The sequence below is a fragment of the Streptomyces sp. NPDC088747 genome (assembly GCF_044751025.1).
Classification (GTDB): Bacteria; Actinomycetota; Actinomycetes; order Streptomycetales; family Streptomycetaceae; genus Streptomyces.
Window position 1 is genome coordinate 57,672 of record NZ_JBIVKZ010000017.1, and the last position, 180,888, is coordinate 238,559.

Annotated in this window: 157 protein-coding genes, 4 pseudogenes and 1 riboswitch (1 of these 162 cut by a window edge); of the genes and pseudogenes, 82 read left to right on the plus strand and 79 right to left on the minus strand. The window is 70.8% G+C overall.

The genetic code is table 11. The features are described 5' to 3' along the window. Positions 1 to 49, plus strand: the final stretch of a protein-coding gene (locus tag ACIP79_RS32395; RefSeq protein WP_401228895.1) for a flavin-containing monooxygenase. 1,262 nt of this gene lie to the left of the window's left edge; only the last 49 of its 1,311 coding nucleotides appear in the window; the start codon falls outside the window, past its left edge; its stop codon occupies positions 47 to 49. Positions 50 to 162: 113 nt separating this feature from the next. On the opposite strand, the gene ACIP79_RS32400 is transcribed toward ACIP79_RS32395, so the two are convergent. From ACIP79_RS32400 to ACIP79_RS32425, 6 genes are all read right to left on the minus strand, one after another. Next, the gene (locus tag ACIP79_RS32400; RefSeq protein WP_401228896.1) at positions 163 to 1,428 is read right to left on the minus strand and encodes a tryptophan dimethylallyltransferase family protein; all 1,266 of its coding nucleotides are present in this window, start codon (positions 1,426 to 1,428) and stop codon (positions 163 to 165) included. Between the two features lie 220 nt (positions 1,429 to 1,648). Then, positions 1,649 to 2,998, minus strand: a complete 1,350-nt coding sequence (locus ACIP79_RS32405) for a cytochrome P450 (protein ID WP_401228897.1) — start codon at positions 2,996 to 2,998, stop codon at positions 1,649 to 1,651. Positions 2,999 to 3,006: 8 nt separating this feature from the next. After that, the gene (locus tag ACIP79_RS32410; protein ID WP_383686983.1) at positions 3,007 to 3,600 is read right to left on the minus strand and encodes an ATP/GTP-binding protein; all 594 of its coding nucleotides are present in this window, start codon (positions 3,598 to 3,600) and stop codon (positions 3,007 to 3,009) included. Then, entirely contained in the window at positions 3,575 to 3,952 is a 378-nt protein-coding gene (locus tag ACIP79_RS32415) for a DUF742 domain-containing protein (protein ID WP_401228899.1), read from the minus strand. The genes ACIP79_RS32410 and ACIP79_RS32415 overlap by 26 nt, the downstream gene beginning before the upstream one ends. Then, positions 3,949 to 4,356: a roadblock/LC7 domain-containing protein gene (locus ACIP79_RS32420; RefSeq protein ID WP_399208877.1), complete on the minus strand. Its 408-nt coding sequence runs from the start codon at positions 4,354 to 4,356 to the stop codon at positions 3,949 to 3,951. Before ACIP79_RS32420 ends, ACIP79_RS32415 begins: the two co-directional genes overlap by 4 nt. After that, a complete protein-coding gene (locus tag ACIP79_RS32425; protein ID WP_383686992.1) occupies positions 4,353 to 5,540 on the minus strand; it encodes an ATP-binding protein in 1,188 nt (395 codons plus the stop codon). Before ACIP79_RS32425 ends, ACIP79_RS32420 begins: the two co-directional genes overlap by 4 nt. 732 nt (positions 5,541 to 6,272) lie before the next feature. Here ACIP79_RS32425 and ACIP79_RS32430 point away from each other — a divergent pair. Beyond that, positions 6,273 to 7,103 carry a DUF429 domain-containing protein gene (locus ACIP79_RS32430; RefSeq protein WP_401228901.1) on the plus strand — a complete coding sequence of 277 codons (831 nt, stop codon included), beginning with the start codon at positions 6,273 to 6,275 and terminating at the stop codon, positions 7,101 to 7,103. 670 nt (positions 7,104 to 7,773) lie between these two features. Here the strand turns inward: ACIP79_RS32430 and ACIP79_RS32435 are convergent. After that, the gene (locus ACIP79_RS32435; RefSeq protein ID WP_401228903.1) at positions 7,774 to 10,431 is read right to left on the minus strand and encodes a DUF6493 family protein; all 2,658 of its coding nucleotides are present in this window, start codon (positions 10,429 to 10,431) and stop codon (positions 7,774 to 7,776) included. Beyond that, positions 10,428 to 11,807 carry an SWIM zinc finger family protein gene (locus ACIP79_RS32440; RefSeq protein WP_401228905.1) on the minus strand — a complete coding sequence of 460 codons (1,380 nt, stop codon included), beginning with the start codon at positions 11,805 to 11,807 and terminating at the stop codon, positions 10,428 to 10,430. Before ACIP79_RS32440 ends, ACIP79_RS32435 begins: the two co-directional genes overlap by 4 nt. A 231-nt stretch (positions 11,808 to 12,038) precedes the next feature. Between ACIP79_RS32440 and ACIP79_RS32445 the strand changes: the two genes are divergently transcribed. Further along, positions 12,039 to 12,893 (plus strand): PaaX family transcriptional regulator C-terminal domain-containing protein, encoded by an 855-nt coding sequence (locus tag ACIP79_RS32445; protein ID WP_401228907.1) that lies wholly within the window; start codon positions 12,039 to 12,041, stop codon positions 12,891 to 12,893. A gap of 87 nt (positions 12,894 to 12,980) precedes the next feature. Here ACIP79_RS32445 and ACIP79_RS32450 read toward each other — a convergent pair whose 3' ends face one another. Then, positions 12,981 to 13,403 (minus strand): RidA family protein, encoded by a 423-nt coding sequence (locus tag ACIP79_RS32450; RefSeq protein ID WP_401228909.1) that lies wholly within the window; start codon positions 13,401 to 13,403, stop codon positions 12,981 to 12,983. 245 nt (positions 13,404 to 13,648) lie between these two features. Here ACIP79_RS32450 and ACIP79_RS32455 point away from each other — a divergent pair, with 245 nt between their 5' ends. From ACIP79_RS32455 to ACIP79_RS32480, 6 genes are read left to right on the plus strand one after another with little or no spacing between them, the layout of a single operon-like run. Then, entirely contained in the window at positions 13,649 to 14,131 is a 483-nt protein-coding gene (locus ACIP79_RS32455) for a cupin domain-containing protein (RefSeq protein ID WP_401228911.1), read from the plus strand. Then, positions 14,128 to 15,051 carry an acyl-CoA thioesterase gene (locus ACIP79_RS32460; RefSeq protein WP_401228913.1) on the plus strand — a complete coding sequence of 308 codons (924 nt, stop codon included), beginning with the start codon at positions 14,128 to 14,130 and terminating at the stop codon, positions 15,049 to 15,051. Before ACIP79_RS32455 ends, ACIP79_RS32460 begins: the two co-directional genes overlap by 4 nt. 60 nt (positions 15,052 to 15,111) lie before the next feature. Beyond that, a complete protein-coding gene (locus ACIP79_RS32465; RefSeq protein ID WP_401229220.1) occupies positions 15,112 to 16,770 on the plus strand; it encodes an AMP-binding protein in 1,659 nt (552 codons plus the stop codon). 14 nt (positions 16,771 to 16,784) lie between these two features. Then, positions 16,785 to 19,163, plus strand: a complete 2,379-nt coding sequence (locus ACIP79_RS32470; protein ID WP_401228915.1) for a bifunctional salicylyl-CoA 5-hydroxylase/oxidoreductase — start codon at positions 16,785 to 16,787, stop codon at positions 19,161 to 19,163. 58 nt (positions 19,164 to 19,221) lie between these two features. Continuing rightward, complete coding sequence (locus tag ACIP79_RS32475) at positions 19,222 to 20,007, plus strand: cyclase family protein (RefSeq protein WP_401228918.1); 786 nt, start codon at positions 19,222 to 19,224, stop codon at positions 20,005 to 20,007. Then, on the plus strand, positions 20,004 to 21,647 hold the full coding sequence (locus ACIP79_RS32480; RefSeq protein ID WP_401228921.1) for a thiamine pyrophosphate-binding protein: 1,644 nt from the start codon (positions 20,004 to 20,006) through the stop codon (positions 21,645 to 21,647). Before ACIP79_RS32475 ends, ACIP79_RS32480 begins: the two co-directional genes overlap by 4 nt. A 28-nt stretch (positions 21,648 to 21,675) precedes the next feature. Here the strand turns inward: ACIP79_RS32480 and ACIP79_RS32485 are convergent, their stop codons facing one another. Both ACIP79_RS32485 and ACIP79_RS32490 read right to left on the minus strand, forming a co-directional pair. Further along, positions 21,676 to 24,078 carry an ABC transporter permease gene (locus ACIP79_RS32485; RefSeq protein ID WP_401228923.1) on the minus strand — a complete coding sequence of 801 codons (2,403 nt, stop codon included), beginning with the start codon at positions 24,076 to 24,078 and terminating at the stop codon, positions 21,676 to 21,678. Then, positions 24,075 to 24,767: an ABC transporter ATP-binding protein gene (locus tag ACIP79_RS32490; protein ID WP_401228926.1), complete on the minus strand. Its 693-nt coding sequence runs from the start codon at positions 24,765 to 24,767 to the stop codon at positions 24,075 to 24,077. Before ACIP79_RS32490 ends, ACIP79_RS32485 begins: the two co-directional genes overlap by 4 nt. Before the next feature lie 220 nt (positions 24,768 to 24,987). Here ACIP79_RS32490 and ACIP79_RS32495 point away from each other — a divergent pair, with 220 nt between their 5' ends. The 5 genes from ACIP79_RS32495 to ACIP79_RS32515 all read left to right on the plus strand — a co-directional run bounded on the left by ACIP79_RS32495 (position 24,988) and on the right by ACIP79_RS32515 (position 31,757). After that, positions 24,988 to 26,469: a sensor histidine kinase gene (locus tag ACIP79_RS32495; protein WP_401229223.1), complete on the plus strand. Its 1,482-nt coding sequence runs from the start codon at positions 24,988 to 24,990 to the stop codon at positions 26,467 to 26,469. Continuing rightward, positions 26,454 to 27,155, plus strand: a complete 702-nt coding sequence (locus ACIP79_RS32500) for a response regulator (protein WP_401228929.1) — start codon at positions 26,454 to 26,456, stop codon at positions 27,153 to 27,155. Before ACIP79_RS32495 ends, ACIP79_RS32500 begins: the two co-directional genes overlap by 16 nt. Positions 27,156 to 27,315: 160 nt before the next feature. Further along, on the plus strand, positions 27,316 to 28,548 hold the full coding sequence (gene frc, locus ACIP79_RS32505) for a formyl-CoA transferase (RefSeq protein ID WP_401229226.1): 1,233 nt from the start codon (positions 27,316 to 27,318) through the stop codon (positions 28,546 to 28,548). Between the two features lie 219 nt (positions 28,549 to 28,767). Continuing rightward, positions 28,768 to 31,056, plus strand: coding sequence for an FdhF/YdeP family oxidoreductase (locus ACIP79_RS32510; protein WP_401228932.1), 2,289 nt, complete (start codon positions 28,768 to 28,770; stop codon positions 31,054 to 31,056). Positions 31,057 to 31,205: 149 nt separating this feature from the next. Continuing rightward, positions 31,206 to 31,757: a beta-class carbonic anhydrase gene (locus tag ACIP79_RS32515; protein ID WP_401228935.1), complete on the plus strand. Its 552-nt coding sequence runs from the start codon at positions 31,206 to 31,208 to the stop codon at positions 31,755 to 31,757. 82 nt (positions 31,758 to 31,839) lie between these two features. On the opposite strand, the gene ACIP79_RS32520 is transcribed toward ACIP79_RS32515, so the two are convergent. Further along, complete coding sequence (locus ACIP79_RS32520; protein WP_401228938.1) at positions 31,840 to 32,535, minus strand: GntR family transcriptional regulator; 696 nt, start codon at positions 32,533 to 32,535, stop codon at positions 31,840 to 31,842. Positions 32,536 to 32,767: 232 nt separating this feature from the next. On the opposite strand from ACIP79_RS32520, the gene ACIP79_RS32525 reads away from it, so the two are divergent. Beyond that, on the plus strand, positions 32,768 to 33,571 hold the full coding sequence (locus tag ACIP79_RS32525) for an acyl-CoA dehydrogenase family protein (protein WP_401228941.1): 804 nt from the start codon (positions 32,768 to 32,770) through the stop codon (positions 33,569 to 33,571). Between the two features lie 39 nt (positions 33,572 to 33,610). On the opposite strand, the gene ACIP79_RS32530 is transcribed toward ACIP79_RS32525, so the two are convergent. Further along, the gene (locus tag ACIP79_RS32530; RefSeq protein ID WP_387187713.1) at positions 33,611 to 34,300 is read right to left on the minus strand and encodes a GntR family transcriptional regulator; all 690 of its coding nucleotides are present in this window, start codon (positions 34,298 to 34,300) and stop codon (positions 33,611 to 33,613) included. Between the two features lie 341 nt (positions 34,301 to 34,641). Here ACIP79_RS32530 and ACIP79_RS32535 point away from each other — a divergent pair, with 341 nt between their 5' ends. Genes ACIP79_RS32535 through ACIP79_RS32550 form a run of 4 tightly spaced genes read left to right on the plus strand, consistent with a single transcriptional unit; the run spans position 34,642 to position 39,798 of the window. Then, positions 34,642 to 35,121, plus strand: a complete 480-nt coding sequence (locus ACIP79_RS32535) for a formate dehydrogenase subunit gamma (RefSeq protein WP_387187712.1) — start codon at positions 34,642 to 34,644, stop codon at positions 35,119 to 35,121. Next, positions 35,118 to 36,767: a formate dehydrogenase beta subunit gene (locus ACIP79_RS32540; RefSeq protein WP_401228945.1), complete on the plus strand. Its 1,650-nt coding sequence runs from the start codon at positions 35,118 to 35,120 to the stop codon at positions 36,765 to 36,767. The genes ACIP79_RS32535 and ACIP79_RS32540 overlap by 4 nt, the downstream gene beginning before the upstream one ends. Further along, the gene (gene fdhF, locus ACIP79_RS32545) at positions 36,764 to 39,586 is read left to right on the plus strand and encodes a formate dehydrogenase subunit alpha (RefSeq protein ID WP_401228948.1); all 2,823 of its coding nucleotides are present in this window, start codon (positions 36,764 to 36,766) and stop codon (positions 39,584 to 39,586) included. The genes ACIP79_RS32540 and fdhF overlap by 4 nt, the downstream gene beginning before the upstream one ends. Before the next feature lie 29 nt (positions 39,587 to 39,615). Further along, positions 39,616 to 39,798, plus strand: a complete 183-nt coding sequence (locus tag ACIP79_RS32550; RefSeq protein ID WP_383689080.1) for a formate dehydrogenase subunit delta — start codon at positions 39,616 to 39,618, stop codon at positions 39,796 to 39,798. A gap of 57 nt (positions 39,799 to 39,855) precedes the next feature. Here the strand turns inward: ACIP79_RS32550 and moaA are convergent, their stop codons facing one another. Further along, positions 39,856 to 40,845 (minus strand): GTP 3',8-cyclase MoaA, encoded by a 990-nt coding sequence (gene moaA, locus ACIP79_RS32555; RefSeq protein WP_401229228.1) that lies wholly within the window; start codon positions 40,843 to 40,845, stop codon positions 39,856 to 39,858. Positions 40,846 to 40,989: 144 nt separating this feature from the next. Between moaA and ACIP79_RS32560 the strand changes: the two genes are divergently transcribed. Together ACIP79_RS32560 and ACIP79_RS32565 are read left to right on the plus strand one after the other, a co-directional pair. Then, on the plus strand, positions 40,990 to 41,982 hold the full coding sequence (locus tag ACIP79_RS32560) for a 2-dehydropantoate 2-reductase (RefSeq protein WP_401228952.1): 993 nt from the start codon (positions 40,990 to 40,992) through the stop codon (positions 41,980 to 41,982). 37 nt (positions 41,983 to 42,019) lie between these two features. Continuing rightward, positions 42,020 to 42,955 carry a LysR family transcriptional regulator gene (locus ACIP79_RS32565; protein ID WP_401228955.1) on the plus strand — a complete coding sequence of 312 codons (936 nt, stop codon included), beginning with the start codon at positions 42,020 to 42,022 and terminating at the stop codon, positions 42,953 to 42,955. Between the two features lie 380 nt (positions 42,956 to 43,335). Here ACIP79_RS32565 and ACIP79_RS32570 read toward each other — a convergent pair whose 3' ends face one another. Beyond that, a complete protein-coding gene (locus ACIP79_RS32570) occupies positions 43,336 to 44,928 on the minus strand; it encodes a FadD7 family fatty acid--CoA ligase (RefSeq protein ID WP_401228958.1) in 1,593 nt (530 codons plus the stop codon). Positions 44,929 to 45,194: 266 nt separating this feature from the next. Here ACIP79_RS32570 and oxc point away from each other — a divergent pair, with 266 nt between their 5' ends. Further along, positions 45,195 to 46,946 (plus strand): oxalyl-CoA decarboxylase, encoded by a 1,752-nt coding sequence (oxc, locus tag ACIP79_RS32575; protein ID WP_401228961.1) that lies wholly within the window; start codon positions 45,195 to 45,197, stop codon positions 46,944 to 46,946. Here the strand turns inward: oxc and ACIP79_RS32580 are convergent. Next, positions 46,927 to 47,064: a hypothetical protein gene (locus ACIP79_RS32580; RefSeq protein ID WP_401228963.1), complete on the minus strand. Its 138-nt coding sequence runs from the start codon at positions 47,062 to 47,064 to the stop codon at positions 46,927 to 46,929. The two genes, oxc and ACIP79_RS32580, sit on opposite strands and share 20 nt — an antisense overlap. A 76-nt stretch (positions 47,065 to 47,140) precedes the next feature. Between ACIP79_RS32580 and frc (ACIP79_RS32585) the strand changes: the two genes are divergently transcribed. Beyond that, positions 47,141 to 48,397, plus strand: a complete 1,257-nt coding sequence (gene frc / locus ACIP79_RS32585; protein ID WP_399208907.1) for a formyl-CoA transferase — start codon at positions 47,141 to 47,143, stop codon at positions 48,395 to 48,397. A 114-nt stretch (positions 48,398 to 48,511) separates the two neighbouring features. Here frc (ACIP79_RS32585) and ACIP79_RS32590 read toward each other — a convergent pair whose 3' ends face one another. Further along, positions 48,512 to 48,952 (minus strand): PAS domain S-box protein, encoded by a 441-nt coding sequence (locus tag ACIP79_RS32590; protein ID WP_401228966.1) that lies wholly within the window; start codon positions 48,950 to 48,952, stop codon positions 48,512 to 48,514. A 177-nt stretch (positions 48,953 to 49,129) separates the two neighbouring features. Beyond that, a complete protein-coding gene (locus ACIP79_RS32595; RefSeq protein ID WP_383688225.1) occupies positions 49,130 to 50,101 on the minus strand; it encodes an ABC transporter substrate-binding protein in 972 nt (323 codons plus the stop codon). 367 nt (positions 50,102 to 50,468) lie between these two features. Here ACIP79_RS32595 and ACIP79_RS32600 point away from each other — a divergent pair, with 367 nt between their 5' ends. The 4 genes from ACIP79_RS32600 (at position 50,469) to ACIP79_RS32615 (ending at position 54,552) form a co-directional block, all read left to right on the plus strand. Beyond that, on the plus strand, positions 50,469 to 53,006 hold the full coding sequence (locus ACIP79_RS32600; RefSeq protein WP_401228969.1) for an ATP-binding protein: 2,538 nt from the start codon (positions 50,469 to 50,471) through the stop codon (positions 53,004 to 53,006). A gap of 2 nt (positions 53,007 to 53,008) precedes the next feature. Then, on the plus strand, positions 53,009 to 53,482 hold the full coding sequence (locus ACIP79_RS32605; RefSeq protein WP_401229231.1) for a roadblock/LC7 domain-containing protein: 474 nt from the start codon (positions 53,009 to 53,011) through the stop codon (positions 53,480 to 53,482). 70 nt (positions 53,483 to 53,552) lie between these two features. Continuing rightward, entirely contained in the window at positions 53,553 to 53,987 is a 435-nt protein-coding gene (locus tag ACIP79_RS32610) for a DUF742 domain-containing protein (protein ID WP_383688227.1), read from the plus strand. Next, positions 53,938 to 54,552 (plus strand): GTP-binding protein, encoded by a 615-nt coding sequence (locus tag ACIP79_RS32615; protein ID WP_401228972.1) that lies wholly within the window; start codon positions 53,938 to 53,940, stop codon positions 54,550 to 54,552. Before ACIP79_RS32610 ends, ACIP79_RS32615 begins: the two co-directional genes overlap by 50 nt. Positions 54,553 to 54,606: 54 nt before the next feature. Here ACIP79_RS32615 and ACIP79_RS32620 read toward each other — a convergent pair whose 3' ends face one another. The 4 genes from ACIP79_RS32620 to ACIP79_RS32635 form a co-directional block, all read right to left on the minus strand. Then, positions 54,607 to 55,281, minus strand: coding sequence for an ABC transporter permease (locus ACIP79_RS32620; RefSeq protein WP_401228975.1), 675 nt, complete (start codon positions 55,279 to 55,281; stop codon positions 54,607 to 54,609). Further along, entirely contained in the window at positions 55,278 to 55,985 is a 708-nt protein-coding gene (locus ACIP79_RS32625; RefSeq protein WP_401228978.1) for an ABC transporter permease, read from the minus strand. The genes ACIP79_RS32620 and ACIP79_RS32625 overlap by 4 nt, the downstream gene beginning before the upstream one ends. Next, complete coding sequence (locus ACIP79_RS32630; RefSeq protein ID WP_401228981.1) at positions 55,982 to 57,121, minus strand: ABC transporter ATP-binding protein; 1,140 nt, start codon at positions 57,119 to 57,121, stop codon at positions 55,982 to 55,984. The genes ACIP79_RS32625 and ACIP79_RS32630 overlap by 4 nt, the downstream gene beginning before the upstream one ends. 119 nt (positions 57,122 to 57,240) lie before the next feature. Further along, complete coding sequence (locus ACIP79_RS32635; protein ID WP_383688015.1) at positions 57,241 to 57,819, minus strand: TetR/AcrR family transcriptional regulator; 579 nt, start codon at positions 57,817 to 57,819, stop codon at positions 57,241 to 57,243. A 308-nt stretch (positions 57,820 to 58,127) separates the two neighbouring features. Here ACIP79_RS32635 and ACIP79_RS32640 point away from each other — a divergent pair, with 308 nt between their 5' ends. Beyond that, complete coding sequence (locus ACIP79_RS32640; protein ID WP_401228984.1) at positions 58,128 to 59,576, plus strand: MFS transporter; 1,449 nt, start codon at positions 58,128 to 58,130, stop codon at positions 59,574 to 59,576. Between the two features lie 108 nt (positions 59,577 to 59,684). Here ACIP79_RS32640 and ACIP79_RS32645 read toward each other — a convergent pair whose 3' ends face one another. Further along, a complete protein-coding gene (locus ACIP79_RS32645) occupies positions 59,685 to 60,497 on the minus strand; it encodes an SAM-dependent methyltransferase (RefSeq protein ID WP_401229234.1) in 813 nt (270 codons plus the stop codon). A 13-nt stretch (positions 60,498 to 60,510) separates the two neighbouring features. Then, the gene (locus tag ACIP79_RS32650) at positions 60,511 to 61,332 is read right to left on the minus strand and encodes a CDP-alcohol phosphatidyltransferase family protein (protein ID WP_401228986.1); all 822 of its coding nucleotides are present in this window, start codon (positions 61,330 to 61,332) and stop codon (positions 60,511 to 60,513) included. Positions 61,333 to 61,437: 105 nt separating this feature from the next. On the opposite strand from ACIP79_RS32650, the gene ACIP79_RS32655 reads away from it, so the two are divergent. From ACIP79_RS32655 to ACIP79_RS32675, 5 genes and pseudogenes are all read left to right on the plus strand, one after another. Continuing rightward, positions 61,438 to 62,418 carry a zinc-binding alcohol dehydrogenase gene (locus ACIP79_RS32655; RefSeq protein WP_401228987.1) on the plus strand — a complete coding sequence of 327 codons (981 nt, stop codon included), beginning with the start codon at positions 61,438 to 61,440 and terminating at the stop codon, positions 62,416 to 62,418. Between the two features lie 128 nt (positions 62,419 to 62,546). Beyond that, a complete protein-coding gene (locus ACIP79_RS32660; protein ID WP_383688020.1) occupies positions 62,547 to 62,945 on the plus strand; it encodes a 6-pyruvoyl tetrahydropterin synthase family protein in 399 nt (132 codons plus the stop codon). Then, the gene (locus tag ACIP79_RS32665) at positions 62,942 to 64,144 is read left to right on the plus strand and encodes a glycosyltransferase family 4 protein (protein WP_401228990.1); all 1,203 of its coding nucleotides are present in this window, start codon (positions 62,942 to 62,944) and stop codon (positions 64,142 to 64,144) included. Before ACIP79_RS32660 ends, ACIP79_RS32665 begins: the two co-directional genes overlap by 4 nt. A gap of 35 nt (positions 64,145 to 64,179) precedes the next feature. Further along, positions 64,180 to 65,094: a class I SAM-dependent methyltransferase gene (locus ACIP79_RS32670; RefSeq protein ID WP_401229237.1), complete on the plus strand. Its 915-nt coding sequence runs from the start codon at positions 64,180 to 64,182 to the stop codon at positions 65,092 to 65,094. 101 nt (positions 65,095 to 65,195) lie between these two features. Next, positions 65,196 to 65,954: pseudogene (locus tag ACIP79_RS32675) on the plus strand (lysylphosphatidylglycerol synthase transmembrane domain-containing protein); the annotation flags it as partial. Positions 65,955 to 66,172: 218 nt separating this feature from the next. On the opposite strand, the gene ACIP79_RS32680 reads toward ACIP79_RS32675, so the two are convergent. Beyond that, on the minus strand, positions 66,173 to 66,952 hold the full coding sequence (locus ACIP79_RS32680) for a creatininase family protein (protein WP_401228994.1): 780 nt from the start codon (positions 66,950 to 66,952) through the stop codon (positions 66,173 to 66,175). A gap of 38 nt (positions 66,953 to 66,990) precedes the next feature. Here ACIP79_RS32680 and ribA point away from each other — a divergent pair, with 38 nt between their 5' ends. Continuing rightward, complete coding sequence (ribA, locus tag ACIP79_RS32685) at positions 66,991 to 67,722, plus strand: GTP cyclohydrolase II (RefSeq protein WP_401228997.1); 732 nt, start codon at positions 66,991 to 66,993, stop codon at positions 67,720 to 67,722. Positions 67,723 to 67,842: 120 nt separating this feature from the next. Here ribA and ACIP79_RS32690 read toward each other — a convergent pair whose 3' ends face one another. Then, positions 67,843 to 69,069, minus strand: coding sequence for a serine hydrolase domain-containing protein (locus ACIP79_RS32690; RefSeq protein ID WP_401229000.1), 1,227 nt, complete (start codon positions 69,067 to 69,069; stop codon positions 67,843 to 67,845). Between the two features lie 203 nt (positions 69,070 to 69,272). On the opposite strand from ACIP79_RS32690, the gene ACIP79_RS32695 reads away from it, so the two are divergent. Continuing rightward, the gene (locus ACIP79_RS32695; protein WP_401229240.1) at positions 69,273 to 69,710 is read left to right on the plus strand and encodes a PPOX class F420-dependent oxidoreductase; all 438 of its coding nucleotides are present in this window, start codon (positions 69,273 to 69,275) and stop codon (positions 69,708 to 69,710) included. Here ACIP79_RS32695 and ACIP79_RS32700 read toward each other — a convergent pair. Further along, positions 69,666 to 70,595, minus strand: coding sequence for an NAD(P)-dependent oxidoreductase (locus ACIP79_RS32700; protein ID WP_401229242.1), 930 nt, complete (start codon positions 70,593 to 70,595; stop codon positions 69,666 to 69,668). The genes ACIP79_RS32695 and ACIP79_RS32700 overlap by 45 nt on opposite strands. 181 nt (positions 70,596 to 70,776) lie before the next feature. Between ACIP79_RS32700 and ACIP79_RS32705 the strand changes: the two genes are divergently transcribed. Then, entirely contained in the window at positions 70,777 to 71,391 is a 615-nt protein-coding gene (locus ACIP79_RS32705; protein WP_401229003.1) for a TetR/AcrR family transcriptional regulator, read from the plus strand. Between the two features lie 75 nt (positions 71,392 to 71,466). On the opposite strand, the gene ACIP79_RS32710 is transcribed toward ACIP79_RS32705, so the two are convergent. Then, a complete protein-coding gene (locus ACIP79_RS32710) occupies positions 71,467 to 72,819 on the minus strand; it encodes an MFS transporter (RefSeq protein WP_401229006.1) in 1,353 nt (450 codons plus the stop codon). Between the two features lie 256 nt (positions 72,820 to 73,075). Then, positions 73,076 to 73,768 carry a TetR family transcriptional regulator gene (locus ACIP79_RS32715; RefSeq protein ID WP_401229009.1) on the minus strand — a complete coding sequence of 231 codons (693 nt, stop codon included), beginning with the start codon at positions 73,766 to 73,768 and terminating at the stop codon, positions 73,076 to 73,078. A 230-nt stretch (positions 73,769 to 73,998) separates the two neighbouring features. On the opposite strand from ACIP79_RS32715, the gene ACIP79_RS32720 reads away from it, so the two are divergent. Both ACIP79_RS32720 and ACIP79_RS32725 read left to right on the plus strand, forming a co-directional pair. Then, positions 73,999 to 74,889 (plus strand): shikimate dehydrogenase, encoded by an 891-nt coding sequence (locus ACIP79_RS32720; RefSeq protein ID WP_401229011.1) that lies wholly within the window; start codon positions 73,999 to 74,001, stop codon positions 74,887 to 74,889. Positions 74,890 to 75,021: 132 nt separating this feature from the next. Next, positions 75,022 to 76,812, plus strand: coding sequence for a bifunctional sugar phosphate isomerase/epimerase/4-hydroxyphenylpyruvate dioxygenase family protein (locus tag ACIP79_RS32725; protein WP_401229013.1), 1,791 nt, complete (start codon positions 75,022 to 75,024; stop codon positions 76,810 to 76,812). 22 nt (positions 76,813 to 76,834) lie between these two features. Here the strand turns inward: ACIP79_RS32725 and ACIP79_RS32730 are convergent, their stop codons facing one another. From ACIP79_RS32730 to tkt, 7 genes are read right to left on the minus strand one after another with little or no spacing between them, the layout of a single operon-like run. Further along, on the minus strand, positions 76,835 to 77,425 hold the full coding sequence (locus ACIP79_RS32730) for a histidine phosphatase family protein (protein WP_401229015.1): 591 nt from the start codon (positions 77,423 to 77,425) through the stop codon (positions 76,835 to 76,837). 5 nt (positions 77,426 to 77,430) lie between these two features. After that, positions 77,431 to 78,309, minus strand: a complete 879-nt coding sequence (gene gnd / locus ACIP79_RS32735) for a phosphogluconate dehydrogenase (NAD(+)-dependent, decarboxylating) (protein WP_401229016.1) — start codon at positions 78,307 to 78,309, stop codon at positions 77,431 to 77,433. A 5-nt stretch (positions 78,310 to 78,314) separates the two neighbouring features. Beyond that, positions 78,315 to 79,964, minus strand: a complete 1,650-nt coding sequence (gene pgi / locus ACIP79_RS32740; RefSeq protein WP_401229018.1) for a glucose-6-phosphate isomerase — start codon at positions 79,962 to 79,964, stop codon at positions 78,315 to 78,317. Further along, positions 79,957 to 80,892: a glucose-6-phosphate dehydrogenase assembly protein OpcA gene (opcA, locus tag ACIP79_RS32745; RefSeq protein WP_401229020.1), complete on the minus strand. Its 936-nt coding sequence runs from the start codon at positions 80,890 to 80,892 to the stop codon at positions 79,957 to 79,959. Before opcA ends, pgi begins: the two co-directional genes overlap by 8 nt. Further along, positions 80,889 to 82,535: a glucose-6-phosphate dehydrogenase gene (zwf, locus tag ACIP79_RS32750; RefSeq protein WP_401229022.1), complete on the minus strand. Its 1,647-nt coding sequence runs from the start codon at positions 82,533 to 82,535 to the stop codon at positions 80,889 to 80,891. Before zwf ends, opcA begins: the two co-directional genes overlap by 4 nt. Then, positions 82,532 to 83,677 carry a transaldolase gene (tal, locus tag ACIP79_RS32755; protein ID WP_401229025.1) on the minus strand — a complete coding sequence of 382 codons (1,146 nt, stop codon included), beginning with the start codon at positions 83,675 to 83,677 and terminating at the stop codon, positions 82,532 to 82,534. The genes zwf and tal overlap by 4 nt, the downstream gene beginning before the upstream one ends. A 19-nt stretch (positions 83,678 to 83,696) precedes the next feature. Next, positions 83,697 to 85,796 carry a transketolase gene (gene tkt, locus ACIP79_RS32760; protein ID WP_401229027.1) on the minus strand — a complete coding sequence of 700 codons (2,100 nt, stop codon included), beginning with the start codon at positions 85,794 to 85,796 and terminating at the stop codon, positions 83,697 to 83,699. Between the two features lie 145 nt (positions 85,797 to 85,941). Between tkt and ACIP79_RS32765 the strand changes: the two genes are divergently transcribed. Continuing rightward, on the plus strand, positions 85,942 to 86,904 hold the full coding sequence (locus ACIP79_RS32765; RefSeq protein WP_401229031.1) for a helix-turn-helix domain-containing protein: 963 nt from the start codon (positions 85,942 to 85,944) through the stop codon (positions 86,902 to 86,904). Positions 86,905 to 86,977: 73 nt separating this feature from the next. Here the strand turns inward: ACIP79_RS32765 and ACIP79_RS32770 are convergent, their stop codons facing one another. The 8 genes from ACIP79_RS32770 to ACIP79_RS32805 all read right to left on the minus strand — a co-directional run bounded on the left by ACIP79_RS32770 (position 86,978) and on the right by ACIP79_RS32805 (position 95,016). After that, positions 86,978 to 88,375 carry a glycoside hydrolase family 16 protein gene (locus ACIP79_RS32770; RefSeq protein WP_401229033.1) on the minus strand — a complete coding sequence of 466 codons (1,398 nt, stop codon included), beginning with the start codon at positions 88,373 to 88,375 and terminating at the stop codon, positions 86,978 to 86,980. A gap of 366 nt (positions 88,376 to 88,741) precedes the next feature. Beyond that, a complete protein-coding gene (locus tag ACIP79_RS32775; protein WP_401229036.1) occupies positions 88,742 to 90,346 on the minus strand; it encodes a SpoIIE family protein phosphatase in 1,605 nt (534 codons plus the stop codon). After that, complete coding sequence (locus ACIP79_RS32780) at positions 90,336 to 91,823, minus strand: sensor histidine kinase (RefSeq protein WP_401229039.1); 1,488 nt, start codon at positions 91,821 to 91,823, stop codon at positions 90,336 to 90,338. The genes ACIP79_RS32775 and ACIP79_RS32780 overlap by 11 nt, the downstream gene beginning before the upstream one ends. Before the next feature lie 15 nt (positions 91,824 to 91,838). Continuing rightward, positions 91,839 to 92,900, minus strand: coding sequence for an ATP-binding SpoIIE family protein phosphatase (locus ACIP79_RS32785; protein ID WP_401229042.1), 1,062 nt, complete (start codon positions 92,898 to 92,900; stop codon positions 91,839 to 91,841). Continuing rightward, on the minus strand, positions 92,888 to 93,310 hold the full coding sequence (locus tag ACIP79_RS32790; protein WP_401229045.1) for an anti-sigma regulatory factor: 423 nt from the start codon (positions 93,308 to 93,310) through the stop codon (positions 92,888 to 92,890). Before ACIP79_RS32790 ends, ACIP79_RS32785 begins: the two co-directional genes overlap by 13 nt. Further along, a complete protein-coding gene (locus ACIP79_RS32795) occupies positions 93,307 to 93,678 on the minus strand; it encodes an STAS domain-containing protein (RefSeq protein WP_401229048.1) in 372 nt (123 codons plus the stop codon). The genes ACIP79_RS32790 and ACIP79_RS32795 overlap by 4 nt, the downstream gene beginning before the upstream one ends. Further along, positions 93,675 to 94,526, minus strand: coding sequence for an STAS domain-containing protein (locus ACIP79_RS32800; protein WP_401229051.1), 852 nt, complete (start codon positions 94,524 to 94,526; stop codon positions 93,675 to 93,677). The genes ACIP79_RS32795 and ACIP79_RS32800 overlap by 4 nt, the downstream gene beginning before the upstream one ends. Positions 94,527 to 94,650: 124 nt before the next feature. After that, positions 94,651 to 95,016, minus strand: a complete 366-nt coding sequence (locus ACIP79_RS32805) for an STAS domain-containing protein (protein WP_401229054.1) — start codon at positions 95,014 to 95,016, stop codon at positions 94,651 to 94,653. A 253-nt stretch (positions 95,017 to 95,269) separates the two neighbouring features. Here ACIP79_RS32805 and ACIP79_RS32810 point away from each other — a divergent pair, with 253 nt between their 5' ends. Beyond that, on the plus strand, positions 95,270 to 95,698 hold the full coding sequence (locus ACIP79_RS32810) for an ATP-binding protein (RefSeq protein WP_401229245.1): 429 nt from the start codon (positions 95,270 to 95,272) through the stop codon (positions 95,696 to 95,698). A 54-nt stretch (positions 95,699 to 95,752) separates the two neighbouring features. Here the strand turns inward: ACIP79_RS32810 and ACIP79_RS32815 are convergent, their stop codons facing one another. The 4 genes from ACIP79_RS32815 to ACIP79_RS32830 all read right to left on the minus strand — a co-directional run bounded on the left by ACIP79_RS32815 (position 95,753) and on the right by ACIP79_RS32830 (position 98,951). After that, a complete protein-coding gene (locus ACIP79_RS32815) occupies positions 95,753 to 96,184 on the minus strand; it encodes a hypothetical protein (RefSeq protein ID WP_401229057.1) in 432 nt (143 codons plus the stop codon). A gap of 178 nt (positions 96,185 to 96,362) precedes the next feature. Next, a complete protein-coding gene (locus ACIP79_RS32820) occupies positions 96,363 to 97,544 on the minus strand; it encodes an Ig-like domain-containing protein (RefSeq protein ID WP_401229248.1) in 1,182 nt (393 codons plus the stop codon). Positions 97,545 to 97,773: 229 nt separating this feature from the next. Then, positions 97,774 to 98,526: an IclR family transcriptional regulator gene (locus ACIP79_RS32825; RefSeq protein ID WP_401229060.1), complete on the minus strand. Its 753-nt coding sequence runs from the start codon at positions 98,524 to 98,526 to the stop codon at positions 97,774 to 97,776. Beyond that, positions 98,523 to 98,951 carry a MarR family winged helix-turn-helix transcriptional regulator gene (locus ACIP79_RS32830; protein WP_401229251.1) on the minus strand — a complete coding sequence of 143 codons (429 nt, stop codon included), beginning with the start codon at positions 98,949 to 98,951 and terminating at the stop codon, positions 98,523 to 98,525. The genes ACIP79_RS32825 and ACIP79_RS32830 overlap by 4 nt, the downstream gene beginning before the upstream one ends. A 238-nt stretch (positions 98,952 to 99,189) precedes the next feature. On the opposite strand from ACIP79_RS32830, the pseudogene ACIP79_RS32835 reads away from it, so the two are divergent. The 4 genes and pseudogenes from ACIP79_RS32835 (at position 99,190) to ACIP79_RS32850 (ending at position 102,996) form a co-directional block, all read left to right on the plus strand. Beyond that, positions 99,190 to 100,106 (plus strand): annotated as a pseudogene (locus tag ACIP79_RS32835) (SDR family NAD(P)-dependent oxidoreductase). Beyond that, positions 100,106 to 100,981 (plus strand): amidohydrolase family protein, encoded by an 876-nt coding sequence (locus ACIP79_RS32840; protein ID WP_401229063.1) that lies wholly within the window; start codon positions 100,106 to 100,108, stop codon positions 100,979 to 100,981. Before ACIP79_RS32835 ends, ACIP79_RS32840 begins: the two are co-directional and overlap by 1 nt. Positions 100,982 to 101,020: 39 nt before the next feature. Then, positions 101,021 to 102,544, plus strand: a complete 1,524-nt coding sequence (locus ACIP79_RS32845) for a long-chain fatty acid--CoA ligase (RefSeq protein WP_401229065.1) — start codon at positions 101,021 to 101,023, stop codon at positions 102,542 to 102,544. Next, positions 102,541 to 102,996 carry a MaoC family dehydratase gene (locus ACIP79_RS32850; RefSeq protein ID WP_401229068.1) on the plus strand — a complete coding sequence of 152 codons (456 nt, stop codon included), beginning with the start codon at positions 102,541 to 102,543 and terminating at the stop codon, positions 102,994 to 102,996. The genes ACIP79_RS32845 and ACIP79_RS32850 overlap by 4 nt, the downstream gene beginning before the upstream one ends. An 86-nt stretch (positions 102,997 to 103,082) precedes the next feature. Here ACIP79_RS32850 and ACIP79_RS32855 read toward each other — a convergent pair whose 3' ends face one another. The 6 genes from ACIP79_RS32855 to ACIP79_RS32880 form a co-directional block, all read right to left on the minus strand. Continuing rightward, positions 103,083 to 104,750, minus strand: a complete 1,668-nt coding sequence (locus ACIP79_RS32855) for a PHP domain-containing protein (RefSeq protein WP_401229071.1) — start codon at positions 104,748 to 104,750, stop codon at positions 103,083 to 103,085. 123 nt (positions 104,751 to 104,873) lie between these two features. Further along, the gene (locus ACIP79_RS32860; protein WP_401229074.1) at positions 104,874 to 107,792 is read right to left on the minus strand and encodes a glycoside hydrolase family 2 TIM barrel-domain containing protein; all 2,919 of its coding nucleotides are present in this window, start codon (positions 107,790 to 107,792) and stop codon (positions 104,874 to 104,876) included. Next, the gene (locus tag ACIP79_RS32865; RefSeq protein ID WP_401229077.1) at positions 107,789 to 108,580 is read right to left on the minus strand and encodes a carbohydrate ABC transporter permease; all 792 of its coding nucleotides are present in this window, start codon (positions 108,578 to 108,580) and stop codon (positions 107,789 to 107,791) included. The genes ACIP79_RS32860 and ACIP79_RS32865 overlap by 4 nt, the downstream gene beginning before the upstream one ends. Positions 108,581 to 108,746: 166 nt before the next feature. Beyond that, positions 108,747 to 109,709 (minus strand): carbohydrate ABC transporter permease, encoded by a 963-nt coding sequence (locus ACIP79_RS32870; RefSeq protein WP_383688057.1) that lies wholly within the window; start codon positions 109,707 to 109,709, stop codon positions 108,747 to 108,749. Between the two features lies 1 nt (position 109,710). Continuing rightward, complete coding sequence (locus tag ACIP79_RS32875) at positions 109,711 to 110,997, minus strand: ABC transporter substrate-binding protein (RefSeq protein ID WP_401229080.1); 1,287 nt, start codon at positions 110,995 to 110,997, stop codon at positions 109,711 to 109,713. 117 nt (positions 110,998 to 111,114) lie between these two features. Beyond that, positions 111,115 to 112,122, minus strand: coding sequence for a carbohydrate kinase family protein (locus tag ACIP79_RS32880; RefSeq protein WP_401229082.1), 1,008 nt, complete (start codon positions 112,120 to 112,122; stop codon positions 111,115 to 111,117). A 126-nt stretch (positions 112,123 to 112,248) separates the two neighbouring features. On the opposite strand from ACIP79_RS32880, the gene ACIP79_RS32885 reads away from it, so the two are divergent. The 5 genes from ACIP79_RS32885 to ACIP79_RS32905 all read left to right on the plus strand — a co-directional run bounded on the left by ACIP79_RS32885 (position 112,249) and on the right by ACIP79_RS32905 (position 120,269). Next, complete coding sequence (locus ACIP79_RS32885) at positions 112,249 to 113,016, plus strand: DeoR/GlpR family DNA-binding transcription regulator (RefSeq protein WP_401229254.1); 768 nt, start codon at positions 112,249 to 112,251, stop codon at positions 113,014 to 113,016. Beyond that, positions 113,013 to 114,350: a 6-phospho-beta-glucosidase gene (locus ACIP79_RS32890; protein WP_401229085.1), complete on the plus strand. Its 1,338-nt coding sequence runs from the start codon at positions 113,013 to 113,015 to the stop codon at positions 114,348 to 114,350. The genes ACIP79_RS32885 and ACIP79_RS32890 overlap by 4 nt, the downstream gene beginning before the upstream one ends. 28 nt (positions 114,351 to 114,378) lie before the next feature. Further along, positions 114,379 to 117,426, plus strand: coding sequence for an alpha-mannosidase (locus tag ACIP79_RS32895; RefSeq protein ID WP_401229087.1), 3,048 nt, complete (start codon positions 114,379 to 114,381; stop codon positions 117,424 to 117,426). A 1,512-nt stretch (positions 117,427 to 118,938) separates the two neighbouring features. Further along, positions 118,939 to 119,667 (plus strand): Crp/Fnr family transcriptional regulator, encoded by a 729-nt coding sequence (locus ACIP79_RS32900; RefSeq protein WP_401229090.1) that lies wholly within the window; start codon positions 118,939 to 118,941, stop codon positions 119,665 to 119,667. Positions 119,668 to 119,756: 89 nt separating this feature from the next. Then, the gene (locus ACIP79_RS32905) at positions 119,757 to 120,269 is read left to right on the plus strand and encodes a hypothetical protein (protein ID WP_401229092.1); all 513 of its coding nucleotides are present in this window, start codon (positions 119,757 to 119,759) and stop codon (positions 120,267 to 120,269) included. 94 nt (positions 120,270 to 120,363) lie between these two features. On the opposite strand, the gene ACIP79_RS32910 is transcribed toward ACIP79_RS32905, so the two are convergent. Then, the gene (locus tag ACIP79_RS32910; protein ID WP_401229095.1) at positions 120,364 to 122,046 is read right to left on the minus strand and encodes a carbohydrate binding domain-containing protein; all 1,683 of its coding nucleotides are present in this window, start codon (positions 122,044 to 122,046) and stop codon (positions 120,364 to 120,366) included. 181 nt (positions 122,047 to 122,227) lie between these two features. After that, a complete protein-coding gene (locus ACIP79_RS32915) occupies positions 122,228 to 123,511 on the minus strand; it encodes an ATP-grasp domain-containing protein (RefSeq protein ID WP_401229097.1) in 1,284 nt (427 codons plus the stop codon). Positions 123,512 to 123,774: 263 nt separating this feature from the next. Here ACIP79_RS32915 and ACIP79_RS32920 point away from each other — a divergent pair, with 263 nt between their 5' ends. After that, the gene (locus ACIP79_RS32920; RefSeq protein WP_401229099.1) at positions 123,775 to 124,683 is read left to right on the plus strand and encodes a metallophosphoesterase family protein; all 909 of its coding nucleotides are present in this window, start codon (positions 123,775 to 123,777) and stop codon (positions 124,681 to 124,683) included. Next, the gene (locus ACIP79_RS32925) at positions 124,631 to 125,320 is read left to right on the plus strand and encodes a 4'-phosphopantetheinyl transferase (protein ID WP_401229102.1); all 690 of its coding nucleotides are present in this window, start codon (positions 124,631 to 124,633) and stop codon (positions 125,318 to 125,320) included. The genes ACIP79_RS32920 and ACIP79_RS32925 overlap by 53 nt, the downstream gene beginning before the upstream one ends. Positions 125,321 to 125,431: 111 nt before the next feature. On the opposite strand, the gene ACIP79_RS32930 is transcribed toward ACIP79_RS32925, so the two are convergent. Beyond that, positions 125,432 to 125,668 carry a hypothetical protein gene (locus ACIP79_RS32930; RefSeq protein WP_383688659.1) on the minus strand — a complete coding sequence of 79 codons (237 nt, stop codon included), beginning with the start codon at positions 125,666 to 125,668 and terminating at the stop codon, positions 125,432 to 125,434. Between the two features lie 239 nt (positions 125,669 to 125,907). Here ACIP79_RS32930 and ACIP79_RS32935 point away from each other — a divergent pair, with 239 nt between their 5' ends. Further along, positions 125,908 to 126,945 (plus strand): alpha/beta fold hydrolase, encoded by a 1,038-nt coding sequence (locus ACIP79_RS32935; RefSeq protein ID WP_401229105.1) that lies wholly within the window; start codon positions 125,908 to 125,910, stop codon positions 126,943 to 126,945. Between the two features lie 49 nt (positions 126,946 to 126,994). Here ACIP79_RS32935 and ACIP79_RS32940 read toward each other — a convergent pair whose 3' ends face one another. From ACIP79_RS32940 to ACIP79_RS32950, 3 genes are read right to left on the minus strand one after another with little or no spacing between them, the layout of a single operon-like run. Then, positions 126,995 to 128,206 (minus strand): MAB_1171c family putative transporter, encoded by a 1,212-nt coding sequence (locus ACIP79_RS32940; RefSeq protein ID WP_401229108.1) that lies wholly within the window; start codon positions 128,204 to 128,206, stop codon positions 126,995 to 126,997. A 6-nt stretch (positions 128,207 to 128,212) separates the two neighbouring features. Next, the gene (locus ACIP79_RS32945; protein WP_387184025.1) at positions 128,213 to 128,743 is read right to left on the minus strand and encodes a toxin-antitoxin system, toxin component; all 531 of its coding nucleotides are present in this window, start codon (positions 128,741 to 128,743) and stop codon (positions 128,213 to 128,215) included. A 32-nt stretch (positions 128,744 to 128,775) separates the two neighbouring features. Then, complete coding sequence (locus ACIP79_RS32950) at positions 128,776 to 129,432, minus strand: helix-turn-helix domain-containing protein (protein WP_383688756.1); 657 nt, start codon at positions 129,430 to 129,432, stop codon at positions 128,776 to 128,778. Between the two features lie 222 nt (positions 129,433 to 129,654). Between ACIP79_RS32950 and ACIP79_RS32955 the strand changes: the two genes are divergently transcribed. Beyond that, the gene (locus ACIP79_RS32955; RefSeq protein ID WP_383688757.1) at positions 129,655 to 130,314 is read left to right on the plus strand and encodes a hypothetical protein; all 660 of its coding nucleotides are present in this window, start codon (positions 129,655 to 129,657) and stop codon (positions 130,312 to 130,314) included. A 262-nt stretch (positions 130,315 to 130,576) separates the two neighbouring features. On the opposite strand, the gene ACIP79_RS32960 is transcribed toward ACIP79_RS32955, so the two are convergent. Then, positions 130,577 to 131,986, minus strand: coding sequence for an aminopeptidase P family protein (locus ACIP79_RS32960; RefSeq protein WP_401229257.1), 1,410 nt, complete (start codon positions 131,984 to 131,986; stop codon positions 130,577 to 130,579). 114 nt (positions 131,987 to 132,100) lie between these two features. Between ACIP79_RS32960 and ACIP79_RS32965 the strand changes: the two genes are divergently transcribed. The 12 genes from ACIP79_RS32965 (at position 132,101) to ACIP79_RS33020 (ending at position 146,141) form a co-directional block, all read left to right on the plus strand. Then, positions 132,101 to 133,252: an NAD(P)/FAD-dependent oxidoreductase gene (locus ACIP79_RS32965; protein WP_401229111.1), complete on the plus strand. Its 1,152-nt coding sequence runs from the start codon at positions 132,101 to 132,103 to the stop codon at positions 133,250 to 133,252. Positions 133,253 to 133,313: 61 nt separating this feature from the next. Next, positions 133,314 to 133,613: a (2Fe-2S)-binding protein gene (locus ACIP79_RS32970; RefSeq protein ID WP_401229114.1), complete on the plus strand. Its 300-nt coding sequence runs from the start codon at positions 133,314 to 133,316 to the stop codon at positions 133,611 to 133,613. Then, the gene (locus ACIP79_RS32975) at positions 133,606 to 135,036 is read left to right on the plus strand and encodes an FAD-dependent oxidoreductase (RefSeq protein WP_401229117.1); all 1,431 of its coding nucleotides are present in this window, start codon (positions 133,606 to 133,608) and stop codon (positions 135,034 to 135,036) included. Before ACIP79_RS32970 ends, ACIP79_RS32975 begins: the two co-directional genes overlap by 8 nt. 73 nt (positions 135,037 to 135,109) lie before the next feature. Further along, a complete protein-coding gene (locus ACIP79_RS32980) occupies positions 135,110 to 136,009 on the plus strand; it encodes a dihydrodipicolinate synthase family protein (RefSeq protein ID WP_401229120.1) in 900 nt (299 codons plus the stop codon). Between the two features lie 50 nt (positions 136,010 to 136,059). Then, positions 136,060 to 137,061, plus strand: coding sequence for a proline racemase family protein (locus ACIP79_RS32985; RefSeq protein ID WP_401229123.1), 1,002 nt, complete (start codon positions 136,060 to 136,062; stop codon positions 137,059 to 137,061). A 79-nt stretch (positions 137,062 to 137,140) separates the two neighbouring features. Next, positions 137,141 to 137,830 (plus strand): GntR family transcriptional regulator, encoded by a 690-nt coding sequence (locus ACIP79_RS32990; RefSeq protein ID WP_401229125.1) that lies wholly within the window; start codon positions 137,141 to 137,143, stop codon positions 137,828 to 137,830. 93 nt (positions 137,831 to 137,923) lie between these two features. Then, positions 137,924 to 138,922, plus strand: a complete 999-nt coding sequence (locus ACIP79_RS32995) for a LacI family DNA-binding transcriptional regulator (RefSeq protein WP_401229126.1) — start codon at positions 137,924 to 137,926, stop codon at positions 138,920 to 138,922. Positions 138,923 to 139,066: 144 nt separating this feature from the next. Beyond that, on the plus strand, positions 139,067 to 140,413 hold the full coding sequence (locus ACIP79_RS33000; RefSeq protein WP_401229129.1) for an ABC transporter substrate-binding protein: 1,347 nt from the start codon (positions 139,067 to 139,069) through the stop codon (positions 140,411 to 140,413). 8 nt (positions 140,414 to 140,421) lie between these two features. Next, positions 140,422 to 141,384, plus strand: a complete 963-nt coding sequence (locus ACIP79_RS33005) for a carbohydrate ABC transporter permease (protein WP_401229132.1) — start codon at positions 140,422 to 140,424, stop codon at positions 141,382 to 141,384. Beyond that, positions 141,381 to 142,256, plus strand: coding sequence for a carbohydrate ABC transporter permease (locus ACIP79_RS33010; RefSeq protein ID WP_401229134.1), 876 nt, complete (start codon positions 141,381 to 141,383; stop codon positions 142,254 to 142,256). Before ACIP79_RS33005 ends, ACIP79_RS33010 begins: the two co-directional genes overlap by 4 nt. Before the next feature lie 39 nt (positions 142,257 to 142,295). After that, positions 142,296 to 143,906 (plus strand): glycoside hydrolase family 13 protein, encoded by a 1,611-nt coding sequence (locus tag ACIP79_RS33015; RefSeq protein WP_401229137.1) that lies wholly within the window; start codon positions 142,296 to 142,298, stop codon positions 143,904 to 143,906. 63 nt (positions 143,907 to 143,969) lie between these two features. After that, positions 143,970 to 146,141, plus strand: coding sequence for a discoidin domain-containing protein (locus ACIP79_RS33020; protein ID WP_401229140.1), 2,172 nt, complete (start codon positions 143,970 to 143,972; stop codon positions 146,139 to 146,141). Here ACIP79_RS33020 and ACIP79_RS33025 read toward each other — a convergent pair. Genes ACIP79_RS33025 through ACIP79_RS33040 form a run of 4 tightly spaced genes read right to left on the minus strand, consistent with a single transcriptional unit; the run spans position 146,113 to position 149,460 of the window. After that, a complete protein-coding gene (locus tag ACIP79_RS33025) occupies positions 146,113 to 146,919 on the minus strand; it encodes an ABC transporter ATP-binding protein (protein WP_401229142.1) in 807 nt (268 codons plus the stop codon). The genes ACIP79_RS33020 and ACIP79_RS33025 overlap by 29 nt on opposite strands. A gap of 20 nt (positions 146,920 to 146,939) precedes the next feature. Further along, a complete protein-coding gene (locus ACIP79_RS33030; RefSeq protein WP_383684428.1) occupies positions 146,940 to 147,716 on the minus strand; it encodes an ABC transporter permease in 777 nt (258 codons plus the stop codon). After that, positions 147,716 to 148,489, minus strand: coding sequence for an ABC transporter permease (locus tag ACIP79_RS33035; RefSeq protein WP_383684426.1), 774 nt, complete (start codon positions 148,487 to 148,489; stop codon positions 147,716 to 147,718). Before ACIP79_RS33035 ends, ACIP79_RS33030 begins: the two co-directional genes overlap by 1 nt. Continuing rightward, entirely contained in the window at positions 148,486 to 149,460 is a 975-nt protein-coding gene (locus ACIP79_RS33040) for an ABC transporter substrate-binding protein (RefSeq protein WP_401229145.1), read from the minus strand. Before ACIP79_RS33040 ends, ACIP79_RS33035 begins: the two co-directional genes overlap by 4 nt. Before the next feature lie 204 nt (positions 149,461 to 149,664). Here ACIP79_RS33040 and ACIP79_RS33045 point away from each other — a divergent pair, with 204 nt between their 5' ends. Further along, positions 149,665 to 150,480: an IclR family transcriptional regulator C-terminal domain-containing protein gene (locus tag ACIP79_RS33045; RefSeq protein ID WP_401229147.1), complete on the plus strand. Its 816-nt coding sequence runs from the start codon at positions 149,665 to 149,667 to the stop codon at positions 150,478 to 150,480. On the opposite strand, the gene ACIP79_RS33050 is transcribed toward ACIP79_RS33045, so the two are convergent. The 5 genes from ACIP79_RS33050 to ACIP79_RS33070 form a co-directional block, all read right to left on the minus strand. Then, complete coding sequence (locus ACIP79_RS33050; RefSeq protein WP_401229150.1) at positions 150,431 to 151,357, minus strand: PDR/VanB family oxidoreductase; 927 nt, start codon at positions 151,355 to 151,357, stop codon at positions 150,431 to 150,433. The genes ACIP79_RS33045 and ACIP79_RS33050 overlap by 50 nt on opposite strands. Further along, positions 151,354 to 151,539 carry a hypothetical protein gene (locus tag ACIP79_RS33055; protein WP_401229153.1) on the minus strand — a complete coding sequence of 62 codons (186 nt, stop codon included), beginning with the start codon at positions 151,537 to 151,539 and terminating at the stop codon, positions 151,354 to 151,356. Before ACIP79_RS33055 ends, ACIP79_RS33050 begins: the two co-directional genes overlap by 4 nt. After that, the gene (locus ACIP79_RS33060; RefSeq protein ID WP_401229155.1) at positions 151,536 to 152,600 is read right to left on the minus strand and encodes a Rieske 2Fe-2S domain-containing protein; all 1,065 of its coding nucleotides are present in this window, start codon (positions 152,598 to 152,600) and stop codon (positions 151,536 to 151,538) included. The genes ACIP79_RS33055 and ACIP79_RS33060 overlap by 4 nt, the downstream gene beginning before the upstream one ends. Before the next feature lie 150 nt (positions 152,601 to 152,750). Further along, entirely contained in the window at positions 152,751 to 154,271 is a 1,521-nt protein-coding gene (locus ACIP79_RS33065; protein ID WP_401229157.1) for an FAD-dependent monooxygenase, read from the minus strand. A 45-nt stretch (positions 154,272 to 154,316) separates the two neighbouring features. Further along, complete coding sequence (locus ACIP79_RS33070; RefSeq protein WP_401229158.1) at positions 154,317 to 155,537, minus strand: SGNH/GDSL hydrolase family protein; 1,221 nt, start codon at positions 155,535 to 155,537, stop codon at positions 154,317 to 154,319. Positions 155,538 to 155,951: 414 nt separating this feature from the next. Between ACIP79_RS33070 and ACIP79_RS33075 the strand changes: the two genes are divergently transcribed. From ACIP79_RS33075 to ACIP79_RS33110, 8 genes are all read left to right on the plus strand, one after another. After that, entirely contained in the window at positions 155,952 to 159,293 is a 3,342-nt protein-coding gene (locus ACIP79_RS33075) for an AfsR/SARP family transcriptional regulator (RefSeq protein WP_401229161.1), read from the plus strand. Positions 159,294 to 159,515: 222 nt separating this feature from the next. Continuing rightward, positions 159,516 to 159,842 carry a plasmid stabilization protein gene (locus tag ACIP79_RS33080; RefSeq protein ID WP_401229163.1) on the plus strand — a complete coding sequence of 109 codons (327 nt, stop codon included), beginning with the start codon at positions 159,516 to 159,518 and terminating at the stop codon, positions 159,840 to 159,842. A 132-nt stretch (positions 159,843 to 159,974) separates the two neighbouring features. After that, positions 159,975 to 160,241 (plus strand): DUF4235 domain-containing protein, encoded by a 267-nt coding sequence (locus ACIP79_RS33085; RefSeq protein WP_401229166.1) that lies wholly within the window; start codon positions 159,975 to 159,977, stop codon positions 160,239 to 160,241. A 105-nt stretch (positions 160,242 to 160,346) separates the two neighbouring features. Then, entirely contained in the window at positions 160,347 to 161,411 is a 1,065-nt protein-coding gene (locus tag ACIP79_RS33090) for a YihY/virulence factor BrkB family protein (RefSeq protein ID WP_401229169.1), read from the plus strand. A 354-nt stretch (positions 161,412 to 161,765) separates the two neighbouring features. Continuing rightward, the gene (locus ACIP79_RS33095) at positions 161,766 to 162,833 is read left to right on the plus strand and encodes a glycosyltransferase family 1 protein (RefSeq protein ID WP_401229171.1); all 1,068 of its coding nucleotides are present in this window, start codon (positions 161,766 to 161,768) and stop codon (positions 162,831 to 162,833) included. After that, on the plus strand, positions 162,833 to 163,930 hold the full coding sequence (locus ACIP79_RS33100) for a glycosyltransferase (RefSeq protein WP_401229174.1): 1,098 nt from the start codon (positions 162,833 to 162,835) through the stop codon (positions 163,928 to 163,930). Before ACIP79_RS33095 ends, ACIP79_RS33100 begins: the two co-directional genes overlap by 1 nt. Beyond that, a complete protein-coding gene (locus ACIP79_RS33105) occupies positions 163,927 to 164,946 on the plus strand; it encodes a glycosyltransferase (protein WP_401229177.1) in 1,020 nt (339 codons plus the stop codon). Before ACIP79_RS33100 ends, ACIP79_RS33105 begins: the two co-directional genes overlap by 4 nt. Beyond that, on the plus strand, positions 164,946 to 165,842 hold the full coding sequence (locus tag ACIP79_RS33110; protein ID WP_401229179.1) for a glycosyltransferase family 2 protein: 897 nt from the start codon (positions 164,946 to 164,948) through the stop codon (positions 165,840 to 165,842). Before ACIP79_RS33105 ends, ACIP79_RS33110 begins: the two co-directional genes overlap by 1 nt. A gap of 16 nt (positions 165,843 to 165,858) precedes the next feature. Here the strand turns inward: ACIP79_RS33110 and ACIP79_RS33115 are convergent, their stop codons facing one another. Next, positions 165,859 to 166,278 carry an arsenate reductase ArsC gene (locus tag ACIP79_RS33115; protein WP_401229182.1) on the minus strand — a complete coding sequence of 140 codons (420 nt, stop codon included), beginning with the start codon at positions 166,276 to 166,278 and terminating at the stop codon, positions 165,859 to 165,861. A 124-nt stretch (positions 166,279 to 166,402) separates the two neighbouring features. Between ACIP79_RS33115 and ACIP79_RS33120 the strand changes: the two genes are divergently transcribed. Further along, entirely contained in the window at positions 166,403 to 166,717 is a 315-nt protein-coding gene (locus tag ACIP79_RS33120; protein WP_401229184.1) for an ArsR/SmtB family transcription factor, read from the plus strand. 37 nt (positions 166,718 to 166,754) lie between these two features. Next, entirely contained in the window at positions 166,755 to 167,546 is a 792-nt protein-coding gene (locus tag ACIP79_RS33125) for an aquaporin (protein ID WP_401229186.1), read from the plus strand. Here the strand turns inward: ACIP79_RS33125 and ACIP79_RS33130 are convergent. Next, positions 167,536 to 167,928: an ArsR/SmtB family transcription factor gene (locus ACIP79_RS33130; protein ID WP_401229189.1), complete on the minus strand. Its 393-nt coding sequence runs from the start codon at positions 167,926 to 167,928 to the stop codon at positions 167,536 to 167,538. The genes ACIP79_RS33125 and ACIP79_RS33130 overlap by 11 nt on opposite strands. A 182-nt stretch (positions 167,929 to 168,110) precedes the next feature. On the opposite strand from ACIP79_RS33130, the gene ACIP79_RS33135 reads away from it, so the two are divergent. Further along, complete coding sequence (locus ACIP79_RS33135) at positions 168,111 to 169,478, plus strand: FAD-dependent oxidoreductase (RefSeq protein WP_401229190.1); 1,368 nt, start codon at positions 168,111 to 168,113, stop codon at positions 169,476 to 169,478. A gap of 18 nt (positions 169,479 to 169,496) precedes the next feature. Here the strand turns inward: ACIP79_RS33135 and ACIP79_RS33140 are convergent, their stop codons facing one another. From ACIP79_RS33140 to ACIP79_RS33150, 3 genes are all read right to left on the minus strand, one after another. Beyond that, entirely contained in the window at positions 169,497 to 170,579 is a 1,083-nt protein-coding gene (locus ACIP79_RS33140) for an alkene reductase (RefSeq protein ID WP_401229192.1), read from the minus strand. A 358-nt stretch (positions 170,580 to 170,937) separates the two neighbouring features. Next, a complete protein-coding gene (locus tag ACIP79_RS33145; protein ID WP_401229195.1) occupies positions 170,938 to 171,417 on the minus strand; it encodes a MarR family winged helix-turn-helix transcriptional regulator in 480 nt (159 codons plus the stop codon). Between the two features lie 56 nt (positions 171,418 to 171,473). Further along, positions 171,474 to 172,388 carry an NADP-dependent oxidoreductase gene (locus tag ACIP79_RS33150; RefSeq protein ID WP_401229196.1) on the minus strand — a complete coding sequence of 305 codons (915 nt, stop codon included), beginning with the start codon at positions 172,386 to 172,388 and terminating at the stop codon, positions 171,474 to 171,476. A gap of 171 nt (positions 172,389 to 172,559) precedes the next feature. On the opposite strand from ACIP79_RS33150, the gene ACIP79_RS33155 reads away from it, so the two are divergent. Beyond that, positions 172,560 to 173,054: a DUF6924 domain-containing protein gene (locus tag ACIP79_RS33155; RefSeq protein ID WP_401229199.1), complete on the plus strand. Its 495-nt coding sequence runs from the start codon at positions 172,560 to 172,562 to the stop codon at positions 173,052 to 173,054. 50 nt (positions 173,055 to 173,104) lie between these two features. Here the strand turns inward: ACIP79_RS33155 and ACIP79_RS33160 are convergent. Beyond that, positions 173,105 to 173,722: pseudogene (locus ACIP79_RS33160) on the minus strand (siderophore-interacting protein); the annotation flags it as partial. 10 nt (positions 173,723 to 173,732) lie between these two features. On the opposite strand from ACIP79_RS33160, the pseudogene ACIP79_RS33165 reads away from it, so the two are divergent. Both ACIP79_RS33165 and ACIP79_RS33170 read left to right on the plus strand, forming a co-directional pair. Next, positions 173,733 to 174,038 (plus strand): annotated as a pseudogene (locus ACIP79_RS33165) (hypothetical protein); the annotation flags it as partial. 61 nt (positions 174,039 to 174,099) lie between these two features. Continuing rightward, positions 174,100 to 174,633, plus strand: a complete 534-nt coding sequence (locus ACIP79_RS33170; protein WP_401229201.1) for an LmeA family phospholipid-binding protein — start codon at positions 174,100 to 174,102, stop codon at positions 174,631 to 174,633. 473 nt (positions 174,634 to 175,106) lie between these two features. Here ACIP79_RS33170 and ACIP79_RS33175 read toward each other — a convergent pair whose 3' ends face one another. Beyond that, positions 175,107 to 175,700 carry a TetR/AcrR family transcriptional regulator gene (locus ACIP79_RS33175; RefSeq protein ID WP_401229202.1) on the minus strand — a complete coding sequence of 198 codons (594 nt, stop codon included), beginning with the start codon at positions 175,698 to 175,700 and terminating at the stop codon, positions 175,107 to 175,109. A gap of 89 nt (positions 175,701 to 175,789) precedes the next feature. Between ACIP79_RS33175 and ACIP79_RS33180 the strand changes: the two genes are divergently transcribed. Together ACIP79_RS33180 and ACIP79_RS33185 are read left to right on the plus strand one after the other, a co-directional pair. Next, positions 175,790 to 176,215, plus strand: coding sequence for a nuclear transport factor 2 family protein (locus ACIP79_RS33180; protein ID WP_401229205.1), 426 nt, complete (start codon positions 175,790 to 175,792; stop codon positions 176,213 to 176,215). Beyond that, positions 176,212 to 177,066, plus strand: a complete 855-nt coding sequence (locus ACIP79_RS33185) for an NAD(P)H-binding protein (RefSeq protein WP_401229206.1) — start codon at positions 176,212 to 176,214, stop codon at positions 177,064 to 177,066. Before ACIP79_RS33180 ends, ACIP79_RS33185 begins: the two co-directional genes overlap by 4 nt. Before the next feature lie 61 nt (positions 177,067 to 177,127). On the opposite strand, the gene ACIP79_RS33190 is transcribed toward ACIP79_RS33185, so the two are convergent. Both ACIP79_RS33190 and metE read right to left on the minus strand, forming a co-directional pair. Beyond that, on the minus strand, positions 177,128 to 177,850 hold the full coding sequence (locus tag ACIP79_RS33190) for an FAD binding domain-containing protein (protein WP_401229260.1): 723 nt from the start codon (positions 177,848 to 177,850) through the stop codon (positions 177,128 to 177,130). Between the two features lie 252 nt (positions 177,851 to 178,102). Next, entirely contained in the window at positions 178,103 to 180,421 is a 2,319-nt protein-coding gene (gene metE / locus ACIP79_RS33195) for a 5-methyltetrahydropteroyltriglutamate--homocysteine S-methyltransferase (protein ID WP_401229208.1), read from the minus strand. 156 nt (positions 180,422 to 180,577) lie between these two features. Continuing rightward, a riboswitch (cobalamin riboswitch) is annotated at positions 180,578 to 180,797 on the minus strand. Between the last annotated feature and the right edge of the window lie 91 nt (positions 180,798 to 180,888).

Below are 180,888 nucleotides of genomic sequence, written 5' to 3' on the forward strand. Positions count from 1 at the left end.
GTACCTCCAGGAGCTGCGCGACGACGAGGAGAACCCGTACGCCGCGTAGCCGGACAGCCCGGTGGTCGAGTGGACGAAGCTCCTGCCGGACGGGCCCTGTTCGACAGGGCCCGTCCGGCAGGAGCTTCGCTGGTCGTGCGGTGCCTCAGCGCACCCGTTGTCTCAGTGCACCGTCTCGACCTGCTGGGGCAGCCGGGCGACCGGCGGCCGGACGGAGTAGGCCTCGGAGGAGATGTACGCGGTCACCCGAGGCGGCCGGCCGTGCTGGTGGGTGAGGGCGAGGTATGCGATCAGCCCCACGCCGTCCCGCGGCAGGCGCGAGGTGACGGCGGCCAGTGATCCGAGCAGCGGGGCGGGGTTCATCCCGTGGCGGCTCAGCACGGTCACCGCTCGGGCGAGGGCCTCCCCGTCGTGCCGGACATAGTCCCTGACCGGGATGTGGAGGGTGAAGCCGCTCGGCAGCCCTGTCGCCGACTCGGTGAAGGCGTGGCAGGACAGGCCGGGCCGGCCGCCGAGCCGTGCGTCCTGTCCCTCACCCGACCTGAGGCTGCCCGCCGCCGTGCCGAAGAACTCCAGGATCTCCGCGGCGCCGGGACCCGGGCTCATACGGGGCAACCGGCAGGCCTCGGCAGCCGACAGGTCGTCGTGCCTGAGGTACACCTTCACCCGTGGGGTGTCCCAGTCGCCCAGGTCCAGGGCGAGGAACGGGTAGCCGTCCGCCCGCGGCAGGCTCTCGAACGCCTCCCGGTGGCCGAGCCGACGCAACGCCTCCCGCACCGTGTCGGCGGAACGTTCCTGCCCTGACGCCGCGGGGTTCAGGTACACCTTCATCCTGGGTACGCCGCCGGGGCGCAGCTCCAGCGCGCACCACAGGTCGAAGGAACCCGCCGCCGAAGTGCCCTCGGTGAAGGGGGCCTCAGTGAAGGGGCCTTCGGTGAAGGAGTCTGCGGTGAAGGGGCCTTCGGTGAAGGAGTCCTCGGTAAAGGGGCCCCCGGTGGCGGGGCCTTGCGTCGAGGTCGGGAAGAACAGGTCCTCCAACCGGTCGAGTTGGCCGGTGGAGAAGTCCCAGCGCCGCGCCAGTTCGCGGACGACGCGCAGCCCCGCACGGCCGTCCTGCGGCAGACCGCCGACACCGCACCCCGGTTCGAGGAGCAGCCGCAGCGTCGGGGCCGCTCCCGGGAGGAAGGACAGGGAGAACTCCACCGGCGTGTGATCGTCGGAGAGGAAACTGTCGGAGGGCGGCGGCAGGTCCAGTGGACGCTCGGCCAGGGGGCCCAGCGTGTCGATGAGTACACGCGCGTAGATCTCCGCGTCGGAGGCCGAGAGCCCCACGACGTCGCACAGGCGCACCAACTGCCCCGCCGTGAAGGCGCCGAGAGCCGGTGCGATCGAGCCGCTCCGCTCGCCGGGCGGCCGGGAGGCGCTCACCGTTCGCTCCGGAGTGCGCCGGGGCGCACAAGAAGATACCCGCCTGCGGGGGCGGGTATCTTGCCTTGCTTTCTATGCCGTTGGGTCGTACTCGCGGAGCTGGTGGGTATGTGGTACACGACACCCCCTATGTCTTCTGACAACACAACTGCCGCGTTGGTCACTACCCGTGCAGTTGAACCGTCATGCAGTTAGGGGGAGTTGTCGGGTGTTGTGTGCATCACCTCGTCAGCCAGGACAGGAACTGGCTCCACTTGCCGCCGCTCTCGGGCTTGCGCGCCGCACCAGCCTGCTCGTCGCGCACCGGCGCCGCGGGCCGGGCCTGCGGGTTCGCCTGCCGGGCCGGCTGGACGGGGGTGAACCGGGTGGGCAGCGTGGCCAGCGCCCGGTTGAAGGGGCCCGGACGCCAGGTCAGGCTGTCCTCCGGGACGGCGAGCTGGGCATCGGGCAGCCTGTTGAGCAGGTTCTCGATGGCCGTGACGGTGATGTGCATCGCCGGGTCCTTGGACGGGCACGCGTGCGGACCCGCGCTCCACGCCAGGTGGGCACGGCTGCTGCCCGCCTGACGCGAGGCGGTGAGCGCCGGACCGGTGTTGGCGGCGGCGAAGCTCACCATCACCAGGTCACCCGCCGCGAGCTTGCCGCCGGCGAACTCCATGTCGGACGCCGGGTAGTGCGGCGCGTAGTTCGACATGGGCGGGTTCTCCCACAGCGTGTCCTCCAGGGCCTCACCGATCAGACCGCCGGCGATGGCGTACTTGTCCTGGGTGAGCAGCCGGTGCAGCGTGTTGCCGATGAGGTTCCGCAGCGGTTCGGCCCCCGCGCCCAGGAGCAGCGCCAGCTGGTGGACCATCTCCTCGTCGGTCAGCCTGGCCTCGTGCGCCATCAGCCACGAGGTGACGTCGTCTCCGGGCCTGGCCCGCTTGAGCGCCACCAGTTCACCGACGGCCTGGAAGAGCACGCCGGTCGCCTTCTCGGCGTTGACACCGTCGAACATGCCGGAGATGCCGAAGAGGACCCGGTCACCGACCTCCGCCGGGCAGCCGAAGAGTTCGTTGAACACGAACAGCGGCAACTGCTTGGCGTAGTCGCTGACCAGGTCGGCCGAACCACGGGCGCTGAACTGGGAGATGAGGTAGTCCGAGATCTGCCCGGTGCTCCGCGCCAGCCGGCGGGAGTCCACGCGCGCCATGCTGTCGGTGACCGCCTGGCGCAGCCGCAGGTGCTCGGCACCGTCACTGAACATGCAGTTGGGGCGGTACGCCAGCAGCGGGAAGACCGGGCTGTCCGGCCCGACCCTGCCTTCGTTGAAGTCCCGCCAGCGGCGAGCGTCCTTCCTGAACGAGCTGGAGTCCTGCAACAACTGAAGTGCCGCCGAGTAGTCGGTGACCAGCGTCGCCTCCACCCCCGGCGCGAGCTCCACAGGCGCGGTCGGTCCGTAGTGGCGCATGAACTCGTAGTACGCCTGGGGATCGGCCGCGAACTCCGGCCCGTACAGCGGCACTCGGCCGCCGGAGTTGTGGGCCGGGCACCCGGGCGGGGGCACGGGTGCTGCGGATTGAGCGTCCATCTCTGCTCCTAATGTGCACGTTCCTGCAAGTGGCGGACGAGAGTGATCAGTGCTTCAGCCGACGATTTCTCGTCCCGCGCGTCGCAGGTGACGACGGGGGTGTCGTCAAGGAGGTCAAGTGCCTCGCGCAGCGCCCGTTCGTCACGGGCCTGCACACCCGCGAAGTGGTTCACGGCGATGGCGTAGTCGAGGCCGTACTGCTCGATCAGGTCGATGACGGGGAAGGAGTCCGCGAGCCGCTCGGGGTCGACCAGCACCAGTGCGCCCAGCGCGCCCCGGGCCATGTCCTCCCACATCTGCACGAAACGCTGCTGGCCGGGCGTCCCGAACAGATAGAGGACGACGCGGTCGCTGATGGTGAGGCGGCCGAAGTCCATGGCGACCGTGGTGGTGGTCTTGCCCTGGACCCCCTTGAGGTCGTCGACCGTCTCCGCGGCCCGCGTCATCGTCTCCTCGGTGGACAGCGGAACGATCTCCGATATCGACCCGATGAAGGTGGTCTTGCCCACCGCGAAGTGTCCGACGACCAGGATTTTCACCGCGGTCTGCGTAGCTCCGCCACGGACGTAGGCGTCTTCATCCAAACCTTGAACGGAGACCATTCAGCACCTCCTGAAGGATCTGCTGGTCGGCGAGGGCGGCGCGTTCCACGGGCGGCCGGGCGATGAGATAGCCGCCCTCGATGAGGGCGGAGAGGACGATCCGTACGACTCCCAGAGGTAACTGGGTGTGCCCCGCGATCTCGGCGACCGAGAGGTATCCGGCGGCCGAGAGGTCCAGCAGCCGCTGCTCCTCGGGAGAGAGCCGCGTGGGCCGCTGCTGGTGGTCGGCAGCCGCCGTGACCAGGGTGATCAGCGAGAGCTTCGAATCGTCGGGCAGACCGCGGCCTTTGGTGACGACGTAGGGCCGTACCAGCTCCCCTGCCTCGAACTCCTCTTCGTCCGGCCCCGTCATGACGGCGCGCCGAGGTTCGCCCGGGGCGGTGTCGTCAGCGCCTTGCCCAACTGGCCGACGAGCTGCTGCATGCGGAAGGTGATGTCCGCCATGTCGACGTCGGGGGTGGCCGACACCGCGAGATAGGCGCCGGGTCCGGCGGATATCAGGAACACCCAGCCGCCGTCGAACTCGACGAGTGTCTGCCGCCACTGCTGCTGGGGATCCGCGCAGAAGAACGCGAGCGCGCGGCTCAACGACTGCATGCTGCTCATCGCGGCGGCGACCCGGTCGGCGTCGTCCCTGTCGAGATCCTTCGTCCGGGTCATCAACAGGCCGTCGGCGGAGATCAGGACCGCGTGCACGGCCCCGGGTATCTCCAGGGCGCCGTCGAGCATCCATGCCAGATCAAGATCGTCGTTCACGAGACCTCATGCCCTTCGCTGCTTGCACCACGTGTGCCGCTCGTCTGATCCGCTGTGTCCGGATCGGCGACTCGACCGGACGTCGTGCCCCGTTGGAAGGCTCCGAAGACCGCCGCCCTTTCCGCGCTGGAACGGGTCGGGGTGCCGGGAGCCTGTGGTGAAGTTCCCGGCACGACGGCCATCGGCCGCTTGCGGCGTCGCCTCGGCAGGCCGTCGTCGGTCGAGGACGTGGTCAGGGCGGCGGGTTCGGATCCGATCGGACCCGGCACCGAGGCGACGGGTGCGGCAGGTGCCTGCACCTTCGGCGCCGGGATCTCGGCGAGCAGGTCGTGCGGCAGGAGGAGGATCGACCGCACACCTCCGTAGGGCGACGAGGAGTCCACGGACACCTCGAAACCGAAGCGCTCGCTGAGCACGCCCATCACGGCGAAGCCGAACTGCGGCGGGTTGCCGAGCCCCGAGACACCGGAGGCCCGCGCGGTCGAGAGGAGCCTCGCGGCCTTGGCCCGCTCCTCGTCGTTCATACCGACGCCGGCGTCGTCGACGACGATGCAGACCCCCTTGGGGACGGTACGAATGTTGATCTCGACGACGGAGTCCGGGCTGGAGTAACTCGTGGCGTTGTCGAGCAGTTCCGCGAGGGCGAGTGCCACGGGTTCGACGGCCCGGCTGGTGACGCCGAAGTCGACCTGCGAAAGAATCTCCACCCGCCGGAAGTGGCGAATCCTGCCCTGGGCGCTGCGGACCACGTCATAAACCGAGGCGACCTCACGCCGGTTGCCCAGCCAGCCGCCGCACAGTACGGCGATGGACTGCGCGCGACGCCCGAACTGTGAGTTCGTGTGGTCGATCTCCAGGAGATCCTGGAGGATGACGGAGTCGCCGTACTTCTCCTGGAGCTCAGAAATGATCTTCTGCTGCTCGGCGGCGGTTACCTGGAGTGTCCGCATGGCGGACTTGAGGACTGTCTTGATTTCTTCCTGAGCCTGCTCCTGCGCTTGCTCCTGGGAATCCAGAATGGATTGCGAGTAATCTCTCTCTCGCTCGGAGTGCCGAGCCCTGAGCTCTTCCATCTCGCGCCGTGAATTCCGTGCCGCCTTGCGTTGAACAACGATGAGGGCGACCGCGGCAAGGGTGACGAGAAGGAGAGCCCAGAAAAACGGGTCCTCTATGTAATGCGTCATAAGACTCTCTTCAGGCGACTGACGGCCAGCTGCTGAATTTCCGTCAATGCGGTGAGCCGGTGGACGGCCGGCGTCGGAGTTACCGCCCGGACTGTCCCCGTAGTCGGAGATGTCGTTTTGCACCCATCTGCCTGCTCCGCAAGTGCGGAGATCGTATCACCGTACGAACACATGACTGACCGTCAATAGCCCCAATTGTGGAGGAGGTTGGCGGCGCGCCGGGGCCCGCCTCTCGGTGGGGTGCCGGTTGCCGGTGAGGGTGTCAATTTGTCGATCTGAATTCGGCTCCGGTCCGGTGCCCGCCCGTCCGGGGCTCGGGCCCGGAGCGCCCCGCCGTTCTGCGCCTTTGCGGGTGCCCGGACCTTCGTCGTCGGTCGCCGCTCCTCGAACGCCGGTAACCCGGCCCGGTGTTCGGCTCCGGTCGATTCCCCGAGGTCGCAGCCGTCGCCGGGGGAGTGTGAAGTGTCCAGGACGTGGCCGTACGTGGTGAGATGTGGCTTATTGATCAACGTGACGGGCGTGACACCTTCGGGGTCCGCGTGGCGTCGGCCGCCCCGGGTGTCGACCGGGGGCGCGTGGGCGGGAGTTCGGGCGAGTGCGGCCGGCTCGGGGGAGCCGGGCGGCGAGGTGGCATTCTCGGCAATCCCACAGGGGAATCCCAGGGGGTGGTCCGGGTGAGAATGTGTGGAACTTGCGGTGTCGCGCGGTGAATCCCTCTGGTATTACCGATGCATGGAGACAGAGCGGTTCATCGGCGTCGACCTCGCCTGGGCGCACAGCGGAACTCGTCCGAAGCTCAACGAGACCGGTGTGGCAGCCATCGATCGTCACGGTGTGGTGGTCGATTGCGGCTGGACCCGGGGAATCGAGGAGACGACGGCCTGGATTACCAGGACGGCTGTCGCCGGATCGGCGCTGTTATTTGTCGACGCCCCGCTGATCGTGGACAATCCGGCCGGCCAGCGTTCGTGTGAGCGTGAGGTCGGTCAGAGATACGGCCGTTGGAAGGTGAGTGCGAACAGCACCAATCAGAACTCCCCGCGCCTTGCCGGTGTGCTTTTGCGGAAAGCGCTGGAAGAGTCCGGCTGGGTTTACGACGACGGCAGGGGCGGGCCGCCGACGGGCGGGCGTGCCATGTCCGAGTGCTACCCGTACACGACCCTCGTCGGGGCCCACGAGCTGGGCTACGACCAGGAACGGCCCACGTACAAGCGGCGGCCGGTGCGGGTGCCGACGGCCCAGTGGCGGGCGGTCCGGTCCCGGGAGTGCGACCGGCTGATCGAACGGATGGCGGGCCTGGCCACTGCGGACCCGCCCCTTCAACTCGCGTCGCACGCGGTCTCCCGCCGACTCCTCGCCGAGCCGTCACCGCAGGGCGCCGCCGACTACAAACACCGGGAAGATCTCCTGGACGCCCTGCTCTGCGCGTGGACGGCCGCGCTGTGGTCGCAGCACGGACTCGAACGCTGCCAGGTCCTCGGAGCGAACACCCCCGCCCCGGCCGGACACGCCGCCACGATCATCGCGCCCGCCCGCCCCGAGCAGCGGCGGCCCTGCTTCTAGCGGGCGGGACCGCCGCCAAGCCGCGCCCGGCGGCGGTCCCCGGCTCTCGGCGGTCGCGGGCCTGCCCCGGAGCGACCGCAGCCGACCCTCGGCCGGCGACGGCCCGCCTGGCGGGTGGGGCCGGTACCGGCAGGGTGGTGCCGGTACTTCGCCGGGCGGCGTGGGTGCTTCGCCGAGTGGCGCCAGAACTCCGCCGAGTGGCGCCGGTACGGTCCCGAGCGCCGCTGAGTACTCGGAGCGGGTGGTCCCGGACCGGTCGAGCCCGCTGTCACGATCAGCCGCCTGCCGCCTGCGGCCTGCGGCCTGCGGCCTGCGGCCAGCCCGTTCGCGCCGAGCGGCGACGGGCCCGTCCTGGCGGTCGTGGCCGACCGCCGGACGTCGGCCCCACGAAAAGCACTCCGTGCCGAAGGCACCGCGCGGAAGCACGCCGGCTCATCGGGCGGCGGCGGACCCGCCCTCGCACACGGGCGAACCCGCCGCCGCTCGGCGGACGTACCGGCACCACCGGCGGGGTACTGACACCGCCCGACGGAAGTACCGGCGCCGCTCGGCGGAGTACCGGCACCTCCGGGCGGGTGGGCCGTCGCCGTTCGAGGGCCTGCTGCTAGGGCTCGGAGGCGCCGGTCTCGGCTGCTGGAGGACGGGACGGGGCTCTCGGGGTGGTCCCGGCTCAAGCCAGCGTGTCGCGAAGCAGCTTGGCGTTCTTCACGGTCTGGCTCGATCCGCCGCGCGCGGCCACCGCCGTGACCTCGGGTATCTCTCCCTTGGCCGCGCAGCGGGAGGCGCATTCGACGGCGAGGGCGAGCAGTTGGGCCGTGCCCCGGAGGGAGGTGTCGCGCAGCAGGCCGGGCAGGGCGGCTTCGAGTACGGACCACACGGTGGCGTGGGCGCCGGTCTCCGCCGCGGCGCGCAGGGAGTCGCTCGCCGGGCCGACGTGGGGCCAGCCGTGGTTCAGCAGTGCCTCCAACTGGCGTCCGAGCAGCCCGGTGTCCAACTGCCCTCGTGCGGCGAGTACGAGCAGGGCGTCCACCACCGCGTCGGTGTCCAGTTGCCAGATCAACCCGAACGCGACCGCCAGGTGCACCGAGTAGCCCGCCGGGCCGCCGGACTCGGCGACGAACGGCAGGACACGGGGCCACCCGCGCTGGGACATGCGCGATTCGAAGTAGTCGCGCGCCATCATCTCCTCGCGGTGGTGCGGCAGTTGAGCGACCCAGAAGGGGGCGATCGGGGTGCCCAGGCCGTTGTTGCCGTCGTACGGGCCGACCAGCGCGGCGGCGGCGGGCGGCAGCGGGGGATCGGTGACGACTCCGGGGCTTACGGGGGTCCACCAACCCTGCGACGCGGGCTTCGGCGGCTTGCGGTGGGGCCAGCCCGCCGGCTCCGACTCCTGGTGCGGGAGACCGCCCGCGCGCAGCCAGCGTGCCAGCCGCTGTCCGGTCTCGGAGGGGAGCGCCTCGGCAGCCGACAGGACCTGCCGGTCCGCTGTCGCGTTGACCCGCAGCAGCGCCTGTGCCAGGTCGACCGGCGCGGGGGTGATCCCGAGCGCGTCGAGTGCCGCGACCCGGTCCACCAGCACGGCCGCGTCCAGGACGCCGGTGCTGAGCGTCGGCACGGCCAGCAGGAACGGCTGTGAGCCGGACTCGATGACGTCCATCGCCTCCGTCAGCCGGGCCGCGAGCATCGATCCGGCCAGCGAGTGTCTGCGGCTCGGGTGGACCTGGACGGCCCGGCGCATCAGGACGGCCCGTCGCCTCGGCTCGTCCCCGCGCACCACGCCCGCCACGTCGTAGAGGTCGGCCTGCACCCAGTCGGAACTCTCCCTCGGGCCCCTGCGCATGACCGGCCGCAACGCCTGGGCCAGCGCGGTCCGGTCGAGGTGCGAGTGCCGGACCAGGCCGTCCAGGGCCCGCTCGAACGCCACCACGTCCCAGTCGTTCGCGACGACGGCGGCGACCTCCTGGGCGACTTCGGCGGCCGTCGCGATGGGGCCGAGCACCGGGTCGGGCTCGGGCACGGCGGGCAGTACGTCCGCGTACGGCTCGTCGTCGGTCTTCCGCGGGGCGCCGAGCGACTCGGCCGCGCGCGCGGCGAGTCCGGGACTGAGTCGTTCGGCGGCGGCCCGCAGTTCGGGCAGCACCGAGTCGTCGGCGGTCTTGAGATGCCGGGCGACGACGGCGAGGGCGCGCTCCTGCAACGCCATGTCCCGGTGGCCGAAGGCCGTGGCCACGTCGACCAGGGCCCGGCCCGCGCGTGACGGATCCCGCCGGATCGCGCGGTCGAGCCAGGTGAGTTGGGCGCGGACCAGCTTCTTCTCCGGACGGAGCAGCACCCGCTCGCACATCTCGGTGCGCGCGTCCGGTTCCAGCAGCCCCGCCCCGTCCACGCCGAACAGGACCTCCTGGGCGTGGGCGGCCACCGGCAACGACCGGTCGAGCAGCGCCAGATGGTCCCTGACCGCGAGCGCGCTCTCGGCCGGGGAGGAGGCCAGGGCGCCCAGGTAGGCGAGGGACGGCGCCGTCTCCATGCGCGTGCCGTCCTGGAGCAGGCGCTCCAGAAGCGGCTCGACCAGTTCGGCGCGCTCACCGGCCGTCGCGGCGTGTTCGGCCGGTGTGAGGGCCAGCGTCCTCAAGGCCTCCGCGGCGTGGTTCTCCCACGGGGGATCGCTGATCAGGGCCGCGAAGATGCCGTGGACCAACTGTGCTCGCTCGGCCGCGTCTTCGGCGGTGAGGCCGACGAGCGCTTCCAGCGTCTCCTTCCTGCCCAGGACCAGACGTCCCGGTCGTGCCAGTGCCAAGGGGAGGAGGGCCGGAGTGAAGTCGTCGGCGCGCAGCCGCTCAAGAAGGTCGGAGCCCGGTGCGCCACCCAGAAACCGGGGCGGACGAGCATGGTTGTTGGAGCGGTTGAGAAGCCAGGCGAACACGAACTCGTCGGAGGCCGGCACCGGCCTCCCGGTGTCACGGACGAGGTGCTCGGCGATCGTGAACACCTGGTACGAGGCCGTCGCCTGAGCGCCGAGCAGCCCCGCCAGCTCCTCTCGCCAGGCGGCGGGATGCAGGTCCATGACGTCCACCGTCCAGGTGCCGAGCGCGATGAACGGATGGTCCACGAGCCACGCCGCCGCGGCCTCGGGGGTTGCCCGGCAACCGAGTTCGGCGGCGAACCGGGCGGCGTGCTGCTCCGGTGTGACCCCGCGCCAGTCCGTCACCGAGGTGCGGTACGCGTCCAACTCGCCTATCTGTTCTGCTCGCTGATCCGGCGTCAGGGACGCCAGCCCTCGCACCACTTCGGCGGCGTCGCCGGCCTTCACCAGTTCGACCAGTCTCATCGTGCCGCCTCCGTCGCCGCGTCCCGGACCATGCGCACCGCGAGCACATGCTTGCAAGGCCCGCGTCCTCCTCGGTACTTCGCCCACCACAGGCAGGTGCAACTGAGCTGTCCCGCGTCGTCGGCACGGACCACATGGGCGTGATCACCCTCGCCGACCGAGGCCAGCGCTCCGTCCAGCCGGACCGCCCCGCCGGCGACCAGCGCCCTGGCTCCGCGCAGTCGGGGATTGCGTGCCTCCGCGGCGCCCGAGGAGAAGGGCAGGTGCCGGTGGAAGTACGTCTCCTCCGCGAGGTCGTAGCCGATCTGCCCGGACGTCCCCAGCACCGTGAGGGCGGCGCGCACCCGCTCGGGAGCCAGCCCGGCCTGCCGGGACAGCTCGGGCACGTCGATCCTCGGCTCCCAGGCCAGCAGCGCCGAGACCAGGTCCGCGTCGTCCGCCGCCGAGCCGGTGGCCAGGTCGAAGAGGACCCCGCCCTCGCCGGAGAACCCGCGCGAGGCGTCCTGGGAGAGCATCAACGTCAGGCGCATGTCCGGCAGTTCGACCTCCCACGCGACGGCCGCCGGCTGTCGCTCCGCGTCGGCCGGGCTGTACACCCGCAGGGTCGTGGCGTGCCGCAGCACCTGCTGGAGCGCCAACAGCCGCTCGGGTCCCGGCAGACACACGGCACCCGGCACCGGCCTGCTCGCCGGACGCAGGGCGCGACCCGTCGGCACCACCCAGCGCGTCGTACGGGCACTCGACTGACGGGTGGGCCGTGGCAGCGTGCGCAGGAAGGCGGCGGCCTCCGCCGCCGGCACCTCGGCACGCGGGACGAAACCCGCCGCGAGCACCTGGGCCTCGGCGAAGCCGCGCAACCAGCGCTCCGGCAGTGGTACCCGCTTCTCCACGAACCGGCCGTCGAACGTGGTGACCTCCAACTCGTCCGGCCCGACCGCCAGTCGCAGCGGATCGAGGCCGCCGAGCGTGGCGAGCGCCCGTCTGAGGGGGGAGTTGATGTCGACGTTGGTCGTGCCGTGGCCGACGTCGTCGCCGTCGAGACCAGGCGCGAGCACGTCGAGGCGCGCGTAGACGCCGCAGCAGCCGGAGAAGGACTCCATCCGCAGCCGGTCGCCGTCGGCCGTCACCACCGGGTCGAGCGAGGCCGGCGCGGCGGGCTGGTAGTAGCGGGTGGCCGCCACGTCGGCGACCGCGAGCAGTGCCGCCGCCGCGGCGACCGGCGCCGTCAGAAAACCGTTGAAGAAGCGGGGATTGGCCGCCTCGCCGAACGGAGTGGCACCACCGGAGGTCTCCAGCGCGAGGACGCGCCGCCCGGTCGTGGGATCGTGCACCGCCGACGGACGTAAGTAAGCGTAGGACTGTATGTGTGAGGTCACGTGGACACCGTACGGGCGGGCGGTGACAGGGCGACCGAGACCCTCAAGTGGTGTACTGCGGGGCCGACTTGGACGGCCGGACCGTACGGGGGAGTGGCCCCGGAGGTGCCCCTGAGGTCCGCGTGGCCTGCCCCTGACGTCCGCGTGGCCTGCCCGTGACGTGCCCGTGGCGTGCCTGGGGCGTGCCCGTGGCGTGTCCGGCCGCGGTGGGTGATGGCTAGGGTGCTCGGCATGACAGCGGATCTTCAGGCGTCCTCTGTCGCCGCCGGCGGTGGCGACACCCGCCTCGGCCAGTTGATCGTCACGGTCTTCGGTCTGTACGCGCGCGGCGAGCACAACTGGCTCTCCGTCGCGTCGGTGGTGCGGCTCATGGCGGACCTCGGCGCGGAGGAACAGGCCGTACGGTCCGCGGTGTCCCGGCTGAAGCGTCGCGGGGTACTGCGCAGCGAGCGCCACGCGAACGCGGCGGGCTACTCCCTCGCCGATCCAACCCTGGAAGTGCTCGCCGAGGGCGATGTACGCATCTTCGAGCGGGCCCGAGCGGTCGCGGAGGACGGCTGGCTCGTGGTCGTGTTCTCGGTGCCGGAGTCCGAGCGCGAGAAGCGGCACGCGCTGCGGACGAGCCTGACCCGGCTGGGCTTCGGCACCGCCGCGCCCGGCGTGTGGGTGGCGCCTGGGAACCTGGCGGAGGAGACCCGGCGGACCCTTGAACGCCGCGGGCTGACCGCGTACGTGGACATCTTCACCGGCGACCACTTCGCCTTCGGTGACCTGCGGTCGAAGGTCCGCGTGTGGTGGGACCTGGACGAACTCACCACGCTGTACACGGACTTCCTGCGACGCTACGGCCCTGTCCTTGACCGGATCGCTGCGGACGGGACGACTCCGCTGGAGGCGTTCAGGACGTACGTCCCGATGCTCACCCAGTGGCGGCGGCTCCCCTACCGGGACCCGGGGCTCCCGCTGTCACTGCTGCCGCCGCGGTGGCACGGCGTGCGGGCGGGCGCGATGTTCCAGGAACTGGACTCGTCCCTCGGCGGTCCGGCGCGCGAGCACGCCGTGGCGGTCATCCACGGGGCGCGATAGCCGGACCGGCTCGCCCGCGCCCCACGGCTCGCCCGAGCCCCCCACACACCCACCCGTGCCCCGCCTACCGGGGGCAGCCGTCACCCGTCACCCCCGCGGCGCCCGGAGCCGCTCCTCGGGGATCACCGCCACGCCGAGAATCTCGATGAGGGCCTCGGGCTGCCACAGGGCCGTGCACCCGATTCCGGCCATGGCCGGGTAGACGGGGCCGGCGAGTTCGCGCCAGACCTCGCCGATCTCCTTGCCGTGGGCCTGGTAGTCGGGGATGTCGGTGAGGTAGATGGTCACGCTGACCAGGTCCGCGGGCTCGCCCCCCACCTCGCGCAGCGTGGTCAGCACGTTCCCGAACGCCTGGCGGAACTGCTCCACGATGCCGCCCGGCACGATCCTCATGTCCGCGTCCAGGGCGGTCTGGCCGCCGAGGTGGAGCGTGTTCCCCGCGAGGGTTCCGTGCGAGTAGCCGCGTGGTGCGGCGAGGGACGCGGGGTTCACGGCGACGGGTGACGTCATGCGGCGGGCCTCCAGGGAGTTCGACCGGACGTCGCTCCGGAATCCAGAGCGGAATCCAGAGCGGATCCGGACCGGAATCCGACCGGCATCCGATCCGTCCGGCGGTTCGTATTGACAATAATTGACGACGGTGAAAAATACGAGACATGGCGTGTTCGGCCCCGCCCATTCGGTGGCACCCCTCGGTGGTACCGATGCCGGCGCCACCGCGGCCCGTCCCGCGACCACCGAAACGGAGCCGACCCGTGGAGCCCGACCTCAGCAAGTACCGCCTCGAAGGCGACAACTCGATGTACCGACTGGCCAGCGGTCTCGTCGCCCCCGTCGTGACACGCGGCGGCGCGGAGGACGGCGGCACCGCGGACTCGGGCGGGGCCGTCCGGATCTCCGGCGTGAGCATCCAGCACACCCCGGCGACGAGGCTCTGGTTCGGCAAGGTCAGTAACGACCCCGGCTACCGCTCGGTCACCCATCACCACGGCGAGGCCGAGACCGGCGGCTACGTCCTGTCGGGCCGGGCGCGCATCTACTTCGGCGAGAAGTTCGAGGACTACGTCGACATGGCGGAGGGCGACTGGGTCTTCGTACCGCCCTTCATGCCGCACGTCGAGTGCAACCTCTCGCGCACGAAACCGCTGACGTGGATGACGACCAGGACCCCGGAGAACATCGTCGTGAACCTCCCCGACGTCGCCGACACCGACCTGCGCGACTGGCTCGACCGATGAGGACAGGGGCCCCCGGGGTGACCGGCACCTCCCCGACCTCGGCCGTCTTCACCGCCGCCGTCACGCTGACGCCCGCCGAGCCCGAGCACTTCGATCTCGCCTTCACCGCCGTCACCCAGCCGTGCCCGTGGCCCAAGGCGTACGGCGGCGACCTGGTCGCCGCCGCCCTGGCCGCGGCGATGCGCTCGGTGACCGACGGCAAGACACTCCACTCGACGCACAGTTACTTCCTGCGGCCCGCCGACATCGGGGCGAGCGTGCGGTACGAGGTGGAGGTGCTGCGCGACGGCCGGGGCTACAGCACCCGGCAGGTACGCGGCTACCAGAACGGCAGACCGCTCTACGTCTGCCTGGCCAACTTCGCCGCGGGCGAGCCCGGCGGGACGTTCGAGACGCCGCTCACCGAGATCGTCGCCGGCCCCGATGACCTGCCCGACTCGGCGGCGTACCTCGCGGAGCGCGACGGCGGCACGATGACCGCCGGGTCGAAGGCCTACTGGTCGGGCGGTCGCGGCTTCGACATGCGCCATGTGCCCGGCCCCGTCTACCTCACCGTCGAGGGCAAGCGGGTGCCGCACCAGGCGGTGTGGCTGAAGCCCTTCGACCCGCTGCGGCCCGTCGAGGGACTGACCGACGCGCAGCGCGACCTCGCCGCCCTCGCGTACGTGTGCGACTACACGATCCTCGAACCCGTCCTGCGGGTGCTCGGCCTGCCCTGGGCCGCACCCGGACTCGTCACCGCCAGCCTCGACCACGCCATGTGGTTCCACCGTCCGGGACCGGTGGACGACTGGCTCCTCTACGTCCAGGAAGCGGCGGCCGCGGACGCGGGCCGCGGTCTGGGCACGGGCCGCTTCTTCACGCGCGACCACCGTCACCTGGCCACCGTGGTCCAGGAGGGCATGATCCGCACCGCCTGACCCGCCGCCCTCCCCCGGCGGGCTCCCGGAAGGACCCCTCCGTTGTCTCCTTCGACTCCGTTGTCCCTTTCGACCTCGGCGCACCAGGACACCTTCGCCCGCGACCACCTGCCGCCCGCGAGTCTGTGGCCGACCATCGAGTTCTCCACGCCCGAACTCCACTACCCGGACCGGCTCAACGCCGCCACCGAACTCCTCGACGTCCCGATCTCGGTCCACGGGGCCGACCGACCGGCACTGCGCACCCCGGCGGGCGAGATGTGGACGTACGGCCGACTGCGCACGCGCGCCAACCAGGTCGCCCAGGTGCTGACCGAGGACCTGGCCCTGGTCCCGGGGCAGCGGGTCATGCTGCGCGCGCCCAACAACCCCTGGGCGGTGGCGTGTTGGCTGGGTGTACTCAAGGCCGGCGGAGTCGTGGTGACCACCATGGCAGCGCTGCGGGCCCGTGAGATCGCCCCGGTCGTCGAGCGGACCCTGCCCTCGATAGCGCTGGTGGACCACCGGTTCACCGAGGAGGCCCACACCGTCCGGGACACCGTCCTGCCGTCGCTGAAGGTGGTGGAGTACGGCGGCACCGGTCCGGAGGATCTCGTGGTGCGCGCCGCGGTCAAGTCCGGTGACTTCACGGACGTACGGACCGCCGCGGACGACGTCGCCCTCCTCGGACCGACGTCCGGCAGCACCGGGACCCCCAAGATCACCATGCACTTCCACCGCGACATCCTGTCCATCGACAACACCTTCGGCCGGCACACCCTGAGGCTCGTCCCCGACGACCTCGTCGCCTGCACCGCGCCCTTCGCCTTCACCTTCGGCCTCGGCATGCTGATCGTCTTCCCGCTGCGGGCCGGTGCCTGCGCCCTGCTGACCGAGTCCGCCACCCCGCCACAACTCGCGGACGTGGTCGAGCGGGAGGGCGTCACCGTGCTCGCGACGGCGCCCACCGCGTACCGGGCGATCGTGCGAGAAGGCCAGGAGCAGCGGCTGGCCGGGCTGCGCGCCGGGGTGTCCGCCGGCGAACACATCTCCGAGGTCACCTGGGAGCGGCTGCGCGACGGCATCGGACTCAGGGTCATCGACGGCATCGGCGCCACCGAACTGCTGCACATCTTCATCTCCGCGGCCGGTGACGACATCAGGCCCGGCGCCACCGGGAAACCGGTGCCGGGGTACCGCGCGACCGTCCTCGGCCCCGACGGCACCGAACTGGGCCCCGGTGAACCGGGGTTGCTCGGCGTCATCGGTCCGGTCGGCTGCCGCTACCTCGGCGGCGAACGGCAGAGCGACTACGTCGTGAACGGCTGGAACGTCACCGGCGACGTCTTCCACCGCGACGAGGACGGCTACTTCTTCTACCGGGCGCGCAGCGACAGCATGATCGTCTCCTCGGGCTACAACATCGGCGGGCCCGAGGTGGAGGCCGCCGTCGACACCCATCCCGACGTGCTGGAGTCCGCCGTCGTCGGCAGACCCGACGCCGAGCGCGGTTCCGTGGTGTGCGCCTTCGTCGTGCTCCGCGACGGGGTGGCGGGCGACCTGGCCAAGGCCAAGGAGATCCAGGACCACGTCAAGGCGGTCCTGGCTCCCTACAAGTACCCACGTGACGTGCGGTTCCGCGACTCCCTGCCGCGCAACACGAGCGGCAAGCTCCAGCGTTTCGCACTCCGCGAGATCGTCGAGGCCGAGCAGACCGCCGCGTCCGCCGGTGAGCAGTGAGAGGAACAACCCCCTTGAAGATCGCGATCGTCGGCGGCGGACCGGGCGGGCTCTACTTCGCCGCGCTGATGAAACAGCTCGACCCGGCCCACGACGTCACCGTCTGGGAGCGCAACGCCTCCGACGACACCTTCGGCTTCGGCGTGGTCTTCTCCGACGAGACGCTCGGCGGCATCGGGAACGCCGACACCGAGTTCGCCGACGCCATGGGGCGGCGGTTCGCCCGCTGGACCGACATCGACATCCACTTCGGCGGCGAGAGCCACACCGTCGGCGGCCAGGGCTTCGCCGCCATGAGCCGAGGGGAACTGCTCCGGCTGCTCCAGGAGCGCTGCCGTGACCTGGGGGTCCTGGTGCACTTCCGCACCTCGGCTCCGGACGGCCTGACCGGCTCCCACGACCTGGTGGTCGGCGCCGACGGGGCGAACTCCCTTGTCCGGTCCGCCCATTCGGAGGTCTTCCGGCCCACCCTGGACCGCCGCCACAACAAGTACATGTGGCTCGGCACCGACCGGGTCTTCGAGGCATTCCAGTTCTTCGTCAAGGAGACGGAGTGGGGGACCATGCAGGTCCACGGCTACCCCTACTCCGACACCGGCTCGACCTTCATCGTCGAGATGCGCGAGGACGTCTGGCGCCGCGCGGGGTTCGACGCCACCGAGGACGACGAGTTCGGGCCCGGAGTCTCCGACGAGCAGGCGGTCGACCGCGTCCGCGAACTCTTCGCCGGGGAACTCGACGGCCACCAGGTGTTCGCCAACAACTCGAAGTGGCTCGACTTCACGACCGTACGCAACGAACGGTGGCACCACGGCAACCTCGTCCTCGTCGGCGACGCCGCGCACACCGCGCACTTCTCGATCGGTTCGGGAACCAAGCTGGCGATGGAGGACTCCCTCGCCCTCGCCGCCTGCCTGCACGAACACCCCTCCGTGGAGGAGGCGTTGACCGCCTACGAGACCGAGCGGCGGCCCGTGGTCGAGTCCACCCAGCGGGCGGCGCAGGCCTCGCTCGAGTGGTTCGAGAACATCGGCATGTACGTCCACCAGGAGCCGACCCAGTTCTGCTTCAACCTGCTCACCCGCTCGCGCCGCATCACGTACGACAACCTCCGCGCCCGTGACGAGGAGTTCGCCGGCCGGGTCGACGAGGCCTTCGCCGCGGCTCAGGGGATCGACGGCGGCGACCGTGTGCCGGCGATGTTCCAGCCGTTCAAGCTGGGGGAGTTGGAGCTGCGGAACCGGGTGATCGTCTCCCCGATGGACATGTACTCGGCCGTGGACGGCGTGCCCGGCGACTTCCATCTCGTCCACCTCGGCTCCAAGGCGATGGGCGGCGCCGGGCTGGTCATGACGGAGATGGTCTGCCCCTCGCCCGAGGGGCGGATCACCCCGGGCTGCGCGGGACTGTGGACCGACGAACAGCGGGACTCCTGGGCGCGGATCGTCTCCTTCGTCCATGACCGCAGCTCCGCGCGCATCGGCCTCCAGCTCGGCCACGCGGGCCGCAAGGGTTCCACCCGGCTGATGTGGGAGGGCATGGACGAGCCGCTGCCGGAGGGGAACTGGGAGGTCACCGGCCCCTCTCCGCTGCCGTACGGCCCCGGGTCGGCCGTTCCGCGTGAGCTGACCCGCGCCGACCTCGACCGGATCCTCGCGGACTTCGTCGGGGCGGCGCGGCGCGGCGCCGAGGCGGGGTTCGACCTGCTCGAACTCCACTGCGCGCACGGCTATCTGCTGTCCTCCTTCCTGTCGCCGGTGGCCAACCACCGCACCGACGAGTACGGCGGACCGCTCGGGAACCGGCTCCGTTTCCCGCTGGAGGTGTTCGACGCCGTGCGCGCGGCCTGGCCCGCCGGGCGGCCGGTGATCGTGCGCGTCTCGGCCACCGACTGGGTGCCGGACGGCAACACCGAGCACGACGCCGTCGAGATCGCCCGCGCCTTCATCGCCCACGGGGCGGACGCCATCGACGTGTCCTCGGGCCAGGTGACCGGTAACGAGCGCCCCGCGTACGGCCGTTCCTACCAGACACCGTTCGCGGACCGGATCCGCCACGAGGTCGCCGCGGCCACCGGTACGGCGGTCATCGCGGTCGGCGCCATCGCCTCGTACGACGACGTCAACTCGATCCTGCTGGCAGGCCGCGCCGACCTGTGCGCCCTCGGCCGCACCCACCTCTACGACCCGCACTGGACCCTGCACGCGGCGGCCGAGCAGGAGTACCGGGGCGCTGCGGCGCCGTGGCCGGCGCAGTTCGACGCCGGGCGCCGCAGGCCGCCGACCTCGCGCACCGACGCGGTGCGGCCCCGGCTGTCGCTGCTGCGGGCCGAGGAGTCCGACCGGAACGTTCACTTGCGCTGGACACCGCCGCGCGAACCGGCTTCGGTGTGACGCGAACCGCGCGGTGCCGGCGGGTCCGGTGCCGCCGTCCACGTGCCAGGAGGTCCTCATGCCCGAGCCGTCCGTCCTCTCCGCCCTGGTAGCCGCGTTGCGTGACGGGTCGGTCGAAGTCGTCGACCTCACCTCGCCGTTGTCCGCGTCCACGCCGGTGATCCAGCTGCCGCCCGAGTTCGGCCAGACCGCGGTGTTCGAACTGGAGGAGATCAGCAGGTACGACGACCGGGGGCCGGCCTGGTACTGGAACAACTTCCGCAGCGGTGAGCACACCGGCACCCACTTCGACGCGCCGAACCACTGGGTCACCGGGAAAGACCTCGACGACGTGGCGTCCGTACCCGCACGCCGCCTGATCGCGCCGGCCGCGGTGCTTGACCTCTCCGCCGAGGCGGCGCGGGACCCCGACTTCCTCGTCGAGGTGGACCATGTGAAGGCCTGGGAGGCCGAGTACGGGCCGCTGCCCGAGGGCGGCTGGCTGCTGGTGCGGACCGGCTGGGACGCCAGGTCGCACGCGCAGGAGCCGTTCCTCAACGCCGACGAGAACGGGCCGCACACGCCCGGTCTGTCCCCGGAGTGCGCGCGCTGGGTGGCGCAGCAGTCGCCGGTGATCGGCCTCGGCGTGGAGACGGTGGGCACGGACGCCGGTGCCGCGCACTCCTTCGACCCGGCCTTTCCCTGCCACTCCTATCTCATGGGCGGCGGCAAGTACGGTCTCACGCAGCTCCGGAACGTGGGCGCGCTGCCGCCGACCGGGTCCGTCGTCATCGCGGGGCCGCTGCCCATCGTCACCGGATCCGGTGCTCCCGCGCGGGTGCTCGCTCTGGTGGAGCGTTCATGAAGGTCGCGGAGGCCGTCGGCAGGGCGCTGGCGGCGGCCGGGGTCGACCGTGTCTTCGGTGTCGTCGGGTCGGGCAACTTCCGGCTCACCAACGGGGCGATGGCCGGGGGCGCGCGGTTCGTCGCCGCGCGGCACGAGGGCGGGGCGGCGACGATGGCCGACGCGTACGCCCGGATGAGCGGCACGGTGGCGGCGCTGAGCGTGCATCAGGGCCCCGGGCTGACCAACGCCCTCACCGGTGTCACCGAGGCCGCCAAGAGCCGTACCCCGCTGGTGGTGTTGGCGGCCGAGGCCCCGGAGCCGAGGTCCAACTTCCATGTGGACCAGGAGGCGTTGGCGCACGCGGTCGGCGCGGTGCCGGTCCGGGTGACCTCCGCCGAGGGTGCGGTCGAGGAGACGTGTGCCGCCGTACGGACGGCGCTGCACGAGCGGCGGACCGTGCTCCTCAACCTCCCGCTGCACGTACAGGCTCTGGACGTGCCCGAAGGCGCGCTGGACCGGGCCGAACCGCCTGCCGCGCGGGCCGCGGTCGAGCCGTCGGCGGCCGGCACGGCGGCGCTGACGGCCCTGCTGGAACAGGCCCGGCGGCCCGTGTTCGTGGCCGGACGGGGAGCGCGCACCCTCGGCGGCCGGGACGCGCTCGTCGAACTCGCCGACCACTACGGCGCGTTGCTCGCGACCTCGGCCGTCGCCCGCGGCCTGTTCCAGGGCAGCCCGTGGTCGCTCGACGTCTCCGGCGGCTTCTCCTCGCCGCGGGCCGCCGAGTTGATCGAGCGGGCGGACCTGATCGTGGGGTGGGGCTGCGCCCTGAACATGTGGACCATGCGGCACGGCCGGCTCATCGGCCCCGACACGGCCGTCGTCCAGGTCGACGACGACCCGTCGGCACTCGGCGCGCACCGGGCGCTGCGGCTCGGTGTCACCGGAGACGTCGAACTCACCGCGCGGCGTGCGCTCGAAGGAGCGGTGGGCGGGCCGCGACAGGGGTACCGGACCGCCGCCGTCGAGGCGTCCATCGCCGCGCGCGTGCGCTGGCGGGATGTGTCCTACGAGGACACGGGCACCCGGGAGCGGATCGACCCGCGCACGCTGAGCATCGCCCTCGACGACCTCCTTCCCGCCGAGCGGGTGATCGGCGTGGACTCCGGAAACTTCATGGGCTACCCGAGCATGTTCCTGTCGGTGCCCGACCACCAAGGGCTCTGCTTCACCCAGGCGTTCCAGTCGATCGGCCTCGGCCTCGCGACCGCCGTCGGCGCCGCCCTCGCCCACCCCGACCGCCTGCCGGTGGCCGCCCTCGGCGACGGCGGCGCCCTGATGGGAGCCGCCGAACTCGACACCGTACGGCGCCTCGGACTCCCCATGGTGGTCATCGTCTACAACGACGACGCCTACGGAGCGGAGGTCCACCACTTCGCCCCCGACGGACACCCCCTCGACACGGTCGTCTTCCCGCCCACCGACATCGCCGCCATCGGCCGCGGCTACGGCTTCGAGGCGGTGACCGTCAAAACCCCCGACGACCTCCGCCCCGTACGCCACTGGCTGACCGGCCCCCGCTCCAACCCCCTCCTCATCGACGCGAAGATCGTCAGCGACCAGGGAGCCTGGTGGCTGGAGGAGGCGTTCCGGGGTCACTGAGGGGGCTGTCCGAAGAGGCGCCCGGCCCTTACTCCGTACGCAGCGCGGTAGCCGTTCGGGTTCTGGCTGCCCAGCCTGCCGGTAGGAGGGCGCCGAGGAGGGCGATGGTGATTCCGGCCAGGGCCAGGAGGAGGAGTTGCCAGGGTTCGTAGACGTCGAGGACCGACGGGGGGAGGTTGGTGCCGGCGGCGTGGCCCATGACGGGGAGGACGTAGGCGTGCAGGGTGTGGCCGAGGGGGACGCCGATCAGGCCGCCGAGTACGCCGATGCCGGTGACCGAGGCGAGGACGAGGCTCACGGTCTGGCGGGGTGACATGCCGAGGGCCTTGCAGACGCCGAGGTCGTGGACGCGCTCGCGGGTGTCGAGGACCGCGGAGTTGAGGACGCCGAGGCCTGCGACGGACACCAGCATGAGGGTGAGGAGCACGGCCATCGCGTTCAGGACGAGGATCATGTTCTCGCCCTCCGAGGGGGAGTTGACCATCACGTCCGCGCCCAGCGGACCGACCGCCGAGGAGAGTTCCTCGGCGTACTGGACGGGGGAGACCCCCGGTTTCAGGCCGATGAGGAAGAGTCCGGGCTCGGCCGCCGCGAAGCTCGCGACGTGCGCGTGGAGGTTCAGGCCGCCGTCGGAGGTGTCGAAGGCCTCGCCGACGATCCGCAGGGTCTCGGTGTCCTTCTGGTACGTCACCCGCACCGTGTCACCGATCTCGGTGCCGGTCCGCTCCAGGAACGCCGTGGGCACCACGACCTCGCCGGCGCCGTTGATCCAGCGCCCGGCGATCATCTCGTAACCGCCGGCCCCCAGATCCCCCTCGTAGAGGCTGGCCCGGACCGCGCCGGAGATCCCGGCCACTGTCACCTCGCCCCGGGCCAGCCCGTAGGACGAGGCGGTGCCCTCCTGGCCCGCGATCGCGGCGCGCACCTTCGCCGGGTCGGCCGTCGGGGCCTCGGCCCCGATCTCCACGGGCTCGCCGGGACCGGCATGCCGCCCGCCGCTGATCACGGTCACCGCGGCGCTCTCCTCGGGATCGGCCGCACTGCCGACCGCGTTCAGGGACGCGGTCAGCCCCACCGCGAACGTCGCCGCGACGGTGCCGAAGGCCACCGCGAGCAGCATCGCGAGAGTACGGACCGGGTGGGCGAACGGGCTCGCGAGGCCGTAGGTCACCGCCCGCGGCAACGGCAGCCGCCCCGCCGCCCGGTGGGCCCACTGACCACGCCCCGTGCGCGGCGCGCGGCCCACCGCGATGGCCTCGACCGTACGCAGCCTCCCGGCCCGCAGCGCCGGGACGAGCGCCGCGATCCCGACGACGGCGAGCGCGGCGGCCGGCACCACGACGTCCACCCACCAGGCCACCGTCAACGACGCACTGCCGTAGGCCTGTTCGGTGTCCTCCAGCAGCGGTACGGCCAGCAGGTTCCCGAGCACGACCCCGAGCGCGATGCCCACCACCGAGGGCACCAACGCCTGGGCGACGTACGCGCGGACCACCTCGCGCGGGGTGAAGCCGATGGCCTTGAGGATGCCGATCCTGCGCAGACCTGTTCCGACCGCCCCGCTGACCACACTGCCCACGATGATCACCGACATGACGATGCCGAGCGCCCCGAAGGCCATGAGAAAGGGGATGGTCGCCGCCGCGCCCTGGTCGGCGTCCCGCTTCGTGTCCAGGTAGGACGTGCTGCCGAGCAGCGCCCCGGCGGGCACGGCGGCGGCGAGTACGTCGCGGTCGGCGGCGATCTGCTTCTTCGAACCGGCCGAGTCGAAGCGGTACAGCATCTGCCGGGTGACCGGGGTGTCCTTCGACGTCAGGGCCCCGACCTGCGCGGGAGTCGCCCACGCGTCGGCGGTCCTGCCGGCCGACACGGCGAGGCCGACGACCGTCAGGGTCCGGGCGTCCTCGTCGTCCGAGGTGCCCGCCGAGGTACCGGTCGAGGTATCGGTCGAGATCTTCAACGTGGAGCCCAGTTCGAAGGCGGGCCCTGCGAACGTCGCGGACAGCACGACCTCGCCCTGCTTCGCCGCCCACCGGCCCGATCTGAGGTCCAGGTCGTCCACGTCGGCCCGCGGCCCCGACCGGCCCACGAGGGTCAGCGCGGGCAGGTTCCTGCCCTGGGAGTCCGTCGCCTTGACCACCGTGGACGGGAACGGCCCCGCGCTCGCGGTGACACCGTCCAGCTCCCCGGTCGCCCGGAGCCGCGCCGTGCCCACCCTCTCCGGGTCGAACTCCACGGTGAGGTGCGGTCCGTGCTGTTTCGCGAAGGCGTGGTCGAAGGGCGCGCTCGACGCGACCATGAGTGATCCGGCGACCACGGCGGAGGCCACCGCCATCATCGTGGCGATGGCGATCACCACGGTCTGCACGCGCCGCCTGCCCACCCCGGCGCGTACGACCTGCCCGAGCGCGCCGGTCCCGAAGCGGCTCATCGGACGGCCTCCGCGCGGGTGTCCAGGGCGAGATGACCGTCGACCAGGTGAATCGTGCGGCTCGCGCACGCCTGCGCCAGCGCCGGATCGTGCGTGACCAGCACGATGGTCTGCCCCCCGCGGTGCAGGTCCACCAGCAACTCCCGTACGTCCTGGCCCGACGCGGAGTCGAGGGCGCCCGTCGGTTCGTCGGCGAGCAGCAGCGCGGGCCGGTTGACCAACGCCCGTGCCACCGCGACCCGTTGGCGCTCACCGCCGGAGAGCCGCCCCGGGTAGGCGCGGGCATGCCTGCGGATGCCCAGGGTCTCCATCAGCTCCTCTGCGCGGGCCGCCGTCTTCCGCCGTGCGCTGCCCGCCAGTTGGGCCGGGAGCTGGATGTTGTCGGTGACGGTGAGGTCGTCGAGCAGGTTGAAGAACTGGAACACCATTCCGATCTGCTCACGACGGAAGCGGGCCAGCACATGCTCGCTCAGACCGTCGAGCCGCCGGCCGGCCACCGACACCGATCCCTCGGTCGCCTTGTCCAGACCCGCGACGAGGTTCAGCAGCGTGGACTTGCCGCTGCCGGACGGCCCGGTCACGGCGAGGGCCTCGCCCTTGGCCACGGAGAGCGTGAGCGGTCCGAGCGCGGGCGTGCCGGAGCCGTCGTAGCGCTTGGCCACGCTCTCCAGTTGGATCACCTGGGTCATGGGAGTCGTCCGTCCCTGGGTTCGTGATGGGGCTTGCCGGGCCCAGCGAACTTAGGGGCGGGGGCAGTTGGGGCGCGTCGGCCGCGGCACCGACATACGGCCCTCCCCGCGGAGGACCCGGCCAGGGGGTCATCCCCGGGAAGTACGCCTCCGGGACAGCGCCCTGGTCGTGAAGGCGGACGCGGCCGGGGCGGGCGGACCACACAATGTGCGGATGGGGATGGAGACGCAGGACCGGCGCGGCGCGTGGCAGTACCTGTGCGACGCGCTGCGGCCGGAGGCGAAGTCGGCCCCGCTGTCGCGGCGGGCGGTGCGCGCGGACCTGGTGCTGGCGGTCGTACTGACGGTGGTGGCGCTGATCGTGGCGGCGCGGTATCCCGGCGACGGACCGGTACGCATCGCCCCGGAGACCGGGTTCGAGATGCCGGTCCCTCCCGAACCGCCTGAACCCTTCTGGCCGCGCGGGGAGTTCGGGCCCCGGGGGGAGTTCGGGCACGAGGAGCCCCCGGCCGTGCCCTGGCCCCTGGTCGTCCTGTCGGCGCTGCCGCTGGCGGCCATGCGCAGGTATCCGCTCGGTGTGTTCGCGGTGGTGCTCGGCGCGGCGCTGGCCATCGGTGACGACGCCTCCTGGATCAACGTGCTCACCATCGTCATCGGCGCCTACAGCGCGGTCATGTACAGCCGTTACCGGGCGGGAGCGCTGGCCGGGCTGGTCGTCGCCGCCGTACTGGCCGGTCTGGCGTTCCGGGAGGCCGAGCCCATGCTCCCGGCGTGGTCGAGTCCAGCGGTCGTGCTGCTGATCGCCGGGGTGCTGGCCGGTCTGGTCCGGCTGTCGCGGGGGCGGCTCGCTGCCAGCCGGGACCGGTTCACGCGGTTGCAGAAGGCGCAGGAGGAGGCGATGCGCCGGGCCGTCGAGGAGGAACGCGCCCGCATCGCCGCCGAGTTGCACGACGTCGTCACCCACAATGTGAGCGTGATGGTGATCCAGGCGGGGGCGGCGCGCAAGGTGATGGACGCGGCGCCGGAGCGGTCGAAGGAGGCGCTGTTGGCGGTGGAGGCCGGCGGCAGGGCGGCGATGGCCGAACTCCGGCATGTGATGGGCCTGTTGGCCTCCCCGGACACCGGCCGCGTCGACACTCCCGCCGACGGCCTGGAGCCCCAGCCCGGACTCGCCCAGCTCGACGCCCTGATCGAACGGGTACGGGCGGCCGGGACCCCGGTGGGCGTCGCGGTGTCCCTGCCGCCGGACCCGCTGCCGCCGGGGGTGGAGCTGACGGCGTACCGCGTGGTGCAGGAGGCGCTGACCAACACGATCAGACACGCACCCGGCGCCGAAGCCTCCGTGACGATCGGTCACACCGACGACTTCCTGGAGATCGAGGTCATGGACGACGGCGCCGCATACGACGCCCCGCTCACCGGAGCCGCAGCCGGAGCCGCAGCCGCAGCCGGAGCCGGGACCACGACCGGCATCGGGACCACGACCGGCACTGGACCTGGACCTGGCACCGGCACCCGCACCGGCTCCCGCCCGGCGGACGCCGTTCGCCCGGCGGACGCCCCCCGCCCGGCGGACGGCACCGGCCGCGGCCTGATCGGGTTGCGCGAACGCCTCGCCGTGTACGGCGGTGACCTCACCGCCGGACCGACCCCCGCCGGTGGATTCCGCGTCACGGCCCGCGTCCCGTGGCGGACCGCGTGAGCCGGCCGCCGCTGCGCGCCGTCATCGCGGACGACCAGGCCCTGGTGCGCACGGGTTTCGGGATGATCCTCGCCGCCGACGGCATCGAGGTGACGGCCGAGGCGGCCGACGGGGACGAGGCGGTCGCCGCCGTCCGGCGCACCCGGCCCGACGTCGTCCTCATGGACATCCGCATGCCGCGGATGGACGGCATCGAGGCCACCCGGCGGATCCTCGACGGCGAGGGGCCGGGGGAGACGCGGGTCATCATCCTCACGACGTACGACCTCGACCACTACGTCTACGCTGCGCTCACCGCCGGGGCCAGCGGCTTCCTGCTCAAGGACGTCACCCCCGAGCATCTGGTCGCCGCCGTACGCCTGGTGCAGTCCGGCGACGCGCTGCTCGCGCCCGCGATCACCCGCCGGCTGATCGAACGCTTCGCCCACCGTGAGGAGAGCCGGGCGGCCACCGTCCACCGCGACCTCACCGGTCTGACCCCGCGCGAGCTGGAAGTGCTCCGGCTGCTGGCGACGGGACTCAGCAACGCCGAGCTCGCGGAGCGGCTGTTCCTCAGTCCGACGACGGTCAAGACGCACGTCGGCCGCATCCTTTCGAAGCTGGACCTGCGCGACCGCGTGCAGGCCGTCGTCCTCGCCTACGAGACCGGCCTGATCTCGCCGGGCGGTCCGGTGGGCACCGGCTGACGCGGGCATCTTCCCCGCGCCCTCTGGACATCCCTCGCTCGTGCCGCAACCATGAAGCAACTCCATACGGTATGCAATCTACAGTATGGACACTCGCTCCGACATTCCGGGTCGGCCCGGGTGCGGGTTCCGGACCGGCCGACGAACAAGTGAGGCGGCGATCATGACGAAGGCTCTAGAGGGCGTGCGCGTCCTGGATATGACGCACGTGCAGTCCGGCCCGTCCGCGACCCAGATCCTCGCCTGGCTCGGTGCCGACGTGGTCAAGCTGGAGACGCCGACCGGTGACATCACGCGCAGCCAGCTTCGCGACCTCCCGGACGTCGACTCCCTCTACTTCACGATGCTCAACAGCAACAAGCGCAGCATCACCCTCAACACCAAGTCCGAGCGCGGCAAGGAGATCCTCACCGAGCTGATCCGCACCTCCGACGTCCTGGTCGAGAACTTCGGGCCGGGCGCGATCGACCGCATGGGCTTCAGCTGGGACCGCATACGCGAGCTGAACCCCCGTATCGTCTACGCCTCCATCAAGGGGTTCGGTGAAGGCCCGTACACCAACTACAAGGCGTACGAGGTCGTCGCCCAGGCGATGGGCGGCTCGATGTCGACCACCGGGTTCGAGGACGGGCCGCCGATGGCGACCGGCGCGCAGATCGGCGACTCGGGCACCGGTATGCACGCGGTGGCGGCCATCCTCGCCGCCCTCTTCCAGCGCACCCACACCGGCCGCGGCCAGCGGGTCAACGTGGCCATGCAGCACGCCGTGCTCAACCTCTGCCGGGTGAAGCTCCGCGACCAGCAGCGGCTCGCGCACGGCCCGCTCGCGGAGTTCCCGAACGAGGACTTCGGCGACGAGGTGCCGCGTTCGGGCAACGCGTCGGGCGGCGGCCAGCCCGGCTGGGCGGTCCGGTGCGCGCCCGGCGGCCCCAACGACTACGTGTACGTGATCGTGCAGCCCGTCGGCTGGAAGCCGATCAGCGAACTCATCGGCAGGCCCGAGCTCGCGGAGGATCCCGAGTGGGCCACCCCCGAGGCGCGGCTGCCCAAGCTGGCGAAGATGTTCCAGCTCATCGAGGAGTGGACCCGGACCCTGCCCAAGATGCTGGTGCTGGAGGCGCTCAACGCCCACCACATCCCCTGCGGCCCCGTCCTGTCCACCAAGGAGATCATCGAGGACCCCTCGCTCGCCGCCAACGAGATCGTCGTGGAGGTCGAGCACCCCGAGCGCGGCACGTACGTCACGGTCGGCAACCCGCTGAAACTGTCCGACTCCCCGGTCAAGGTGGAGCGGTCCCCGCTGCTCGGCGAGCACAACGAGGAGATCTACCTCCACGAACTCGGCCTCTCGCGCGAGGAGCTGCCACTGCTCAGGGCGCAGGGTGTGATCTGACCGACTCCCACTCGTCCCCCCACCTGTCCGATCCCTGCCTTCGTAGCAGGTCGGAGGGGGTGTCGCCGGTTTGATAGGCGGCACTTATGACGTAGAAGTCGTTCTCTCTTTGACTACTTCTCTCGGCCTGGCCGAAGCTGATCCGGCGGGAGTCCGGCGTCCGTCGCGGCGCCGGATCCGTCGTGCGCGCGGGAGCGGCAGAGAGGCACAGGCGAGAGCATGAGCACCATCGAGGACCCGGAAGACCGTCTCGAAGTCACGCCGCCCAAGACCTGGGCGACCGGACTGCCCGCCGTCACCCACGCGATCCAGTACTCGCTGGGCCAGACCTCGGTCCGGCGCACCGCGCTGACCCTGCTGAACATCAATCAGACCAAGGGCTTCGACTGCCCCGGCTGCGCCTGGCCCGAACCCGCGCCGGGCCACCGGGCGAAGAACGAGTACTGCGAGAACGGCGCCAAGCACATCAACGACGAGGCGACCTCGCGCCGGGTCACCGCCGACTTCTTCCGCGAACACCCGGTGTCCGAGCTGGGCCTGAAGTCCGACTACTGGCTCAACCAGCAGGGCCGGCTGACCGAACCCATGGTCAAGCGGCCCGGCTCCGACCACTACGTGCCGATCGGCTGGGACGACGCGCTCGGGCTGCTCGCCGAGGGACTGCGCGCTCTCGCCTCGCCCGACGAAGCCCTCTTCTACACCTCGGGCCGGCTCAACAACGAGGCCGCCTTCCTCCTCCAGCTCTTCGCCCGCGCGTACGGCACGAACAACCTGCCCGACTGCAGCAACATGTGCCACGAGTCGAGCGGTTCCGCGTTGGGGGAGACCCTCGGCATCGGCAAGGGCAGCGTGAGCCTCGACGACATCCACCACTGCGACCTCGTGTTCGTGGTCGGGCAGAACCCGGGGACCAACCACCCGCGGATGCTCACCGCGCTGGAGGAGACCAAGCGCAACGGCGGTCACGTCGTCGCAGTGAACCCGCTGCCCGAGGCCGGTCTGATGCGGTTCAAGCACCCGCAGAAGGCCCGCGGGATCGTCGGCCGAGGCACCGAGATAGCCGACCAGTTCCTCCAGATCCGACCCGGCGGCGACCTCGCCCTCTTCCAGGCGCTGAACCTGCTGATCCTGGAGGCGGAGGAGGCCGCGCCGGGCACCGTCCTGGACCACGGGTTCATCGACTTGTCCACGACCGGGTTCGAGTCTTTCGCCGCGCAGGCCCGCAAGGCGAACTGGGACGACATCCTCGAAGCCACCGGCCTCACCCGCGAGGAGATCGAGGAGGTGGGCGAGCGGGTCCTCGGCGCGAAGAGCGTCATCGTCTGCTGGGCGATGGGGCTCACCCAGCAGAAGCACGCCGTCCCCACCATCCGTGAGGTCGTCAACTTCCTTCTGCTGCGCGGCAACATAGGCAGGCCCGGCGCCGGCGTCTGCCCGGTGCGCGGGCACAGCAACGTGCAGGGCGACCGGACCATGGGCATCTGGGAACGCATGCCGCAGAGCTTCCTGGACGCCCTGGAACGCGAGTTCGCCTTCACCCCGCCCACCGCGCACGGCCTGGACTCGGTCAACGCCATCCGGGCCATGCGGGACGGCCAGGCCAAGGTCTTCGTCGGCGTCGCGGGCAACTTCATCCGGGCCACGCCCGACAGCGACGTCACCGAGCGGGCGATGCGGCGCTGCACCCTCACCGTGCAGATCTCCACCAAGCTCAACCGCTCGCACACCGTCTGCGGCGAGACCGCGCTGATCCTGCCCACGCTGGGCCGCAGCGACCGGGACGTCCAGGCGGGCGTCGAGCAGTTCATCACCGTCGAGGACTCCATGAGCGAGGTGCACGCCTCCCGGGGCCGGCTGCACCCCGCCTCACCGCACCTGCTCAGCGAGGTGGCGATCATCGCGCGGCTGGCCCGGCGGACCCTGGGCGACCGACCGGCCATCCCCTGGGAGAAGTTCGAGGCGGACTACGGCACGATCCGCGACCGGATCTCCCGGGTCGTCCCCGGCTTCGACGACTTCAACGCCCGGGTCGACCGGCCCGGCGGCTTCCGGCTCCCCAACCCGGTGAACCAGGGCGTGTTCCCCACCCCGAGCGGCAAAGCCGTCTTCACCTGCAACGACTTCGAGATGCTGAGCGCGCCCCCGGGCCACCTGCTGCTCCAGACGCTGCGCTCGCACGACCAGTGGAACACCGTCCCGTACGCCATGAACGACCGCTACCGCGGCATCCACAACGGCCGCCGCGTGGTCCTCGTCAACCCCGCCGACCTGGCGGCGCTCGGGCTCGCCGACCGCAGCGAGGTGGACCTGGTCAGCGTGTGGCACGACGGGGTGGAACGCCGCGCGGAGAGGTTCCGGGTGGTCGCCTATCCGACGACCCCGGGGTCGGCCGCGGCGTACTACCCCGAGACCAACGTGCTGGTGCCCCTGGACAGCGTGGCCGACATCAGCAACACCCCCACGTCGAAGGGCGTCGTCGTACGGCTGGAGCCCGCGGCGGCCGCCTGAACCCGCGCACGGCCTCTGGACAAGAGGTCGCGAGCTTGCGAATACTGGCTACTTCATACCGTATACAGGTCCGCGTCCCAAGCCGGGGCGCGGACCTGTGGGCGGGCAGGAACTTTCTCAGGCGCTCGACCGGAGTGAGGTAGCCCAGCATGTCGACATCAGCACCCCGACTCGCCCAGCCCGCCGGCACGGCCCCCGGCGGCGGGACGGTCACCGACCGGCTCGTGGAGGCCAACCGGGCGTACGCCGCCGGATTCACCGACCCCGGCATGGGCGCCCGCCCTGTCCTGGGCGTCGCGGTCGTCGCCTGCATGGACGCCCGGATCGACCTGCACGCCGCGCTCGGCCTCGAACTCGGCGACTGCCACACCGTGCGCAACGCGGGCGGAGTCGTCACCGACGACACGATCCGCTCCCTGACGATCAGTCAACGCGCCCTCGGTACCCGCAGCGTGGTCCTCATCCACCACACCGGCTGCGGCCTGGAGAGCCTGACCGAGGAATTCCGCGTCGAGCTGGAGATGGAGGTCGGGCAGCGGCCGGCCTGGGCCGTCGAGGCCTTCCGGGACGTCGACCAGGACGTACGGCAGTCGATGCGACGCGTGCGCACCTCACCGTTCCTGCCGCACACCGACGATGTGCGGGGCTTCGTCTTCGACGTCTCGACGGGGCTGCTGCGGGAGATCGACGCGGGGGACTGAATCGCTGCGAGCGAGCGAGCGAGCGGTCGGCCGGGCGGGCGGGCGGGCGATGGGTGATGGGCGCGATCGGCGGTGCCGGCGGTCACCCGGGGCGCCGGGCGGCCTCCGCGGCGATCTGCGCGCAGTAGAAGTCGGCGGTGTTCCGGGTGTGCCGGCCCATGAGCTGTTCGGCACGCTCGGGGTCGCCGTCGGCGATGGCCTGGATGATCCGCGCGTGTTCGCTCCAGGCGTCCGTGCCGCGGGGCTTGGCGATGGGCATGTAGTACCAGCGCACGCGCCGGTCGACCTGGGGGATGAGTTCCGCGAGCACCGCGTTGCGTGAGAGGTGCGTGATGTGGCCGTGCAGGGCGGCGTTCGCCTCGACGATGGCGTGGGCGTCGCCGGCCGCGAGGGCGGTGAGCCCCACCTGCTGGAGCTCCCACAGCCGCTCGACGTCCCGCGGGGTGGCGTGCTCCGCGGCGCCCCGCGCGGAGTGCGTCTCCAGAACGCCGCGGACGCTGAGGAGTTGGGTGCACTCCTCCGGGGTGGGGGAGTGCACGAACGCCCCCTGGGCCGGGCGCAGGTCGACCCAGCCGGTGGTGTGCAGCCGTTGCAGCGCCTCGCGGATGGGCTGGCGGCTGACGCCGAGATGGTCGGCGAGCTCGGCCTCGACGAGGTGCTGGCCCGGTTTGAGGGTGCCGTTGATGATCAGCTCGGTAAGGGTGTCGTGGACCGCCTGGCGCAGCGGCGCGGGCCGGACTATCGGCCCGCGCGCCGCGACGCTGGGTGTGTCGGGCAAGGGCCCTCCCCGTCGTCGGACTGCTGATCCCGAACCATTGGCTTCGGGATACTGACTTTAGTATGCAATAGCCACACCGGGCGCCGTCCGTGCCGCGGAAATCGAGGAAATCCCCCCTCCTGCCAATTGGCCGCCGCGCACCCCTGGCGTATTCACGCGGATGCAGAATACTGTATGCAATCATGTTCGCCCCGCCGTCCGGCGGAGCCGCACCCGAGGAGGGGGTCACCCCGTGTCGTACCGCACCGCTCTCGCCGAAGTCCTGAGCACCGTCGTCGGGCCGGCCGCCGCGCCGGTCGGCGCGGAGTCGAGGTTCCCCCGCGCCTCGGTGACGGCGCTCGGCCGCGCCGGGCTGCTGGGGCTCACCGTCTCCACGGAATTCGGCGGCGCCGGAGGAGGGCTGCCGGAGGCCGCCGAGGTGGTGGCCAGGACCGCCCGCCTCTGTCCGGCGACCGCGGCCGTGCTCCAGTCGCACTACGCGGCGGTCGCCGTCGTCGAGTCCCACGGCGGCGCCTGGATCCGCGGCGAGATCGCCGCCGGACGCCATCTCGTCAGTCTCGCCCTGGCCGAGGACGGTCCCGGCCCGCGGGGCCTGCCGGGGGAGTTCTGGGCGGCACGCTCCACCGCCGTCCGCACCGGTGACGTGGTCGCGCTCCGGGCCCGTAAGCACCAAGTGGTCGCGGCGGGGGAGGCGGACAGCTACATCTGGTCCTCCCGGCCGCTCACGGCGTCGGAGGGGCTGACGCTCTGGGCGGTTCCGGCACACGCCCCGGACCTGTACGTGCCCGCCCGACCCGACGGCGCGGGGCCCGGCGGCAGCGCCACGTCCACGGTGGTCGCCGACCCGGTACTGGTTCCCGCCGACGTGATGCTCGGACAGGACGGCGCGGGGCTCGACATCGTGCTGCGCACGGTGGTGCCATGGATGCTCGAACTACGGGCGGCGGCCGGCGCGGAGACGATCGGTCCGGCCGGGTCCGACGTGCTGCTCCGGGCCGCTCCGCAGCAGGCCGCCGATTCCCTCGCGGCGTCCTGAGGCCCGGCTGTGATGTCGCTGACGGGGCCGCCCGCGCGGTCAGTCCTTGGTGGCCCCGGCGGCGATCTGCTTGCGGTAGAAGTCGGTGGTGCGCTCGGTGTGCTTGCGCATGACGTCGCTCGCGCGGTCCGCGTCCCCCTTGGCGATGGCCTTGATGAGCTGGGAGTGCTCGTTCCAGGCCTCCTTGCCGCGGGGCTGGGCGATCGGGGTGTAGTACCAGCGCACCTTCTGGCCCACCAGCGAGATCAGCTCGGACAGTACGGCGTTGTCGGCCACGGAGGTGACGAAGGCGTGCAGTGCGGTGTTGGCCGCGACGAGGCGTTCGACGTCGCCCTCGGCGAGCGCGTCGACGCCCTCCTGCTGGAGCTCCCAGAGCCGCTCGACGTCCTGGGGCTTCGCGTTCTCGGCGGCGAGCTGGGCCGAGTAGGTCTCAAGGACCGCGCGGACGCTGAGGAGTTGGGCGGCCTCCAGCTCGGTGGGGGAGTGCACGAAGGCGCCCTGGGCGGGGCGGAGGTCGACCCAGCCGTTGGTCTGGAGCCGTTGCAGCGCCTCGCGGACCGGCTGCCGGCTGACGCCGAGGTGTTCGGCGAGCTCGGCCTCGACGAGGTGCTGGCCCGGCTTGAGGGAGCCGCTGACGATCAGTTCGGTCAGGGCGTCGTAGACGGCCTGGCGCAGCGGTGCCGGGCGGGTGACGCGCCGGGACGCGGCGGCCGTGAGTGCCTCGCGCATGGTTGCCCCGTTCTGCCACCGGGCCGGTGCGGCCGACGGCTCTGCCAAGTGGTGGTCGCCGGGGATCACCGACGGTCGCCTCAGCATACAGGTTTTGGTATGCAAGATGGTGGGCGCCGTGGCGGGTACGGCGATGGGTGCGACGGAGGGCCGTCGCTGGTCGGCCGGGGTGCGGGCGGCCGGGCCGGGTCCCGGTCGAGGACCGGAGGAGGACCGGTGGAGACGCTCCGGGGTCTTCGCCGTCCGGGAGTGTTCCCCGACGGAGTTCTGTATACAGAAGCCTGTATGGGGTACTGTCACAGTCCCCTGTAAGCATCGCCATCGGCTCTTGGAGAGCGATCATGACGACCAGCGGGAGTGACGTGACGGTCGAGAACGTGGTGCGGCGGGTGGCGGCCCGTCACCGGGACGAGCGCGGCGCGCTGCTGCCCGTACTGCACGCCGTCCAGGCCGAGTTGGGCCACGTGCCACAAGAGGCGATACCGGTGCTCGCCGACGAGTTCAACCTCTCCCGCGCGGACGTCCACGGAGTGGTGACCTTCTACCACGACTTCCGCCGGGAGCCCGCCGGACGCACCGTGGTGAAGATCTGCCGCGCCGAGGCCTGCCAGGCCCTGGGCGCCAACGGCCTGGTGGGATACGTCCGCGAGGCCGGACTGTCGCTGGGCGGGACGACGGCGGACGGGGCGGTGAGCGTGGAGCAGGTCTTCTGCCTCGGCAACTGCGCTCTGGGACCGGCGGTCGAGGTGAACGGCCGCCTGCACGGACGAGTGGGCCCGGCCGAGCTGGGCGCGATCCTCAACGAGGCGGTCTCCTCATGAACGGCACTCCGGACCCCACACAACGGCCCGACACCACGGCCACCCCCGGCCCCAGGACGAGGATCTACGTCCCCCGCGACTCGGCGGCCAGGTCCGTCGGCGCGGACGGGGTCGCCGAGGCCCTGCAACTGGCCGCCGCCGAAGGTGACTTCGACATCGACGTCGTACGCAACGGATCGCGCGGCATGCTCTGGCTCGAACCGCTGGTCGAGGTGGTGACCCCGCGAGGCCGCGTCGGCTACGGACCGGTCGCCCCCTCGGACGTCGAGGGCCTCCTCGCCGCCGGTCTCCTCGACGGCGCCGAACACCCGCTGCGGCTCGGCCTGGTGGACGAACTGCCCTGGCTGGCCGGCCAGACCCGCGTCACCTTCGCCAGGATCGGTGTCACCGACCCGCTGTCCACCGAGGACTACGAGGAGCACGGCGGACTGGCGGGGCTCCGGGCGGCCCTGGCCCTCTCTCCCGAGGACGTGGTCACGGAGGTCACCGACTCCGGACTGCGCGGCCGGGGCGGCGCGGGATTCCCGGCCGGCATCAAGTGGAAGACCGTGCTCGGCTGCGCCGACGAGCTCAAGTTCGTCTGCTGCAACGCCGACGAGGGCGACAGCGGGACCTTCGCCGACCGGATGGTCATGGAGGGCGACCCCTTCATGCTCATCGAAGGCATGACGATCGCCGCCCACGCGGTGGGCGCGCGGGAGGGCTACCTCTACATCCGCTCGGAATACCCCGACGCGGTGGCCACGATGCGCGCGGCGATCGGCAGCGCCCGCGAACACGGCTGGCTCGGCCGGAACATCCTCGGCTCCGCCCTCGACTTCGACCTGCACGTCCGGGTCGGCGCCGGCGCGTACATCTGCGGCGAGGAGACCTCCATGCTGGAAAGCCTGGAGGGCAAGCGCGGCACGGTCCGCGCCAAGCCGCCGATCCCCGCCATCGAGGGCCTGTTCGGCAGACCGACGGTCGTCAACAACGTCCTCACCCTGGCCACCGTCCCCGTCGTCCTCGCGGACGGCGCGAAGGCGTACCAGGAACTCGGCGTCGAACGCTCCCGAGGCACCCAGGTCTTCCAGCTCGGCGGCAACATCGCGCACGGCGGCATCGTGGAGACCGCGTTCGGCATCACCTTGCGCGAACTCGTCGAGGACTACGGCGGCGGTACGCACTCCGGGCGCCCGGTGCGCACGGTGCAGGTCGGCGGGCCCCTGGGCGCCTATCTGCCGACGACGATGTTCGACCTGCCGATGGACTACGAGGCGTTCGCGGCGGCCGGTGCGATGGTCGGCCACGGCGGACTCGTGGTGTTCGACGACAGTGTCGACATGGCCGCCCAGGCCCGTTTCGCGATGGAGTTCTGCGCCGAGGAGTCCTGCGGCAAGTGCACGCCGTGCAGGGTCGGTTCGGTGCGCGGTGTCGAGGTGATCGACAAGATCGTGGCCGGTCAGCACCGGGACGAGAACCTGGCGCTGCTGGAAGACCTGTGCGACCTGATGACCGACGGCTCGCTGTGCGCGATGGGCGGTCTGACACCGATGCCCGTACGCAGCGCCATCGCCCACTTCCCCGACGACTTCCTCGGCGGACGGCGAAGCCTGGAGATCCACCCCGTGACGACGACTGGCGTGAGGACGGAGGGCACGGCATGACACTGCTCAAGGAACCCGACTTCGGCACCCCGGAGAGGCCCGGCGAGGCGACCGTCTCGGTGGAGGTCGACGGGCTGCCGGTGACCGTGCCGGAGGGCACTTCGGTGATGCGCGCCGCCGCGCAGGCCGGCATCGACATCCCCAAACTGTGCGCCACCGACAGCCTGGAGCCCTTCGGCTCGTGCCGGCTGTGCGTGGTCGAGATCGACGGCAGGCGCGGCACCCCGGCGTCCTGCACCACACCCTGCTCCGAGGGAATGGTGGTGAACACCCAGACGCCGAAGGTGGAGAAGCTCCGCCAGGGCGTCATGGAGCTCTACATCTCCGACCACCCGCTGGACTGTCTCACCTGCCCCGCCAACGGCGACTGCGAGTTGCAGGACATGGCGGGCGTGGTCGGGCTGCGGCAGGTGCGCTACGGCTACGAGGGCGAGAACCATCTCGACGCCGAGAAGGACACCTCCAACCCCTACTTCGACTTCGACCCGTCCAAGTGCATCGCCTGCTCCCGCTGTGTGCGCGCCTGCGACGAGGTGCAGGGCACGTTCGCGCTGACCATCGAGGGCCGCGGCTTCGACTCCAAGGTCTCGGCGGGCGCCGGAGAGTCCTTCATGGACTCCGAGTGCGTCTCCTGCGGCGCCTGCGTACAGGCCTGCCCGACATCGACACTCCAGGAGAAGTCGGTCGTCGAACTGGGCATGCCCACCCGGTCGGTGATCACCACCTGCGCGTACTGCGGCGTCGGCTGCTCCTTCAAGGCCGAGCTGCGCGGCGACGAAGTGGTGCGGATGGTGCCCTACAAGGACGGCGGCGCCAACGAGGGCCACTCCTGTGTGAAGGGCCGCTTCGCCTTCGGCTACGCCTCGCACCCCGACCGCATGCTCAAGCCCATGGTCCGCGAGAGGATCACCGACCCCTGGCGCGAGGTCGAGTGGGACGAGGCCATCAACACCGTCGCCACGAAGATGCGGGAACTCCAGGGCCGGTTCGGGCCGAGTTCGATCGGCGCCATCTCCTCGTCGCGCTGCACGAACGAAGAGGTCTACGTCGTACAGAAGATGGTGCGCGCGGCCTTCGGCAACAACAACATCGACACCTGCGCCCGGGTCTGCCACTCCCCGACGGGATACGGACTCAAGCAGACCTTCGGCGAGTCGGCGGGCACCCAGGACTTCCGCTCGGTCGCCGAGGCCGACGTCATCATGGTGATCGGGGCCAACCCCACCGACGGGCACCCGGTGTTCGCCTCCCGGATGAAGCGCCGGCTGCGGGAGGGCGCCGAACTCATCGTGGTCGACCCGCGCCGGATCGACCTGGTGCGTTCGCCGCACATCGAGGCCGCCCACCACCTCCAGCTGAAGCCGAGCACCAACGTCGCCGTCGTCAACGCGATGGCGCACGTGGTGGTCACCGAGGGGCTGGCCGACCTGGCCTTCGTGGCCCAGCGGTGCGAAGGCTTCGCCGAGTGGGCCGAGTTCGTCGCCCGTCCGGAGAACAGCCCGGAGGCGACCGAGGAGATCAGCGGCGTACCGTCGGAGGAACTGCGGGCGGCCGCGCGGCTGTACGCGGCGGCGCCGAACGGCGCCATCTACTACGGCCTCGGGGTCACCGAGCACAGCCAGGGCTCGACGATGGTCATGGGTATGGCCAACCTCGCGATGGCGTGCGGCAACATCGGCCGTGACGGCGTCGGCGTCAACCCGCTGCGCGGGCAGAACAACGTGCAGGGCTCCTGCGACATGGGCTCCTTCCCGCACGAACTGCCCGGCTACCGGCATGTGTCCGACGACGCCGTGCGCGACGTCTTCGAGAAGCTCTGGGGCGGCACGCTGCTGGCCGAGCCGGGCCTGCGCATCCCCAACATGTTCGACGCCGCGATCGACGGGACCTTCCGGGGCCTGTTCGTGCACGGCGAGGACATCGCGCAGTCCGACCCGAACCTCAAGCACGTCACCGCCGCGCTCGAAGCGATGGAACTGGTCGTCGTGCAGGACCTGTTCCTCAACGAGACGGCCAAGTTCGCGCACGTCTTCCTGCCCGGGGCGTCCTTCCTGGAGAAGGACGGCACGTTCACCAACGCGGAGCGCCGGATCAACCGGGTGCGCGCGGTGATGAAGCCGAGGACCGGCAAGCACGAGTGGCAGATCATCAGCGAGATCGCCACCGCGATGGGCTACCCCATGGCGTACGACCACCCGAGCCGGATCATGGACGAGATCGCCTCGGTGACGCCGACGTTCACCGGTGTCTCCTTCGAGGTCCTCGACAAGCTCGGCAGTGTCCAGTGGCCGTGCAACGAGTCGGCTCCCGAGGGCACTCCGGTCATGCACATCGACGAGTTCGTGCGCGGCAAGGGGAAGTTCGTGGTCACCAACTACGTGGCGACCAACGAGCGCAGCACCCGCCGCTTCCCGCTGGTGCTGACCACGGGCCGCATCCTCAGCCAGTACAACGTGGGCGCGCAGACCCGCCGTACCGGCAACGTCGCCTGGCACCCCGAGGACATCCTGGAGCTGCATCCGCACGACGCCGAGACCCGGGGCATCAGGGACGGGGACCTGGTGACGCTGGCCAGCCGGGTCGGGCAGACCTCGCTGCACGCGGTGATCTCCGACCGGATGCCGGCCGGCGTCGTCTACACCACCTTCCACCACCCGGTGACCGGCGCCAACGTGGTGACCACCGAGAACTCCGACTGGGCGACCAACTGCCCGGAGTACAAGGTGACCGCCGTACAGGTCGGCCTCGCCCATCCGCTCGGGCAGGGCGCGGCAGAGACCGCCGAGGACGGCCGGCGTCTCGTCACGGTGGTGGAGTGATGGCGGGGGGCGTGGCACCGGAGTCCAGGATGGCGAACGACATCGCGGCGAACCACACGCACCTGTCGGGCGAGGCCGCCGCCGAGGCGATCGCGGGGCACATAGGGAGGTTCTGGGACCCGCGCATGCGCAACCGGCTGTACGAGTTCGTCGACGCGGGAGCGGACGGCATCGACCCGGCGGTGGTCGCCGCGGTCCGGCTGCTGCGGTGACCGGCGGGCCGCGCCGGCGCTCGGGGCCGGTGCGGCCCGCCGGTCCCGGGACCGGGGTCAGCCGCCGATCGCCGACATCGGGCGCTGGGGCTGGAGGAAGGCCGGGTCGTCCAGACCCGAACCCGCCTTCTTGCCCCGCATCGCGGTTCGCCAGCGGTCGGCGATCTCCCGGTCGGTGGCACCCGCGCGCAGGACGGCGCGCAGGTCGGACTCCTCCCGGGCGAAGAGACAGTCGCGGACCTGGCCGTCGGCGGTGAGCCGGGTGCGGTCGCAGGTCCGGCAGAACGGCCGGGTGACGGAGGCGATCACTCCGACGCGGCCGGGTCCGCCGTCGACCAGCCAGCGTTCGGCGGGCGCGGAGCCGCGTTCGGCGGGGGTCTCGGGAGTGAGCGTGAAGCGGGCGGCGAGCCGTTCGAGGATCTCGGCCGCGGTCACCATGTCGGTGCGCTGCCAGCCGTGTTGGGCGTCCAGCGGCATCTGCTCGATGAACCGCTGCTCGTAGCCCTCTTGGAGGCACAGGCCGAGCAGGCCGGCGGCCTCACCGTCGTTGACGCCGCGCATCAGGACCGTGTTCACCTTGACCGGCGTGAGCCCGGCCGCACGGGCGGCGGCGAGACCCGCGAGGACGTCGTGGTGCCGGTCGCGGCGGGTGAGCGTGCGGAAGACCTCCGGGTCCAGGGTGTCGAGGGAGACGTTGACCCGGTCGAGCCCGGCGGTCCGCAGCGCCTTCGCGGTGCGGGCCAGGCCGATGCCGTTCGTGGTGAGGGAGAGCCGGGGACGCGGGCCGAGAGCGGCGCAGCGTTCGACGATGCCCACCAGACCCGGGCGGAGCAGCGGCTCGCCGCCGGTGAAACGCACCTCGGTGACGCCGAGTTCGGTCACCGCGATCGAGACCATCCGCACGATCTCGTCGTCCGTGAGCAACTCCGGCTTCGGCAGCCACCGCAGGCCCTCCGCCGGCATGCAGTACGTGCACCTCAGATTGCACCGGTCGGTCAGCGAGACCCGCAGATCGGTGGCGGTCCTGCCATGGGTGTCGGTCAGCATGTCGGTCAGCACCGGCCGTACCCCTTCGCGTCGATCTTCGCTTTGTCCGGCAAGAGCCGCCCCTTTCGCTCCGTGTCACGAGACTGTACATCGCACGAGGATACTGCATACAGTATTCATCAGATCCCCGCTGGGAGGAGCATCATGAAAATCGCGGTTCTCGGAGCAGGTGCGATCGGTGCCTATGTCGGCGCGGCACTGCACCGCGGTGGCGCCGAGGTCCACCTCGTCGCGCGGGGCGAGCACCTGAAGGCCATCCGGGCCCACGGCGTACGGGTCAACAGCCCGCGCGGCGACTTCGTGGCCCGGCCCCACGCGACCGACGACCCGGCCGAGATCGGCGCCGTGGACTACGTGTTCCTGGGCCTGAAGGCACACTCCTACCCCTCCAGCGGACCGCTGGTCGCCCCGCTGCTCGGCGAACGGACCGCGGTGGTGGCCGGGCAGAACGGCGTGCCGTGGTGGTACTTCCACAGACTGGCCGGCCCCTACGAGGGACGGCGGATCGAGGCGGTCGACCCCGGTGGCGCCACCAGCCGGGTGCTGCCGCCGGAGCGGGCGATCGGCTGCGTGGTGTATCCCGCCACGGTCATCGAGGCCCCCGGGGTCATCCGGCACCTGGAGGGCACCCGGTTCTCGCTCGGCGAACCGGCCGGGGGAGTCTCCGACCGGTGTACGGACCTGAGCGAGGCCATGGTCGCGGGGGGACTGAAGAGCCCGGTGGAACCCAACCTGCGCGACGACATCTGGATCAAGCTGATGGGCAACGTCGCCTTCAATCCGATCAGCGCGCTCACCCGGGCGACGATGGCCGACATCTGCCGGCATCCGCCCACCCGGCGGCTGGTCACGCTGCTCATGGAGGAGACCCTCGACATCGCCTCCCGGGTCGGCAGCAAGCCCGACATCTCGATCGAGAAGAGACTGCGCGGCGCCGAGGGGGTCGGGCATCACAAGACCTCGATGTTCCAGGACCTGGAGGCGGGTAAGCAGCTGGAGCTCGACGCCATCGTGACGGCGGTGGTGGAGATGGCCGACATCTCCGGCGCCGACGCACCCACACTGCGCGCTGTGCACGCCGCCACCGACCTGCTGGCGCGCAGCGCGGACAAGGACGTGACCGTCCAGGCTCGATAGGCTTGGATGATCACATGGCACCAGCGAGGAGTCGTTCATGCTGTTCCGTCAGCTGGAGTACTTCGTAGCGGTGGCCAGGGAGAGACACTTCGCCCGGGCGGCGGAATCCTGCTACGTCTCGCAGCCCGCGCTCTCGGCGGCGATCGCCAAGCTGGAGCGCGAGCTCAACGTCACCTTGATCAACCGCGGGCACAACTATCAGGGCCTCACACCGGAAGGCGAACGGCTCGTGGTGTGGGCCAAGCGGATCCTCGCCGAGCAGGACGCGTTCAAGGCCGAGGTGGCCGCCGTGCAGTCCGGGATCACCGGCACCCTGCGGCTGGGCACCGACCCCACGGCGTCGACGACCCTGGCCCTGCCCGTGGCCGCGTTCTGTGCCGCGCACCCGCTGGCCAAGGTGCAGGTTCGCTCCCGGCTTTCGACCAAGGAACTCCACCGCCAGCTGCGCGACTTCGAACTGGACGTGGCGATCGCCCACTTCGACCCCGGGGACCAGGAGGGGCTTCAGGTCGTCCCGCTGTACCAGGAGCGGTACATGCTGCTGATCTCCGCCGACCAGCTGCCCACGCAGACGGCCTCCACGATGACCTGGGCGGACGCGGCCCAGCTGCCGCTGGCGCTGCTGACCCCGGACATGCGGATCCGCCAGACCATCGACGCCGTCTTCGCGGACAAGGGGTTCGTGGTGACCCCGCAGGTGGAGACCGACTCGATCGCCTCCCTCTACGCGCACGTCGGCGGCGGGGAGTGGGCCAGCATCGTGCCGCACGCCTGGCTGCGCGCGATGCCGGTGATCGGCCGGACGCGCGCCCTTCCCCTGGTCGACCCGGAGGCCGGCGCGCAGGTCTCGGTGGCGATCCACGCGGCCACCCCCGGCTCGGTCGCCGCCCGCGCGTTCGTCAACGCGGCGACGGGCCTGGCCCTGGACGACTTCTTCAACCAGCCCCTGACAGCGGAACACCGGGTCCGCTGAACCGCGTTGCCGACGGTCGGGATTTGCCGTTGTGCTGGCCGGTGTTGCCGATGGGCGGGATTTGCTGGCCCGTGTTGCCGACGGTCGGGCTTCGCCGTCGTGCTGACCCGTGTTGCCGACGGGCGGGATTTGCCGTCGTGCTGGGCCCGTGTCGCCGATGGCTGGGATCTGCCGTCGAGTTGGCCTGTGTCGCCGACGGCCGGGCTTCGCCGTCGTGCTGGCCCGTGTCGCCGACGGCCGGCCCTCGCCGTCGAGTTGGCCCGCGTCCCCGACGGCCGGGCTTCGCCGTCACGCCGGCCCCCTCCCCGACGGCCCGGCCTCGCCGTCGTGCTGCCCCGGCATGCACCCATCGCACCCGTCGCAGGTCCCGAACCCCCGCCTCACGGCGCGTACCTGGCCTCCACCGCGAGTCGGTCGAGGGCTCCCTTGGCCGTGTGCGGCAGGGCCGGGACGAGGTCGAGGCGGTCGGGTGTCTCGAAGGGGGCCAGGCGGTCGCGGGTGTAGCGCAGGATCTGTTCGGAGTCGAGGGTCTCGCCCTCGCGCAGGACCACGGCGGCGCCGATCCGCTGCCCGTGGACCGCGTCGGGAATGGCGTACACGGCCGCCTCGGCGACGCCGGGACAGCCGGCGATGATGTCCTCGACATGCTCGGGGGAGATCTTCTCGCCGCCCCGGTTGATCAGGTTCTTGATCCGCCCGGTGAGCGACAGGTACCCGTCCTCGTCAAGGATCCCCAGGTCCCCGGTGCGCAGCCACCCGTCGGCGAAGCTGTGTGCCGTCTCGCCCGGATTGCCGAGGTAGCCGCGGGTGACGCCGGGCCCGCGCACCCACACCTCGCCCTCGGTGCCCACCGGACACGTACGCCCGCTCGCGTCGACGACGCGCAGGTCCACTCCGGTGGGCCTGCCGACCGACCCCTGCTTCAGCGGCCCCCGCGAGGGCAGCGGTTCGCTGGTGGCCTGGTGGGTGGACTCGGTCATCCCGTACGCGGACAGCAGCGGCGCGCCGAACGTGCGCTCCAGCGCCCGCTGGGTGGCCGTGTTGAGAGGTGCGCTGCAACTGCGGACGAACTTCAGCGACGGTGTCCGCGGACCCGGGTACTCGGTCCCGGCGCGATCGAGCAGGATCTCGTGAATGGTCGGGACCGCGGTGAACCAGGTGGCGCCGGCCGCCCCCATGTCGTCCCAGAACGTGTGCGCCGAGAACCGCCCCCGCTCCGGCAGCAGCACACATCCCCCGCTGGCCAGCGACGCCAGCAGCGCGGCGAAGAGACCGTGGCCGTGGAAGAACGGCATCACCGCGACCGTCGCGTCGCCCGGCCCCAACTCGTAGCCGGCGCAGATGTTCCGCAGGGACGCGGCCACGTTGGCGTGCGTCAGCGGGACCATCTTCGCGCGGTCGGTGGTGCCCGCGGTGAACAGGACGAGCGCGTCCCGCCCCGAGAGTTCCTCCGCCGCGCCCCGCACCTCACGAACGGCACGCTCCCCGGTGTCCAGGTCGACCGAAGCGGTCCCGGCACGGGAGGCGATCACACGCAACGGCCAGGTGGGAAAAGGGACTTGGGCCGCCGGTGGCGCGTCGGAGACGGACGGGCCGAGCAGGACCGCCTGGGCGCCCAGCGATTCGAGCCGGGCGGACAACTGCGACTCCGGCAGCGTCGGGTCCAAGGGAGCGACCACCAGACCGGCCCGCGCCGCGCCGAGCAACGCGACGACGAACTCCGCGTTGTTGGCGCAGATCAGCCCGATCGCGTCCCCGCGCCGCAGCCCGGTTCCGCCGAGCCGGGCCGCCACGTCGTCGGCCAGGCCCGAAAGGGCGCGGTAGGAGAGATGGACCCGGTCCCCGGTCACGACGAGGGCGCGGGCATGCGGACGCTCACGAACCTGACGGTCCAGGAGATCGACGAGGCCCGTCACCGGAGGAAGCCGGTACCGGTCCGCGCCGCACACGGACGCCGCCGTTGGCACGGCCATGACTCCACCTCCCGTGCGACGTCTGATGAACCGGTCCACTGCGAGCCTGCGGCGGTGTGCGGTGGGCGTCCAATACGTACTGGCGAACGGCCGATAGCAGGTGTCTATCAAGAGGGCTGCGCAGCAGGTCCGGGGGTCGCCGCCGACCGTCGATAGATGCTGGTTATCAGCTGGTCGTCGATGGGTCTTGGACGCGGCGAGCCCAGGTCAGGAAGGTGAGATGAGTAGCCGCACCGGCAGGAACTGCCCAAGGAGGACCTCGGATCATGACCGCCCCCTCAACTGTGGAGACAGCGGCGAGCGCCGACGTGACGACCGAGCTCACCGACGGGTACCACCTGGTCGTCGACGCGCTCAAGTTGAACGACGTGGACACCATCTACGGGGTGGTCGGCATCCCGATCACCGACCTGGCCCGCCTCGCGCAGGCCCAGGGCATCCGGTACATCGGCTTCCGCCACGAGAGCAACGCGGGACACGCCGCCGCGGCGGCCGGCTACCTCACCAAGAAGCCGGGCATCGCGCTGACCGTGTCGGCGCCGGGATTCCTCAACGGCCTTGTCGCGCTGGCGAACGCCACCACGAACTGTTTCCCGATGGTCCAGATCTCCGGCTCCAGCGAGCGCCACCTCGTCGACCTCAAGCAGGGCGACTACGAGGAGATGGACCAACTGGCCGCCGCGCAGCCGTTCGTGAAGGCCGCCTACCGCGTGAGCCGGGTCGAGGACATCGGCCGCGGTATCGCCCGCGCGCTGCGCACCGCGGTCTCCGGGCGCCCCGGCGGCGTCTACCTCGACATCCCCGCCGCGGTGCTCGGTTCCATCATGGACGCGGAGGCCGGCGCGAAGACGCTGAGCCGTCTCGTCGACCCCGCGCCGCGCCAACTGCCCGCGCCCGAGGCGGTGGACCGGGCGATCGAACTGCTGGCGGGGGCGCAGCGGCCACTGGTCCTGCTCGGCAAGGGCGCCGCGTACGCCCAGGCCGACGACAAGATCCGCGAGTTCATCGAGACCACCGGCATCCCCTACGTACCGATGTCGATGGCCAAGGGCCTGCTGCCGGACAACCACCCGCAGTCGGCGGCCACGGCCCGTTCGCTGGCGCTGAAGAAGGCCGACGTGGTGGTGCTCGTCGGCGCCCGCCTCAACTGGCTGCTCAACCACGGCGAGGGACCGTCGTGGAACCCCGACGCGAAGTTCGTCCAGATCGACATCGAGCCCAGGGAGATGGACAGCAACCAGCCCATCGCGGCCCCGCTGGTCGGGGACATCGAGTCCGTGCTCGACGCGATCGCCGAGCGCACCAAGCCCGGCCAGATCGCCGCGCCCGCCGCCTGGCGGGAGGAGCTGGGCGCGCGGTCGGCGCAGAACGTCGCCAAGATGGCGGAGCGCCTCAAGGCCGACCCGCACCCGATGCAGTTCATGGGCGCGCTGAAGGCGATCCGCGACGTCGTGGTCGAGCGCCCGGAGACGTACATCGTCAACGAGGGCGCCAACGCGCTGGACATCGCGCGCAACGTGATCGACATGCACGTACCGCGGCACCGCCTGGACAGCGGCACGTGGGGCGTCATGGGCATCGGCATGGGATACGCGATCGCCGCCGCCGTGGAGAGCGGCGCGCCCGTGGTGGCCGTGGAGGGCGACAGTGCCTTCGGGTTCAGCGGTATGGAGCTGGAGACGATCTGCCGGTACAAGCTGCCCGTGGTCACCGTGATCATGAACAACGGCGGTGTCTACCGCGGTGACGACGTCAACCCGCTCGACGACGCCCCGTCGCCGACGACCCTGATGCTCTCCGCCCGCCACGACCTGATGATCGAGGCGTTCGGCGGCAAGGGCTACCGCGCGACCACGCCCGCGGAGGTCACCGCCGCCCTCAAGGACGCGCTGGCGTCCGGCGGTCCGGCGCTCATCGACTGCGCGATCGACCCCTCGGCCGGCACCGAGAGCGGCCATATCTCGCACCTCAACCCGAAGGGCATCACCGTCGGCAACATCACGCGGAAGAAGAAGTGAGCCGGCCCATCGCCACCGGGCCCATCGCCATCGGGCCCATCGCCATCGGGCCCATCGCCATCGGGCCCTTCGTCACCGGGCGCCTCGGCCCCGAGCGCTCGATCCCGAACTCCGTCACCCGAACTCCGCCACCCGAACTCCCGCCCCGCACAGCCGACTCTCGCACCGAGAGCATTCAGGAGAAGGAAAACACCATGAGTGAAAAGCCGCTCGCCGGAATCAAGGTGATCGACTTCACCGGGGTCCAGGCCGGTCCCGCGTGTACCCAGATGCTCGCCTGGTTCGGCGCCGACGTCATCAAGGTGGAGCGCATCAACGGCGGTGACGTGACGCGCCGTCAGCTCCGTGACATCCCGGACCTCGACGCCCTCTACTTCACCATGCTGAACAGCAACAAGCGCTCGCTGGCGATCAACACCAAGGCCCCCGAGGGCAAGGAGGTCATGGAGAAGCTGATCCGCGAGGCGGACATCCTGGTCGAGAACTTCGCGCCGGGCGCCATGGACCGGATGGGCCTCGGCTGGGACTACATCCACGAGCTGAACCCGCGGTTGATCTTCGGTTCCGTCAAGGGCTTCAACGACGACTCGAAGTGGAACGACCTCAAGGTCTACGAGAACGTCGCCCAGGCCGCCGGCGGCGCCGCGTCGACCACCGGCTTCTGGGACGGCCCGCCCACCATCAGCGGCTCGGCCCTCGGTGACAGCAACAGCGGTATGCACCTCATGATCGGCCTGCTGACCGCGATCATCCAGCGCAACGAGACGGGCCTCGGCCAGAAGGTCTCGGTGTCCATGCAGGACGCCGTGCTCAACCTCACCCGGGTCAAGCTCCGTGACCAGCAGCGCCTGGAGAAGATCGGCTACCTGGAGGAGTACCCGCAGTACCCGAACGGCGAGTTCGGCGACGCGGTACCCCGTGGCGGCAACGCCGGCGGCGGCGGCCAGCCGGGCTGGATCCTGAAGTGCAAGGGCTGGGAGACCGACCCCAACGCCTACATCTACTTCACGATCCAGGAACAGAACTGGGCGCGCACCTGCGAGGTCATCGGCCATCCCGAGTGGGCCGAGGACCCGGAGTACAACACCGCCCTGGCCCGCCAGCCGCACATCATGGACATCTTCGGCGAGATCGAGAAGTGGCTGGCCGACAAGACCAAGTACGAGGCGGTCGACATCCTGCGCACGTTCGAGGTGCCCTGCGCGCCCGTGCTCAGCATGAAGGAGCTCGCCGCCGACCCCGACATGCGCAAGAGCGGCACGATCGTCGAGGTCGAGCAGAAGGAGCGCGGCACCTACCTGACGGTGGGCAGCCCGATCAAGTTCTCCGGCTTCAAGCCCGAGATCGAGGGTGCGCCGCTGCTCGGTGAGCACACCGACGAGGTGCTCGCGGACCTCGGCTACGACGCCAACGACATCCGCAGGCTGCACGAGGGCAAGGTCGTCGCCTGACGGTCCGACAGGACATGGACGGACCCGGCCCGGCCCGACCTCGGCCGTACATGCCGGTGCCCCACGTGCGGTGGTCGCACGTGGGGCACCGGCATGTACGGAGCGGGAGGGGTCTCAGGCCGTGCTGTGCTCCGCGGCGGCCTCGTTGCGGCGCATCCGCTCCTTCTCGCGGGCCCGGCGCGCGGTGACGTCCCGGATGACCGCGCCGCAGTGGGACGCGCCGCCCGCGGGGTCGGCAAGCAGTACCACGCTGAACTCGATGGAGAGCTTGCGGCCGTCCGCCGCCAGCGCGGGAACGGCGAGCAGGTCCGCCTCCCCGTACCTGCTGGTGCCCTGCTCCATGGCGGTCACGAAGCCGTCCCAGTGCCGCTGTCTGTGCTTCTCGGGGATGATGACGTCCAGGCTGCGCCCGGCGACCTCGTCCGCGGTGAACCCGAAGATGCGCTCCGCACCCCGGTTCCAGTAGCGGATCAGCCCTTCGCGATCGATGATCACCATGCCGTCGGGTGCCTGGGCGGCCATCCCCAGCACCACCTCGGGATCCAGATCTTCCATGTCTCCTCCGAGCCGGGACAGTTGGAGTCGTCACCATACTGCATACAGTTTTACATTGCATACAGTCCGACGGCTTCGTCGGGCTCACGGGGCGCGGGGGAGGGGTGCGGGGGAGTTCTAGGGCCGGAACGGCGTCGGCGGCCGGAGCGGTGATCCGCTCCGGCCGCCGCGCACGGGTCAGGACAGTCCGGCGGAGGACAGCCACGACTTGGCCACGTCCAGCGGGTCCTTGCTGTCGGTCTGCACCTGGCTGTTGAGGTCGATCAGGGTCTCGGTGTCGAGCTTCGCCGAGATCTCGTTGAGGACGGTGACGCCCTCGGCGGGAAGGTCGCTCTTGAACGCCAGCGGGATCACGTTCTGGAAGCTGAACAGGTTCTTCGGGTCCTTGAGGACGACGAACTTGTTCGCGGTGATCGTGGGGTCGGTGGTGAAGAGGTCCGCCGCCTGGATGTTGTTGCCCTTGAGGGCGGCGACGGTGAGCGGACCGCCCGCGTCCAGCGCCTTGAAGGACTTGAACTCGAGGCCGTACTCGGACTTGAGGCCCAGCAGGCCCTGCTGACGGGTCTGGAACTCCGGCGAGCCGCCTATGACCAGGTCGGAGGCCACGTCGGCGAGGTCGGCGATCGTCGACTCGCTGGTGAGGTTGTACTGCTTGGCCGTCTCCTCGTTGACCGCGACCGCGTCCTTGTCCTCGGCCTTGGAGGGCTCGAGCAGGGTCAGCTTCGCGTCGAGCTTCGCGCCGATGGACTTGTTCGTGTCCTCCACCGACGTCGGAACCGCCTTGGCGTCCAGGTAGGACAGCAGGGCGCCGTTGTACTCCGGCATGACCGTGATCGTGCCGTTCTTGATGAGCCCGTAGGTGGTCTCACGGCTGCCGATGTTCAGCTTGTAACTGACCTTGATGCCCTTGGACTTGAGGGCCTCGCCGTAGATGTCGGCGAGCAGGATGCTCTCGGGGAAGTTGTTGGAACCGACCACGACCGTACCGCCCGCGGCGGCGTCATCCTTCAACGGGTCGTCACTGCCGGAGTCGGAGGAACCGCAGCCCGTGAGGGCGGCCGTTGCCGCAACCAGCAGGGAAACAGCGTACGTTGCGGACGTTCTGGTGCTTCTGGCGATGGTCACGTTGGTTTCATCCAGACTTGGCATGGGCGGGCGGCGGCCGAAAAGGCACGGCGTGGCGATGGTCCAGTCGATCCAATCGAGCCCTCTTGCACACAGTCAAGACACGAATAGATCACTGACGGAGACCACAGGATCACCACGGGATCAACTCTGCATCACCTTTGGAGACCGTACGGCTTCATCGCGTGGGCGCATCGTGCATAAAATGTGCGCGAACCCGACGTCTGACCCTGTCGGAGTTTGGTTGATCATGGCCGAACACTTCCGGCAGCCGCTAATGTTGGCCGGGTCGAGGGCCTTGTTCCACTTTTCGGCCTGAGCGCGCTGTCGCGACCGCGAATCCACCGAGCCCGGACAGTGGGCTTCCATGGAGTGAAGTCAAGGAGGTTTGGTGCCCGCGCACAGGAAAGCCGTCCTGGAAGAGCCGTCAGAGGCTCCCCGAATAGGCCGGACGCCCTCCCTCCTCGACCGTTGGCCTTTCCGCCGGAAGCTCAACGTCCTGGTGATCGTGCCGCTCGCGGTGGTCTCGGCGATGCTCACCTACGTCGTCTACGCACAGATCGACCGCGCCGTCACCGCCGCCGACACCGCCCAACTGGTGCGGGACAGCGCGCAGGTCACCAAACTCATCGACGACGTGCAGGCCGAGCACCGCCAGGCGCTCCTGGTCTCGCTGCGCTACGAGGCCTCCGACGCCGATGACACCCCTCCCAACACCTCCACCTACCTCGACGCCCAGCAGAAGGTCAACACCCAGGCGGACGTGGTCCGTTCGGCGTTCGGTGACCGGCTGCCCGAGGCCGAGGCGCAGGTGCTCAAGGAACTCGAAGGCCTGGAGACCCTCCGGCAGACGGTCGAACAGGGGCCCATTCCGGCCGACAACATCGACCCCGCCTACGGATCGGTGATCGACGGCCTGATCAACGGACTCGGGCTCGGGCAGACCGACATGTCCTCGACGTCCTCGGCCAGCCTGCTCGACTCGCTGCTCCGCGCCGACACCGCCCACGCCTCCTTCGAGACCAGCGTCTTCGCGGCCCGGACCGGAGACGCCAACGCGCTGATCGAGTTCACCAGCGCGGTCGGTGACTACGACCAGTACCTCTCCCAGGCCGGCCGGTTCACCCGGTTCGCCAGCCCCGAGCAGGCGTCCTCGATCGACGGGATGGAGCACAACCCGTACCAGGGCGTCATCGCGCAGCACTTCGCCCAGCTCCAGGTCGACCCGAGCGCCCTGATCGCCGGCACCTCGGGGGAGCTGCGTACCGCCCTCTCCGACGCGCTCAGCGCCGAACCCACCTACGCCCGCCAGGCCGAGAGCCGGCTGAAGATCACCCAGTCGCTCATCGAGCAGCTCGCCTCCCAGGCCGAGGCCGCGTCGCGCGACGCCTGGTGGGACGTGACCTGGCTGGTCTCGGGCACCCTGCTCGCGCTGGCGTCCTGGTTCCTGTTCTCCGTACTGGTCCGCCGTTCCGTGGTGCGGGCCGTGCGGACGCTCACCGGCGCGGCCCAGCACGTGGCCACCGCCGCCGGGACCGAGCTGGCCAGGGTCGCGGACGACGACGCCGAGGACGCGAGCCCGCCGCGCCTGGACGCCGTGCCCGTACCGGTCCGCGACGAGATCGGCGAACTCGCCGAGGCCTTCAACCAGGTTCAGGTCACCGCGACCGCCCTGCTGGAGCGCCAGGTCGTCAGCCGCCGCAACATCGCCGAGATGTTCGGCAACGTCGGCCGCCGCGTCAGCAACCTGACGGCCCGTCAGCTCGCGCTGATCGACTCGGTGGAGCGCGGCGAGACGGACCCCGAGGTGCTGGAACGGCTGTACCGCATCGACCACATCGCCGTACGTCTCCAGCGCAACGCCGACAGCCTGATGCTGCTCGCCGGTATTCGCGAGGGCGGCCTCAACACCGGTCCCATGCGGCTCAGCAACATCGTGCGTGCCGCGCTCGGCCAGATCGAGGGTTACCAGCGCGTCACCCCGCACGCCGAGGGCGACGTCAACGTGGCCCCCGACATCGTTGGCGACCTGACCCTGATGCTCGCCGAACTGCTGGAGAACGCCGTGATGTTCTCCCCGGCGTCCAGCAACGTCGAAGTGGTCCTGAGGCCCCGGCACGGCTCCACCGGCGGCGCCCTCGTCGAGATCATCGACCACGGTCTCGGGATGAGCCCCGAGCGGCTGGCCGAGGAGAACGCGCGCCTGATCCGCCGCGAGCGCCTCGACCTGGCACCCACCGAGGTCCTCGGCCTCTTCGTGGTCGGTGGCCTGTCCCGGCGCTGGGGCATCGAGGTCGTGCTGTCCCGCACCCCGGGTGGCGGCGTCACCGTCACCGTCGCGGTGCCCTCCTCGCACCTGCTGCTCGCCGACCCGACGGGCGCCGCGGCGCGGGCGCCGCACATCATGCCCGCCGCTCGCCGCCCAGGCCCGCCCGAGCCCCGTCCCTCGACGGTCGCACCGGCCCCCGGTGCCTCGGCACTGCCCCGCAGGGTTCCGGCGCGCTCCCCGCAGGAGGAGTTCCCCGGCCACGCCCGCAGGCCGGAGCCCGCCACGGGAAGCGGCGGCGAGGACGCCCTGGCCCATCCCGTGAACGGACTCGGCCGGCCACGCGGCAACCCGGCTCCGTCGGACCCCGGCGAAGCCACCGGTTCGCTGCGGCGCCGGGTGCGCGGCGCGACACTGTCGGCCACCACCGCCTCGACGCGCCTGCCGAAACAGCCCATGCCGACTCCACGGCCACCTGCCTGGCAGCCCGTCGACCCGGAGGCAGCCCGCGACGAACTCGACGAGTTCGAGGCCGCCGTCCGGCGGGCGCAGAGCGACAGCGCGGCTCACGACATGGACACCGGGGCCGGTCGCCCCGGCGGCCCGGCCCACCAGACCACTCAGAGCAACAGACCCTCATTCCCGGAAGGCACGAGCAAGTGACCATGTGGACAGGCAAGCCGGAATCCGGAGCCACGGAACCGGTGACGGACGTCAAGGCCGCCGCTGCCGACTTCAATTGGCTGCTCAATCGGTTCGCCACCGAGACCGCCGGGGTCGTCGACGTCATCGGTGTCTCCTCCGACGGTCTGCTGCTCGCGGTCTCCCAACTCCGCGGCCAGGCCGACTCGGAGAGGCTCGCGGCGATCGTCTCGGGCATCACCAGCCTCGCCATGGGCGCGTCCGGCAACTACGGACTCGGCGGCCTGAACAAGGTCATCATCGACCTGGAGGAGGGACACGTCCTCGTGTCGGCGCTCGGTGCGGGCGCGGTGCTCGGAGTGGTCGCCTCCAAGGAGGCCAAGCTCGGCAACATCGCGTACGAGATGACGCTCTTCGCCAACCGCGCGGGCGCCGTCCTGAGCCCCCAGCTGGTGATGGAACTCAAGAACACCGTGGGTATCGCACCGACCGGCTGACGGTCGGCAGTTGACGGTCGACAAAGGCGTCGCCGGTCCATGACGACCCGCGAGGTGAAGGGATCAGGACGTGACGACGGCCGGCGAGCCATCAGGCGAGGACGACGCAGCGTGGGGAGTCGAGCCCCCCGCGTCGGTCGTCCGTCCCTTCCTGCTGACCGCGGGACGGATCGCGGGCGGCGACAGCCTCGTGCCGCCGATCCCGATCGAGACCCAGGTGGTCGCGACCGATCTGGGTCTGGCGGCACTTGACGCCTTCGTCTTCGACCAGCACCGCGACATCATCGCGGTCTGCCGCCAGCCGCAGTCGCTGGCGGAGATCGCCGCGAAACTGCGGATGCACTTGAATGTGATCAGGGTGCTCGCCGACGATCTGCGCGCCGACGGTCAACTGGCCTTGTACGCACCGCAGGCCGACTCCGCCCGCGACGCCACCGTATTGCGAAGGGTTATCGATGGTCTCCGAGCTATCCCCGACTCCCGGGGCGCGATCCGTGAGCGCTGACACCGAGGGTCCCCGGCAGCCTCCGCTGCCGGTGAAGATGGTCATCGCGGGCGGCTTCGGCGTGGGCAAGACCACGACGGTGGGCGCCATCTCCGAAATCGAGCCGCTGACCACCGAGGCGTCCATCACCTCGGTCGCCGCGGGCGTCGACGACCTCTCCCACACGCCGCACAAGGTGACGACCACCGTCGCCATGGACTTCGGCTGCGTCACCCTCGACCCGACCCTGAAGCTCTACCTGTTCGGGACGCCGGGCCAGGAGCGCTTCGGGTTCATGTGGGACGACCTGATCGAGGGCGCCCTCGGCGGTCTCGTCATAGTCGACACCCGCAGGCTCGACGACTGCTACGCGGCCGTCGACTACTTCGAGCACCGCCAGATCCCCTTCGCGGTGGCCATCAACGCCTTCGACGGCAAGGTCGAGCACGACCTGAACGACGTACGGTGGGCCCTCGACGTCGGCGAGCACGTGCCGCTCACCGTGTTCGACGCCCGCAACCGGGGATCGGTCCGCGACGCGCTCCTCGTCGTCCTCGAACACGCCCTGGCCACCGCGGAGAAGTAGGCGAACGGAAGAAGGGGCGGCGGCCAGTGGCCCGCCGCCCCTTTCGTCTTTCCGTCAGGCCGTACGGCGCCTGCGCACGCCCGGTGACACCGCCACCCGGGCCACCGCCCAGAACAGCACGAGGACGAACAGCGCCAGGACGGCTATGAGGGCGGCTCCGCCGGCCGTCTTCTCGAAGTCGCGCTGGTACAGGCCGTCCAGGATGTACCGGCCGACCCCGCCGAGGGCCACGTAGGCCGCGATCGTCGCCGTCGACACGATCTGGATCGCCGCCGAGCGCAGACCGCTGAGGATCAGCGGCAGCGCCGCCGGCACCTCCACCTGGAGAAGGATCTTCCCCTCCGACATGCCCATGCCGCGCGCGGCGTCGACGGGGGAGGGGTCCAGGGTGCGGATCGCCTCGTAGGTGGTGATGAGGATCGGGGGGATCGCCAGCACCACGAGCGGGATCATCACGGGCACGATGCCGAGGCCCAGCCAGACGAACATCAGCACCAGCAGGCCGAACGTCGGCAACGCCCGAGCCCCCGAAGCCACGAACGCCAGCGTGTTGCCGCCGCGGCCGGTGTGTCCGGTGACGAGCCCGACGGGCAGGCCGATGGCCGCGGCGATCGAGAGTGCCGCGGCGGTGTACTGGAGGTGCTCCCACACACGTTGCGGGATCCCGTCGTATCCGTGCCAGTGGGACCCGTCGCTGAAGAAGGACTGCATGAAGTTGAGTACGTTCACGAGACGCTCTCCGGGGTGCGGGCGGCGCCCGCGGTGGTGGACGTACGGCGTGCGGCCTTGCGGCTGGAGGGCGGCAGCCAGGGGGTGAGCACGCCCCGCAGCAGGACGAGCACGGCGTCGACCAGCACCGCGAGGACGGCGGTGGTGACTACCGAGTTCACCGCGAGCATGGGCCGGTGGTAGAGCATCGCGGTGGTCAGCAGATTGCCGAGCGCCCCCTCGTTGCCGATCAGCGAACCGACGCTGACCAGGCTGATGCTCGACGCGGTCGCCACTCGCAGACCCGCCATGATCGCGGGTACGGCGATGGGGAGTTGGACCTGGAGATAACGGCGTCCGGGACCGATGCCCATCGCCGTGGCTGCGGCGTTCGTCTCCTCGGGCACCGAGCGGACGCCGTCGACGACCGCCGGGACCAGGATCACCAGGCTGTAGAGGGACAGCGGGATCATCACGGTCGTCTTGCTCAGCCCCGTGTAGTCGATGAGCACCACGAAGAAGGCGATCGACGGGATGGCGTACAGCACCGTGGTGAGCCAGAGGACCGGCGGGTAGATCCAGTTGAAGCGGACGCACAGCAGACCGATCGGCAGCGCCAGCAGGAGACCGACCAGAACCGGGATCAGCGCTTCCTGCATATGCGTGGAGATCAGGCCGAGATAGCTGCTCTGCAGGTCGCTCGGGATGTCGAAGAAGCCGTTCATCGCCTGGCCTTCACCTGCGAGGGGACGGCCGGCGAGTCCGTGGCGCGCTGCTGCCTGGCCGCGCGGATCGCGGCGGAGATCCGCTCCTGTCCGGCGAGGCCCAGCACCTTCCCCGCTCCGTCCAGGGCGACCGCCTGGCCGCTGGGCGACAGTACCGCCCGGTCCAGGGCCACCCGCAGCGAGTCCCGGCCGACCTCGAAGCCCTGTCCGTACGGCTCCAGATCCTGCGTGTCGCCGCGCCAGGCCGTGAGGTCGGCCCAGCCCAGCGGCTTGCCGTCCGCGCCGGTGACCAGGACCGGAGCCTCGGTGCCGAGCCGTCCGGCGGCCTCCTGCCAGTCGGTGCCGGCCGGCAGGACCCGGCTGCTGTCCAACTCCAGGTCACGCGTGGACAGGAACGACAGTCCGCGGATGCCCCGGTCGGCGCCGAGGAACTCCTCGACGAAGGAGTCGGCCGGCGAGGACAACAGCTCGTCGGGCGAGGCGAACTGGGCGAGCTTGCCGCCGGTGCGCAGCACCGCGACCCGGTCGCCGATCCTGATGGCCTCGTCCATGTCGTGCGTGACGAACACGATGGCCTTGCCCAGCTCGCCCTGGATCCGCAGCAGTTCCTCCTGAAGGCCCCGGCGGACGACCGGGTCGACGGCGGAGAACGGCTCGTCCATCAGCAGGACCGGCGGGTCAGCGGCCAGCGCGCGGGCCACGCCGACGCGCTGCTGCTGGCCTCCGGAGAGCTGATAGGGGTAGCGGCGGGCCATGTCCTTGTCCAGGCCGACGCGTTCCATGAGTTCGGCGGCGCGGGCCCTGGCGCGCTGCTTGGACCAGCCCAGCAGCCGCGGCACGGTGGCGATGTTGTCGATGATCGTCCGGTGCTGGAAGAGCCCCGCGTTCTGGATGACGTAACCCATGGACTGGCGCAGCGCGTTGACCGGCGTGCGCTGGACGTCCTCGCCGTTGACCCGGATCGTGCCGCTGCTGGGCTCGATCATGCGGTTGATCATGCGGAGCGTGGTGGTCTTGCCGCACCCCGAAGGCCCGACGAGCACGGTGATGGAGTGGTTCGGTATCTGCAGTGACAGGCGATCGACGGCCACAGTGCCGTCGGCGTATCGCTTGCTGACATCTTCGATGGCTATCAAGCGTCGAAACCCTTCGGGAAGCGCATGCTCGCACGTGGTGCGATCACGTGTACGAGGGTGCGCAGTCTAGCCAGTTGGGGTCCGGGCCTGCTGAGGCGCCCGCCGTCGAGCCGCGCGGGTCAGTCCGCGGTGCGCACTCCGTCGAGGGCGACGGCCAGGACGCGGTCGCGCTGGGCGTCGTCCAGGAAGTTCGTCGAGGTGATCCCGGCGACCATCCGCAGCAGGTCGTCGAAGGTCATGTCCGTGCGCGCCCGGCCCGCTTTCTGCGCCCGCTCGAACAACGGGTTGCCCGCCGCGTACATGGAGTCCCTGCAGGCCAGGAAGATCTCCGACTCGTTGTTGAGCGCCTCGCGGATGGCCCGCTTGGTGACGGTGTAGTCCACGAACCGGCGCAGCCACGAGGACAGTGCCTCCCACGGCTCCAGCGGGGCTACCTCCTGCGCCACCCGGCACAGGTCGTCCACCTCGGTGGCGTACACGCTCTCGAAGAGATGGCGGCGGGTGGGGAAGTTCCGGTACAGGGTGCCGATGCCCACGCCCGCGCGTTTGGCGATGTCCTCCAGCGAGGCCTCGGCGCCGTTCTCCGCGAAGGCTTCGCGGGCGGCTGCCAGCAGGGCGTCGTAGTTGCGCGCGGCGTCCTTACGGTGCGGGCGCCTGGCCGTGACGATCTCGCTGACGGGGAACGACGGATCCGTCACTGCTGCCTCCCGGGGCGAACGAGGTTGAAGCGGAGGTATGCCTCCGCTACAGTGGAGGCGTACCTCCACTTTACCAGTCGGGGTGTGTTCCGCGTGGATGCGTGCGGCCGCACGCATTGTCGGCGCCCCACCCCCGCTCGACCCCGTACCGGGCCCCGCTGTCCGCGCCGCCCGCCCGACGCTTCCCCTTCTTCCCCGCACCCGCGCGCTCGTGGGTGTGCTCGACGCTGCTCCGCGGCGATCCCGTATCTCCTCTGCTCCGTCTCCCCCGCTCCATCTCCTCTGCTCCGTTCGGAGAGGTTCCTTCGATGCCCCGGAAGTCCACCCGCCTCACCTTCGCGGTCCTCGCGACCGGTGCCGGCGTGTTCTCCATGCTCCAGTCGCTGATCGCACCGGCCCTGCCGACCGTCCAGCACGCTCTGCACACCTCGCAGTCCACCGCGACCTGGGTGATGACGGCCTATCTGCTGTCCGCCTCGGTCTTCACACCGATCCTCGGCCGCGTCGGCGACCTGATCGGCAAGAAACGCACTCTCGTCGCCGTCCTGGTGACCGTGACGATCGGCTGTCTGCTCGCCGCGCTCGCGCCGACCATCGGGGTGCTGATCCTCGCCCGGGTCGTCCAGGGCATCGGGGGCGCGCTGTTCCCGCTGTCCTTCGGCATCATCCGCGACGAGTTCGCCCCCGCCCGGGTCGGCCCCAGCATCAGCAACCTGTCCGCCGTGATCGCCGCCGGCGGCGGGGTCGGCATGGTGGCGGCCGGTCCCATCGTGACCGCGCTCGACTACCGCTGGCTGTTCTGGCTCCCCGTCGGCGTCGTCGCCGTTACCACGCTGATCGCCCTGCGCTACGTCCCCGAGTCGCCCGGCCGGGCCGAGGGACGCGTCAACTGGCTCGGCGCGGTCCTGCTGTCCGGCTGGCTGGTGGCCCTGCTGCTGCCGCTCAGCCAGGCGAGCCGGTGGGGCTGGGGGTCGGCCCGGGTGATCGGGCTGTTCGCCGCCGCCGTCCTGCTCTTCGCGCTGTGGCTGCTGACCGAGGCACGCTCCCGCTTCCCGCTGATCGACCTGCGCATCATGCGGCTGCCCGCCGTGTGGACCACGAACACCGCCGCGCTGCTGTTCGGCGCGGGCATGTACTCGATCTGGTCCTTCCTGCCCGGCTTCGTACAGACCCCCTCCTCGGCGGGGTACGGCTTCGGCGCCAGTGTCACCGCGGCCGGGCTGCTCATGCTGCCCATGCTCCTCGCGATGTTCTGCTCGGGCGTCCTCAGCGGTCGCCTGGAACCCGTGATCGGCGCCCGGAACCTGCTTACGGCCGGTGCCGCGCTCGGCGCCGTGGCCTGCGGCTTCCTGGCCCTCTGGCACGACCAGCAGTGGCAGATCGCCTTCGCGGCCGGCGTCTTCGGCCTCGGCATCGGACTGGCCTTCGCCTCGATGGCCAACCTGATCGTCGGCAGCGTCCCGCCCGAGCAGACCGGCGCCGCGACCGGAATGAACGCCAACATCCGGACCATCGGAGGCTCCATCGGCGCGGCCGTGACCAGCGTCCTGGTCACCGGCCACCTCCAGCCCTCGGGCCTGCCCTACGCCTCCGGCTACACGCACGGTTTCAGCCTGCTCGCCGTGCTCTGCCTCGGCGCGGCGCTCGCGGCGCTCCTCGTGCCGGTGAAGCGCGCCGGACGCCTGCCGGTCACACCGCGCGCGTCCTCCGAGACGGCCCTCGAGAAGCCGGAGGCCGACGCCGCGCTGCCCAGGTGACCTGTTGACCAGGTGACCTGTTGACCAGGTGACTCGGCGAAGTGCGAAGTCCCCGAGCCCTGCCCGCCCGCGGTGATCGCACCGCGCGGGCGGGGCTCGGCCGGTTCGTCAGGCCTTGCGGCCGACCCCGCACCACATGGGCAGCGGACGGTCGGGCGCCACGTCGTCCGGGCCCGGCCGCCACTCGGGGAGCTGGACGACTCCGGGATCCAGCAGCTTCGTACCCTCGAAGAAGCGGGTCACGTCGGCGTGCGTGCGGGGGGTCGCGGACGCGTGCTCGGCGGCGCGCTCGTTGTAGACACGCATCGACTCGGCGACCTCGTCGGCTCCGATGTCCGACGCGGGGTGCGAGAGGACCAGATGACTGCCGGGGGCCAGCGCGTCCAGGAGGCGGCGCGCGATGGCGTAGGGGTCGTCGGCGTTCGGGACGTACTGGAGGATGGCCACCAGCATGAGGCCGACCGGCTGCGACAGGTCGAGCGTCTCCTGCGCCGCGGCGAGGATGTCGTCCACCTCGCGCAGGTCCGCGCTCAGGTAGTCCGTCGCACCGCTCGGGGTGCTGACGAGCAGCGCACGGGCGTGGGCCAGCACGATCGGGTCGTTGTCGACGTACACCACGCGGGCGCCGGGGTCGATGCGCTGCGCCACCTCGTGGGTGTTGTCCGCGGCCGGTATGCCGGTGCCGATGTCGAGGAACTGCCGGATGCCCACCGCGGACAGCTCGCGCACCGCGCGGCCGAGGAAGGCCCGGTTGGCCCGGACCGCGGGGATGATCTCCGGGTTGGCGGAGGCGGCCAGCTCGGCGGCCTCCTGGTCGGCCGGGTAGTTGTCCTTGCCGCCCAGCCACGCGTTGTAGACCCGCGCGGGGTGCGCCTCGGAGGAGTTGATCGGGACCATTCCGCCCGCCGACCGCTCGTTCATGCTGCCCAGCTCCTCATACACGTTCATCCGTCTGCACCTGCGCACACAGTAGTGGACGTTCCAGCACCAACTCCGCGGAGGGCACGATCGGTTGCGGGGCCGCGCCCACCAGGACTTCCGCCCCGTGCCGCCGGCGCCACAGCCAGCCGATGTCGCGTCCGAACGACCAGACGAGCACCACCAGCGCGAGCAGCACCGCGCCGGTGTTCACCTCGTAGGGCAGGACCCCGGCGGCCGCGACGAGCAGCATGACGCCCTGGACGGCGGCGACCGTCTTGCGGGCCATGCTCGGCGGCAGCGCGGCGTTCAGCCACGGCGCCACCCTGGCCGCCGCCACGAAGGCGTAGCGCATCGTGCCGATCAGCAGCACCCACGGGCCGAGCGACGTGGAGACGTACACGCTCAGCACCAGGACGAGGAACGAGTCGACCTCCATGTCGAAGCGGGCGCCCAGCGCCGAGGACGTGCCGGTGCGACGGGCGACCTGGCCGTCGACGCCGTCGAGGATCAGGGCGACCGCGGTCAGGCCCACCAGGAGCGTGACCGGCGGCGAGTCCTGGAAGGAGTCCGCGACCAGGGCGGTGACGCCGCCCACGAGGATGGCCCGGCCCAGGGTCACGCGGTTGGCGGGCCCGAAGGAACGGGGCCGGGCGCGGCGCAGGGCGCGGTTCAGCACCGCCCAGGTGGCGAACGCGAACGCGAGGCCCGTCAGCCAGCCCGCGGGGCCCATGCCGATCGCCGAGCCCAGCAGAGCCAGGACCAGGAGCTGGATTCCCGCTCCGACGATGGTCTCCTGCTGGGGGAGCCTCAGGTCGTATGTGTTGTTCAGGGCCACCGCATGTCCTCCGGCCGTATGACAGAGTCGATCAACGCCGCGTACTGTGCGCGGCTTGTCACCGCTCCGTACGTGAAGATCTGCCGGATCGTTCAGGGACCGCTCATGGAACTCACAGCCCGCGCCTTCTGGATCGCCTCTCCGGGCCACGGCGAGATACGCGAAGTCACCCTCGCGGAACCGGCCGAGGACGAGGTGCTCGTACGCACGCTCTACTCGGGCGTGAGCAGGGGAACCGAGACCCTCGTCTTCCGCGGCGGCGTGCCCGAGAACCAGCACGCCGCGATGCGCGCGCCCTTCCAGGACGGCGACTTCCCCGCGCCCGTGAAGTACGGCTATCTCAACGTCGGACTGGTCGAGGTGGGACCCGCGGCCCTGCTCGGCCGGACCGTCTTCTGCCTCTATCCGCACCAGACGCGCTACGTCGTCCCCGCGAGCTCCGTCACCCCCGTACCGGAGTCGGTGCCCGCCGGCCGCGCCGTGCTCGCCGGGACGGTGGAGACCGCGGTGAACGCCCTGTGGGACGCCGCGCCGTTGATCGGCGACCGGATCGCCGTGGTCGGCGGCGGCATGGTCGGCTGCTCGGTCGCCGCGCTCCTGGCACGGTTCCCCGGCGTACGCGTCCAGCTCGTCGACGCCGATCCGGCGCGCGGGGAGATCGCGCGGGCGCTCGGCGTCGACTTCGCGCTTCCCGCGGACGCGGCGGGCGAACTCGACCTCGTCGTGCACGCCAGCGCCACCGAGGCCGGTCTCGCGCGGGCGCTGGAACTCCTCGCCCCCGAGGGGACCGTGATCGAGCTCAGCTGGTACGGCGACCGGCGGATCGGCCTGCCGCTGGGGGAGGCCTTCCACTCCCGGCGCCTCACGGTGCGCAGCAGCCAGGTCGGTTCCCTCTCCCCGGCGCGACGAGCGGGCCGCACCTACGCCGACCGGTTCGCGCTCGCCCTCGAACTCCTCGCCGAACCGGGCTTCGACGCGCTTGTCACGGGCGAGTCACGGTTCGATGAACTCCCCGACGTGATGGGCCGGTTGGCGTCCGGATCCATACCCGCGTTGTGTCACCGCGTGGTCTACGACGGGGTTTGAGCCGGCGACAACCTGCCTGACCTCCGAAGAAAGGGGAACCGGCGGCTGAACAAGGCGAACGGACCAGCCGTACTACACGGCACGGTCCCGGCAGGGGATCAGACGCACCGCACCTGGAGGGTCGTCCGTTGTTCAGCATCACCGTCCGCGATCACCTGATGATCGCCCACAGCTTCCGTGGCGAGGTCTTCGGCCCCGCGCAGCGCCTGCACGGGGCGACGTTCCTGGTGGACGCCACCTTCCGGCGCGCCGAGCTGGACGACGACAACATCGTCGTCGACATCGGACTGGCCACGCAGGAACTCGGCGCGGTCGTCAGCGACCTGAACTACCGCAACCTCGACAACGAACCGGTGTTCAAGGACACGAACACCTCGACGGAGTTCCTGGCCAAGGTCATCGCCGACCGGTTGGCCGACCGCATCCTCGCCGGAGCCCTGGGCGAGGGCGCCCAAGGGCTCGCCGGCATCACCGTCACCCTGCACGAGTCGCACATCGCCTGGGCGAGTTACGAGCGTGCGCTGTGACCGACACGACCATCGACCAGGCGTCGGTGAACGGCGACCGGGCCCCGCTGAACTACGTGCCGGTGCAGAACGCGGCTCTCCAGAAGGCCGAGATCATCCCCATGTCCCTGCGCTCCGTGCACTTCGTCATGCCCGGCGGCGTCGACGACCCCGCCGCGCCGAGCGGCGGCAACGCCTACGACCGGCGGCTCTGCCTGGACCTGCCCGGCTTCGGCTGGCAGGTCCACCGGCACGCCGTCGCGGGCGAGTGGCCGCGCCCCGGCACCAACGCCCGTGCCGAACTCGCCCGCACGCTGCGGGAGTTGCCGGACGGCTCGACGGTCCTGCTCGACGGTCTCGTCGCCTGCGGTGTCCCCGAGATCATCGTCCCCGAGGCCGAACGGCTGGCCCTCACCGTCCTGGTGCACCTGCCGCTAGGCGACGAGCGCGGACTCGCCCCCGCCGTGGCGGCCGACCTGGACGCCAGGGAACGTACGACGCTACGGGCCGTGTCCGCCGTCGTCGCCACCAGCGAATGGGCGGTGCGCAGGCTCGTCGCCCACCACGGACTCGCCCCCGAACGCGTCCATGTCGCCGAGCCCGGCGCCGACATCGCGCCGCTCGCCTCCGGCACCGACGGCGTCTCCCGGCTGCTGTGCGTCGCCTCGGTCACCCCGCGCAAGGGACAGCACCGGCTGGTCGAGGCCCTCGCGACCGTCACCGACCTGCCCTGGAGCTGTGTCCTGGTCGGCGGACTCGCCCAGGATCCGGCGTACGTCGCCCAGATCCGCGCCCAGATCGAGAAGTACGGCCTCGGCAACCGGCTGCACCTGGTGGGACCGCAGGCGGGCGCGGAGCTCGACGCGAGCTATGCCGCCGCCGACCTGATGGTCCTCACTTCGTACGCCGAGACGTACGGCATGGCCGTCACCGAGGCGCTCGCGCGCGGGATCCCGGTGCTGGCGACCGACGTCGGCGGGCTTCCCGAGGCGGTCGGCCGCGCGCCCGACGGCGGCGTGCCCGGCATCCTCGTACCACCGGAGGACCCGGCGGCCCTCGGCGTGGAACTGCGCGGCTGGTTCGGCGAGGCCGACGTGCGCCGCCGGCTCAAGGCCGCGGCCCGCGGCCGGCGCACCGCGCTGAACGGCTGGGCCACCACCGCCCGCACCCTGGCCGGCGTCCTGGGACGGCTGCCCCGCGAACCCCGGAGGGCGGCATGAGCGGTACGGCCATCACTGCCTCGGAGGTACCGGACATGCCCGAGGTCCCGGACGTACCCGGGTCCGAGGTGCGCGCGGGAGCGCCGGGCGAGCGTGTCGACGCCGGCGCCGACGACGTGACGCGGTACGCGCCCCAGTGGCTCCAGTTGCGTGAGGGCGCCGACGCCGCCGCGCGGGCACCGGAGCTGCTCGACACCCTGCGGATACGGCTCGCGAACCGGCCGGGACGACGCGGCGACGACCTGGTGATCCACGACCTCGGCTGCGGCACCGGTTCCATGGGCCGCTGGCTCGCGCCCCGGCTCGACGGCGGCCAGCACTGGATCCTGCACGACCGGGACCCCTACCTCCTGCACTTCGCGACCGTCGGCGCACCGCGCTCGGCGGCCGACGGCAGCCGCGTCACCGTCACCACCCAGCGCGGCGACATCGGCCGGCTGACCGTCGACGCCCTGGCGGGCGCCTCACTGGTCACCGCCTCCGCGCTCCTCGACGTCCTCACCGGCGAGGAGATCGACCGGCTCGCCGCGGCCTGCACGGGCGCCGGAGTACCCGCCCTGCTGACGCTCTCCGTCGTCGGCCGCGTCGAGATCACCCCGTCCGACCCGCTGGACGCGGAGTTCGCCGAGGCGTTCAACGCCCACCAGCGCCGCGACGACCTGCTCGGCCCGGACGCCATCACGGCCGCTTCCCAGGCCTTCGCCCGCCACGGCGCCACGGTCCGCACCCACCCCAGCCCGTGGCGGCTCGGCCCCGACACCGCCGAGCTCGCCCAGGAGTGGCTGCGCGGCTGGGTCGGCGCGGCCTGCGAGCAGCGCCCCGAACTCGCCGCGCACGCCGAGGAGTACCTCCGGTCCCGGTCGGCGACCGCCGCGGCGGGCGAGCTGCGTGTCGTCGTGCACCACAGCGACCTGCTCGCGCTGCCCCGTCCGACGGGCGGCGCGCTGTGAGCGCGGCGGTGACGGCGGACGGCAGGCCCAGCCGCGTCCGCGTCAACGCCCGCCGGATCCGTACCCACCTCGGCACCGTCGCCGGTACCGCGATCCTCGGCGTGCTGCTCTGGCGGCTCGGCACCGGCGTCTTCCTGGACGGCCTGCGCCGGATCGACGCGCCGACCCTGCTCGCGGCCGTCGGACTCGGGCTGCTCACCACGGTGTTGAGCGCCTGGCGCTGGTGCCTGGTGGCGCGCGGACTGCGCATCAGGCTGCCGCTGGCCCCGGCCGTCGCCGACTACTACCGGGCTCTGTTCCTCAACGCGGCGCTGCCCGGCGGCGTCCTCGGCGATGTGCACCGCGCCGTACGGCACGGCCGCAGCGCCGGGGACATCGGTCGCGGCGTACGAGCGGTGGTCCTCGAACGGACAGCCGGGCAGGCCGTGTTGCTGGCCGTCGGGGCGGGGGTCCTGCTCACCCAGCCGTCCCCGGTGCTCGCCGAGACGCGCCACCTCGCGCTGCTCCTCGCCGTCGTCTCGGTGTGCGGAGTCGTCACCCTCGGCGCGGTGCGCAAGGTGCGGGCGCCCGGCCGCGCCCGGCGGTTCGGTGCCCTGCGCGCCGCGCTCGTCGAAGCGCGCGGCACGCTGCTGGCCCGCGAGAACTGGCCCGGCCTCGCGCTCTCGTCGGTCGTCGTGCTCGCCGGCCACCTCGCGACGTTCCTGCTCGCCGCCCGCGTCGCCGGATCCACCGCGTCCGCCGCCCAGCTGCTGCCGTTGGCCCTGCTGGCGCTGCTCGCCATGGGCCTGCCGCTGAACGTGGGTGGTTGGGGCCCCCGCGAGGGTGTCACCGCCTGGGCGTTCGGCGCCGCCGGCCTCGGCGCGAGCATGGGCCTGACCGTCGCCGTGGTCTACGGGGTGCTCAGCTTCGCCGCGAGCCTGCCCGGCGTGGTCGTCCTGGTCGTCCGGTGGTCGGCGGCGCTCCGGCGCCCCCGGGAGGAGAGCGCGGGAGGGCATGAGCAATGCCGACGATCGACGACCGCCGAGGTACCGGTCTCCGCAGCGCCGGTCTCCGAAGGCCCGGTCTACGAAGTCCCGGTCTACGAAGTCCCCTTCGCCAGGGGCGGGTTCGCCGAAGTCACCAGGGAGAAATACGCCCCGAACGCCTCGGTCAGCCCCGCCAGCAGTTCCTTCCCCTTCCCGGCGTCGGCCATCGAAGGACGGCCGATGACACCGGACTCGGTATAGGCGGACATCCCGAGCGTCAGCAGGTGCCGTCGGTCGTCCGCGAGGAAATCGGAGGTCTCATAACCCTCCCTGACCAATTCCGGATGGGCGTGCAGAAGAATGGAGGTCTCTATTTCCCCCGCGTGCATATCGCTGAGCAGCGAGGTCTCCACTCCGGCCCGCTCCCTCGCGCCTTCCCAGTCCTCCATGGCCGGGAAAAGCGCCATGCGCGTACCACTGCCCGCGGATTCCTGAACCACATTGCCCAGTACGTAGTTTCCGCCGTGGCCGTTGACGAGCACCAGGGTGTCGACGCCGGACCGGCGGAGCGAGTCGGCGATGTCCCTGACCACCGCGTGGAGCGTGACGGAAGAGATGCTGACGGTCCCCGGCCACGCGGCGTGCTCGTGCGAGCAGGAGATCGTCACCGGAGGAAGGAGGTGGACCGGATACGCGGCCGCGATCTCCCGCGCGATGGCACACGCGACGAGTGTGTCCGTCGCGAGCGGAAGGAACGCCCCGTGTTGTTCGAAACTCCCCACGGGAAGCACGGCGACCTGCCGTGACACACCCGCGCCGCGCGCTCGTACGTCATCCGTGGTGTCTACCGGCAACAGACCGGATACCGTCGAGCGCGTTCCCGAACCACTCATGTTTTCACGGCCTTTCGACTCTGCTTAGGAATCAGATCATGACAGATAACTCTGGAGCACTCGGCGGGAATGCCCACCGCACAGGTGTCGAACGCGTCGTGATTGCCCCATTGCCCACCGTGTACGGCGCATTCCACGCCGTCGGTTACCTCGACCACGACCGCGGCGAGGAACAAGTGGCCCTGGTGTACGGGGACCTGCCCGACATCGGTGAAGGGGACACCCTCACCCGGCTGCACTCGGAGTGCCTGACCGGGGACGCCTTCGGGTCCATGCACTGCGAGTGCGGCGACCAACTCGCCGCCGCGCTGCGCGCCATCGTCGCTGAAGGCCGCGGCATCCTCGTCTACCTCCGGGGCCACGAGGGCCGGGGCATAGGCCTGCTCGCCAAACTCCGGGCCATGCAGCTCCAGTCGGAGGGCATGGACACCGTCGAGGCGAACCTCGCCCAGGGCCTGCCGGTGGACGCCCGCGACTACCGGGTGGCGGCGGAGATCCTGCACGACCTCGGCGTACGGTCCGTGCGGCTGATGTCGAACAACCCGCGCAAGCGTGAGGCCCTGCTGCGCGACGGCATCAGGGTCGCCGAACAGGTCCCCCTGCTGATCCCGCCGTGCGAGGAGAACCTCAGCTACCTGCTGACCAAGCGCGAGCGCATGGACCACGACCTGCCCCATCTGGACGGAGCCCACCTCGGCGGATCCGACCGGAACGGCGCCCACTTGGACCACCGCGATCTTCTGCGGATCGGCGAGGACGGCTATCACTGAGGAACGAGAGAAGCCGACGCCGCCGAAATCCCAGCCCTTTGACGACAGCGTCGTCGTCTTCACGGTCGTCAGCGTCGGCTCCCTCGGCGGGACCTGATTCCGCTCGGCGGCGTGCTGGGCTCAGTCCAGCACCGACTCCTGCACCAGCCGCTTCAGTTCGCGGAAGATCGAGTGGGAGGAGGCGGGGCGGACCTGGGTCAGGAACTGCACGGTCACGTCGTTCTCCGGGTCCACCCAGAACGTCGTACTGGCGACTCCGCTCCAGCCGTACGCGCCCTGGCCGGCCGGGGACTGGGTGATCTCCGGGTCCACCACGACGGAGACACCGAGACCGAAGCCGAGGCCCGCGTTGGACGGCTCCTGGTGGGCGAGGCTGCCGAAGGTGCGGCGGTCGGCGTTGCCCGGCAGGTGGTTGGAGACCATCAGGTCCACGGTCGCGGGCTTCAGCAGACGGGTGCCGTCGAGTTCCCCGCGCAGCCTGAGCATCTCCATGAAGCGGTGGTAGTCGTGGGCGGTGGAGACCATGCCGCCGCTCCCGGACACGCAGCGGGGGCGGCCGTGCAGGGGCAGACCGACGATCGGGGAGATCCCGCCGTCCTCGTCCTCCCCGTACAACTCGGCCAGCCTTCCCGCCTGTTCGTCCGTGACACAGAACCCCGCGTCCTTCATCCCGAGCGGCCCGAAGATCCGCTCGGCCAGGAACACGTCGAGGTCCTGGCCGGACGCCACCTCGATGACGCGGCTGAGAACGTTGGTGGCGACGGAGTAGTTCCACTGCGTACCCGGTTCGAACTGGAGCGGCAGCCCGGCGTACACCTCGCAGGTCTCGGCCAGGTCCGCACCCGCCGGGACGGACGACTCCAGGCCGGCCTCCCGGTACAGCGCGTCGACGGGATGCGTGTGGTAGAAGCCGAAGGTCAGGCCAGAGGTCTGGGTCAACAGGTGCCGGACGAGGATCGGTCCGGCCGCCGGGCGGGTCCTGGTGTCCGGGCCGGATCCCTCCACGTACACCCGAGGTTCGGCGAAGGAGGGGATGAAGTCGGCGACGGGATCGTCGAGCCGGAGTCGGCCCTCCTCCATGAGCATCAGCGCGGCGACCGAGGTGACCGGCTTGGTCATCGAGTACATCCGCCACAGGGTGTCGGTCTCGACGGGGAGTCCGGCCTCGCGGTCGCGGCAGCCGTACGTGGTGAGGTGGGCGACGCGGCCGTGCCGGGACACGGACACCAGGAATCCGGGGAGTCTGCCGTCGTCGACCAGGTGGGCGAAGTGCTGATCGAGGCGGGCCAGCGCCTTCGGATCGAGATCGGCCTCGCGCGGCTCGACCTCCTGTCGCAGGTGTCCCATGACTCTCCTCCGGGCTGCGGCTCTTGGACCAACTCGCTTCATGGTCCCGTACAGACTCATGAACCGCCGTCTGCCCCGCACTTGTTGATGAACTCCTTGCGAATGCGTCCCGGCCTCCTCGGGGATCCCGGTAGCCTCAGCGGCGTCGGTTGCCCGGAATGTCTCACGCGATGGGGAGCGTTGAGCAGGACATGACTCAGGACATCACTCAGGACGCGACGCAGGACGCGCTGCTCGGGCTGCTCTCCGAGTACAAGGGCGGGGTGCTGGTCACCGTCAAGAAGGACGGCAGACCCCAGCTGTCGAACGTGAGCCACGCCTACTACCCCGACGAGCGGATCATCCGGGTCTCGCTCACCGACGACCGCGCCAAGACCCGCAACCTGCGCCGGGACACGCGGGCCTCGTACCACGTCACCAGCGGGGACCGGTGGGCCTACACCGTCACCGAGGGCACGGCCGAACTCACCCCCGTCGCCGCCGATCCGCACGACGAGACCGTCGAGGAACTCGTCAGGCTCTACCGCGACGTCCTTGGGGAGCACCCCGACTGGGACGACTTCCGTGCCGCCATGGTCCGCGACCGGCGTCTCGTCCTACGCCTCCGGGTGGAGCGCGCGTACGGGATTCCCGCCTCCTGACGCCTCCCGGCCCGCGCCGTCGGTGCGGGCCTCGATCGCGGTGAGCACGGCCGCCATGTCGGCACCCCCGTGTCCCAGGGCGACGGTCTCCTCGAACAGGGCGTGACAGACGTCGAGCAACGGCGAGGCCAGGCCCGCCTTCCTGGCGGCCTCGGCGATCAGTTCGTTGTTCATCAGGACGTCGCGGGCCGCGGCCTGCACGGCGAAGTCGCGCTCCAGCAGCTTGGGGGCCTTCATCCGGGAGACGGCGCTGGACATCGGTCCCGCGCCCAGCACCTCCAGGAACAGCTTCCGGTCCAGACCCTGCCGGTCGGCGAAGTGGAACGCCTCGCCGAGGCCGGTCACCAGGGTGATCAGGAACAGATTCACCGAGAGCTTCATCAGCAGGGCGTTCGGCACCGGCCCGCAGTCGAACGTCTCGCGGCACATCGGCCGGAGCAACGCGCGTACCTCCGCGGCCGCTTCGGGGTCCCCGGCGAGCATCGCCACCAGCTCTCCGGCCTCCGCCGGAACCCGCGAGCCGGAGACGGGCGCCTCGGCGTACCGGCCGCCCGCCGTGCGGATGTCGGCCGCCAGCCCGCGCGAGTACTCCGGTGACGTCGTGCCCATGTGCACGACGGTGTGTCCGGCCACGCGCGCGGCGAAGTCCGGGGTGCCCCGGCCAAGGGCGGAGTCGATCGCCTTCTCGTTCGCCAGCATCAGGAACACGACCCGGGCACTCCCGAAGACCTCGGCGGGAGAGGCGGCCACCTCGGCGCCGGCCGCGCGCAGCGGCTCGGTCCTGGCGGCCGTGCGGTTCCAGACGACGAGGGCGGTTCCGGCCCGCGCCAGGTTGAGCGCCATGGGCTGTCCCATGATTCCGAGGCCGATGAAACCCACCTGCACGACGCACCCCGTTCCCGGCCGGCCGGCGGGTGCGCCGGGCCGTCCCACCACCGAACCGCCGACTATGACAGCCGTCATGGTAGCGAGGTCCATGACGGCTGTCATAGTCGAGGTGACGCGTACGGACGGACTCCGGCGCGTAGCGGCGCCCCCGACGGGCGCCCAGAAAGGGAGGTCGGCGATGGCGGGTTCCGGACGGGGGCCGCGCGAGCGAATGGTGTTCAGCGCGGCGCAGCTCATCCGGCGCGACGGGGTCAGCGCGACGGGCATGCGCGAGGTCGCCGCGCACGCGGGCGCGCCGCGCGGCTCTCTTCAGCACTACTTCCCGGGCGGCAAGGAGCAGTTGGTCAACGAGGCCGTGGACTGGGCGGGAGGCTACGCCGCCAAGCGCGTCGCCCGCTTCCTCGCCGGGATGCCGCAGCCGACGCCGAGCGGTCTGTTCGCGGCGATGGTGCGGCAGTGGACCGAGGAGTACAGGACGGCCGGGTTCGCCGCCGGCTGCCCCGTCGCCGCGGCGACCGTCGACTGCGCCGAGTCCACCGACTCCACCAGGACGGCCGCCGCCGCCGCGTTCGCCCGCTGGAGCCGTCCGGTCGCCGGGGCGCTGACGGACCTGGGCGTTCCGCGCGACCGCGCCGAACCCCTCGCCACCTTGATGATCAGCGCGCTGGAGGGCGCGCTCCTCATCGCCAGGGCCGAGCGGGACGTACGGGCGCTGACGACCGTGTCCCGTGAGCTCGGCCCCCTCCTGGACGCGGCGCGCTCGGGAAACCGGCCCGTGCCGGTGGAGTCGTAGGACACCCGCGGGAAAACCAGAGCCCAGGTCCCCGCACGCCTGCCGGGCGCCGGGGACCTGGGACGGCGGGCGGACTCAGACAGCGACCTTCTCCCGTCCCGCGGGCTCGGAGACCGCACGCTCGCCGAGCCGCTCGGTCGGCACCTTGTGCGTCTCGCGGGCGGTGAGCGCGGCGATCACCGGCGGGACGCACAGGGCCGCGGTGAACAGGGCGACGCCGAACCAGCCGTCGCCGTCCGGACCCGCGATCTGCGCAGCGAAGGTGACGGCGAACCCGGCGACGGCGAAGCCGATCTGGGTGCCGATCGCCATGCCGGAGAGCCGGACACGGGTGGAGAACATCTCGCCGTAGAAGGACGGCCAGACACCGTTGGCCGCGCTGTAGACGATGCCGAAGGTGATGATGCCGAGCACGAGGATCAGCGGGTAGGAACCGGTGGAGATCGCCCACAGGTACACGAACATCATGATCGCGCTGCCGACCGCGCCGACCAGGAAGACCGGACGGCGCCCGACGCGGTCGGAGAGCCTGGCCCACAACGGGATCGCGCCGAGCGCCGCCAGGTTGGCGAGCGCGCCGACCCACAGCATCTGCGAGCGGGACAGACCGACGGAGTCGCTGGTCCCGTACGCCAGCGCCCACACCGTGAAGATCGTGCTGACCGAGGCGATGAGGGCGGCGGCGACGACCCGCAGGACGTCCGCCCAGTGCTCGCGGAGCAGGATGGCGAGGGGCAGTTTGGCGACGCCCTCGGACGCGGCCTGCTGGGTGAAGGCCGGGGTCTCCTGGAGCGTGCGGCGGATGACGAAGCCGACGACGGCCACGGCGACGCTGGCCCAGAACGGGATGCGCCAGCCCCAGGACAGCAACTGGTCCTCGGGCAGCGCGGCGACCGGCAGGAAGACCAGCGTCGCCAGGAGCTGGCCGCCCTGGGTGCCGCTGAGCGTGAAGCTGGTGAAGAAGCCGCGCCGGTCCGGCGGCGCGTGTTCCAGCGTCATGGAGTTGGCGCTTGCCTGCTCGCCGGCGGCCGAGATGCCCTGGAGGACGCGGCACAGGACCAGCAGGATCGGGGCGAGGACGCCCACCTGGTCGCGGGTCGGCAGGCAGCCGATGAGGAACGTCGACAGGCCCATCAGGATCAGCGTGAAGACCATGATCTTCTTGCGGCCGACCCGGTCGCCGAAGTGACCCAGGAAGAGCGCGCCGATCGGGCGGGCCGCGTACGCGACACCGAAGGTGCCGAGCGAGAGGAGCGTCGCGGTGGCCGGGTCGGACTCGTCGAAGAAGACCTTGGGGAAGATCAGGGCGGCGGCGCTGCCGTAGATGAAGAAGTCGTAGTACTCCAGGGCGCTTCCGATCCAGGCGGCCGTGGCGGCCTTCCTGGGCTGGCCGGGTGGCGCGTCGAGCGGGACGGCGGGGACAGACACGGCTGGCTCCTTCGAGGGAACTCCGGGGACGGGAGTGGCGGCGGGGGAGGGGTGCCGGGGCCCTGGGGTGGCGGGCCGGCCGTGCCGGGTGCGCGCTTCGCCCAATTGCTGGACTGCTGGGCGCCCGGCTAATTAACCCACTGGATAGTTAGTAGCGGATGGCTACGGATGTTGCGCTCGCGTTTCCCGGGTGTCAAGAGGTCGCGTCGAAGGATTTCTCGTGCCCGGGTCCGGTGAAGGCTCCGGGCACGGGCTGTCAGTGGTCCGCCGGAAGGTCCGCCGCCTGGTCCCGCGAACGTTCCGCGGTGAGGTAGGCGATGACCATGTCGCCGAGCATGTTCCGGTAGTGCTCGCGCTGGTCGGGGGCGACCAGGTCGCGGCCGAAGAGGGCGCCGAAGGTGTGCCGGTTGGCGACCCGGAAGAAGCAGAACGCGCTGATCATCGCGTGCAGGTCCACGGCGTCGACGTCGGCCGTGAACAGGCCGGACCCACGGCCGGTCTCCAGGATGCGGCTGATCACGTCCAGCGCCGGGGAGCCGATCCTGCCGAGCTCCTCGGAGGCCGCGATGTGCTCCGCCTCGTGGATGTTCTCGATGCTCACCAGGCGGATGAAGTCGGGATGCGCCTCGTGGTGGTCGAAGGTGAGCTCCGCGAGCCGGCGGATGGCCGCGACCGGGTCCAGGTGCTCGACGTTCAGCTCCTGCTCCGCCCGCCGGATCACCGTGTACGCGCGCTCCAGGACGGCCGTGAACAGCTGCTCCTTGCCGCCGAAGTAGTAGTAGATCATCCGCTTCGTGGTGCGGGTGCGGGCGGCGATCTCGTCCACCCGCGCGCCGGCGTAACCGGCGCGCGCGAACTCCTCGGTCGCCACGTCGAGAATCTCGGCCTTGGTGCGGGCGGCGTCACGGATGCGCCCGTTGGGTCGTGCCGGTTCTTCGACGCTGGTCATCGGGCTTCCTTCGGGCGAGGGGCGGGTCGAGCGGTGGGTGCGGGACCGGTGCCCGCGATTGTAGAAGCAGGCCGCCGGTACGGGCTTTCCCGTCCGGGTCTTCCCGAACGGGCGCCGCCCTGGTATCACTGACTAACGAACCAGTTCGTACATTAGTGAGTGCCTGTCGCTCATCCGTCGCCCGCGACACGTCAGCAGACTGTCACTCGGCAGCAGCCCGGAGGCCCGCCGTGCACCAGAACTCGTACCTCGTCGGCCTGATCGGATCCGGTATCGGCCCCTCGCTGAGCCCAGCGCTGCACGAGCGGGAGGCCGACCGGCAGGGGCTGCGCTATCTCTACCGGCTGATCGACCTCGACCGGCTCGGCGTCGGCCCCGAAGCGGTGGGCGTGCTCGTGCGCGCCGCCCGCGATCTCGGTTTCGACGGACTGAACATCACGCACCCCTGCAAGCAACTGGTCATCGCGCACCTCGACGAACTCGCCCCGCAGGCCGAGGCGCTCGGCGCGGTCAACACCGTCGTCTTCGAGGGTGGTCGCGCGATCGGCCACAACACGGACGTCACCGGGTTCGCGGCCTCCTTCGCGCGCGGGCTGCCCGACGTTCCGCTGGACCGGGTGGTGCAGCTGGGCGCGGGCGGTGCGGGGGCCGCCGTCGCGCACGCCGTCCTCACCCTGGGCGCCGGGCACGTGACCGTCGTCGACGCGGTGCCCGAGCGGGCGGCCGGTCTCGCCGGTTCCCTGAACCGGCACTTCGGTGAAGGGCGGGCCGCCGCCGGGACGCCGGAGGGGCTCGGGGATCTCCTCGACCGGGCCGACGGGGTCGTGCACGCGACGCCCACCGGGATGGCCGCGCATCCGGGACTGCCGTTCCCCGCCTCGCTGTTGAGTCCACGGCTGTGGGTCGCCGAGGTCGTCTACCGGCCGCTGGAGACCGAGTTGCTGCGGGTGGCCCGTGAACGGGGGTGCGCCACCCTCGACGGTGGGGGGATGGCGGTCTTCCAGGCGGCGGACGCGTTCCGGCTGTTCACCGGGCGGGAGCCCGACAGTGGGCGGATGCTGGCGGACATCGCCGAGCTGGCCGCCCCGGCGGGTGCGGGGGCCGCGGGTGCGCGGGGTTGAGGGCGCCTCGGGGGGAGGGGGGCTGAAGTGGTGCGCGGGTGCGGGAGCGGTGGGGGTTGCTCGCGCAGTTCCCCGCGCCCCTGGAGGGGCGCTCGTTTTCTGTCGGTTCAGTGGCAACGAAGGAGTGACCACGTGCGTACGTCCATCGCCACCGTCTCGCTGAGTGGATCTCTGACCGAGAAGCTCACGGCCGCGGCCAGGGCCGGGTTCGACGGGGTGGAGATCTTCGAGAACGATCTGCTCGCCAGTCCGCTCGGCCCGGAGGAGGTCAGGGCGCGGACGGCCGACCTGGGTCTGACCATCGACCTGTATCAGCCGATGCGCGACATCGAGGGCGTGCCGCAGGAGGAGTTCGCACGCGGACTGCGCCGGGCGCGGCACAAGTTCGAGGTCATGGAACGGCTGGGCGCGGACACCGTCCTGGTGTGCTCCAGCGTCTCGCCGCTCGCGGTGGACGACGACGAGCTCGCGGCCGATCAGCTGCGCCAACTCGCGGACCTGGCGCAGGACTTCGGTATCAGGGTGGCGTACGAGGCACTCGCCTGGGGCCGCCATGTGAGTACGTACGACCACGCCTGGAACATCGTCGCGGCGGCGGACCACCCCGCTCTCGGCACCTGCCTGGACAGCTTCCACATCCTCGCCCGCGGGTCCGACCCCAAGGGCATCGAGGACATCCCCGGCGAGAAGATCTTCTTCCTGCAGTTGGCCGACGCGCCGCTGATGGCGATGGACGTCCTCCAGTGGAGCCGCCACTACCGCTGCTTCCCCGGCCAGGGCGGATTCGACCTCGCCGGGCTGCTCGGGCACGTGACGCGCGCCGGATACGACGGGCCGCTCTCCCTGGAGGTCTTCAACGACGTCTTCCGCCAGGCCGAGGCGGGACCGACCGCCGTCGACGCCCGGCGGTCCCTGCTCGTGCTCCAGGAGGAGACCGGACTCGCCGCCCCGCCCGAGCCCGTGGTCCCCACCGGCGTGGCCTTCGCCGAACTCGTCACCCCCGACGTCGTACCCGTCTCAACGCTCCTCGCCGCCCTCGGCTTCACCCGCACGGCCAGGCACCGCAGCAAACCGGTGGACCTCTGGCAACAGGGCGAGGCCCGAGTCCTGGTCAACACCGGTCCGGCCGCCCGGCGCGACGGCACCGCGCTCGCCGCCATCGGCCTGGAGTCACCGGACCCGGCGGGCGCCGCCCGGCGTGCCGAGTCCCTCCTCGCGCCCGTACTGCCACGCCGCCGAGCCCTGCGGGACGCGCCCCTCGAAGCGGTGGCCGCGCCCGACGGCACCGAACTGTTCTTCTGCGCCACCGACCGGCCCGGACTCCCCAGCTGGACCGGCGACTTCGAGCCCGTCGAGCACGGCCGGGACCCGCGACGGCTGACCCGCGTCGACCACCTGGCCCTCACCCAGCCCTGGCACCAGTTCGACGAGGCCGCCCTCTTCCACCACAGCGTCCTGGGGCTGAGCGCCCAGGAGAGCGTCGACGTGGCCGACCCCTACGGCCTGCACCGCAGCCGCGCCGTCACCAACTCCGACGGCACCGTGCGTATCGCCCTCTCGGTCGGACCGGCCCCCAGCGACGAAGACGCCCGCGCCCAGCACATCGCGTTCGCCACGGACGACGTGGTCACCGCCGCCCGACGCTTCCGCGAGGCGGGCGGCCGTCTCCTGGCGATGCCCGCCAACTACTACGACGACCTCGCCGCCCGTTTCGAGTTCACCGACGAGGAGCTGGCCGCGTACCGCGAACTCGGCATCCTCTACGACCGTGACTCCGACGGCGAGTTCCGGCACTGCTACACGGAGACCGTCGGCCGCGTCTTCTTCGAACTCGTCCAGCGCGACGGGGGTTATCGGGGCTACGGCGCGCAGAACGCCCCGGTGCGGCTCGCCGCGCAGCACGCGGTGCGACCGGGGCGTTGAGGCGCGCCTCCCGCGAAGTGACTCAGTTCCCCCTGGTGTTCCATTCGGCGATCACCGGTCGTCCGTGCTCCAGCGAGAGCCGGCTGACCGTGCCGGTCGCGAGCTGGAACAGGCGGCCGTCCGCTGCGGGAAGCCCGAGGCGGCGCGCGGCGAGGACCCGCAGGAAGTGGGCGTGGGCCACCAGGACCACGTCACCGCTGTCGAGTGCCGTCCCGACGCGGGTCAGGACGCGGTCGGCGCGCCTGCCCACCTCGGCGGGCGACTCGCCGGGGTGCTCCGAAGGGCCCGGCGCGACCCCGTCGTTCCACAGATACCAGTCGGGCCGGGTGCGGTGTATGTCGACGGTCGTGACGCCTTCGTACGCGCCGTAGTCCCACTCGTGCAGCTCGGGATCGGACACCGCCCCGTACAGGCCGGCGAGTTCCGCGGTGCGTATCGCGCGGCCCAGCGGGCTGGTGAGCGCGAGGGCGAAGGTCCGGTCGGCGAACAGCGGGGCGAGGGACTTGGCCTGTTCCTCGCCCCGCTGGGTGAGGGGCAGGTCGGTCCAGCTGGTGTGCCGGCCCGACACGCTCCACTCGGTTTCGCCGTGGCGGACCAGCAACAGGTCCCCCATGGCGGTTACTTCGCCGACTCGACTGCGTGGCCGCCGAACTGGTTGCGCAGCGCCGCCACCATCTTCATCTGCGGCGAGTCCTCCTGGCGGGACGCGAACCGCGCGAAGAGGGACGCGGTGATCGCGGGCAGCGGGACGGCGTTGTCGATGGCCGCCTCGACGGTCCAGCGGCCCTCGCCCGAGTCCTCCGCGAAGCCGCGCAGCTTCGCCAGGTGCTCGTCGTCGTCGAGGGCGTTGACGGCGAGGTCGAGCAGCCAGGAGCGGATGACGGTGCCCTCCTGCCAGGAGCGGAAGACCTCGCGCACGTCGGTGACGGAGTCGACCTTCTCCAGGAGCTCCCAGCCCTCGGCGTAGGCCTGCATCATGGCGTACTCGATGCCGTTGTGGACCATCTTGGAGAAGTGGCCGGCGCCGACCTTGCCGGCGTGCACGAAGCCGAAGTCGCCCTCGGGCTTGAGCGCGTCGAAGACCGGCTGGACCTTCGCGATGTTCTCCGCGTCGCCGCCGACCATCAGGGCGTAGCCGTTCTCCAGGCCCCACACGCCGCCGGAGACGCCGGCGTCGACGAAGCCGATGCCCTTGATGCCGAGTTCGACGGCGTGCTTCTCGTCGTCCGTCCAGCGGGAGTTGCCGCCGTCCACGACGACGTCGCCGGGTGACAGCAGGGCGGCCAGCTCGTCGACGGTGGACTGGGTCGCGGCACCGGCCGGGACCATCACCCACACCACACGCGGGCCTTCGAGTTTGCTCACGAGTTCGCTGAGGCTGCTGACGTCGGCGAGGTCGGGATTGCGGTCGTAGCCGATGACGGTGTGGCCCGCGCGGCGGATCCGCTCGCGCATGTTGCCGCCCATTTTACCGAGGCCGATGAGTCCGAGCTGCATGTCGTTCACTTCTTCCGGAGAGTGCGGTAGGCGGCCACGAGGGCGGCGGTGGAGGAGTCGAGGCCGGGAACGTCGGCGCCCTCGGTGAGGGCGGGTTCCACGCGCCTGGCGAGGACCTTGCCGAGTTCGACGCCCCACTGGTCGAAGGAGTCGATGTTCCAGACCGCGCCCTGGACGAACACCTTGTGCTCGTAGAGGGCGATGAGCTGGCCGAGCACCGAGGGGGTCAGTTCGGCGGCCAGGATGGTCGTGGTGGGGTGGTTGCCGCGGAACGTGCGGTGCGCCACCTGCTCCTCGGGTACCCCCTCCGCCCGCACCTCGTCCTCGGTCTTGCCGAACGCGAGGGCCTGGCCCTGCGCGAAGAGGTTGGCCATCAACAGGTCGTGCTGGGCCTTGAGTTCGTCACTCAGCTCGTCCACCGGATTGGCGAAGCCGATCAGGTCGGCCGGGATCAGCTTGGTGCCCTGGTGGATGAGCTGGTAGTAGGCGTGCTGTCCGTTGGTGCCGGGCGTGCCCCACACCACCGGGCCGGTCTGCCACTCCACCGGATGCCCGTCGCGGTCCACGGACTTGCCGTTGGACTCCATGTCCAGCTGCTGCAAGTAGGCGGTGAACCTGGACAGGTAGTGCGAGTACGGCAGCACGGCGTGCGACTGGGCGTCGAAGAAGTTGCCGTACCAGATGCCCAACAGGCCCAGCAGCAGAGGTGCGTTGGACTCGGCGGGCGCGGTGCGGAAGTGCTCGTCGACCAGGTGAAACCCGTCGAGCAGTTCACGGAACCGGTCCGGGCCGATCGCGATCATCAGGGACAGGCCGATCGCGGAGTCGAACGAGTACCGTCCGCCGACCCAGTCCCAGAACCCGAACATGTTCGCGGTGTCGATACCGAAGTCCGCGACCTTCTCGGAGTTCGTGGACAGGGCGACGAAGTGCCTGGCCACGGCGGCGGAGTCGCCGTCGAGACCGGCGAGCAGCCAGGTCCGTGCCGAGGTCGCGTTGGTGATGGTCTCGATGGTGGTGAACGTCTTCGAGGCGACGATGAACAGCGTCTCGGCCGGGTCGAGGCCCCGTACCGCCTCGTGCAGGTCGGCGCCGTCGACGTTGGAGACGAAGCGGACCGTCAACTCGCGGTCGGTGAAGGCGCGCAGAGCCTCGTAGGCCATCGCGGGACCGAGGTCGGAGCCGCCGATGCCGATGTTGACGACGTTCCTGATGCGCCTGCCGGTGTGCCCGGTCCACTTGCCGGAGCGGACCTGCTCGGCGAAGTCGGTCATCTTGTCGAGGACCTCGTGCACGGCGGGGACGACGTTCTCCCCGTCGACCTCGACGACCGCGTCCCGCGGGGCGCGCAGCGCGGTGTGCAGTACCGCGCGGTCCTCGGTGACGTTGATCCTCTCGCCCCGGAACATGGCGTCCCGCAGCCCGAACACGTCGGTGGCGGTGGCCAGTTCCTGGAGCAGGGCGAGGGTCTCGTCGGTGATCAGGTGCTTGGAGTAGTCGATGCGCAGGTCACCGACGCGCACGACGTAACGCTCCGCGCGGGCGGGGTCGGCGGCGAACAGGTCACGCAGGTGCGGGTGCAGGAGCGTACCCGCGCGGTGGTCCTCCAGGGCCACCCACTCGGGGCGCCGAGTGAGCTTGGGGGAGTCAGGCATGACTGGGGGTCTCCTTGGTGCCCTCGGCCCGCAGGGCCACGGCGTACATCTCGTCCGCGTCGAGGCGGCGCAGTTCCTCGGCGATCAGTTCGGAGGTGGAGCGCACCTTCAGGGCCAGGGTGCGGGAGGGCTGGCCGGGCAGGGACAGGGTGGCCAGCGGGCCGTCGGGGCGGTCGATCACGATCTCGCCGTTCTTCGTGCCGAGCCGCACCGCGGTCACCACGGGTCCCGCGGTGACGACGCGCTCGACCTGGACCTTGAGCCGGGCCTCCAGCCAGCGGGCCAGCAGCTCGGCGCTCGGGTTGTCGGCCTCGCTCTCGACGGCCGCCGAGGTCACCTTCGTACGGGACTGGTCGAGCGCGGCGGCCAGCATCGAGCGCCACGGGGTCAGCCGGGTCCACGCGAGGTCGGTGTCACCGGGCGCGTACGAGGCGGTGCGGGCCTCAAGGGCGCGCAGCGGGTTCTCGACGGCGTACATGTCGGTGATGCGGCGCTGCGCGAGGGCGCCCAGCGGGTCCTTGACGGGGTTCTCGGGCGCGTCCACCGGCCACCACACGACGACCGGCGCGTCGGGCAGCAGCAGCGGCAGGACCACCGAGTCGGCGTGGTCGGTCACCTCGCCGTACGTCCGCAGCACGACCGTCTCACCGGTGCCGGCGTCGGAGCCGACGCGGACCTCCGCGTCCAGGCGGGAGTTGGTGCGGTCGCGCGGGGTGCGGGCGACCCGCTTGATGACGACCAGGGTGCGCGAGGGGTGCTCGCGCGAGGCCTCCTCGGCCGCCTTGATGGAGTCGTACGCGTTCTCCTCGTCGGTCACGATGACCATCGTGAGGACCATGCCCACGGCGGGAGTGCCGATCTCCCGGCGTCCCTTCACGAGCGCCTTGTTGATCTTGCTTGCCGTGGTGTCGGTGAGGTCGATCTTCATGGCCTGCGCCAGCTCCGTCCGTCTCGTGCGAGCATCTCGTCGGCTTCCTTCGGGCCCCAGCTGCCCGAGGGGTACTGCGCGGGCTTGCCGTGCTTCTCCCAGTACTCCTCGATCGGGTCGAGGATCTTCCAGGACTCTTCCACCTCCTGGTGACGGGGAAAGAGATTGGCGTCGCCGAGCAGGACATCCAGGATCAGCCGTTCGTACGCCTCCGGGCTGGACTCCGTGAACGACTCGCCGTAAGCGAAGTCCATCGTGACGTCCCGGATCTCCATCGACGTACCCGGCACCTTCGATCCGAAGCGCACGGTCATGCCCTCGTCCGGCTGGACGCGGAAGACGATCGCGTTCGCGCCCAGCTCCTCGGTGGCGGTCGAGTCGAACGGGGAGTGCGGGGCGCGCTGGAAGACGACGGCGATCTCGGTGACCCGCCGGCCCAGGCGCTTGCCGGTCCTGAGGTAGAAGGGGACGCCCGCCCAGCGGCGGTTGTCGACCTCCAGCTTCACGGCCGCGTAGGTGTCGGTCGTCGACGCGGGGTCGATGCCGTCCTCCTGGAGGTAGCCGCGCACCCGCTCGCCGCCCTGCCAGCTCTCGGCGTACTGGCCGCGCACGGTGTGCTCGCCCAACTCCTCCGGCAGCTTCACGGCCTTGAACACCTTGAGCTTCTCGGTGAGCAGCGACTCGGCGTCGAAGGCGGCGGGCTCCTCCATGGCGGTCAGCGCCAGCAACTGGAGGAGGTGGTTCTGGATCACGTCACGGGCGGACCCGATGCCGTCGTAGTAACCGGCCCGGCCGCCGATGCCGATGTCCTCGGCCATCGTGATCTGGACGTGGTCGACGTACGACCGGTTCCAGACGGGCTCGTACATCTGGTTGGCGAAGCGGAGCGCCAGGATGTTCTGGACGGTCTCCTTGCCGAGGTAGTGGTCGATGCGGAACACCTGCTCCGGGTCGAACACCTCGTGCAGGATCTTGTTCAGCTCACGCGCGCTGGCCAGGTCGCGCCCGAACGGCTTCTCGATGACCGCGCGCCGCCAGGAACCCTCCGGAGCGTCCGCCAGCCCGTGCTTCTTGAGCTGCTGGACGACCTTGGGGAAGAACTTCGGCGGTACGGAGAGGTAGAAGGCGTAGTTGCCACTGGTGCCGCGCGAGGAGTCCAGCTCGTCGACGGCCGCGCGCAGCTGCTCGAAGGCCGCGTCGTCGTCGAAGTCGCCCGGGATGAACCGCATGCCCTCCGCGAGCTGCTGCCAGACCTCCTCGCGGAACTCGGTCCGCGCGTGCTCGCGCACCGAGTCGTGCACCACCTGCGCGAAGTCCTGGTCCTCCCACTCGCGGCGGGCGAACCCGAGGAGCGAGAAGCCCGGCGGGAGCAGACCGCGGTTGGCGAGGTCGTAGACGGCCGGCATCAGCTTCTTGCGCGACAGGTCGCCGGTGACGCCGAAGATGACGAGACCCGAGGGGCCCGCGATCCGGGGGAGCCGGCGGTCCTGCGGGTCGCGCAGCGGGTTCGACCAGTCGAGGTCGGCGGAGACCGTCTCCGCCTCGCTCACCGCGGCCGGTTCCACGGCCGGGTCACCAGGTCCCGCCGGCGTGGCGGACGCAGCCTGCGGGGCACCACCGGGAAGCGCTTCACGCTTGCTCATTCCCCCTCAACTCCCTTGCCGCGCAGCGAGGTCGCCACCGCGCCGAGCAGGTCCTCCCAGGCCGCCTCGAACTTCGAGACGCCCTCGTCCTCCAGCTGCTTCACGACCTCGTCGTAGGAGATCCCGAGTGCCTCGACGGCCGCGAGGTCGGCGCGGGCGCGGTCGTAGCCGCCGGTCACCGCGTCGCCGTGGATGTCACCGTGGTCGGCGGTGGCGTCGAGGGTCGCCTCCGGCATGGTGTTGACCGTGCCGGGCGCCACCAGCTCGTCGACGTACAGGGTGTCCTTGTACGAGGGGTCCTTGACGCCGGTCGAGGCCCACAGCGGGCGCTGCCTGTTGGCCTGCGCCGTTTCGAGGGCGGCCCAGCGGTCGGAGGAGAAGACCTCCTCGTACGCCTCGTAGGCGAGCCGGGCGTTGGCGAGCGCGGCCCGGCCCTTGAGGGCGAGCGCCTCGTCGGTGCCGGCCTTCGCAAGCCGCTTGTCGATCTCGCTGTCGACGCGGGAGACGAAGAAGGAGGCCACCGAGTGGATGACGGAGAGGTCCAGGCCGGCGGCCCGCGCCTTCTCCAGGCCCGCCAGGTAAACGTCCATGACCTCGCGGTAGCGCTCCAGGGAGAAGATCAGCGTGACGTTGACGCTGATGCCCAGGCCGATGACCTCGGTGATCGCCGGGAGGCCGGCCTTCGTCGCGGGGATCTTGATCATCACGTTCGGACGGTCGACCAGCCAGGAGAGCTGCTTGGCCTCGGCGATCGTCGCGGTGGTGCGGTGCGCGAGACGGGGGTCGACCTCGATGGAGACCCGGCCGTCACGGCCGCCGGTCGCGTCGTACGCCGGACGCAGCACGTCGGCGGCGGCACGGACGTCGGCGGTCGTCATCATGCGGACGGCCTCCTCGACGCTCACGCCGCGGGTGGCGAGGTCGGCGAGCTGCTCCTCGTAGCCCTCTCCCGAGCCGATCGCGGCCTGGAAGATGGAGGGGTTGGTGGTGACGCCCACCACGTGCTTGTCCCGGATGAGACCGGCGAGGTTGCCGGACTCGATCCGCTTGCGCGAGAGGTCGTCGAGCCAGATGGAGACGCCTTCCTCGGAGAGGCGCTTCAGGTTTGCCGCGGGTGCGGTTGCTTCGGTCACAGTGATCATCTTCCTTCGTGCGATCGGATTAACCGCGGAACGCGGCCAGCGATTCCCGGGCGGCGGCGACGACGTTGTCCGGGGTGAACCCGAACTCGGCGAACAGGGTCTTGGCGTCGGCGGAGGCGCCGAAGTGCTCCAGCGAAACGATTCGCCCGGCGTCCCCGACGTACCGGTACCAGGTCAGGCCGATGCCCGCCTCGACCGCCACGCGGGCCTTCACGGACGGCGGAAGCACCTGCGCGCGGTACTCGGCGGACTGTTCCTCGAACCACTCCACGGACGGCATCGACACCACCCGCGTGCCCACTCCCTCGGCTTCCAGCCGCTCGCGCGCCTCGACGGCGAGCTGCACCTCGGAACCGGTGGCGATGAGGATGACGTCGGGCGTGCCGGTGGTGGCGTCCCGCAGGACGTAACCGCCCTTGGCGGCGTCCTCGTCGGGCTCGTACGTCGGCACGCCCTGGCGGGTCAGCGCCAGGCCGTGCGGGGCCGGGTTCGTGGAGTGCCGCTTGAGGATCTCGGCCCAGGCGATCGCCGTCTCGTTGGCGTCGGCCGGGCGGACGATGTTGAGGCCGGGGATCGCGCGCAGCGAGGCCAGGTGCTCGACCGGCTGGTGGGTCGGGCCGTCCTCGCCGAGGCCGATGGAGTCGTGCGTCCAGACGTACGTCACCGGGAGCTGCATCAGCGCGGAGAGGCGGACGGCGTTGCGCATGTAGTCGGAGAACACCAGGAAGGTGCCGCCGTAGATGCGGGTGTTGCCGTGCAGCGCGATGCCGTTCATCTCGGCGGCCATCGAGTGCTCGCGGATGCCGAAGTGGACCGTTCGGCCGTACGGGTCCGCCTCCGGCAGCGGGTTGCCGGCGGGGAGGAAGGAGCTGGTCTTGTCGATGGTCGTGTTGTTCGAGCCGGCGAGGTCGGCGGAGCCGCCCCACAGCTCGGGGAGTACGCCGCCGAGCGCCTGGAGGACCTTGCCCGAGGCGGCGCGGGTGGCGACGGACGTGCCCGCCTCGAAGGACGGCAGCGCGGACTCCCAGCCCTCGGGGAGCTGACCGGCCACGACGCGGTCGAAGAGCGTGGCCCGCTCGGGGTTCGCGGTGCGCCACTCGGCGAGCCGCTTGTCCCAGGCGGCGTGTGCCTCGGCTCCTCGGTCGAGGGCCTGGCGGGCGTGGGAGAGGACCTCGTCGGCGACCTCGAAAATCTTCTCCGGGTCGAAGCCCAGGACGCGCTTGGTGGCCGCGATCTCCTCGGCGCCGAGCGCCGAACCGTGCGAGGCCTCGGTGTTCCGCGCGTTCGGGGCGGGCCACGCGATGATCGTGCGCATCGCGATGATGGAGGGGCGCGCGGTCTCGGCCCGCGCCTCCCCGAGCGCCGTGTGCAGCGCGTGGACGTCGATGTCGCCGTCTTCCGAGGGCGCGATCCGCTGCACGTGCCAGCCGTACGCCTCGTACCGCTTGAGCACGTCCTCGGAGAACGCCGTCGCCGTGTCGCCCTCGATGGAGATGTGGTTGTCGTCGTAGACGAAGACGAGGTTGCCGAGCTTCTGGTGTCCGGCGAGGGAGGAGGCCTCGGCGGAGATGCCCTCCTCCAGGTCGCCGTCCGAGACGATCGCCCAGACGGTGTGGTCGAAGGGGGACTCGCCCTCGGGGGCCTCGGGGTCGAAGAGGCCGCGCTCGTAACGGGCGGCCATCGCCATGCCCACGGCGTTGGCGACACCCTGGCCGAGCGGACCCGTCGTCGTCTCGACGCCCGCGGTGTGGCCGTACTCCGGGTGGCCCGGCGTCTTCGAGCCGTGCGTGCGGAACGCCTTCAGGTCATCGAGTCCGAGTTCATAACCTGAAAGAAAGAGCTGGGTGTAGAGCGTCAGCGAGGTATGGCCGGGGGAGAGGACGAAACGGTCGCGGCCGGTCCACTCCGGGTCGGCGGGGTCGTGCCGCATCACCTTCTGGAAGAGCGTGTACGCGGCCGGGGCCAGGGCCATCGCGGTGCCGGGGTGGCCGTTTCCGACCTGCTGCACGGCATCGGCCGCCAGCAGACGGGCGGTGTCCACGGCACGCCGGTCCAGCTCGGTCCACTCGAATCCGTCGGAGAGGTGACCCGGGGTCCCCGGGCTCTGCTGCGTGCTCATCTTCAAGAAGTCCTCGATAAGAGCGGGTAACTGCTCTGACGCGTTCAAACTTAAAAGTCTGACTTTTGCCGGGAAAGGTGCCCCTGTGTCAGCCTTCGGTGAAAGTGGGACACGCAGTACCGGATCGAGCCGGCGCGAGAGGGACATGACCGACAGAAACACCCAAGACGGGGCCGTGGGCGAAGGCAGGGGCAGCGGCGGGGCCGGGACCGAGGGCAGGCCCGTCCTCGGAGCCGGTCACCGCTCCGAGGACGGGATCAGGACCTTCCCGTTCCCCGCGGACCTGAGCGTCTCCGGCGTCGGCATGCAGATAGGGGCGATGGGGACCGGCCGCACCTGGCACGCGGAGGCGCCGCTGGAGCGCGTGCACCGCATCGACTTCCACGTGGTGATGCTGTTCCACGCGGGACCCGTACGGCACATGATCGACTTCGCCGAGTACGAGGTCTCCGCGGGCGACATCCTGTGGATCCGCCCCGGCCAGGTGCACCGCTTCACCGGCGACGACCACCAGGGCATCGTCCTCACCATGCAACCCGGCTTCCTGCCGCGGGCGACGGTCGAGGCGACCGGCCTCTACCGCTACGACCAGCCGCCGCTGCTGCGCCCCGACCCGGCCCAACTGGCCGCCCTGGAGCACTCGCTCGCCCAGCTGGAACGCGAGTACGTCGACACGACCACGCTGCCGCTGAGCCTGCACACCTCGGTGCTGCGGCACTCCCTGACCGCGTTCCTGCTCCGCCTCGCCCACCTCGCGGCCAGTTCGGCGAAGGCGGCCGGCGAGCAGAGCGACACCGCGTTCACCCGCTTCCGGGACGCGGTGGAGAAGGGGTTCGCCACCAACCACAGCGTCAGCGCGTACGCCGACGCCCTCGGTTACTCCCGCCGCACCCTGGTCCGCGCGGTCCGCGCCGCCACCGGTGAGACCCCGAAGGGCTTCATCGACAAACGGGTGATCCTGGAGGCCAAGCGCCTCCTCGCCCACACGGACATCCCGATCGGCCGTATCGGCGTCGCCGTGGGCTTCCCCGACTCCGCGAACTTCTCCAAGTTCTTCCACCAGCACACGGACGCGACCCCGGCGGGGTTCCGGGCGGAACTGCGCTGAGGGTGCGGGGCGCGCGGAGAGGGGCGGACCTCGCGGCCCGCCCCTCCGTCGGTGCTGATCGGCTAGTGCCCGGTCAGCGGCCGAAGTTGAACCAGTTGACGTTCACGAAGTCGGCCGGCTGGCCGCTGGTGAAGGTCAGGTAGACGGTGTGTGTGCCGGTGACGCCGCTGATGTTCGCCGGGATGCTCCGCCAGCTCTGCCAGCCGCCGGTGTTGGCGAGGGCGAAGCTGCCGATGGGGGTGCTCGTACGGCTGTCCAGGCGCACCTCGACCAGTCCGCTCACTCCGGAGGACGCGCCGCTCGCGACCCGGGCGACGAACTGGGTCGCCGCCGTGGAGCCGAAGTTGACGCCGTCGAACTGGGCCCAGTCGCCGTTGCCGAGCGCGCTCAGGTTCTGGCCGCCGCCCGAGTCCGTGGTCGACTCGGTGCCCACGCCGCCCTGGGCGTTGTACGACTCGGCCTGGATGGCGCTGTAGGCGTCACGGTTGCCGGTCGGCGGCGGGGTGGTACCGCTCCCACTGGTGAGAACCTGGACGTAGTCCACCACCATCGGACGCCCCGGGACCGTCGCCGCGTCGGGTCCGCCGCCGAACGCGTCCACGAAGCCGCCGCCCATCGCGACGTTGAGGATGATGAAGTAGCCGTGGTTCGTGGCGTTCGTCCAGGTCGTCGCGTCGACCTGATTCGCCCTCACCGTATGGAAGTTGACCCCGTCGAGGTAGAAGCGCATCTCCTCGACGCTGGTGGACTTGTCCCACTCCACCGCGAAGGTGTGGAAGCTCGTCTGGCAGGTCGCGCAGGGGGTGGAGCCACCGATGCCGGTCGTCTCGTTGCACGGGCCGCCCGGGGAGGTGCCGCAGTGCATGGTGGCCCACAGGGTGCCCAGGCCCTGGACGTTCTCCATGATGTCCAGCTCGCCCACGCCCGGCCAGTTCCAATAGTTGCCGCGGAAGGGCGCGCCCAGCATCCAGAAGGCGGGCCAGTAGCCCCGGGCGGCCGCGCCGGTCACGTTCGGCATCTGGATACGGGACTCGACGCGCAGTTTGCCGCCCGCGGGGGGCTGGAAGTCGGTGCGTACCGTCTCGATGCGGCCCGAGGTCCAGTTGCCCGAGGCGTCGCGCAGCGGGGTGATGCGGAGGTTGCCGGAGCCGTCGAGCGAGACGTTGTTGGTGCTCGACGTCATCGTCTCGATCTCGCCGGTACCGAAGTTGGCGGGTCCGCCGGGATAGCTCGTACCCGTCGTGTACTGCCAGTTGGCGGTGTTGACGCCGGTTCCGGCGGCGCCGTTGAAGTCGTCGACGAAGACCTGGGACCAGCCGGTGGGCGGCGGGGGAGCGGTGGCGCTCGCGGGAAGGGTGGCGGCGGTGGCGGCCGCGGCCGTCACGGCGAGTGTGCTGAACGCGGCCACGAGCAGCCGCCGTAACGGGCGGCGTCTGCCTGGAGCGCCGGGTGTGCCGGAGGGTTCACGCATGGGTGCCTCTTCGGGTACGGAGTGGGGATGGGCGGGTGCGTGCGGTGTCGGGTGAGCGCGCTGTCACCTGGGAGCGATGGGGCTGCGGGTGGTGCGGTGGGGGGTGCTGTGGGTGGGGCGCGAGTGCTGCGGTGGGGGGTGCTCCGGATGGTGCGGGGGAAGTGCTCCAGGTGGCGCTTCGAGCGAGTGTCGAGCGCCTTTTGAGAGCGCTCTCAATTCGGCCGCGCGGCCAATGTGCTCTCTGCCGCCCCGGCCGTCAAGAGGTGTGGTCGGTAAAGTCCTTGGGCCGCACGGGAGTTCACGCCGTGAAGGAAGGGGGGCGCGGGCCGCCGGCACCGCGCTGTCCCGGCCCGCTGCGTCTGCGGCTTACGCGAACCGCGCCGTGAGCAGGGCGATGTCGTCGTCCTTGTTCTGGCCGAACCGCTCCAGAAGCAGATCGCAGAGTTCTTCCAGGTCGTCCGGCCCGGCGGCCACCGCGTCGCGGAACTCGGCGAGGGTGGTCTCCAGATCGGCGGTGCGTACCTCGACCAGTCCGTCGGTCACCATCAGGAGGCGGGTGCCGGGCGGCGTCCGCAGCACGGTGGGCGCCGGATGCGGGAGGCCGAGGCCCAGCAGCGGACCGTGCGGGTGGTGGAACCGCGGCCCCTCCTCCGGGTGGATCACCAGCGGTGGGATGTGACCGGCGTTGGCGATGTCCAGACGGCGGGCGTCCGGTGCGACCAGGATGAGGCAGAGGGTGACCGTGATGCCGGGCTGTGACTGGCCGAGCAGCTGTTCCAGGCGTTGAAGGATGTGGTGGGGAGGGTGGCCTTCGATGGCGTACGCGCGCAGTGCGTGGCGTACCTCCCCCATGACGGTCGCTGCGGTCACCGAGTGCCCGACGACATCGCCTATGGCGAGCAGCAGGCCGTTCGCGGTCCGGACCGCCTCGTAGAAGTCTCCGCCGATCTCGGCGTGTTCGGAGGCGGGGAGGTAGCGGAAGGCCAGCTCGATGCCCGGGACGGTCGGCAACTTCTCGGGGAGGAAGGACCGTTGCAGGGCCAGGCCGAGGGCGTGCTCCTCGTTGTAGGTCCGCAGGGCTTCCAGGGCCAGGGCGCCGGCGTTGGTCAGTTGTTGCAGGAGCTGTTCGTCGTCCGCGCTTCGCAGGGCGGTGGCGGGGACGGCCAGGCAGACGGGCGGGCGTCCGCGTTTGGTGCGGGCCACGGCGAGCGCGACCTCCCCGGACAGGTGGTCGGCCGGCAGCAGGGTGCGCCACCGGTTCTCCGGGACGCGGACGACGGTGACCCCCGTGTCCAGGTTCAGGCCGTGGGACGCCAGCTGGTCCAGCAGTCCCGGCCGGGCGGCGCGGGTGCGGACGGGCGTACCCGGGCCGTCGATCATGCTGTGGACCGCCTGCGTCTGGGGCGAGAGGAACACCGCGCTGGCGGGGCTGGCCAGCACGGCGGCCGCGCCACCGGTCGCTGCCGAGGCGAAGGAGTGGAAGCCGACGGCGCTGTAGACGTCCAGCGTCGCCTGGTTCAGGGCGATCAGCCGGGTCGCGAGCCGCTCGGCGCGCTGGCGGGCCCTGGCGTAACGCAGGGTGGCGGCGACCGTGGCGAGCAGCTCACCGGGGTCGATGGGCTGGTCGAGGTAGGCGTCCGCGCCCCGTCTCAGCCCTTCCGCGTGGTCGTCGGGGGTGATGGCGGCCGCGGATATCTGGATGATCGGCAGATTGGTCGTCCGCGGGTCACTCCTGACACGTTCGCTGACCTCGAAGCCGCTCATGTCGGGCAGCCGTACGTCGATGATCGCGATGTCCGGCAGCGGGTCCGCGCCGGCGTGCAGCCGGGCCAGCCCCGCCGCGCCGGTGCCGACGCCGATGACGGTGTGTCCCGCGCGCCGCAGCCAGCTGGTGAGGACGTAGCGGGTCGTCTCGTTGTCGTCGACGACCAGGACGGTCGCGGGCAGAATGTCCTGGGCTCTATCGGTCACGGCCTGCCCTCTCGGTTTCCGGTCGCCCTTCGGCTCCCAGCTGTTTCGTGTGCCCGTCGCCGAGGTCCGGCACGCTCAGCCGCACCCGGGTGCCGACGCCCTCGGTGCTGGTGAGGGTGAGGGACCCGCCCAGCAGTTCGGCGAGCGTCCGGGCGTAGGGCAGGCCCAGGCCGGTGCCGGGCCGTTCGCTCTGGTGAGGGCCGCGGACCTGGTAGAACGCCTCGAAGACCCGGTCGAGTTCGTCGGCGGGGATGCCGATCCCGGTGTCCGTGACGGTGAACAGCACGGCGGGAGCGGGTGATTCGGGATCCACGGTGATGTCCAGGCGTACTTCGCCCCGCTCGGTGAACTTGAGGGCGTTGGAGAGCAGGTTGCGCAGGATGCGGACCAGCAGGGTCTCGTCGGTCACCAGAGGCGGCAACTGTTCGAGGCTCGGGGTGACGAGGGTGACCCGGTCGTGGCCGTGGCCGCTCAGCAGGATGCCGCTGAGGTGGGCGACGAGCAGCGGCAGGTCCACCGGCCGCGGATGCACGTCGAGGTGGCCCGCCTCGGCCTTCGCGACGTCCAGCAGGTCGCTCACGAGCGACAGCAGGATATGGCCGGAGGACTCGATCAGTTCGACCTGCACCTGCTGCTCGTCGCTGAGCGGCCGGGGACCGGGCGCCAGCAGCAGCGCGGAGAGGCCGACCACGGAGTTGACGGGGGTGCGCAGTTCGTGGCTTATGTTCGTCCAGAACCGGGTCTTCGCCTCGCTCGCCTCCTGCAACTGGCGCCGCTTGTCCTCCAGTTCCGTGTGCAGGGCGAGCACGCCGCTGTTGGTCGCCTCCAGCTCCTGCGTCAGCTCGGTGTAGAGGGCGAGCACCCCCTGGTTGGTCTCCTCCAACTCCTCGTTGAGCCGCCGCAGTTCCTCGCCCTGGGCGCGGGTTTCCTCCAGCGTGGCGATCAGGTCGCGGGTCTGCGCGCGCAGGTCGTCCGTCTCGGTGGACCGGACGACGTCCTTGAGCACCTCCGCCAGCCTGGTGCGCCGCTCGCTCGCCCGCACGCCGTCCGCGGGGAGCGGCTGGGTGACGACGATCCGGCTGACCGTCGCACCGGGCTCGAAGCCGACCCGGACGAGTTTCGCGGCCAGGGCGAGGGTGTCCCGCGCGGGCGGCGGACCGTCGTGCCAGGTGAAGGTGACGACCAGGCACGTCGACCGGCTTGTCGAGTCCAGGCCGAAGGAGACCTCAAGACCGCGGCACCCGAGCCGGTCCCGGCCGAGTTCGCTCAGCGCGGTCGCGAGACGGACCTGATCCTGGCGCTCCAACGACAGTGCCGCCGCGGCCTGTTGGGCGCTGCGACGCAGGCCGAACACGTCCTGGGCCGTCGACAGGGCGAAGGACGCCACCGGGTGGACCGGCCCGGCCGCGGACGGGCGCCCGGCGCCGGGCGCGCCGCCGCGAAGGCCCGGTTCAGACGCGCCGGCCGCCACCCTCATCCCGCCCTTCGACGATCACCAGGCCCCCTTGACCACGACCACGCCGGCGTCGTCCCGCCGTACACCGGCTTCGCGGAGCAACTGTCCCGCCATGACGAGCGGCGAGTGGTTGAGCAGACCCGGCAGCGTTCGATGGTCCCAGCGTTCGGTCAGCCCGTCCGAGTGCATCACCAACGCGCCGTGATCGGGAAGCGGTTCCTCGAACGTCCGCAGCCGCCGCATGTGCGCGCCGACGATTCCCGGCGCGGACAGCAGCGCCCTGCGCCCGTCGTCGCCCAGGAGGAAGCCGCTGACGTTGCCGATCCCGCAGTACAGCAGCCGTCCCGCGGCGGGCTCGATCCGCGCCACGGCGACCGCGCCGCCACGCGTTCCACGCAACGCGAGGTGCACGGCGGTGAGGACGCCCTCCGGGCTGAGGTCACGCGTGGCGTGGAACGCCTTGACCGCCGCGTGACTCGCGCGCGCGGCGAGCGGCCCGTGGCCCAGACCGTCACAGAGCATGACCAGGAGAGCCGGACGGTGTCCGCCATCGTCCACGGCACGCACGGCCCACGCGTCCCCGCACACGCTCTCCCCGCTGATGGGCCTGGTCACACCGGAGGCGGGCGACGCGCCCGACGGGCCGGCCACGGCTCTGCCGTCCACGGTGCGCGACCAGAACCGCGCCGTCATGACAGTCCCGCGGCCCGCGACGGAGTGCAGGTCGAAGTGGTCCGCGAGGCGGGCGACAGCGCCGAGACCGATGCCCAGGGTGCCCGCGCTGGACACTCCGTCGGCGAGCGAGGCGGAGACGTCCGCCATCCCGGGCCCGGAGTCGACGGTGAGGAACTCCACTCCGGCCTCGTCCCCGGCCCGCACCACGCGCAGCAGGAGGGCCCCGTCCTCGGCGTGCCGTTGTACGTTCGTGGCGGCCTCGGTGACGGCGAGGGCGACCTCGGCCGACCGGTGGCTGTTGAGCCCGATTCGCCGGGCCAGCGTGGCGGCCGCGCCGCGCGCCGCCGTCGCCAGCGACGCACCGTCCCGGAACCAGGCCACGTCCTCGCCGTCCAGGATGGTGTCGGTGTTCATCGCACCCACTTGACGATGGTCACGGCCGTGCCCTCGCCCGGCGCGGTGCGCAACCGGAAGTCGTCGACGAGCCGCCGGGCCCCGCTGAGCCCCAGGCCCAGCCCACTGCCCGACGTCCAGCCGTCGGTCATCGCCTGGTCGACATCGGGGATACCGGGTCCTGAGTCCTCGAAGACGGCGGCCACGCCACGCTTGTTGTCGACGCGGACCAGTCCGGCACTGACCGTGCCCCCGCCGCCGTAGGTGAGGGCGTTGCGGGCGAGTTCGCTCGCCGCGGTGATGATCTTCGTCTGGTCGACCAGCGACAGACCGCACTGCTGGGACAGCGCGCGGATCGCCTGGCGGATGTGCACGAGGTCGCCGCTGCGCGCGATGGGATAGACCTGGGGCTCTTCTCCCGCGGTCCAGGGCGCCGTCACCGCAAGGCCGAACTGGCGGGCCGGCGGAGTTTCGCCAGCCCCTTCTCCAGATCCAGGGCGGTGCTGACGCCACCGAGCGAGAGACCCAGCTCCACCAGGGTGATGGCCACGGCCGGACGCATGCCGACGACCACGGTCCGGGCGTCGAGCACGCGCGATATGGAGGCGACCGTCGCCAGCATGCGTCCCACGAAGGAGTCGACGATCTCCAGGGCGCTGATGTCGATGATCACGCCCTGGGCCGACCTGGCCACGATCTGCTCGGCCAGGTCCTCCTGGAGGTTGAGCACCGTCTGGTCCTCGAGGTCGAACTGTACGGACACGACGAGGGTGTCGCCGAGCCGCAGGATCGGGATGCGGTCACTCATCGCTTCGCGCCCTGGTGAGCGACCAGGTCCACGCCGGACCTGCGCAGGGCCAGCTTGAGGGCGTCGGCCAGGCTGGCCTTCGTCACGATGCCGTCGAACTCGATCCCCAGCGCGACGATGGTCTGCGCGATCTGCGGGCTGATGCCGGACACGGTGCACTCGGCGCCCATCAGCCGCGCGGCGACGATGGTCTTGAGCAGGTGCTGGGCGACCTGGGTGTCGACCGCGGGCACGCCCGTGATGTCGATGATCGCCTGCTCCGAGCCGGTGTCCACGAGGGCCTGGAGGAGCTTCTCCATCACCACCTGCGTGCGCGCCGAGTCCAGCGTGCCGACCAGCGGTACGGCGATGACCCCGTCCCACAGCCTGACCACCGGGGTGGACAGTTCGAGAAGCTGCTCCGCCTGCGCCGTGATGAGCTCGTCCCGCGTCTGCGTGTACGTCTCGATGGTGAAGAGGCCCAGGCCGTCCAGGATCCGGGCCAGTTGCAGATATCCGCGGACCACGTCGGCGGAGCCGTTCTCCAGCGCCGGCTCGAGAACCCGCTTCAGCGCGAAGAGGCTCACGGCGGTCTCGCTGGGCGAGAAGTTCTGCCGGGCCCTGTTCCGCGAGAGCTCCGTCAGCAGGGCGCGGACTTCCGACATCTGCTCCGAGTGGACGTCGGTGGCACCCTGCCGCAGAGCCTCCACCAGCGCCTCGTACAACTCACGCAGCTCCCGGTCGAGTTCCGCCGCACTGATGCGACCGCCCAGTGAACCCGACACCTCCCGGACCCATGACGCGGCCAGGTCCTGGTCCTCGACCGTCAGGAGCTTCACCAGGTCCACAGCGTTGTCCCGCTTCACCATTGAGGTGCTCCTTCGGTCTTCATATCGTCGCATCAAGGTTGGCTCGCGAAGCGTACGGCAAGGGTCGGACAGGCACGGCAGGGTGGCGGGCGCCGGGGGATCGGCGGCCGCGGACGCTGCGGGTTCAGCTCTCCAGAGCCCTGCGCAGGGTGGGGTGGCAGGGTATGAGCGAGTCGATTCCGACGAGCTCGATCACGCGTAGCACGGACGCCTGTGCGCCGGCCACCCGCAGCCAGCCCTGGGCCTCCTCGGCCTCTTGGTAAGCGGAGATGAGGACGTTGATGCCGCTGGAGTCCAGGAATGTCACGCCGGTGAGATCCGCCACGGTCCGGGGCGACGAGGCGCCCGGCGGCGGGGCCAGTGCTTTCCTGACGTCGTCACGCACGGCGTGGTCCAGCTCGCCGCACAGGGTGACGACCCGGACGCCGTCGACGGTGGAGTGGCTGACCGAGAGATTGCCTGGGTGTGCCGGATGTGCGTCTGTCACCATGTCCTCGACTGGGCTCGCCGGTGCGGGTCGGGCCGGAGCGTGCGTCGCAAGTCTGCCCCGATGGTAGGGGCGGCCATGCTCGCGGGAAGGACCAATTCGAGTAAGACCCGCATGCGACTTCGACCAGGACCCGCATGCGCCCCGCCGCGCGGGGTAGTCGCGAACGGACAACGGGAACGTAGGTGGACAAACGGTGGAGTCAGTCGGCAGCAACGGCGGGGGGCCGCTGGACGCGCATCCCATGGCCGCCGCCATGCCCCTGAACGGCGGCGACGGCTGTATCGCCGAAGCGCGCCACCTGGCGACCGACTTTCTCACCCATGTCCGGACGGAACTGGACGTACTGGTCTCCGCTCGTGCGATGGACCTCACACAACTGGTGGTCAGCGAACTGGTCACCAACGCCCGTAAATACGCTCTCGGTCCCATGCTGATGGAACTGCGCATAGTGGACGCAACGGTGGAGATAACCGTGCAGGACAGCGTGCGGGCGCTGCCCGTCGCCCGCACCGTCGACCCGCACCGGGTCGGCCAGCACGGCCTGGAGATCGTCATGGCCGTCGCGGAGACGTTCCACGTCCAGATCGAGCCGACCGGCAAACGCGTCACCGCCCGCATCGCCCTGGCCGACGAGTCGGCCGACGGCGCGCGTCGGACCGACTCCCCGCGTGGGCCCGGCTGAACGAGACGGCGTCCGGTCACCGGCGCCCGCGCCGATCATCCGCCCCGGAGCGCCTCAGTCGGACTTGCCCAGCGACCAGCCCGAGACGTCCGTGAGCCGGCCGCGCCACAGGGGCATGACGACCGTCCGGCCCGTTCCGGCGAAGCCGGTGGCGTCACGCAGATGGATCCACTGAGGCAGTCGCTGCGGTGCCGGGCGGCCCTCCTTGTCGGCGACGGCCTGGTCCACCTGCTCGGGAAACCGCTCCAGCAGCTCCGCGCCCGGCCCGTCGATGCCGTGCAGGCTGCGCGCCCAGTCGGCCGTCCACGCCTCGTGGGAGATCAGGTCCCCGGAGAGGAACGCGCCCCCGACGACCAGCGTGACCGGCAGAGCCGCCTGAGGGTCCTGCCCGACCAGACGTACCAGCATCTGGAGTTGGAGATCGGGCACCGGTTCGACGACGACGGGTGCGGCCGGCTGGTGGAGGGGATCCTGGTCAGTGCTCATGACCGGCGGTCCTTTCGGTGCTGCTTGAGGGCTGCTTCTGTGCTGCTTCGATACGTTCGAGGTGGCTTCGGTACGTCCGAGGTGCACGTCTCCTGCCCCCTGCGACCGCCCGCATGTCCGCGTACCCGCATGTCCGCCCGCCCGGGTGTCCCCGCCCGGACCGTGTGAGCCCCGGTCCCTAGAGGGCGCTGCCCGCCGTCCAGTCGGCCCAGGACAGGTTCCAGCCGTTGAGCCCGTTGGCCGGGTCGACGGTCACCTCGTCGGAGTTCTTGACGATCACCACGTCACCGAGCATCGAGCTCTCGTAGAACTTGTAGCCGTCCACGGAGGTGTCCTCCGCGCCCTTGGTGTCGTGCATGCTCACGCACCCGTGACTGGTGTTGCTGCCGCCGAAGACCGACGTCGAGGCCCAGTAGTTGCCGTGGATGAAGGTGCCGGAGGTGGTCAGACGCTGGGCGTGCGGCACGTCGGAGATGTCGTACTCGTCGCCGAGACCGACGGTCGAGGACTCCATCCGGGTCTCCTTGAACCGCTCGCTGATCACCATGACCCCCGACCACGTGGTGTGGTCGGCGTCGCCGCCGGTGACCGGATAGGTGGCGAGGGTCGAACCGTCCCGGACGACCGTCATCGTCTTCGCCGCCAGGTCGACCGTGCTGATCTGGGCGCGGCCGACGGCGAAGGTGACGTCCTTGGACTGGGTGCCGTAGACGCCGTCCGCGCCCTCGACGTCCTTCAGGCGCAGACTCAGCGTGATCTTCGTACCCGCCGCCCAGTACTCCTCGGGCCGGAAGTCCAGCCGCGTGTCGCTGCACCAGTGGCCGACCACCTCGACGGCCGGCTCCGCTGTCACCGTGATCGCTTTCTCGACGGCGGCCCGGTCCGAGACGGCCTTCGTGAAGTTGATCGACACGGGCATGCCGACGCCGGAGGTCGAATTCGCCTCGGGCGTGAAATATCCCACGAAGGTCTCGCCCGGAGCCTTGGTGGTGAAGGTCGCCGTCTGCGCGTCGGCGCCTTCCGCCTGGGCGGTGACGGTGTACTTGGTCCCGGAGTACGGGTTCTCGCCCGACGTCCAGGTTGTACGGGTGTCGTCGTAGGTGCCGGCCAGGGTGGAGCCGTCGTTGCCGGTGACCTGCACCGTCGCGAGAGTGCCGTCGGTCACCGTGATCTGGACCGGGCTGGTGAAGCCGGCCTTCTTCGTGCCGTCGGCGGGGGTCACGGTGATCGTCGGTACCTTGGCCTTCGTCACCGCCCCGGTGCTCGCGGCACTCGTCCCGGGCGTCGCCTCCGAGGCGTCCGCCGAGTCGCCGCAGCCCGTCAGGACGGCGGCCGGAACGGCGCCGAGCACCGCGAGGATCCCGCGCCGGGACGGTGCGGGTCGTGCGGACCGGTTCGATGCCTGCCGCCCGGACCGGTTCGGCTGCTGCTCGGACCGGTTCGATATCTGAGGGTCGCCCACGGTACGCCTTTCTTAGATCACCACTGCGGGTGCATCCTGCGCCTCTTCCATTTGTTGATTCTTTGAATCCAGTGGGTCCCACCTGAGATTCCTGTGAGGACGCCGGCCGGGAGCGTCCGGGGAGCGCTCAGCGCGGTTCCGGGCGCCACCCGAGCGCCCGGGAGATTCCGCGCGCCGCGACCCGGACCACCGGGATCAGCACCGGCACCCGTGCGTCCGCCTGGGGCACCACGACCGACACGGCCGCGACCACGTGACCGCCCGCGCCGCGCACCGGAGCGGCCACCGACAGGGCGTCGTCGGTGACCTGGCGGCTGCTCACCGCCACGCCCGTGCGGCGTACCTCGGCCAGCTCCCGGCGCAGCCGCGCCGGATCGGTGACGGTGTGCGCGGTGAAGGCGGCCAACGGGCGCTCGCAGTAGGCCTCCTGGGACGCGAGGTCGCCGTGCGCGAGCAGCGCGAGGCCCACACCGGTGGCGTGCAGTGGCCAGCGGGCGCCGACCTGGATGCGTACGCCGACCGCGGAACGCCCCGATATCCACTCGATGTAGACGACCTCGAAGCCGTCGCGGACCGCCAACTGCACGTTCTCGTGCGTGGCTTCGTACAGGTCCTCCAGAAAGGGCAGCGCGGCCTGCCGCAGCGCGAGCCCGCGCGGGGCGAGTGCCGCGACCTCCCAGAGTCGCAGGCCCACGTGGTAGACACCGTCCTCGTCCCGCTCCAGGGCGCCCCACTCGGCGAGCGCGCCCACGAGCCGGTGCGCCGTGGTGAGGGTGAGCCCGGCGCGGCGGCTGATGTCCGTCAGGGACAGCGCGGGGTGCTCGTGGTCGAACGCGGCGAGCACCGCGAGGAGGCGGGCGGGCGCGGACACCGCGGTCATGAGTCGAGTTCGGTTTCCGCGACGCGTTGCAGCAGGGCGTGCAGGGTGGCCCGCTCAGCGGGGTCGAGGGGCTGGAGCAGATCGTTCGTCACGCGCTGCCCCGCCTCGTCGGTGTCACGCAGGAAGGCCTGGCCGTCCCCGGTGAGTACGACGATCCGGCTGCGGCGGTCGTCGGGGGAGGGGCGGCGTTCGGCGAGGCCGAGCTTCTCCAGGTCGTCGACGAGCCCGACGATCGCGCTCGGGTCGTAGCCGAGGCGTGAGCTCAGCTCGCGTTGCAGCGCCCCGTCCGAGGTGGCCAGGAAACGCAGCAGCGCGTAGTGCCGCAGGCGCAGCCCGGATTCCTGGAGGGAGGCGTTGAAGAGCTGCCCGGAACGCAGGCCCAGCCGGTACAGCAGATAGCCGGTGTCCGCGTGCAGCCCGCGCATCCACGGCTCCCGGGCATCGATGGCGTCGGTCGGGGTGGGGCTGGTGACGCGGTGCTGAGCTGCGATGACGGGCTCCCTGGGCCTGGCCCCGGAGCGGGGCGGTTCCTGCGTACGGGACACAGCATGACCCAAGGACGACACAGCAACAACTATTGACGTCAACAATTATTGCTCTTAGCTTCTATCTCGCGGTCACACCGCTGTGACCCGCAGCCGCACCTCGTGAAGGGACCTCCCCGTGCCCAGCATCGATCTCACCGGCAAGGTGGCCGTCGTCACCGGCAGTGGCCGCGGCCTCGGCCTGGCCTACGCCCACGCACTCGCGGCCGTCGGCGCCTCGGTGGTCATCAACGACATCGACGAGGCCGTGGCCGAACAGGCCGTCAAGTCCGTCACCGAGGCGGGCGGCAGGGCGGTGGCCGAGGTCGTCGCGGTCGGCACGGCTCAGGCCGCGGACCGGCTCGTCGCCCGCGCGGTCGACACCTTCGGACGGCTCGACATCCTGGTCACCAACGCGGGCATCCTGCGCGACAAGGTCCTGTGGAAGATGACCGACGAGGACTTCGACGCCGTGATCACCACGCACCTCAAGGGCACCTTCACCTGCGCCCGCGCCGCCGCGGTGCGCCTGCGCGAGCAGGGTGAGGGCGGCACCCTGATCCTGGTCGGCTCGCCGCCGGACAGCGCGGCAACTTCGGCCAGACCAACTACGCCGCCGCGAAGGCGGGGATCGCCGCCATGGCCCGTACCTGGTCGATGGAGCTGGGCCGCGCGGGCATCACCGTCAACGCGATCGTCCCGGTCGCCGCGACCGCGATGACCGAGACCATTCCCGCGTTCGCCCCCTACGTCGAGGCCGTGCGCCGGGGCGAGCCGTTCCCCGATTTCCTCCGCAAGGGCGAGGGCTTCGGCGCCCCCGAGGACTGCGCTGCCCTCGTCCCCTTCCTCGCCTCCGACGCCGCCCGGGGTGTCACCGGGCAGGCCATCGGAATCGGCGGCGACAAGGTGGCACTCTGGTCGCATCCGCAGGAGGTCAGGACGGCGTACGCGGACGGCGGCTGGACCCCGGACACCCTCGCCGACGCCTGGGCCGGCTCGGTCGGCGCCGAACCGCAGACCGTCGGCATCCCCGCACCGAAGCTTCCGGAGGCGTGATGGACCTGGACGGACTCGTCGCGATCGACGTCCACACCCATGCGGAGGTGTCCTCCAAGGGGCACTCCTCCCTGGACGACGACCTGCACGACGCCTCGGCCGCCTACTTCAAGGTCGTGGGCAAGCGGAAGCCCACCCTGGAGGAGACGGCCGCCTACTACCGCGGGCGGAGGATGGCCGCCGTGATCTTCACGGTCGACGCCGAGTCCGCCACCGGCACCGCACCCGTCCCGAACGAGGAGGTCGCCGAGGCCGCCGCCGCCAACGCCGACGTGCTGATCCCCTTCGCCTCCATCGACCCCTTCCGCGGCCGGGCCGGGGTCAAGCGGGCCCGCCGGCTGGTCGAGGAGTACGGGGTGAAGGGCTTCAAGTTCCACCCCAGCGTCCAGGGCTTCTTCCCCAACGACAGGTCAGTGGCGTACGAGTTGTACGAGGTGATCGAGGAGACGGGCACCATCGCCCTCTTCCACACCGGGCAGACAGGCATCGGCGCCGGGGTGCCCGGCGGGGGCGGCATCCGTCTCAAGTACTCCAACCCCCTGCACGTCGACGACGTGGCCGCCGACTTCCCGCAGCTGAAGATCATCCTGGCGCATCCGTCCTTCCCCTGGCAGGACGAGGCTCTCGCCGTCGCCACGCACAAGCCGGGTGTGCACATCGACCTGTCCGGCTGGTCGCCGAAGTACTTCCCGCCGCAGCTGGTGCAGTACGCGAACACGCTGCTCAAGGACAAGGTGCTCTTCGGCTCCGACTACCCCGTCCTCACCCCCGACCGCTGGCTCGCCGACTTCGCCAAGCTGCCGATCAAGGACGAGGTCCGGCCGAAGATCCTCAAGGAGAACGCCGCCCGGCTGCTCGGGCTGACGAAGCCCTAGCTCCGCCGGCCGATCCGTAACTCGCGAAGGGGCGCGACGATGCGCAACGAGGGACTGGGGTCGTGGCCTGCACGCCGGGCCCGCAAGACACCCGAACGCACGGCCCTGATCCACGGGGACAGCGAGACCAGCTACGCGCTGCTGCACGACCGCACCACCCGCCTCGCCCATGCCCTGCGCGCGCTCGGCCTGCGCCGCGGCGACCGGATCGGGTATCTGGGCCCCAACCACCCCTCGTACCTGGAAACGCTCTTCGCGGCGGGCACCCTGGGCGCGGTCTTCGTGCCGCTCAACCCCCGCCTCGCCGGACCCGAGATCGCCTACCAACTGGGCGACTCGGGAGCCAAGGCCCTGGTGTACGCCCCGGCACTGGCCGGACTCGTCGCCGGTCCGCCCGGTGCCGCGGACGTCCGTACGTACATCGAAGTCGGCCCGCGTTACGAGGAGTTGATCGACCGGGCCGCCGGCGAACCGATCGACCAGCCCGTCACCGCCGACGACACCTGCGTCATCATGTACACCTCGGGCACGACGGGCCGCCCCAAGGGTGCGATGCTCACGCACGGCAACCTGATCTGGAACGCCGTCAACGTCCTCGTGGATACCGACCTGATCGCCGACGAACGCGCCCTGGTGTCCGCCCCGTTGTTCCACACCGCCGGACTGAACATGCTCACCCTGCCGGTGCTGCTCAAGGGCGGCACCTGTGTCCTGGCCGGGAGCTTCTCCCCGGCGGCCACCTTCGACCTGATCGAACGGCACCGGATCACCTTCATGTTCGGCGTGCCGACGATGTTCGACCAGGTGGCCCGCCATCCGCGCTGGGCCGGCGCCGACCTGTCGTCGCTGCGGATCCTCACCTGCGGCGGGTCCCCGGTACCGACCCCGCTCATCGCCGCCTACCAGGAACGCGGGCTCACCTTCCTCCAGGGGTACGGCATGACCGAGGCCGCGCCCGGCACGCTCTTCCTGGACGCGGAACACGCGGTGGCCAAGGCGGGTTCGGCGGGGGTGCCGCACTTCTTCAGCGATGTGCGCGTGGTAAGGCCCGACCTCACGTTGGCCGATGTCGGTGAGACGGGTGAGGTGGTCGTCCGCGGACCTCATGTCATGCCCGGCTACTGGGGGTTGCCGGACGAGACGGCCGCCGTGTTCGCCGACGGCTGGTTCCGCAGCGGGGACGCCGCCCGGATCGACGAGGACGGATACGTCCACATCGTCGACCGCATCAAGGACATGATCATCTCGGGGGGCGAGAACATCTACCCCGCCGAGGTCGAGGACCAGTTGCTGGCCCACCCCGACATCGTCGAGTGCGCGGTCATCGGCGTCGCGGACGACAGGTGGGGCGAGGTGCCGCGCGCGGTCGTCGTCGCCAGGGAAGGCGTCGAACTGGACCCGGACGGCGTGCTGGCCGGGCTCGCCGGTCGGCTCGCCAAGTACAAGATCCCCAAGTCGGTGGTCGTCGTGGACGAACTCCCGCGCACCGCCTCCGGAAAGCTCCTCAAGTCCCGTGTGCGCCAGCGCTACGGCACCAACTCACAGACAGGGAACGGAACATGAGCATCACCGTGAACGGCCTCGACGAACTCAGGAAGCTCGCGGGCGGCGACCTCGGCACCAGTGAGTGGATCGAGGTCACCCAGGACCGGATCGACACCTTCGCCGACGCGACCGGCGACCACCAGTGGATCCACGTCGACCCGGAGCGGGCCGCGGCGGGCCCCTTCGGCGCGCCGATCGCCCACGGCTACCTCACCCTCGCCCTCTTCGTCCCGCTCTTCACCGAGCTGCTGGAGGTCGAGGGCGTGACGACGAAGGTCAACTACGGCCTGAACAAGGTGCGTTTCCCCGCACCGGTGAAGGTGGGATCGCGGATCAGGCTGGTCGCGAGGCTCGCCTCGGTCGAGGACGTGCCCGGCGGGTGCCAGATCACCGTCGACGGCACGATCGAGACCGACGGCGGCGGGAAGCCCGCCGCCGTCCTCCAGAGCCTCTCCAGGTTCTACGCGTAAGCGCTCCGCCGCGGGGCCGTGGGAGAACCGCGGGTCCGTCCGAGGTCGGTCGCGCGGTTCCCCGCGCCTCTTTCTGGGCGCAGCGTCTAGGCCTCCGTCACATCGACGAACACCGGGTTCGCGTAGAACCACGTGTCGGCCCACGGGTCGCCGTCCCCGGGCGCGTGGGTGACCGGGCCGTGCGGGTCGACGCCCGCGCCGAGGGGTCCCGCGCCGTTGCGGTTGCCGTCGCTGCCGCGCAGCCGGACGTAGAAGGACTCCTCGCCCGCGACCAGCGGAACGCGCAGGGTGTACGTCCCCTTCCGGCCGCTGACGTCCACGGTGCGGACGACCCTGGTGTCGGGGGCCCGCCAGTCGTCGCGGGCGGCGGCCGGGCCGCGTACCGCACCGCGGATCACGTCGACGTGCGCCAACTCGGGCAGAATTCCTTGCGGGTTGGGGCGCGAGGCGCTGGTCACGGTGACCGACAGGGTCAGCCTGTCGCCCTTGCGGACCCGGAGCCGGCCGCCCATGGTCACGCCGCGACCCTCGTCGTGGTCCCGCTTGAGCCGGACGTCGAGGCCGTCGATCAGGTGTCCGTGGTCGAGCCAGACCCGGCCGGCCCGCAGGCCCGACATCACGGCGCGGTAGCCGTAGCGCGTGACGCCCACGTGGGTGCGGCTGAACTGGCCGGGCCAGAAGTCGCTGCCGGCCTGCGGGGTGCCGGTGTTCACCGGGTCCGGCAGCTTGCCGGTGTTGTCGAAGTTCTGCCCGGCCGGCCAGTCGCCGTTCCTCCAGGTGTCGAACACGATCCGGTGGGCGTCCGAGTTGGTGGTGACCGAGAACAGCCTGCCCTCGGACAGCATGGCGTCCCACAGGCCGCCCACCGTCGCGGTCGCCCAGTCGAAGCCGCCGTAGGTGAGGTAGGCCTCTGCCGGGTAGCCGGGCCAGGACTGGGCGGACGGCCTGTTCTCGTACTCGCCGCGGATCGAGTTCGTGCCGCGCAGGCCGGGGATCGCCGCGCCCTGGGCGCCGGGGGCACCCTCCATGCCGATCATGATCTCGGGCGCCGCGTCCCGCCAGTCCCGCATCTCCTGGGGCGAGTCGATGCCCAGGCGCAGCGGGTGGTTGGCGAGGACCAGCACGTCGTCGACGTATCCGGTGCGCCGCTGCTCGGCCAGCCACTTGATGGCCTTGACGGCGTGCGCCTGGTTGCGTGCCGTGTTCGCGTTGTCGGCGGCGCCGTCGGTGTAGCCGAGCAGCTTGCCGTCGTAGGCCAGCTCGAACCGGGTGAGCAGGTCGGTCTCGTGGCGGCCGGGCGCGGCGAAGACCGTGCCGTGCTCGGCGGCGGGGATGTACCACTCAAGGCCCTGGAAGATCAGCTGGCGCGGGTTCTCGGCGCGCGCCCTGAGGATCTCGCGCCGTTCCAGCGGGGCGCCGTACTGGGCGTGCCCGAAGTTGGAGTGCTCCGTGAACACCATCCAGTCCAGGCCGTACTCGGCTCCGGCGGCGGCGAGTTGGGAGAACGTGTACTTCGCGTCGTGGCTGTAGACGGTGTGGACGTGGTGGTCGCCGACGAGGTAGGCGAGGCGCGGGTCGTTGCCGCCGAGCCGCCGGCCGTGCGCGACCGCCGGGGTCGCCAGCGGACCGGCGGCGAAGGCCGCGCCGAACAGGCCCGCCCGGCGCAGCAGTTGGCGTCTGGAGACACCCTGTGCGTCGAGGCGGGACGGCGAGACGGACGGGTCTGCCCAGACGGGCAACTGCTGCTCGGTCATGGTCTGGTGGGTCCCTCGGGTCAGTGGTTCATGAACGGCGGGACGGGCAGGGCGAGTTCGGCGATCCGTACGTCCCAGAGCCGGCCCGCTCGGCCTCCGCGGAGGTGCGAGGTGCGTGTGCCGTCAGAGCACTCGCAGCGTCCAGGACCAGTGGTGGGTACCGGCCGCGATGAGGTAGGAGGGCGAGGTGTCGGGCCCGCACGAGGCGGTGCCCAGGCCGCGGTGGGCGGCGTCGAGGTGCACGACGCAGCCGGGCCGCGGCACCAGCTCGTCGTGGTGTGCGGCGGCGGCCAGATCCTCGGCCCGGTAGCGGGTCACGGAGACCTGGGCGGGCGCCGTAAGGTCCACGCTCAGACCCGTGGCGTCCGGCGCCGACAGGGTGAAGCGCCGTACGCCGTGCCGTCCGCCGCTCTCCTGCGGGCGCAGGTAGGGGGTGAACAGCTCGTCCACGGGAAGGGTGTGGTGGCCCACGGGCGCGCCCGAACTCCGGTCCGGGTACGACTCCCAGGGCCCCTGGCCGAACCACTCCAGGACATCGAGCCCGGCGACGGTCTCGAAGACGGAGCCGACCCGTGCCACGTCGTCGAGCCCGTCCGGCAGTACGGCGCTCTCCTCGACGCGGACACCGCCCTCGACCCGGGTGAACACCTGCTCGTGGCGGACCGTCCCCGCGCCGGTCGCGTACTCGGCGAGCACGGTGACCCGGCCGTCCTCCCGGCGTACGGCGACGGCCTTCCGTACGAGCGCGTCGAGTCCCTGTTCGTGCCAGCGCGCCGCCATGCCGCCCAGCTCGTCGTTGTCGGTCGGCGCGCGCCAGAGCGAGAGCACGGGAGCGAACGTGAGGAGGGGGTGGGCCAGGAGACCGTCGTCGTCCACCTCGACCTCGCCGGGCTCGCGCACCGGCGCGACCGGATCCGGGGCCCGCAGCCGCACCTGCGGCACACACACCTCCGTACCGCGCGGTCCCCACGGCTCGTCCCCGGCCGTCGTCACCCGCAGTGTGAGCCAGGCCTCGCCGCCGTCCTCGGGCAGGACGAAGGGAAGCGGCACCGAGGCGGACTCACCGGGTCCCAGGTCGGGCAGGTCGGCCGGTGCCGTGCGGGTGCCGCCGTCCGCGAGGGAGAGCGACCACTCGGCCGCAAGCCACCGCAGATCCTTGAAGTGCTGGTGGTTGGAGATCCGCAGCCCGCCCCGCTCACGGTCCAGCCGCACCGGCGCCGCGATCTCCCGGTGCTCGTACATCACCGGCTTGGGCGTGCGGTCGGGGAAGACGACCCCGTCGGCGATGAAGACGCCGTCATGGATCACCTCGCCGAAGTCACCGCCGTAGGCCCAGCGGTAGCCGGGGGCGGCGACACCCCTCTCGTACAGTCCGGTGCCGGCGCGCCCGGCAGGTCTGCCGTCGTTCACGTCCTGCAGAATGCCGTGGTCCCAGAACTCCCAGATGAAACCGCCCTGAAGACCCGGGGTCGACTCGATGGCGGCCCAGTGGTCGGCGAGCGTGCCGTTGCTGTTGCCCATGGCGTGCGAGTACTCGCACTGGATGAGCGGCTTGGTCTGCCGGCCGGAGAGGGCGTGGGCGACACAGTCCTCGACGGGCGCGTACATGGGACAGGCGATGTCCGAGGCGAGCGCCGGGTCGGCCCAGTCGAGCTTGGCCGCGCCCTCGTACTGGAGCGGCCGGGTCGGGTCGTGACGGCGGAGCCAGCCCGCGGCGGCGTCGTGGTTGGCGCCGTAGTCGGACTCGTTGCCCAGCGACCAGATGATCACGCTGGGGTGGTTCTTGTCGCGCAGCGCCATCCGCGAGACGCGGTCCACGAAGGCGCCCAGGTAGCGGGGGTCGTCGGCGATCTCGTGGGCGTGGTCGTGCGACTCGATGTCCGCCTCGTCGACGACGTAGAAACCCAGTTCGTCCGCGACGTCGAGCAGCGAGGGGTCGTTCGGATAGTGGGCGGCGCGGATCGCGTTGAACCCGAAGCGCTTCAGCAGTTCCAGATCCGCGCGCATGTCCTCGTAGGTGACCGTCCGGCCCGTCAGCGGATGGAAGTCGTGCCGGTTGACGCCCCGGACGTAGATCCGCTCGCCGTTGAGGAGCAGGTCCCGGCCGCGGATCTCGACCTCGCGGAAGCCCACCCGGTGGAACGAGGTGTCGGCGACCGTGCCGTCGGGGCGGTGCAGCCGGACGGTGAGGCCGTACAGCTCGGGCGTCTCCGCCGTCCAGGCGCGTACGTCGTCGACGACCGTGCCGAGCCGCGCCTCGCCGAGGAAGTCGGAGATTCGGCCGTCCTCCTCGTTGAAGCGGTCGAACTCGGTGTCCTGGACGAGGAGTTGATCGTCCAGCTCGCCGGTGACACACCAGCCCTCGGGAAGCGGGCCCGAGGCCTGCCGCACCTTGCAGTCCACACGCAGCTCGCCGTCGAGCCGGGTCCGCACGGTCACGTCGGCCAGATACAGCGGATCGGTGGCGTACAGCAGGACCGGGCGGGTGATGCCGCCGTGCCACCACTGGTCCTGGTCCTCGACGTGCGAGGCGTCCGACCACTTCACGACGGTGAGCCGCACGGTGTGCGCCGAGCCGGGGCGCACCACGGCGGATAGGTCGAACTCGGCCGCCAGGTGCGAGTCCTTGGAGACGCCGACCGGCCGCCCGTCCACGTGCACCAGCAGCACGCTCTCGGCGGCGCCCACCTGGAGCACGATCCGCCGGCCCGCCCACTCGGCCGGAACCTCGACCTCGCGCTCGTACACGCCCGTCGGGTTCGCCGCCGGGGAGGCGGGCGGGAACTCGCCCCACGGCATCCGCGCATTGGTGTACCAGGGCAGGTCGCCGGTGTCCTGGAGGGTCCAGGCGCCGGGGACCTGCGCCGGGGACCACCGGGGACCGGGCTCCGCGACCGGTGTCGGCAGCAGCTGGAACCGCCACTCACCGTCCAGGGACACCGCCCCGGAGCGCCGGTCCACGGCGTTCATCGGCAGACGCCCCCAGGAGGTCACCTCAGGTGCCTCCCAGGGGCGCAGGGCGATCAGCGGATCGCTCGTCAACGGATGGCCCCCTTGCCCAGGTCGCCGATGATCTGCCGGGCGCCGATCGCGAAGACGATCAGCAGCGGGACGAGGGCGAGCAGCGCGCCCGTCATGACCATCCCGTAGTCGGTCGTGCCGTGCACGCCGTTGAGCTGGGACAGCGCGACCTGGAGGGTGACGTTGTCCGGGTTGGTGAGGGCGATCAACGGCCAGGCGTAGTCGTTCCACTGGCCCATGAAGGTGAAGATGCCGAGGAAGGCCAGGCCGGGGCGGACCACGGGGAGCGCCACGTGCCAGTACTGGCGCAGGAATCCGGCGCCGTCGAGCTTGGAGGCGTCGATCAGCTCGTCGTGGATCGCGCTCTTCATGTACTGGCGCATCCAGAAGATGCCGAACGCGTTGGCCGCCGCCGGCACGATCAGCGCGGTCATCGTGCCGATCCAGCCCAGCTTCGCCATGATCACGAACTGCGGGATGGCCTGGAGCTGCGCCGGCACCATGAAGATCGCCATCATCACCGCGAACAGCGTCCGGCGGCCCGGGAAGTGGAACTTGGCGAAGACGAACGCCGCGAGCGAGTCGAAGAACAGGACCAGGAACGTCACCGAGGTCGCGACCAGCAGCGAGTTGAACATCGACCCGAAGAAGTCGACGTTGTCGAAGAGATGACGGACGTTCTCGAGCAGGTGCGAGCCGGGCAGCAGCTTCGGCGGGTAGGAGAAGATCTCCGTCGACTGGTGCGTCGACATGATCACGGCCCAGTAGAAGGGGAAGACCGAGAGCACCAGCCCGACGATCAGGACCACGTGGAGCGCGATGCCCCGCCGTTGAGATCCCCTGACGCGCGCCGGGCGCCCAGGACCTCCGCTGGACGCGGTAGGCCCAGCAACTTCGCTGGACGCCGTACGCCCAGGACCTCCGTTGGACGCGGTGCGCCCCGAACCCTTGTTGGTCGGCATGGCCGCGGCCTCCCTAGTCCTCGCCCCGGCGCTGGACCAGCCGCCAGTTGACGATCGAGAAGATGATGACGACGAGGAAGATCCCCCAGGCGACGGCGGCGCCGTATCCGAAGTCGTTGTTGTCGAAGGTCTGCTGGAAGAAGTAGAGGACCATGGTCTGGCCCGAGTGACCCGGACCGCCCGCGAACGAGGAGTTGTTGTCGGTGGTCTGCAGCAGCACCTGTGGTTCGGAGAAGGTCTGGAGACCGGTGACCGTCGAGATGATGAGCACGAAGAGCAGCGTCGGCCGCAGCATCGGCAGCGTGATGCGGAAGAAGGTCTGCACGGGCCCGGCGCCGTCCATCCGCGCCGCCTCGTACAGCTCGCCCGGAATCGTCTGGAGGCCGGCGAGGAAGATGATCGCGTTGTAGCCGGTCCACTGCCAGGTCATCAGCGTCGCGATGGCGACCTTGATGCCCCAGGGGGTGTTCAGCCACGCCACCTGGTCGAGACCGACCGCCTGGAGAAGGGCGTTGACCAGGCCGAAGTTGGTGGAGAAGACCGAACCGAAGATGATCGCGACCGCGACGATCGAGGTGACGTTCGGCAGGAAGAAGGCGAAGCGGTAGACGTTCTTGAAGCGGACCGCCGAGTTGAGCATCACGGCCGTGACCATCGACAGGAAGATCATCGGGAAGGTGGCCAGCGCCCAGATGACGAGCGTGTTCCCGATCGAGCTCCAGAACTGGCTGTCGGAGACCAGATAGCGGTACTGCGACAGACCGGCGTACTCCATCGAGCCGAGTCCGTCCCAGCGGTGGAACGACAGGTAGAGCGAGAAGCCGACCGGGATCAGCCCGAAGGCGAGGAAGAGTAGATAGAAGGGGGAGATCGCGGCGTAGAGCCGCCAGTAGCTCAGGATGCCCTTCTTCCGGTGCACGGGCGGGGTGTCGGGCACGACGGCCGGGGGCGTGTGGACCACGGGTGCGGTAGTCATGTCAGTAACTCACCCCCAGGTGGTCCGCGATGCGTCGGCACTTGCTCATGGCGTCCTTCCAGGCCTGCTCCGCGTTCTTGCCGAGGACGGAGAAGTTGCGCAGTTCGTCGTCGATCGGGGTCTTGAGCGCCACGTCGTAGGGGCTGTTGTAGGCGACCGGGATCTTCTCCGCCGCGGGCCCGAAGACGTCCATGGTGATCTGGTCGCCGAAGAACTCGTCGGGTTCGCGCAGCTTCGCCATGGCGTACGAGGCCGGCGTCGAGGGGAAGAGGACCGAGTCGACGAACCCCTGGACCTGGTTGTCCGCGTCGAGCATCCAGGTGATCATCTCGAAGGCCCGTTCCGGCTCCCGGCACGCCTTGGTGATCGCCAGGAACGAGCCGCCGATGTTGGAGGGACCGCCGGGACAGCTCGCCACCCGCCACCTGCCCTTGGTCTTCGGGACGTTGAGCTTGATGTCGCCGGCCGCCCAGGAGGCGTTCAGCTGGCTCGGCAGCAGGCCGCGCTCGGTGGCGGAGATGTTGTCCGGCGTGCCGTTGACGATCTTCGAGACCAGACCGCGCCTGGTGGCCTCCACGGCGCGGTCCCAGGCGGTGCGTACGTGCTCCTGGTCGCCGATGAAGTGCCGGTCCCTGTCGACGAACCGCTTGGTGGACTGGTTGACCGAGATGCCGTAGATGCTGAGCGCGTCGGTGAGGATGAACGCGCCGGGGACCCGCTTCTTCAACTGCTCACCCGCGGCCATGAACTGGTCCCAGGTGGCCAGTTCACGGGAGACGTCCTCGGGTTCGTGGGGCAGCCCGGCCTTCTCGAAGACGGCGGGCTGGTAGTAGTGCGCGACCGGACCGCAGTCGATCGGGAAGCCCACCATCGAGCCGTCCTCGGCGATGCCCTCGTTCCACTTCCAGTCCAGGTAGCGGTCCTTGAGCTTGTCGGCGCCGAGGGTGCGCAGGTCGACGAACTGGTCGGAGTTCGGCAGGTACGAGGCCATGTCCTCGCCCTTGAGCCCGGCGATGTCCGGGATGTGGGCCCGGCCGGTCATCGTGGTCATCAGCTTCGAGCGGTAGTAGCCGCCGATCTGGATGGCCTGGAGGTCCACCGCGCTGTCGTAGCGGGCTCTGGCCTCGTCGACGACCTTGGGGCTCAGGCCGCCGCTCCAGTACCACAGGACCATGTTCCGGCCGGTCGAGCCGGTCGGAACGGCACAGCCGGTCGCCAGACCGCCGAGCGCCGTGGCGGCCGTACCGGCCAGGCCCGCGCGCAGCAGGCCTCTTCGTGAGAGCCGCACAGCTCCCACCGCCTTTCGGTTCTTAGAAGTGCTGTGAAGTTCTTCGCTACGAGAGGGGTGCCGATCAGGGAGTTCATGGGGGGCGACACGGCGTACGGGACGGGATTCAGACGGGATTCAGTGGGGGGTGACGGGCGCGTACCCGACGGGCGGACCGGGGTCGGCCGGGATCCGCTCGGCCAGGAAGCCGTACGCGCGCCGCAGTTCGGGATCTTCGAGCGAGCGCCACCAGCGGTGGACGCCGTACCAGCCGGGCGCGGCCAGGGCGCCGCCGTGCCGGCGCACGGAGAGCCCGGCGGCGAGCACCGCGAAGCGCAGGCGTTCCTCCAGCGGCCAGCCGCCGAGCGAGGCGGCGACGAAGCTCGCGCCGAAGACGTCGCCGGCGCCGGTCGCGTCCAGGACGTCGGTGGCCAGGGCGGGTACCTCGGCGTACTCGCCCGTCGTCTGGTCCACCGCGACGGCGCCGTCGCCGCCCCGGGTGACCACGGCGACCGGCACCAGTTCGGTGAGCGTGCCGAGGGCCGCGACCGCGCTCTCGGTACGGGTGTAGGCCATCGCCTCGGCCTCGTTGGGGAGGAAGGCGTGGCACAGGGAGAGCTGGTCGAGGAGGTCCCTCGACCACTGCTGGGTGGGGTCCCAGCCGACGTCCGCGTAGATCCGGGTGCCGTTGGCGGCCGCCTTGCCGAGCCAGCCGCGCGGTTCGGCCTCCAGGTGCACGAGGGCCGTGCGTGCCTCGGGCGGGTCGCCCATCAGCTCGTCCTGCGAGTACGGCGGTTCCTGGCCGTGGGTGACCAGGGCACGGTCGTCGCCGTACGCGAGGGAGACGGTGACCGGGGTGTGCCAGCCGTCCGCGGTGCGGGAGAGCGAGAGGTCCACGCCCTCCTGGCCGGCGAGGATCCCACGGCAGTACGAGCCGTAGTGGTCGTCGCCGAAGACCGTCGCCAGGGAGGTGCGCAGGCCGAAGCGGGAGGCCGCCACGGCCAGGTTGGCGATGCCGCCGGGGCTCACGCCCATGCCCTCGGTCCAGATCTCCTCGCCGGGGGTCGGCGGTTTGCCCAGCCCGGTGAGGACCAGGTCGTAGAAGAGCAGCCCGGTGAGCAGCACGTCGGGCCGTTCGTCACCCACTAGCGCGTCCTCTCGTCAAAAGTCTGCAAGCGGTGCACAGGATCGTGCGCGCCCTTCGCGGATTTGGCAAGAGTTGAGCAGAACTGAGCATAGAAATGATTGGGAATGACGAGTACTGTTCACGGCGTGCTGGCAGAGCGACGACATCAACTCATCCTGCGGGCCCTGCGTTCCGGGGGTCCCGCGTCCGTGACCGATCTCTCCGACCAACTGGACGTGAGTCCCGCCACCATCCGCCGTGACCTGGTGCGTCTGGAGGAGGAAGGGCTCCTGACTCGGGTGCACGGCGGCGCGGTCGTCGACGAGGGCGACCAGCCCTTCGCCGAGGTCGCCGAGGTCAGGGTGGCCGAGAAGGACGCCATAGCGGTGAAGGCCGCCTCGATGGTCCAGGACGGCCAGTCCGTCCTCCTCGACATCGGCACCACCGCCTTCCGGCTGGCCAGGCAGTTGCACGGCCGCCGGATCACCGTGATCACCAGCAACCTGGTGGTCTTCGAGGAACTGGTGGACGACGAGGGCATCGAGCTGGTGCTGCTCGGCGGCATGGTCCGCCGCGAGTACCGCTCCCTGGTCGGCTTCCTCACCGAGGACAACCTGCGCCAGCTGCACGCCGACTGGGTCTTCCTCGGCACCAGCGGCGTACGGCCGGGCGGACAGGTGATGGACACCACCGTCGTCGAGGTGCCGGTCAAGCGGGCCATGATCAAGGCGGGGGAGCGGGTGGTCCTGCTCGCCGACCGGGCGAAGTTCCCCGGGACCGGAATGGCGAAGGTCTGCGGCCCCGAGGATCTGGACGTGGTGGTGACGAACGCGCCGGTGGACGCGGTGACCCGGTCCTCCCTGGAGGAGGCGGGCGTGCAAGTGCTCGTAACAGGAAAGGCGGAGGAAGCGTGAGGCTGACGATTCTGGGGGGCGGCGGATTCCGGGTGCCGCTCGTGTACGGAGCGCTCCTCGGGGACCGGGCCGAGGGCCGCGTCACCCAGGTCGTGCTGCACGACCTGGACGCGGGACGGCTCTCCGCCGTGACCCGGGTACTGGCCGAACAGGCCGCCGGGGACCCGGACGCACCGGAGGTCACCGCCACCACCGACCTCGACGAGGCCCTGCGCGGCGCCGACTTCGTGTTCTCCGCGATCCGTGTCGGCGGCCTGGAGGGGCGTGCGGCCGACGAGCGGGTCGCCCTCGACGAGGGCGTCCTCGGCCAGGAGACGGTCGGCGCCGGCGGTATCGCCTACGGCCTGCGCACGGTGCCCGTCGCCGTCGACATCGCCCGGCGGGTGGCCCGCCTCGCCCCCGACGCCTGGGTCATCAACTTCACCAACCCGGCGGGCCTGGTCACCGAGGCCATGTCCCGGTACCTCGGCGACCGCGTGATCGGCATCTGCGACTCACCGGTGGGCCTCGGCCGCCGGATCGCCCAGGTGCTGGGCGCGAACCCGCGCGAGGCCTGGATCGACTACGTCGGTCTCAACCACCTCGGCTGGGTACGCGGCCTGCGCGTCGCCGGCCGGGACGAACTCCCGCGGCTGCTCGCCGACCAGGAACTGCTGGGCTCCTTCGAGGAGGGCAGGCTCTTCGGCACCGAGTGGCTCCAGTCCCTGGGCGCGATCCCGAACGAGTACCTGCACTACTACTACTTCAACCGCGAGACCGTCCGCGCCTACCAGCAGGCGGAGAAGACCCGCGGCGCCTTCCTGCGCGACCAGCAGGCCGCGTTCTACGACGAGATGAGCCGCCCGGACGCCGCCGCGCTGACTGCCTGGGACCGCACCCGCGCCGAGCGCGAGGCGACGTACATGGCGGAGAACCGGGACGCGGCGGGCGCGGGCGAACGCGACGAGGACGACCTGTCCGGCGGCTACGAGAAGGTCGCGCTGGCGCTGATGCGGGCCATCGCCCGCGACGAGCGCACCACCCTCATCCTCAATGTCCGTAACCGCGGCACCCTTTCGGTGCTCGACGCCGAGGCGGTCATCGAAGTGCCCTGCCACGTCGACGCCAACGGCGCGCACCCCGTCGCGGTCGACCCGCTGCCGGACCACGCCACCGGTCTGGTGTGCGCGGTGAAGGCGGTGGAGCGGGAGGTGCTGGCGACCGCCGAGTCGGGTTCGCGCACGACCGCGGTGAAGGCCTTCGCCCTGCACCCGCTCGTGGACTCGGTGAACGTGGCACGCAGACTCGTGGACGGCTACACCGCGGTCCACCCAGGCTTGGCGTACCTTAAGTAAGCGCTTTCCATCTTCCTGGAGACTTCCTATGCATGACGAACGCCGCCGCATCGAGGAGCGCGTCGCACGCGTCCACGACCAGCGCGTCAAGCCCGCCATCTACGCCGCGTCCGTGCCCTTCGAGGTCGAGGCCTGGCAGGCTCCCGGTGAGCCCGTCCCGTTCGAGGAGGCCGCCGCCGCCCCGTACGCGCCCTTCGCCATGGACACCCTCTGGGGCCCGCCGTGGGGGACCACCTGGTTCAGGATGCGCGGGACCGTGCCGCCGGAGTGGACCGGCAGGCGCGTGGAGGCCGTCATCGACCTCGGCTTCACCGGCGACTGGCCGGGCAACCAGGCCGAGGCGCTCGTCCACCTCGCCGACGGCACCCCGCTCAAGGCGGTCAACCCGCTCAACCAGTACGTGGCGATCGCCAACCCGGCGGTCGGCGGCGAGGAGATCGACTATCTCGTCGAGGCGGCGTCCAACCCCGACATCCTCGCCAACGACTTCGCCCGGCCGACCCCGCTCGGCGACGTCCTGACCGCCGGCGACAAGCCCCTCTACACCTTCCGGCGCGCCGACATCGCCGTCCTGGACGAGGAGGTCTGGCACCTCGACCTCGACCTCCAGGTGTTGCGCGAACTGATGCTGGAGCTGGGCGAGCAGGACCCGCGCCGGCACGAGATCATGCACGCCCTCGACCACGCCCTCGACCTCCTGGACCTGGACGACATCTCCGGCTCGGCCGCCGAGGTCCGCGCCGCCCTCGTGCCCGTGCTGTCCAAGCCCGCGCACGCGAGCGCCCATACCCTCTCCGGTGTCGGCCACGCGCACATCGACTCCGCCTGGCTGTGGCCGATCCGCGAGACCAAGCGCAAGACGTCCCGCACCTTCTCGAACGTCACCTCGCTCGCCGACGAGTACGAGGAGTTCGTCTTCGCCTGCTCGCAGGCCCAGCAGTACGAGTGGGTGCGCGACAACTATCCGCAGGTCTGGGCCCGCATCCAGGAGTCGGTCAAGAAGGGCCAGTGGGCGCCGGTCGGCGGCATGTGGGTGGAGGCCGACGGCAATCTGCCCGGCGGTGAGGCCCTCGCGCGCCAGCTCGTCCACGGCAAGCGGTTCTTCATCGAGCACTTCGGCGTCGAGACCAAGGGCGTCTGGCTGCCGGACTCCTTCGGCTACAACGCCGCCTACCCGCAGCTCGCCAAGCTCGCGGGCAACGAGTGGTTCCTGACCCAGAAGCTCTCCTGGAACCAGACCAACAAGCTGCCCCACCACACCTTCTGGTGGGAGGGCATCGACGGCACCCGCATCTTCACCCACTTCCCGCCGGTCGACACCTACAACGCCCGCTTCAGCGGCGAGGAGATGTCCCGCGCCGTCCGCAACTACGCCGACAAGGGCCGTGGCACACGCTCACTGGCCCCCTTCGGCTGGGGCGACGGCGGCGGCGGTCCGACCCGCGAGATCATGGAACGGGCGCGCAGGCTGGCGGACCTGGAGGGTTCGGCCAAGGTCGTCGTCGAGCACCCCGACGCCTTCTTCGCCGCCGCGCGCGAGGAGTACCCGGACGCCCCGGTCTGGGTCGGCGAGCTCTACCTTGAGCTGCACCGCGCGACCTACACCTCGCAGGCCCGCACCAAGCAGGGCAACCGTCGCAGCGAACACCGGCTGCGTGAAGCCGAGTTGTGGGCGACCACGGCCGCACTGCACGCGCCGGGCTACTCCTACCCGTACGAGAAGCTCGACCGGCTCTGGAAGACGGTCCTGCTGCACCAGTTCCACGACATCCTGCCGGGGTCCTCGATCGCCTGGGTGCATCGCGAGGCGGAGGCCGAATACGCCCGTGTGGCCGAGGAGTTGGAGACCCTGACGGGCGAGGCGCTGGCCGCGCTCGGCGCCGGTGAGACCCGGGTCTTCAACACCAGCCCCTACGACCGCGCCGAGGTGGTCCGCACCTCCACGGGCGTCCCGATGTACGCCGAGGTACCGGCGAGCGGCAGCGCCCCCCTCGCGGTCGCCGAGTCCCCGCACCCGGTGACGGTCACCGGCCGCGTCCTCGAAAACGGCCTGGTGCGCGTCGCGTTGGACCAGGACGGCACCCTCGCCTCCGTGCGAGACCTGAGGGCGAACCGCGAAGTGCTCGCCGACAAGGGCAACCTGCTCCGACTGCACAGCGACCTCCCCAACTACTGGGACGCCTGGGACGTCGACAAGCACTACAAGAACCGCTACACCGACCTCCTGGACACCGACTCGGTCACCGTCGTGGACGAGGACCCGCTGCTGGGCGCCATCCGGGTGGAGCGCTCCTTCGGCAAGGGCTCGCGGATCGTGCAGACGATCACCGTCCGCGCGGGCAGCCCCCGTATCGACTTCGAGACGGAGATCGACTGGCACGAGGCCGAGAAGTTCCTCAAGGCCGCGTTCCCGGTGGACATCCGCGCCCCGCACTCCTCCGCCGAGATCCAGTTCGGCCACGTCCAGCGCCCCACCCACACGAACACCAGCTGGGAGGCGGCCCGTTTCGAGGTGTACGGCCACCGCTGGGTGCACGTCGGCGAACCCGGCTACGGCGTCGCGGTCATCAACGACTCGACGTACGGCCACGACGTCTCCCGCACGGTCCGCGAGGACGGCGGTACGACGACCACGGTCCGGCTCTCCCTGGTGCGCGCCCCCCGCGTGCCCGACCCGGAGGCCGACCAGGGCAGGCACCGCTTCACCTACTCCCTGCTCCCGGGGGCGACGATCGAGGACGCGGTCGCGGAGGGCTACGCGCTCAACCTGCCACTGCGGGTGGCGGAGGCCGCCCCGGCCGAGCCCGTCGTCTCCGTGGAGGGCGAGGGCGTCACCGTCGAGGCGGTCAAGCTCGCCGACGACGCCTCGGGCGATGTCGTCGTACGCCTCTACGAGTCCCGGGGCGGCCGGGCCACCGGCACCCTGCGCACCGGCTTCGCACTGGCGGGCGCCCAGGTCACCGACCTCCTGGAGCGGCCCTTCCCGGAGACGGAGGCAGCCGTGGACGGCGACGCGGTGACGGTGTCCCTGCGGCCGTTCGAGGTCCTTACGCTGCGGTTGGCGCGGCGCGGGTAGGCGACCCGAGGGGGCCGGCCTTGGTGGTCAGAGCGCCCGCCGGGCCGCGGTCGGGTGCCTTGCCCGTTCTGGGTGAGGCACCCCCGGTCCACCATGGACCGGTGCTCGGCCCGGTGTTGTTCGCGAGGGTGTGGCCGAGGTCTTCACGCAAGCTGCGCAGGGTCTCTACCGATGCGCACCGTGGTTCGGCGAGGGCTTGCGGTGACCGGCGCACGCGCGTCTCGGTGCGCCGGTCACTGAAGGTGATGGTGTGGGCATATTTTGTTACAGAAGTGTCCGCGTGAGTCGGATGCGAAGGTGACTGGGCGTGTGTCGAACGAATCTGACGGACGAAAAGATTCTTCGCACCCGCGTGCGACGTCGGACCGGCTTCCTGTGAAGTGACCAAGGCTATGAGTCGACATTGTGTCGTGCGGGTGTCGTGGAGTGGTCGGCGGGAAGGATGCGAGGATTTCCTTTGGTGTTTTCCGATTCCCGCATTTCCGGTCCTGGAGTTAGGGATCGCCTTCTCCCGGCCGGGGTAGATACTGGCCGCTAAAGTCCAATTGATGCCGGGCTTATGTTCGACCTTCGAACTCTGAGTCGAGGGCGCCTCAAGTTAGGGCACCCTTCCTTTCCTATTACGGTCGGCCAAATGGTGCTCGCAAGTGGCCAGGAGTGATCCACTGACTCCTGGCGGCGTCGGTCCGGCGCCTTCACATAAGTAGCCTAGGTGTCTAAAGGTTTAAAACGGACGATGGCGCGATGCGTCTCGTTCGAGGTGACTGGTTCGTCAACTGCAGTCCAGGATTTTTGCTGAAATCCCTGTAGCTAGGGATTTGGAGCCAGGAGCATTTCCACTGGCGTGTCCTCGGCTGGCGCGTCGTGGTTAAGGTGGGTGCCTGGTCTGAGCCTAGGTGGGTCCAGGCCCTTGGAAGGCTCCGGAGTGTGGTGCTCCGGAGCCTTCCGTCTTATGTGACGTACTTCATCCGGGCTTCTCGGTGCTCATCCGGTGCCCTATCCGACGCTTCTGTGAATATGCCAGAAAATAGCGTCCCTGTATATCCCGATGAATTTCCCTGAATTGTGGAATTGCAGGTTTCTGTGATGTTCCCCACCAGAGTCAAACAAGGCACGCTACAGACTCCCTACCGCCAGGGATTCCGTGCCGATCCGAAAGGTCCTCGCTGGTGATTTGCTGTGAGCTAGGGGTAGCGTTATCGGCCTGACGTACTCACCTTGCGCCGCCCTGGCCACCACAGCACAACGCTCGGGCGGACGTCGCAGGGGAGGGCGCTGGATCCACCGCCCGGGTGCGCCCGCCTTTATGGGGGCGCACCTGCGTATATCGACCATAAAAGGACATCAGGCCGCATGTGTACCGCTGTCAGCGGTGGCTTCGCCGCGTGTATCCGCCGCGCGATCCACCGCCGCGAAGACGTAACCGCCCGTCACCATGCCTGCTCCGCCGCGTCGTTCGGCTCCGGGCAGGATTCTCGGCCGTGCGAAAGGGGGGTGTGACGGATGCCCGCCATGCCCCACGCTCCGCGGCTGAGTGACCTCGTTCTCGGCCGCGCGACGATGCCCGACGGAAGCTTCCTCAAGCACCTGCCCGCGCCGACCTGGAAGGCGATGATCCAGGACTGGGACCAGCGCATCCGCTCCTACAGTCGGGACGACCGGCTCCCGCTGGGCCCGGACGACCGGCACGTGTTCATCATCGTGCAGGGGTGCGTCCGTCAGGAACGCTTCCCGCACGGCGCCTATCCCGGGTCGCCCTCGATCACCCGTTTCCGCGGTATCGGGGAGGTGGTCGGCGAGGCCAAGCTCATCGAGCAGACCTCCGCGGTCAGCACCACGTGCCTGGCAAAGACGTACGTCATCCCCTGGCGCGTCACCTATATGCACCGCCTGCAGCGCAAGCACCCGGATGTCCAACTGGCCCTGCTGCGCAGCATCGAGGACCGCAGCAGGCGGGACGAGCGGATCTACGGCACCTTCGTGCTGCCGCCGTTCCAGCGCGTCAGCATGCTTCTGGCGCATCTCGCGGAGACGGCCGGTGTGCCCGACCCCACGGTCTCGCGCCGCACCGTAATCAGCGGTCTGACCCAGCGGGATCTGGCCGCGGCCCTCCAACTCGGTGTCTCCACAGTGGAGAACGCGGTCGGTAGTCTCCGGCGTCACGGCGCCCTTGAGGCCGGATACCGTAAGTTCATCGTTCACGATCTCGATGCCCTTCACGACAGTGCCATCAGCACCTGACCCCAGGTGTCTGGACCCACCGCCCCAAAAGCCGCACCCACCACCCCGGACTCCGGGCGTGCGGCCCTCAGACCAAACTAGGAAGAAACATGCTGCTCAGCGCCATCGTCGCCGAACCCAGCGACGCCACCCTCATCGCGACCGGCGTCAGTTCCTTCGTCGTCGGCGGTGTCGGTGCCTTCACGGTGACGCACCACAGGAAGATGTTCGCCTGGATCAGGAAGGTGAACAGGAGGGACGAAGAGGCTGTCGAACTCGGCGTCCCCGAAAAGGCGTTGGGCCTGCTATTCACGGAGGTGTGCCGACTCTCCAACACGCCCGCCTACGCGGCGGACCTGGTGGAGGTGACGCGGATCGCCAACGAGATCAAGGGGCGCATCAAGAACACCGAGGACATCCGTCCCGAACTCCAGGAGGTCGTCGGGTGCGCGAAGGACTATGTCACCACGGCCCTGCCCGAGCCTCCGACGACCGTCCGCATGCCCGTCGCCGACATGCGGGCCCACCTGGTGCAGGCGATGAAGCAGGAATCCGCCCGCACCGCTCTGGAGTGCGCCATCAACGCCGCCGAGCAGAGGATCAACACGCTGCGACGCATCTGAGTACCGGGATCACCCGCACGGTGAGGGGCCGCACGGAGATCTCCGTGCGGCCCCTCACCATGGTCAGGTCCGGATGTGCGCCTCGTTCGGACGGTCAGCCGGTGAAGCCGGCCGTGATGGATGTGAACTGCCAGTTGGTCTGGCTGATGCCGGAGCAGTTGCTGACCACGCCGCCGCCGGCGCAGGGCCGGTCGCGGTTGACCGCCCAGTAGGCGAGGCGTGCGATGTGGTGCGAGTTCGCCCAGTCGCGGATCTGGGTCCAGGTCGCGGGCGAGGTGAGCTCCTGCTGGTCACTGAGCCCGTTCATGCCCGAGATGCCGATGTGCGCGTACGCCGTGGCGTCGTCCCAGCCGAAGGTGGACTTCAGCTTGGTCTTCAGGCCCTCGGTGGCGTTCACCGTGTTGCCGTACATGTCGGCCCCGCCGCCGAAGTCGAACGGCATGATCGTGAAGACGTCGATGTTGGCGCCGAGCGCCGAGGCCCGCTCGATCAGCCGGTTGCCCCAGTAGGTCGGACCGGTGGTCGAGGTGCCGAAGGTGATGATCGTACGCAGACCCGGGTTGTTCGCCTTGACGATCTTCAGGGCGTTGAGGATCCGGTCCTGGACGACCTCGTTCTCGAACTCGTCCGAGTTCTCGATGTCGACGTCGATCGCCTTCAGCCCATAGGCGTTGATCACCTGCTGGTACGCGCCCGCCAGAGCCTCCGGCGTCGAGCAGTTCGGCCCGAGCTTGTTGCCGCTCCAGCCGCCGATCGACGGCACGATGTCACCGCCCCCGGCGCGTACGGCGTTGATGACCGACTGGTCGTTGCCGCCGGTCAGCGGGCGCGCTCCGTCCCAGGCCGGGTTGCAGCCGCCCGAGGAGAGGATGAACGCCATCGTGAACCACTTGATCCCGGTGGAGTTCATCACCGTGCTCACCGCGGGCGGGTCGCCCCAGCCGAGGTAGAGGTAGGGCGCCGCCTGCTTGAACGCGGTACCGCCGCTGCCCGCGTTCGTGGTCACCGCGACGGAGTTGGAGGCGGCGGAGAGGTTCCCCGCCGCGTCCCGCGCCCGCACCGTGAACGTGTAGGCGGTGCTCGGCGACAGACCGCTGACCGTCGCGCTGGTGCCCGACACGCTGAGCACCTGGTTGGCGCCGCTGTAGACGTTGTAGCCGGCGACGCCGACGTTGTCGCTCGAAGCCCCCCACGCCAGGGACACGCTGGAGGAGGTCTTGCTCGGGGAGGTCAGCCCGGTCGGCGCGGTCGGCGCCTGGGTGTCCGAGCCACCGCCGCCCGGACCGTCCAGGCTGATGTCGTCGGCGAGGTAGGTGCCCTGGCCGTACCAGCCGTGCGTGTAGATGGTGGCGCTGGTCTGCGCGGCACCCGTCGTGAAGTTCACGGTCAGCAGGCTGTACGCCGACGGGGACGTCGTCCATGTCGCCGCGCCGCCGTCCACGCCCAGGTACACGTAGTTGCCGCGCACCCAGCCGGTCAGGCTGTACGCCGTGTTCGGCTGGACGGTGACGGTCTGGCTGCACTTGGCGTTGTCGCTCGCGCTCGCCGCCCCCGAGAGGGCCTTGGTGCCGCCGTGCACGGGGGTCGAGACGATCGAGCCCAGGTTGCCGGTGCACGACCAGGGCGAGAGTGCGCCCGACTCGAAGCCGGGGTTGGTGAGGATGTTGGCCGCGTGGGCCGTGGTGGGCAGGGCGACCGCCCCGGCCAGAGCCAGGGCGGCCGTGCCGAGCAATGCGATGAGGCGGCGTCTGGAACGCCTGAAGTGAGTGATGCGCACGCGATCTCCCTGGAGAAATGGGGGTGTTCGGGAGTGCTGGAGAGTGCGCAACCAAGTTGGTATGGACCAATCGAGCTGTCAAGGCGCTGAGCGTGGATTGGTCCAGACCGATGGGCGGAGATGGAGGCGGCTGGGGGTCGCTTGGGGACCGGTTGGAGGCTGAGTGAGGGAGGAGCCCAGGTCAGGCGGGTGCGACGGCCGCGGTGGCGCCCGCGCCCGCGGCTGCGGCCGCCGGTGAGATGCCCGAGGCGATGGCGGGTGTGGCGGCGGGTGCGGCGACCGGGGTGATGGCCGGTGCGGCGACCGGAGTGACGGTCGGCGTGATGGCCGACGTGAGCGGGCTCTCCGTCGCCGACGCGGTCGCGGGCTCCGCGACCGGAGCCATGACGGGCTCCACGCCGGGCGTGGCGGGCAGCGTCTCGGCCCGCTGCTGCGGCAGCGCCACCGGACGTACCGGGCGCGGTCCCGAGACCACCGCGTAGTCCTGCCCGAGGTACGCCGGAACGATCTCCCCGGTCTCCTCGCCGATCGCCAACTGCACGGCCGCCCAAGGGGCGTTGATCCCGCACAGCGCGAGCTGGTGCAGTCCGCCGGCCGGCCGCGTGTTGACGTCCATGAGGACCGGCTCGTCACCGAACATCCGGAACTGAATGTTCGTCAGATAGTGCAGACCGAAGGCCTCGGCGAGCCGGCGCGCGGGCTCGATCCAGGAGGGGTTGAGCGTGAACCCGCGACGGCGCCCGTTCTTGGTGCGGCCCACCGCCATCCGGACCCGCCCGTCGGGCCCGGTCAGGCAGTCGACGGACACCTCCGGCTCCGCCAGCAGCGGCATCACCAGCCAGTCGACGGGCTTCCCGGCCCCCCGCAACGCGTCCTGGACCAGGCTCAACGGCACGTACGAGCTGGGGAATCCGTTGAGGTGGTTGAGCGAGAAGGGAGCGCGCGTGATCACCCGGAAGCCCACCCCGCCCGCACCCGCGGCGGGCTTGAAACAGGCCTTGTGACCCGCGGCCTCCAAGGTCTCCACGGCGACGAGGAGTTCCTCCTCGGTGCGCACCCGCCACCACGGCGGCACCGGCACACCCACGGCCTGGAGCGCCTGATACGCCGTCACCTTGTCGTGGAAGACGGCCACCGCCTCCGAGGGCGGCGCGAGCAGGGCCGTACCCTGCGCGGCGAACTCGGCGCGATGCGCCACGATCGAAGTCTGGTGCAGCACGGGCACGAACACGTCGATCTCGTGCCGGGCGCACTGGTCGAGGGCGTACTCGACGTAGGCGGCCCGGGAGAGGCCCTCGGGCTCCATGGCCGCGGTGTCGGCGGCGGCCAGGATGGGCGAGTCGGCGTCTCCGTGCGTCGCATGGATCTCGACGGGGCGACGCTGCGGATTACTTCGCAGCTGATCCATGAAGAAGACATTCTCCGCGTACGTGCGGTTGAGCCAGACGCGTACGCGAGAACCCATGCAGGCCGCCTTTCACGGTTTCCGGGCACAGCGGAGCAGGCCGTGCCCGGCCAGGGGAGAGGGAGGTACACCAAGCCACCGCAGACCGGGGGAGGTTCAGGATGGTGGTGTTGGGGCGATCATAAGGGGCGCGGGACGGATGTGACGCTACGAGCGTGTTACGGATTCCCGAATTGTGGACCCCAGTTTCCGCCGGACGGTCTTGTCCGGGCCCCGTGCGGTGTGTTCTGGTGATGCCATTCGTGTTCGCGGAAGGGGCGAGGGTGGAGTCGACGGCCGGCCGTTCGGGACAACTGTTGGCCATCAGCGACCTGCACATCGGGTACGCCGAGAACCGCGCCCTGGTCGAGAAGATGCGCCCACAGTCGGACGACGACTGGCTGCTGGTGGCGGGTGACGTCAGCGAGAACGTGGCCGACATCCGCTGGACCCTCGAAACGCTCAGCGCCCGCTTCCGCAAGGTGATCTGGGCCCCCGGCAACCACGAACTGTGGACCCACCCGAAAGACCCGGTACAACTGCGCGGCGTCGCCCGCTACGACCATCTCGTCGCGCTCTGCCGCGAGTTGGGCGTCACCAGCCCGGAGGATCCGTACCCCGTCTGGGACGGACCCGGCGGCCCCGCCGTCATCGCCCCGCTCTTCCTGCTCTACGACTACTCCTTCCTGCCCAGGGGCTGCACCACCAAGGAGCAGGGGCTCGCCTACGCCGAGAGCACCGGGGTGATCTGCACCGACGAGCACTTCCTGCACCCCGACCCCTACCCGAGCCGCGAGGCCTGGTGCCGGGCCCGGGTCGCGGAGACCGAACGCAGGCTCGCCGAACTGCCCGACGACCTCCCGGTGATCCCGGTCAACCACTACCCGCTGGACCGCCACCCGACGGACATCCTGCGCTACCCCGAGTTCGCGATGTGGTGCGGCACCGACCTGACCGCCGACTGGCACCGCAGGTTCCGCATCGAGATCATGGTCTACGGTCATCTCCACATCCCCCGGACCACCTGGCACGAGGGTGTCCGCTTCGAAGAGGTGTCCGTGGGCTACCCCCGCGAGTGGCGGACCCGCCCAGGACCGCCCGGTACGCTGCGCCGCATTCTGCCGATGGAGGTCGGAGCCGGTGATCGAGGAGCTGCTCCCGGAGTCCGTGGTGGCCGTGGAGAACTACGGTGACGACGGCGCGGAGGGTACGACCCTGTACCCCGAGGAGCAGGCGCTCCTGACCCGGGCCGTGGAGAAGCGGCGCCGTGAGTTCACCACCGTCCGCGGCTGCGCCCGGCGTGCCATGGAGAAGCTCGGGGTCGCTCCCGCGCCGATCCTGCCCGGCGAGCGCGGCGCCCCGCAGTGGCCCGCGGGCCTGATCGGCAGCATGACCCACTGCGACGGCTACAGCGCCGCCGCCCTCGCCCGGGCCACCGACCTGGCCTCCCTCGGCATCGACGCCGAACCCCACCTGGCGCTCCCGGACGGCGTCCTGGACGCGGTGGCGCTCCCCACCGAGGTGGACCGGCTGGCCGGACTCGCCGCGCGGATCCCCGAGGTGCACTGGGACCGGCTGCTGTTCAGCGCCAAGGAGTCGGTCTACAAGGCGTGGTACCCGCTCACCGCGAAGTGGCTGGACTTCTCCGAGGCGGACATCGACATCCTGGTGGACCCCGGCGCCGGGGGCCGGGCGCTGACGGGGCGGCTGCGCGCCGCACTCCTCGTGCCAGGTCCGCTGGTCGGCGGCGAACGCGTCGGACTCTTCGACGGACGCTGGACCGTCCAGCGGGGCCTGGTCGCGACGGTGGTCACGGTGCCGCACGCCTGACACGGCGCGGTGCCTTGACACCGGCGCCCCGGCGCCCGCTCCGGACCGGGGCCTGGTCCCCGGACCGGTGTCCGGTCCCTGAACCGGGCCCGCGCGGCCCGTGCTCCTCCCTCAGAACTGCGTCGGCTCCGGGCACCAGGTGTGCAGCAGCCGGAAGAACGCCTCCTCGTTGCCCGTGAGTCCGGCCGCCGCCAGAGCCCGCTCCGCCTCGGCCAGGGCGGAGGGCGGCACCACGGGTGGTCGGCGCCCGTCGGGCGGACTGTCGAAGGCGGCTCGGACGGTCTGGAGGAGACGCAGGTAGGCCTGCACGGCGGCGCGTTCGTGATCGGTCAGTACGGCGGTCGGCATCGGACGGCTCTCCCCGGGTCGGCTTGGCGAAGCGGTGCATGGCGGTACTGACCCCAGCTTGCCGTCCGCCACTGACAATCCGGTTCCGGTGCCCGGAGGTTCGCCCGCTTAGCGGAGGTGAAACCTCACGGAAATCCCGTGGGGGACACGGGCCCTAGGCTGGAACGGAGAGCTGGGGACCGCTTTCTCGGCGGCTCGGGAGCCGCCCCCGCGGCGGCCCGGGAACAGGAGGCGAACCCATGGTCGACGTACCGCCGAAGCGTCCGCGGCGCGCCCTGCGCTCGGTGGGCGAGGGGGAACTGCGCCTGCGCCACCGCGTGGTGCACGGCTACCGGCGCGCCTACCGGATGGCCGGCGAGGGACCCGCGCTCGTCCTGATCCACGGCATCGGCGACTCCTCGGACACCTGGGGCGAGCTGATCCCCGACCTCGCCCGCACCCACACGGTGATCGCGCCCGACCTCCTCGGCCACGGCGAGTCCGACAAGCCGCGGGCCGACTACTCGGTCGCCGCGTACGCCAACGGCGTACGCGATCTGCTGGGCACCCTGGACATCGAGTCCGCCACGCTGGTCGGGCACTCGCTGGGCGGCGGCGTCGCCATGCAGTTCGCCTACCAGTTCCCCGAGCGCACCGAGCGGCTGATCCTGGTCAGCGCGGGCGGCGTGGGGGGCGAGGTCAACCCCGTACTGAGGGCCGTCTCGCTGCCCGGCGCCCACCTCATGCTCTCCACGCTGCGCCTCCCCGGCATGCGTCTCCAAGTGGGCCTGTTCCTCCGCCTGATGAAGCTCCTCGACACCGATCTGGGGCAGGACGCGCCCGAGTTGCTGACCCTCGTGGACGCGCTGCCCGACGCGACCTCCCGCAGCGCCTTCATCCGCACGCTGCGCGCCGTGGTCGACTGGCGCGGACAGGCCGTGACCATGCTCGACCGCTGCTATCTCACCGAGGGCATGCCCACGATGCTGCTCTGGGGCGACCGGGACAGCGTGGTGCCGGTGCGGCACGCCCACGGCGCGCACCGGGCGATGCCGGGCAGCCGCCTGGAGATCTTCGAGGGTGCCGGCCACTTCCCCTTCCACAGCGACCCGGCACGCTTCCTCGCCCTGGTCGAGGAGTTCACGAGCACCACGAGCCCCGCCGACTGGAGCCGCGAGCACTGGCGCGAACTACTGCGCGCCGGCCGCCCGGGCACGGCCGTCGGGCAGCCGGACACCGCCCAGAACCGCGCGATCGAGCGGGACCTGCGAGAGGCCGGCGAGCGCAGCGCGACGTGAGGAGGGGAGCCAGGTCGTGACGGGCGTTATGGCCGGTCGCGGCCGGTTCTCAGGCGACGCGCTCGGGGGAGCCGGTGGCCGCCTCGGACGCGGCCCGTTCGCGGACGGTCGCGACGACGGGGGAGCGGCGCAGGGCGACGGACATGCCCACCAGGTCCCGTGGTCCTCCGGCGGGGGCGGCGGACGGGCTGCTGTCCGCCGTGGCCGCGCAGATGATCCGGCCCTCCGGATCGGCGGCCCTGGCCCCCAGAGCCGCCGTCACCATCGCCGCGTCGGCCTCGGCCCGCGCCCGGTCCGGGCCCGAACCCGCTGCCACGGCGGCGTCGTGGGCTCGTGCCCGCACCTCGGGGTCGAAGTAGGGGTACAGGTTGAGCAGGCCGTCGTGGATGTCGGACTCCCGCTGGGTCACCTGGAGTTCGGCCGGTGCCCACCAGGCGATCCGTACCGCGTGGTCACCGTGCGCGTCCGCGGGCTGCAACTCCCGCCAGAGCGGACCGAGTCGACGGTAGGTCGCCCAGGTGCTCCACACGTCGCCGACGCGCTGGCAGGCCATCGGCACGCAGAAGCCGATCGCACAGATCAGCTCCGCGGCGGCGGCCAGCGCCGGGGCGAGGTCGGAGCTGAGGAAGTCGAGGTCCCCGCCGTTCCAGCGGGCCACGATCGCGGTCAGCTTGGCCGCCGCGAAGGTGATGTTGGTCAGGAAGCCGACCGCGATGATCAGCAGCCCGGCCCGCAGCCAGCCCCGCACCTGGCGTGCCCAGCGCCAGCACATCACGATCATCGCGACGTTGGCGACGGCGAGCGCGGCCAGGTAGAGCAGGATCATCTCGCGGATGTACGGGGTGTCGGCGTAGTAGGTGTCGAAGTCCCGCTGCCGTTCCTCGGGCGCGTGCCCGAGCACGAACAGCGCCATCGTCGCCACGATCACCACGGCGTACCCGGCGACCCAGCGGCGCGCGGCGCGCCGGGCCTCCTCCGGCGGGCCGCCGCGCCAGTTGAGCAGCAACAGCAGGCAGGAGGCGCTGAACGCGCTCAGCAGGCAGTACACGAGCGCGGCCGAGAAGTTGGGGATCCCGACGGTGCGGTTGACCCAGCTGATGGTCGGCGGGGCGGCGAAGAAGAACACCAGACCGGAGAGCACGATGAGCGTGTAGACCGACCGCAGCAGGGGGTCGCGCCAGGCGCGCAGCACCGCGGGACCCTTGAGAACACAGGCGATCGCCATCGCGATCGCCGGTGTGTAGTAGCTGGAGTCGTGCACGCCGTCTCAGCTCTGCGGACCGCGGTAGCCGAGCGACGCCTCGATCCGGCCCGCGAGTCCGTCGCGCGGCGTCGGCCTGCGCAGTGGCGAACCGGCGAGCCACGTACGGCACTTGCTGGCGAGCAGCAGACCGAAGCTCTCGGCCTCCGCCTCGTCGGCGAGGTGCGAGCGGGTGCGCGCGGCGACCTTGAGCACGGTCGCCTGGAGGTCGGCGCCCTCGCTGAGCAGCCGGGCCGCGACGACCGCGCCCTCGACATGGTGGCTGCAGTGCCCGGCCTGCATGTGCCACAGCTCGTGGCCCAGGATCACCAACTGGTGGTCGGGCGCGGTGCGTTCCTCGATGACGACGAGGTCCTGTTCGGCCATGTCGAGCCACAGCCCGCTGGCGGTCCCGGGCGGGAACGCCGCGGTGCGGAACCGGACGGGCCGGCCCCGGCGTCTGCTCATGCCGTCGCACAGCGCGGCGTACAGCTCGGCGGGTTCCGCCGGCGCCGGCAGTGCCAGCTCGCCGATCAACTCGCCGCACAGGCGGCGCATGTCCCTTCGGATGCCCACAGTTCTCCCCGTGCTCACGACTCGGGCCGCTTGACGCTTTCCAGGAGCATGTCCAGCCACTCGGCGACCTTGTCCCGGTGCTGGTCGGTGGGCAACTGGGCGGCCCGCCAGGCGATTCCGCGGACACCGTGGTCCAGCAGGAGCCGCTCCAGCGGGTCGGCGGCCACCGAGGCAGCCGCGCGCTCACGGTCGGCGAGTCGCTGCAGCAGTTCCTGTTCCGAGCGCTGGAGGGCCCCTACGAGGGCCTCGGAGTCCTCGGCCGTGAGGAACCCGGCGTGGACCCTGAAGAAGCGCTGTATGGCGTCACAGTGCTCCATGGTGGGACGCCGGTCGCCGTTGATGAGGGCTCCCGCCTGCTGGCGGGACATGCCGGCGCCGTCCGCGATCTCCTGCTGTGTGTACCGGCGGCCGTTCGGCTTCAGCCGGGTGCGGCGCAACAGGTCGAGGCGTTGCAGGAAGCGGGCCTGGAGGTCGGGTTCTCCCGCGCGGCGGCCGGTCAGCAGGGCCCGCACCACGGGCTCGGGGACGCCGGACTCGGCCGACAGCCGCCGTACGTCGAAGACCTCGGCGTGCTCTACGCCGAGCCGGTCGGCGAGCGTGGTGACCCGGGCCACGACGGCCTGCAGCAGAACCGTCGCCGTGGCGCCCGGAACTTCGAAGCCATCCGTCACCGACAGATCTCCTACGTCTTTTCTCAGGTCTCTCACATGATGGTCGGGAACCATCGGGAGACTAGCCCCTTGTTCGAACTCGCATCCAGGTCTCGCCACAACTGTGGCGGGATTCAGCCGTCAACAGACGCCAAATGCCACGATAGTTGACACGGCAACACTCCGGGAAGCAGGATCGGGGCGCCGCGTGAAGGCCGCAGAGGCAAGAGGGGTGACCTCCCGATGGCGTACCAGGCAGGATGGCAGCGGTCCCAGCCGCGACCTGTCCCCGAGAGTCCCGAAGCGCAGGCGTATCTCCAGGACTACGCCGGACTTCTGGAGGCCGTCCCGTTCCCCTCCGTCGTCTTCGACCAGCGCTGGGACGTGGTCCTTTCCAACGACGCGTTCGAGACACTTTTCGCCGGCGTGGGCCCACACCCGACGGCGATGCCGGGCGACAACTTCCTCCGGTTCGTCCTGTTCCATCCGGACGCGAGCACCGTCCTCGGTGAGCACGAGTCGAGCTGGTGCCTGCCGATGCTGGCCCACTTCGCGGCCGCCGTGGAGCGGAACGAGCAGGACCGCGCGCTCCAGTCGATCCGCCGGGACATCGCCCAGGACCCGATCATGGACGCCGCCTACCGGCACGGTCTGCCGCACTGGATCCGCGCGGTCGGCCCGGACGGCGTCGAGTCCGACGGCGCCGTACGCCCGCTGGTGCACCCCGATCCGCGCTGGGGCCGTACACACTGCCGGATCGTCGGAGACACCCCCAAGTCCCTCCAGGACATGGGCTACACCCGGATGACGCTGGTCCTGCGCGACGCCCGGCACGACGCGGCGACCGGACCGCGCAAGGTCCGCAAGACCCGCAACGGCGCGGCGGAGCTGCGCGCGGTGTGAGGTACGGCGCGGTGTGAGGCACGGCGCGGTGTGAGTCCGGGCGCTCGTCGCGCCACGGCCGTCGAGCCCGTTTCAGGCACGCGATCCGTGCGCGGGACCACGAGCGAGGCCCCAGTAGGCACCGGCCGTGAACGGCGTGGCAGCGGTACCCGTCCCGCTCCCGGTGATTCCGGGTCCACGCGGCTCGGCGGCTGTCCGCCGACGCCGACACGGCCACCGGGAGCAGGATCCGAACCGGAGGCCCTGTCGTCGCGACCGGGAGCTACCCGGCGGACTTCGCCATCCACGCCTCGACCTCGTCGGCGGAGCGCGGCAGCCCCGCCGACAGGTTCTCGTGGCCGTCCGGCGTCACCAGCAGGTCGTCCTCGATGCGGACGCCGATACCGCGCCACTCCTCGGGCACGGTCAGGTCGTCCGGCTGGAAGTACAGGCCGGGCTCGACGGTCAGCACCATGCCCGGCTCCAGGATCCCGTCGACGTACTCCTCGTTGCGGGCGCTCGCGCAGTCGTGCACGTCGAGGCCGAGCATGTGACCGGTGCCCGCCATGGTGAAACGCCGCTGGAGGCTCAACTCGTACGCCCGCTCGGCCGGCCCGTCGATGAAGCCCCACTCCACCAGCCGTGCGGTCAGCGACCGTTGGGCCGCCTCGTGGAAGTCACGGAAACGCGCGCCCGGCTTCACCGCCGCCATGCCGGCTTCCTGGGCCTCGTACACCGCGTCGTAGACCTTCCGCTGGAGCGGGGTGAACGTGCCGCTGACCGGCAGGGTGCGGGTGACGTCGGCGGTGTAGAGCGTGCGGGTCTCCACGCCCGCGTCGAGCAGGAGGAGTTCGCCCGGCCGGACCGGGCCGTCGTTGTCCGTCCAGTGCATGATCGTGGCGTGTTCGCCGGCCGCGCAGATCGAGCCGTAGCCGACGTCGTTGCCCTCCACGCGGGCGCGGCGGAAGAAGGTGCCCTCGATCCACCGCTCCGAGGTGGCGATCGCCTGGGACAACTCCCGTACGACGTCGGTGAATCCGCGGACCGTGGAGTCCACCGCCCGGCGCAGCTCGCCGATCTCCCACGCGTCCTTGACCAGGCGCAGCCCGGACACCGCCTCCTCGAACTCGGCGTCCCGCTCCTCGTCCGTGCCGAGCGCCGCGTCGAGCTCGGGGCTGTGACCGCGCACCAGGCGGGTCGGTACGCCGCTGTCCAACAGGTCCTCGGTGATCGTACGGATGTCACGGCAGGGCAGTCCGAACACCACCTCCGACTCGGCGAGGGAGCGGCGGCGGCCCATCCAGAGCTCGGACGTCATACCCGTCCAGAACTCGTCGCTGTCCCGGCCGTCACGCGGCAGCTGGTAACAGTGCGCGTCGTGGCCGCCGTCCGCACGCGGCTCCAACACCAGTGCGCCGTCCCGGGTCTGATCACCCGTCAGGTGCACGTAGCCGGTGTAGGCGCGGAACGGATAGTGGCTGTCGTTCGAGCGGATCCGGAGGCTTCCCGAAGGGACGACGAGCCGTTCGCCCGGGAAGCGGGCGGAGAGCGCGGCGCGGCGGCGGGCCGCGTGCGGAGCCTGTTCGTCCGGCCGCAGATCGTGCCGCTCGGTGTCAGCCCAGCCCGTCCGCATCAGGGCGGACAGCTCGTCGGAGATCCCTGGATAAAGACTGTTCTTCCGGCCCTTGGCCACGTCGGGCACCTCTCCTGTGTGTCGGTCGCTGCGTCTGTGCTCGGTGTACCGCACTGGTCCCGGCGTGTCAGTCGGGTTATTCCCAACAAGGGAAGCATGTGACATAGTACTGGCGTGAGCAAGCGACTGACCTGCGATGTCGTGGTCGTCGGAGCCGGAATGGTGGGCGCGGCCTGCGCCTTCTACGCCGCTCGCGCCGGCCTGGACGTCGCTCTCGTGGACCGCGGTCCGGTGGCCGGCGGCACGACCGGCGCGGGAGAGGGAAACCTGCTCGTCTCCGACAAGGAACCGGGGCCCGAGCTCGACCTCGCGCTGCTGTCGGGACGCCTGTGGACGGAACTCGCGGAGTCCCTGGGGCGAGCGGTCGAGTACGAGGCCAAGGGCGGTGTGGTCGTGGCCTCCGGGCCCGAAGGGCTGGCCGCGCTGGAGGCCTTCGCGGCGGAACAGCGGGCCGCCGGGGTCACCGCCGCCGCGGTCGGAGCGGACCGACTCCACGAACTGGAGCCGCACTTGGCGCCCGGACTCGCCGGTGGCGTCCTCTACCCGCAGGACACCCAGGTGGTGCCGGCCCTGGCCGCCGCGCACCTGGTGCGGGCCTCGGGGGCCCGGCTGCTGACCGGGCGGACGGTGACCGAGGTGCTGCGCGCGGCCGAGGGCGCGGTGCGCGGGGTGCGGACCGACCGGGGGGACATCCACGCCCCGGCCGTCGTGAACGCGGCGGGGACCTGGGGCGCGGCGGTGGCGGCGCTCGCGGGGGTCTCCCTGCCCGTCCTGCCCCGCCGGGGCTTCGTCCTCGTCACCGAGCCGCTGCCCCGGATGGTGCGGCACAAGGTGTACGCCGCCGACTACGTCGCCGACGTGGCCAGCGACTCGGCCGCGCTCCAGACCTCGCCCGTGGTGGAGGGGACCGCCGCCGGACCGATCCTGATCGGCGCCAGCCGTGAACGGGTGGGCTTCGACCGGTCCTTCTCGCTGCCTGCCGTACGGGCTCTCGCGGCCGGGGCGACCCGGTTGTTCCCGTTCCTGTCGGACGTGCGCGCGCTGCGTACGTATCTGGGCTTCCGCCCGTACATGCCCGACCATCTGCCCGCGCTGGGGCCCGATCCACGGGTGCCGGGGCTCTTCCACGCCTGCGGGCACGAGGGCGCGGGTATCGGGCTCGCCACCGGCACCGGTCACCTCGTCGCGCAGGCCCTCACCGGCAGGACACCCGACCTCGGCCTCGCGCCGTTCCGGCCCGACCGCTTTCCCGAGGAGCCGGTGTGAATCCCCGCGAATCTCCTAGAGGAGCCCGTGTGATCCCCCGCGAATCTCCCCAGGAGTCCGTGTGAATCCCCTCGAACTCGTCCAGGCGCAGCCGGGGCCCGCGTTCACCGTGACCCTCGACGGCCGCGAACTCGACGCGTGGCCGGGCCAGACCGTCGCCGCCGCGCTGTGGACGGCGGGTGTCACGTCCTGGCGCACGACTCGCGGCGCGGGCCGCCCGCGGGGCGTCTTCTGTGGCATCGGCGTCTGCTTCGACTGCCTCGTGACCGTCAACGGCCGCCCCAACCAACGGGCTTGCCTCGTCCCCGTCCGCCCCGGCGACACCATCCGCACGCAGGAGGGAACGGGCCACGATGACTGACCGACCGCACCTCGTGGTGATCGGCGCGGGTCCGGCGGGACTCGCCGCCACCCTGGCCGCGGCGGCCCGTGGCATCCGGGTCACGCTGATCGACTCGGCGGCGGAGGCGGGCGGCCAGTTCTACCGCCGGCCGGCCGCCGCGTTCGGCGCCCGGAGGCCACGCGCGCTCCACCATCAGTGGCGCACATGGGAGAGGCTGGCGCGAGGGCTCGCCCAAGGGGTGGAGGCGGGCACCGTCGAGCACCTGGCCGGACACCATGTGTGGCTGGTGGAGCGCGGCGCGAGTGGGGTCGCGGGCGCGGCCGGAGGGGCACCCTCGGGTGCTTTCACCGTCCACGCTCTCACCGGCCCGCTCCAGGAGGCCCCCGTCACCATTCGCGGGGACGCCGTCCTCCTCGCCACCGGGGGTTACGAGAAGGTGCTGCCGTTTCCCGGCTGGACCCTCCCCGGGGTGGTCACCGCCGGCGGCGCGCAGGCCATGCTCAAGGGGAGCCTCGCGGTGCCGGGGCGGACCGCGGTGGTGGCCGGGACCGGGCCGTTGCTGCTGCCCGTGGCGACTGGGCTCGCCGCGGCCGGGGTCGAGATCGCCGCGCTCGTCGAGTCGGCGGACCCGAGGACGCTCGCGCGGAAGGCGGGTGCGCTGGCCGCACAGCCGGGCAAGGTCGCCGAGGGAGCCCAGTACGCGATCCAACTCCTGCGGCACCGCGTCAGGTTGCTGTCCCGGCACACGGTCGTGGAGGCCCACGGCGACGAGCGGCTCACCGCGGTGACCGTCGCCGCGCTCGACACCGAAGGACGGGTCAGGGCCGGTTCCGAGCGGCGTATCGCGTGCGACACCCTCGCCGTCGGACACGGCATGCTGCCGCACACCGACCTCGCCGAGTCGCTCGGCTGCCGTATCGACGGACTCGTCGTCCACGCCGACGCGGAACAGCGGACGGACGTACCCGGCGTGTGGGCAGCGGGCGAGACCACCGGCATCGGCGGCTCCGCGCTCTCCCTCGCCGAGGGGCACATCGCGGGACACTCGGTCGCCGCCAGGCTGAACGGCCGGGAACCCGACCCGCGCGAGTGGGCACGGGCCGCCAAGTCCCGTACCGGCGCACGGGAGTTCTTCGCCGCGATCGAGACCGTGTACGCACCGCCCGCGCACTGGGCGGACCAGGTCACCGACGACACGGTGGTATGCCGGTGCGAGGAGGTCACCGGTGGTCAGATCCGCGAGGCCGTCGGCGAACTCGGTGCGGGTGACGTCCGTACGGTGAAGCTGCTCACCCGGGCCGGGATGGGCTGGTGCCAGGGCCGGATCTGCGAACCCGCGGTCGCGGGGCTCGCCGGGTGCGAACAGTCCGCGGCCCGGCGGCTGTTGGCCCGGCCCGTGCCGCTCGGGGTGCTCGCCCGCGCCGGGGAGACCGACGACTGAGCTTCACCCGCGGCCCACTACCGAAGCGGTATCCGCCAGTGAAATGTCACACCCTATCGAGATGGGACCCCACATGACCGCCACCATCGATCACCGACCCTGGCGCGGCGTCCTCGTCGCCACCGCCCTCCCGCTGAACGACGACCTCTCCGTGAACCACGACAGGTTCGCCGAACACTGCGCCTGGCTCGTCGAGAACGACTGCGACGGCGTGGTGCCGAACGGCTCACTCGGTGAGTACCAGGTGCTCACGCCCAAGGAGCGGGCCAAGGTCGTCGAGACGGCGGTCGCGGCCATAGGCGGCTCGCGCGTGATGCCCGGCGTCGCCGCCTACGGCTCCGCCGAGTCCCGCCGCTGGGCCGAGCAGGCCCGCGACGCCGGCTGCCGGTCCGTGATGCTGCTGCCGCCCAACGCCTACCGGGCCGACGAGCGTTCGGTCCTCGCGCACTACGAGGAGGTCGCCAAGGCCGGCCTGCCGATCGTCGCGTACAACAATCCCATCGACACCAAGGTCGACCTGGTGCCCGAGCTGCTCGCCAAGCTCTACGACGAGGGGTTCATCCAGGCGGTCAAGGAGTTCTCCGGCGATGTGCGCCGCGCCTACCAGCTCGCCGAACTCGCCCCCGGCCTCGACCTGTTGATCGGCGCGGACGACGTCCTCCTCGAACTCGCCGTCGCGGGTGCCAAGGGCTGGGTCGCCGGATACCCGAACGCGCTGCCCGGCGCGAGCGTCGAGCTCTACCACGCCGCCGTCGAGGGCGACTTCGACACGGCGAACAAGCTCTACTGCCAACTGCACCCGCTGCTGCGCTGGGACTCGAAGGTCGAGTTCGTGCAGGCCATCAAACTGTCCATGGACATCGTCGGACGCCACGGCGGCCCGGTCAGGCCGCCGCGCGTCCCCCTGCTGCCCGAGCAGGAGGCCGCCGTCCGCGCCGCCACGGAGCGGGCCGTCGACGCCGGTCTCGCCTGACGGACCGGCCACCAGGAGCCCGTCCCCGAGCATCAGGAGTCAGTGATCCCATGCGCAGCAAACTCGTCCTGCACGCCGTCGACTCGCACACCGAGGGCATGCCCACCCGGGTGATCACCGGTGGCATCGGCACGGTCCCCGGCGCGACCATGAACGAGCGGCGGCTGTACTTCCGTGAGCACCGCGACGACATCAAGCAGCTCCTGATGAACGAGCCGCGCGGCCACTCCGCGATGAGCGGCGCCATCCTCCAGCCGCCCACCCGCCCCGACTGCGACTACGGCGTCATCTACATCGAGGTCTCGGGCTATCTCCCGATGTGCGGCCACGGCACGATCGGGGTGGCGACCGTCCTGGTGGAGACCGGCATGGTCGAGGTCGTCGAGCCGGTCACCACCATCCGGCTCGACACCCCGGCGGGCCTCGTCGTCGCCGAGGTCGCGGTCGAGGACGGCGCGGCCAAGGCCGTCACCCTCAAGAACGTGCCCTCCTTCTGCGTCGGCCTCGACCGCAAGGCGACGCTGGCCGACGGGCGGACGGTGACCTACGACCTCGCGTACGGCGGCAACTTCTACGCGATCCTGCCGCTGGAGGAGTTCGGGCTGCCCTTCGACCGGGCCCGCAAGGAGGACATCCTCCAGGCGGGGCTGTCGCTGATGGACGCCGTCAACGCCGAGGGCGAGCCCGTCCACCCCGAGGACCCCTCCATCCGCGGCTGCCACCACGTCCACCTGCTGGCGCCGGGCGCCACCGCAGCCCACTCGCGGCACGCCATGGCGATCCACCCCGGCTGGTTCGACCGCTCACCCTGCGGTACGGGCACCAGCGCGCGCATGGCGCAGCTGCACGCACGCGGTCAACTCCCGCTCCACACCGAGTTCGTGAACGAGTCCTTCATCGGGACACAGTTCACCGGCCGGCTGCTCGGCACCACCGAGGTCGCCGGAATCCCCGCCGTGCTGCCCAGCTTCACGGGCCGCGCCTGGATCACCGGAACCGCCCAGTACCTGCTCGACCCCTCCGACCCGTTCCCGGCGGGATTCGTCCTCTAGAGCCTTCCGGAGATACTGGTACCGCGTGACATCGCATCCGGCGCGCGCCCCCGCGTTCGCCCGTACGAGGAGACACTCCATGCCCGCCCAGCGCAGCAGCGCACCTTCCGCCGTCCCCGTCCTGCCGACGCTCGGCGGCAAGAAGCGCAGCTACCGCGAGCGCGTCGCCGACGCCCTGCGGGCCGCGCTGATCGCCGGTGAACTGCGCGCGGGCGAGGTCTACTCCGCGCCGACGCTCGCCGCCCGCTTCGGCGTCTCGGCCACGCCGGTGCGTGAGGCCATGCTCGACCTCGCCAAGGAGGGCCTGGTCGACACCGTGCCCAACAAGGGCTTCCGGGTCACCGCGGTCTCCGAGAAACAGCTTGACGAGTACACGCACATCCGCGCCCTCGTCGAGATCCCCACCGTGGTGGAACTGGCCGTCACCGCGGACCCCGTCTCCCTGGAGGCGCTGCGCCCGGCCGCCCGGGAGATCGTGTCCGCCGCGACGGCCGGCGACCTCATCGCGTACGTCGAGGCGGACATCCGGTTCCACCTCGGCCTCCTCGCGCTGGCCGGTAACGCGCACCTGCTCGAGGTCGTCGGCGACCTGCGCAAACGCTCCCGCCTGTACGGCCTCGACGCCCTCGTCGAGGCGGGCCGCCTCCAGGAGTCCGCGGAGGAGCACCTCGAACTGCTCGACGCGCTCCTCGACCGCGACCAGAGCGCTGTCCGCGAGGTGATGACCCGGCATCTCGGTCACGTCCGGGGCCTCTGGGCCGCCCACTAGGGCTGCTGGGCCGCTGGCTCGAAATGGAGCCCACCCTGCCCCTTCTTCCCTATTACGCAAGCCGTTTGCATATCTTGCGCTATTCTTGCGCACATGACGCGACGACTTGCTCAGGTGGCTAAGAAGGTCGGGGTCAGCGAGGCCACGGTCAGCCGGGTGCTCAACGGCAAGCCCGGAGTCTCCGATTCCACCCGGCAGGCGGTGCTCTCCGCCCTCGACGTCCTCGGCTACGAGCGGCCCACGCAGCTGCGCGGTGAACGCGCCCGGCTCGTGGGCCTCGTACTGCCCGAACTCCAGAACCCGATCTTCCCGGCGTTCGCGGAGGTGATCGGCGGGGCGCTCGCGCAGCTCGGTCTCACCCCGGTGCTGTGCACCCAGACCAAAGGCGGCGTCTCCGAGGCGGACTACGTCGAGCTGCTGCTCCAGCAGCAGGTCTCCGGCGTGGTGTTCGCCGGTGGTCTGTACGCGCAGGCGGACGCGCCGCACGACCACTACCGGCAGCTCGCGGACCGCAACATTCCGGTGGTGCTGGTGAACGCCGCCATCGAACACCTCGGCTTCCCCTGCGTCTCCTGTGACGACGCCGTCGCCGTCGAGCAGGCCTATCGCCACCTGGCCTCGCTCGGCCACGAGCGCATCGGTCTCGTCCTCGGCCCCGAGGACCACATGCCCTCGGGCCGCAAGCTCGCCGCCGCGCGGGTGCTCGCCCCCGACCTGCCCGACGAGCACGTCGCGCGGGCGATGTTCTCCCTGGAGGGCGGTCAGGCCGCCGCCACCCGGCTGCTCGACCAGGGTGTCAGCGGCATCATCTGCGCCAGCGACCCGCTCGCGCTCGGCGCCGTACGGGCCGCCCGGCGCCGGGGACTCACCGTCCCGGGCGAGGTCTCCGTCGTGGGCTACGACGACTCGGCGTTCATGAACTGCACCGAGCCCCCGCTGACCACCGTGCGCCAGCCCATCGAGGCCATGGGACGCGCGGCCGTCGAACTGCTGAACGCTCAGATCGGCGGCAGCAGTGTCACCGCCGAAGAGCTCCTGTTCGAGCCGGAGTTGGTGGTCCGTGGTTCCACAGCGCAAGCGCCGCGCCGCTGAGGAACGCGTGACTGTCAAATAATTACAGATTCTGCGCGACATCTTGCGGACGCTTGTCGTCGGTGCTTGAGTGGCGGCGCCCACCGCTCCAGGCCACGGGTTGCCAAAAGGGTTCCACCCGCTCCTGCCCAAAGGGGTCCACCGATGAGAAGCACCGGGTTCCGCCGTACCTTCATCACGCTCATGGCGTGTTCTTTCGCGCTCACCGCGACTGCCTGCGGTTCGAGCGACGACACGGCCGACGGCAAGACCAGCATCACCGTCAACTGCATGCCGCCCAAGAGCGCCAAGGTCGACCGCTCGTTCTTCGAGGCCGACATCAAGGCCTTCGAGAAGGCCAACCCGGACATCGACGTCGTCCCCCATGACGCGTTCCCGTGTCAGGACCCCAAGACGTTCGACGCCAAGCTGGCCGGCGGTCAGATGGAGGACGTCTTCTACACCTACTTCACCGACGCCAAGCACGTCGTCGACATCAACCAGGCCGCCGACATCACGAGTTACGTCAAGGACCTGAAGAGCTACGGCACCATCCAGCAGCAACTGCGCGACATCTACACCGTCGACGGCAAGGTCTACGGCGTCCCGCGCACCGGCTACTCGATGGGCCTGATCTACAACAAGAAGCTCTTCCAGGAGGCCGGCCTCGACCCGGAGAAGCCCCCGGCCACCTGGGAGGAGCTGCGCGCCGCCGCCAAGGCGATAGCCGGCCTCGGCAACGGCACCGTCGGATACGCCGACTACAGCGCCCAGAACCAGGGCGGCTGGCACTTCACCGCCGAGATGTACTCGCAGGGCGGCGACGTCGTCAGCGCGGACGGCAAGAAGGCCAGCATCGACACGCCCCAGGGCAAGGCCGTCCTGCAGAACCTCAAGGACATGCGCTGGACCGACAACTCGATGGGCAGCAAGCAGCTCCTCGTCATCAACGACGTGCAGCAGATGATGGGTTCGGGCAAGCTCGGCATGTACCTCTCCGCTCCGGACAACATCCCGATCCTGGTCAAGGAGAAGGGCGGCAACTACAAGGACCTCGCCCTCGCGCCGATGCCCGGCGGCCAGGGCACGCTCATCGGCGGCGACGGCTACATGTTCAACAAGAAGGCGTCGCCCGAGCAGATCAAGGCGGGCCTGAAGTGGCTCGACGCGATGTTCCTGACCCCCGGCGACGGCTTCCTCGGTGACTACGCCCGCGCCAAGAAGAACGACGCACCCGTCGGCCTGCCCGAGCCCCGCCTGTTCACCGGCGCCGCCGACGAGAAGGACCAGCAGGTCAAGGGCGCCAACGCGAACGTCCCGGTCGAGAACTACCAGCCCTTCCTCGACGGCAACCAGGGCCTGGACATGAAGATCGAGCCGCCGCAGGCCCAGCAGATCTACTCGGTCCTCGACGGCGCCGTCTCCGCGGTCCTCACCAAGAAGGACGCCGACATCGACAAGCTCCTGAGTGACGCGTCCGGCAAGATCGACTCCATCCTGTCCCGGGGCTGACCACGTCCATGAAGACCGCATCGAAGCCCACGGTGCCTCCACCGACGGACCTCCGTCCGGTGGAGGCGCCCAGGCCCGGACCGCCCACGCGCCCACTGCGCCGGCGGCTGGCCGACCAGTCCAGGGCGTACGCCTTCCTCATCGGCGGCCTGCTCTGCTTCGCGCTGTTCTCCTGGTACCCGGCGATCCGCGCGGTCGTGATCGCCTTCCAGAAGTACACGCCGGGGGGCGAGCCGGAGTGGGTCGGCACCGAGAACTTCACCCGTGTCTTCCACGACCCGGAGTTCACGGCCGCCTGGCGCAACACCCTGACCTTCACGGTCCTCGCCCTGCTCATCGGCTTCGCCGTCCCCTTCGTGATGGCGCTGGTGCTGAACGAACTCCGGCACGCGAAGGCCTTCTTCAGAGTCGTGGTCTACCTGCCGGTGATGATCCCGCCGGTGGTCAGCGCCCTGCTCTGGAAGTGGTTCTACGATCCCGGAGCGGGCCTGGCGAACGAGGCGCTGCGCTTCCTGCACCTGCCGACCTCGAACTGGTCCAACGGCGCCGACACCGCGCTCGTGTCCCTGGTCATCGTCGCCACCTGGGCCAACCTCGGCGGCACCGTTCTCATCTACCTGGCCGCGCTCCAGGGCATCCCCGGCGAGCTGTACGAGGCGGCCGAACTGGACGGCGCGAACATCTGGCAGCGCGTCCGCCACGTGACGATCCCGCAGACCCGCTTCATCATCCTCATGCTGATGCTGCTGCAGATCATCGCCACCATGCAGATCTTCACGGAACCGTTCGTCATCACCGGCGGCGGCCCCGAGAACTCGACCGTGACGGTCCTGTACCTGATCTACAAGTACGCCTTCCTCTACAACGACTTCGGGGGAGCCTGCGCCCTGAGCGTGATGCTCCTGGTGCTGCTCAGCGCCTTCTCCGCGCTCTATCTGCGGCTGACCCGCTCCGGAGGCGACGACTCATGAGCACCCGCACGCTCGTCTCCCCGCTGACCCTGGCCCGCCGCCGTGGCAAGGCCCTCTACTGGACCGTCTTCACCGGGGTCGTCCTGCTCTTCGCGCTGGCCTTCCTCTTCCCCGTGTACTGGATGGTCACGGGCGCCATGAAGTCGCCGGACGAGGTCACCCGCACACCCCCGACCCTGGTCCCCGACAAGTGGAGCCTCACCGGCTACACCGACGCCTGGGAACTGATGGACCTGCCCACCCACCTGTGGAACACGGTGGTGCAGGCTACCGGCGCCTGGATCCTCCAGCTCGTGTTCTGCACGGCGGCGGCCTACGCCCTGTCCAAGCTGAAGCCCGCCTTCGGCCGGATCGTCCTCGGCGGCATCCTCGCCACCCTGATGGTCCCCGCCCAGGCGCTGGTCGTCCCGAAGTACCTGACCGTCGCCGACCTCCCGCTCATCCACGTGAGCCTGCTCAACGACCCGCTCGGCATCTGGCTGCCGGCCGTGGCGAACGCCTTCAACCTGTACCTCCTCAAACGCTTCTTCGACCAGATACCGCGCGATGTCCTGGAGGCCGCCGAGATCGACGGCGCCGGACGGCTGCGCACCCTCTGGTCGATCGTGCTGCCCATGTCCAGGCCGGTGCTGGGAGTCGTGTCGATCTTCGCCCTCGTCGCCGTCTGGCAGGACTTCCTCTGGCCGCTGATGGTCTTCTCCGACACCGACAAACAGCCCATCAGCGTGGCCCTCGTCCAGCTGTCGCAGAACATCCCGCTGACCGTGCTGCTGGCCTCGATGGTGATCGCCAGCATCCCCATGGTCGCGATGTTCCTGGTGTTCCAGCGGCACATCATCGCCGGGATCAGCGCGGGCAGCACGAAGGGCTGACCACACCCCCTTCCAGAGCTTCACAGAAAGGTAGGCACCGTGGGACAGCATTCCCCTGCCCGCACCCAGGGCGAATGGTGGCGCTCCGCCGTCATCTACCAGGTGTACGTCCGCAGCTTCGCGGACGGCGACGGCGACGGCACCGGCGACCTCGCGGGCGTCCGCGCCAGACTTCCCTACCTCGCCGAACTCGGCGTCGACGCCCTGTGGTTCAACCCCTGGTACCTGTCGCCGATGGCCGACGGGGGCTACGACGTCGCCGACTACCGCGCCATCGACCCCTCCTTCGGCACCCTCGCCGAGGCCGAGAAACTCGTCGCCGAAGCCCGCGAGCTGGGCATCCGCACCCTCGTCGACATCGTGCCCAACCACGTGTCCGACCAGCACGCCTGGTTCCGCGCGGCCGTCGCGGCAGGACCCGGCAGCCCCGAGCGGGAGCTGTTCCACTTCCGCCCGGGACGCGGCGAGCACGGCGAACTCCCGCCCAACGACTGGCCGTCGCAGTTCGTCGGCTCCACCGAACCCGTCTGGACCCGGCTGCCCGACGGCGACTGGTACCTCCACCTGTTCACCCCCGAGCAGCCCGACCTCAACTGGGCGCACCCGGCGGTCAGACAGGAACACGAGGACGTCCTGCGCTTCTGGTTCGAACGGGGTGTGGCCGGCGTGCGCATCGACTCGGCCGCGCTGCCGGCCAAGGACCCGGACCTGCCCGACTTCGTCGAGGGCCGCGACCCGCACCCCTTCGTTGACCGCGACGACCTCCACGACATCTACCGCTCCTGGCGCGCGGTCGCCGACGACTACGACGGGATCTTCGTCGGCGAGGTCTGGCTCCCCGACACCGAGCGCTTCGCCCGCTACCTGCGCCCCGACGAACTGCACACCGCCTTCAACTTCTCCTTCCTGTCCTGCCCCTGGGACGCCGGACGGCTGCGTACGTCGATCGACGAGACCCTCGCCGAGCACGCCCCGGTCGGCGCGCCCGCCACCTGGGTGCTGTGCAACCACGACGTGACCCGTACGGTCACCCGCTACGGCCGCCAGGACACCGGCTTCGACTTCGCCACCAAGGCCTTCGGCACCCCCACCGACCTCGCCCTCGGCACCCGGCGCGCCCGCGCCGCCGCCCTGCTCTCGCTCGCCCTGCCGGGCGCGGTCTACGTCTACCAGGGTGAGGAACTCGGCCTGCCCGAGGCGGAGATACCGCGTGACCGCATCCAGGACCCGATGTACTCCCGCTCCGGCGGCACCGACCCGGGCCGGGACGGGTGCCGGGTTCCGCTGCCCTGGAACGCCGACGCGCCGCACGCCGGCTTCGGCGGCGACCCCTGGCTTCCGCAGCCGGCCGGCTGGTCCGCCTACGCGGCCGACGACCAGGCCGCCGACCCCGGCTCGATGCTCACCCTCTACCGCGAGGCACTGAACCTGCGCCGCACCGAACCCGGCTTCGGTGACGGTCCGCTCAGCTGGCTCCCGGCCGCCGACGGCGTGCTGGCCTTCACCCGTGCGGACGGCGCGCTCTGCGTGGTCAACCTGTCCGCCGCCCCCGCCACCCTCCCCGCCCACTCCCAACTCCTCATCACCAGCGGCCCCTTGGACACCGAGGGGCGGCTTCCCCAGGACACGGCGGCCTGGCTGCGCGCCTGACACCGCAGCCAGGCCGCCGCTCCACTCCGCTATCCCGGCACCCCCACACGAAAGGGATCAGCAATGTCCAGATCTGTCAGGCGCATGCCGGCGATTACGGCGGCAGCCGCCGTGGCCGTCGCCCTCACCGCGGGCATGCTCAGCGCCACCACGGCCCACTCCGCGGTAGCCGCGGCGGGAGCGACCCTGCCCTTCACCTCGGTCGAGGCCGAGGCGGCCACCTCCACGGGCGCCAGGATCGGGCCCGATTACACGCAGGGCAGCCTCGCCTCCGAGGCCTCCGGACGACAGGCCGTACGCCTGAACGCCGGCCAGCGCGTCGAGTTCACCGTCCCCCGCGCGGCCAACGCCGTGAACGTCTCCTACAGCGTCCCGGACGGCCAGTCCGGCACGCTGGACGTGTACGTGAACGGGGTCAAGCTCGCCAGGACCCTCGCCGTCACCTCCAAGTACTCCTACGTGGACACCTCCTGGATCGCCGGCGCCAGGACCCACCACTTCTACGACAACGCCCGGCTGCTCCTCGGCCAGAACGTGCAGGCGGGCGACAAGGTCGCCTTCCAGGCCACCACGACCCAGGTCACCGTGGACGTCGCCGACTTCGAGCAGGTCGCGGCGGCAGCCGCCAGACCCGCGGGCTCGGTGTCCGTCACCGACAGGGGCGCCGACCCCAGCGGGCAGGGCGACTCGACCCAGGCCTTCCGCGACGCGATCGCCGCCGCCCAGGGGGGAGTGGTGTGGATCCCGCCGGGCGACTACCGGATCACGTCCTCGCTCAGCGGCGTCCAGAACGTCACCCTCCAGGGCGCGGGCAGCTGGTACTCCGTCGTGCGCACCTCGCGCTTCATCGACCAGAGCAGTTCGTCCGGGAGTGTCCGCCTGCGGGACTTCGCGGTCATCGGCGAGGTCACCGAGCGCGTCGACTCCAGCCCGGACAACTTCGTCAACGGCTCCCTGGGCCCGAACTCCACGGTCTCCGGCATGTGGATCCAGCACCTCAAGGTCGGCCTCTGGCTGACGGGGAACAATGACAACCTTGTCGTCGAGAACAACCGCATCCTCGACACCACCGCCGACGGCCTCAACCTGAACGGGAACGCGCACGGTGTCCGCGTCCGCAACAACTTCCTGCGCAACCAGGGCGACGACTCGCTCGCCATGTGGTCGCTCAACTCACCGGACACCAACAGCAGTTTCGACAACAACACCATCTCGCAGCCGAACCTGGCCAACGGCATAGCGATCTACGGCGGCACCGACATCGCGGTGCGGAACAACCTGGTCTCCGACACCAACGCCCTCGGCAGCGGCATCGCGATCTCCAACCAGAAGTTCCTCGACCCCTTCTCCCCGCTGGCCGGCACCATCACGGTCGACGGGAACACGCTCGTCCGCGCCGGCGCGATGAACCCCAACTGGGGCCACCCGATGGGCGCGTTGCGCGTCGACTCCTACGACAGCGCGATCAACGCGACGGTCAACATCACCAACACGACGATCACCGACAGTCCGTACAGCGCCTTCGAGTTCGTGTCGGGCGGCGGACGCGGCTACGCGACGAACAACGTGAACGTGACCGGCGCGACGGTCAACAGGGTCGGCACCGTCGTCGTCCAGGCCGAGACCCAGGGCGCGGCGAGGTTCAGCAACGTCCAGGCCTCCGGAGTGGGCGCCGCGGGCGTCTACAACTGCCCCTACCCCAGCGGCACCTTCACCCTCACCAACGGCGGCGGCAACTCCGGCTGGGACAGCACCTGGTCCAACTGCTCCGCGTGGCCGCAGCCCGGGTCCGGAAATCCGGACCCCGACCCGACCGGCAACCTGGCCCAGGGCCGTGCCGCCACGGCCACCGGCTCGGTGGACGTCTACACACCGGGCAAGGCCGTCGACGGCGACGCGAACACCTACTGGGAGTCCACCAACAACGCCTTCCCACAGGCCCTGACGGTCGACCTCGGGTCGAACCGGGCCGTCCGCCGTGTCGTTCTGAAGCTGCCGCCGGCCGCGGCCTGGGGCGCCCGCACCCAGACCCTGTCCGTGCAGGGAAGCACGGACGGCTCGGCGTACTCGACGGTCGTCGCCCCGACGGGCTACCGCTTCGACCCGGCCACCGGGAACACGGTCACGGTGGCCCTGCCGAGCGGCACGAACCTGCGCCACCTGCGCGTCAGCGTCACCGGCAACACGGGCTGGCCGGCCGGCCAGCTCAGTGAGGTGGAGGCGTATCTTTCGTGAGGTCGAGGGGAGTCCCGCGCTTCGCCGCCTGGATCTGTTCGTACACATGGGTCCGCAGTTCGGCGAAGCGCGGGGCGACCCGGGTGTGCAACTGGTCCCGCTCGTCCGGGAGATCCACCTTCAACTGCTCCTGTACGACGGTGGGGGAGGCGGAGAGGATCAGTACCCGCTCGCCCAGGTAGACGGCCTCGTCGATGTCGTGGGTGACGAACAGGATCGTGATCCCGCGCTGCCGCCACAGCCCGCGCACCAGGTCCTCCAGGTCGGCGCGCGTCTGTGCGTCGACCGCCGCGAACGGCTCGTCCATCAGCAGGACGTCGGGCTCGTAGGCGAGCGCACGGGCGATGGCGACGCGCTGCTGCATACCGCCGGAGAGCTGCCAGGGGTATGCGTCCGCCGCGTCCGCGAGCCCGACCGACTCCAGCGCGTCGGCGACCAACTCCTTGCGCCGCACCTTGGTCAACCGCTTCTGCTTCAGCGGGAGTTCGACGTTCTCGCCGACCCGCATCCAGGGGAACAGACTGCGCCCGTACTCCTGGAACACGAACGCCATCCCGGGCGGCGGGCCGGTGACCCGGTTGCCGCCCAGTGACACCTCGCCCGCGGTCGGGGTGAGCAGCCCGGCCATGCACTTCAGCAGCGTCGTCTTGCCGCAGCCCGACGGGCCCACCAGGCAGACCAGTTCACCCGCCTCCACGGTGAAGGTGAGGTCCCGTACCGCCTCGACCCGGCGACCGGAACCCTCGTAGACCCTGTTCAGGCCGCGTACGTCGAGCATGGACCGCCCTTTCGTGAGTTTCACGGGGACCGCCGGGAGGACGCGCGCAGCCCGTGGTACCAGCCGAGCACCCGGCGCTCCACCGACTGGAAGACGACCGAGAGCAGAAAGCCGAGCAGACCCAGAACCAGGATCCCCGTCCACATGTCGGGGATCGCGAAGCCGCGTTGGAACTGGACGATGGTGAAGCCGATGCCGTTGCTGGCCGCGAACATCTCGCTGATGACCATCAGGATGATGCCGATGGACAGTGCCTGACGCAGGCCGGCGAAGATCTGCGGGCTCGCCGCGGGCAGGACCACGCTGCGCAGCCGGGCGGCGCCCGTGACGCCGTAGGAACGCGCCGTCTCCGACATCACGGAGTCGACGGCCCGGACGCCCTCGACGGTGTTGAGCAGGATCGGCCAGACACAGCCGCTCGCGATGACCGCGATCTTCATGGTGTCGCCGATGCCCGCGAACAGCATGATGACCGGGACCAGCACGGGCGGCGGTACCGCGCGCAGGAACTCGAGAACCGGTTCGCAGAAGGCCCGTACACGCCGGTAGGAGCCGATGACCGTGCCCACCGCCACACCGACGACGGCCGCCGAGGCGTAGCCCGCGAGGAGCCGTAGCGCGCTGGGAAGCACGTCGGCGCGCAGCCGGTCGCGCGTCCAGACGTCCGGGAAGGTCTCCAGGATCGTGCGCAGCGGCGGCCAGAAGGGGTCGGTGCTCCCGTCGGACGCGAGCCACCAGACGACGACGAGGGCCGCGGGCAGCGCGAGGACGTAGACCGACCTCAGCAGGACGCGCATCACACCGCCACCTCTCCGCGCACCGACTGGTGCCAGGCCAGCGCCCGTCGCTCGACGGTTCGGGCACCCACGTTGATCAGCAGGCCCAGCAGACCGGTGACCACCAGCAGGGCGTACATCTCGGGGACGGCCTGGGAAGCCTGGGCGACCCCGATGTTCTTGCCCAACCCCGGTGCCCCGATGACCAGTTCGGCGGTCACGGTGAGGATGAGGGCGACCGCGGCGGCCAGCCGGACACCCGTCATGACGTACGGCAGGGCCGAGGGCCAGAGCACATGGCGGGTCCGTGCCCAGGCGTCGAGGCCGTAGGAGCGCGCGGTCTCCTCCGCGACCGGGTCGACGTCCTGGACGCCGTACAGCACCTGGATGAGGACCTGCCAGAAGGAGGCGTAGACGACGAGGAGGAGGACGGAGCGGAGTTCGGTGCCGTACAGGAGGACGGCGAGCGGGATCAGCGCGACGGAGGGGATAGGACGGAGGAACTCGATGGTGGACGCGGTGACTTCGCGCAGATGCGGCACCACCGAGATCAGGACGCCCGCGAGGATCCCGGCGATCACCGCGATCAGCAGCCCCAGCGCCCAGCCGGTGAGGGTGTCCTCCAGCGCCGTCCAGAACGCCTCGTCGTCGAGCTCCTTCCAGAGCGCTTCGGCGATGCGGCTGGTCGGCGGGAAGTACTCCTCCTTGACGAGGCCGAGCCGCGGCACCGCCTCGCCCAGGGCGAGGAAGGCCGCGAGCCCGGCCGCACCCAGTGCGGCGTTCAGTCCCTTCACGGAAGCAGCTTGTCCAGGTCAGGGGCCGTCTTGAAGAGCCCGTCCTCATCGCCCAGCTTCGCCAGCGCCTCGATCGAGGCGCGGTTCGCCTCGGCCGGCCACTTCGGCAGGACCACGTTCGCCAGCACCGCCGCCGGGATCTTGGTGTACGTGGTCACGATCTCCCGTGCCTCGTCCGGGTGGGCGTCGGCGTAGGCGAGCGACTCCGCGGTGGCCTCCTGGAACTTCTTCACCAACTCGGGGTTCTGCTGCTCGTACTGGGCCGACGTGAAGTACATGGCGACCGTGAGGTCCTTGGCCACGTCGACCAGTGACGAGGCGATCTCGACCGCGCCCTGGCTCTTCACGGTGGCGAGTGCGGGCTCGACGACCATCGCGGCGTCGATCTGTCCGCTGTCGAGGGCCGCGGGCATCTGGTCGAAGGCCAGCTCGACGAACTGCACCTTGGACGGATCGCCGCCGGCCTTGCGCACCGACTCGCGCACCGCGGTCTCGTTGATGTTCTTGAGGGTGTTGACGGCGACCTTCTTGCCCTCCAGCTCCCCGGCGGACTTGATGGGGCTGTCCTTCTTCACCGTGAGGGCGCCGAAGTCCTTGCCCTCGACGCCCGTTGAGGAGATGCCGTTGACGACCGCCTTGACGGGCACGTTCTGGGACTGGGCGATCATCAGCGAGGTCATGTTGGAGAAACCGAACTGGAACTGGCCGCTGACCACCCCGGGCACGATGGCCGCGCCGCCCTGAGCGGTGGTCAGTTCGAGCTTCAGGCCGCGCTTGCTGAAGAAGCCCTTCTTCTGGCCGAGGTAGATGGGCGCGACATCGACGATGGGAATGACCCCGACCTTGACCGTGGTGGTGCCGCCGGACGACGAGTTGCTGTCCGAGGACTCCGAGGAGTCGTCGGACGAACCGCAGGCCGAGGCGGCCACCAGCAGGGCTCCGACCGCGAGACCGGCGAACAGACGACGCATTGACTCCTCCTGTGCAGACGAGAGTGTTCCGACAGGCTGTGCGCACACCGCACAATAGTGCTCAGCGGGAAAGTAGGACCCCTGCACGACGGGGTCAATCCCTTTCGCTGACAATATTGTTGACAGTTACCGAACCGAGTTCATGCGTACCGAGTTCATGGCGTGCGCGGAAGGCGCACACCGGCCGTCAACCTGGAGGCGACGATGCCTGCAGCAGTCCGCGCGCCCCACTTCGTCCGGTCCTTCGAACGAGGCCTGGCCGTCATCCGCGCATTCGACGCGGAACACCCGCAACTGACGCTCAGTGAGGTCGCGCGCGCCTGCGACCTGACCCGTGCGGCGGCCCGCCGCTTCCTGCTGACACTCCTCGATCTCGGATACGTGCACACGGACGGCCGGATGTTCCGGCTCACCCCGCGGGTCCTGGAGCTCGGCTACTCCTACCTCTCCGGCTTCACACTGGCCGACCTCGCCGAACCCCATCTGGAGCAACTCGTCGAGCGGGTACGGGAGTCGTCCTCGCTCTGCGTCCTCGACGGCGACGACATCGTGTACGTGGCGCGCGTCCCCACCAGCCGCATCATGACCGCCACGATCACCGTCGGCACCCGCTTCCCGGCCCAAGTGACCTCCGTGGGGCGGGTGATGCTGGCCCATCTGCCGGACGAGGAGATCGACGCCCGGCTGGCCCGCGCCGAACTCCGGCCCCTGACGGCACGCACGATCGTCTCGGCCGAGCCGCTCAGGACGGAACTCCGGCGGGTACGACGGCAGGGGTACGCCATCGTCGACCAGGAACTGGAGGAAGGGCTGCGCTCGGTCGCCGCCCCGGTACGGGACCGGGACGGCGAGGTCGTGGCGGCCGTTAACATCCCGGTGCACGCGAGTCGCAACTCGGTGGAGTCGGTACGGCGCGACCTGCTGCCCCATCTGCTCGCGACGGTGGCCCGCATCGAGGCGGACCTCAAGGTCACAGGTCCAGCACGAGCCGCTTCCCCCGACAGCGAGAGACGCAGATGAGCATGGTCTCGCCCGCCTCCCGCTCCTCGTCGTCGAGCACCGAGTCCCGGTGGTCGGGGACACCTTCGAGCACGTCCGTCTCGCAGGTCCCGCAGGTGCCCTCGGTGCAGGAGTACAGCACCTCGACACCCGCGGCCCGCACGGTGTCCAGGACGGAGACACCGGCGGGGACGGTCAGCGTGCGCCCGCTCCGGGACAGCTCCACCTCGAACTCGCCGTCCGGGCCGCTCTCCTGGACCTTCGGCTGAAAGCGCTCGACCCGCAGCAGCGCGGGAGGGCACCGCTCCTCGACCGCGTCCAGCAGGGGACCGGGCCCGCAGCAGTAGACGAGCGTGCCGGGGGCGTCGAGCGCGGTCAGGTCCAGCAGACCGGTCTCGTCCTGCGGGGCGATCGTCACCCGGTCGCCGTACCGGGCCAACTCGCCTGTGAACGCCATGGATCCACGCGTGCGTCCGCCGTACAACAGCGTCCACTCCGCGCCCGCGGCCTGCGCCGCGGCCAGCATCGGCAGGATGGGTGTGATGCCGATTCCGCCCGCGACGAACCGGTAGCGCGGGGCGGCCTGGAGCGCGAAGTTGTTGCGCGGCCCGCGCACCCGCACCTTGTCACCCTCGCTCAACTCCCCGTGCACATGCGCTGATCCGCCGCGTCCGGCCGGCTCCCGCAGCACGGCGATCCGCCAGGTGCGACGGTCGGCCGGATCGCCGCACAGGGAGTACTGCCGCTCAAGCCCCGGCCTGAGCAGCACGTCGATGTGGGCGCCCGGCTCCCAGCCGGGGAGTTCCTCGCCGAGAGGGTGCCGGAGAGTGAGGGCGACCACGTTCTCGGCGGCCGACTCCATCCGCTCCACGACGAGTTCGGCTTCGTACGGGATCATGACCGATGTCCTCGGGGCTCCTGCCCGCACGGCTCGTGGCCCTCGGGGTGGGCGAGCATCCACTCCCACATGGCGATCGGGTCCTCTGCGGTGTGCTCGGCGCCGCAGTGGCAGGTGCCGTGCAGGACGTCCGTGCCCGGGAGCCAGTCGACGCGGTAGATCTCGCCGGTGGGGCTGGTCACAGTACCTTCTCCACGGGCTTGTCACCCTCCTCGACGAGCCGGGCGAGGATACGGCGGGCCGCGAGACCGCCGGTGTCGATGTTGATGCTCAGTTCCTGGTAGCCGCTCCGCTCCGAACCGAGCGTCCGTTGCAGCAGGTTGAGCGCGTCGACGTCCTGCATGACCACTGTGTGGTTGAAGTCGTGCAGGAACTGGGTGACTTCGCTGTCATCGGGTGCGAAGTCCCGTGAGACCGCCCAGAAGTCGTAGACGTGGCCGTCGCCGGACGGCGTGATCGCGTAGGTGATCTCGGTGTGGAACGCGTTCGGGTCGCTGCCGTCCGGCTCGGGCACCACACCGACCGGCGCGACCCGGCTGTGCAGCAGATACAGACAGGGCGCGAAGTACTCGATGTCCTGCCAGCGCGTGATCCGGCCCTCGATGCCGGTCGAACGGGCGTAGAACGGCGGGCATTCGGCGTCGTCCATGTGCCGGCTGACCCGCACGATGCCCGCGCCCTCGTCGACCTCCGTGCTGATCGGCGTCTCGGCGACCTCGGGCGTGCCGATGTATCCGCCGTGCAGATAGGTCTCGTGGGAGAGGTCGAGGAGGTTGTCCACGAGGAGGCCGTAGTCGGCGTCGATGGGTTCCATCCCGCGGACGGTGACCCAGCCGGGGGAGTCGAGGTGGCGGGCGCGCGGGATCATCCCGGCGTCGGCGAGTGCCGGGTCGCCGATCCAGACCCAGATCAGGGAGTCCTGCTCGACCAGCGGGAAGGACGCGACGCGGGCGGTCCGCGGTATCCGTTTCTGCCCCGGCACGTAGACGCAGGTGCCCGTCATGTCGTACGTGAACCCGTGGTAGCCGCACACGATCCGGTCCCCGTCGAGCCGGCTCTCCGAGAGCGGGTACCGCCGGTGCACACACCGGTCGGCCAGCGCGACAGCCGTCCCGTCCTCCTCGCTCCGGTAGAAGACGAGCGGCTCCCCGAGAACGGTCCGCCCGAGCAACTCGCGCCCCACCTCGTGGGAGTAGGCGGCGACGTACCACTGGTTCCTGGCGAAGGCGGTGGTGTGCGGCATGAGAGCGTCCCGTCATCGTCGACGTCGTGTCAGAAACACCATGGCGGCGCCGCCTCCACCCCGGCAACAGGACTTCCGCCGGACGGAAAGCCCCTGCTCAGCTCTGGGCCGACCGACACCCCGCCCAAGCACCACCAGGCCGAAGCCCCACTACACGGAAGCGCTGCCGAACCACCGGGCGGCGGCGTGCTCGAAGCCCGCGTGGTCGGGATCGAGACCGTCCGCCCAGGCGACGACGCCGTCGGGGCGGACGAGCAGGGCGCCGCAGCCCAGTTCGTCGACGGCCGGTTTCGACACGTGCCGGATCAGGTCCTCGCGGCCGGCCGTCGCACCGGCGAGCCGTCGGTCCGCGGTGAAGTCGACGGCGATGCCGTGCCCGTCCCGCATGAGGTCGCTGAGCCGCGTTCCGTCCGTGAAACGGAAATCGGGGGCGTTGCGGCCGACCAGGGGGTGCGTGCCGCCCAGGTCGTAGCGGTGGGAGGAGCCCGAGGTCCTGTTGTAGACGTAGGTGGTTCCGTCCCGGGTGCCGAGCACGTCGCGGACCAGGGCCTGGATGGCCTGGGCGTGCGGGTCCGGCCTCATGACCGCGCTCTGGGCGCGCGTCCAGTCGAGAATCCGGGCGCCGACCGGATGGCGTTCTCGCGTGTAGGAGTCAAGCAGCCCTTCGTGGGCGTACCCGTGGACGGTCGCCGCGAGCTTCCATCCCAGATTGACGGCGTCAGCGATGCCGGTGTTGAGCCCCTGCGCGCCGAGAGGCGAGTGGATGTGCGCGGCGTCTCCGGCCAGCAGGACGCGCCCCTGGCGGTAGGAGACGGTCTGCATCGCCCGGTCGGTGAACGTGGAGACGAACTGGACGTCGTTCAGGGTCACATCGGTGCCGGACACACGGCGCAGCACCGTCTGCAGGTGATCGAGGGTTGGTCGCTCCGACCGGTCGAAGGCGCCGCCATCGCAGTCCAGCATGCCGATGTGCCCAGGCGTGGGCATCCGCAGGTACATGCCGGTCGGTGTCAGGGTGAACCCGGGCCGCAGTTCGTGGGGGTCGGCGACGTCGGCGAGCATGGTGTAGCCGGTGAACAGCGGTTGGGTGCCGGTGAATTCGAAGCCCGCGAGACCGCGCACCGAGCTGCGTCCCCCGTCGCAACCGACGAGCCAGCGTGCCGCGTACTCGTCCTTCCCCGCCTGTACGAGGACGCCGTCCGCATCCTGCCGCAGCCCCGTGACCTGCCGCCCGCGGCGAATCTCCACCCCGACCTCGGCCGCCCGATCGGCCAGGACGGTCTCAACCGCTTCGAGACTGGTCATCACGCCCTCCAGCACGGGGCTGGGAAGCCGGTACGGCAGGGCGTCGGCGTCGATGTCGGCCGGGTCGAGCATCATGCCGGCGAAGTGGCTCACGCTGCGTGGCGCCGGTGCCACCGTCGCCTCCGGATCGGCACCGCCGTAGCTGTCGACACCGGACGCGGTCAGCAGTGGCCGCAGCATCCCGCGGCGGTGGAACACCTCGACCGACGCGGCGGACAGGCCCCGCATTCCGAGCGGAAGCGCCTTCCATGGGATGCCCGTCCGCGGCTCCTGCTCCAGGACCAGGACGTCGCAGCCCGCGAGCCCGAGCTCACAGGCCAGCAGCAGTCCGACGGGGCCCGCTCCCACGATCACTACGTCATGCACAGGATTTTCCCTTCACTTCGACGATCACTGATACCTGGGCGGGCGTCACCGGAACAGCGTCAGGTCGATCGAGTCGCCCAGGACCCGGCAGCCCGCGTCGCTGCCGTGCAGGTGGTCACCCGCGTGGAATCCGGCACGGATACGGGTGGGGTGGGCCGGGTCGCGCCAGACGGCGTCGAAGTCGAGGACCGCGTCGAAGGCGCCGCTCGTGCGGATCCACTCGTTGACCGTCCGGCGTACGCGCTCGCCTTCGGGCGTGAAGATCTCGTCGCCCTCGTAAGGCGTGAGGGTGGCGCCGTAGACCCGCACCCCGCGGGCACGGCCCCGGGCGATCAGCTGGACGTAGCCGCCGATGAGGTCGTCGGCCGTCACCGGCGCGCCGGGGAACATGGCCAGGAAGTCGTCCGGCGGGCCGCTGCCGTCCCGGGGCGCACAGGAGACGCCGATGTCGCCGAGCCCGATGGCGATGACGACGTGGCCGAGTCCCGGGGTGGCCAGCACGTCACGATCGAAGCGGGCCAACACCGCTTCGCCCAGGCCCGCGTTCAGCATCCGGTTTCCGCTGATCCCCTGATTGGAGACGTGGGTCGTGCGTCCGTTCCGCTCGGCGAGGCGCTCGGCCAGGCGGTCCGTCCAGCGTCGGTTGGCGTCCGGGGTGGTGCCGGAGCAGTCGGTGTTGGAGTCGCCGATGACCGCGACTGCGCCGGCCGGACCCTCGGGGAGCACGTCGAGCGCGGAGACAAAGGCCTGCAACGGCAGGGACGTTGCCTCCGCGGGGAGGGTGGGGGCGGCGACGGCGTTGCCCGAGATGCTCCAAGACGTCTGTACGCCCATGGCATGACAGGTGGGGCTTTTGACCGCGTCGGGCAGGTAGAGGCTGATGGCCAGCTCGGACAGGGCGGGCAGGGGCAGCTCGATCGGGTCGCAGAGCATCGGCGCGCCGGCCGGGACGGTGGTACCCGGCTTTCCGGCGAAGGTCAGCACCCGCTCGCTGCCCGGCCGGATACTGCCGTCGGGCGCGGCGAGGGCGAGCTGCGCCGCCCCGATGATCAAGGGCTCGGTGCCGTACTCGTTGGTGAGGCGCAGGCGCACCTGGCGCCCGCCCCCGCTGATGCGCACCACTTGGCGCAGGGTCGTGTCGGCGAACGAGGGAAGGGGTCCGAACGCCTCGATCGGTGCGTGGGGTGCGGCCGCCCACGTCCGCACCCAGGCATCCTCCGTGGTACGGCCCCTGCCTGCGGCCGTGTTGCCGGTGATCTCAGTCATCGCGTCTCTCCGTTCCCGGGCGCGGGCGGTCCCCGCGTCATCGCGGCCGCTCGTGGTGTCGGCCGCTCCCCGCACAGACTGGCGAGGACCGCTCACACGGGACGCACACGGCGCTGACACGAGGCTCATGCGGATCAACCGGCGTGCGCACGGGCAGGTCGGTGCTGTCCGCACAGCCGACGGCTTCCAATTCGTGGCGGGCTGAAGCGGGCTGGGGCGGACTGAAGCGGGGTGGAGCGGGCTGGGGCGGGTTGTGGCTATTGGGGCGGTACTGCCGTAAGGCGGCGGCACGGCGGTGGTGGTTCGGCGGTGGCGGCACGGCGGTAATGGTTCGACGGTGGTGGTACGGCGATGGCGGCACCGCGACCGGGCGCCCATTTGGCTCTACGCCCGCGCTCGCGCGAAGATCGCCCCATGGTTGGGGACGCGCGGCTCCGCATCACGTTGCTCGGCACGTTCCAGGCAGCTCGTGGTGACCGTGACCTGCCTGTGCCGGGGGCCCGTCTCCAAGCGCTGGTGGTACGTCTTGCGCTCGCCGGTGGGCGTGCCGTCGCCCCGCGCACCCTCGTCGACACGATCTGGCCCGAGAACCCTCCTGCCGGTCCCGCCCATGCCCTGCAGGCGCTCGTGTCGCGACTACGCCGGGCGCTCGGCTCCTCTGCCGCGGTCACGCAGGCCGCGGGCGGCTACCGGCTGGACGTGGCCGCGTCCGACGTGGACGCGCTGCGCTTCGAGGAGCTCGCCGCGGCGGGCCGGGAGCGTCTGCGCGCGGGCGACCCGCACAGCGCGGCAGCTCTGCTCGACGAAGCCGTCGCTCTGTGGAGCGAGCACCCGGGCGCCGCGCCACCCGCCGTTGTCGCGGTGGAGCCCGCCACCGCGACCCGACTGGCCCACGCCTCGACCGAGGCCGTCGCCGACCTCGCCGAAGCCGAACTGGCCCTCGGGAACGCGAGGCAGGCGGCCACCCGCCTGACCGGCCTGCTGTCCCAGCACCCTCTGTTCGAACGCGGTGTCGCGCTGGTCCTGGACGCGCTCGCCGCCGAGGGGCGCCAGGCCGAGGCCCTGGCCCGCTACGAACAGTTCCGCGAGACGCTGGCCGAAGAGTTCGGTACCGATCCGGGCGCCGCACTCCGTGAACGCCACCTGCGTCTGCTGCGAGTCGAACAGCCTCCGCCCGCCGTCACTCCGCCCGCCGTCACTCCGGCCGACGGCGCCCGAAAGCGGCCGGGCAATCTGCCCGTACCGATGACCAGCTTCATCGGCCGTGCCGACGACCTGGCCCGGATCGACAATCTCCTGGCGTCGGGACGGCTCGTCACCGTGCTCGGTCCCGGCGGCGCAGGCAAGACACGCCTGGCCATCGAGGCCGCCCGCCGTCACCGCGACGCGTACCGCGACGGTGCCTGGCTGATCGACCTCGGCTCGGTCACCGACCCGGGCAAGGTCGGCGGCGCCCTGCTGGCCGCGATCGGCCTACGCGGCTCCGCCCTGTTCGACGCCTCGGCAAGGCTGCGCAGCGACCCCGCCGACGAACTCGACGCGCTGGCGGACCAGCTCGACGCCCGTGAAAGCCTGCTCGTCGTCGACAACTGCGAGCACGTGATCGACACGGCGGCGCACCTGCTCTCGGCGCTGCTCGCCCGCTGCGCCGGACTGCGCGTACTGGCCACCAGCCGAGAACCACTGGCGATCGACGGTGAGGCACTGGTACCCCTGGGCCCGCTGGCTCTTCCCGATACGGACGCGGACCTTCGACAGGCCCGCCTCGCGCCATCGGTGCGCCTGTTCACCGAGCGGGCCGCCGCCGTGCGCCCCGCGTTCGACGTCGACGAGCACAACCTCGCGGACGTGCTGCGCATCGTGCGCGGCCTGGACGGCCTGCCGCTCGCACTCGAACTGGCCGCGGCCCGCCTGCGCACGCTCGCGCTGAGCGACCTGGCCGACGGGCTGTCCGACCGGTTCCGGCTGCTCACCTCCGGCAGCCGCACCGCCTTCCCACGCCACCGCACGCTGCGCGGGGTCATCGCCTGGAGCTGGGACCTGCTCCCCGGTGACGCCCGTACGGTCGCGGAGCGGATCGCGCTCCTGCCCGGAGGCGTCACGCCGGCTTCGGCTGCCGCGCTGTGCGGCAAAACCACCGTGCCGGTCCGCGACATCCCGCAGCTCCTCGCGGACCTGGTGGACCGGTCGCTGCTGCAACTCGTGCCCGGCACCGGTCGGTACCGGATGCTGGAGACGATCCGGGAATACGGCCTGGAGATGCTGGCCGAGCAGAACACCCTGACCGGCGTGCGTGACCTGGCCGCCCGATACTGCGCCGACCTGGTGGCCCACTACGACCCCCTGACCCGCGGCCCCGAGCAGCTCCACGCCCTCCACGTCCTGCGCACCGAGCACGACAACGTGCTCGCCGCCCTGCGTCACCTCACCCGGACCGGCGACGCCGACGCGGCGATCACGCTGGCCCTCGGCCTGACCTGGTACTGGAACATGCTCGGCCTGCACGACGACGCCGCCCACTGGCTCAGGCAGGCTCTCGCACTGCCGAGCGATCAGCCGGGAATCGAGCCCGAGATCACCGAGCCGGGCATCGAGCGCGAGATCGCCGCCGGGCTTCTGCTGCTCAGCTCCCGAGCCGGCCAGAGCGCGGTGTTCAGCGGCTCCCTCAAGGAAGGAGGCGAGGAGCTGCGAACCCTGACCGACCGTATGCCGGACGACTCCCGACTGCCCGGCTTCGGCGGCGCACTCCTCACCGTCAAACTCGCACTCCTGCGAGGGACAGGGAAGAGCGCGGCGACCATCGAGCGCCTGACCCGAGGCCCGGACAGGTGGCTGGCCGGGTACGCCCACATCTCTCGCGCACACGCTGCCGAGAACGAGGGCGACCTCGACCAGGCGCGCGTCGACGCGTCCGCGGCCCTGGAATGCTTCACCCGGGTCGGCGACCACTGGGCCCTGGCCACGGCGCTGCCGCTGCGCTCCCTCCTCCGTCAGTACGACGGCGACCTCGACGGCGCACTGGACGACCTGAAGGCGGCCAAACGGCTGGCGGGCGAGTTCGGGGCGCTCAGCCTCAGCGACGAGATCTTCATCGACCTGCGCCAGTACGACCTTCTGGTGCGACTCGGCCGGACCGCACAGGCGAGCGAACTGATCGCCGCGACGCGAGAACGCGCGCTGCGTTCCACCTCGCCCGGGATGGCCATCCTGCTCGACGCCCGAGAGGCCCGGCTGTTCATACAAACGGGCGACGTGGACCGCGCTCGCCGGCTGATCGAGTCGGCCGAATCCGGGCTCGTCGGCCGGCCCTCGCTCGACGGCGACCACGGCCGGGCCCTGATCGCGACAGTACGGGCCGAACTCTGCCTCCGACTCGCCGACGAGCCCGGCGCCGCACGCGCACTGGACCAGGCATACGCGGCGGCGGTCAACAGCCGGGATCTGCCCGTCGTCGCGACCGTGGCGGTGACCGTCGCCGGCCTCGCGGAACTGCACGGGCGTCACCTCGACGCGGCCGTCGTACTCGGCGCCGCCGCCCGCCTCCGCGGCGCCCACGACCACACGGACCCGCACATCCACGCGTGGAGTACGCGCATCCGGACAGCCCTCGGCGACAAGGACTACGTCCGCGCGTACACGACGGGCCGGAAACTGGACGTACCGGCTGCCCTGCTGCGCGTCGATCCAGCTCCGATACGGCCGACGCCCCCTCTCGAAAGCCACGGCGCGGAATCCGATCCGTGCCGCGATCTGTAGCGTTCGGGAAGCCGTCGATCACCTTTCCGGCGGGGGACAGTAACGACCTGGGACACGCTCCAGCCGCCTCCGGCACACGCTCCCCGAGGGGCTCGTCGCCGCTCCGGCGGATTCGGAGGAAAAGACTCCCGGCGTGCCGTGACGGGAGGCGGTATGCGGGTACGCGAATGGTGATCGTCCTGACAGAGCGGCCCGAGGTCGCCGAATGGAAGGAGAGTTTCCATGCCTAGGGGTTCGAACGCGAAGCGTGAGCGTCAGTACGAGCACATCAAGGAGGGCGCCGAGAAGCGCGGCACCTCGGAGGGCCGGGCGAAGGAAATCGCGGCACGCACGGTGAACAAGGAACGCGCCCGCGCGGGAGAGTCCAAGACGGCGAGCAAGACCTCCACGAAGGACCCGAAATCCGCCTCCCAGCGCGGTGGTGAGCGTTCTCACCGCGGTTCGCAGGGGCCGACGAAGGACCAGCTGTACGCGGAGGCCAAGAAGCGCAACATCGACGGCCGTTCGTCCATGAACAAGAACGAACTGGCCAAGGCCCTCGGCCGCTGACCGGCCCACCGGTGACGCTCGGTACACGAAGGAGTTGGCCCCCGGCCTCATCCTCGCGGCGGGGGCGTCTCCGTGTTCGTGCAGCGTCGCCGTGTCCATACAGCTCAGAGAACCGACGAAGGAGATGAAACCGTGAAGGCATCGAAGATCGCTTACAAGCCGGTCGGCCTCGCTCTCGGCGCGGTCAGCGGCATGCTGGCCGGCGCGGCGTTCAAACAGGCGTGGAAGGTACTCGGGCACGACGAAGACGCCCCCGATGCCACTGATGAGGGCCGTAGCTGGACCGAGGTACTGGTTGCCGCGATCATTCAGGGCGCGATATTCGCCGGGGTCAAGGCCGCTGTCGACCGGGGCGGCGCGGTCGCCACCCGTCGCATGACCGGCACCTGGCCCGGCTGACCGGCGCAGCGGCAGGGCGCCGACGGCGCTCCCGGCGCCCCTCGCAGTGCTGAAGCATCTGCCTGACCGGTGATTGAGATCTCGGCGATGGGCTACTCAGAACGTATGGCAAAGCTACATTTTTCGGGACGAAAAGACCGCCAGGGCAGTGGCGAGGATCCCGGCGCCGACTCGCCCGCACCGGACGAGGCGGGCCCCGGCCGGGACGTGGAGGACGCCGCCCCGGATGCCCCGACCCAACTCCCGGGGCCCGCCTGGGGCCGGGTCCTCAAGGGAAGCCTGAAGGAGTTCAAGGACGATGAGCTGACCGACCGGGCGGCGGCGCTCACGTACTACGGGGTGCTCGCGCTCTTCCCGGCCCTGCTGGTCCTCGTCTCCCTGCTGGGCCTCACCGGTAAGTCGACCACGGACAAGGTGCTGGACAACCTCACGCAGCTCACCCCTGGTTCGGCCCGCGACATCCTCACCCAAGCCGTGGAACAGCTGCAGGGCAACGCGGGCGTCGGCTCCCTCGTGGCCGTCATCGGTCTGGTGGTGGCGGTGTGGTCGGCGTCGGGCTATGTCGCGGCCTTCATCCGCGCCGCGAACGCCGTCTACGACATGCCCGAGGGGCGACCGGTATGGAAGATCCTCCCGATCCGCGTCGCGGTGACCGTGGTGCTCCTGGTGCTGGCCGTCCTCTGCGCACTGATCGTGGTCTTCACCGGAGGCATCGCCCGCCAGGCGGGGCAGGCTCTGGGCATCGGGGACACCGCGCTGACGGTGTGGTCGATCGCCAAATGGCCCGTCCTGGTCGTACTGGTCACCATCATGATCGCGATCCTGTACTGGGCCTGCCCCAACGCCAAGGTCAAGGGCTTCAAGTGGATCACGCCGGGCAGTTTCATGGCCCTGCTCATCTGGATGATCGCCTCGGCCGGCTTCGCGATCTACGTCGCGAACTTCGCCTCCTACAACAAGACCTACGGCACCATGGCCGGCGTCGTCGTCTTCCTGGTGTGGCTGTGGATCAGCAATCTGGCGATCCTCCTCGGCCTCGAGTTCGACGCGGAGGCCGTACGTCAGCGAGCCATCGCCGGCGGACACCCACCCCAGGCCGAGCCCTACACCCAGCCGCGCGACACCCGCACCTGGGACGAAGACGACCTACGCCGCATCGACGGAAGTTGAACCTCGGGCGTGAGCCGGCAGGCGGTGGTCTTGATGACGAGCACGCTGGCCGACCGGCCGGTGTTCCGGAGTGTGGCTGCGTGAATCCGGATACCGGAACTTTCCGGAGAGCCTGAATGGATCAACCGGACGGGGGCACTCCGCCTCCCAGAGGCAAGATGGTCCCTGCGGAGCAAAGGGGCGGGAAACCGCGCGTATGCAGCCCCCGAAGCGCCAGCCGGCGCAGGCGTAGCGCAGCCCGTTCAGCACAGGGAGGACGAACCGTTGTCCGACACCCCTCGTTCGCAGCCCCGGCAGCCCGAGCCGGATGGAACGCGTGCCCACGCGCCCCGGTCGAGCTCGGAAGCAAGCCCGATGTCCGGCCCCGACGGCATCATCCGAGTCGCCTCGGTTCCCGCCGGGCACGTCTACGTGCGCCATCTGTCCCCGCCCAACGGTGACCGCGTGGTCCGCCTGGCCGACCCCCGCCCCTGCGGAGCGCCGAGCGGATCGCAGCAGTGGTGGCCTCCGGTCATGCTCGATCCGGACTGGGTCGAAAAGCACGCCGGCACCTTCGACGTCTTCCATGTGCACTTCGGCTTCGACGCTCAGTCCCCTTCATCCCTGCGGGAACTCGTCGACGCGCTGCGCCGTCACGGCAAACCGCTCGTCTACACCGTTCACGACCTCGTCAATCCCCACCACCACGACGAAAGTGAGCACCAGGCGCAGCTCGACGTGCTCGTCCCCGCGGCGGACCGGCTCATCACCCTCACCCCGGGAGCAGCGGCCGAGATCGAGGCGCGCTGGGGACGCACCGCGCTGGTGCTACCCCACCCACACGTGGTCGAACCAGCTCAACTGGTTCGGCCACGTCCCCGACGAGACACCTTCACGGTCGGCCTGCACGCCAAGAGCATCCGCCCCAACATGGACCCCTTGCCGGTCACCAGAGTGCTGGCGGACGCGCTGGCGGAACTGCCCGACGCGGTACTGCGCGTGGACTGCCACCCGGAGATCGACGACCCCGCCAGCCACTGGTACGCGCCCGGCGTGCTGGAGGAACTGCGCGAGCTGGACCGCGCGAGGCGGCTGGAGCTGAGCGTCCACGACTACTTCGACGACGACGATCTGTGGGACTACCTGATCGGTCTGGATGTGTCCGTGCTGCCCTACCGCTTCGGCACCCATTCCGGATGGCTGGAAGCCTGCCACGACCTGGGGACCGTCGTCCTCGCCCCGTCCTGCGGGTATTACCCTCAGCAACGACCGTGCCTCAGCTACGGGCACGACCGGCTGGGACTGGACGAGGCATCGCTACGGGAGGCGGTGCTCACCGCTTACGAGAAGCGCCCCGCCTGGCGGGCCGACCCCGCACAACGCGAGGCGGAACGCCTCCAGCTCGCAGAAGAGCACGCACTCCTCTACGCGAGTCTGCTGTGATGCCCACCGAGTCGGCCACCCCGCTGTCCGCACGTACCCCCCTGCGGATCGCTCTCATCGCCTCCGCCCGCCACCCGATCCGCGACCCCTTCGCCGGCGGCCTCGAAGCGCACACCTGGACGTTGTCGAAGGCCCTGCGCACTCGTGGGCACGAGGTCACCATCTTCGCCGGGCCGGGTTCCGACCCGGCGCTGGGGGTGGTGGAGATGCCGTTGAGGCCTGTCCGGATCAGCGAGGCCGCCCGTCAGGACCCGAGCATGCTGGCCGCGCACTGGGTGCAGGAACACCACGCCTACCTGCAGTTGATGCTCGGCCTTGCGCACGGGCCCGAGCGGTACGACATCGTGCACAACAACAGCCTGCACTATCTGCCGGTGGCGATGGCCGCCGCGCTCTCCGTCCCCGTCGTCACCACCTTGCACACCCCGCCCACGCCCTGGCTCGAATCGGCGGTCCAGGCCGCGGCGCACTGCCCGGTGCACTTCAGCGCGGTCAGCGACCACACCGCCGCGGCCTGGCGCCATGTCGTACCCGTCGCCACCGTCGTACGCAACGGCATCGACACCCAGCGCTGGCAACCAGGACCTGGCGGCGAGGATCTGGTCTGGTCCGGACGGATCGTGCCGGAAAAGGGCACCCATTTGGCGATCGAGGCCGCACAGATCGCCGGCCGAAAGCTGCGCATCGCGGGGCCCGTGGGGGACACGGAGTACTTCGAGACGTGTATCCGGCCGCGCCTGAACCGTTCGATCATCTACGCGGGTCACATGTCCCAACCCGAGCTGTGCGACCTGGTCGGCTCCTCAGCGGCAGCTGTCGTCACTCCCTGCTGGGACGAACCCTACGGACTCGTGATCGCCGAGGCCCTGGCCTGTGGCACACCGGTCTGCGGCTTCGCGCGAGGAGCACTGCCGGAAATCGTCACCCCCGACTGCGCCCGCCTCGTGGCCCCTGGTGACTGCATGGCGCTGGCGAAAGTCGTCGAGCCGACGATCGGCCTCTCCCGCGCCGCCGCCAGACACCACGCCGAGACCTTCTGCTCCATGGACGTCATGACCCGCAGCTACGAGACCTTCTACCGGCAGGTCGCGGCATGATCGGCTACTACGTCCACCACCAGGGCAGCGGCCACCTCAACCGCGTCCGGACCATCGCCGCGCACTGCCCCTTCCCGGTGACCGGCCTGTCCAGCCTGCCCGCGCCCGACGACTGGCCCGGCGACTGGGTCCGTCTGCCCGCGGACGACGACGGCGACCCGGCGGCCTTCCGCGACGTGAGGGCCGGCGGCCATCTGCACTGGGCACCCCTGCGGCACAGCGGGTTCCGCGGACGCATGGCGGCGATCGCCCAATGGATCGCCACCGCCGCCCCTCGTCTCCTGGTGTCCGACGTCTCCGTCGAAGTGGCCCTGCTCGCACGGCTCCTGGGCGTTCCCACCGCGGTGGCGGCCATGCGGGGCGAGCGCACCGACCCCCCGCACCAGATGGCCTACGACCTGGCCGACCTGCTCATCGCCCCCTGGCCCGCCTCACTGCCCGAGCCCGGCTGGCCGGAGCGCTGGTACGCCAAGACAGTGCACACCGGAGCCTTCTCCCGCTTCGACGGCCGTCCCCTCCTCCCACCGGCCGGTGAACCCACGAGCGGGACCCGCCCCCGGCGGGCGCTCCTGCTGCTGGGGTCCGGCGGGACCGACATCTCGCCCGGAGAGGTGAAAGCCGCGCAGGAAGCCACACCGGCCTGGCGGTGGACGACGCTGGGCGGCCCGGACGGCGGATGGGCGGCCGACCCGTGGCCCGCTCTGTGCGCGGCCGACGTCGTGATCACCCACGCCGGCCAGAACGCTCTCGCCGAGTGCGCCGCCGCCCGACGACCGGCGGTGGTCGTCCCTCAGGAGCGGCCCTTCGGCGAACAGACCGCCACGGGACGTGCCCTTGCCCGCGGCCGCCTGGCCGTCGTCACCCACGGCTGGCCCGACGCCGAGGAATGGCCTGCCCTACTGGGCCGGGCCCGTGCGCTCGGCGGGGACGGCTGGACACGGTGGGCACCCGGCGACGGCGGCGCCCGGGCCGCGGCTGCCCTTGCCCACGCCGCCTCCTGGGAGAGCGGCCTCTGATGCGTACCGCAGTGATCACCCTCGCCGCCGGCCGGCACCGGCATCTCAGCCTCCAGCAAGCCGGACTCGCCGCGAGCTCGTACCCCCCGGACCAGTACGTGGTCGTCGCCATGGACGACCCGCACCTGCGCACCGTCCTCGCCGACCGGGACCCTGCCGCGACGGTCATCGACTGCCCGGTGAACGAGGGGAACCTGCCCCTGGCTCGCGCCCGCAACCTCGGCGCCGCCCGCGCCCTCCAGGACGGCGCCGAACTGCTCGTCTTCCTGGACGTCGACTGCGTCCCCGGCGAACGACTGCTGGAACGCTGCGTCCAGGTGGCGAGTGACCCTGCCCACCGCCACTCACTGCTCTGTGGCACCGTCGCCTACCTGCCCCCACCCGGCCCCAGCGGCTACCGCCTGAGCGACCTCCACGCCCTCGCCGCACCCCACGCCGGGCGCCCCTCACCAGCACCCGGCGAGATCATTGAGGGCAGGGACCACACACTGTTCTGGTCGCTGTCCTTCGCCCTGACCGCGGACACCTGGCACACCATCGGCGGGTTCTGCGACGAATACGAGGGGTACGGCGGCGAAGACACCGACTTCGGCCAGCGTGCCCGCGCAGCAGGCACACGCCTCATCTGGGTGGGAGGCGCGCCGGCCTTCCACCAGTACCACCCGACCTCCACTCCGCCGGTGCAGCATCTCCGCGACATCCTGCGCAACGCCGCCGTCTTCCAGCGCCGCTGGGGCTGGTGGCCGATGAACGGCTGGCTCGATCAGTTCGCCGATCTCGGTCTGATCCACTGGGACCACGCCACCGGGCGGTGGGAACTCGCTCCGGCCGCGGTGGGAGTCCCGGTCACGGAGAAACCCGACCAGCCGCCCATCCCGACAACTGGTCCCGTATGACCATCACTTGGCGGCGTCATGCTTCCTGGGCGGCGTCGATCTCGGCGATCAGCGCCTCGACGCGGCTCCTGATCTCGTCACGGATGGGGCGGACGGAGTCGACGCCCTTGCCGGCCGGGTCCTCCAGGTCCCAGTCGAGGTACTTCTTGCCGGGGAAGACCGGGCAGGCGTCGCCGCAGCCCATGGTGATGACGAAGTCGGAGGCCTGGACCGCCTCGGTGGTGAGGATCCTCGGCTCGGCGTCGGCGATATCGACGCCGGCCTCCTTCATGGCCTCGACGGCGGCAGGGTTGACCTGGTCGCCCGGGATCGAGCCGGCGGAGCGGACCTCGATCCGGTCGCCCGCGAGGTGACTCAGGAATCCGGCGGCCATCTGCGAGCGCCCGGCGTTGTGGACACAGACGAACAGCACGGAGGCGAGCGGGCTGGAGGACATCGGTTCTTCCTTCGTAAGTGATCGAGCGGGCCGTGCGGGTGCGCCGGGATGTGCGGTGAGGATGCGGGTCCAAGAAATCATCTGAAGCTGATATCAGCTTCAGATGATGTGAAACTATCAGCCCATGATGACGTCAGTCGACACTGATCTGTTGCGGGTTCTCGCCGACCCGCTCCGCCTCCGCATCGTCACCCTGCTCGCCGAGGAGACGCTGTGCAGCACGCACCTGATCGAGGAGACGGGGGCCACGCAGACCAACCTGTCCAACCATCTGAGGGTGCTGCGGGAGGCGGGGGTCGTGGACACCGAGCCATGCGGCCGGTTCACCTATTACCGGCTCAGGCCCGAGGTCATCGCCTCCCTCGCCGGCCGGTTCACCGCGCTCGCGGAGACCGCGCGTGTCACCGCGGAGAACGACACCAAGCGGTCATGTCCCTGATCCCCGCCCGCGCGGCCACCCGTACCGAGGAGTCCTGTTGACCGCCACCGAGGCCGCCGGGCGCGAAAGCGCCGGGGGATCGGCCATAGCCCCTGCCGAGACCGTGCCGCGGCCCACTCCGGGCGCCCCCGCGCTCAAGGCGTCGCCGCTGATCGCCAAGGCGGCAGCGGAGTTCACCGGCTCCGCCGCCCTGGTCGCGATCGTGGTGGGCTCCGGCATCCAGGCCACCGAGCTGACGAGGGACGTCGGCCTGCAGCTGCTGGCCAACTCCACCGCGACCGTCTTCGGTCTCGGGGTCCTGATCCTCCTGCTCGCGCCGGTCTCCGGAGCGCACTTCAACCCGGCCGTCACCCTGGCCGACTGGTGGGCCGCCCGTCGTGGCGGCGCCGGAACGACCCTGCGTGAGGTCGCCGTCTACATCCCGGCCCAGATCACCGGCGCGATCGGGGGTGCGGTCCTGGCCGACGCGATGTTCGGCGAACCGCTCGTGAAGTGGTCCACGCACGACCGCTCCGCGGGCCATCTGCTGCTGGGCGAGGTCGTCGCGACGGCCGGGCTCATCCTGCTGATCTTCGGCCTGGCCCGTACCGACCGGCTGCGCTTCGCACCCGTCGCGGTGGCCTCGTACATCGGCGCCGCCTACTGGTTCACCTCGTCGACGTCCTTCGCCAACCCCGCGGTGACGATCGGCCGCGCCTTCACCGACACCTTCGCGGGCATCGCACCCGGCTCGGTCCCCGGCTTCATCGCCATGCAGGCTGTCGGCGCCGGGGTGGGACTGGCGCTGGTGGCGCTCATCTTCCTGCCGGGACGGAGTCTCAGACGGTGACCGGTGCGGTCGGTCCGGTCGGACCGGTCACCAGCAGTTTGCCCATCGCGGCCAGCACGGAGGGTTCGACCCGGTAGTAGACCCAGGTGCCGCGCCGCTCCGAGGAGAGCAGCCCGACCTCCTTGAGCTTCTTCAGGTGGTGGGAGACGGTCGGCTGGGAGACGCCGACGTCGGAGATGTCGCACACGCATGCCTCGCCGCCGTCGCGCGAGGCCACCGCGGAGAACAGGCGCAGCCGTACGGGATCGCCGAGCGCCTTGAACATCCGTGCCGCGGTCTCCGCCTCATCGGCGGTGAACGGCCTCTCGGTGAGGGGCGGGCAGCACGACTCCACGGCACGGTCGGCGTCATCCAGGAGCGGCAGCACCCTCGTATTCGACATACGTCAATGTTGACACACATCGACATGCGTCGAACCAGCCAGACCGGAACCTGCAACGCAGGAAAGTGTCAGGTGCTCTTCCCCCTCCCGGTTTCGATATCTGTCTATGTTGACGCTCATCGAAGCAGGTGGAATGCTGGCCGCGTAAGAAATCGACGAACGTCGAAGCAAAGGGGAATCCCGTGAACGCGCCCACCACCGACCACCTGCCCGTCGTGGTCATCGGAGCCGGTCCGGTCGGCCTGGCCGCCGCCGCTCACCTCACGGAACGCGGCATCCAACCGCTGGTCCTGGAAGCCGGCCCCTCAGCGGGCACCGCGGTACGCGCCTGGGCACACGTGCGGCTGTTCTCCTCCTGGGCCGAAGTCGTCGACCCCGCCGCCGAGAAGCTCCTCGCCCCTACGGGATGGGTCCGCCCGGACCCCGCCACCTACCCGACCGGCGGCGACTGGGCCGAGCGGTACCTCCAGCCGCTCGCCGACCTCCTCGGCGACAGGGTCCGCTACGCCACCACGGTGACCGGCGTCGCCCGTGCGGGCCGCGACCGGATCGTCGACTCGGGCCGCGACGAGCAGCCCTTCAACGTCCACATCACCCGCGCGGACGGCACCGAGGAGCGGATCACCGCCCGCGCCGTCATCGACGCGGCCGGCACCTGGTCCGGGCCCGGCCCCATCGGTGCGGACGGCCTGCCCGCGCTCGGCGAGAAGGCCGCCGCCGAGCGCGTCACCTACCGCGTCCCCGACCTGAGGAACCCCGCGGTCCGTGCCCGCTACGCCGGCAGGCGCACCGCCGTGGTCGGCTCGGGAGCCTCCGCCTTCACCACCCTCGCCCACTTCGCCGACCTGGCGGAGGAAGAGGCCGGCACCCACGCGGTGTGGATCCTGCGCCGCGGGATCACCGGCTCGACGTACGGCGGCGGGGCGGCCGACGAACTGCCCGCCCGTGGCGCGCTCGGCCTGCGCGCCAAGGCCGCCGTCGAGAACGGCCACGCCTCCGCCGTCACCGGATTTCGCACCGAGGCCGTCGAGCGCGATTCCGACGGCCGCCCGGTGCTGGTCGCCGAGGACGGCCGCCGCCTCGACGCGGTCGACGAAGTCATCGTCCTCACCGGCTTCCGCCCCGACCTGTCCTTCCTCGCCGAGGTCCGCCTCGGCCTCGACGAGCGCCTCCAGGCGCCGACCGCGCTGGCGCCGCTCATCGACCCGAACGCGCACTCCTGCGGAACGGTGTACCCGCACGGCGTGAAGGAACTGTCCCACCCGGAGAAGGGCGTCTATCTGGTCGGCATGAAGTCCTACGGCCGCGCGCCGACCTTCCTCGCCATGACCGGCTACGAGCAGGTCCGCTCCATCGCCGCGTCCATCGCGGGGGACCAGGAAGCCGCCGAGCGCGTCGAGTTGACCCTGCCGGAGACCGGAGTGTGCGGCGGAGCGGGCCTGTTCGACGACCCCGACGCCGCGCGGAGCAGCGAAGGGGGCGGCTGCTGCTCGGCACCGGCCACCCTGCGGATCGGCATCGGAGCTCCGGCCTCGTCCGGCGGGTGCTGACCCTTCAGCCGCTGAGCGTCAGCCCTCTCGCAGATGCGGGTAGTCGGTGTAGCCCTGGTGGTCGCCGCCGTAGAAGGTGCTGGGGTCGGGTGTGTTGTAGGGGCCCTGGGCCGCCAGGCGGGCGGGGAGGTCGGGGTTGGCGAGGAACAGTGCGCCGAAGGCGATCATGTCCGTGGTGCCGTCCTGGACAAGGCTGAGGGTGTCCGGGCCGGTGGGCTCGGGGCGGGTGAACGGGTTGAGGATGAACGTGGCCGGCCAGGTTTTGCGCAGGCTGATGGTCAGTGCCCGGTCGGCGCCTTCGATCATGTGCAGATAGGCGAGGTTCAGCTCGCCGAGTCGGCTGACCAGAGTGGTGTAGGTGTTCTCCACGTCTGCCGCGTCCGTCTCGGCGATGTCGTTGTAGGGGTTGCCGGGAGAGATGCGGAAGCCGGTGCGGTGGCTGCCGATCGCTTCCGCGACGGCGGCGGCCACTTCCAGGCCGAAGCGGACCCGGCCGGTGACGTCGCCGCCCCAGTCGTCGGTGCGCCGGTTGGTGTTGGGTGCGAGGAACTGGTGGATCAGGTAGCCGTTGGCGCCGTGGATCTCCACGCCGTCGAAGCCCGCGGCGATCGCGTTGCGTGCCGCGTCGGCGAAGTCGGTGATGGTGCGGGCGATGGCGTCGGCGTCCAGCTCTCGCGGGGTGACGAAGTCCATCGGTCCCTGGCGGGTGAAGACCTGCCCGTCGGCGGCGACGGGTGAAGGGGCGACGGGGGTCGAGCCGTCGGGAAGCAGGCTGGGGTGGCCGATGCGGCCGGTGTGCATCAACTGCGCGAAGATCACGCCGCCGTCGACGTGGACGGAGTCGGTGACCTTGCGCCACGCGGCCACCTGCTCCGGGGAGTGCAGGCCCGGGGTGTCGGGGTATCCCTGGCCGACCTCGGAGGGCTGTATCCCCTCGGTGACGATGAGGCCCGCACTCGCGCGCTGGCTGTAATAGGTCGCCATCAGATCGGTCGCGGTGGCTCCCGGTCCGTAGGCCCGACTGCGCGTCATCGGCGCCATCACTATGCGGTTGGCCAGCGATCGGCCGCCGACATCGATCGGGGCGAAGGCGTTCGTCATCGGAATCTCCCTGCTGTCACGAAGAAAAGAGTGGGAAGAGAAGAAGGGGCGGCTGCGGCGCGGCTGCTCTGCGTGCACTTCTTGTGCGATCGGCGGAACGGCGGCGTCGGCGCCTGTGTGGCATCGGCGTGCTGCCGGGGTCGCGCCTCAGCAGCAGCGCCGTTACCCACCTGTCTGCGGCGCGCCCGCATGTCTCGGCGTGCGGTATCTCGACCGCCGCGGTGATGCGCCACCCGGGCGGGCGCCGAGGGGGGTTTCCTGTCGCTCTACGAGGAGCGAGGGCTGCCCGCGAAGCGCCCGTGCTCCGCGCGGAGTTGGAGTGGCCGGCCCGGTGACCGGGCCGCCCGGCCGTGCCTGATCACCCGACGGGGGCCTGCCGGTTGTGGTCCCTGACCGACTTCTCGATCGTGCGCGCACACGTGGTGAACATGTCGATCTGTTCAGGGGTCAGGTCGCGTACGGAAATCTGCTCCAGGGTGCGCCACATGTCGGCGATGGGCTCCCGAAGGGCTCGGCCGGCGTCGGTGAGGCTGACCACCATGACCCGCCGGTCGTGAGGAGCGGGCGCTCGGGTGAGCAGTCCGGCCTCCTGCATGCGGCGCAGTGACTTGGAGACGGTGGAGTGGTCGAGGCCGGCACGCTCCAGCAGTTCTGCCTGTGTCCGGCCGTCCCGGTCGAAGAGCTGCATCAGCAGCAGTTCCTGTCCCGGGTGCAGGTTCAGGGCGCGCAGCATGGCTGCGGCGTGGCCGCGGTGGGTGCGGGCGAGTTGGAAGATGGCGTAGCTCAGTCGCCCGTCGCGCGCCGTGTTCGGCAGTTCCGTTGGGGTGGTGTCGGACATTGGTGCTCCCTGACCGCAAGAGTGGAGGTGATTCGGTTGGTCGACGGTGAGGACGATCAATCGACGGTGAGGACGATCTTGCCGCGGTTGTGGCCGGCGTCGCTGGCCTGCTGCGCCTTGGCGGCATCCGCCAGCGGGTAGGTGGCGCTGAGCGTGGTCACCAGTGTGCCGTCGGCGGCCTGCTGGGCCAGTTCGGCCAGCCGCGCGCCGGAGCGGCGCTGCGGGCCCTCGGCGAAGACGATGCCGAGTTCGCGGGCGCGGAAGTCGGCGGTGGTGACGATGCGGTCGGTGCCGCCCCGCAGCGTGATGGAGTCCTCCAGCGCCCCCTTGCCCGCGGCGTCGAAGACGGCGTCCACCCCTTCCGGGGCGAGCTCGCGGACCCGCTGGACCAGGTTCTCCCCGTAGACCAGCGCGGTCGCGCCGAGCGAGGTGACGTACTCCTGGTTGGCGGCTCCGGCGGTGCCGATGACGCGGGCGCCGCGGGCGACGGCGAGCTGGACGGCGATGGTGCCGAGCGCGCCGGACGCTCCGTGGATCAGCAGTGTCTCGCCCGAGGTGACGCCGAGCAGGTCCAGCACGCGTTCGGCACCGTCGCTCGCCACGGGCAGGGCGGCGGCGTGGACCCAGTCCAGGCCGGCCGGCTTTGGCGCGAGGACGGACGCGGGTGCCAGTGCGTACTGGGCGTAGGAGCCGGTGTCGGACCAGCCCAGGACCTCGTCCCCCGCCTTCAGGTGGTCGACGCCCTCGCCGACGGCGTCGACCACTCCGGCGATCTCTCCGCCCGGCACGGCGGGCAGCGTGGTGGGGAAGATGGCCTCCATGACGCCGGAGCGGATCTTGCCGTCCACCGGGTTGACGCCGACAGCCCGGACGCGCACACGGACCTGGCCGGAGCCGGGCTGAGGAATGTCGAGGTCCGCCTCGTGCAGGACCTCGGTGCCGCCGAACGCGTCGAAAACGATGGCCTTCATGACTGTCTTCTCCTCTGGTGGGATGCTGCGCCGACCACTTCCGTTGCCAGCCACATAAAAGTAACACCGATTGTGTGGCTAGCCAAGTAATTGTTCTGGGGCGCGATGTCAGTGCCGTTCGCTACCTTCTGGTTCGGATCGGAAGTCCAGAACTGTTCAGGGGAGCGATCGATGGCGGCACTGTCCGAATTGTCGGAGCATGACGAGTTCTCGGCCGTGGTCATCAGGACCGACTTCACGGACGAGGCCGCGTGGCGGAAGGCGACGGCGGAGCTGGAGGCGGCTTCCCACTACGACTGCGATCCCGCGGAGACCTATGACGTGGTCGACATGCCGGAGTTGGACGGCGCGGACCCGGAGGCGGTCCTCGCGGCGATATCCGCCCACGAGGATCTCTGGACTCGGCTCAGTGTGGTCTTCATCGCGGACAGCGTCACGATGCGTGCCGACCACCGCGCCCTGCTCGCGGTCAGTACGTCGTCCCCGGAGGAGTTCGAGGGCGACGACGGCCACGAAGCCATGGTGGAGTTCGGGCGCCCGTTCCGTACGGTGCCGGGCGGTGTCCACACCATTCACGCCAACCTGACACTGGCCAACATGGACTTCGAGGAGTTCTCGCAGGCCGCGCGCGAGGACTCGGAGGGTGTCTTCCGCTCCTTCTCCTAGGCGACGGCCCCGCCCGGCAGGGCGTGTTCAGGGCGAGTCGACCGTGCTCGTCACACCTTCGCCCGGTCGTGCTTCCAGAAACCGGAGAACGTGATGCGGTCCTTGGGCAGACCCGTGCGGTGAAGATGGCGCCGCCCCTCCGTGGCCAGCGTCGACTCGCCCACCACGAAGGCGTATCCGGACGCGTCGACCTCGTGGCGTCGGCGGAGTTCCTCCAGCGCGGCGGCGCCCGGCACCGCGTGGGTGTCGTCGCGGACCACCCAGGTCACCCGGACACCGTCGGGCGCGTCGAGGTGGCGCCGGTCGCCGGCGACCGGGATCTCCTGGATGACGTGCCCGACGGTGTCGCGCGGCAGCGAGCGGAGGATGCCCGCGGTGGCCGGCAGGCCGCTCTCGTCGGCGACCACCAGCACCTCGGAGGCGTCAGCGGGACAGTCGAAGATCAGCCCCTGGTCGAGCAGGGCCATGGGGTCGCCGGACCGGGCCGCGCACGCCCAGATCGCCGCGTTGCCCTCGGGTTCGCCCGTCGGGCCGCAGTGCACGACGAAGTCGATGTCCAGCTCGGCGGTCTCAGGACGGAAGTCGGCCACGGTGTAGTTGGCGCAGTACGGCCGTACGTCCTCGGGGATCGCCAGGTACGGCTCCCACCATTTCGAGCCCTCCAGCTGGGATCGACCCATGCACCAGCCCCAGCACGGATACGGCGACGATTCCGCGTACGAGCCGTACCACCCCCCTTACGACTCCTGCGGCGCGTGCGACCCCCAGGGCCCGGGCCCGTACGCCGACGACATTCCGCGCGGGTCCGGGCGGGGCGATGAACCCCCTCGGCGGTACGCCTTCCGTCGGCGGCCCGTCGTCATCGCCACCGCGGGCCTGCTGGCGCTGGCCCTGCTCCCCGTCGCGGCCGACCGCCTCGTGGCGGCGCGCGTCGAGTCGCGTACGGCTGAGGCGTTCCAGGAGGGCATGGGCACGCCCCTTCCTCCCGAGGTCCATGTCCGCGGCTTTCCCGTCGTGACCCAGGCGGCCGCCGGAACCCTGCGGGGTGGACATCACCGCCCACGACATACCGTCCGCCGGATCGGCACGCCCCCTGCCGGTGACCGAACTCGCCCTGCGGCTGGAGGGGTTGACCGAGTCCGACGACGAGAGCGAGGCGCGGGCGCGCAGTGCGCGGGCCATCGCCGTCCTGTCGTACGCGGACGTCTCAAACACCCTCGGCCTGGAGATCTCCCAGGGCGACCGCCCCGGCCAGGTGACCGCGCTCGTCCTGCTGCCCTTCGGCGGGGAGGCCGCCGTACGGACCACCGTCTCGGCGGCCTCCGGCAATCGCATCGCCTTCAAGGATTTCGAGGTGACGGGCGGCTCGCTGCCCGCGGCGGGAGGCGCGGTGCTCGACAAGGTCTTCGAGCGGCCGATCCAGCTGCGGAACATTCCCGACGGTCTGCGCCTGCGGTCCGTCACCACCACGGCCGCGGGTCTCACGGCCCGTTTCTCGGGGGAGTCGGTCACCTTCCGCCCGGAAGGCGCGGCACAGGACGACGAAGGACGTGCCGACTCCGTGGTGCGCGGTGCGTGAACGCCCGGGGGTTGCTGGGTAGTTCAGCGCTCTTGTTCGCCGTCGCCGTGCCCGACCGGGACGGGGGCCGGGGCTGCTCGCGGGACTTCGGGCGGTGGAGCGGTGCGCGCCCCGAGAGCGGGCTCGCGGCGGCTGGGCGCCTTCACGGACTCGCCGCGCCACCGCATCCTGGGCTTCTTCGGTCAGGCGTTCCGTGCGGGAGAGGGTGGCGGCGCCCCGTCGTTCCCTGGGCTTCTTCGGCCAGGCGTTCCGCGCGGGGGCGGGGGAGGTCGGCGCCCCGCACCTCGCGCTTGTTCGGCCAGGCGCTCCGCGCGTTGACGGCGCCGCTCGGCCGGCCGGACTGGCGTCGATGTGTGGGCGCCCGGCCGACGGTGCTCGCGGTTGGTGTGTGGGCGCCCGGCCGACCGCACTCGCCGTCGCCGAGCAATAGCGCCAGCGCCGCGAGCACCGGGGGCGCGTGGACGCCCGCGCGGTCAGTCCCGTGACGCCGGGGAGTCCAGCACCCTTGCGACGAAGCCGGCGAGCTGAGCCCGCATCTGGTCGCGTGTCATCCGCTGTCCGCCGATGAGGTGTTCGACGAGGTCGGCGCGGACCGCGGCCAGTAGCGCGTGCGCGGTGAAGTCGCCGTCGGGGAGTCCGGGGACCTTCTCCAGGGCCTCCCGGAGGGTGCTGTGCCACCGCTCGTAGTGCTCGGCCTGGTAAGGGCTGTCGCTCCCGATTCCCTCAAGGGCCAGGGCGAGATGCCGGTTGTCGATCTTGAAGCGCAGGACCGCGTCCAGGAGGGCGGGTACGCGTTCGAGCGGCGGAGTGGCGGGTCCCAGTGGTGGTGGGCCCTCCTCGGCAGCGAGCCTGATCGGCGCGAGCCGCGTCTCGTAGAGCGCGTGGATCAGGCCGGTGCGGTCGCCGAAGCCGCGGAAGAGCGTCGCCTTGCCGACGCCGGCCGCCGCCGCGATGTCGGCCATGGTGACCGCCTCGGGGCTCTCGCAGGTGGCGAACAGGGTGTCGGCGGCCGCGAGGACGGCCTCGCGGTTGCGAGCGGCGTCCGCCCGTGGCTTGCGGTCGGACATGCGTGCCTCCAGTTGCAAAGCGGACCCCGGGTCCGTATCGTCTCAGTGAAGCGGACCCCCGGTCCGTATTCTATGGGACGGAGCACCCCATGAGCACGAACACCGCACCGGCGGAGCTTTTCCGCCACGGCCTGCGACTTCTGCTGGACAAGGACATCCCCGGCTGGGTGGACCTGTGGGACGAGGACGGGGTCATGGAGTTCCCCTTCGCGCCGGAAGGATGGCCGAAGCGGCTGGAGGGCAGGGCGGCCGTCGCCGAGTACATGCGTGCCTATCCCGACCACATCGAGCTGCACGGCTTCCCTCACGTCGAGATCCACCAGACCCTCGCCCCGGAGACCATCGTGGTCGAGATGCGCGGCGTCGGACGTCTGGTGGACACCGGCGGCCCCTTCGACATGACCTACATCGCCGTGGTCACCGTCAGGGACGGACTCATCACCCTCTACCGCGACTACTGGAACCCCCTCTCCGTCCAGGACCCCGCCGCGGACTTCGCCGGGAGCAACCGATGAACCCCGCCGAGGAATCGACCCTGGTGATCGGGGCCTCCGGTACCACCGGCAGCCGTGTCGTCGCGCAACTGGCCGCCGCTGGACGGCGCGTCAGGGCCGCGGGCCGCCGTGCCAGTCCGGTGGAGGGTGCCGACGCCGTGCGGTTCGACTGGGAGGATCCGACGTCCTTCGCGGGAGCCCTCGAAGGCGTGGACCGGGTGTATCTCATCCCGCCGCTCGGCGCTCCCGACCCGGCAGCCGTCATGCTGCCCTTCCTCCGGCAGGCCCGTGCGGCGGGAGTGCGGCGCGCGGTTCTCCTCAGCTCGTCGGCGATCCCCGCGGGAGGACCCGCCGTGGGACAGGTCCACCAGGCACTGCCCGGCCTGTTCCCCGAGTGGGCGGTCCTTCGGCCGTCGTGGTTCATGCAGAACTTCACCGGCGACCACGCGCACGCCCGGACCGTCCGGGCCGACGGCACCATCCTGACGGCGGCGGCCGAGGGCCGTGTCGGATTCGTCGACGCCGACGACATCGCCGCCGTCGCCGTCCACGCGCTGACCGCGACCCGGGCCCCGAACGCCGACCTGATCATCACCGGGCCGGCAGCGCTCAGCTACGGGGACGTCGCGGAGATCCTCACCCAGGTCACCGGCCGCCGCGTGACGCACCGTCAACTGACCTACGAGCAGCTGCGCGACCGGCTGACCGCCGACATGCCCGCCGAGTTCGCCGCGATGCTCGCCGGCATGGACCGGGCCATCGCCGATGGCGCGGAGGACCGCACCACCGACACGGTCGAGCGTCTCACCGGCCGCCCACCGCGCGGCTTCCGCGCCTTCGCGGAACGGGAGGCGGCCCGGCTCCGGGTCTGAGATCCGAGCCGGCGGCCCTCTTTGCCGCGGGAGTCAGGACCGTCTTCAACGGACGGCGTTTTCAACGGACGGCGGGGCGGGACAGGAGCTCGGTGACCTGTCCGCGGACCACGTCCCAGCCCGTCGCGTGCAGTCCGCCGAGCGTGGTGTCGCGCAGAGCTTGGAGAACCTGTTCGGCATCGGCGTCGTACTCGGCGCTGTCGCTGAGCACCTCGTAGCCGTCGCGGACGGCGACGCGCAGGCGGGACCGGCCGCCCTCGCCGCTGTGCACCGCCGCGGCGACGACGAGGGGCGGCGCTCCGCCCGCCTCGCCCGGCTGCTTCCGGTAACTGCTGGCGATCGGCTCCCGCCAGTGGACGCTGAGCAACAGGTGCCGCTTGGCCAGCACTTCGGCCAGATCGGTCTCGTAGACGCTGTCCGGCTCCAGGACCATGCCGCGGGCGTCCAGGACGAGCGCGGCGGGCAGCAGACATCGCAGGGTGCTGCCGACGAGATTGCCGCCGACGGTGGCTGCCCGGCGGACCGCGCCGGTCCCGACGGAGGAGGCCGCCCGATGCAGCGACTCCGGCACCCGGTCGTCGATCCGGCTCAGCACGACACCCGCGCCCAGTGACCCGCGCTCTACCGTGTTGGCGGCCGGCAGGTCGCGCAACGACATCGCCTGCTCCGGGAAACCGTCCCGCAGCCAGCCCGCCCACACCAGTGTCGCCCCGCCTATGGGCACCGCCCCCTCGGCCAGGCACTCCTGAGCTTCGGACACGGACGTGGGCAGACGCAACAGCACGGTGGCCGACCTGACTTTCTGGAACTCGGTGACCGAGGTGGGCGATACCCCGGCCAGTTGACCGCTGACAAGGCGCATTTTTCCCACGTACGCGGGGGCGCGTACAGGGCTCACTCCTCCACCCTGTGCTCCCCTCATGGGCGAACACCTAATCGAGGAGCCCTACACGCACATTCCGTGACCTGCTGGCGGCGGACGTCCGGGCCGACCGGGAAGGGGCCGGCATGTGCCCTTCCCGGTCGGCCCGGCGGGTCAGGACCCGGCGATCTCCGTGCGGACCGTCCGGGCCGCCGCGACCAGGTTCTCCAGCGATGCCCGGGTCTCGGGCCAGCCGCGCGTCTTCAGGCCGCAGTCGGGGTTGACCCACAGCCGCTCGGCGGGGATGGCCTCAAGTCCCTTGCGCAGCAGGGCCGATGCCTCGTCCGCGCTCGGCACGCGCGGTGAGTGGATGTCGTACACCCCGGGCCCGGCCTCGCGCGGATAGCCGTGCTCGGCCAGCTCCCGGGCGACCTGCATGTGCGAGCGGGCGGCCTCCAGGCTGATGACGTCGGCGTCGAGATCGTCGATGGCCCGGACGATGTCCCCGAACTCGGCGTAGCACATGTGGGTGTGGATCTGGGTCGCCGGGCGGACGCCGCCGGTGCTCAGGCGGAACGCCTCGGTGGCCCACGCCAGGTACGCCGGACGGTCGGCGGCGCGCAGCGGCAGTGTCTCGCGCAGCGCGGGTTCGTCGACCTGGATCACCGAAGTCCCCGCCGTCTCCAGGTCGTCGACCTCGTCGCGCAGTGCGAGGGCGACCTGTCGGGCGGTGTCACCGAGCGGCTGGTCGTCGCGGACGAAGGACCAGGCGAGCATGGTGACGGGCCCCGTCAGCATGCCCTTGACGGGACGGCCGGTCAGCGACTGGGCGTACGTCGTCCAGCGCACCGTCATCGGTTCGGGGCGGGAGATGTCGCCGGCCAGGATCGGCGGGCGGACGTAGCGGGTGCCGTAGGACTGGACCCAGCCGTGCTGGGTGGCGAGGTAGCCGGTGAGCTGTTCGGCGAAGTACTGGACCATGTCGTTGCGTTCGGGCTCGCCGTGCACGAGGACGTCGAGGCCGGTCTTCTCCTGGAAGGAGATCACCTCGCCGATCTCGGCCCTGATGCGCTCCTCGTACCCGGAGCCGTCGATCCGGCCCGCGCGCAGATCGGCCCGCGCGGTGCGCAGTTCGGCGGTCTGCGGGAAGGAGCCGATGGTGGTGGTCGGCAGCAGTGGCAGCCCGAGGTGGGCGCGCTGGGCGGCGGCCCGCTCGGGATACCGCGCCGAGCGGCGGGCGTCGGCCTCCGTGACGGCGGCGGCACGGGCCCGCACCGCGGGGTCGTGGGTGAGCGCCGAGCCGGCCCGGGAGGCCAGGTCGGCCCGGTTGGCGGTCAGTTCCGCCGCGATGGCCTCGGTCCCGAGGGCGAGGCCCCTGGCGAGGGTGACGATCTCGGCGGTCTTCTGGCGGGCGAAGGCGAGCCAGCGCAGGACCTCCGGTTCGATGTCGCTCTCGGCGGCGGTGTCGAGCGGGACGTGCAGCAGCGAGCAGGAGGCGGCCACGTCGACCTGGCCGGCCAGGCCCAGCAGGGTGCCCAGGGTGGCGAGGGACCTGGTCAGGTCGTTGGCCCAGATGTTGCGGCCGTCGACGACGCCGGCGACCAGACGCCTGTCCGGCAGTCCGCCGACGGCGGCGAGCGCGTCCAGGTTGGCGGCGGCCGTGCCGGTGAAGTCGAGGGCGAGACCGTCGACCGGGGCCTTGGCCAGTACCGGCAGGGTGTCGCCCAGCCGGCCGAAGTAGGAGGCGACCAGCAGTTTCGGGCGGTCGGTGAGCCCTCCCAGGTCGCGGTAGGCACGGCCGGCCGCGTTCAGTTCGGCGGGCGTGCGGTCCTGTACGAGCGCGGGCTCGTCGAGCTGTACCCATTCGGCGCCCGCCGCGCGCAGGTCGGCGAGGACCTCGGCGTACACGGGAAGCAGCCGGTCGAGGAGGGTCAACGGGGCGAAGTCCGCGGCCACTCCGGGCGCGGGCTTGGCGAGGAGCAGGTAGGTGACGGGGCCGACCAGGACGGGCCGGGCGGTGAGGCCGAGTGCCCGTGCCTCCGCGAACTCGGCGACCTGCTTGGTGGAGTCGGTGGTGAAGACGGTGTCCGGGCCCAACTCGGGTACCAGGTAGTGGTAGTTGGTGTCGAACCACTTGGTCATTTCGAGCGGTGCGACGTCCTGGGTGCCCCGCGCCATCGCGAAGTACCCGTCGAGCGGGCCGGCGGCGACGGCGCCGCGGTGGCGGTCGGGGACCGCGCCGACCATGACGCTGGTGTCCAGGACGTGGTCGTAGTACGAGAAGTCACCGGTGGGGACCTCGTGGATACCGGCGTCCGCCAGTCGCTCCCAGTTGGAGCGGCGTAGTTCCGCGGCGGTGGCCCGGAGGGTGTCGGCGTCTACGCGGCCCTTCCAGTAGCCCTCGATCGCCTTCTTGAGTTCCCGGCCCTGGCCCTGACGGGGGTAGCCGTACACGGTGGCCCGTGCCGCCGCGGCTGCGGACTTCGCTGTCACGGAAATCTCCTTCGCGAGATATCTCCCTGGGATCCCGGGACGGGACGGGGGCGCGAAGGGTGACGAACCGAACGGGACTCGTGCGCGGGGCACGGTCGTCCGCCCGACATGTACGCCGACCCGCCCACGAGGTCACCGGGATCTCCGCGCACGAGGGATCGCGCGCGGGCAGCGGGCAGGTCTTCGGACTTGTGGGCGCGTTCTCCCTGCGGAGGACACCTACTGGCCGTCGCTTCCCAGACCCGGCCGGGCCCAGTGCGTATGACGGCGGTCGTTCCCACTCACCGCTGCGGGGCAGTCCCGGATTCCCACCGGGTTCCCTCTTACGACGCATCCCGTCTGGCGGACGGGGCGAACCAGCTGCACACGTCAGCCTAGTGAGCTGGTTCGGAGATGCGTGAGCAGTAGCGGCAGATGCGGTCGAGGATCTGGTCGGCGGTCTTGGTCCATTTGAAGGGCCTGGCCTG

What these genes read in the sequence shown, in the direction of transcription:
- ACIP79_RS33090 (WP_401229169.1), top strand. Translation starts at nt 160,347, where the DNA reads ATGGCAAAGCTACATTTTTCGGGACGAAAAGACCGCCAGGGCAGTGGC.
- ACIP79_RS32615 (WP_401228972.1), top strand. Translation starts at nt 53,938, where the DNA reads ATGGTCTCCGAGCTATCCCCGACTCCCGGGGCGCGATCCGTGAGCGCT.
- ACIP79_RS32850 (WP_401229068.1), top strand. Translation starts at nt 102,541, where the DNA reads ATGAGCATCACCGTGAACGGCCTCGACGAACTCAGGAAGCTCGCGGGC.
- ACIP79_RS32870 (WP_383688057.1), bottom strand. Translation starts at nt 109,709, where the DNA reads ATGACTACCGCACCCGTGGTCCACACGCCCCCGGCCGTCGTGCCCGAC.
- ACIP79_RS32895 (WP_401229087.1), top strand. Translation starts at nt 114,379, where the DNA reads ATGCATGACGAACGCCGCCGCATCGAGGAGCGCGTCGCACGCGTCCAC.
- ACIP79_RS33075 (WP_401229161.1), top strand. Translation starts at nt 155,952, where the DNA reads ATGGTTGGGGACGCGCGGCTCCGCATCACGTTGCTCGGCACGTTCCAG.
- ACIP79_RS32990 (WP_401229125.1), top strand. Translation starts at nt 137,141, where the DNA reads ATGCCCGCCCAGCGCAGCAGCGCACCTTCCGCCGTCCCCGTCCTGCCG.
- ACIP79_RS32435 (WP_401228903.1), bottom strand. Translation starts at nt 10,431, where the DNA reads ATGAGACTGGTCGAACTGGTGAAGGCCGGCGACGCCGCCGAAGTGGTG.
- ACIP79_RS32450 (WP_401228909.1), bottom strand. Translation starts at nt 13,403, where the DNA reads ATGACGTCACCCGTCGCCGTGAACCCCGCGTCCCTCGCCGCACCACGC.
- ACIP79_RS32425 (WP_383686992.1), bottom strand. Translation starts at nt 5,540, where the DNA reads ATGACGCATTACATAGAGGACCCGTTTTTCTGGGCTCTCCTTCTCGTC.
- ACIP79_RS32840 (WP_401229063.1), top strand. Translation starts at nt 100,106, where the DNA reads ATGGACCTGGACGGACTCGTCGCGATCGACGTCCACACCCATGCGGAG.
- ACIP79_RS32460 (WP_401228913.1), top strand. Translation starts at nt 14,128, where the DNA reads ATGAGGACAGGGGCCCCCGGGGTGACCGGCACCTCCCCGACCTCGGCC.
- ACIP79_RS33095 (WP_401229171.1), top strand. Translation starts at nt 161,766, where the DNA reads ATGTCCGGCCCCGACGGCATCATCCGAGTCGCCTCGGTTCCCGCCGGG.
- ACIP79_RS32595 (WP_383688225.1), bottom strand. Translation starts at nt 50,101, where the DNA reads ATGCCAAGTCTGGATGAAACCAACGTGACCATCGCCAGAAGCACCAGA.
- zwf (WP_401229022.1), bottom strand. Translation starts at nt 82,535, where the DNA reads ATGAGCAAGCGTGAAGCGCTTCCCGGTGGTGCCCCGCAGGCTGCGTCC.
- pgi (WP_401229018.1), bottom strand. Translation starts at nt 79,964, where the DNA reads ATGCCTGACTCCCCCAAGCTCACTCGGCGCCCCGAGTGGGTGGCCCTG.
- ACIP79_RS32915 (WP_401229097.1), bottom strand. Translation starts at nt 123,511, where the DNA reads ATGGGTTCTCGCGTACGCGTCTGGCTCAACCGCACGTACGCGGAGAAT.
- ACIP79_RS32550 (WP_383689080.1), top strand. Translation starts at nt 39,616, where the DNA reads ATGGCGAACGACATCGCGGCGAACCACACGCACCTGTCGGGCGAGGCC.
- ACIP79_RS32510 (WP_401228932.1), top strand. Translation starts at nt 28,768, where the DNA reads ATGAGCACCATCGAGGACCCGGAAGACCGTCTCGAAGTCACGCCGCCC.
- ACIP79_RS32905 (WP_401229092.1), top strand. Translation starts at nt 119,757, where the DNA reads ATGCTGCTCAGCGCCATCGTCGCCGAACCCAGCGACGCCACCCTCATC.
- ACIP79_RS33025 (WP_401229142.1), bottom strand. Translation starts at nt 146,919, where the DNA reads ATGCTCGACGTACGCGGCCTGAACAGGGTCTACGAGGGTTCCGGTCGC.
- ACIP79_RS32445 (WP_401228907.1), top strand. Translation starts at nt 12,039, where the DNA reads ATGACAGCGGATCTTCAGGCGTCCTCTGTCGCCGCCGGCGGTGGCGAC.
- ACIP79_RS33070 (WP_401229158.1), bottom strand. Translation starts at nt 155,537, where the DNA reads ATGACTGAGATCACCGGCAACACGGCCGCAGGCAGGGGCCGTACCACG.
- ACIP79_RS32945 (WP_387184025.1), bottom strand. Translation starts at nt 128,743, where the DNA reads ATGCGCCGCCTGTGCGGCGAGTTGATCGGCGAGCTGGCACTGCCGGCG.
- ACIP79_RS32810 (WP_401229245.1), top strand. Translation starts at nt 95,270, where the DNA reads ATGCCCCTGAACGGCGGCGACGGCTGTATCGCCGAAGCGCGCCACCTG.
- ACIP79_RS32985 (WP_401229123.1), top strand. Translation starts at nt 136,060, where the DNA reads ATGCGCAGCAAACTCGTCCTGCACGCCGTCGACTCGCACACCGAGGGC.
- ACIP79_RS32900 (WP_401229090.1), top strand. Translation starts at nt 118,939, where the DNA reads ATGCCCCACGCTCCGCGGCTGAGTGACCTCGTTCTCGGCCGCGCGACG.
- ACIP79_RS32570 (WP_401228958.1), bottom strand. Translation starts at nt 44,928, where the DNA reads ATGGCCGTGCCAACGGCGGCGTCCGTGTGCGGCGCGGACCGGTACCGG.
- ACIP79_RS33155 (WP_401229199.1), top strand. Translation starts at nt 172,560, where the DNA reads ATGGCGGCACTGTCCGAATTGTCGGAGCATGACGAGTTCTCGGCCGTG.
- ACIP79_RS33140 (WP_401229192.1), bottom strand. Translation starts at nt 170,579, where the DNA reads ATGACGAACGCCTTCGCCCCGATCGATGTCGGCGGCCGATCGCTGGCC.
- tal (WP_401229025.1), bottom strand. Translation starts at nt 83,677, where the DNA reads ATGATCACTGTGACCGAAGCAACCGCACCCGCGGCAAACCTGAAGCGC.
- ACIP79_RS32800 (WP_401229051.1), bottom strand. Translation starts at nt 94,526, where the DNA reads ATGGTGAAGCGGGACAACGCTGTGGACCTGGTGAAGCTCCTGACGGTC.
- ACIP79_RS33145 (WP_401229195.1), bottom strand. Translation starts at nt 171,417, where the DNA reads ATGTCCGACACCACCCCAACGGAACTGCCGAACACGGCGCGCGACGGG.
- ACIP79_RS32705 (WP_401229003.1), top strand. Translation starts at nt 70,777, where the DNA reads ATGGCGGGTTCCGGACGGGGGCCGCGCGAGCGAATGGTGTTCAGCGCG.
- ACIP79_RS32485 (WP_401228923.1), bottom strand. Translation starts at nt 24,078, where the DNA reads ATGAGCCGCTTCGGGACCGGCGCGCTCGGGCAGGTCGTACGCGCCGGG.
- ACIP79_RS33060 (WP_401229155.1), bottom strand. Translation starts at nt 152,600, where the DNA reads ATGCCGCACACCACCGCCTTCGCCAGGAACCAGTGGTACGTCGCCGCC.
- ACIP79_RS32535 (WP_387187712.1), top strand. Translation starts at nt 34,642, where the DNA reads ATGACGACCAGCGGGAGTGACGTGACGGTCGAGAACGTGGTGCGGCGG.
- ACIP79_RS33175 (WP_401229202.1), bottom strand. Translation starts at nt 175,700, where the DNA reads ATGTCCGACCGCAAGCCACGGGCGGACGCCGCTCGCAACCGCGAGGCC.
- gnd (WP_401229016.1), bottom strand. Translation starts at nt 78,309, where the DNA reads ATGCAGCTCGGACTCATCGGCCTCGGTAAAATGGGCGGCAACATGCGC.
- ACIP79_RS33180 (WP_401229205.1), top strand. Translation starts at nt 175,790, where the DNA reads ATGAGCACGAACACCGCACCGGCGGAGCTTTTCCGCCACGGCCTGCGA.
- ACIP79_RS33130 (WP_401229189.1), bottom strand. Translation starts at nt 167,928, where the DNA reads ATGTCGAATACGAGGGTGCTGCCGCTCCTGGATGACGCCGACCGTGCC.
- ACIP79_RS32855 (WP_401229071.1), bottom strand. Translation starts at nt 104,750, where the DNA reads ATGACCGAGCAGCAGTTGCCCGTCTGGGCAGACCCGTCCGTCTCGCCG.
- ACIP79_RS33040 (WP_401229145.1), bottom strand. Translation starts at nt 149,460, where the DNA reads ATGCGTCGTCTGTTCGCCGGTCTCGCGGTCGGAGCCCTGCTGGTGGCC.
- ACIP79_RS32640 (WP_401228984.1), top strand. Translation starts at nt 58,128, where the DNA reads ATGCCCCGGAAGTCCACCCGCCTCACCTTCGCGGTCCTCGCGACCGGT.
- ACIP79_RS32845 (WP_401229065.1), top strand. Translation starts at nt 101,021, where the DNA reads ATGCGCAACGAGGGACTGGGGTCGTGGCCTGCACGCCGGGCCCGCAAG.
- ACIP79_RS32780 (WP_401229039.1), bottom strand. Translation starts at nt 91,823, where the DNA reads ATGAGGGTGGCGGCCGGCGCGTCTGAACCGGGCCTTCGCGGCGGCGCG.
- ACIP79_RS32935 (WP_401229105.1), top strand. Translation starts at nt 125,908, where the DNA reads ATGGTCGACGTACCGCCGAAGCGTCCGCGGCGCGCCCTGCGCTCGGTG.
- ACIP79_RS32495 (WP_401229223.1), top strand. Translation starts at nt 24,988, where the DNA reads ATGGAGACGCAGGACCGGCGCGGCGCGTGGCAGTACCTGTGCGACGCG.
- ACIP79_RS33110 (WP_401229179.1), top strand. Translation starts at nt 164,946, where the DNA reads ATGCGTACCGCAGTGATCACCCTCGCCGCCGGCCGGCACCGGCATCTC.
- ACIP79_RS33050 (WP_401229150.1), bottom strand. Translation starts at nt 151,357, where the DNA reads ATGATCCCGTACGAAGCCGAACTCGTCGTGGAGCGGATGGAGTCGGCC.
- tkt (WP_401229027.1), bottom strand. Translation starts at nt 85,796, where the DNA reads ATGAGCACGCAGCAGAGCCCGGGGACCCCGGGTCACCTCTCCGACGGA.
- ACIP79_RS32565 (WP_401228955.1), top strand. Translation starts at nt 42,020, where the DNA reads ATGCTGTTCCGTCAGCTGGAGTACTTCGTAGCGGTGGCCAGGGAGAGA.
- ACIP79_RS32405 (WP_401228897.1), bottom strand. Translation starts at nt 2,998, where the DNA reads ATGGACGCTCAATCCGCAGCACCCGTGCCCCCGCCCGGGTGCCCGGCC.
- ACIP79_RS32730 (WP_401229015.1), bottom strand. Translation starts at nt 77,425, where the DNA reads ATGGGGGACCTGTTGCTGGTCCGCCACGGCGAAACCGAGTGGAGCGTG.
- ACIP79_RS32560 (WP_401228952.1), top strand. Translation starts at nt 40,990, where the DNA reads ATGAAAATCGCGGTTCTCGGAGCAGGTGCGATCGGTGCCTATGTCGGC.
- ACIP79_RS33005 (WP_401229132.1), top strand. Translation starts at nt 140,422, where the DNA reads ATGAAGACCGCATCGAAGCCCACGGTGCCTCCACCGACGGACCTCCGT.
- ACIP79_RS33080 (WP_401229163.1), top strand. Translation starts at nt 159,516, where the DNA reads ATGCCTAGGGGTTCGAACGCGAAGCGTGAGCGTCAGTACGAGCACATC.
- ACIP79_RS32690 (WP_401229000.1), bottom strand. Translation starts at nt 69,069, where the DNA reads ATGGGACACCTGCGACAGGAGGTCGAGCCGCGCGAGGCCGATCTCGAT.
- ACIP79_RS32590 (WP_401228966.1), bottom strand. Translation starts at nt 48,952, where the DNA reads ATGGAAGATCTGGATCCCGAGGTGGTGCTGGGGATGGCCGCCCAGGCA.
- ACIP79_RS32480 (WP_401228921.1), top strand. Translation starts at nt 20,004, where the DNA reads ATGAAGGTCGCGGAGGCCGTCGGCAGGGCGCTGGCGGCGGCCGGGGTC.
- frc (WP_399208907.1), top strand. Translation starts at nt 47,141, where the DNA reads ATGAGTGAAAAGCCGCTCGCCGGAATCAAGGTGATCGACTTCACCGGG.
- ACIP79_RS32430 (WP_401228901.1), top strand. Translation starts at nt 6,273, where the DNA reads ATGGAGACAGAGCGGTTCATCGGCGTCGACCTCGCCTGGGCGCACAGC.
- ACIP79_RS32795 (WP_401229048.1), bottom strand. Translation starts at nt 93,678, where the DNA reads ATGAGTGACCGCATCCCGATCCTGCGGCTCGGCGACACCCTCGTCGTG.
- ACIP79_RS32975 (WP_401229117.1), top strand. Translation starts at nt 133,606, where the DNA reads ATGACTGACCGACCGCACCTCGTGGTGATCGGCGCGGGTCCGGCGGGA.
- ACIP79_RS32765 (WP_401229031.1), top strand. Translation starts at nt 85,942, where the DNA reads ATGACCGACAGAAACACCCAAGACGGGGCCGTGGGCGAAGGCAGGGGC.
- ACIP79_RS33150 (WP_401229196.1), bottom strand. Translation starts at nt 172,388, where the DNA reads ATGAAGGCCATCGTTTTCGACGCGTTCGGCGGCACCGAGGTCCTGCAC.
- ACIP79_RS32680 (WP_401228994.1), bottom strand. Translation starts at nt 66,952, where the DNA reads ATGAGTGGTTCGGGAACGCGCTCGACGGTATCCGGTCTGTTGCCGGTA.
- ACIP79_RS33100 (WP_401229174.1), top strand. Translation starts at nt 162,833, where the DNA reads ATGCCCACCGAGTCGGCCACCCCGCTGTCCGCACGTACCCCCCTGCGG.
- ACIP79_RS32715 (WP_401229009.1), bottom strand. Translation starts at nt 73,768, where the DNA reads ATGACCAGCGTCGAAGAACCGGCACGACCCAACGGGCGCATCCGTGAC.
- ACIP79_RS33000 (WP_401229129.1), top strand. Translation starts at nt 139,067, where the DNA reads ATGAGAAGCACCGGGTTCCGCCGTACCTTCATCACGCTCATGGCGTGT.
- ACIP79_RS32770 (WP_401229033.1), bottom strand. Translation starts at nt 88,375, where the DNA reads ATGCGTGAACCCTCCGGCACACCCGGCGCTCCAGGCAGACGCCGCCCG.
- ACIP79_RS33105 (WP_401229177.1), top strand. Translation starts at nt 163,927, where the DNA reads ATGATCGGCTACTACGTCCACCACCAGGGCAGCGGCCACCTCAACCGC.
- fdhF (WP_401228948.1), top strand. Translation starts at nt 36,764, where the DNA reads ATGACACTGCTCAAGGAACCCGACTTCGGCACCCCGGAGAGGCCCGGC.
- ACIP79_RS32980 (WP_401229120.1), top strand. Translation starts at nt 135,110, where the DNA reads ATGACCGCCACCATCGATCACCGACCCTGGCGCGGCGTCCTCGTCGCC.
- ACIP79_RS32670 (WP_401229237.1), top strand. Translation starts at nt 64,180, where the DNA reads ATGCCCGAGGTCCCGGACGTACCCGGGTCCGAGGTGCGCGCGGGAGCG.
- ACIP79_RS32475 (WP_401228918.1), top strand. Translation starts at nt 19,222, where the DNA reads ATGCCCGAGCCGTCCGTCCTCTCCGCCCTGGTAGCCGCGTTGCGTGAC.
- ACIP79_RS32995 (WP_401229126.1), top strand. Translation starts at nt 137,924, where the DNA reads ATGACGCGACGACTTGCTCAGGTGGCTAAGAAGGTCGGGGTCAGCGAG.
- ACIP79_RS32530 (WP_387187713.1), bottom strand. Translation starts at nt 34,300, where the DNA reads ATGCGCGAGGCACTCACGGCCGCCGCGTCCCGGCGCGTCACCCGCCCG.
- ACIP79_RS33045 (WP_401229147.1), top strand. Translation starts at nt 149,665, where the DNA reads ATGCCTGCAGCAGTCCGCGCGCCCCACTTCGTCCGGTCCTTCGAACGA.
- opcA (WP_401229020.1), bottom strand. Translation starts at nt 80,892, where the DNA reads ATGAAGATCGACCTCACCGACACCACGGCAAGCAAGATCAACAAGGCG.
- ACIP79_RS33010 (WP_401229134.1), top strand. Translation starts at nt 141,381, where the DNA reads ATGAGCACCCGCACGCTCGTCTCCCCGCTGACCCTGGCCCGCCGCCGT.
- ACIP79_RS32825 (WP_401229060.1), bottom strand. Translation starts at nt 98,526, where the DNA reads ATGACCGCGGTGTCCGCGCCCGCCCGCCTCCTCGCGGTGCTCGCCGCG.
- ACIP79_RS32815 (WP_401229057.1), bottom strand. Translation starts at nt 96,184, where the DNA reads ATGAGCACTGACCAGGATCCCCTCCACCAGCCGGCCGCACCCGTCGTC.
- ACIP79_RS32830 (WP_401229251.1), bottom strand. Translation starts at nt 98,951, where the DNA reads ATGCGCGGGCTGCACGCGGACACCGGCTATCTGCTGTACCGGCTGGGC.
- ACIP79_RS32930 (WP_383688659.1), bottom strand. Translation starts at nt 125,668, where the DNA reads ATGCCGACCGCCGTACTGACCGATCACGAACGCGCCGCCGTGCAGGCC.
- ACIP79_RS33115 (WP_401229182.1), bottom strand. Translation starts at nt 166,278, where the DNA reads ATGTCCTCCAGCCCGCTCGCCTCCGTGCTGTTCGTCTGTGTCCACAAC.
- ACIP79_RS33120 (WP_401229184.1), top strand. Translation starts at nt 166,403, where the DNA reads ATGATGACGTCAGTCGACACTGATCTGTTGCGGGTTCTCGCCGACCCG.
- ACIP79_RS33030 (WP_383684428.1), bottom strand. Translation starts at nt 147,716, where the DNA reads ATGCGCGTCCTGCTGAGGTCGGTCTACGTCCTCGCGCTGCCCGCGGCC.
- oxc (WP_401228961.1), top strand. Translation starts at nt 45,195, where the DNA reads ATGACCGCCCCCTCAACTGTGGAGACAGCGGCGAGCGCCGACGTGACG.
- moaA (WP_401229228.1), bottom strand. Translation starts at nt 40,845, where the DNA reads ATGCTGACCGACACCCATGGCAGGACCGCCACCGATCTGCGGGTCTCG.
- ACIP79_RS33020 (WP_401229140.1), top strand. Translation starts at nt 143,970, where the DNA reads ATGTCCAGATCTGTCAGGCGCATGCCGGCGATTACGGCGGCAGCCGCC.
- ACIP79_RS32515 (WP_401228935.1), top strand. Translation starts at nt 31,206, where the DNA reads ATGTCGACATCAGCACCCCGACTCGCCCAGCCCGCCGGCACGGCCCCC.
- ACIP79_RS32490 (WP_401228926.1), bottom strand. Translation starts at nt 24,767, where the DNA reads ATGACCCAGGTGATCCAACTGGAGAGCGTGGCCAAGCGCTACGACGGC.
- ACIP79_RS32410 (WP_383686983.1), bottom strand. Translation starts at nt 3,600, where the DNA reads ATGGTCTCCGTTCAAGGTTTGGATGAAGACGCCTACGTCCGTGGCGGA.
- ACIP79_RS32625 (WP_401228978.1), bottom strand. Translation starts at nt 55,985, where the DNA reads ATGAACGGCTTCTTCGACATCCCGAGCGACCTGCAGAGCAGCTATCTC.
- ACIP79_RS33185 (WP_401229206.1), top strand. Translation starts at nt 176,212, where the DNA reads ATGAACCCCGCCGAGGAATCGACCCTGGTGATCGGGGCCTCCGGTACC.
- ACIP79_RS32605 (WP_401229231.1), top strand. Translation starts at nt 53,009, where the DNA reads ATGTGGACAGGCAAGCCGGAATCCGGAGCCACGGAACCGGTGACGGAC.
- ACIP79_RS32655 (WP_401228987.1), top strand. Translation starts at nt 61,438, where the DNA reads ATGGAACTCACAGCCCGCGCCTTCTGGATCGCCTCTCCGGGCCACGGC.
- ribA (WP_401228997.1), top strand. Translation starts at nt 66,991, where the DNA reads ATGACAGATAACTCTGGAGCACTCGGCGGGAATGCCCACCGCACAGGT.
- ACIP79_RS32540 (WP_401228945.1), top strand. Translation starts at nt 35,118, where the DNA reads ATGAACGGCACTCCGGACCCCACACAACGGCCCGACACCACGGCCACC.
- ACIP79_RS32805 (WP_401229054.1), bottom strand. Translation starts at nt 95,016, where the DNA reads ATGGTGACAGACGCACATCCGGCACACCCAGGCAATCTCTCGGTCAGC.
- ACIP79_RS32645 (WP_401229234.1), bottom strand. Translation starts at nt 60,497, where the DNA reads ATGAACGAGCGGTCGGCGGGCGGAATGGTCCCGATCAACTCCTCCGAG.
- ACIP79_RS32955 (WP_383688757.1), top strand. Translation starts at nt 129,655, where the DNA reads ATGGCGTACCAGGCAGGATGGCAGCGGTCCCAGCCGCGACCTGTCCCC.
- ACIP79_RS32415 (WP_401228899.1), bottom strand. Translation starts at nt 3,952, where the DNA reads ATGACGGGGCCGGACGAAGAGGAGTTCGAGGCAGGGGAGCTGGTACGG.